Below are 230,686 nucleotides of genomic sequence, written 5' to 3'. Positions count from 1 at the left end.
TCGCCGGGTTCTCCTCGAGCATCGCGATCTTGCTGTCCGCGGTGTTCCACGCGGCGTCGACCAGCACGATGACGTCGGGGTCGGCCGCGACGACGTCCTCCCAGCCGAAGGGGGTCCAGGTGTCGTGGACGTCGGCTGCCACGTTCGTCAGCCCGGCGGCCTCCATGATCATCTGCGGCGCACCGATGCCCGCACCGACGTAGGGGATGTCGGTCCCTGAGGAGTACCAGAGCGCTGTGAGGCCCCGCTCGTCGGGGACGACAGCCTCGAGCTCGGCGCGCTGCTGGGCGACGAGGTCGGCGGCGGAGGCCTGCACGTCGAAGATCGTCCCGACCTCGGTGATGTCCGCGAACACGTCGTCGAAGGTCAACGGGTCGGGCATGTACGCCTCGCCCTTGCACGCCGACGGCGAGACATAGCTGGCGACGCCGAGCGTCGCGAGGGTCCCGCGGTCGCCCGCGCTCTCGGCGGTGAGGTTCGACTCCCACCCGGCGTAGACGAGGTCGGGCTCGACCTCGGTGACGGCCTCGGCGCCGGGCGCCTGGGTCGAGAGCGGCGAGGTCACGGCGTCGTTGGCTGCCGCGGCGTCGGACAACCACTCGGGTACGGGTCCGTCGAGGAAGGCCGTCGCGGCGATCCTGTCGGACAGCCCGAGGGCGAGCAGCATCTCGGTGGTCGACGACTTGATCGTCAGGACCCGCTGCGGCGCGGAGTCCACGGTCACCTCGAAGCCGCAGCTGTCGAGGGTCAAGGGATACGTCGTGGCCAAGGCGCCGGTCCCCGACGGGGCCGTCGCGCCGCCCGAGGAGGGGCTGTCGGCAGCGCTCCCCGTGGCCGGCGCGCTGCTCGCCGAGCACGCGGCGAGCGTGAACGCCGCGACTGTCACGAGCGCGAGAGGGGCGAGACGGGCAAGGGTGCGGCGGGGCGCACGGGGACGGCTGGGCAGCACGAGGAGACTCCTGATGAGGTGTGGTCAGCGGGAGGCACGGCTACTGCGTACCGACGATCAGCACCCCATCGAGCGGGGCACGCCACCAGGCCAAATCAGGTCCGGGATCTGGGGATACTCTACCCGCGGCCCCACCAGGAGAGCCGGGACGGCAGGTCAGCCGCCCGCGTTCATCTCCCTGTCGCGGTCGATGGTCGCCTTCACGCCGTGCGCGACGGTCGACAAGAATCCGCGGTCCTCGAGCGCGAGCAGTCCGGCGACGGTCGTCCCGCCGGGGGAGCAGACCGTGTCGATGAGGTCCCACGGGCTCTTCTGGGACTCGCGGACCATCTTCGCCGAGCCCAGCACAGCCTGGGCGGCGATCTGCGTGGCCTGCGCCTTGGGCATGCCACCGGCGACGGCAGCCCGGGAGAGCGCGTCGATGAACAGGTAGGTGAAAGCCGGGGAGGAACCCGCGATGGCCGTGTAGGTGGAGAACTGCGACTCGGGGATCTCGACGACCTCGCCGACTGCCTGGAAGATCGCGACCACCGTGGCCACGTCGTCGGATGTCGCCGCAGCGTTGCCGGTGACAGCGGACATGCCGGCGCCGATCATCGCGTTGACGTTCGGCATGACGCGCACGACAGCAGAGTCCGACCCAGGCGCAGCGTCGGTCGTCAGGAAGGACTCGAGCCTGGAGAGCGGCGTGCCCGCGGCGATCGACACGACGACCCGTCGCCGCTCCGCGATCCGCCCGGAGAGACCTTCGAGCAGCGCAGGGATCCCCTGCGGCTTCACCGCGACGACGACGACGTCCGAGGCGTCCACGAGCTCTTCGGCCGAGCCGACCACCCGCACACCGAGGTCGGAGCCGAGCAGCTCACGCTTGTCGGCGTTGCGGTCGAAGACCACGACCTCGTCGGCGGGGAACCCGCCCGAGCCGACCATCCCTCGGACGATCGCGTTCGCCATGTTCCCGGTGCCGATGAATCCGACGGTCATGAGCTGTGGACCTTCCTGGTGGGGCGAGACGACAGGTGTGCGAGGTGACGACAGATGTGCAGGGTGACGGCTGGTGCGAGACGTCGGCCCACGACGTGGCCGGCGCGAGCAGACCACTCCAGGGCCGGTGCCGACGGCGGGCACGCGCAGCCCTGGTCAGCACCGACGTGCTAGACCAGTACGGTACCCGTTCGTCCCTGAGGAGAACCCGTGTCCCAGCAGCAGCCCGACCCGTCCCAGCCGACCTCGTCCGGCGACCCTGCGGGCACGCAGGCCGCCCCCTCGACGCCGCTCCGCGCTGTCGTGACCGGCGCCTCCTCAGGCATCGGTGCCGCGACGGTCCGGCACCTGCGTCGCGCCGGCTGGGACGTCGTCGCCGTGGCGCGGCGCGCCGACCGCCTCGCGGCGCTCGCGGAGGAGACCGGTGCGCAGGTGGTCGTCGCCGACCTCACCGTGGCCGACGACGTCGCCCGGCTCGCCGCCGAGGTCACCGCAGGAGGCCCCGTCCACGCCCTCGTCAACAACGCCGGGGGAGCGCTCGGGACCGACAGGGTCGAGGCCTCCGACGTCGAGCGCTGGCGCCGTATGTACGAGATCAACGTCCTCGGCACCCTCCAGGTCACCATGGCGCTGCTCCCGGCGCTCCGGGACTCCGGGCGCGGCGACGTCGTCGTGCTCACCTCGACCGCCGCGCACGGCACCTACCCGGGTGGTGCCGGCTACGTGGCCGCCAAGCACGGGGAGCGCGTCATCGCCGACACCCTGCGCCTCGAGCTCGTGGGAGAGCCTGTCCGCGTCATCGAGATCGCCCCGGGCATGGTCCGCACCGAGGAGTTCTCGCTCACCCGCTTCGACGGCGACCAGGCCAAGGCCGACGCGGTCTACGCCGGGGTTGAGGAGCCGCTGACCGCTGACGACGTCGCCGACGCCATCACCTGGACGCTCACCCGCCCGCACCACGTGAACATCGACCACCTGATGATCCGCCCGCGCGCCCAGGCCTCGAACACGCTGGTGGCGCGGAAGAGCTGAGAGGGCCTCCGGCGGCCGGGGGAGGGCGGAGGCAGCACTGCACCCTCCCTCAGGCCGCAGGTCTTCCGCGTGGACCGGCCCGGGCGAGACGGTGCTGCCTCTCGTCCTGGGTCCGGCCGTCCCACCCCTTGCGCACCGGACCGTGCCCCTGGCACCATGCTCTGGTGACCACCACCCAGACCTCCGCCGCGCGTGCCCTGCACGCGCCGGTCTGCGGTGCGCTGTGCGCAGCTGCTGCGTGTTGTTGAGGCTCTGACCTCCTCCGCAGTGCATCCCGTCGACCACCCGCAGGTCACCTCAGTCGTCTGAGGACCGTCGTACCTGCCCCTGGTCCGGGATGCGTCCAGCCACGCACCCCAAGGACCTCACATGTCTGTCACAGCCCTCGACCTCTCCGTCGTCACCATCGAGTCCCTCGTCGCCCAGGACATCTCCGCCTACTCGCTGCGTCGCCTGCGCGACGGCAGCACGCAGTCCTCGTCGAGCCGGGCCGCCACGCTCCCGGAGGGGCAGCCCGTGCCCGCCGTGCCGCTCGTCCTCCCGGCGGTGACACCCATCCCGGCGCCGATCGCCGTGCCAGCCCACCCGCACCGCGCCCCTTCAGCCCGCCGCCTGGCCCAGGTACACTGACCGGACAGGCGTCGACCCGGCCATCACCGGCGAGCCTCCGGAAGAACAGGCCTCGCGGCCTCGTCTCGTGCCCGAGCCCTGCTCGGTCCCGAGGTCAGAGAGCGAGACCCCAGTAGAACCGGACGGGGACGGCCCGTCACAGCCAGCACGGTGGTCGCCCCTCACAGGGCGCCGGCAGAGCGGTCGTCCCTCGCGGACGGCAAGCGGGGTGGTACCGCGGCAGGCGCGCAGGCGCACGTCGTCCTCGCACGGCACGTGAACACCCGGACCACCCAGGAGCCCCGCCATGTCGAGCCACCCGGACACCCACGCCACTGAAGACGCAGCCGCCACCGCGCCTAGTCCGTCGTCCTACCCGCAGCACCGCCCCGAGCAGTCGGGGGTGCCGGCCTCGCCGAACCTCCCCGCGCTCGAGGAGCAGGTCCTCGCATACTGGAAGCAGGACGGCACCTTCCAGGCCTCGATCGACGCCCGGCCCGCAGGCGCCGACGGTGACAACGAGTTCGTCTTCTACGACGGCCCGCCCTTCGCCAACGGTCTGCCGCACTACGGCCACCTGCTCACCGGCTACGCCAAGGACGTCGTCCCGCGCTACCGCACCATGCGCGGCGAGCGCGTCGAGCGCCGCTTCGGCTGGGACACCCACGGGCTGCCGGCCGAGCTCGAGGCGGAGCGGATCCTCGGGATCACCGACAAGAGCCAGATCGAGGCCATGGGCATCGACGTCTTCAACGAGGCGTGCCGCACCTCGGTCATGAAGTACTCGGAGGAGTGGAAGCAGTACGTCACCCGCCAGGCGCGCTGGGTCGACTTCGAGCACGACTACAAGACCCTCGACGTCACCTTCATGGAGTCCGTCATCTGGGCCTTCAAGCAGCTGCACACCAAGGGCCTCGCCTACGAGGGCTACCGCGTGCTGCCGTACTGCTGGCGCGACGAGACCCCGCTGTCCAACCACGAGCTCCGCATGGACGACGACGTCTACCAGTCGCGTCAGGACCCGGCCCTGACAGTCGCCCTGCGCCTGCTCGACGCCGAGGGCGCGCCGACAGCCCAGCGCCTGGTCATCTGGACGACCACGCCGTGGACCCTGCCGTCCAACCTCGCCGTCGCCGTCGGACCCGACGTCGACTACGTCGTCGTGCGCCCGGGCGAGGGCTCGGTCCTCGCAGGCGACGAGGTCGTCCTCGGTGCCGCGCGCCTGGGTGCCTACGCCAAGGAGCTCGACCTCGGCGACGACCACTCGGCCCACGTCCTGCGGACCGTCAAGGGCTCCGAGCTCGCCGGCACGCGCTACGTCCCGGCCTTCGACTACTTCGCCGGCGACGCGGAGAACCCGCACGCGCACCAGATCCTCGCGGCAGACTTCGTCACGGTCGACGACGGTACGGGCCTCGTGCACCTCGCCCCCGCCTTCGGCGAGGACGACATGGCGGTCTGCCTCGATGCGGGCATCCAGACCGTCGTCCCGGTCGACGGGCGCGGCCGCTTCACCACGCAGGTCCCCGAGTACGCCGGCCAGCAGGTCTTCGACGCGAACCCCCACGTCATCAAAGACCTCAAGGACGGCACCGGGCCGCTCGCCCGGACCGACGCCGCCAGCCGCGCCGTCGTGCTGCGTCACGAGACGTACCAGCACTCCTACCCGCACTGCTGGCGCTGCCGGAACCCGCTGATCTACAAGGCCGTCTCGAGCTGGTTCGTGCGCGTCACGGAGTTCCGCGACCGCATGGTCGAGCTCAACCAGGACATCACCTGGACGCCCGAGCACATCAAGGACGGCCAGTTCGGCAAGTGGCTCGCGAACGCCCGCGACTGGTCGATCTCCCGCAACCGCTACTGGGGCACGCCCATCCCCGTGTGGGTCTCGGACGACCCCGCGTACCCGCGCACCGACGTCTACGGCTCGCTCGCCGAGCTCGAGGCGGACTTCGGCGTGCCGGTCACCGACCTGCACCGCCCGTACATCGACGAGCTCACCCGGCCCAACCCTGACGACCCCACGGGCGCCTCGACCATGCGCCGCATCCCTGACGTCCTCGACGTGTGGTTCGACTCCGGCTCGATGCCCTTCGCGCAGGTGCACTACCCCTTCGAGAACACCGAGTGGTTCGAGCACCACTACCCGGGCGACTTCATCGTCGAGTACATCGGCCAGACCCGCGGCTGGTTCTACACGCTCCACGTGCTCGCGACGGCGCTCTTCGACCGTCCGGCCTTCCGCAACGCCGTCTCGCACGGCATCGTCCTCGGCTCCGACGGCCGCAAGATGAGCAAGTCGCTGCGCAACTACCCTGACGTCTCCGAGGTCCTCGACCGCGACGGCTCCGACGCCATGCGCTGGTTCCTCATGAGCTCGCCGATCCTGCGCGGCGGCAACCTCGTCGTCACCGAGGAGGGCATCCGCGACTCGGTCCGTCAGGTGCTGCTGCCGGTGTGGAGCACGTACTACTTCTTCACGCTGTACGCGGGTGCCGCGAACGGCGGGGAGGGCCTCACGGCGCGCCGCGTCGAACCCGACGAGGTCTCGGGTCTGGTCGACATGGACCGGTACCTGCTCGCGCTGACAGGCAACCTCGTCACCGACGTCCAGGCCCAGCTCGACGCCTTCGACGTCTCCGGTGCCTGCGAGTCCGTGCGCCAGTACCTCGACGTGCTCACCAACTGGTACGTCCGGACGCAGCGCGACAGGTTCTGGGGAGAGGACGCCGACGCGTTCAACACCCTGTGGACCGCGCTCGAGACGCTGTCCCGCGTCATGGCGCCGCTCGCCCCGCTGCTCACCGAAGAGGTGTGGCGCGGGCTCACGGGCGGTCGCTCGGTGCACCTGACCGACTGGCCGACCCTGGTCGACCCGTCAGGTGCGCGCACCGAGCACGGTCAGGTGCTCGCGGTCGACGACGCGCTCGTCGCGTCGATGGACCGCGTCCGCTCGGTCGTCTCGCTCAGCCTCGGCCTGCGCAAGGCGAACCAGCTGCGCGTGCGCCAGCCGCTCGCCACGCTCACCGTCGTCGTCGACGACCCGTCGGCGCTCGCGCCCTACAGCGAGCTGCTCGCCGGGGAGCTCAACGTCAAGGCTGTCGACCTGCGCCCGCTCGACGAGGGGGCAGCCGAGAGCTTCGGCATCTCCCAGCGCCTGAACGTCAACGCCCGTGCGGCCGGCCCGCGCCTCGGCAAGGGCGTCCAGGCGGCCATCAAGGCTGCGAAGTCCGGCGCCTGGCGGCTCGACGGCGACGAGGTCGTCGTGACGACCCCGGATGGCGACGTCCCGCTCGTGGAGGGCGAGTACGAGCTCGTCACGGTCGTCGGTACCGACTCCGACGCCCCGTCGACGGTCGCCGCAGCGGTCTTGCCGAGCGGTGGCTTCGTGGTCCTCGACCTCGCGCTCGACGACGCGCTCCTCGCCGAGGGCTACGCCCGCGACGTGGTCCGCGACGTCCAGGACGCCCGCAAGGCCGCCGACCTCACCGTCGGCGACAGGATCGTGCTGACGCTCGAGGTCCCCGCGGACCGGCTCGACGCCGTCGCCGCGCACCGGGACCTCATCGCCAAGGAGACGCTCGCGGTCGAGATCACCGTCGAGGAGTCGCCCGACCAGGAGCGCCACGTCACGGTCGCCCCGGCCGCAGGACACGCAGCACCCGCAGTGCCGTCGACAGGAGACACCCCCGCATGAGCACCCGCCAGAACGGCCGACGCCGCCCGACCGGACCCGAGGTCTCGGCCGAGGTCCAGGCCGAGCTCGACGCGGTCTACCGCAGCATCATCTCGCGCGCCCCGGAGCACGACATCGACCCGACGCTCGACCGCGTCACGCAGGTGTGCGAGCTCCTCGGCGACCCGCAGAAGGCGTTCCGGACGATCCACATCACCGGGACCAACGGCAAGACCTCGACGTCGCGCATGACCGAGAGGCTGGTCCGCGAGCACGGCCTGCGCACGGGGCGCTTCACCAGCCCGCACCTCACCTCGGTGACCGAGCGCATCGCGATCGACGGCGAGCCGCTGAGCGCGGAGCGCTTCATCGAGGTGTGGAAAGACGTCCAGCCCTACGTCGAGATGGTCGACACCTCGTCGCAGGCGGCGGGCGGCCCGAGGCTGTCGTTCTTCGAGGTGCTCACCGTGATGGCCTTCGCGGCCTTCGCTGACGCCCCTGTCGACGTCGCGATCATCGAGGTCGGTCTCGGCGGGCTGTGGGACTCGACCAACGTCGTCGACGCGGAGATCGCGATCATCGCGCCGGTCGCCCTCGACCACCAGCAGTGGCTCGGAGAGACCGTCGAGGAGATCGCCGCGCAGAAGGCCGGGATCGTCAAGGACGGCGCGACCCTCGTGCTCGCCCAGCAGGACCCTCTCGCCGAGGACGTCATCGTCGAGATCGCGTCGGCCCGAGGGGCGCACATCGTCCGCGAGGGGACCGACATCGAGGTAGCCGAGCGCTTCGCGGCCGTCGGCGGGCAGCTCATGAGCCTGCGCACCCCGGCGGGTCTCTACACCGAGATCTTCATGCCGGTCTACGGGGCGCACCAGGCGCACAACGCGCTGCTCGCGCTCACCGCGACCGAGGCGCTCGTCTCGGGCGGCGGGGCTCTCGACGGCGACGTCGTCGGTGCAGCCTTCCAGGGCGTCGACTCGCCCGGTCGCCTCGAGGTCGTGCGTCGCAGCCCGACGATCCTCGTCGACGCCGCCCACAACGCGGCCGGTGCGCGCGCTCTCGTCGACGCGATCGAAGAGTCCTTCGACTTCACGCGGCTCGTCGGTGTCGTCGGCATCTTGGCCGACAAGGACGCCGAGACGATCCTCTCCCTCCTCGAGCCCGTGCTCGCCGAGGTCGTGATCACCCAGTCGAGCTCGATGCGCTCGCACGACGTCGACGACCTCGAGGAGATCGCGGTCGACATCTTCGGTGAAGACCGTGTCAGGTCCGCAGGGCGCCTCGACGAGGCGATCGACGTGGCCGCGGGCCGCGCCGAGAGCGAAGACCTCATCGGGGTCGGGACGGGCACGGGCGTGCTCGTCACAGGGTCGGTGATCCTCGCGGCCGAGGCCCGGACGCTCCTCGGGCTCACCTGAGGCTGACGGTCTCCGGGCTCATCTGAGGCTGGCGGTCCCCGGGCTCACCCGAGGCTGACGCTCCTCGGGCTCACCCGAGGCTGACGGTCCCAGCGTCCTGGTCTGGTCCAGGACCCACCCGACGTACCGAGCACCTGCCCCGACCGGGGTGGGTGCTCGGCTCGTCTCAGGGTGAGCATCAGGTGAGGTTGCGTCCCGGACGGCGCGCTCGTGGCCGGACGGTGCTTGAATGCTGTTGACAGGTCCACCACTTGCGCGACGAGGAGCAGTGCCGTGAAGAAGCTCATCAACGACCCGGAGAACGTCGTCGCAGAGTCTGTCGAAGGATTCGGGTGGGCCCACGACGACATCGTGGAGATCCGCACCGACCCCCTCTTCGTCCTGCGCAAGGGTGGTGCCGTCCAGGGGCAGGTCGGCCTCGTCTCGGGCGGTGGTGCCGGCCACGAGCCGCTGCACGCGGGCTTCGTCGGCGAGGGCATGCTGACGGCTGCCGTCCCCGGGGCCGTCTTCACCTCCCCGACGCCCGACCAGATCCAGCCGGCCCTCGCGGCCGCCGACGGCGGGCGCGGGGTCCTCGCGATCGTCAAGAACTACACGGGCGACGTCCTGAACTTCGAGACGGCCGTCGAGCTCGCCGAGGACGAGGGCACGAGCGTGCGCACTGTCGTCGTGACCGACGACGTCGCCGTCGAAGACTCTCTCTACACAGCCGGCCGCCGCGGCGTGGCGGGCACCCTCGCCGTCGAGAAGATCGCCGGGGCGAGCGCCGCTCGCGGTGACGACCTCGACACCGTCACGGCGATCGCCGAGCGTGTGTGCTCCCAGGTCCGCTCGATGGGTGTCGCCCTCGCCGCGCCGACGGTCCCGCACGTGGGCCGACCCAGCTTCGACCTCGCGGACGACGAGGTCGAGATCGGCATCGGCATCCACGGGGAGCCGGGCCGTCACCGCATCCCCGCCGCGTCGGCCGACGACATCGCGCAGATGCTGCTCGACCCTGTCGTCGACGACCTCGGCCTGGGGTCGGGGGAGTCCGTGTTGCTGTTCGTTAACGGAATGGGCGGTACGCCGCAGTCGGAGCTCTACGTGGTCTATCGTCAGGCTCGCCGGCTCCTCGAAGGACGAGGTGTCACGGTCGCGCGGTCTCTCGTCGGCAGCTATGTCACGTCGCTCGAGATGCAGGGCGCGTCGGTGACGGTGCTCCGGCTCGACGACGAGCTCACCCAGCTATGGGACGCCCCTGTGCGGACCGCTGCGCTGCACTGGTGAGCTCAGGCGACGGGCACGAGCGACCGGGCCGCACCCTGTGCGGCGTTGCTGCCCAGGTCAGGGCAGAGCAGAGATCCAGCATGGTCAGCAGGACACGGTGCGCCCCGAGGGGTGCACCGGGGCAGTCGAGAGAGAGCTTGAGGGAAGCATGACGTTGGACGTGGCGTGGGCACAGCGATGGGCACGAGAGAGCGCGGCGGCCATCACGGCGGCGCGTGACGAGCTGGTCGAGCTGGACCGGCAGATCGGTGACGGCGACCACGGGGAGAACCTCAAGCGAGGCTTCCAGGCTGTCGTCGCAAAGCTCGACTCGATCGACGTGGCACCCGAGCTCGTCTCCGACGTGCTCAAGACCGTCGCGACGACCCTCATGTCGTCGGTCGGCGGGGCCTCCGGTCCGCTCTACGGCACGGCGTTCCTGCGGGCCGCGAAGGTCAGCGGTCTGGCGACCCTCGACGCTCATGCCGTCGTCGCGCTCCTCGAGGGCGCCCTCGAGGGCATCACGGCTCGCGGCAAGGCCGCGCCGGGGGAGAAGACCATGGTCGACGCCTGGGGTCCGGCGGTCGACGCGGCCGTCGCCGCCGCAGACGCCGGCGCAACCCCCGTCGAGGTGCTCGAGGCCGCGGCCAGGGCAGCGTCGGCCGGCGCGACCCAGACGACAGGTCTCGTGGCGACCAAGGGCAGGGCGTCGTACCTCGGCGAGCGGAGCATCGGGCACGAAGACCCCGGTGCGGCGTCGTCGGCGCTGATCCTGCAGGCTGCGGTCACGGCCGCTCGAGGCGCCGACAGCGATGCCAGCACCACGACCGGGGGTGTCGCATGAGCGCCCGGGTCGCACTGGTCCTCGTCTCGCACTCGCGCCAGCTCGCCGACGGCGTGGCCGAGCTCGCCGCGCAGATGGCACCAGGTGTCCGGATCTTCGCCGCCGGCGGCACGGACGCCGGCGAGCTCGGGACGAGCTACGACAGGGTCCTCGAGGCGGTCACGGCAGGACTGTCGGCAGCAGGGGGAGTCGTCGTGCTCGCCGACCTCGGCTCGGCGATCCTCACCGTCGAGTCGGTCCTCGAGGTCCTCGACGAAGGCTCCGAGAAGGTCGTCCTCGCAGACGCACCCTTCGTCGAGGGTGCCGTCGCCGCCGCCGTCACGGCGCACGGCTCCGGCACCGTCGCCGAGGTCCTCGACTCGGCCGAGCACGCGGGTGGCACCTTCGCCGTCCGTGAGCCCAAGGCACCCCACTCGCCCGTCGACGACGCGGGCGACGTCGCCCAGCGGACCGTCGTGGTCCGCAACCCCCTCGGTCTGCACGCCCGACCCGCAGCGGTCCTGGCGCGGCTGATCGCGGGCCTCGACGCAGCCGTCACCATCAACGGTGCTAACGGAGCCAGCGTCCTGGAGATCATGAAGCTGGGCGCGACGGGCGGGCAGGGCCTCGTGCTCAGCGCGACAGGACCGGCTGCCGAGCAGGCGATCGACGTGGTCGCGACGGCCATCGAGGGTGGGTTCGGCGAGGTCTGACCTCGTGACCGACGCCACCAAGCCGTCGATCTTTTTGCATTGACTGCAAAAGTGCAGCCTGTGTAACGTGTTCGGGTGCTCACCTCTTCGACCGACCCGACGCCGTCCCCAGGCCTGCGAGAGCGCAAGAAGGCGGCGCGCCGCGAGGCGCTGGTCTCCGCCTCCCACGAGCTCGTCGGGCGTCTGGGGCTGGACGCCGTCACCGTCGAGATGATCTGCGAGCAGGTCGGGGTCTCGCCCCGGACCTTCTTCAACTATTTCGCCTCGAAGGTCGACGCCGTCCTCGGCATCCAGGAGACTCCGCTCTCCTCGGAGTCCGCCGAGGTCTTCGCCGCCGGCGGGCCCACCGGGAACCTCCTCGACGACTGCGCCGCCGTCGTCGGGGACATGCTCGACAGCTCTCCGGTCGACCTCGACAGGATGGCTCTCGTCATGGAGCTCTCCCAGCGCGAGCCAGCGCTCCTCGTCCGCCAGATCGCCTGGTTCGAGGAGCGCACGACCGAGCTCGCCGTCCTCGCAGCCCGCCGCACGGGTGCTGCGCACCCCGGGGCGACCGAGAAGATGATCAGCTCGCTGCTGATCCTCCTCGTCAGGTCCACCCTCACCCGCTGGGAGCTCGACGGCAGCGTCGGCGAGCCCTCCAGCCACCTTCCCCACGTCACCGCCGAGCTCCGCACGCTGCTCGCCCCGTCAGACTCCTAGACGTCTCACCCGCCCAGAAACCAGGTTCCTCATGGCCTCCGCACCACCCGCCCCCGCAGGGGACAAGCCGCTGGTCGTCCTCGACCAGCGCACAGTCTGGACCATCTTCGGCGCGCTGCTCGCCTCGATGTTCATGTCGTCCCTCGACCAGTCGATCCTCGGCACAGCGATGCCGACCATCGTCGGCGAGCTCAACGGCGTCGAGCACCAGGGCTGGCTCATGACCGCCTACATCCTCGCGATCGCGATCGTCATGCCGCTCTACGGCAAGTTCGGCGACCTCTGGGGTCGTCGCTGGCCCTTCATCATCGCGATCGGGCTCTTCACCGCCGCCTCGGCCGGTGCCGGCTTCGCCCAGAGCTTCGGTGAGCTCGTCGCGTGGCGCGGCATCCAGGGCCTCGGCGGTGGTGGGCTGATGATCCTGTCGCAGGCGATCATCGCCGACATCGTCCCCGCGCGCGAGCGTGGCAAGTACATGGGCCCGATGGGCGCACTCTTCGGCATCTCCGCGGTCATCGGCCCGCTGCTCGGCGGTCTGTTCACCGACCACGCCAACTGGCGCTGGTGCTTCTGGATCAACATCCCGATCGGTCTCGCCGCGATGATCGTCGCGTGGCGCACGCTCAAGCTCCCGACGCACCGCTCGACCAAGAAGATCGACGTGCTCGGCATCCTCTTCATGGTGCTCGCGACCTCGAGCCTCGTGCTCGTCACGAGCTGGCAGAGCTGGAGCGGCCAGGACAGCTACGACTGGTCGCACGGCGGCCTGCTCGCCCTGTCCTTCACCTTCGCGGCATCCACGGCGCTCTTCATCATCGTCGAGCACCGCGCCGAAGAGCCGCTCATCCCGCTGCACCTCTTCAAGAACCCGACCTTCACCATCGCCACGAGCGTCGGCCTGGTCATCGGCATGGGCATGTTCGCCGCGCTGAGCTTCCTCCCGACCTTCCTGCAGATGTCCGCAGGGGTCTCGGTCACCGGGTCCGGGTTCCTCATGCTGCCGATGATGGCCGGGCTCATGCTCACGGCGATCACCTCGGGAATCCTCATCACCAAGACCGGCCGGTACAAGAAGTACCCCGTCGCCGGCATGGCGATCGCCACGATCGGCCTGGTCATGCTCACCCAGATCTCGGGCAGCACGTCGATGGTCGTCTTCGGCCTCATGCTCTTCGTGCTCGGGGCCGGCCTCGGCCTGGTCATGCAGACGATCGTCCTCGCGGTCCAGAACGCGGTCGACCCGAAGGAGATCGGGACGGCCACGAGCTCGAACAACTTCTTCCGCGAGATCGGTGCTGCCGTCGGCGTCGCGGTCTTCTCGACCATCTTCACAGGACGCCTGGGCGACAACCTCGTCGAGGTCGCCGCGACGGTCCCGCCAGAGCAGGCTGCTCAGCTCGACCCGACGGGTGTCACCCCTGCGGGTGTCGCCGTCCTGCCCGAGCCGCTCAAGCAGGGGGTCATCGACGCCTTCGCCGACTCGCTCGCCCCGGCCTTCTGGTACCTCGTGCCGCTGCTGGTCATCGGCTTCCTGCTCACGCTGTTCCTCAAGGAGGTCAAGCTGTCGAACGAGGCCGGCATGGTCGCCCGCGGCGAGGCCGTGGCAGCAGGCGGTGCCCCGGTGCCGGCAGCCGACCCCAGCACCGACGACGTGACCTCGGCTGCGGACGACGAGCGCGAGCAAGTGCTCCTCGACGCGGACGGTCACCCGGCCGACGGCTCCGCCGCCTCGGGTGAGCGCGCCGCCGACGACACAGCACAGGCCCGACCGTCGGTATCCTGACGACGTGAGCTCAACTCCGTCCTCCGCAGCCCCCGACCCCTCCGGCACCCCCGGAGGGGAGGGGGCTGCGCAGCAGCCCAGCGTCCCCAGGATCGTCCCGAAGAAGGCTGCCAAGCCGCAGTTCACCTCGACGATGCTCGTCCTCGAGGCCTTCGTCGTGCTCTTCGCGACGCTGACGGCCTCGCGGCTCATCGACGTCCCGGCCAGCACCGTGTGGATCGTCGGCGGGGTCCTCGCCCTCGTCCTGGTGATCCTGTCGCGCACCGTCGCGGCACCGGGCGGCTACATCGCCGGGTCGCTCGTGCAGGTGCCCGTCCTCGCGATCAGCATCGTCATCCCGCTGATGATCCCGGTGGCCGTCGTCTTCATCGCTCTCTGGGTCGTCTCGCTCTGGCTCGGGGCGAAGATCGACCGCGAGCGCGCCGAGTACGACGCAGCGCACCCTGACGAGGCGCCGAACGTCTGAGCGCCGGCGATAGGGTGTGCGCATGACCACGAACGCACCTGCTGTCTCCCGCACGCTCGTCCTCGTCAAGCCCGACGGTGTCCGTCGTGGGCTGTCGGGGGAGATCCTGCGACGCATCGAGGCGAAGGGCTACACCTTCGCAGCCGTCCAGCTCGTCCACCCCACGCGTGAGCTGCTCGCCGAGCACTACGCCGAGCACGAGGGCAAGCCGTTCTTCGAGCCCCTCGTCGAGTTCATGCTCTCCGGGCCGGTCCTCGCCGTCGTGGCCGAAGGGCACGGCGTCATCCCCGGCTTCAGGTCGCTCGCCGGCGCGACGGACCCGACAGCGGCAGCCCCGGGTACGGTCCGCGGCGACCTCGGCCGCGGCTGGGGCCTCAAGGTGACCCAGAACCTCGTGCACGGCTCGGACTCCGAGGAGTCGGCCGCACGCGAGATCGCTCTCTGGTTCCCGGCCCTCTGACCCGAGCCGCTCCCTGACGGGCCCGTCCACCATCGTGTGGGCGGGCCCGTACTAGTCTCAGGGGCGTGCACCTGAAGACCCTCACCCTGCGCGGGTTCAAGTCGTTCGCCTCGGCGACGACGCTGAACCTCGAGCCCGGCGTGACCTGCGTCGTCGGCCCGAACGGCTCGGGCAAGTCGAACGTCGTCGACGCCCTCGCCTGGGTGATGGGGGAGCAGGGCGCCAAGACCCTGCGCGGCGGCAAGATGGAAGATGTCATCTTCGCCGGGACCTCGGGCCGTCCCCCGCTCGGCCGGGCCGAGGTGTCCTTGACGATCGACAACACCGACGGTGCCCTGCCCATCGAGTACGCCGAGGTGACGATCAGCCGGACGCTGTTCCGCAACGGTGGCTCCGAGTACGCGATCAACGGCTCCTCGTGCCGCCTGCTCGACATCCAAGAGCTGCTCTCCGACTCTGGTCTCGGGCGGGAGATGCACGTGATCGTCGGGCAGGGGCAGCTCGACGCCGTGCTCCGGGCGACACCCGAAGAGCGCCGCGGATTCATCGAAGAGGCCGCCGGGGTGCTCAAGCACCGCAAGCGCAAGGAGAAGGCGCTCCGCAAGCTCGACGCGATGCAGGGGAACCTGCTGCGCCTGACCGACCTCACGGCGGAGATCCGCCGCCAGCTCGGCCCGCTCGGCCGCCAGGCCGAGGCAGCCCGCCGGGCAGCGACGGTCCAGGCCGACCTGCGCGACGCGAAGTCGCGCCTGCTGGCCGACGACCTCGCCCAGCTCACGGCGTCCCTCGAGCAGGAGATGGCCGACGAGAGCGCCCTGCGGCTGAGGCAGGCAGAGGCCGAGAGCGCGCTCGAGGCGGCCCGGACCGCATTGCGCACCGCCGAGGCGGGTCTCGCCGCTGCAGGCCCGGCCGCCGCCGAGGCGAGCGCGACCTGGTACGCCCTCGGATCGGTGCGCGACAGGCTCGAGGGCACCCGCACCCTCGCGGCCGAACGGGTCAGGCTGCTCTCCGTCCCTGTCGCGCACCGGCAGGGCCAGGACCCTGACGAGCTCGACGCGCAGGCCGAGCGGGCCCGCGAGACCGAGGACGAGCTGGCTGCGGAGGTCGAAGACCACCAGGACGCACTCGCCAGCAGCGCCGAGGAGCGCGCGGAGGCCGAGGCGGAGGCGGCGGCTCGTGAGCGTGAGCTCGCTGCGCTCGTCCGCGGCGCGGCAGACCGCCGCGAGGGACTCGCGCGGCTCGCCGGACAGGTCGCCGCCAAGCAGTCACGGGTGGACGCGACCCGTGCCGAGATCGCCCGCCTCGAGGACTCCCTCGCCGAGGTGTCCACCCGGGAGACCGGCGCGACCAGCGAGCTCGAGGCCCTCGAGGCCGAGGTGACCGACGTCGAGCACGGCCAAGAAGGCCTCGACGCGGAGCACGAAGAAGCCGTCGAGGCCCTCGACGCCGCCCTCGCGCGGCTGCGTGCCCTCGAGGCCGAGGCAGCGCAGGCCGAGCAGGACAGGTCCACGTGGGCTGCCCGCAGCGAGACCCTCGACCTCAGCCTCACCCGCAAGGACGGCGCCGGTGCCGTCCTCGCCGCAGACGCTCTCGACGGCGTGGTCGGCTCCGTCGCCGCGCTGCTGACGATCGAGCCGGGGTACGCCGACGCCGTCGTGGCCGCCCTCGGACAGCTCGCCGACGCCGTCGCCGTCGACTCGACCGACGCCGCCGTCGAGGTGATCCGCTACCTGCGCACAGAAGATGCCGGGCGCGCGAGCCTCGTGCTGGGTGGGGGAGAGGCTGGCGAGGGCGTTCTGAAGAGCACCGGCGCGTCGGGAGCCCTCCGCTCTATCCCCGACGGCGCCGTGCTGGCCTCCTCCGTGGTCTCCGTGCCGGCCGCGCTCGGTCCCGGCCTCGCACCGGCCCTCGACGGTGTCGTCGTGGTCGACGACCTCGTCCAGGCCCGTCGGGTCCTCGAGGTCGACCCCTCGTGGACCGTCGTGACCCGCGCCGGCGACCTGCTCGCCGCCGACAGGGCCTGGGGCGGGTCAGCCGCCGCCCCGAGCCTCCTGCACCTCCAGGCGGCGCTCGACGAGGCGCGGGCCGCCGAGGCAGACTCCTCCCGACGCGCGACCGAGGCCACCGAGCTCCGTGCCGTCGTCGAGGACGAGGTCCGCACGGCCCAGGAACGCGCCGACCTCGCGCTAGACCGTCTGCACGCCTCCGACGCTGCGCACTCGGCTGCGGCCGAGCGTCTCGGACAGCTCGGAGCTGCAGCCCGGTCTGCGGCCGCCGAGGCCCACCGCACCCGTGAGCGCATCGAGGCCGCGGCCCGCACCCTCGAAGAGGACGAGACGCAGCTCGTCGAGCTCGTCGAGCGCCTCGAGGCCGCCGAGCTCGACCCGCAAGAGGCAGAAGACGCGATCGCCGCCGCCACCCAGGCACGGGACGAGGCCGCAGCCGCCGCGACAGCCGCCCGCGCGGCCGAGACCGAGGCACGCCTGGGTCTGCGCACGAGCGAAGAGCGGGCCAGAGCCTTGTCCGGCCGTGCGCAGTCTCTCGAGCGTGCTGCCCGTGCCGAGCGCGAGGCGAGGGCTCAGGCAGAGCGCCGGGAGGCTGCTCGCCGACGTCAGGTCGTGGTCGCCGAGGCCGTGCGGGACGGCGCCACCCGCGCCCTCGGGCACTGCGCAGTGTCGGTCGCGCTCGCGACCGAGCGGCGCGACGAGGCCGAGGCAGAGCGGCGGACCCGGGACGCCGAGGTCGTCGCGTGCCGTCAGCGCGCAGAAGGCCTCGCCGAAGAGCTGAGGTCGATCACCGACGTCGCGCACCGCGACGAGGTCGCGCGCGCCCAGCAGCAGCTGAGGGTCGAGGCGCTGCGGCAGCGTGCCGTCGACGAGCTCGGGACCGACCCTGACGTCCTCGTCGAGGAGTTCGGTCCGCACAGGCTCGTGGTCGACGCCGAGACCGCGATGCAGCAGCGTGCGGTGCTCGACGCGCAGCAGGACGCGCGCGACCAGGACGACGCGGCCGACGAGCGCGGCGCGGCCGACGACGAGCCCGCCCCCGCCACCGACGACACCGACGGTCGGCCCGCGCCCGCCACCCGGGCCCAGGCCCGTGCCTCGGACGAGGGCGACGTGCCCGTCGGACGGCCCTACGTCCGTGCCGAGCAGGAGAAGCGTCTGCGGTCGGCCGAGCGGGCGATGGCCCAGCTGGGACGGGTCAACCCTCTCGCGCTTGAAGAGTTCGCCGCGCTCGAGGAGCGCCACACCTTCCTCACGGAGCAGCTCGCCGACCTCAAGCGGTCCCGCACCGACCTCCTCGAGATCGTCAAGGAGATCGACGAGCGCGTCGAGCGCGTGTTCACCGAGGCCTTCCACGACACGAGCGCGCAGTTCGACGAGGTCTTCCCGCGGCTGTTCCCGGGCGGCGAGGGTCGGCTGGTGCTCACCGACCCCGCGAACATGCTCACCACGGGCATCGAGGTCGAGGCCCGCCCCGCCGGCAAGAAGGTCAAACGGCTCTCGCTGCTGTCGGGCGGGGAGCGGTCGCTCACCGCTGTCGCGCTCCTCGTGTCGATCTTCAAGGCCCGTCCGAGCCCCTTCTACGTGATGGACGAGGTCGAGGCCGCCCTCGACGACACCAACCTCGGCCGGCTCCTCGAGATCTTCGTCGAGCTGCAGCGCGACAGCCAGCTCATCGTCATCACGCACCAGAAGCGCACCATGGAGATCGCCGACGCCCTCTACGGCGTGACCATGCGCGGGGACGGCGTCACCACGGTCATCAGCCAGCGCATCCGCGAGGTCGTCGAGCAGTAGGGCGGCCGTCCGAGGCAGGAGTTCTCCGGCTCCGCAGAGCGGTTGCGGGGGCTCAGGGAGAGTGCGCGGAGCGTGCTCTGTGTAGAGGTTGGGTGAGGGTCGCCCGACTCGCCCGACATCACACCCTGAGGTCCGACCTGCGCCCGCTCCTGGTGGTACGACTGTCTCATGATGAATGTGTACCTCTGGCTCCTGGTCGCGATCGTCATCGCCGCCGTGGTCCTCGTCGTCGCCGGCACCATCGCGGCCGACGAGTCCGACGTCCGGGAGCGCACAGCACCTGCCGACCGCAGCCCCTGGGCTGTCCTGACCCGCCTGGTCTCCGACGCGCGCGCCGGCGCACGCTCCCTCCTGGACCGCGACGGCGACCGCGGGTCCTCGCGTGACGACCTCACGGGCAGCGGCGGGTCGACCACCACGGTCGACGAGTTCTTCGAGGCGACCCGGACCGAGCAGCGCGCGTACGTCGACGCCGACGAGATCCAGGAGATCATCCAGCAGCTGCGGCCGGGTGCCCAGCTTCGGTCTGGTGCACAGGTGCGGTCTGGGGCCGAGAGGCGCTGACCGGCGGGGCAGCCGGTGACCTTCGGGGTCCCGGTCGCGCTCTCCTGGTGCCGACCGGCGCCACCACCTGAGAGACTGCTCGGGTGAACGATCTGCTGCCACTCTGGATATCTCTCGCCGTCCTCCTCCTCGCGGGCCTCGGCTTCGTGGGCGTCTCGGCGTCTCGACGCTCGAAGACCTTGCCGCCGGCCGAGCGCCGCGCCGAGATCGAGGACGCCCGGACCGACGACGAGGACGCGACGCGCCCGGCCGGTGCGACGGACGTGCTCGACCTCCCTCCGACGGAGACCGAGGTCGGGGTCGACCCTGACGTCGCCGCCGTGCCTGAGGTCGTCGTCGACGTCCCCGAGCCGCCCGCCGGACGCCTCGTCAGGCTGCGCGAGCGCCTCGCCCGTTCCGGCTCTCCGCTCGGTGCACGGCTGCTCGCGGTGCTCTCGCGCGACAACCTCACCGAGGACGACTGGGACGAGCTCGAGGAGACCCTCCTCCTCGCCGACGTCGGCGCAGGGCCTGCGACCGAGCTCATCGACACCCTGCGGACCCAGGTCCGCGTGCAGGGTGTCAAAGACCCCGCGAGCGTCCGCGCGATGCTGCGCAGCGCTCTCGTCGAGCTCGTCGACCCGACGCTCGACCGCAGCCTGAGCACGAGCGCCACCACGACCGACGGCGTCAAGGTGCCCGCGGTCGTCCTCGTCGTCGGTGTCAACGGCACCGGCAAGACGACGACCGTCGGCAAGCTCACCCGCGTCCTCGTCGCCGACGGCAACGAGGTGATCCTCGGGGCTGCCGACACCTTCCGCGCCGCGGCAGCCGACCAGCTGACCACCTGGGGCGAGCGTGTCGGTGTCGAGACCGTCAGGTCTTTCAAGGACGGGGCCGACCCCGCGGCCGTCGCCTTCGACGCTGTGAAGACCGGCAAGGAGCGTGGCGTGGACGTCGTGCTCGTCGACACCGCCGGACGTCTGCAGAACAAGGCCGGGCTGATGGACGAGCTCGGCAAGATCTCACGGGTCATCACCAAGGAGGCCCCGCTCACCGAGGTGCTCCTCGTGCTCGACGCCACGACAGGCCAGAACGGCCTCAACCAGGCGCGCGTCTTCGCCGAGGTCGCCGGTGTGACGGGCATCGTCCTGACAAAGCTCGACGGGACCGCCAAGGGCGGGATCGTCGTGGCCGTGCAGCGCGAGCTCGGTGTCCCGGTCAAGCTGGTCGGTCTCGGCGAGGGCCCGGACGACCTCGCGCCCTTCGACCCCGAAGAGTTCGTCGACGGGCTCCTCCAGGGCTGAGACGCCCCGATCCACTCCTCGGACACGGACAGATCGTCCCGGACGCCCCGCACGAAACACGATGTTTACGTGCGGGGCGTTCCTGTCACCTCGGCGTAACGCACCGGCGGGTTCCCCGAAACGGCAGACCTCGACAGTTGTCGTTGACCGGCCGCCGGGCCGGGATGGGAGATGATCCGATGGAATGGGATACCGGAGCTACCGCGTGGATGCTGGTCTCAGCATCTCTCGTGCTCCTCATGACGCCAGGGCTGGCCTTCTTCTACGGCGGCATGGTGCGAGCCAAGTCAGTGCTCAACATGATGATGATGTCGTTCGGCGCGATGGGGATCATCGGCGTCGTCTACGTCCTGTGGGGATGGTCGATGTCCTACGGCAGCGACATCGGTGGCATCATCGGCAACCCCTTCGACCAGTTCGGCCTCTCGGGCACGATCTTCGACGAGTCCGGAGCGGCTGTCTCCAGCACGCTCGGCAACTACCCGCAGGTGGTCGACGTCGCCTTCCAGGTGACCTTCGCGATCATCACCACGGCGCTCATCAGCGGGGCGATCGCCGACCGCGTGAAGTACGGCAGCTGGCTCGTCTTCACGGGCATCTGGGTGACCCTCGCCTACTTCCCGCTCGCCCACATGGTGTGGGGCGGCGGATTCCTCAGCGGCTCTGAGGACGGCCTCGCCGCGAAGATCTTCGGCGTGACCGACGGCGCGGCCACGGTCGCCCCGATCGACTTCGCCGGTGGGACCGTGGTGCACATCAACGCCGGTGTCGCGGGCCTCGTGCTCGTGCTCCTCATCGGTGCACGCAAGGGCTTCGGCAAAGAGCCGATGCGCCCCCACAACCTCCCCTTCGTCATGCTGGGTGCGGCGCTCCTCTGGTTCGGCTGGTTCGGCTTCAACGCCGGTTCCGCCTTCGGTGCCAACGAGACCGCGGGCCTCGCCTGGGTCAACACCACCTCGGCAGCAGCAGCCGCGATCCTCGGCTGGCTCGTCACCGAGAAGATCCGTGACGGCCACGCCACCTCGCTCGGTGCCGCCTCGGGTGTCGTCGCCGGTCTCGTCGCGATCACCCCGGCCGCCGGAGCGCTCAGCCCCGTCGGCGCGATCATCCTCGGTGCTGTCGCCGGTGCGCTCTGCGCCCTGGCCGTCGGCCTCAAGTACCGCTTCGGCTACGACGACTCGCTCGACGTCGTCGGCGTCCACCTCGTCGGTGGGCTCGTGGGCACCATCGGCATCGGATTCCTCGCGACCGAGGGCGGCCTGTTCTACGGTGACGGTGGCAAGCTGCTCGTCATCCAGGTCGTCGTCGCACTCTTCGCGGTGATCTTCTCCGGTGTCGTCACCCTCGTCGTCGGCCTCGCCATCAAGGCGACGCTCGGCTGGCGCATCACCGAAGACCAGGAGGTCGGCGGCATCGACCTCGCGGTCCACGGAGAGTCGGCATACGAGACCCTCGGCGGCGGCCGGGTCATCAAGGAGGTCAGGTCATGAAGCTCGTCACAGGAATCATCCAGCCCCACCGTCTCGACGACGTGAAGTCGGCCCTCGAGGCAGCAGGCGTGCGCGGCATGACCGTCAGCGAGGCCAGCGGCTACGGCCGCCAGAAGGGCCACACCGAGGTCTACCGAGGCGCCGAGTACACGGTCGACCTGGTCCCCAAGGTCCGCATCGAGGTCCTCGTCGAGGACGACGACGCACCTGTCGTCACCGGGGTGATCGTCCAGGCCGCGCAGACCGGCAAGATCGGCGACGGCAAGGTCTGGACCGTCCCGGTCGACGACGTCGCCCGGGTCCGCACCGGGGAGCACGGCGCGACAGCGCTGTGACCCACGGCCGCTGCGCCGCCCTGACCACAGGCCTGGCCACAGGCTCAGGGCGGCGCACGGCAGGCACGTCCGCCGTCCGCAGCGGCGTCGGAGCATCTCCCGCACCATCACGCACACGCAGCAGCGCAGCGGGGCCACGGCCCCGCTCGGCTCGGCTGGACGAGGAGCACCATGTCGGACCAGCCCAGCCAGCACGGCTCACCTGAGGTCCCGCACCCCGCCGGGGTACGGGACCTCAGGTCCGAGATGATCGACCTCGCGATGTCCCTCAGCGGGCCCGCGGGCCCGGCGACAGCGCCGGCTCGTGGGACAGCAGCGACCGAGGCCATGACTGCCGCTCTCCGTCCCGTCCCGGCCGACCAGGGCCGCGCCCGGCGCGCCGCGCTCGTCGAGCTCACGAGCACCCGCCTCGCCGAGCTCTGGGACACCGCGACAGCCGAGATCGACACTGCGGGCATCGCGCTCGCCGCGGTCGGCAGCCTCGGGCGGGGTGACCTCGGTCCGGTCTCCGACCTCGACCTCGTCCTCGTCCACGACGGACGCTCGCACTCCGCGCAGACCGTCCAAGAGCTCGCCGAGGCCCTGTGGTACCCGATCTGGGACGCGAGCCTCGAGCTCGACCACTCGGTCCGCACCCTCGCCCAGTGCCGCCAGATCGCCTCGAAAGACCTCCCCGCGGCCATGGGCATGCTCGACGTGCGTCCCATCGCCGGCGACTCGGTCGTGGCCCACAGGGCCTCGTCCGCCGTCCTGGAAGACTGGCGCGCGGCCGCCCGGCGCAGGCTCCCCGAGCTCGTCGCGTCGACCAAGACTCGCGCGACCCGCCACGGCGAGCTCGCCTACCTCATCGAGCCCGACCTCAAAGAGGCCCGCGGCGGCATCCGCGACGCCGTGATCCTCACGGCCCTCGCAGCCACGTGGCTCACCGACAGGCCCCACGGCGCCGTCGACCGTGCGTACTCGCACCTGCTCGACGCCCGCGACGCCCTCCAGCTGACCACCCGGCGCCACACGAACCGGCTCGGGCTCGCCGACCTCGACGAGGTCGCCGTGCTCTGCGGGTACTCCGACCCCGACGACTTCCTCGCGAGCCTCGCCGACGCCGGCCGCGAGATCTCCTACGGCCTCGACACCACGCTGCGGCGCGCCCGCCAGGCGCTCCAGCGACCGCTCGTCTCGCGCCCCTTCCTCATCCGTGGACGTCGCGCCGCACCACGGCTGCGCTCTGTCGGCGACGGGCTCGTCGAGCACGACGGCGAGCTCGTCCTCGCCGTCGACGCCGCCCCGGCCGCCGACCCGCTGCTCGCCCTGCGCGCCGCCGCGACAGCCGCGCGCACAGGCCTGGCGCTGTCGCCCGTGTCGGCGTCGAGCCTGGCCCAGTGCCCTCCGCTGCCACGGCCGTGGCCACGGCAGGCCCGTGCCTCCCTGCTCACCCTGCTCGGGTCGGGAGCCGCGCAGGTGCCGGTCTGGGAGGCGCTCGACAGGGCCGGGGTGGTCACGTCCTGGATCCCGGAGTGGGTCGGCGTGCGGAACCGGCCCCAGCGCGCCGCCGTGCACAGGCACACCGTCGACCGCCACCTCATCGAGGTGGCCGCGCGGGCCCGCGGCTGGCGCAAGACCGTCGCGCTGCCCGACGTGCTGCTGCTCTCGGCGCTGCTGCACGACATCGGCAAGCGGGCCGGTGCGCAGGACCACTCGGTCACCGGGGCGCGGCTGATCCCCGACGTGGTCGGGCGCATGGGCTTCGACGACGCCGTCGTGGCCGACGTCCAGCGGATGGTCGCCCACCACCTGACCCTCTCCAGGCTCGCCGTGAGCAGCGACCCCGACGACCCGGCCACCCTCGACGAGCTGCTCGAGGCCGTCGACCACCGCGCCGACCTCCTCGAGGTGCTGCGCGGGCTCACCGAGGCGGACTCCTCGTCTCTGGGCCCCAACGGCTGGACGACGTGGCGTGCCCGCCTGGTCGACGACCTCTACAGGCGGGCTGCCGTCGCGCTCGGCGTGCCCGACGGTGGCGCCCAGACGGGGGACCGCCCTGCGGGGACCGGGAGCCCGGGTGCAGCCGCGCAGGAGGATCACCCGGTAGTCTGACCCTTCAGCCACTTCCAGCGAACGGTGAGGATTGCAACGGTGTTCGCCACCCTGTCAGATCGACTGACGTCGACGTTCAAGAACCTGCGGACCAAGGGACGACTGTCCGAGGCCGACATCGACGCCACGGTCCGGGAGATCCGCCGTGCCCTGCTCGACGCCGACGTCGCGGTCTCGGTCGTCCGGGAGTTCACCGGGACCGTGCGCGAGCGCGCGCTCTCCGCCGAGGTCTCCGGTGCGCTCAACCCGGCCCAGCAGGTCGTCAAGATCGTCAACGAGGAGCTCGTCGCGATCCTCGGCGGCGAGAGCCGCGGCCTCAACCTCGCGAAGAACCCGCCGACGGTCATCATGCTCGCCGGCCTCCAGGGTGCCGGTAAGACGACGCTCGCCGGAAAGCTCGCGCTCAACCTCCGCGAGCAGGGCCACACGCCGCTGCTCGTCGCAGCCGACCTCCAGCGCCCCAACGCCGTGACCCAGCTCAAGGTCGTCGGCGAGCGGGCCGGGGTCCCGGTCTACGCCCCCGACCCGGGCAACCAGGGTGCCGAGGGCCAGTCCGGCGTCTCGACGGGTGACCCTGTCACCGTCGCGCGCGCCGGTGTCGAGACTGCACGGTCCCGCCAGCACGACGTCGTCATCATCGACACCGCCGGTCGCCTGGGTGTCGACGCCGACCTCATGCAGCAGGCCGCCGACATCCGCGACGCGACGAACCCCGACGAGATCCTCTTCGTCATCGACGCGATGATCGGCCAGGACGCCGTCGCGACGGCCCAGGCCTTCGCCGAGGGTGTGAGCTTCACGGGTGTCGTGCTGTCCAAGCTCGACGGTGACGCCCGCGGTGGTGCGGCCCTCTCGGTGGCCCGGGTCACCGGCCAGCCGATCCTCTTCGCCTCGACAGGTGAGAAGCTCACCGACTTCGAGGTGTTCCACCCCGACCGCATGGCCTCGCGCATCCTCGACATGGGTGACGTCCTCACCCTCATCGAGCAGGCCGAGAAGGCCTTCGACGCCGACCAGGCGCAGGACATGGCCGACAAGCTCGCGTCGGGCAAGGACTTCACGCTCGCCGACTTCCTCGTCCAGATGCAGCAGATGCGCAACATGGGCTCGATGAAGAAGATGCTCGGCATGCTCCCGGGCATGGGGCAGATGCGCGAGGCCCTCGACAACTTCGACGAGCGCGAGGTCGACCGCGTCGAGGCGATCGTGCGGTCCATGACCCCGGGCGAGCGCGAGAACCCCAAGATCATCAACGGTTCGCGCCGCGCGCGCATCGCCAAGGGCTCGGGCGTCACCACGACCGACGTCAACCAGCTGCTCGAGCGCTTCGCCGGCGCGCAGAAGATGATGAAGCAGATGAGCCGCGGCGGCGGCATGCCGGGGATGCCCGGCATGGGTAACCTGCCTGGCATGGGCGGCAAGAAGCAGCGTGGCCGTCAGGCCCCGGCCAAGAAGAACAAGAAGGGCCGCTCGGGCAACCCCGCCAAGCGCGTCGCCGAGCAGCAGGGACTGGCCGCCGGACCTTCGGCGCCCACAGGCTCGGCCTTCGGCATGGGCGGGACCGCGAAGGACGAGGCCCCTCTCGAGCTGCCCCCGGGCCTCGAGAAGTTCCTCGGCCGCTGAGCCGACCTCTGCGATGGGCAGCCGGATGGTCGACCTCCCGACGATCCACCTGCACGGGTCCGTCGTGCTCGGCGACGAGCACGAGGTCGGCGACGCGTGGGTGGTCGACGGGCGGCTGACGCTCGAGCGGCCCTCGGGTTCGTCCGTCGGGGGCAGGGACACCGTCCGGATCGACGGGGTCACCGTCCCCGGTCTGGTCGACGTGCACTGTCACGTCGGCCTCGGCCCTGACGGCGCGGTCGGCCGCGACGAGGCCGAGGCCCAGGCTGTCGCCGACCGTGACTCCGGCGTCCTGCTCGTGCGCGACGCCGGGTCGCCTGCCGACACCCGGTGGATCGACGAGCGGGACGACCTGCCGAGGTTGATCCGGGCTGGGTACCACCTCGCCCGTCCCAAGAGGTACCTGCGCGGCTACGGACGCGAGCTCGACGACGTGACAGGTCTCCCGGACGCTGTCGCCCAGGAGGCCGACCGCGGGGACGGCTGGGTCAAGATCGTGGCCGACTGGATCGACCGCGAGGTCGGTGACCTCACCCCGCTGTGGCCGGCCGACCTGCTCGCCGAGGCCGTCGCCGTCGCCCACTCCCGTGGAGCCCGGGTCACGGCCCACACCTTCTCGACCGAAGCGCTCGACGACCTGCTGGCCGCCGGGGTCGACTGCCTCGAGCACGGGACCGGGCTGACCGACGACCAGGTCGCCGAGGTCGTCCGTCGCGGTGTCGCGGTGACGCCCACGCTGCTCCAGGTCGCGCGCTTCGAGGAGATCGCTGCTCAGGGAGCCACGAAGTTCCCGGTCTACGCGGCCCGCATGCGGCGGATGCACGCCCGGCGGTACGAGCACGTCGCTGCCCTCCACGAGGCCGGCGTCCGGCTGCTCGTCGGGACCGACGCCGGCGGGACCCTCGGTCACGGGCTGGTCGCGCAGGAGTGCGCGGAGCTCGTCCGGGCCGGCGTGCCCACCTCGGAGGTCCTCGCCGCGGCGAGCTGGCGCACCCGGGAGTACCTGGGGATGCCGGGCCCGCTCGACGCACGGTCGGCCGACCTCGTCGTCTATCCGGCGGACCCGCGGCGCGACGTCACGATGCTCGCGTCGCCCCTGGCGGTCGTGGTGCGAGGCGCTCTCGTGGCGCCCGGTGAGCGTGCTGCACGAGCCAGGTGAGCGATCGGCCAGGAGGGTGACGCAGCCGACCGTGAACCCGCCGTCCCAGGAGGTGGCGGGCACTCTTGCCGGTCTGGCATAATCAGCCGCGTACTCGGCATGCCCGGCCCCTCTCTCCGGACAGTGTCGTGTCTCGGACCAGCTCATCACACCGCACCCCGCCGGAGCGGTGAGCAGTCCACCACCTTCAGAACCAGGAGAGACCACCACAGTGGCCACCAAGATTCGTCTCAAGCGCCTCGGCAAGATCCGGGCTCCGTACTACCGCATCGTCGTCGCCGACTCGCGCACCAAGCGCGACGGTCGTGTGATCGAGGAGATCGGCAAGTACCACCCGACCGAGGAGCCGTCGCTCATCGAGATCACGTCGGACCGCGCACAGTACTGGCTCGGAGTCGGCGCACAGCCGACCGAGCAGGTCGCCGCGCTCCTCAAGATCACCGGTGACTGGCAGAAGTTCAAGGGCCTCCCGGGCGCGGAGGGCACCCTCCGCACCAAGGAGAAGCCTTCGGCCGAGTCCGTCGCAGAGGCTGTCGCCACTGCTGCGGCCGACGCCGAGAAGTCCAAGGCGAAGGCGTCCGAGGCGAAGGCTGCTGCAGCCGCCGCATCGGCTGACGCTGCCCCTGAGGCTGACGCTTCCGCGGAGGAGCAGGCCTGATGCTCGCCGACGCTCTCGAGCACCTGGTGCGCGGAATCGTGGACAACCCCGATGACGTGCAGGTGAACGCCAAGGCCCTGCGCCGTGGCGAGCTCCTCGAGGTCCGGGTCCATCCCGACGACCTCGGACGGGTGATCGGCCGTGGGGGTCGCACCGCTCGTGCGCTGCGAACCGTCATCGGCGCGCTCGCTGGGGACTCCTCAGTGCGCGTAGACGTCGTCGACGTAGATCGTCGCTGACTGCCGCAGGCAGTCAGACAAGTCTGTAGACCGAGGCCCGGCCACCACTGGTGAGCCGGGCCTCGGTGCGTCTGGAGCCCCGCACAGCGGGGCGCGATGGAGGAGTGGGAATGGAACTGACAGTCGCCACGATCGGACGGGCCCACGGGCTGCGCGGAGAGGTCGCGCTCGACCTGCGCACCGACGACCCCGAGCTCCGCCTGGCCGACGGTCAGGTGCTCCGCACGATCCCCGCCTCGGCCGGGCCGCTCACGGTGGTCTCGTCCCGGGTGCAGAACGGCCGGTGGCACGTCGCCTTCGCCGAGATCTCGGGCCGGACCGCTGCCGAGCAGTCTCGAGGCATCGAGCTCGTCGTCGACGTCGACGCCTCTGACGAAGAAGACGCCTGGTACCCGCACGAGCTGGCCGGGCTGCGCGCCGAGCTCCTGGACGGGACCGTCGTCGGAGAGGTCGTCGGCCTCGACCACCTCCCGGCCCACGACATGCTCGTCCTGCGCGAGACCGACGGCACCCGCACGCTCGTACCCTTCGTCCGCGTCATGGTCCCGGTCGTCGACGTGGCCGGCGGACGCGTCGTGCTCGACCCGCCCGGTGGGCTGCTCGCCCGTGACGCCGCGAACCTCGAGGTCGCGATCCCCGAAGAGGGATCCGCAGCAGCCGCGGACGCCGCCGAGGCCGAAGATGCTCTGGAGCCCAGCACCGAGGGCACTGAGGGCACTGCCGGCGCCGAGGGCACTGCCGGTGCCGACAGCACCGACGCGCCCGAGGGTGGTCGCTGAGTTGCGCATCGACGTCGTCTCGATCTTCCCGGACTACCTCGCCCCGCTCGAGCTCTCGCTCGTCGGTAAGGCTGCGCAGTCAGGTCTGCTCGACCTCACGGTCCACGACCTGCGGTCCTGGGCGACAGACCGGCACCGCACCGTCGACGACACGCCCTTCGGCGGCGGTGCGGGGATGGTCATGCGCCCGGACGTGTGGGGCGCGGCCCTGGCCGACGTCCTCACTCCCGACGCCACGCTCGTCGTCCCCACGCCGTCGGGGGAGACCTTCACGCAGCGCGTCGCCGAGCAGCTGGCCCTCGAGCCCGCGCTCGTCTTCGCCTGCGGGCGCTACGAGGGGATCGACGCCCGCGTCGCCGAGCACCACCGGGCGGCCGGCGGGACCGTCCGCGAGCTGTCGATCGGGGACTACGTCCTCAACGGCGGCGAGGTCGCCTCGCTCGTCATGATCGAGGCCGTCGCGCGTCTCCTGCCCGGCGTGATCGGCAACCCCGAGTCTCTCGTCGAGGAGTCGCACGGCGAGGCCGGGCTCCTGGAGTACCCCGTCTACACCAAGCCGCCGAGCTGGCAGGGCCTCGACGTCCCTGAGGTGCTGCTCAGCGGTCACCACGCGAAGATCGCCCGCTGGCGCCGTGACAGGGCCATCGAGCGCACGATCGCGCGGCGTCCGGACATGATCGAGGCGCTCGACCCGAGCATGCTCGACAAGGCCGACCGCACGCTGCTGACCGGGCACGGCTGGCTCCCCGGCGAGGACGGCCGCTTCCACCAGGCCTGACAGGCGGGGCGTGATCGGGCCGCTCGACGGGCGGGTAGTGCTCACCTGTCCGGCTGTGGCAGAATCAACCCTTGGTGCACGCTGGACCGGACACTGCCACAGGGGCGTCCAACACAGCTGTTTCACTGCTCCGATCGATCGTCGCACGGCACCCCTCACGGGATGCCGGTCCTGCGACCGGTGAGGCACCACATCCACTCATCACCATGGGCACGGCAGCCACGCGCGGCCGGACCCACGAGACGTACCTGACCTGTGGCAGGACGGGGAGAGAACATGAACACGCTCGACAGCGTCGACGCAGCATCGCTGCGTACCGACATCCCGGCCTTCCGCTCCGGCGACACGGTCAAGGTCAACGTCAAGGTCGTCGAGGGCACGCGCTCGCGTGTCCAGGCGTTCCAGGGTGTTGTCATCGCCCGCGTCGGCGGCGGCGTCCGTGAGACCTTCACGGTCCGCAAGATCAGCTTCGGTGTCGGGGTGGAGCGTACGTTCCCCGCCAACGCACCGTCGATCGAGTCGGTCGAGGTCATCACCCGCGGTGACGTGCGTCGCGCCAAGCTGTACTACCTCCGCAAGCTTCGCGGCAAGAAGGCGAAGATCAAGGAGAAGCGCGACTTCGTCTCCAAGTGATCCTCGTGCGGCTCGTCTGACGAGCCGCGGGAGCAGCACGGTTCTCACACGAGGGCGGCCACCGAGGTGGCCGCCCTCGTGCGTGCCCGCCGAAGGTGGCGTGGGGCCCCGCCGCGACTCGCGGACCGAGAGCATTCGATGATCACCTCCAGGAAGTGGGACAGTATGCGAGTGACTCCTGACGCAGCGCACCCTGACGGCTCGACCGACGCGGGTGCAGCGACCGCCGAGAAGCGCAAGGGATCGTTCCTGCGCGAGGTCGCGATCATCGTCGTGAGCGCTCTCGTGCTCTCGTGGGTCATCAAGTCGTTCTTCGTCCAGGCCTTCTTCATACCCAGCTCGTCGATGGAGGACACGCTCGTCGAGGGCGACCGCATCCTCGTGTCCAAGATGGTCCCCGGGGTCTTCGACGTCCACCGTGGCGACGTCGTGGTCTTCAAGGACCCGGGTACGTGGCTCGCCGGGACACCTCAGCCGCAGCGCAACGCCTTCCAGCAGGGCGTCACGGACGTGCTGACCTTCGTCGGGCTGCTCCCGCAGGACTCGGGCGAGCACCTCGTCAAGCGCGTGATCGGGGTCGAGGGCGACCACGTGACCTGCTGCGACTCCGAGGGCCGTGTCTCGGTCAACGGACAGTCGATCGACGAGCCGTACATCAAGCCGGGCTCCGCCCCGTCGCTGCTCGAGTTCGACCAGACTGTGCCCGAGGGCTTCCTGTGGGTCATGGGTGACAACCGTGCCCACTCGAGCGACTCCCGCTACAACGCCGGCAGCCCCGGCGGCGGTTTTGTCCCCGTGGACAACGTCGTCGGCACGGCCTTCGTCAAGGTCTGGCCCTTCGACCACCTCGGCTGGCTGCGCAACCCCGGAGAGACCTTCGAGGACGTCCCGGCACCGTGAGCACGCGCACCGCAGTCCCACCAGTCTTCGCCGACCTCGCGGTCGAGTCGACGCTGCTCGCCTCCGGGACGGCTCGGCTCGCCGGGATGGACGAGGTCGGCCGCGGTGCTCTCGCTGGTCCTGTGAGCGTGGGTGTGTGCGTGGTGGACCGGGTGACAGGTCCCTGCCCTGTCGGCCTCACCGACTCCAAGGTGCTGACAGCCCGGGCTCGTACCGAGTACCTGCCGCTCATCGACGAGTGGGCCGTCGCCACGGCCGTCGGGTCTGCGAGCGCCGCGGAGATCGACGCGATGGGGATCATCCGTGCGCTGCGTCTCGCCGGTCAGCGTGCCCTCGTCGCGGTCTCCGAGATCGCTGGCCCCGTCGACGTCGTGCTGCTCGACGGTTCGCACGACTGGTTGACCGAGCCCGAGCCGGACCTCTTGACGATGCTCGAGGGGGAGGAGGTCGCCGCACCTGCGGGGTATCTGCCGCCGACAGTCCACACGCGGGTCAAGGCCGACCTCTCGTGCGCGTCGGTCGCCGCGGCGAGCGTCGTCGCCAAGTGCGAGCGCGACGCGGCGATGGTCCAGCTGGCGAAGGAGCACCCGCACTACGGCTGGATCGGGAACAAGGGCTACGGCTCCGCCCAGCACGTCGCAGCCCTGTCGGAGCACGGCCCGAGCCCGTTCCACAGGGTCAGCTGGCGTCTCCCAGGGGTGGCTGCGGCGGCGGGCGCCGCCCCTGATGGTCCATGATGGTCCAGTGAGTGCTGAGGACCTGGAGAACTACGAGACCGACATGGAGCTCGCGCTGTACCGCGAGTACCGCGACGTGGTGCGGCTCTTCGCCTACGTCGTGGAGACCGAACGGCGGTTCTACCTCGCCAACAGCGTCGACCTGCAGGTGCGGTCCGCTGCCGGAGAGGTGTACTTCGAGCTGAGGCTCAACGACGCCTGGGTGTGGGACGTGTACCGCTCGAAGCGGTTCGTGAAGTCTGTGCGCGTGGTGACCTTCAAGGACGTCAACGTCGAAGAGCTCGCCCAGGCAGAGCTCGACCTGTAGCGGACGGATCCCGGGGCGTCGTCGGGTCCGGCGGTCGCCTCGGGACCGATGGAGTCGTCTGGACCGATGGTCGTCGGCGTCGTCGGCGTCCTGCGCGACACCTGGTGGATGGGCGACGTCCGTGAAGGACGGGGTGTCCGGTATGCTTCATTCGTGCGTGATGCTCGCGACTGTCGTGTGCCCGCCCTGACGCTGGGCGCGGACCGCCGGCCTGGAGCACGCCAGCGCACCCTGCGGCGGCGACTGTGCCCGGCAGGTTCGCCTGCGATCTGCACCCAGAGGGAACCATGGCTCATCTCGGTCGTCTTGCCCAGTCCCACCTCGAGGCGGCGCGTGCCGCAGACCATGGCCGCAGTGCCGAGCTCTTGCTGCACGACGGGCCGTTGCGGCAGACGCTCATCGCCCTGGCGTCGGGGACCGAGCTCGCGGAGCACAACTCGCCGAACGCTGCGAGCCTGCAGGTGCTCCTCGGTCGCGTGCGCGTCACGGGCGGGCAGGGTGAGTCCATGGCGGCTGGGGAGGTCGCGGTGCTGACCCACCTGCGGCACGCGGTGCTGGCCGAAGAAGACTCCGTCTTCCTGCTGACGACAGTCACGGGTGTCGAACCGTCTGATCGGCCCTTGCGCGCGCGATGACGCTGCGGCCTCGCCGGGCGGGTCGCGGCGCGGCTTGCGCCTCGGGCTGCGGGCCTGCCCTGGTGGCCGGGGTGGCCTGCGGTGGTCGGAGCGTCCGACGTCACCCGTGGGGTCCGCCGCCCCTGCTGAGCTCGAGCCTGCACGCCCCGGGGTCGGAGAACGGGAAGAGCTCTGCGCTCACGTCGTCGGCTCCGTCGGCGTCGAGCACTCCCTGCACGATGCCCAGGTGCACGGCGCAGACGACGTCGGGGTAGGCCTGGGCTGTGGTCAGCAGGGGGCAGCGGGTCAGCAGGGTGGTCGACGGCTGCCCGCCGGGTTGTGGCGCGAAACCGAGCTGTGCGAGCAGCGTGACCACGTGCTTGCGCGGGTCCGCGTCGCGCTCGGGTGCGGACGGCGAGCTGCTCACGAGGTCGCGGCCCCACTCGGCGCCCGCGACCGCGGCATCGCGGTCCGGTGTGCTGCTCGTGCGCCGGATCGTCGAGGCCAGCGCTGCAGCAAGACCTGTGTACTCCGAGCGCACCAGAGCGTGCTCCGCGCCCGTCGCGGCGTAGGTCGCGGCTGGTCTCCCGCGGCCGTCTGGCACGCCGCTGCCGCGGACGGCCAGGCCGACGTCGACGAGCGCTGCGAGGTGCTCCCGGACCGTGTTGACGTGCAGGCCTGTGGCAGCGCCCAGGGCCGCGAGCGTGGTGGGCTGCGACTGCGACCTGAGCGCGGCCAGCAGTGCTCGTCGAGACGTCGACATCGCTGATGTCGACGTCGGTGCCTCGGGTGCGGGAGCTGGGCCCAGCCCGTCGCGAGGAAGTGGCGTCACGGTCCTATGAATATCCACGGGTCTCAGTGTAAGAATATATGCCTGACGCCGCCAGTCACCGAGGGGATCTCGGACGGGCAGTCGCGGCCCCCAGCTGGAGGTATCCCGTGGACGAGGTCCTGATCACCGTGGACGAGGCCGAGCGCGACCCCTCTCGGACGCTCCGGTCGGCCGAGGTCTGCTGGCCCGCCGGGTTCGTCGCCAGCCACGTCGAGCCTGGCCCGTCGGCCTGGCACCTGAGCCTCGTCCCTCCTGTCACGGTCTGACCCGCGGACGCCTCTGTGAGATCTCGCTGGCACCTCCGGGTGAATGCCCTCGTCCTCGGCTGGCTGGTCGCCGCTGCGCTGGTCGCCGTCGTGCACAGCGGTGTCCCGGAGGCTCGGTGGCTCGTCGTGCACGCGCTGCTCCTGGGGGCCGTCAGCACAGCCATCCTCATCTGGAGCGCGCACTTCGCCGAGGCGGTGAGGCGACGGGCGCTGCGCGGTGGGCACCGCGACCAGGCGGTCCGTCTCGTCGTGCACACCGTCGGTGCGACGACGACGGTCCTCGGTACGGTCGTCGGCAGCCTGGCCGTGGTCGTGGCAGGCGCTGTGCTCGTGGGGCTCGTCGCCGTCTGGCACGGCGTGGTCCTGTGGGACCAGAGCCGTCGCGCGCTGACCTCGATGCTGGGGTGGACGACCTGGTTCTTCGTCGTGGCCGCTGCGAGCCTGCCGGTCGGGATCGCCCTCGGTGTCCTGCTGGGCCGGGCGTCGGGGGAGGCCCACTCCCGCCTCTACGTCGCTCACGTGGCGTCGATGGTGCTCGGATGGGTCGGCCTGACGGTCGTGGGGACCCTTGTGACGCTCTGGCCGACGATGCTCAGGGTCCGGATGCAGCCCGGCGGCGCGCGCCCGGCCCGCCAGGGGTTCGTCGCCCTGGTGCTCGGTCTCGTCCTCGTGGTGACAGGCGCCGTTGTCGGTCTGCGGTGGCTCGCAGCGGTCGGTCTCGGCGTCTATCTCGCGGGACTCGTCCGCAGCGCCGTGCCGCTGGTCGACGAGGCCCGGCGGCGCAGGTCCGGCTCCTTCGCGACCCGGTCGGTGGCCGCAGCGTCGTTGTGGTGGTGCGGCTCTGTCCTCGCGTGGCTGGTCGTGCTGGTCTTCGCAGCAGGATGGCCGGAGGTCGAGGTGCGGGTGGGGGGACTGCTCGCCCCCGTCGTCGTGGGTTTCGCGCTCCAGGTGCTCCTCGGCGCGTCGAGCTATCTCGTCCCCATGATCTTGGGCGGAGGTCCCGCTGTGGTCAGGGGCACCAACGCCGTCGCCGACAGCTGGGGGACCATGAGGCTCGTCCTGGTCAACGGCGGCCTCGCCCTGAGCCTGCTGCCCGGTCCGCGTCTGCTCGTGGTCGCAGCATCGGCAGTCGTCGTCGCCGCGCTGGTCTGGACCCCTGTCCTCCTCGTCCGTGTCGCGGTGCTCGCCCGACGGCCACGGCCGCAGCCGACCGCCTCGGTCGTGACGACGAGCAGTCTTCCCGGCCCGGGCGGCGCTGCGCGTGTCCCACCGAGGCTCATGGGACAGCGCGGGCAGGCCCTCGCGGCCGGTGCCGTCCTGACCCTCGTCGTCGTGGTGGGGATCGCGGCAGACCCTGAGCGGCTCGGCGCCGGAGCGGCTGGCGCTGGTGTGCCACCCACCGGCGCTGTAATCGAGGTCGCTGTCGAGCTCCGCGACATGCGGTTCGAGCCGTCGTCGGTCGACGTCCGGGCCGGTGCCGAGCTGGTGCTGGTCGTCACCAACACCGACGACAGCGTCCACGACCTCGTCCTCGAGACGGGGGCGAGCTCGGGGCGGCTCGCTCCGCAGGAGTCCGCGCGCGTCGAGGTCGGGGTCGTCGGAGACGACCTGTCGGGTTGGTGCTCCGTCGCCGGTCACCGGCAGATGGGCATGGTCTTCGACGTGCGCGTCGTGAGGGCTGACAGCTCCGGCGGGGCGACCGGCGGAGCGCAGACCCTAGGACTGCAACCCGCGCAGGGCGGGTTCGTCGAGCTGGTCCCGGCCGAGGCCGGGCACTACCCCTTCGTCTCGCACCGCATGGTCGACGCCGAGCGCGGAGCGCACGGGATCCTCGAGGTCGCCGGGTGACGAGACCACCGTCCTGCCGGGCCACGTCCTGCCAGGTCCGGCAGGAGAAAGAGGACCCGGACTGAACCAGAGAGGAGGGCCGAGGGCAGATCTGAGCGCAGGTCAGAGGTTTTTCCGAGGCCTGTGCCTCGAGTGCCGAGAACGCTTCCTGCGGAGTCTGCGGAGGCGGCACCGAGGCCTGGCCCATCCTCGATCATCGTGATCGAGGTCCATCGAGAGACGACGAGAGAGCTGAGACAGATGACGTATGTGATCGGCGCACCCTGCATCGATGTCCTGGACAGGGCGTGTGTCGAAGAATGTCCCGTCGACTGCATCTACGAGGGTGAACGGTCCCTCTACATCAACCCGTCAGAGTGCATCGACTGCGGGGCGTGCGAGCCCGTCTGCCCGGTCGAGGCGATCTTCTACGAAGACGACCTCCCGCCGGACCTGGAGCCCTTCCTGGCGGACAACGCGGACTTCTTCGCCGTCACCCTCGACGGGAGGAGCGAACCGTTGGGGAACCCGGGCGGCGCGGCCGCCCTCGGAGTGGTCGGTGCGGACACCGAGCTCGTCGCGAGCTTCCCCGCTCGCGTCCCACCGGGCGCAGGAGAGTCAGCGTGACGTGTGCGCGGCGCCCTGTGCGTCGGGGAGGTCTCGTGCTGTCGCGCTGCCCGATTCCCTGTGCGAGCAGGGGAGGGGCGACGGCAGGGGTGAGGCCTGACCTCTGACGTCCCTCCAGGCACGGAGCGCCCAGACGGCCTCGCCCCCGCTCGGCGGGGGTGAGACCGTCTCGGTCCAGAGGTCATGCCGGGGCGGCGACCGAGTACCTGCCCGCCGTGCGGAGCGCTCGGTCGACGACGTCAGCGTCGAGCACGACGTCGTCCGTGTGCTTGAGGATGATGCGAGCCCCGGTGCCCGAGAGCTCAGCCGAGAAGCCCCCGACGCCGGGGACCGCGTACATCGCGGTACGGACCCTGAGCACGTCGCGGTGGGTCGTCATCCCCGCGACGGGGAAGATCGTGCTCATCACCTCGTCGCCTCCTGCTTCAGATCACGCCGTTGAAGGCCTGCATGGCGCCGTCCTCACGAGTGCCTCCGCGACCGTCTCCGTAGTCGGCGTAGTCGCGGATCCACTCGACGGACCTGACCCACTTGACCATCTTGTAGCCGTGGTTCGACTCGACCCGCAGTCGCAGCGGTGCGCCGAGGTGGATGTCCAGGGGACGGTCGTTGCGCTCGTAGGCAAGGATCGTGTCGGCCTCTGCGACCATCTTGAGGTCGAGGACCGTGTAGAACGGCTCCCGTGGTCGGTGGTCCCACATCTCCTGGGCGAGGCCGTGCGACGTGATCATCACGTACCTCGCGCCCTCGGGGCGTGGGCCGAGGAGGTCGAGGACCTCCGCCAGTCGCACCCCCGTCCATCGGGAGGTCGCCGACCAGCCCTGCATGCACGTGTGGACCGCGATGTATTCCGTCTTCGGCAGCGCCTTGAGGTCGTCGAGCGACACCGTGACGGAGCTGCCGTCGAGGGTGCTGCCGATCTCGAGGCGCCAGTCCGACCATCCGCCGTCCCGGAGCGCCAACCACTCGGGCGACTCGTCCTGCGTAGGTGGCAGCCCGTTCGTCCAGTGGAACTCGGACAGGTCCTTCTCGGTGTACGCGGTCTGGTCCCGCATCCGGGGCCGCATCCATCCGAGCCCGAACCTGCGTGCCGGCTCGGTCAGTGCGACGAGGATCTTCTGGGTGCGCGGGCGATCGAGGAGCGACGCGTAGCTCAGCCCGATCCAGGAGGCGAAGACCACCACGATCGTGAGGATCGCGATCGTGAAGGCCTGGGCGTACCTGGCGGTGTCTGTGACCCCGAAGATCATGTGCGGCAGGTTGTGCTCGGCGTGGACGAGGAAGACCAGGCCGACGTGCATGACGATGAACAGCGTCATGAGGACCATCGCGATGAAGTGCAGCGAGCGTGCACCCTGGTGCCCGCCGAGGAGCTTCACGAACCGCGGGAACCTCGACCTGACCGCTGGTGCCATCGCCAGCCCCGTGACGATGAGCAGAGGAGCCAGCACGAAGAGGACGCCCGTGTACGCGAGCATCTGGAGCGCGTCGTAGGGCTGGAAGTGCTCGATGCCCGGCGTGTCGAGCCCTGCGTAGATCTTCAGGGAGGCCCAGGCCTCGGGGAAGACCGACCACTCGGTCGGGACGATCCGTCGCCAGAGGCCTGTGCCGAAGAGCAGGGCGACGTAGACGATCCCGTTGAGCATCCACAGCATCACGCCGAGCCCGTGGAAGTGGCGTGCCAGCCCGATGTTCTTGCGACCGGGGAGCGTGAAGACCGGGCTCGCGCTCCGCTCGTCCATCAGCGAGGTGTACACACCTTCTTCTTGAGGAAGCTCGCGGCGGGTGAACTTCAGCCACTCGGTGCCGGGCTTGCTGTCGTTGCGCCACCACAGCCTGGGCAACGAGGTGAGCATCTCCCAGCCGCTGCGCAGAAGGATGCCGATCAGCACGAAGTTGATCAGGTGAGTGGCTTGCAGCCACAGGGGAAAGTTCGGGTCGTCCACTGCGCTCTCCGTTGCTCGGGGCTGCTCGGCGACTCGGCAGATGATGATCCCGGGCCGACGTCCAGCGATCCTCGTGAGACACCGGCGCCCGCGATGGAGCCGGTGATCTTCAGGCTGTCGACCGCGTCGTGGCTCTGCGTGCTCTGAGGTGGCCGAGGATGCCGTCCGGCGCCTGTGCCGTCACGGACCCCTCAGCCGGGGGATCGTCCCGCTGCCCCGTCTGTCTCGTCCTCGAGGCAGACCGGCCAAGAATGCTCGTCAACCAGATGAACGTATCGAGGCGTCCGCCGGCAGTACATGATCCAGATCACGCACCGCTCGATGGTGGACGGAGGATGTGGGGACGACCAGGTCCGGGTGGCCGGAGGTCCTGGTCGTCCCTGCCGCGCTGGTCAGGACTGCGTCGTCGACGCCTCGAAGCCTGTGATCTCGACGAGTCTCGTGGCGTAGCTGCTCGCTGGGTCGTGCCGCAGGTCGAGCCAGAGGTCGACGAGCGAGACGGCTGCGGCTGCGGCGATGACGTCCTGACCCATGCACAGCACCTGGGCGTCGTAGTTCTCGACGGAGCCTCGTACCGTCGTCAGGTCATGGGCTGTCGCCGCGCGGACGCCCGGTACCTTGCTCGCGGCGATCGCCGTCCCTATCCCGGTCCCGCAGACCAGGATCCCGCGGTCGGCCCGCCCCTCGGCGATCGCCTTCCCTGCGGCGAAGGACACGGCTGGGTAGGTGGAGTCCGCCCGGGACACGTCGACGACCTCGCCGACCCGGTGGTCTGCTCCGAGGTAGGCCTTCAGGATGTCTCGCAGTGCTGCCCCGTTCGCTGGGGCTCCGATCACGATGCGCATGTCTGTCGTCTCCTGTCGTCGGTGGTCCTGCGTCGATTGCTGACTTCGTCCTGCGGTGCCGCGTGACCGGCTCTCACCCCTCTGCTATCCCTGCGAGCCGGCTCTTGTCGAGGACGGACGTCCAGTGGCGGCCTGTGCCGATGATCCCGTCGTCACGGAGCAGGCTCATCACTCGGCTCACGGTCTCCGCGCTCAGCCCTGTCGATGCCGCCATCTCGACACGGGTGAGGGAGGGTGCGAGGACGACTGCGCCGTCCTGCTCGGTCCCGAACTTGTCGGCCAGCAGCATCAGGACCGCGGCGACCCGCTGCTGAGGGTTGTCCGCAGACAGCCGGCGGATCGTCTGGCGCGTCTGCTCCACGCGGAGGAGGGCTTCCTCGAGGGCGGCCCGGGCGAGCCCGGGGCGCCGGTCCATCATCTCGACGAGCCTGTCGGCAGGGATCGTCAAGACCTGTGTCCTGGCCATGGCCTGGGCACTGTCCGGGTGCAGGAGACGACCCAGCAGACCCGGTCCTCCGAAGCTGTCTCCAGGGCCCAGGATGTCTGTGACCACATCCCGCCCGTGGGCCGAGGTGCGGATCAACCTCACGGCGCCCGAGACCACGCAGAAGAGGTGGTCTGCCGGGACGCCGACCCTGTAGACGAGCTCTCCGGGCCGGTATCTGCGGGATCGGACGAACGGTTCGACGGCCCGGACGTCTCCCGGTGCTGCCTTCGCGAGCCACGGCATGCGGCTCAGGATGTCCAGACGCCTGCCGAGCGAGCGGTCATGACCTGACCCAGGTGCTGGAGGTGTGGTGAGAGTGAGCGTCTCTCGGGTGGTCATCGTGCCTCCGTGTCTCGGCGCGTGCGTCTAGAGCCTCAGGACCGTCGCGCACGACCGGCGCGCACCAGGGCGGCGACCTGGGACGAAAGCCAGTCATCTCTTCTTTGAGCAAAAAGCAACTATAGGGCTTTTTATCCGTCGTCGTCGTCGTCGTCGGCTGCTGCGCGCCGTCCGTCACGACGTGCGGTATCCGCGTCCTCGTTCCCGTGTCCGTCCACAGATGTTGATCGTGACCCGTCGTACACAGGTCGACAGTCTCTCGTCGCGTCGAGGACGGTCGGCGGCGCATGGTCTGTCTCGGAGGTACGACATGGACGTGGACAGGACAGACCGGGCTGCAGTGGGCCGGTACGGAGAAGATCTCGCGGCGCAGATGCTCGTCGCTGCGGGCTGGGTGGTCGTCGACCGGAACTGGCGAGGCACCCGCGGCGAGATCGACATCGTGGCCCTCGAGGGGCGTGAGCTGGTGGTCGTCGAGGTGAAGACCCGCACGGGTCTCGGGTACGGCCATCCTGCCGAGGCGGTGACGCCGGTCAAGCTCGCCCGGTTGCGTCGTCTGGCGGGGGAGTGGCTGGCTGGACGGGTCGTCGAGACCCTCGCCGAGCGTCCGCTCTCGGTGCGGATCGACGTCGTCGCGGTCCTGCTGGTGCGTGACGAGCCGGCACGGCTCGAGCACCTGGTCGGGGTCGTCTGATGGGGCTCGGGGTGACGCTCGCCGTGTGTCTCGTGGGGATGACGGGGCATCTTGTCGAGGTCGAGGCCCACCTCGCAGCGTCGGTGCCAGGCTTCACGCTCGTCGGTCTGCCCGACACCTCCTTGGCCGAGTCGCGTGACCGCGTCCGCGCCGCCGTCGCCTCGACAGGTCTGGTGCTGCCCCAGCGGAAGGTGACGGTCAACCTGTCACCTGCCTCGCTGCCGAAGTCCGGATCAGGCTACGACCTCGCGATCGCCGTGGCGATGCTCGCGGGGGCGGGGCTCGTCCGCCACGAGGGCCTGGCCCGGACTGTCCACCTCGGTGAGCTCGGGCTCGACGGACGGGTCCACCCGGTCCGTGGGGTCCTGCCCGCGGTCGCGGCGGCAGCGGCGGCGGGCGTCACCCGGGTCGTCGTCCCAGCGGCGAACGCCGCCGAGGCGGGTCTGGTGCCAGGCATGGAGGTCTACGGTGCGCACAGGCTCGCAGAGGTCGTCGCACGCTACGGGGCGGACGTCGTCGTCCCGCCCGACGTCGGGGTCCGGCCGGGAGGTCTGGTCGCGGCTCACGTCCGGACCGACCTCGGTGACCTGAGCGACGTGGTGGGGCAGGCATCCGCCCGTGCCGCGCTCGAGGTCGCCGCCGCCGGCGGGCACCACCTCCTCATGGTCGGACCGCCGGGCACAGGCAAGACGATGCTCGCTCAGCGGCTGCCGGGCCTGCTCCCGGCGCTCACGGAGTCGGAGGCGATCGAGGTGACTTCCGTGCACTCTGTGGCCGGGACCTTCGACGCGTCCCGAGGCCTGCTGGACAGGCCTCCGTTCGAGGACCCCCACCACACCGCGACGCCGGCAGCCGTGGTGGGCGGTGGCAGCGGCACACCCAGACCAGGGGCAGCCTCGAGGGCGCACCGCGGGATCTTGTTCATGGACGAGGCGCCCGAGTTCTCCCCACGGGTCCTGCAGACGCTCCGGCAGCCGCTCGAGCACGGCGAGCTCGTGATCCAGCGGGCGGCCGGCAGCGCACGGTACCCCGCCAGGTTCCAGCTCGTCCTCGCCGCGAACCCGTGCCCGTGCGGGCTGGCCATCGGGAAAGGGCTCGAGTGCTCCTGCACGCCGATGGCCCGGCGGCGGTACTTCGCGAGGTTGTCCGGCCCCTTGCTCGACAGGGTCGACCTGCAGGTGGAGGTGCACCCCGTGACCCGGCTCGACGCCATGGACGAGACGGTCCGCGAGGGGACGGACGTCGTGGCGCGACGGGTGCTCCAGGCGCGTGAGGCCGCCCGTGAGCGGTTGCGCCCCGCGGGATGGACCACGAACAGCGAGGTGCCGGGGACCTGGTTGCGGGACAAGATCGGGCACGGTCGCGTGCTCCTCCGGGATCTCGACGCGGCGCTCGACCGCGGGACGCTGAGCCTGCGGGGCGCCGACAGGGTGCTGCGGGTCGCCTGGACGCTGGCTGACCTCGCTGGCCGTCTGAGCCCTGAGCCTGACGACATCGGGCGTGCGTTGATGCTGCGGACCCGGGGGCACGGGCTGTGAGCGCTCGCAGCACCACGGGCGTGGATCCTGCCGACGACGAGGAGCGGCTCGCGCGGGCGGCCTGGAGCCGGATCGCCGAGCCGGCGGACAGCACCGCCGGGGCGCTGGTGCGTGCGGTGGGGCCCGTCGACGCCCTCCGGTGGTTGGAGAGCCTGGCGACCGGCGGGTTGGCCTGGTCGCCTGCGCGAGAGGTCCCGACCACTCAGGCCTCTCGGGACAGGGAGACCGTCGACCCGGCCCGGCCACCTTCGTCCGCGGCCCCGGTGACGCCGGCCGGACCGGGCGAGGTCGTCCCGACCGCGAGAGTGGATGCCACGCTCTTGGGACCGGCAGGACCGGCAGGACCGGCAGGACCGGCCCCGACCAGCACTCGTCGTCAGAGGGGGCGACCAGATGGTCAGCTGGTGCAGGACGACCTGCTCGGGTCCCCAGCATCGGTGCGACGCGGGGTCGTCGGTCTGTGCGAGGTCCTCGGTGTCGACGACCCGACCGTGCAGCGACGGTTGATGTCGGCGGCCGGGCGGTGGCTGCGTCGCGCGGGTCGGGTCGACCCGGAGGTCGACCTCACGAACCTCGGACGGCTCGGTGGACGTCTGGTCGTCCCGGGTGACCGCGAGTGGCCGGTGCAGATCGACGACCTGGGAGACGAGGCACCCTTCTGCCTCTGGGCACGGGGAACGGTCAGGGTCGACGAGGCGCTGGCCGGGGCGGTCTCGATCGTCGGCGCGCGGGCCAGCACCGACTACGGCGAGCGGATCGCGGCAGAGATGGCTGCGGGTCTTGTCGACGCTCGCCGCGGCACGGTCTCCGGAGGTGCGTACGGGATCGATGCAGCCGTGCACAGGGCGACGCTCGCCGTGGACGGGGTGACTGTCGCCTTCCTGGCCGGCGGTGTCGACCGCCTCTACCCTGCGGGGAACACGGCCCTCCTGCGGGCAGTCGTCGACAGAGGCGGTCTGCTGCTGAGCGAGGTGCCGCCCGGCGCGGTCCCGAGCCGGGTGAGGTTCCTCAGGCGCAACAGGCTGATCGCAGCGGCTGGGCGCTCGACAGTCGTCGTCGAGGCGGCCTGGCGGTCAGGGTCGCTCGTGACCGCTCGGCTCGCCGCCGGGCTCGGGCGACCCGTCGGGGCTGTCCCTGGACCCGTCACCTCCGCTGCCTCGGCGGGGTCCCACCGCCTGATGCGAGAGGGGGTCGCCGTGTGCGTGACGGACGTCGCTGAGGTCCTCGAGCTCACAGGTGCGGCGGGTGACGGGGTTGCCGAGCTCGCTGAGCAGGAGGCACGCCGGGACGAGAGCGGTGCTCGCCCCCACGACGGTCTCGACGACCGTGCCACCGCGACGCTCGACGCCCTCCCTGTCCGCAGGCCCGCGACGGTCGAGGCGCTGGCGCGGTCCTCGGGGCTGGCGCCCCACGAGGTCATGTCCGCCCTGGGGGTCCTCGAGCTCAGAGGGCAGGCTGCCCGGAGCGAGGCGGGGTGGAGACGCGCGGGCCGTGGCCGGTGACTGCGGGGTGACCAGGAGCGACCGGGTGGTCTGCTTAGACCACCGTCGGTGTGGACGCCCGGTCGCCGTGACGACGCGCTCGCAGCTTCCCGCCCGTCGGATCACGGCTCGGAGAGGCCCCGGCGAGGAGGAGCGCCGACACCAGGGCACCCGGCCCGAGGATGGCTCTCGTACTGGTCAGGGGTGTCAGAAGAGCTGACTCCTCGGTGCCTGGCCCGGCGCGGTCCTCGTCCTGGTCAGGAGTGTGCAGCGACGCCCTCAGAGCCTGAGGTGTCCACCGGTGCGGGTGGACCGACCGCATGGTAAGCGATGCGAGCAGGGTGAAGTTGCTCTGGCCGCACCACGACCGGCGTCTGATTTCCTCGGTTTTCCAAGGAATGGTGACTGCCGTCTCAAACTCCATCCGTGTGGGTCCTTGAACGCGACGCCTGGACAGTCCACCGTATTGCCCATGCAGCAGAGCGCCGGCGGAGCACCGAGCCTCGACGACGACAGCGTCCTCGAGGACTTCGCCGCACACCTGACCTCTCAGCGGGGCCTGTCCGACCACACTGTCCGCGCCTACCTCTCTGACGTCGCACAGCTCTCGACCTTCGCGCAGGAGTCAGGGGCCGAAGGCCTCGCAGGCGTCGACCTCGCGACGCTGCGTGGCTGGCTGGCGCAGATGGCTGGGCGGAGCCTGTCACGGTCGACGGTGGCTCGTCGTGGTGCGGCCGTCAGGTCGTTCTACGCCTGGGCCGAGCGCACCGGCCGCGTCGGCGCAGATCCCTCCGTGCGGCTGGGCAGCCCGAAGGTCGCCCGTTCGCTGCCGACGGTGCTCGCAGTCACCGGAGCCGCCACGCTCATGGAGACCGCCCGTGAGCTCGCCGTCGACGGCAGCCCAGCCGATCTTCGGGCCTGGGCCTGCGTCGAGCTGCTCTACGCCACCGGGGCCCGTGTCGGAGAGCTCGTCTCTCTCGACCTCCAGGACATCGACCTCGATGCGCGTTCGCTCCGGGTGATCGGCAAGGGCGACCGCGAGCGCGTCGTCCCCTTCGGTGTCCCTGCGGCAGATGCTCTGCGGTCGTGGCTGCAGGACGGGCGCCCCGCCCTCGCTGGTGGGAGCGGTGCCACGGCGGTCTTCCTCGGTCAGCGGGGCCAGCGCTGGGGCCAGCGGCAGATCCGTGAGGCTGTCCACAGGCTCGCGGCTCTTGCGGCCGTCGACGACGTCGCGCCTCACGACCTGCGCCACAGCGCTGCCACTCATCTGCTGCACGGTGGTTCTGACCTCAGGACCGTCCAGGAGGTCCTCGGGCACTCGACCCTCTCGACCACGCAGCGCTACACGCACGTCTCGGCCGAACGTCTCAGGTCGTCCTACCAGCTGGCGCACCCTCGCGCATGATCGAAGCAGAGAACCTCATGACCGCACCGAGCCCTGTCACGCTCGACGAGCACGTCTCGCCCCAGGGCGCGACGCTGCTCGCGGAGCCGACCTCGCGCGACAGCTCCACCACGGCCGTCTCCGACGCCGTCGACACCGCTGCTCAGGTGTCCGTCCTCGCTCGTGCTGCTGAACCCACCCATGACACGTCCTCACGACCCGCGCGGTCTGGCATGCTCCACGAGCGTCTCGACAGGGACGCCCGCCGGACCGTGGTCGTCGCGTCCAGCGTCGCCGTCGATGCCGCGACCGCTGCCGCGTCAGCAGCCGCTCGCGAGATCGCCGGGGTCTGGCAGCGGTACAAGAGCTGCGCCGACGCGATGCTCCGTGAGCAGCTGATCCTCCACTACGCCCCGCTCGTGACCTCGGTCGCGTCCCGCGTCGGGATGAAGCTCCCGAGCACCGTGGAGCACGCAGATCTCGTCTCCTACGGGATGTTCGGGCTGATCGATGCGATCGAGAAGTTCGAGCTCGACCGCGAGATCAAGTTCGAGACCTACGCCACGTCTCGCATCCGGGGCGCGATCCTCGACGAGCTCCGTGCCTCCGACTGGGTCCCGCGTTCTGTCCGCTCCAAGGCGCGCGCTGTCGACCGCGCCCACGCGGAGCTCGAGGGGACGCTGCACAGGGCGCCGACCGACACCGAGATCGCCGAGCACATGCAGATCCCGGCGAGCGAGCTCCGGTCGATCCGCCACCTCGTCTCGACGGTGAACCTCGTCGCGCTCGACGAGGTGTTCGGGGCCAGCGAGCAGCTCGAGCCCGTCGGGCACCTGGACGTCGCCCAGGGTTCGCGCGCCACGGACCCGGCCCGGTCCTTCGAGTCCAAGGAGACGAAGTTCCTGCTCTCGCAGGCGATGGACCAGCTCGGCGAGCGCGAGAAGATCATGCTCGTCCTCTACTACTACGAGGGCATGACCCTCGCCGAGATCGGCAAGGTCCTCGGTGTGACCGAGTCGCGCATCTCGCAGATGCACACCGCCGCGATGGGCAGGCTGCGGGAGAAGCTGTCCCGCAGCGAGGGGGCCTGAGCCCCTGACGGGGAGCAGGACCACCGGCTCGACGACTCCCAGCAGGACCAGCGGGTCGAGGTAGACGTCGCCGCGCCGCACGCCCCAGTGCAGGCACGACGCAGGTGCGCAGTGCGACGACGCCCCGTCGCCGACAGTCCCCACGGGCTCTCCTGCGGTGACCGAGGTGCCGACAGCGAGGCTGGGGTCGACCGGCTCGAGCGTGGACCGCAGACCGCCTGGGTGCGTCACGACCACCAGAGGCCTGCTGACCACGACCCCCGCGAAGGTGACCACACCGGCGGCTGGGGCCACGACCGTCGCCCCAGAGGCGGCAGCGAGGTCGACGCCGCGGTGCCCGGCCTCCCACGGTGCGTCGGGCAGGTCGACGTCGGAGACGAGGAGACCTGACGACACGAGAGCGGCCCGGTCGACCGGGCCTGGAGGCACGGTCCCTACCGGCAGGACCATGTCGGGCGACGCGGGCTCGCTGCCCGCCGGGGTCGCGCCAGATGACGACGCACCTGACGCACCTGACGCACCTGAGGCCGCCGCGGCCGATGACGGTGCTTGGGCGCTGGCGCTGGCGCAGACGAGGACGAGGACGAGCGCGACGGTCCTGGCGATCCGCGCACGTCTCGAGCGTTCGAGCGCGGTGGTGCGAGTTCGTGTCATGCGTCGAGGGTGCTGGACCTGTCCCCGGCGGGCCATACCCGTCAGGGGAGCGGTGGACGACCGTGGCCCTCCACAGGGTGGATGTCCGGTAGACTTCACGGTGCGACCGCCGTGTTCGTGCTGCCTGCAGGTAGCCGTCGTGGCCCGGGACGCTGGTCTGAGAGGACCCGCACCGAGGTACGACGGACCGCGCAGAGCCGGACGAGCCGGAGATCGACTTCACGCACCTGACCGACCGGCCCCGCCGGTCGCCAGACGTGGGCGCGGTCCGGGGAGAACCCGGTGCCCAGGTCTGAGGTGCTAGGGGCGTCACCCACCGGGGTGCTCGCCGACAACCGGAACGCGGCCTCGTGCCGCAGAAGACTGTGCACGACGCTGGGATGATCCCGGTCGTGCCGAAAGGAAGTGCCATGGCCGTCGTGACCATGCGCCAGCTCCTCGAGAGCGGTGTCCACTTCGGACACCAGACCCGTCGTTGGAACCCGAAGATGAAGCGTTTCATCTTCACGGAGCGCAACGGCATCTACATCGTCGACCTCCAGCAGTCGCTGTCGTACATCGACCGCGCCTACGAGTTCGTCAAGGAGACGGTCGCCCACGGTGGGTCGATCCTCTTCGTCGGCACCAAGAAGCAGGCGCAGGAGCCCGTCGCCGAGCAGGCTGCTCGTGTCGGCATGCCCTACGTGAACCACCGCTGGCTCGGTGGCATGCTCACCAACTTCCAGACGGTCAACAAGCGTCTGCAGCGCCTCAAGGAGCTCGAGCAGGTCGACTTCGACGACGTCGCAGGGAGCGCCTTCACCAAGAAGGAGCTGCTCATCATGCGTCGTGAGCGCGACAAGCTCGCCCGCACCCTCGGCGGCATCCGCGACATGGCGAAGATCCCCTCCGCCGTGTGGATCGTGGACACCAACAAGGAGCACCTCGCGGTCGACGAGGCGCGCAAGCTGCACATCCCGATCGTCGCGATCCTCGACACCAACTGCGACCCCGACGTCGTGGACTACAAGATCCCGGGCAACGACGACGCCATCCGCGCCGTCGCGCTGCTGACGCGAGTCATCGCCGACGCCGTCGCCGAGGGCCTCATCGCCCGTCACGCCGGCAAGTCCGGTGGCGCCGAGGCGACCGAGGCCGAGCCTCTCGCCGCCTGGGAGCGCGAGCTCCTCGAGGGTGCGTCCAAGGACGCTGCCGCGACCGAGGCTCCGGCCGCCGAGGCCCCCGCTGCTGAGGCGCCCGTCGCCGAGGCACCTGCTGCTGAGGCGCCCGCCGCCGAGGCTGCTGCCGAGGTCGAGGCCCCGGCCGCCGAGGCAGAGTCCAAGTAGTAGACAGCGTCCCGGGTGGACGGCCGGGCTCGTCCCGGCCGTCCACCCGCACCCTGATCCAGCTCCTAGACCCGAAGGACACAACTTATGGCGAACTACACCGCCGCTGACATCAAGGCGCTCCGCGAGCGCACAGGTGCAGGCATGCTCGACGTCAAGAAGGCGCTCGACGAGGCTGACGGCAACGCCGAGAAGGCTCTCGAGATCATCCGCATCAAGGGGCTCAAGGGCGTCTCGAAGCGTGAGGGCAACGCCACGTCCGAGGGCCTCGTCGCCCTGGTCGTCGAGCCCACCGACGGTGGAGAGGTCGGCACCGTCGTCGAGCTCAACTCCGAGACCGACTTCGTCGCGAAGTCCGACGCGTTCATCGCGCTGGCCGACCGCGTCCTCGCGGCCGTCGCCGCGTCGGGTGCCACCGACGTCGAGGCCGCCCTGGCCGCCGACGTCGACGGCGAGACCGTCGCCGAGCTCGTCGCGTCGACCGCTGCGACCCTCGGAGAGAAGATCGTGCTGCGCCGCGTCGCTCGCGTCTCCGCTCCCAAGGTGACCAGCTACCTGCACCGCACGAGCAAGGACCTCCCTCCGTCGATCGGTGTCCTCGTCGGCACCGACGAGGCCGGGGCTGTCGTGGGCAAGGACATCGCGCAGCACATCGCCGCGATCGCGCCGAGCTTCCTCAGCCGTGAGGACGTCCCCGCCGAGACCGTCGCCAACGAGCGTCGTATCGCCGAGGAGACCTCGCGCAACGAGGGCAAGCCCGAGGCTGCTCTGCCGAAGATCATCGAAGGCCGCCTCGGCGGGTTCTTCAAGGACGTCGTCCTCCTGGACCAGCCCCTTGCCAAGGACCCGAAGAAGTCGGTCGCGAAGACCCTCGAAGAGGTCGGCGGCACCGCGACGGCGTTCGTGCGCTTCCGCGTCGGCTCCTGATCGACTGAACGACGCCGATGCCCGGCCCGCGACCTCGCGGGCCGGGCATCGCGCACACGGTGGGAGAAGTGACCTGACGATGGGAACAGAAGTGACGAACGCCTCGACCGACTACCACGGCAGCCACGACCCCAGGACGGGCACCGGCGGAGCTCGCAGGGTCCTCCTCAAGCTCTCGGGCGAAGCCTTCGGCGGTGGCCAGATCGGGCTCGCGTCCGCGGTCGTCCGCAGGGTCGCCGCAGAGATCGCCGACGCTGTCGCCGAGGGCGTCCAGGTCGCGATCGTGGTCGGCGGCGGGAACTTCTTCCGAGGCGCCGAGCTCTCGCAGCAGGGTCTCGACCGCTCGCGTGCCGACTACATGGGCATGCTCGGCACCGTCATGAACTGCCTCGCCCTCCAGGACTTCCTCGAGCAGGCCGGGGTGAGCACGCGCGTGCAGACCGCCATCGCGATGGGTCAGGTCGCCGAGCCGTACATCCCGCTGCGCGCCATCCGGCACCTCGAGAAGGGTCGCGTCGTGATCTTCGGCGCCGGCGCGGGCATGCCCTACTTCTCGACCGACACCGTCGCAGCCCAGCGGGCCCTCGAGACGCACTGCCACGAGGTCCTCATGGGCAAGAACGGCGTCGACGGCGTCTACTCCGCCGACCCGCGCAAGGACCCCGACGCGGTCAAGCTCGACTCCCTGACCTACACCGACGCGCTCGTCAACGACCTCGCCGTCATGGACGCCACGGCCCTGAGCCTGTGCCGCGACAACGACGTGCACATGCGGGTGTTCGGCATGGACGAGCCCGGAAACGTCACCCGCGCGCTGCTGGGTGAGAAGATCGGCACGCTGGTCACCGCAGGCTGAGAGCCTGCCGACCTGTGCACAGAGCCCTGCCATGCGGTGAGCGTGGCGCCGAGATCGTGATGAAGGAGTACCGGTGATCGACGACACCCTCCTCGAGGCTGAGGACAAGATGGACAAGGCGATCGAGGTCGCCAAGAACGGCTTCGCGAGCATCCGGACGGGGCGCGCGAACTCCGCGATGTTCTCGCGGATCACCGTCGAGTACTACGGCGCCCAGACGCCGCTCCAGCAGCTCGCGTCCTTCAACACCCCTGAGGCGCGCACCATCCTCGTGGTGCCCTTCGACAAGACGGCGCTGCCGGCCATCGAGCGCGCGTTGCGCGACTCCGACCTCGGCGTCAACCCGAGCAACGACGGCAACGTCATCCGGATCGTCCTCCCGGTCCTGACGGCCGAGCGTCGCAAGGAGTACGTCAAGCTCGCCAAGACCCAGGCAGAAGATGCCCGCGTCTCGGTGCGCGCGGTCCGTCGCAAGGCCAAGGACACGCTCGACAAGCTCGTCAAGGACGGCGACGCGGGCGAGGACGAGGGCGTGCGCGCGGAGAAGGAGCTCGAGGCGATCACCAAGCGTCACGTCGACATCGTCGACGCGCTCCTCGCCTCCAAGGAAGCTGAGCTGCTCGAAGTCTGATGGTCGACTCTCCACTCTCCGACGCCGTCGTGCGAGCACCTCGCACAGGTCGCAACCTCCCGGTCGCGATCGGAGTCGGCGTCGGCCTGCTCCTCGTCGTCTTCGGGTCGCTGTTCATCCGCAAAGAGGTCTTCATCGTCTTCGCGCTGGTCGCGATCGGCGCAGCGCTCTGGGAGCTCTCGCACGCCTTCGGACGCCGCGGGATCCACATCCCGCTGCTCCCGCTGTGGGTCGGGTCTGCCGGGATGCTCGTCTCGACCTACAGGGCGGGGTCCGAGGCCCTCATGGTCTCGTTCGTCCTCACGGCGGCGGGTCTGGTCGTGTGGCGCGTGGTCGACGGCGGGGGGACCGGGGCCGTGCGGGACGCGGCTGCGGGGATCTTCGCAGCGACCTACCTCCCGCTCATGGGCGGCTTCGTCATGCTCATGCTCGCAGCGGACGACGGGCACTGGCAGGTGCTCGTGTTCATCCTGCTGGCCGTGGCCAACGACGTGGGCGGCTTCGTGGCGGGTGTGCTCTTCGGAAAGCACCCGTTGGCGCCGTCGGTCAGTCCCAAGAAGAGCTGGGAAGGGCTCGCAGGCTCCTTCGTCCTCGCGATGGCGGTCGGTCTCGTGGGTGCGGTGCTGCTGCTCGACCACAACCCCGTCATCGGTCTCGCGCTCGGTCTGCTGACACCGCTGACCGCGACGCTCGGAGACCTCGCCGAGTCGATGATCAAGCGCGACCTAGAATTGAAGGACATGGGTTCGCTGCTCCCGGGGCACGGGGGAGTGCTCGACAGGCTCGACTCGATGCTCCTCACGGCCCCCTTCGTCTACCTGCTGCTCTCCGTCGGGCCTGAGCTCGCCGCCTGACGACAGGTGACGGCCTGCCGGAACCACGGCAGACTGGACGTGGCGCTCGCGCCGTACCTCCGCACGACCGGCACGGCAGCAGCACCCGCACGACCGCACCACCCGCACACGCACGACCTGCACTGCAGCACCACCTGCACGACCGCACCACTCATCACCAACCGACTGGATCTGTGACCATGGCTGTTCAACGCTCAACCACCGAGCGCCCGACCGGACTGAGCGCAGCCCAGCAGGCTGGCCTCAAGACCCCGCTGACGCTCCAGATGGCCGCGCCGCCCCGCCGCGGGAAGCCCCCGCGCCACTTCGCCGACCTCTCGCCCGAGGAGCGCGTCGCTGCCGTGACCGAGCTCGGCGAGAAGCCGTTCCGCGCCAAGCAGCTCGCGACGCACTACTTCTCGCACCTCACGGCCGACCCCCAGGACATGACCGACCTGCCGGCCGGGAGCCGTGACGTCCTCACCGACGCGCTGTTCCCGCCGCTGCTGACCAAGGTCCGCACGATGGAGGCCGACGGCGGCACGACCGTCAAGACCTTGTGGCACCTCTACGACCAGGTCAAGGTCGAGTCTGTGCTCATGCGGTACACGAGCCGCACCACGCTGTGCGTGTCGAGCCAGGCGGGCTGCGGCATGGCCTGCCCGTTCTGCGCGACGGGCCAGCTCGGACTGACCCGCAACCTCTCGACGGCCGAGATCGTCGAGCAGATCCGTCAGGCCGCCAAGTCGCTCGCCGACGGCGAGATCCCCGGTGGCCCGACCCGCCTGAACAACCTCGTGTTCATGGGGATGGGTGAGCCGCTCGCGAACTACAAGGCTGTCATCGGCACCGTCCGTCAGGCCGTCGCCCCCGCCCCGGACGGTCTCGGCATGTCGGCGCGCAACATCACGGTCTCGACGGTCGGCCTGGTGCCCGCGATGAACAAGCTCGCGAAGGAGGGCATCCCCGTCACCCTCGCGCTGTCGCTGCACGCTCCCGACGACGAGCTCCGCAGCGACCTCGTCCCGATCAACACCCGCTGGTCCGTCGACGAGGTCCTCGACGCCGCACGTGGTTACTTCGACGCGACGGGCCGCCGCGTGAGCATCGAGTACGCGCTCATCAAGGACATGAACGACCACGCGTGGCGCGCCGACCTGCTCGGCGAGAAGCTCACGGCCCGCGGCCAGGGCTGGGTGCACGTCAACCCGATCCCGCTCAACCCGACCCCCGGCTCGATCTGGACCGCGAGCGACCAGGACGTCGAGGACGAGTTCGTCGCGCGCCTGCGCGGCCACGGCATCCCGACCACCATCCGCGACACCCGGGGAAGTGACATCGACGGCGCCTGCGGGCAGCTCGCAGCGGAGGAGTCAGCATGACGAAGATGTTCTCGACGGTCTCTCGGTTCAAGCTCGGCTACGAGCAGGAGGACGTCGACGAGTTCTTCGACCACGCCCGTGCCGTCTACGAGGGCGAGAGCGACGAGGACCTCACCAGCCGCGAGATCCGGTCTGCAGGTTTTGACCTGGCATGCGGCGGCTACGACACGGACGAGGTCGACGCCGCCCTCGACAGGCTCGAGAGCGCCTTCGTCGCCCGGGCGCGCCAGGAGGTCCTGGTGACCCGCGGGTCGGCCGGCTGGATGGAAGACCTGGCCGAGAGTGCCAGGTCGCTCTACGGCCGTCTCGGGCGCCCGGACGGCGAGCGCTTCGAGCCTGCCCGACGGGGTGAGCCCGCCTACGACCGCGACGACGTCGACGAGCTCTGCGACCGTCTCGTCGAGTACTTCGACAAGACGGAGCCGATCACGGCCGACGAGATCCGCCGCGCCAGGTTCCGCCGCCGCACCGGCAAGCGCGGCTACGCCGAGGCCCCCGTCGACGCCTTCTTCTCTCGTGCTGTCGAGGTGCTGCTCGGTGTCGAGTGACGTGCGCACCGTCGCCCTCCTCGGGTCGACAGGCTCGATCGGCACGCAGGCCGTCGACGTCATCTCGCGGCACCGCGACAGGTACCGCGTCACGGCGCTGACAGCCGGGGGAGGACAGCCCGCGCTGCTCGCCCAGCAGGCTCTCGACCTCGGTGTCGAGGTCGTCGCCGTCTCTGACGAGGGAGCGGTGCCTGCGGTCCGCGAGCACCTGGACCGGTTGTCGGCCGGTCGGCCCGGCAGTGCCTCGCAGGTCGAGATCCTCTCCGGCCCCGAGGCTGCCTCGACCGTGGCCGGCGCGGGAGCCGACGTCGTGCTCAACGGCATCACCGGCTCTGTCGGCCTCGGTCCGACGCTTGCCGCGCTGCGGTCCGGCTCGACCCTGGCGCTGGCGAACAAGGAGTCCCTCGTCGTGGGGGGTCCGCTGGTCCGCGCCGCACGGGTGCGTCCCGACCAGATCGTCCCTGTGGACTCCGAGCACTCGGCGATGGCCCAGAGCCTGCGCTCCGGCTCCCACCACGAGGTCCGCAGGCTGATCCTCACGGCCTCCGGCGGACCCTTCCGCGGGTGGCACCGGGACGACGTCAAGGCGGTCTCGGTCGACCAGGCGCTCGCGCACCCGACGTGGTCGATGGGACCCGTCGTCACGATCAACTCGGCGACGCTCATGAACAAGGGGCTCGAGCTCATCGAGGCCCACCTGCTCTTCGACGTCGCCGTCGAGGACATCACGGTGGTCGTCCACCCGCAGTCTGTCGTGCACTCGATGGTCGAGTTCCGCGACGGATCGACCATCGCGCAGGCCTCCCCGCCCGACATGCGTCTGCCGATCGCCCTGGGCCTCAGCTGGCCCGAGCGCCTCGACGACGTCGCGACACCCTGCGACTGGTCGAGCCCTGTCGCGTGGACCTTCGAGCCGCTCGACGAGACGCTCTTCGGTGCTGTCCGGCTCGCCCGCCAGGTGGCTGCTGCTGGAGCGACGCACCCCGCGGTGTTCAACGCTGCGAACGAGGAGTGCGTCGCGGCCTTCCTCGGCGGTCGCATCGGCTTCCTCGAGATCGTCGAGACCGTCGAGCGTGTGGTCGGCGAGCACCAGGCCGACGGGGGTGAGCTCTCCCTCGACGACGTCCTGTCGGCCGAGGCGTGGGCGCGCGGCCGCGCACGCGAGGTCCTCGCGGAACGCTGATCGTCCGACGAAGCCAGGACGGAGCGCGGTCGTACCGGGTCGGCAGTCGACGTGCAGGCCGCTCCCAGGTGCCCGGGTGATCATGGCGACCGGGCCACGCATGCCGCACCGAGACCGCGACGGTGCGCGCGGTACCCTTCCACGAGCGCAGCGTCCGCAGCACCGCGTCACCGCGCCGCACCTACAGCACAGCGCCGATCCGTCAGGAGTCCAGATGTCCTACCTCGTGGGCGTGCTCGTCATCCTCGGCGGGCTGCTCGTCTCGATCGCCCTGCACGAGGTCGGTCACATGGTGCCGGCCAAGAAGTTCGGCGTCAGGGTCAGCCAGTACATGGTCGGCTTCGGTCCGACGCTGTGGTCGCGGACCCGGGGGGAGACCGAGTACGGCCTCAAGGCCATCCCGCTGGGCGGCTACGTCAGGCTCGTCGGCATGTACCCGCCGGGAGACCCGCGGGCCGAGCGCAAGACAGGACGCATCGCCGAGCTGATCCAGTCCGCCCGCGACGCGAGCACCGAGGAGATCGTGCCGGGGGAGGAGCACCGCGCCTTCTACAACCTCTCGGCTCCCAAGAAGCTGGTCGTCATGCTCGGCGGCCCCTTCATGAACCTCGTGATCGCCGCCGTGCTCTTCACGGCCGTGGTCGTCGGCTTCGGCACCTTCGGGCCGACCACCACCCTCGCCTCGGTCTCGCAGTGCGTGCTGCCCGTCGGGGCCCCGAGCGACGCAGAGTGCACAGAAGGCTCCGAGCTCGCCCCCGCCGCCGCAGCAGGCCTGCTCCCCGGTGACACGATCGTCGAGTTCGGCGGGCAGGCCACGACAGACTGGGACGAGCTCGCCGCGCTCATCAGCGCGGCAGGAGGCACCCCGACCGACGTGGTGGTCGAGCGTGACGGCCAGCGTGTCGAGTCCGTCGTGACCCCCGTCGTCGCAGACCGTCCAGTGCTCGACGAGTCGGGAGCCCCGGTCCTCGGCAGCGACGGCGAGCCGCAGACGCGCAGCGTCGGGTTCCTGGGGATCGGCCCGACGCAGGGCCTCCAGCCCGAGTCGGTCACCGTGGTCCCGGGGATGCTGGCCGACAGGCTCGTGCAGACCGCCCAGGTGATCGTCACGCTGCCGGCGCGGATGGTCGACATCGCCCAGGTGGCTCTCGGTCTCGAGGAGCGCGACCCGACCTCGGTCGTCGGCCCTGTCGGCGTGGGGCGTTTTGCGGGCGAGATCGCCTCGGCCCAGATCGACGGCTACGATACGGCGCTGCGCACGGCCGACCTGCTGATGATGGTCGCCGGGCTCAACATCGCGCTCTTCGCCTTCAACCTCGTCCCGCTGCTGCCCCTCGACGGCGGTCACGTCGTCGGCGCGCTCTACGAGGGAGCCCGACGACAGGTCGCCAAGGTTCGCGGGAGGCCTCGTCCCGCGCCTGCAGACACCGCCCGCATGATGCCCCTCGCCTACGGCGTCTTCGTCGTCATGGCGGCGATGGGCGCGATCATCGCGTACGTCGACATCGTCAGGCCCGTCCAGCTCATGTGAGGTGTTCGTACGACCGTGTGATATCGGACGAACATCCGTCGCCCGGGTGTCCTGGACGGTCGCGACGGGGGATACTGAGGAGGTGAGCCTCCCGATCAGCCTTGGTATGCCAGAAGCGCCTCCGCCCGTCCTCGCTCAGCGACGACCCACCCGCAAGATCAAGGTGGGCAAGGTTGACGTCGGGGGCGACGCCCCGGTGAGCGTCCAGTCCATGTGCACCACGCCGACGACAGACATCAACGCGACCCTTCAGCAGATCGCCGAGCTGACAGCGTCGGGCTGCGACATCGTCCGTGTCGCCGTGCCGAGCCAGGACGACGCGCTCGCCCTCCCGGCCATCGCGAAGAAGTCGCAGATCCCCGTGATCGCCGACATCCACTTCCAGCCGAAGTACGTCTACGCGGCGATCGACGCCGGGTGCGCGGCGGTCCGTGTGAACCCGGGGAACATCCGCAAGTTCGACGACCAGGTCAAGCAGATCGCGAACGCGGCACGCGACGCGGGCGTCTCGATCCGCATCGGCGTCAACGCCGGGTCGCTCGACCCCCGCATCATGGCCAAGTACGGCAAGGCGACGCCCGAGGCGCTCGTCGAGTCGGCCATGTGGGAGGCGTCGCTCTTCGAGGAGCACGACTTCCACGACTTCAAGATCTCGGTCAAGCACAACGACCCCGTCGTGATGGTGCGTGCCTACGAGCTGCTCTCGCAGGCTGGCGACTGGCCGCTGCACCTCGGCGTCACCGAGGCCGGCCCGGCGTTCCAGGGCACCATCAAGTCCGCGACGGCCTTCGGCGCGCTGCTCTCGCAGGGGATCGGCGACACGATCCGTGTCTCTCTCTCCGCACCGCCGGTCGAAGAGGTCAAGGTCGGGATCCAGATCCTGCAGTCCCTCAACCTGCGTCCCCGCAAGCTCGAGATCGTCTCGTGCCCGTCGTGCGGTCGCGCGCAGGTCGACGTCTACACGCTCGCCGAGAAGGTGACCGCCGGCCTCGAGGGCATGGAGGTCCCGCTCCGCGTCGCGGTCATGGGCTGCGTCGTCAACGGACCCGGCGAGGCCCGCGAGGCCGACCTCGGTGTCGCCTCGGGCAACGGCAAGGGCCAGATCTTCGTCAAGGGAGAGGTCGTCAAGACCGTCCCCGAGGCGCTGATCGTCGAGACCCTCATCGAAGAGGCCATGCGGATCGCCGAGACCATGGAGCGTCCCGCCGAGGGCGGCGCCCCGGTGGTCTCGGTCGGCTGACACCCAGCACGAAGCCCGGGGACGCGCGACGCGCGCGGCCCGGCCCGGAGGAGGTCGCGTTGACAGCTGTGAGGACTCACCGACCTGCTCCGGGTCTCCCGCTCGTCCGCGAGCTCGGCGACGGCGACCTCCCCGAGCTCGCGGCGCTCTGCGCCGTCGACCCCGTCGCCTCCGTCCTGGCGGCGACACGGGTCGAGACCGCTCTGGTCAGCGGGCTCGCGCGGACAGGAGGCAGGGCGTGGGGGTTCCCGGCCGAGGGCCCGATCACGGCAGCCTGCTGGTCGGGGGCGAACCTCGTCCCGGTGGTCCCCGAACCGAGCGCCGAGGTGCTGGACGCCTTCGCCGCGCAGGCCCGCGCCCAGGGCCGCCGCTGCTCCTCGATCGTCGGGCCAGCCGTCGCGGCTCTCGGCCTGTGGCGGCGTCTCGAGGACCACTGGGGCCCGGCGCGGTCGGTGCGGACGGAGCAGCCGTCCATGGTGATCCAGGGCCGACCGCTCGTCGAGCCTGACCCCGACGTCCGCAGGTCTGTCGCGGCGGACCTCCCCGACCTCCTGCCAGCCTGCGTGCGGATGTTCGAGGAAGAGGTCGGCTACTCGCCCATGACCTACTCCGGACGCGCCTACGAAGAGCGCGTCTCGATGCTCGTCGCCGAGCGTCGCTCGTTCCTCTCGCGGACCGCAGAGCCCGACGGGCGGATCGTCTTCAAGGCCGAGATCGGTGCGCTGACCCGTGACGTCGCGCAGATCCAGGGCGTCTGGGTCGACCCTCTCGACCGCGGTACCGGCCGGGCGGCCCCGGGGATGGCTGCCGTGGTCCAGGAGACTCTCGCCGACTCCGCGCGGCTGGTGTCGCTCTACGTCAACAGCTTCAACGAGCGCGCCCTCGCCACGTACCGCCGCGTCGGCTTCGAGCAGGTCGGCACCTACGCGACCGTGCTGTTCTAGCCCGTCACCAGACGGGCTGGACGGGGGACCGTCCACAGGGCCGAGAAAGATGTTCAGACCTGTCGCGTCCACGCACTAGGCTCGTGGCATGCTGCTCCGCCTGTCGAACCTGTTCGTCCGTACCCTCCGTGAGGACCCGGCTGACGCCGAGGTCGCCAGCCACCGCCTGCTCGTGCGCGCTGGCTACATCCGCCGTGCCGCGCCAGGCATCTACACCTGGCTGCCGCTCGGGCTGCGCGTCCTGGCGAAGGTCGAGGCCGTGGTCCGTGAGGAGATGCAGGCCGTCGGCGCCCAGGAGGTGCACTTCCCGGCGCTGCTGCCGCGCGAGCCCTACGAGGCGACGAACCGCTGGACCGAGTACGGACCCAACCTCTTCCGTCTCAAGGACCGTCGCGACAACGACTACCTGCTGGCCCCCACCCACGAAGAGATGTTTACGCTCCTCGTCAAGGACCTGTACTCCTCGTACAAGGACCTCCCGGTCACGCTGTTCCAGGTCCAGACCAAGTACCGCGACGAGGCTCGCCCCCGCGCGGGTCTGATCCGTGGTCGCGAGTTCGTCATGAAGGACGCCTACTCCTTCGACATCGACGACGCGGGCCTCGAGGCGTCCTACCTCGCCCAGCGTGGTGCCTACGAGCGCATCTTCACGCGTCTGGGTCTCGAGTACGTCATCGTCGCCGCCACGTCGGGCGCCATGGGCGGCTCGCGCAGCGAAGAGTTCCTGCACCCGACAGCGATCGGCGAAGACACCTTCGTCCGCTCGCCCGGAGGGTACGCGGCCAACGTCGAGGCCGTCACGACGACAGCCCCCGCCGAGATCGACGCGACCGGAGCCCCGGCGGCCCACGTCGAGGCGACCCCCGACACCCCGACCATCGAGTCTCTCGTCGCGCTCGCCAACGCCGAGCACCCGCGTGCCGACGGGCGCGAGTGGACCGCCGCGGACACCCTGAAGAACGTGGTGCTCTCGGTCGTCCACCCGGACGGGACCCGTGAGCTCCTCGTCGTCGGTCTCCCCGGCGACCGCGAGGTCGACCTCAAGCGTCTCGAGGCCGCGCTCGCCCCGGCCGAGGCCGAGCCCGCCGGTGACGGCGACTTCGCCAAGAACCCTGTGCTCGTCAAGGGCTACATCGGTCCGCAGGTCCTCGGTCGCGCCCACACGGGCGACGACACCGCGATCCGCTATCTCGTCGACCCGCGGGTCGTCACGGGCTCGAGCTGGATCACCGGGGCGAACGAGCAGGGCAAGCACGTCTTCGACCTCGTCGCCGGTCGCGACTTCGTCGCCGACGGCACCATCGAGTGCGCCGAGGTCAAGGCCGGCGACCCCGCACCGGACGGCTCGGGTCCGCTCGAGCTCGCCCGCGGTATCGAGATCGGTCACATCTTCCAGCTCGGCCGCAAGTACGCCGACGCGCTCGGCCTCAAGGTCCTCGACGTCAACGGCAAGCAGGTCACCGTGACGATGGGCTCCTACGGCATCGGCGTCACGCGCGCCCTCGCCGCGCTGGCCGAGGCGAACCACGACGAGAAGGGCCTCGCCTGGCCCGCTCACGTGGCTCCGGCGCACGTGCACGTCGTCGCGACAGGCAAGGACCCGGCAGTCTTCGAGGCCGCCGAGACCATCGCCCAGGCCCTGTCCGCGCAGCGTGTCGAGGTGCTCTACGACGACCGACCCAAGGTCTCTCCCGGTGTGAAGTTCGCCGACGCCGAGCTCTTGGGTGTCCCGCTCGTCGTGGTCGTGGGCCGCGGGCTGGCCGACGGTGTCGTCGAGGTCCGTCCGCGCGTCGGCGGCGAGGCCGTCTCCGTGCCGGTCGCCGAGGCGCCCGAGCGCATCATCGCGATGGTCGAGGCACTCTGACCAGCCTGAGGGCTGCACTCCCACGAGCCTGAGCACACGAGAGGCCGGTCATGTCGCGACGACATGGCCGGCCTCTCGCGCGTGGCCCTCGCGGTGCGTCCGCTCTCGTGGGTGGATCGAAGTGCTTCGCTCTCGGGACTGAGGTGCCTTCGCTCTCGTGCGTGGCCTTGCAGCGCGTTCTCTGTCGTGCGTGGCACCGGAGTTCCCTCCGGCGACCTGCGGCTCCTTCAGCCTGCGAGCTCGGGCATCCCGGGGAAGGCGACCGCAGGTGCTCCCCAGGCCCTGGCGGCAGTGTGGGAGTCCACCAGGAGGTCGAGCATCGACGCCCGCGCCTCGGCGTCCACCTGCCCCACGAAGGTCCCGTAGGAGTTGGCGAGCGACGACTCCATGGTCGCGGCGAGCGCGGCCATGGTCTCCCGGCTCGTCAGGGCCGGGCTGCCGTCGGCCGCGTCGGGGAGGTCGTAGGCGACGGCGCGAGGGTCCGTGGCCGTGGCGTCGAGGGATGCCAGCTCGGCCCAGGCCTGCGCCCGGGCACGGTGCACAGCGGCGCGGCTGCGCGCGGTCGCACGGTCGTCCGCGGTCAGGCGCGCGGCGATCGCCTCGTAGGCGAAGCCCGCCGAGTCCTCGGCCTGGACGAGAGTGGAGAGGTCGGCCGCTACGAGGTTCTTCGGGAGCGTCGAGGGCATCACTGTCGTGAAGGACTCGGTCGCGGGCACCTCGATGCCGGCGGTGGCTGCGAGAGTGCGAGCCTGGTCGAGGTGGGCTGCCGCGACCGACGCGAAGAGCCTGGCGAGTGCTGGGTCCTTCGGCGTGCCGAGAGCGGCCCGCGACCTGTCGGCGGACTGGGTCAGCAGCAGCACGAGTCGCTCGACGGACGGGGGCTCTGTCGTGCTCCCGTCGGCGGGCGCTCCGTCTCCAGGGTCAGTGCCCTCGGTGGCGTCGGTACCGGCGGTGCCGTCGGTCTCTGCAGGGCTCGCGGCGATCGAGGGGTCGATCGTGCCCTGGTCGTCGGTCACGGACTCCGGTGGGAGCTCGGTCTGCCCGTCGGTCGAGTCCTGCGGCACGGCCGTGGCGGCGTCGGTCGGCTCGTCGCCGAGACCGGAGACGTACTCCCCGCCCAGGGCCTCGACGTGCTCGCCCGCGAGCAGCTCGATGTCGGTGAGCACCACGGCGACGGGGGAGCCCTCCTCGACCGTCGTGAGCGTCGCACCGGCCTCCTCCTGGACGAGGAGCGCGTCGGCGACCGCAGCCTGCCGCGAGATCTCGTCGGAGTCGGGGACCAGCGCCTGCGGCGCCGCGGACTCGAGGCGGATGCCGCAGCCGGTGATCGTGACGAGCGCGAGGACTGTGCTGATCATCACGGTCGCCGCGGACCACCGGCCCTGGCTGGTCTGGCGGCGCTGGTGCTCGGGGCGGGGCTGGGCCGGCCGTCGGTGCGCGGACGGCGCGCCGCAGACGGGCGAGGACTGGGGCTCTGCGGCGGTGTTCATCGCCCCTGATGATGCCACGACCGCCGCAGACCACCGGTCCGCCCTGCCGCCCGTCATGCTGTCCGTCGGCCACCGGGGAGGGCCTGTCGGCGCGCGAGCCGCTGCCGCCGTCCGGTACCCGCCGACGGACTCGGTACGCTTGCCCTGAGAACAACAGCACACCGGTCTGATCCATGCCTGGTGGGCTGTGGAGCCGACAGGGAGTGAAGACATGGCAGCATCGCCGATCGCTGAGCAGATGGCGGACGCGGTCCGACCAGGAGTCGAGAGCGCAGGCCTCGTCCTCGAAGACGTGCAGGTCGCGCCCGCGGGCGCGCGCACCGTCGTCAGGGTGGTCCTGGACCTCACGGAAGACCAGACCGGAGCCCTCGGGCTCGACCAGGTCGCCGAGGTCTCGCGGGTCATCTCTGACACGCTCGACACCCTTCCTGCGCTCCCCGGCAAGTTCACGCTCGAGGTGACGTCCCCCGGCACGAGCCGACCGCTGACCGAGCTGCGCCACTTCAAGCGCGCACGCACCCGCCTCGTCGCCGTCGACCTCGTCGAGGGGGAGTCGTTCACCGAGCGGCTCACCGCCGTCGAGGGCGAGGTCCTCGTGTTCGAGGCCGCCGACGGCGCCGCGCACGAGGTGCCGTTCGCGGCCGTGCGCAGCGGGCAGGTCGAGGTCGAGCTCAAGCGGGCAGCGGCCGTCGACGAGAGCGACTTCGAAGACTTCGACGGTTCGGAAGACACCGACCGCACAGATGGTGAGGGTTGAGATGGACATCGACATGAGCGCGCTGCGCCTCCTCGAGCGCGAGCGGGAGATCAGCCTCGACGTGCTGGTCTCCGCGATCGAGCAGGCGCTGGCGCTGGCGTACCAGCGGACCCCGGGCGCGCAGCGCACCGCGCGGGTCGAGATCGACCGGAAGTCAGGTCACGTGACCGTCTGGGCACGTGAGGACATCGAGACCGAAGAGCCCGTCGCGCCGCGCGACGACCTCGACGAGGACGACGACAGCGACGAGGCCGAGCCCACGACGCGGATCGTCCGCACGCTCGGCCCCGAGTTCGACGACACACCGTCCGACTTCGGCCGCATCGCGACCTCGACGGCCCGCCAGGTGATCATGCAGCGCCTGCGCGACGCCGAGGACGACCAGGTGCTCGGCCAGTTCCGCGACAAGGAGGGCGAGCTCGTCTCGGGCATCATCCAGCAGGGCCGTGACCCACGCGTCGTCCTCGTGGACGTCGGCGGCACCGAGGCGATCCTCGGTGCGCACGAGCAGGTGCCGACCGAGAAGTACGTCCACGGCGAGCGTCTGCGCTCCTACGTCCTCGACGTGTCGCGCGGCATGAAGGGCCCGCAGATCTCGCTGAGCCGCACGCACCCCAACCTCGTGCGCAAGCTCTTCGAGATGGAGGTTCCCGAGGTCGCCGACGGCTCCGTCGAGATCGTCGCGATCGCCCGCGAGGCCGGTCACCGCACCAAGATGGCCGTGCGTGCCCGTGTCTCCGGACTCAACGCCAAGGGCGCGTGCATCGGCCCGATGGGCTCGCGCGTGCGCGCCGTGATGGCCGAGCTCCACGACGAGAAGATCGACATCGTCGACTGGAACGACGACCCTGCGGCCTTCGTGGCCAGCGCGCTGTCGCCGGCGACTGTGATCTCGGTGACTGTCGTCGACGCAGACGCTCGTGCTGCCCGTGTGATCGTCCCGGACTTCCAGCTCTCGCTCGCGATCGGCAAGGAGGGGCAGAACGCCCGTCTCGCCGCCAAGCTCACGGGCTGGCGCATCGACATCCGGTCCGACGGCGGCGGCGCAGACGAGGCCCCGGCGCAGGCTCCGGACGCCCGGTAGGTCAGCAGACGTGGGACAGCACGCTAGACTGGACAGGTCTGGGTCACCCCGCCCGGCCTCCTCGCGTGTACCTTCTCGGTCTGCTGAGCCCCAGAACCTCGGTTCGGAGCCCGTCGGACCGGTGCGTACGTGCGTCGGTTGCCGGCAGCGAGATACCCAGTCGCAGATGATCCGGTTCGTGATGAGCCGAGGAGACGAGGACGGCGCCAGCCCTGGCGTGGTCGCAGACCCCCGGCAGGTACGACCTGGACGCGGTGCCTGGCTGCACGACGATGCCGGGTGCGCCGAGCGAGCGATCGCCCGGAAGGCGTTCCAGCGTGCACTTCGCGTCCCGCACGACATCACCATCAACGGCTTGACCATCGCGGCAGGACCCCTGTCCTCCGCGAGCACGACACGTCGACAAGGAAGCGGGTTAGAAGCCGATGGGCACCCGATGAGTACTCAGCGATGAGTTCCCAGCACTAACGACGGTCCTCCCTGCCTTGGGTGGACCAAGACAGGAGAGTTGTGGCTAAGGTCCGCGTCTACGAGCTCGCAAAAGAGCTCGGGGTGGAGAGCAAGACCATCATGACGAAGCTCACCGAGCTCGGTGAGTTCGTCCGTTCAGCGTCATCGACCATCGAACCCCCCGTGGTTCGCAAGCTGCGCGACGCCTTCCCGGCGCAGCAGCAGGACGGCGCAGCGAAGCCTGCGGCGAGCAAGCCGTCCGGCCCGCGCCCCGGCAAGCCGGCTCCGGCCGCGCCCGCCCCGAGCGCACCGGCCGAGCAGGCCCCCGCTGCTGCTGCGCCCGCAGCACCCTCGGCACCCGTCCCGGCTCCGGCCCCGACGCCCGCCCCGGCGGCTCCTGCTGCCCCGGCAGCCGAGAAGCCTGCAGCCCCCGCTGCAGCGGCGGAGAAGCCTGCCGCCCCGGCTCCGTCGGAGACCCCGCGCCCGGCTGCGCAGAGCGGCACGCCCGCCCCGCGTCCCGGTACGCCCCGTCCCGGCAACAACCCCTTCGCGACGAGCCAGGGGATGCCGCGTTCTGACAAGCCGCGTTCCGGCACGCCGCGCCCGGGGAACAACCCCTTCGCGACGAGCCAGGGCATGCCCCGGCCCGGACAGCGTCCCGAGCGCACAGAGCGCACGGAGAACGTCAACCCGTCGGCCCCGGCCGCGAACACCGGTGAGCGCTCGGGCGGACCTCGTCCCCCCGCGCCTCGCCCCGGCGCACCGCGCCCGAACCCGGGCATGATGCCCGGCCGCAGCGCGGCCGTGGGTCGTCCCGGCGAGCGTGCCGGCGGCGGCGGTGGCCGTCCCGGTGGCGCACCTGGTGGTGCCCGCGGTGGGTACCAGGGTCGTCCCGGTGGTGGCACCGGTGGTCCCGGCGGCGCTCCGGGTGGAGCACCCGGTGGCTTCGCAGGTCGTCCCGGTGGTGGCGGCCGTCCCGGTGGTGCCGGTCGCGGCAGCACCCAGGGTGCCTTCGGCCGCGCCGGTGGTCGTCCCGTCCGTGGGCGGAAGTCGAAGCGCGCGAAGCGTCAAGAGTTCGAGCAGATGCAGGCTCCGTCGCTCGGTGGTGTGCAGGTCCCTCGCGGGAACGGCAGCACCGTCGTCCGTCTGCGTCACGGCTCGTCCCTCAACGACTTCGCCGACAAGATCGACGCCAACCCGGCCAGCCTCGTCACCGTGCTGTTCCACCTCGGTGAGATGGCCACGGCGACGCAGTCCCTCGACGAGGACACCTTCGGGTCCCTCGCCGCGGAGCTCGGCTACGTCATCGAGATGGTCTCGGCCGAGGAAGAGGACCGCGAGCTGCTCGGCGGCTTCGACATCGACCTCGACGCCGAGCTGGACGCCGAGGGCGACGACGAGCTCGAGGCCCGTCCGCCCGTCGTGACCGTCATGGGTCACGTCGACCACGGTAAGACGCGCCTCCTCGACGCCATCCGCAAGACGGACGTCGTCTCGGGCGAGGCCGGTGGCATCACCCAGCACATCGGTGCCTACCAGGTCCACCACGAGCACGAGGGCGTCGACCGCGCGCTCACCTTCATCGACACACCGGGTCACGAGGCGTTCACCGCCATGCGTGCTCGTGGTGCCCAGGTGACCGACATCGCGATCCTCGTGGTCGCAGCCGACGACGGCGTCATGCCGCAGACGGTCGAGGCGCTCAACCACGCCCAGGCCGCCGGTGTGCCGATCGTGGTCGCGGTCAACAAGATCGACAAGGAGTCGGCCAACCCCGACAAGATCCGCCAGCAGCTCACCGAGTACAACCTCGTGGCTGAGGAGTACGGCGGCGACACCATGTTCGTCAACGTGTCAGCCCGCGAGGGTCTGCACATCGACGACCTGCTCGACGCCGTCATCCTCACGGCCGACGCTGCGCTCGACCTCCGGGCCAACCCGGACAAGGACGCACGCGGTGTCGCGATCGAGGCCAACCTCGACAAGGGCCGCGGAGCCGTCGCGACGGTCCTCGTCCAGTCGGGGACGCTGCACGTCGGCGACTCGATCGTCGCCGGGACGGCCTACGGCCGCGTCCGTGCGATGTTCGACGAGCACGGCGAGCCCGTCGAGGCAGCCACGCCGGCACGTCCGGTCATGGTCCTCGGTCTGACCTCGGTGCCCCGCGCCGGTGACACGTTCCTCGTGGCTCCGGACGACCGCACGGCTCGTCAGATCGCCGAGAAGCGTGAGGCAGCCGAGCGCGCAGCCCTCCTGGCCAAGCGTCGCAAGCGCATCAGCCTCGAGGACTTCACGCAGGCGCTCCAGCAGGGCAAGGTCGAGACCCTCAACCTGGTCCTCAAGGGTGACGTCTCCGGTGCCGTCGAGGCGCTCGAGGACGCTCTGCTCAAGATCGACGTTGGTGACGAGGTCGACCTGCGCGTCATCCACCGCGGTGTCGGTGCGATCACGCAGAACGACGTCAACCTCGCGACGGTCGACAACGCCGTCATCATCGGCTTCAACGTGAAGACCGGTGAGCGCGTGGCCGAGCTCGCCGACCGTGAGGGAGTGGACATCAAGTTCTACTCCGTCATCTACCAGGCGATCGACGACGTCGAGGCAGCGCTCAAGGGCATGCTCAAGCCCGAGTACGAAGAGGCTCAGCTCGGCACCGCCGAGGTCCGCGAGATCTTCCGTTCTTCCAAGTTCGGGAACATCGCGGGTTGCCTCGTCCGCTCCGGCACGATCCGACGCAACACCAAGGCGCGCGTGCTCCGCGGTGGGACCGTCATCGAGGACAACCTCTCGGTCGAGTCGCTCAAGCGCTTCAAGGACGACGCCACCGAGGTCCGCGAGGGCTACGAGTGCGGTATCGGCCTCGGGTCCTTCAACGACCTGCGCGTGGACGACGTCATCGAGACCTTCGAGATGCGCGAGAAGCCGCGCTCGTAAGGCCTCACCCTGCCGGTCCCGCCGTCGCGCCCTCGTGGTGCGGCGGCGGGACCGGCATCTTCATCTCACCAGCAGTGCACGATGCAGCGCCCCGCGCGGCTGCAGGACGAAAGGAACTGTCATGGTCGACCACCCCAGGGCACGCAAGCTCGCCGACCGCATCCAGGTCATCGTCGCCCAGATGCTCGACACCCGGATCAAGGACCCGCGCCTGGGCTTCGTGACGGTGACGGACGTCCGCGTGACCGGTGACCTCCAGAACGCCGCGGTGTTCTACACCGTCATGGGCGACGAAGAGGCGCGGACCGGCACGGCCGCAGCGCTCGAGAGCGCCAAGGGCATGATCCGCTCCGAGGTCGGCAAGCAGACCGGGATCCGGCTGACCCCCACGCTCGAGTTCCACCTCGACTCGGTCCCCGAGATCGCCGAGAAGTTCGGCGAGGCCCTCCTCGAGGCCCGTCGCCGCGACGCCGAGCTCGCCGCCCTGCGCGCCAACGCGACGTACGCGGGCGACGAAGACCCGTACAAGCACGGGGACGACGAAGACGACGACGAGAGCACGCCCGCCCCGACGGCCTGACGTGTCTCCCTGGGCGGGACGCCCAGAGACCGCCGCTGACCGAGGTCAGCGAAGACCGGGCGTGGCTGGCAGCCGGGCGGACGAGATCCGCCCGGCTGCCACCGTCGTGCGGTGAGACGCCCCGCCACCTGCCGGCCCCCGGGCCTGCGCGGGTGGCACGACCCCGGAGCGAGACCGCCCGTGGCGCGCGAGAGGAACGACGCGATGTCTGAAGAATCCACACCCGGTGCGCGACGCACCCGCGCCGACCGCCCTGCCCGGCCTCGCCGCCCGACGGCTCCTGACGGCCTCGTGCTGGTCGACAAGCCCGCCGGATGGACCAGCCACGACGTCGTGGCACGAACCCGCGGTCTCGCCGGCACCCGCAAGGTCGGTCACGCCGGGACCCTCGACCCGATGGCGACAGGCGTCCTGGTCCTCGGCATCGGCCGTGCGACCCGGCTGCTCACCTACGTGGTCGGTGCGGACAAGGAGTACACGGCGACCATCAGGCTCGGCCAGACGACCTCGACGGACGACGCCGAGGGGGAGACGACCTCGACGCCCGGCGCGGCAGGCGTCACGGCAGAGTCTGTCGCGGCGGGGGTCGCGCGGCTCACGGGGGAGATCCAGCAGGTCCCCAGCTCGGTGAGCGCGATCAAGGTCGACGGCAAGCGGGCCTACGCGCTCGTGCGGTCGGGCGAGGAGGTCGTGCTCGACGCTCGGACCGTGACGATCAGCCGCTTCGACGTCCACGCGCTGCGCGAGGTCGAGGTGGACCTCGCGCAGGGGCAGGACGCCTCGGAGGTCTCGGACGCCTCGGACGCACCGGTCGGGGAGACCGGCGTGACGGTCGTGGACGTGGACGTGACAGTCGTGTGCTCCTCGGGCACGTACATCCGTGCGCTGGCGCGCGACCTCGGTGCAGACCTCGGCTGCGGTGGGCACCTCACGGCGCTGCGCCGCACACGAGTCGGTGGCTACACCATCGACGCAGCTCGCTCCTTCGACGAGCTCGAGTCCCAGACGGACGCGGACGGGGTCCTCGCGACGATCCCGCTCGCCGACGCAGCGCGCGCCACCTTCCCGGTCCGGGACCTCACGGCCGAGGAGGTCGTCGCGCTGTCCTACGGCCAGTGGCTCGAGGCCTCGGGGACGGCCGGGACGACCGCGGCGGTCGCACCCACCGGTGAGCTCGTTGCCCTCGTCGAGGACGTGACCCGCAGCGGCCACGAGAAGGCCAAGCCCGTGATCGTCTTCGCTGCCTCCCAGGGTGAGGCCTCGAAGGGCGCGACCTCCTAGGACACGCCCCCTGCGCACCGCGACCTGGTCATCGGACCGTCACCGGATTGCGCCCCGCCCCGTCGGGCGTGGCACCCTTGTCCAGGCGTGCCTCGCACGTCGACCAGCCCGTCACCGGGTCAGGCGACCTGACCCGGACATCGCTCGAGGAGCCTTCAGTGCAGCTGTGGACCGACCTGGACCAGATCCCCGCAGGGGTCGGACCGTCCGTCGTGACGATCGGCAACTTCGACGGCGTCCACGCGGGGCACGTGCAGGTCCTCGGTCGTCTGGTCCAGCGTGCCGCCGAGCTCGACGCGATCTCCGTGGCCATCACCTTCGACCCGCACCCCGCCCAGGTGCACAGGCCTGACGAGGCGCCACCGCTCATCACCGGTCTCCAGGACAGGCTGCTGCTCCTCGAGGAGACCGGCATCGACGCCGTCCTCGTCCTGCCGTACTCGCTGTCGCTCGCCGGGCTGACGCCCGAAGAGTTTGTGTCGCGCTACATCGTCAACGCGCTCGGAGCCGTCTGCGTGGCCGTGGGCCGCGACGTCCGCTTCGGGCTCGGCAACTCTGGTTCGTTGGCCACGATGGTCGAGATCGGCGAGAGGCTCGGCTTCGTCGTCGACGTGATCGACGACGTCGGCGACGGCCCGGCACCGCGCTGGTCCTCGAGCGCCGTGCGCGAGCTCTTGCTCGCCGGAGACGTCCGGGCAGCCGGTCAGATGCTCGGGCGCCCGCACAGGCTCCGCGGCGAGGTCGTGCACGGCGACGCGCGCGGACGGGACCTCGGGTACCCGACGGCCAACCTCAGCCAGGACGCGCAGGGCATCGTCCCCGCCGACGGTGTGTACGCCGGCTGGGTCGTCCGCCCGTCCTCGGGCGACCAGACCCCGCTGCCCGCAGCCGTGTCGATCGGCACCAACCCGACCTTCGACGGGCTCCAGCGCCGTGTCGAGGCCTACGTGCTCGACCGGACAGACCTCGACCTCTACGGCGAGGAGATCCTCGTCGAGCTCGTCGAGAGGCTCCGGCCGACCCTGAAGTTCGACTCCCTCGACGCGCTCGTCGAGCAGATGGCCGCCGACGTCGTGCAGGCGCGCGACATCTTGGGCGCAGAGCCCCGACGCGGTCAGACCGCTGGCGGTGCCGACGCCGTTGACCAGCCTGGCACGACAGGTCGATAGCGGGTGGCGGCTGAGGGCACCCAGCCGCGGGGGAGCGTGACGCACCCAGCGGTCGTCACGGCGACCTCCCTGGTCGTCGGCTACGGGGACGTCCAGGTGTGCGCGCCCGTCGACCTCTCGCTGCGGCCCGGGCAGAGCCTCGCCGTCATCGGGTCCAACGGGTCCGGCAAGTCCACTGTCCTGCGGACGGTCCTAGGTCTGCTCGCGCCCGTGTCAGGGCGGGTCGAGGTGCTCGGTCGCGCTGTCGACGAGCGCGACCGACGCTTCCGGGCAGGTGTGGCGGGGGTCCTCGACGCGGACGCCTACTTCCCTGGTCTGACCACGCGCGAGCACCTGGTGCTCACGGCGCGCGGGTTCGGGGTCCCCGAGGCAGGTCGCGTGGTCGACGAGGTGCTCGAGGTCTTCGGCATCTCCCACCAGTCCGACACCGTGCCCGAGGCGCTGTCGTCCGGGCAGCGCAGGCGCCTGCTGCTCGCAGCCGGGTTCGTCAGACCACGAGAGCTGCTCGTCCTCGACGAGCCCGAGCAGCGCCTGGACGTCCGGATGCGGCGTGACCTCGCCGGCCTGCTGCGCGAGGAGACCGCCCGCGGCGGGGCCGTCCTCTACGCCACGCACGACGAGACGCTGCTCAGGGAGACAGGGAGCCCGGCGCTGCTCGTCGGAGACGACGTGAGCCGGCTGGTCGCCCCCGGTGAGGCGGCCGACCTCCTCGCCGCCGGGCTCTGAGATGCGCACGCTCACCGCAGACTCCGAGGAGCAGCTCACCGGGCGGGAGATCCGCAGGCTCACAGCCCGCGCCGCCGCGGCGCACTCGGGCCGCGGCGGCGTCGAGGTCCTCAGCTCTGTCGCCTACGCGGTCGTGTGCGTCGCGGTCACCGTCGGGCTGGTCGTCGGGATCGCCGACGCCGTGCGCGGCGTCGTGACGCTCTCGTCGGATGCGCAGGATCCTGACGTGGTGCTCTCCCTCGACGCCGTCCGGGCGATGCTCTGGACCGTCGTCGGTGCGCTCTCGGTCAGCCTGGCGGCGCGGCTCGGACCCGTCGGCGTCTCAGACGCCGGTGTGCGGTGGTGGGTGCCGACGGGTGTTGACAGGTCTGGCCTGCTCGTCGGCAGCTGGTGGAGCACTCTCGCGACCTGGACCGTCGGCACGTCGGTCGCGGCGACGACAGTCGCCGGTGTCACAGGCGTCCCGGTGACAGCAGCTGCGCTCGGGGGCGTCGCGCTGGTCGGCGCGGCGGCCGGCGCGCTCCTCGTCGCCGCAGTCGGGGTCCTGCAGGCTCACGGGCTCGCCCGCGCCGCCCGGCGTGCGGCTGACGGGCTGGTCGCCCTCGTCCCCGTGCTCGGTGTCCTGTGGATCGTCGTCGTCGGAAGCGGCCGGTGGTCGGGGCCGGGCGACGGAGGCGTCGCCGGTCCGGCACCGACCTCGGGTCTGTGGCTCGTCGCCGTCGTGCTCGCCGTCGCAGCGCTGGTCGTCGTGCTCGTATGGCGACGGTCGCTCGGGCGGCTGAGCGCGTCGGTGCTCGCCGAGCGCGCCGGGACCGCGCAGCACGCGGGAGCCGCGACGCTCTCCCTCGACACCCGCGAGCTGGCGCGTGCTCTCGGTCGGGGCCGAGCCGTACGCGCGCGTCGGCCGTCGCGGCGGCTGCGCGTCGTCCGGGGGCCTCGCACAGCCCTGCTCGTCGCCGAGGCCCTCGCGCTGGCCCGCACCCCGGGCCTGCTGCTCGCGGTGCCTGCTCTGGCCTGCTCGGCGGTCGTCGCGCAGCAGGTCCCCGCCCTGCGGGACGGGGCCGGGCTCGTCGTGGTGACGGCCGTCGTCGGGCTCCGCGCCGCGCAGACCGGGGCGCGCGGGGCCAGCGAGGCGGACGTGTCACCGGCGCTCGACGCGATGCTGCCCCTCGGGTCACGGACCACCCGGGTGCTGCGCACGGTCTTCCCCGCTGTGGTCTCGGGCGTGGTGCTGCTCGCCGCCCTCGCGCCCGCTGTCGTCGCGGCCGGCGCACCGCTCGGCCCGTGGGTGCTGCTCCTCCTGCACGCGGGTGCGGGCTTCGGGGCTGCTGCAGTCCGGGGTGCGTACCGCAGGCCACCCGACTGGTCCGCCCCGCTGCTCGCGACCCCGGCCGGCGCGCTGCCGACCGGGGCCGTGTCGTCGGCACTGCGCGGCCCTGATCTCGCCCTGGTCGTGGTCGTGCCGCTCGCGGTTGCGATCGTCGTGGGGGCTGCGTCGTGGGGAGTCGTCGTCGCACAGGCTGTCGTGGCCGTCGGTGCCGTGGTCGTCGCGTCGTGGGTGCCGGCACCGGACCACGGGTGACGTGCCAAGGGCCCCCGGCACGTGGTGCTCGCGGTGGGTCACCTCGACAGGGCTGCGTCCACGCGCAGGAGGTCGGGCGGGGCGCCCGGGGGAGGCGGGGGAGGGCTGTCAGGCCCTCCCTCCGAGCCCTGCTAGACTTGCACAGCCGTTAGATCGGCCGCGGAACCAGAGAGCTCGGGTGGACATGCCCCGGAGCACCGCGCAACGAGAACACACTAGGAGAGCCGTGCCCCTCGACAACGCCACGAAGCAGCGCATCATGACCGAGTACGCCACCACCGAGGGCGACACCGGTTCCCCCGAGGTCCAGGTCGCGATGCTCACGCAGCGCATCCTCGACCTCACCGACCACCTCAAGGAGCACAAGCACGACCACCACAGCCGTCGTGGTCTGCTCCTCCTCGTCGGAAAGCGTCGTCGCCTCCTCGGATACCTCCAGAAGGTCGACATCAACCGCTACCGCAGCCTCATCGAGCGCCTCGGCCTCCGTCGCTGATAGCGTGATCTCTAGCCCGGTCCCATTCTCTGGGGCCGGGCTAGTTCGGTATCACTGAGGAATCGCTGCACACTCATCACCCACCGTCCGCTTCCGACCGCATCGTCCGGTCCTCGGTAGTGGCCCCCGGACCCGCGCACGCGCGCGAGACGTCCGTAGGCCTCGATCGAAGACCGCCGTGCGGTGTGCGCCGCGGACACTCGCAGAACAGGAGGGCACCCGTGGAGGGTCCCGAGATCGAGTTCGAAGAAGCAGTCATCGACAACGGGCGCTTCGGCACCCGCACCGTCCGTTTCGAGACGGGCCGCCTGGCCCGCCAGGCTGCCGGTTCGGCAGTCGCGTACCTCGACGGCGAGACGATGCTGCTGTCGGCCACCACGGTCGGCAAGCACCCCAAGGACCAGTTCGACTTCTTCCCGCTGACGGTCGACGTCGAAGAGCGCATGTACGCCGCGGGCCGCATCCCCGGCTCGTTCTTCCGCCGCGAGGGACGCCCCAGCACCGAGGCCATCCTCACGTGCCGTCTCATCGACCGCCCGCTCCGCCCGACCTTCGTCAAGGGCCTGCGCAACGAGGTCCAGGTCGTCGTGACCGTCCTCGCCGCACACCCCGACGACGCCTACGACACCCTCGCGATCAACGTCGCGTCGCTGTCCACCCAGCTCTCCGGCCTGCCGTTCTCCGGTCCGGTCGGTGCTGTCCGCATCGCTCTGGTCGACGGCCAGTGGGTCGCCTTCCCGAAGTACTCCGACAAGGAGAAGGCCGTCTTCGACATGGTCGTCGCCGGTCGGGTCGCCGGGGACGACGTCGCGATCATGATGGTCGAGGCCGAGGCCACCGACAACTCCTGGAACCTCATCAAGGACGAGGGCGTCGCCGCCCCGACCGAAGAGGTCGTGGCCGAGGGCCTCGAGGCCTCGAAGGTCTTCATCCGCCAGCTCTGCGAGGCCCAGGCCGCGCTCGCCGCCCGCGCTGCGAAGCCGGTCCGTGAGTTCCCGCTCTTCCTCGACTACCAGGACGACGCCTACGCCGCGATCGAGGCGCAGGTCGCCACGCCGCTCGGCCAGGCGCTTACCATCGCGGACAAGCAGGACCGCGAGGCCCGCCTCGACGAGATCAAGGCCGAGGCGCTCACCGCTCTCGCCGGTCAGTTCGAGGGACGCGAGAAGGAGCTGTCCGCAGCCGTCCGCTCCGTGACCAAGAAGCTCATCCGCCAGCGCGTCCTCACCGACGGCGTCCGCATCGACGGTCGCGGGCTCGCCGACATCCGCACGCTCTCGGCCGAGGTCGAGGTCGTCCCCCGCGTGCACGGCTCCGCGATCTTCGAGCGTGGCGAGACCCAGATCATGGGCATCACCACCCTCAACATGCTCCGCATGGAGCAGCAGATCGACTCGCTCGGTCCGGAGACGCGCAAGCGCTACATGCACAACTACAACTTCCCGCCGTACTCGACCGGTGAGACCGGACGAGTGGGAAGCCCCAAGCGTCGTGAGATCGGGCACGGTGCACTCGCCGAGCGCGCCCTCGTCCCGGTCCTGCCGACCCGCGAAGAGTTCCCCTACGCGATCCGTCAGGTCTCCGAGGCGCTCAGCTCCAACGGGTCCACCTCGATGGGTTCCGTCTGCGCCTCGACCCTCTCGCTGCTCAATGCCGGTGTGCCGCTGCGCGCAGCCGTCGCGGGCATCGCGATGGGTCTCATCTCCGACACCGTGGACGGCCAGCCCCGCTACGCGGCGCTCACCGACATCCTCGGAGCCGAGGACGCCTTCGGCGACATGGACTTCAAGGTCGCCGGTACCCGTGAGTTCGTCACGGCCATCCAGCTCGACACGAAGCTCGACGGCATCCCCGCCTCGGTCCTCGGCGGTGCGCTGACCCAGGCCCGTGACGCGCGCTTCGCGATCCTCGACGTGCTCGCCGAGGCCATCGACGTGCCCGACGAGATGAGCCCGCACGCTCCTCGCGTCATCGCGGTCAAGGTCCCCGTGGACAAGATCGGCGAGGTCATCGGCCCGAAGGGCAAGATGATCAACCAGATCCAGGAGGAGACGGGCGCGGACATCTCCATCGAGGACGACGGCACCGTCTACATTGGTGCCACCGACGGCCCCTCCGCAGAGGCCGCCCGCGCGGCGATCAACGCGATCGCCAACCCGCACGTGCCCGAGATCGGCGAGCGCTTCGTCGGGACTGTCGTCAAGATCGCTCCCTTCGGTGCGTTCATCTCGCTCTCGCCGGGCAAGGACGGGCTGCTCCACATCAGCCAGATCCGCAAGCTCGTCGGTGGCAAGCGCGTCGAGAACGTCGAGGACGTGCTGAGCATCGGCCAGAAGGTCCAGGTCGAGATCGGTGAGGTCGACCCCCGCGGGAAGCTCTCGCTCCACGCCGTGGTCGACGAGGCCGAGGCCGAGGCTGGTCAGGCAGACGCCTGACGTGCCCTGGAACCTTCCGCTCGACCCCGCCGGCTCGCCGGCGAACGAGCTGACCGCCGGGCAGGACGGGGCGACGATCCGTCGCTCTGTCCTGCCCGGCGGGGTCCGGGTGCTCACCGAGCACATGCCGGGCCTGCGGTCAGCCACCATCGGTGCCTGGGTGGGCGTCGGCTCGCGAGACGAGACGAGCGGCCACTTCGGCTCGACACACTTCCTCGAGCACCTGCTGTTCAAGGGGACCCAGCGCCGCACGGCGATGGACATCGCCGAGGCCTTCGACGCGGTCGGCGGCGAGGCCAACGCCGGCACCGGCAAAGAGCACACGGTCTACTACGCCCGGGTGCTCGACTCCGACCTGCCGATGGCTGTCGACGTCATCACCGACATGGTCACCTCGGCCCGCCTCGACGAGGACGAGCTCGAGACCGAGCGCGGCGTGATCCTCGAAGAGCTCGCCATGAACGACGACGACCCGTCGGACGTCGTCCACGAGGAGTTCGCCGCCGCTGTGCTCGCCGGGCACCCGCTCGGTCGGCCGATCGGCGGGACCCCCGACACCATCCGCGCCGTCCCGCGTGCTGCCGTGTGGGAGCACTACCAGTGGCACTACAGGCCCGAGACCCTCGTGGTCTCGGCTGCTGGCGGCGTCGACCACGACGCGCTCTGCGACCAGGTGTCGCAGGCGCTGACCGACGGTGGCTGGGACCTGGCTGCAGGTGCGACACCGCGTGCGCGGCGCGACAGCGCCGACCTCACGGGAGTCGGCGAGGTCGGCACCGAGCTCACCGTCCGTCGGGCGGTCGAGCAGGGCAACGTGATCATCGGCTCGACAGGGATCTCCGCGACCGACGACCGCCGGTTCATCATGTCGGTGCTCTCGGCAGTCCTGGGTGGGGGCATGTCGTCGCGGCTCTTCCAGGAGATCCGTGAGAAGCGTGGCCTCGCGTACTCGACCTACTCCTTCGCGTCGGGTCACGGAGGCATCGGGACCTTCGGTCTCTACGCAGGATGCGCCCCCGCGAAGATCGACGAGGTGAGCGAGCTCATGGTCCTCGAGCTCGAGAAGCTCGCCGACTCCGGGATCACCGCCTCCGAGCTCGCGCGGAGCATCGGGCAGCTCTCGGGCGGTCTGGTCCTCGGGCTCGAGGACACCGGCTCACGCATGAGCAGGCTCGGCAAGGCAGACCTCGTCACCGGGGAGCTGCTGAGCGTCGCCGAGTCGCTCGAGCGGATCCGCACCGTGACCGCAGAAGACGTCCAGGCTCTCGCCAAGGACCTCGCGGCACGCCCGCGGTCCACCGTGCGCGTGGGGCCCTTCGGAGACTGACGCTCGGGGCCCGTCCTCTGGCCCGAGACGACGTCACGACACGTCACGACACAGCAGCAGCACCAGCAGCACGACAGAGCCGCCGTCAGGCAGCCTCGCTCCTCAGGGAGCGACGCTCTCCGACGGCGGCTTCGTCGTGGGGGCCGCACAGTCTGGCGCGGCGACGTGCGCGACGCCGGTCTCGCTGATAGGCGGGTGGGGAGCGGCGGCGTCTCCGAGGGCGAGGTGCTGGTCTTGGTCTCCGCAGAGGTCCGCTGACCCGATGTCGCCTCCGACCAGGAGCTGGAGTGCGCGCGTCGAGACGATGGTCCGTGTCGAGGCCACGAGCACCCCGCACGCTCCGGCGACCAGGACGAGCAGGTCGGTGTCGAGGTGCACCAGGAGAGAGGCGACGGCGACGGCGAGCAGGAGGACCACGACAGCGCCCTTCCAGGCCGACGAGACGCCGCCCGAGAGCGCCGGGGGTGAGCCGAGGACCCAGGCGGCGACCAGGGTGCCGACGACCACGAGGAACCCGGGGTCGAGGAGCACAGGCCACCCTGGCGCTCCGAGGGGAGAGGAGACGAAGTAGATCCCGCCTGCCGCCTGGAGCAGCACCACTCCACCGCAGAGGAGCACGACGACAGCAGCCGCCACGTGCGCCGCCCGGTCGACCTCGCGGGCGAGGACCGCGCGCGGAGAGGGTGTGCTCGTCACCTGAGCGGTCCGGACGACGGCTGAGCCAGAGAGAACGGCTCGAGGGTGGACTCCGATCGCGTCCGCACCGAGGCGATGATCGCGAGAGGGTTCCCGCAGTCCCACCCGGGGACGACCTGCCCACGCAGGCGACCCGAAGCTGCGGAGCAGCAGAGGACCGGCCCAGATCGCGAGCGCGACGACGGCCGGTCCGGTCGCGGAGAGCAGGTCGAGCGACCACGTGGGCACGGCGGTGAGATCTCCCTGGTGGAGCGGGGTGCCGTCCCCGGGCCAGGCGAACCAGGTCTGCGACGGCAGCCCGTCGCGCAGGGCGCGGGTGCTGTTGACCCCGTCCAGCCAGGCCGCCACGGTCCAGACGGCGAGGAGCCCGGAGCCCGTGGCGCTCGGCCACCACCACCGAGCACCGTCGCGGGTCGAGACGGCCCACGACAGCACGGTCACGACGAGCGACGTGCTGGTCGTCCATCCGGTGTACGGGGTGAGCAGAGCCTCTGACCCGGTGCGGACGAGCGTGTCCACGACAGGCGCCGCGAAGTACACGGACCACGAGGCGAGCGACTGCGTGGCTGCTGCTGCGGAGACAGTGGCTGCCGCAGCGCACGCGGACCACAGAAGACTTCTGAGAGATCTCACACCGGGGCATCGACACCTAGGACGTCGGGCTTGAGCCAGGGCCTATAGGCTGACGCCCGTGACTGGACAGCCCTCTCAGACGATCAGGGTCGCGGTGCTCGGCGCCGACGGCCGCATGGGACGTGCGGTCTGCGCCGCCGTCGACGCAGCACCCGACCTCGATCTCGTGGCGCAGGTGCGCGCCGGTGACGACCTGGCGGCGAGCCTCGACGGCGTCGACGTCGCGGTCGACTTCACGGTGCCCTCGGTGACCGAGGCCAACGTGCGCACGCTCGTCGATGCTGGTGTGCATGCCGTCGTCGGGACGACAGGCTGGACCGACGAGAGCCGTGGGCGCATCAGCGACCATCTGGCGGCGCGGGCCGACCACGGGTCCGAGGTCGGGGTGCTCATCGCGCCGAACTTCGGGCTCAGTGCTGTGCTCGCCATGACCTTCGCCGCGAAGGCCGCCAGGTTCTTCGAGTCGGTCGAGGTCGTCGAGCTCCACCACCCGGACAAGATCGACGCGCCGAGCGGGACCGCCCGGCACACCGCCACCGCGATCGCCGCTGCGCGCCGCGAGGCCGGCGTCGCACCGAGCCCGGACGCGACCGAGACGGGTCTCGACGCCCGCGGCGCGGACGTGGACGGCGTCCGCGTGCACGCCGTCCGGCTGCGCGGTCTCGTCGCGCACGAGGAGATCTTGCTCGGCAACGAGGGGGAGCAGCTCGTCATCCGTCAGGACTCCTTCGACAGGAAGTCCTTCATGCCCGGCGTGCTCCTCGCGATCCGCGAGGTCGTCAGCCGCCCCGGCCTCACGGTCGGCCTGGAGAACGTCCTCGACCTCTCGTGAAGATCCGTCCGCTCCTCGGCGCCGTCGCCGTCACGGCGCTCTTGGCCCTGTACGTCGTCGCGGTCTTCGGCAGGGTCGTCGCCCTCGTGCAGACGGGTGAGCCCGTCGCGGTGGTCTTCGGCCTCGGTGTGGCCGTGGTCCCGGTGCTCGTGGTCGCGCTCGTGGCCCGCGAGTGGTGGACCGGCGTGGTCGTCCAGCGCATGGCGGACCGTCTCGCCGCGGACGGCGAGCTGCCTGTCGACACGCTCCCGCGATCCCCGGGCGGCCGGATCGACAGGTCCGCGGCCGACGAGCAGTTCGGCGCGTACAGGGCGCGGGTCGAGGCCGAGCCGGAGAGCTGGCGCGCGTGGTACCTGCTGGCCTTCGCCTACGACGCCTCGGGGGACCGCAAGCGCGCCAGGTCGTCGCTGCGCACGGCGGCAGGGTTCTTCCGCGCGGAGCAGCGCGCCCGCTGACACGCTGCCCTGAGCGTGCGGGCACCCCTGCTCGGCGCAGCGGCGTCGGACAGGCGAGCGCCGCGTCAGGCTAGCGGTCGAGGGACGCCGACCACCGTCGTTCTGCGACGGGACGCCCCGCCACGTCGAGGACCCGGGTCCGGCCGTCCTCGGCCAGACCCGCACCTGCGAAGAAGGCCTCGCGCGCCGTGTCGCCCTCGAGCACCCAGGTGCTCAGGTCGTCGGCCCCGTCGGCGCGGAGCCTGTCGACCGCAGCAGACAGCAGCCGAGATCCGTGCCCGGAGCGCTGGGCGGTCGGCAGCACCTCGAGCGCGACGACCTGACCTGGCGCGACAGCCACGAAGCCGACGACGTCAGCCCGCTCGCAGGCCACGAGGACAGCGAAGTCCCGGCCGGGCGGAGAGGTGATCGCCGTCTCCCAGCGCTCCCGCATCTGGGCGACGTCCAGGTCCGCGAGCGCCTCGTCGCCGAGAGCGCCCCCGTGCGCGGCGCGCCAGGCCTCGACCTGGATGCGGACGACGTGGTCGGCGTCCTCGGGCAGGGACGGGCGGACGGAGACGTCTGCGGACTCGGTGAACAGTGCCATGGCGCGACCCTACCGGCTGCGTCTCGTCAGCGACCGCCCGGAGCCGGACCCGAGGTGCTCACATCGCGACGTAGACGGTCTCGAGGTACTCGTCGAGGCCGGCCTCCCCGCCCTCCCGGCCGAGCCCCGACTGCTTGAGCCCTCCGAAAGGGGCGCTCGCGTCGGAGACGAGACCACGGTTGATGCCGATCATCCCGGCCTCGAGCGAGTCGGACAGGTGCAGGGCGCGGCCGAGGTCGCGGGTGTACGCATAAGCCACCAGACCATACTCGGTGCCGTTCGCGAGCTCGATCCCGTCGTCGTCCGAGCCGAAGGTGACGACGGGTGCGACGGGGCCGAAGGTCTCCTCCGTGACGACGGCGTGGTCCCGGGGGACACTGTCGAGGACCGTGGGCAGGTAGAAGTGCCCGCGCCCCGAGGGCGCAGACCCGCCTGTGCGCACGCGGGCTCCGGCGTCGACCGCCGACTGGACGACCGAGTCGACAGACTCCACGGCTGCGGCCTCGATGAGCGGACCGACGGTGACGCCGTCCCGGCTCCCGGGGCCGACCACCAGGTCGTCGAAGGCCGCGGTGAGCCTGTCCGTGAACTCTGCAGCCACGGACTCCTGCACGAGGAACCTGTTGGCTGCGACGCAGGTCTGCCCGGAGTTGCGCATCTTCGCGATCATCGCGCCCTCGACCGCGGCGTCGAGGTCCGCGTCGGCGAAGACGAGGAACGGGGCGTTCCCGCCGAGCTCCATCGACGTCTTGAGGATGCCGCCCGCGGCGCTCTCGAGCAGCGAGCGCCCGACAGGGGTCGACCCTGTGAAGGAGAGCTTGCGCAGGCGAGGGTCGGCGAGCAGCGGGCCTGTGACGTCCCGCGAGGACGAGGTCGGGACGACGTTGAGGATCCCGCCCGGCAGCCCGTGCGCCACGAGCGCGGCGCGCACGAGCTCGGCCACGTAGAGCGTGGTGAGAGGGGTCAGCCGGGCAGGCTTGACGACGACCGTGCAGCCTGCGGCGAGCGCAGGTGCGATCTTGCGGGTGAGCATGGCCAGCGGGAAGTTCCAGGGCGTGATGAGGAGCGCCGGGCCGACGGGCCTGCGGTGGATCATCTGCGTGCCGCCGCCGGTGGGGGAGGTGCGCACGAGGCCGGGAACCCGGACCGCCTGCTCGGAGTACCACCTGACGAACTCAGCACCGTAGGTGACCTCGGCCCGCGACTCGGCGAGGGGCTTGCCGCACTCGGCGGTGATGAGCGCGGCGACGTCGTCGGCGTCGCGGGTCAGGGCGTCGAACACGTCGCGGAGCACGTCGGAGCGTGTCCGCGGTGACGCGCGACGCCAGACCTCGGCGTGCTCGTGCGCGGCGTCGAGGGCCCGCAGGCCGTCGTCGGGCGAGCCGTCGGCCACGTCGAAGAGCGACTCCTCCGTCGCCGGGTCCCAGACCTCGAAGGTCGCGCCGGTGCTCGAGGGCTGCCAGCGGCCGTCGACGAGCATCGACGTGGGGAGGTGGGCTGCGACGGAGGGGGACAGGGGTGAGGTGCTCATCCCTCAGTATGGGCACGGGGGTGCCACGGTCGCCCGAGGAGACGCAGGAGGAGACGTCGTCTGCCCCGGGCTGCGCGGGAGCGACGTGCCCCAGGTCACCCACCAGCCCGGGCCTAGACTGGACGCCATGACGTCTTCGCCTCTGCAGGTCCCTTCGCCCGCCGTCCCGACGCAGTACGAAGACCTGCTGCGCCGCGTCATGGAGCACGGGACCCGCAAGGCAGACCGCACAGGCACGGGGACCCGCAGCGTGTTCGGGCACCAGATGCGCTTCGACCTCTCCGAGGGCTTCCCGCTCGTGACGACCAAGCGCGTCCACCTGCGATCGATCGTCGGCGAGCTCCTGTGGTTCTTGCGCGGCGACTCCAACGTCCGCTGGCTCCAGGACAACGGCGTGCGGATCTGGAACGAGTGGGCTGACGAGGACGGCGAGCTCGGCCCGGTCTACGGCGTCCAGTGGCGCTCGTGGCCCACGCCCGACGGCCGGCACGTCGACCAGGTCTCCCAGGTCCTCGAGACCCTGCGCACGAACCCCGACTCCCGGCGGATGATCGTCTCGGCCTGGAACGTCGCAGACCTCGACGAGATGGCGCTCATGCCGTGCCATGCCTTCTTCCAGTTCTACGTCGCGGACGGCAGGCTCTCGTGCCAGCTGTACCAGCGCTCGGCCGACCTGTTCCTCGGGGTGCCCTTCAACGTCGCGAGCTACGCGCTCCTCACGCACATGGTCGCCCAGCAGGTCGGGCTCGAGGTCGGCGACTTCGTCTGGACCGGCGGGGACTGCCACGTCTACGACAACCACGTCGAGCAGGTCACCGAGCAGCTGACCCGCACCCCCTACGCCTTCCCGACACTCGCCCTGCGCAAGGCGTCGTCGCTCTTCGACTACACCTTCGACGACGTGGTCGTCGAGGGCTACCAGCACCACCCGACGATCTCGGCCCCGGTCGCGGTATGAGCCCCGTGCAGCAGGTGGGCCTCGTCTGGGCGCAGGCGCGCGGCGGGGTCATCGGCGCCGGGGGGACGATGCCCTGGCACCTGCCCGAGGACGGCGCACACTTCCGCCGGACGACCGCGGGGTCGGCCGTCGTCATGGGGCGCGCCACGTGGGACTCGCTGCCGAGCCGGTTCCGCCCGCTGCCCGGCCGTACCAACATCGTGCTCACCCGCACACCAGGGCTCGCGCTCGAAGGGGCCGAGGTCGTCGGGTCCCTCGAGGAGGCGCTCGCCGTCGGGGCCGACCTCTCGCCAGGTCGGGTCTGGGTGATGGGCGGCGGCGAGGTCTACAGGCAGGCGCTCGCGGTCGCCGACCTCCTCGTGGTCACCGAGATCGACACGCAGGTCGACGGGGACACGTACGCGCCGGAGATCGGTGACGGCTGGGTGGCCGAGCCTGTCGTCGGAGACGAGAGCGGTCCTGACGGCTGGACGCAGTCCCGCACAGGGCTCCGGTTCAGGTTCGTCGAGCACCGCCGGGCAGCGCCGCTCGACTGAGGCGCCCGGCCTCCCTCAGGCTGGGACCTGCTCCGCCGCGCGAAGCTCGGACACCGAGACGAAGGTGTAGCCCTCGTCGGTCAGCTCGGCGAGCAGCCTGCGCACCGCGACGTACAACGAGTCGGCGGGGGTCCCGCGACCGTCGTGGCAGAGCACGACCATGCCCGGGCTCGCCGTCGCGACGTCGGTGTCGACCACCTTCTCCGCCTTCTCGGTCGGCAGGTGGTGCGACCACAGCGCCACGTCGTACCCGAGCTCTGAGGCGACGAGCAGGCCCGGTGCGTCGATCCGTCCCCAGGGCGGCCGCACGAGCGTGGGTGCGGTCCCGGTCGTCTCGGCGATCGCGTCGTGCGTCGAGCCGAGGTTCTCGCGGATCGCGTCGACGCTCATCGTGCTGAGGTCGAGGTGCCCGGACCCGTGGCTGGCGATCTCGTGACCGGCGTCGTGGACGTCCCGGGTGATCTCGGGGTGCTCGACGACGGCGTCGCCCATCTGGAAGAACGTCGCCCGGGCGTCGTGCGCGGCGAGCGCGTCGAGGACCTGCGGGGTCCAGCGAGGGTCGGGTCCGTCGTCGAAGGTGAGCGAGACGAGCCTCTCGGCAGGGTGGGCCCGCCAGAAGACCTCGGTGCGGCACGCGACCGTCGAGTCTTGAGGGCGCGGCGCGACACGGTCGGTGGGGGACAGGCCGCGGTGCGGGGCGATCCCCGTCAGGGCCTCGGCCGTGAGGACGGCGCCGACGGTCCCCACCATCGTCAGCGCGGACGCACCCATCATGCGGCGTCTGGACATGGTCGTGCTCATACGGTGGCCCCCTGCTGGACGTGATGCGGCCCCTCGGCCGCGCGCCAAGACCCTACCGGACCAGCGAGGACCCTCGGCGTACCTGCGAGCAGCGGGTCTCCGGGTCCCGGCACGGGGGCCGCGACGGGTAGGTTATGACCATGGCGCTCCCGACCTCCAGCACCCGTCCCTTCGGCACGATGCTCACCGCGATGGTGACCCCCTTCAGCCCCGACGGTGCTGTCGACCTCGACGCCGCCGTCACTCTCGCGAGGCACCTGGTCGACGGTGGGCACGACGGCCTGGTGCTCAACGGGACGACCGGAGAGTCTCCGACGACCCACGCCCCCGAGAAGGCCGAGCTGGTCCGCGCCGTCGTCGACGCCGTCGGAGACCGCGCCGTGATCGTCGCGGGGGCCGGCTCGAACGACACCGACCACTCGATCCGCATGGCCGAGCAGTCCGCGGCCGCCGGTGCGCACGGGCTGCTCGTCGTCTCGCCCTACTACTCCCGCCCCTCGCAGGAGGGCATCGTCCAGCACACCACGGCGATCGCCGACTCGACCGACCTGCCCGTCATGGTCTACGACATCCCGGGCCGCTCCGGTGTGCGCCTCACGTCTGAGACCTACGAGCGGCTCGCGGGGCACGACAAGATCGTGGCCGTGAAGGACGCGACAGGTGACGTCTACGCCGCCGCGCAGAACATCGCCCGCACGGGTCTCGCCTGGTACAGCGGCGACGACGCCCTCTATCTGCCCTTCCTGGCCCATGGCGCCGTGGGTCTCGTGAGCGTCGTGGGGCACGTCGTGGGTCGCGAGCTTGTCGAGATCGGGCAGGCCTTCCAGGCTGGAGACCACGCACGGGCCACGTCGCTGTTCGTCAGCATCGTCCCGGTCATTGACGCGGTGATGGGCGGCGGCTTCGGCGTGGTGATGATCAAGTCGGCGCTCGTCGACCTCGGTCTCATCCCTGACGGGCACCTCAGGCTCCCGCAGGTCGGGGCGACGCAGGCCGAGGCTGAGGCCGTGCGCGCTGCGCTGCGCGCGGTCGGGCTGCTCGACGGCTCCGCCTCGCTGTAGACGGCGTCTGACAACGGGGTCGCCCTGTCCCTGCGGCCGGTCAGGTGACGAGCCGACGGGGGTGGGCGTGCACCGCCACCGGGGTCTCCTCTGCGGGTGATGTTCGACGCGTTGTCGTCGTGGGAGGTGGGGACCTCTCCCCGCTGACCTGACGCGGCGCTGTCGCGCGTATACCCTGACAGCGATTCCGCGATGCATGCCGAGCTCCACCACCTGGGAGGACCCCCCATGACCTCACGCTTCAACCCCCCTCCGGGTTGGCCCCCTGCCCCTGCAGGCTGGACGCCCCCGCCCGGCTGGAGCCCGGACCCCTCGTGGCCGTCGCCGCCCCCCGGCTGGCAGCTCTGGGTCGAGGACGGTGCCGACGGTGGCCCGGCCGGGGCCTCCGACGACGTGTCACGGTTCTCCAAGCCCGACGCCCAGTCCGCCGCGACGTCGGTCATGCCGACCTACCAGGCTCCCGGAGCCCCTCAGCCGGGCGCTGTCCCGCCGAGCGGCTCTGTCCCCACGGTGCCTCCGGCGCCGTGGTCGGCGCAAGGCTCGGCCCCGTCGTGGCAGCAGGGTCCGTCCGGTCCCGGTGGCCCCGGCGCCGGTGGTCCTGACGGCTCCGGACCGTCGCGCTCGGGCGGCAAGCAGTGGCTCATCCCCGTGATCATCGCGATCGTCGCGATCGGTGCCATCATCGCCGTCCTCTTCGCGACAGGCGTGCTCGGCGGGAGCGACGACCCGGAGCCCAAGCCGACCACGTCGTCCACGGCCGCAGAGACCGAGGACCCGACCGACGAGCCGACGACCGACGACGCCACGGACGAGCCGACCGACGAGCCGACGACCGACGACGCCACGGACGAGCCGACCGTCGAGCCGACCGACGAGGCGTCCGCCCCGGTGACCGGAGACGGTGGCTCGCGCACCTCTCCGCTCGCTCCCGGCGAGACCGCCCCGCTCGGCGAGTGGACGACCTCCTTCGCGGCCACGAACACCGATGCCTGGACCGAGATCTCTGCGTCGGGCGACGTGTCGGACTACTACGCGCCGACCGACGGGAACAGCTTCCTCATGGCGCCCGTGACCGTCACCTTCCTGGGTGAGGGCAGCGAGCCGCTGTACATGCTGGAGTACGTCTTCGTCTCGGCCGACGGCGTCACCTACAAGGATAAGTGCGGCTACGCACCGCTCCCGAACGAGCTCGACACCGGCCAGGAGCTCTACACCGACGCGTCGGTGACGGGCAACGTCTGCATCACCGTCCCGACCGACAAGATCGACGGCGGTGTCTGGCGCATGAGCGGCTGGGACCGTGTGAACAAGGACACCGAGGCGTACTTCGGCCTCAAGTGACCTGACGGGACCTCGGCTCGCGCCGACGGTCCCGTGCCCTGACGGAGCCAGGTGGTGGACACGCACCGCCTGGCTCCGTCGTTCGCGGCCTGCGCACGGATAGATTGGCGCCTATGGCTACGCGGACTACCCCCACCCCTCGCTCGACCTCGGGTGGCGCGAGGGGCGGCAAGACAGCCGCCCCCCGGACCGCTGCCAAGAAGGCGCCGGTCGTCGAGACCCGCCCCCCGTGGTTCGTCCGGGCGGTGCGTGGCTTCTTCATGGGCATCGCCCACCTCTTCGGAGGGACGGCACGCAGGGTCGGTCGCGGAGCACGAGACCTCGACCCGGCCCACAGGCGCGACGGGCTGGCCTTCGTCCTGCTGGCCTTCGCCCTCGTCGTCGCCGCCCGTGAGTGGTGGGGCGTCGAAGGCTCGGTCGCCGAGGGTCTGCACGTCCTGGTCGCCGGCACGCTCGGCGTCGTGGCCATCGCGCTGCCCGTCGTGCTGCTCGGCATGGCTGTGCGCATCATGCGGCACCCGGACCGCGAGCAGGCCAACTCCCGCATGACCATCGGGCTGTGCGCCATCACCGTCGCAGTCTGCGGCGTCGTGCACATCGGATCTGGACGGCCCGTCCCCGCAGAGGGCTTCGAGCAGCTGCGCGAGGCCGGCGGGATCGTCGGGTACGCGATCGGTCACCCCCTCTCCGCAGGGCTGAGCACGTGGGTCGCCGTGCCGATCCTGCTGCTGCTCGCCTTCTTCGGCGTCCTCGTGGTCACCGCGACACCCGTGCACGCCATCCCGACGCGCCTGCGCGGCGTGTACGACAGGCTCACGGGCAACGACCAGCACGGCCTCGGCAGCGACGCGGCCGACGTCGAGCACGACGACGACGACCTCCACCTCGCCGAGGGCGTCTCGCGCCACGACGGCACCGACCCCGAGCCCGCACCGGCTGCGAAGCCGCGACGGGTCCGCGGCTCGCGAAAGTCGCGCGAGCAGACTGCCGACGACTCCACGACGGTGCTCCCCGGAGGCTACGTGGGCGACGAGGCCTTCGAGCGCGCCGCAGCCCTCGAGCGCGAGCTGCTCGAGAACGCCGCCGCCGACGGGGGAGACGTCTACGCCGACCCCGAGACCGAGATGCTCGCCGCCGCCGTCGTGTACGGGGAGGACGACCCCTCCGACGCCTCGCGCCCGGCGGTGCCCTCGGACGCCCCGACCGCGGCGATCGCGACGGTCGTCGAAGACCGTACCGCCCGGGTCTTCGACGCACCTCCGACGACCGCCGTGCCTCCCGGCGAGCAGCCCATGCTCGACGGCGACACCGTGTACGTGCTCCCCGACGAAGACACCCTGGTCAAGGGCGCGCCGCACAAGGTCCGCTCGGCAGCGAACGACCGCGTCGTCGAGGCCCTCACGACGGTCTTCGAGCAGTTCGACATCGCCGCGAAGGTCACCGGCTTCACCCGCGGGCCGACGGTCACCCGCTACGAGGTCGAGGTCGGTCCTGGGCTCAAGGTCGAGCGCGTCACCGCGCTCAGCAAGAACATCGCCTACGCGGTCGCCTCGGCCGACGTCCGCATCCTCTCCCCGATCCCCGGCAAGTCTGCGATCGGCATCGAGATCCCGAACACGGACCGCGAGACCGTCGTGCTCGGAGACGTGCTGCGCTCAGCCGTCGCACGGCGCTCCGAGCACCCGATGATCATGGGTGTCGGCAAGGACGTCGAGGGCGGCTACGTCGTCGCGAATCTCGCCAAGATGCCGCACATCCTCGTGGCCGGTGCGACCGGCGCCGGAAAGTCCAGCTTCGTCAACTCGATGATCACCTCGATCCTCATGCGCGCGACCCCCGACGAGGTGCGCATGGTGCTCGTCGACCCGAAGCGTGTCGAGCTGACGATCTACGAGGGCATCCCGCACCTCATCACCCCGATCATCACCAACCCGAAGAAGGCTGCCGAGGCCCTCGAGTGGGTCGTCCGCGAGATGGACGCCCGCTACGACGACCTGGCGATGTTCGGGTACAAGCACATCGACGACTTCAACGCCGCGGTCCGCTCCGGCAAGGTCAAGCCGCTGCCCGGCTCCGAGCGCAAGATCGCGCCGTACCCCTACCTGCTGATCGTCGTCGACGAGCTCGCCGACCTCATGATGGTGGCCCCCCGCGACGTCGAGGCGTCGATCCAGCGGATCACCCAGCTCGCCCGTGCGGCGGGCATCCACCTCGTGCTCGCCACGCAGCGTCCGAGCGTCGACGTGGTCACCGGGCTCATCAAGGCCAACGTCCCGTCGCGGCTCGCCTTCGCGACGTCGTCGCTCGCCGACTCGCGCGTCGTGCTCGACCAGCCCGGGGCGGAGAAGCTCGTCGGGCAGGGTGACGCCCTGTTCCTGCCGATGGGCGCGTCCAAGCCGATCCGTGTCCAGGGCGCGTGGGTAGGGGAGAGCGAGGTCCACGCCGTCGTCGAGCACGTCAAGGCCCAGCTCAAGCCCGTCTACAGGGCCGACGTCGCCGTCACGGCGACCAAGAAGCAGGTCGACGAAGACATCGGCGACGACCTCGACCTGCTGCTGCAGGCCGCCGAGCTCGTCGTGACCACCCAGTTCGGGTCGACGTCGATGCTGCAGCGCAAGCTGCGGGTCGGCTTCGCCAAGGCCGGGCGCCTCATGGACCTGCTCGAGTCCCGCGAGATCGTCGGCCCGTCGGAGGGGTCCAAGGCGCGCGACGTCATGGTCCAGCCCGACGACCTCCCGGCCACCCTCGCGATGCTCCGCGGAGACGGCGGGGCCGCTGGCGGCGCGTCCCAGGGGCCAGGTGCACCCTTCGACGCCCAGGCCGACGAGCCGGCGGCCTCGCACTACGAAGATCTCAGCGCGAACATGCCGCCGACTGCCGTGGACTACCACGACAGCGCCGACACCGAGGACGACGGCTGGAGCGGCCCGGTCCGGTGAGGTCGGTGTGCTCAGCGCTGGCCGGGCGGGGCCCGCGGGGCGAGGTCCTCCGCCGCGGATCTGTGGTCGCGAGGCATGCGCCCGATCGTGCGGCCTGACGGAGGAGTCGCGGCCTGGCTGTCGCCGCGGGGTGGCGCAGGCTGACTCACGAGCGCCTACGCTGGTCGGGTGAGTACCCAGACAGCGTCGCCGTGGAACATCGCGAACATCATCACGATGGTGCGCATCGCCCTCGTCCCCGTCTTCGGGTGGGCGTTGATGCAGGAGGGCGGCGACGACGTCACCTGGCGCCTCGTGGCCGTCGTGATCTTCGGGGTCGCGGCGATCACCGACAGGCTCGACGGGTACCTCGCCCGCAAGAACGACCTCGTGACAGACCTCGGCAAGATCCTCGACCCGATCGCCGACAAGGTCCTCATCGGGACGGCGCTCGTCCTGCTCTCCGTCCTCGGAGAGCTCTGGTGGTGGGTCACGATCGCGATCCTGGTCCGCGAGCTGGGCATCACCCTCATGCGGATGGTCATCCTGCGCTACGTCGTCATGCCGGCCTCGCGCGGGGGCAAGCTCAAGACCGTCCTGCAGTCCGTGGCGATCCCCATCTTGCTGCTCCCGCTCGACCACCTCCCCGCTTTCGTCGGGTGGGTCGGCAACCTGGCGATGGGGGCTGCCTTCGTAGTCACGATCGCGACGGGTGTCGACTACGCGCTCCAGGGATGGCGCGTGGTCCGCGAGCACAGGGCAGAGCAGCGGCTCTCGGGTGCCGACGGCACCGAGACCGTGCGGCACGGCTCGCAGCAGCCGTGAACAGCCCTGTGGGCAGCCCGACCCGGTTGGTCGGTCTGCTGGCGGCGTCCGGGCGGACGCTCGCCACGGCTGAGTCGCTGACCGGAGGGGCTCTCGCCGCGCGTGTGGTCGACGTCCCTGGGGCGTCGGCGGTCTTCCAGGGTGGCGTGGTCGCCTATGCGACCGAGCTCAAGGCACGGCTTCTCGACGTCGACGCGGACCTGCTCGCGCGCCGTGGCGCTGTCGACCCTGACGTGGCTCTCGCGATGGCGGCCGGGGTCCGCGTGCGTCTGGGTGCTGACGTCGGCGTGTCGACGACAGGTGTCGCCGGACCCGACCCCCAGGACGGCGTCGACCCGGGCACCGTGTACGTCGCGGTCGACGACGGGACGGGTGAACCTCGCGTCCGCCGGCTCCAGGTCGAGGGACCGCGCGACGTCGTCCGGGCCGCGAGCGTGGAGGCTGCGCTCGGTCTGCTCGACGAGGTGCTGTCTGCGGGGTGAACCCTGTCCCACCTGGCGGAGCGCGGGAACAACGGGGCACCCCGTCGCGTTGGACAGGGCGTGATGACAAATCGTGGTGACCGCCGGACCGATGTGACGAGACCGTCGAGATCTGGCGTCGGTGTTCCCCTCGCAGGGCAGCCTGTCGGTCGATCAGGGTACGGTAGAACAGACGCAGCGTCGACGTCCGCACGACCGGACGGACGACGGAGCGTCATCATGAGACCACAGCCAGCACCGGACACGAGAGGAGGACGTCAGATGGTCGTACTACGCCGCGAGATCGGTGACGTACTGCGAGATGCTCGCCAGCTTCAAGGACGCACGCTCCGCGAGGTGTCCTCGGCAGCACGGGTGTCGCTCGGGTACCTCAGCGAGGTCGAGCGAGGCCAGAAGGAAGCATCGTCGGAGCTTCTCGGTTCGATCTGCGAGGCTCTCGACATCCCCCTCTCCTCGATCCTGCGAGAGGTCAGCGACCGCATCGCGGTCGCCGAGGGTCTGCTCATCCCCGACACCGTCCCGGCAGACCTTGCCGCCATGGGTCGGGACCAGCTCGGGCGTCCCGTGAAGGACCTCCAGCCGATCGGCTGACAGACCGGCCCTCCGGGGCCCCGCGGTCAGACCGCACGCACGACCTCGATCAGGCCGCGTACCCCAGGGTGCGCGGCCTGATCTTCTTGTGTCTCGAGTCCCTGCTCGGGTCCGCGGGAGCCCGCGCTCGCTCAGGCCCGGCCCGGCGGCGGAGGCTGGCACGTCGGGCAGTAGAACATCGGGCGCTCCATCGGGGCGACCCCCGCGAGACCGCGGACGATCGTGGTGCCGCAGCGGTGGCACGGAGACCCGGACCTCGAGTGCACGTGCACGATCCGACCGTCGACAGGTCGAGCGATCCCTCGTCCGAGGTTGCGCCGGATGCTGCCCAGGAGCGGACGCAGGTCGACCTCGGCCGCAGGGGTCCACGGCCAGATCTTCTGGTCGAAGAGGCCTTCGGCCGCGAAGAGGGTGCCGACCCCGACCATGAGCGTCTGGTCGAGCAGGCAGTCTCCGACAGGTCGGGCCCCCTGCTCCTGGTAGCTGCGGAGCACCGCGGTGAGCCCGTCGGGCGAGCTGGCGAAGTCTGGCGCGAGGATGTCCGGGCCGAGATGGTCGAGCAGCGTGTGCTCGTCTCGCGTCCTCACCAGGTCGAGCATGCCGAGCCTGTCGCCGACGCAGGTCCAGGTCTCGTTGGCGAGCACGGCACGGACCGTCGGGCTCCGGGCCAGGCGCGCGGCGGGGTCTGTCCTGTGCACCCGCCACGTGCCGTCCATCCGCAGGTGGGTGTGGAGCGTCCACCCCGTGTCGACGGTCGTCAGGACGTGCTTGCCGTAGGCGCGAGAGCGCAGCACGGTCGCACCGGCCAGAGCCGTCGGGTCGAGGTTCGGCCACCGGAGCTCGGCCCAGGTGAGGACCGTGCCGCTGAGCGCCTCGTCGAGGCGGCGGGCCGTCAAGTAGACGGTGTCTCCCTCAGGCACGGGCCGTTCCTGACGTGGGACGGCCTGCGGGCAGACCGGAGAGCCGCAGACCGGAGGGTGTCGGGCCGAAGCCCGCGCCGACGAGGGCAGCCACGCCAGCGGTGCGGCTCGAACCGCCGACCGTCAGCGACTCGTCGCCGTCGACCCTGCGGAGCGTCACCTTGCCGAGCCTGCCGTCGGAGACGGCGCGTGCGAGCGCCCGGGCGGCCGCGTCGAGCACGACAGGGTCGTCGCTGAAGGTCAGGAGGCTGCGCCCCCCGCGCTCGAGGTACAGGGCGAGCTCACCGCGGACCACGACGACGTGCGCCCCAGCCTTGCGCCCAGGTCGGTGCCCCGAACGCCCTGCCTCCTCAGCCCCCGGCGAGGCAGGCCAGGCGAGCGCCGCGCCGTAGGGCTGCGCGGGGTCGGTCGCGGCCAGGCACAGGGCTGTCGGCGGATCGGTCCGCTCGGCCTCTCGGAGCCTGTCGTTCTCGGCCGTGCGGAGCTGGTCGACAGCGCCCGGGAGCGCGAACTGCGACCCTCCGAGGTGCTCGACGAAGTACCCGCGACGGACCTGACCGGCCGACTCGAGGGCGCCGAGCACCTTGTAGACCCCCCTGTACTCCGAGGTCACCTGCTCGGCGCCGGTGACGGCCCGGGTGAGCACACCGTGCCGGTCCAGCAGGACCGTCGCGAGCGCATGGGCGCGACGGGTCGTGTCGACGTCGCGCACCGGGAGGGCAGACCATCTCCCGCCACCTGACGGGTCGGCGGCTGCCTCTCGGAGCGACGAGGCCGTGGCTCCGAGCGAGGAGAAGCGCGGACGACGGCTCAGCGGTCGCGGCCTGGCCGCCGGGGTGGACCTGCTCGCCGCTCGGCGACCGCTCAGCCGGCCGCGCAGGGGACCGAGGGTGTCGTTGGTGACCTGGCCGGACCAGACGAGCTCCCAGAGTGCCGCGAGCACGTCGGGGCCGGGGTGCTCGAGCGACGAGGCGAGCCGAGGGTAGAAAAATCCGCCCGCTGCCTCGAGGAGCCCGAGAACTGCCGCCTGCAGCTCGGTCAGCGGTGCGTCGTCGGTCTCCACGGGGCGCAGCGTCAGGTGGGCCGACTCAGCGAGGTGCAGGCTGACCATGGCGTCCGCCGTACCTCGACCGCCCGGGAGCTCGTGGTGGCCGCACCAGACGACCTCGCCCGAGGTGGTGAGCTCGTCGAGCATCGAGGGTCTGTAGTCGACGACACGGGCGGGGAGGATCTGGGACTCGAGGGCGGAGACGGGCACGGGTGCACCTGAGAGCTGTTCGACGACCCTGTAGAGCCCGTCGACGCCTCGCAGGCCGCCGACAGACTGCCAGCGGGGCAAGAAGACACCGAGGGCCGGGTGCTGGACGGGCTCGACCTCGGCGCGCAGGGCAGCGAGCGACCTGCGGCGCAGGGTGCGTAGGACGTCGGCGTCGCAGTACTCCTCGCCCGTCCCGCCGAGGACGTCGGGCCGGAGGCGTCCCGTGACGAGCTGCCCTGCTTGCACGTGGCGTCGCAGGACGTCTGCGACGACAGCAACCCCGAGCCCGTACCGTGCCGCGAGGTCGCGTGCTGCGAAGGGGCCGTGCGTGCGGGAGTACCGCCTCACGAGGTCACCGAGCGGGTCGGGCACGAGCTCCGTGACGCTCTCGGGCAACCCGACGGGCAGCGCCACACCGAGGGCGTCGCGCAGGCGTCCGGCGTCTTCGGCCACGGCCCACCGTTCTGCGGGGTCGACCCCGGCGATCCTCACCTGGATGACCCGCCGGCTCGCGGCCAGCGTGTCGAGCCACGCCGGCGCCTCGGACCTGACGTCCTCGCGGGTGCGCTCGACCACCTCGGCGGTGGTCAGCGGTCCGGTGCGACGGAGCAGGTCCCACACGTCTTCACCGTGGCGGGCGTGCCGCTCGGGCGCGAGCCCGCTGAGCTCATGCTCGGTGCGGACCACGGCGTCGGGGTCGAGCAGGTCGGCGATCTGCGAGCTGCCGTCGCTGCCGAGCAGCTCGGCGAGCAGGTCCGGGTCGAGGGTCAGCGCAGCCGCGCGGCGCTCGGCGAGCGGGGCGTCTCCGTCGTAGAGGAACTGAGCCGTGTACCCGAACAGCAAGGACTGGGCGAAGGGCGACGGTGTCCGCGTGGTCACCTCGACGACGCGCACGGTGCCGTTCTCGACGTCTCGCATGAGGGAGACGAGGGATGCGACGTCGAAGTCGTCCTGCAGGCACTCACGGATCGCCTCGAGGACGATCGGGAAGTCGGGGAAGCCTGACGCGACGCTCAGCAGCTGGGCCGACCTGTGGCGCTGCTGCCAGAGCGGCTGGCGCCTGTCGGGCCGGCGCCGGGGGAGCAGGAGCGCTCGTGCGGCGGCCTCGCGGAACCGTGCGCCGAACAGGTTGGAGCCGCTGAGCTCGGTGCGCACCGCCGTCTCGACGGCCTCGGGGTCGAGCAACAGCTCAGAGAGGTCGACCTGGTCCCGCGACCCGTCGGTGCTCGTGCCGTCGGGGAGCTCGGCGAAGGGGTCGGAGACGTCCGGCATGCGCAGCACGATGCCGTCGTCGGAGTGCATGGCCGCGGCGTCGATGCCGAAGCGTTCCCTGATCCGCGCGGCGAGCACCAGCGCCCAGGGTGCGTGGACCTTCGCGCCGTAGGGGGAGTGGATGACCACACGCCAGTCTCCGAGCTCGTCGCGGAACCTCTCGACCAGCAGGGTCTTGTCGTCGGGGACGACACCCGTGGCCTCGCGCTGCTCGTCGAGGTAAGCGCGGAGGTTGTCTGTCGCCCAGGGGTCGAGCCCGGCCCAGGGGCTGTCGTCGGCACGAGACGCCTCGGTGCCCGGGGACGCTCCGTGCTCCCGGGCGGGTCCGGCGGCTCCTGCAGGGCCGGTCGCCTCGCGGACCCAGGCGCCGATGGCGCGGCCGAGCTCGGCAGGCCGTCCAGGGGAGTCGCCCTTCCAGAACGGCAACCGGCCCGGCACACCGGGCGCCGGGCTGACGAGCACCTGGTCCGGGGTGATGTCCTCGATCCGCCACGTGCTCGAACCGAGGGTGAAGGTGTCCCCGACGCGTGACTCGTAAACCATCTCCTCGTCGAGCTCGCCGACCCGTTTGCCACCTCGTGGAGCCCCGGAGTCACCTGTCGCGTCGGTCGCGCCGGAGGCGAGGAACACCCCGTAGAGGCCGCGGTCGGGGATCGTCCCGCCGCTCGTGACGGCGAGCCGTAGCGCGCCAGGTCGCGCGGAGAGGGTGTCCGTCACGCGGTCCCACACGATGCGCGCGCGAAGCTCGCCGAAGTCTTCGCTCGGGTACCGGCCGGCGAGCATGTCCAGCACGGCGCGCAGCGTGCGGTCACCCAGGGTGGTGTACGGGTCCGAGCGGCGCAGGACCGTCGCGAGCTCGTCGAGGTGCCAGTCGTCGGTCGCCACCATCGCGACGATCTGCTGCGCCAGGACGTCGAGGGGGTTGCGCAGCACGTGCACGGGTTCGATGCTCCCGGTCCGCATGCGCCCGGCGATGACTGTCGACGGGACGAGGTCACCTCGGTGCATCGGGAAGACGACGCCGTGCGAGACAGCGCCCACCTGGTGCCCTGCCCGCCCGATCCGCTGGAGCCCGCTCGCGACGGAGGGCGGAGAGCCGATCTGGACGACGAGGTCGATGGCGCCCATGTCGATGCCGAGCTCGAGAGACGAGGTCGAGACGACAGCGGGCAGCCGCCCTTCTTTGAGCTCTGTCTCGGTATGGGTGCGCTCGGCGCGGCTCATTGACCCGTGGTGGGCTCGGGCGAGGACGCCCGGTGCCCCGGTCGAGGCACCAGACTGACCTGAGACGAGCGCCGGGTGCACCTCGCCGTGGTCGACGGTTCCCTCGCCCTGACGCTCGGCCCACACCTCGTTCATGCGGGAGGTGAGCCGCTCGGCGCCGCGCCGCGAGTTGGTGAACACGAGCGTCGAACGGTGCGCCGCGACGAGGTCGACCACACGTTCTTCGATGTGGGGCCAGACCGAGGGTCGGGCTCGAGGTCCTGCGGCAGCACCGGAGAGGTCCGGCACGCCAGGGGCGGGCTGGGACGTGCCCGACCTGTCGGTGCTCGCGGCGGGTGCTCCGCCTGCGGGTGAGGTGACTGAGGCGTCGAGGCCCTGCGGGTCTGTGGTCCCGGCGGAGCCGGCCAGGTCGGTCTGCTCAGGTCCACCTCCGACCGACGGCGCTGACCGCAGGTCGGCGAGGTCGGGGACCGGCACCACGACGTCGACCTCGATCGTCTTCGATGCCGGCGGCTGGACCACGTCGACAGGTCGACCACCCTCGGACGGAGTCCTGCCCCCCGCGAGGAAGGCTGCCACGGCCGCCACCGGGGTGACTGTCGCCGAGAGCCCGATCCGCTGGACCGGAGCCTCGACGAGGGCGTCCAGCCGCTCGAGCGAGACGGCGAGGTGGGCACCGCGCTTGGTGCCGGCGACGGCGTGGATCTCGTCGAGGATCACCGTGGTGACACCTCGGAGGCCTTCCCTGGCCCCTGAGGTGAGGATGAGGAACAACGACTCCGGTGTCGTGATGAGGATGTCGGGGGGAGTGGTCGCGAAGGCGCGGCGCTCGCTCGCCGGGGTGTCCCCGGTGCGGGTGCCGACACGGACCTCACGGATGCTCTCGCCGCGGCGCGCTGCGGCCTGCCGGACCCCGGCGAGCGGAGACCGCAGGTTCCGCTCGACGTCGGCGGCCAGGGCCTTGAGGGGTGAGACGTAGAGCACGCGGCACCGAGCAGCAGGGTCGGGCTCGGGACCTGAGGCGTCCAGGAGCCCGTCGAGCGCCCACAAGAAGGCGGCCAGCGTCTTGCCCGAGCCTGTCGGTGCGACGACGAGGGCGTGGTGGCCGTCCGCGACGGCGTCCCAGGTACCGGTCTGTGCGGCGGTCGGTGCGTGGAAGGCACCGTCGAACCAGTCCTGCGTGGCGGGCCTGAAGCGACGCAAGCCGCTCAGAGGAGTCGTGCGGGCGCTCCCTGCGGGAGGGCGGGTGCCGCTCGACGTCTCGTCCTGCTCTGGTGTGGCCACCCTGACATTGTGTCTGGTCCCGCCGACACACGACGGACGTGGCACCCTACTGGTGTGCGAAACAGAGAGTTCTGGGACCTGGTGGACGAGGTGTTCGGCCGTGGGTACGGGCGGACGCTGGCTGACGACCAGATGCTCACCGCCCTCGGAGACCGCACAGCGGCCCAGGCGATCGAGGCGGGTGTCGAGCCGCGGGTGGTGTGGCACGCGCTGTGCGACGCCATGGACGTGCCCGACGAGCGCCGCTGGGGGCACGACAAGTTCCGGCAGGCGCCGCCGCCGCGCTGACAGGTCCCGACGGTCGCTGACGGTCGCCGCCGGGCGCTGACGGCACCGCCGCCGCGCTGACGGGCACTGACGGGCACTGACCGGCACTGACGGGCACTGCCGGTCAGTATCCGCAGACACGCCGAAGCCGCACTGGATCTTCGAACAGATGTTCGGTTATCGTTGTCCGCAGGGCGCCTCTTCTGATGCGTCGTCCACAGGTCCGCACGGCCGAGAGGTCGTTGTCAGTGGGTGGACGTAGCGTCCTCACCAACGACAGGCACCACACCGAGCGGGCTACCGCTCACAGACGGAGAGGCGGCAGACATGCCCGCACCAGCAGACCGCGAGAAGGCCCTCGAGGCGGCGCTCGCACAGATCGACCGGAACTTCGGCAAGGGCTCGATCATGCGGCTCGGCGAAGAAGGCCGCGCCCCCGTCGAGGTCATCCCGACCGGCTCGATCGCGCTGGACATCGCACTCGGCATCGGCGGGCTCCCGCGCGGCCGCGTCGTGGAGATCTACGGCCCCGAGTCGAGCGGTAAGACGACGGTCGCCCTCCACGCCGTCGCGAGCGCCCAGCGCAACGGTGGCATCGCCGCCTTCATCGACGCCGAGCACGCCCTCGACCCCGACTACGCGAAGAAGCTCGGCGTCGACACCGACGCGCTGCTGGTCTCGCAGCCGGACACCGGAGAGCAGGCCCTCGAGATCGCCGACATGCTGATCCGCTCCGGCGCGATCGACATCATCGTCATCGACTCTGTCGCGGCCCTCGTGCCCAAGGCTGAGATCGAGGGCGAGATGGGTGACAGCCACGTCGGTCTGCAGGCTCGCCTCATGTCGCAGGCGCTCCGCAAGATCACCGGTGCGCTCAGTTCCTCAGGGACCACCGCGGTGTTCATCAACCAGCTGCGCGAGAAGATCGGCGTGATGTTCGGCTCGCCCGAGACGACCACAGGTGGAAAGGCGCTGAAGTTCTACGCCTCGGTCCGCCTGGACATCCGACGCATCGAGACCCTCAAGGAGGGCACCGAGCCCGTCGGCAACAGGACCCGCGTCAAGGTCGTCAAGAACAAGATGGCCCCGCCGTTCAAGCAGGCTGAGTTCGACATCCTCTACGGTCACGGCATCTCCCGCGAGGGTGGGCTGATCGACATGGGTGTCGAGCACGGCTTCGTCCGCAAGTCCGGCTCGTGGTTCACCTACGACGGCGACCAGCTCGGGCAGGGCAAGGAGAACGCCCGCACCTTCCTCAAGGACAACCCCGACCTCGCCAACGAGCTCGAGAAGCGCATCAAGGAGAAGCTCGGCGTGGGCGCTCAGGTCGACGCCCCGGCCGTCCCAGCGCCGATCGACGCAGCGCCCGCCAAGGCTGCTGCCAAGGGGAAGAAGAGCGACTCCTGAGTCGCTCGACAGGCTCGCAGAGGCCGCAGACCGCTCCTGGGGAAGAGGAGGGGGCTGCGGTCTCTGCGCTGTCCCATGCCGAGAAGATCGAGAGCGCTCGCAACCGTGCGCTCAAGATCCTCACCGCCACGGCCAAGAGCAGGCACCAGCTCGAAGAGCGGCTGCTGAAGGCCGGGGAAGAACCTGAGATCGTCACCGAGCTGCTCGACAGGCTCGAGAACGTCGGGCTCCTCGACGACGCCCAGCTGGCGGCCATGATCGTCCGGACGCGGTTCTCCGAGCGTGGCCAGACGCGGCGTGCTATCGCCCAGGAGCTCCGCCGCAAGGGGATCGACGGGGAGGTCGCCGAGGAGGCTCTCGCGCAGGTGGACGACGCCGACGAGGCCGGTGCAGCCGTCGAGGTGGCCCGCAAGAAGCTCCGGCAGACCGCGTCGCTCGACCGCCCTGTGCGCATCCGTCGTGCTCTCGGAGCCCTCGGACGCAAGGGCTACTCCTCAGGTGTCGCGATGCAGGCGATCCAGAGCGTGCTCGCCGAGGAGCCGACGATCCCGGACGACGGCGGGTCGACGGAGGACGATCTCGGCGACACGGGCCCTGGAGACGACTGGATCTAGCGGCAGTCGGTGATGATGGGACCCGCGCCCGTCCGAGGTGCCCGTCAACCTCAGAGGAGTGCCCCGCCGTGACCGGTGCAGAGCTCGGAGTCGTCCTCGCGCTGCTCCTCACCTGCCTGGTCGCGCTCCTGCTCGTCCAGACCGCCCGTCGCGAGGCAGCGGCGGTCCGTGCCCGGGCAGCCGACGACGTCGCGGACCTGCGTGCCGACAGCCGCCGCAGAGACGAAGAGTCCAGGGCGCGGGTCGACGAGGTCCGAGCACTCGAGAAGGACCTCGTTGCTCGCCGTGCACGGCTCGAGGCTGCCGAGGCGCGGCACCAGGACCAGGTCCTCTCCGCCGCCGGAGCGGCCCGGCTCGCCTCGGAGGAGCTCGCCCGCCGTCAGGCCGAGGTCGAGCGAGAGCTCGGGAGCGCTGCTGGCCTGAGCCGGGAGGAGGCTCTCGCCCGGCTCACCGACGCGCTCCGGACGCAGGCCACCCGCCAGGCCGAGGCGACGGTCCGCACGGCGGAGGCCTCGGCGCGGCGCACGGCGGACCAGACCGCGCGACGCATCGTCACCGCTGCAGTCCAACGCCTGAGCGTCCCCACCAGCTCGGCAGCCGCGGTGACCCTCGTCCCGCTGCCCTCGGACGACCTCCGCGGGCGGATCATCGGACGGGAAGGACGCAACATCCGGACCTTCGAGGCTGTCACCGGGGTCAACCTCCTCGTCGACGACGACTCGTCCACAGTCCAGCTCTCGTCCTTCGACGCCGAGCGCAGAGAGGTCGCGCACGCGACCCTCCAGATGCTCTTCGACGACGGTCGGATCCACCCGCAGCGCATCGAGTCCGCCTACGCCCTCGCCCTCGCCGGGAGCGACGACCGCGCTGTGGCGGCCGGGCACGACGCCGCCGAGCGCGCCGGGGTGCTGCGACTACCCCACGACCTCGTCGTCGTGGTCGGTGCGCTCCGGCTCCGGACCTCGTACGGGCAGGACGTCCTCGAGCACAGCGTCGAGGCTGCTCTCGTCGCGGCTGCCCTGGCGGCCGAGCTCGGGGCGGACGTCGAGGTCGCACGGCGCGCTGCGTTCCTCCACGACATCGGCAAGGCCCGCAGCCTCACGGCTGGCGGTACCCACGCGGCTGCGGGTGCGGACCTGCTGCGTGACGCGGGGGAGTCCGCCGAGGTGGTCAACGCTGTCGCCGCGCACCACGGCGAGGTGGCCGCCGAGAGCGTCGAGGCCGTCCTGGTCCAGGCGGCCGACGCGATCTCGGCGGCGCGGCCCGGTGCACGCCGCGACGAGCTCGAACGGTACGTCGAACGGATGGAACGGCTCGAGGGTGTCGCCGCAGCGCACCACGGGGTCGTGCGCGCCCTGGCCCTGGCGAGCGGGCACGAGCTCAGGGTGGTCGTCGAGCCGGCAGCCGTCCCCGATGCCGACCTGCCCGGCCTGGCCCGCGAGATCGCCCGAGACATCGAGGCTGCGCTGAGCTTCCCCGGGGAGATCTCGATCACCGTGGTCCGTGAGCTCCGCGCCCACGCGACCGCCGGCTGATCCCAGCCCGCCAACCTTGGGCACGGCCTGTCAGGGGCTCCAGAGTCGTCAGCCGATGCCTCACGCGGGTCGTAAACTGGGGCCGATGTCATCGAACACCCTGCCGCGCGACGCGCTGACCCAGAACCCGTCGGACACCGGCCACGAGACCCCCCGGACCTACGTCGTCCGTACCCTCGGGTGCCAGATGAACGTCCACGACTCCGAGCACATGTCCGGCATGCTCGAGCAGGCCGGGTACAGCCGCGCGACCCCCGAGGCGGCGTCCCGTGACGAGGCCGACATCGTCGTCATCAACACCTGCGCGGTCCGCGAGAACGCCGCGACCCGCCTCTACGGCAACCTCGGCCAGCTGGCAGGGGTCAAGAGCAGGCGTCCTGGGATGCAGATCGCCGTGGGCGGCTGCCTCGCGCAGAAAGACCGGTCCACGATCGTCGAGCGTGCCCCGTGGGTCGACGTCGTCTTCGGCACCCACAATCTCGACGCGCTCCCGGTGCTCCTCGAGCGGGCACGGCACAACGAGGCCGCGCAGGTCGAGATCGCCGAGTCGCTCCAGGTGTTCCCGTCGACGTTGCCCACCCGTAGAGAGTCCGTGTACGCGGGCTGGGTGTCGATCTCCGTCGGCTGCAACAACACCTGCACCTTCTGCATCGTGCCCCACCTGCGGGGCAAGGAGCGGGACAGGCGTCCGGGCCAGGTGCTCGCCGAGGTCGAGGCGCTCGTCGCGCAGGGCGCCATCGAGGTCACGCTGCTGGGGCAGAACGTCAACAGCTACGGCGTCGAGTTCGGAGACCGCGGCGCGTTCGCGCACCTGCTGCGGGCGTGCGGGCAGATCGACGGTCTCGAGCGGGTGCGCTTCACCTCCCCGCACCCCGCGGCCTTCACCGACGACGTCATCGAGGCGATGGCGCAGACGCCGAACGTCATGCCGCAGCTGCACATGCCCCTCCAGGCCGGGTCCGACAGGATCTTGCGCGCCATGCGCCGTTCGTACAGGTCGGACAAGTTCCTCGGGATCTTGGACCGTGTCCGCGCTGCGATGCCCGAGGCGGCGATCACGACAGACCTCATCGTGGGCTTCCCCGGCGAGACCGAGGAGGACTTCCGCGAGACGCTCCGCGTGGTCGAGGCGAGCCGTTTTGCCTCGGCCTTCACCTTCCAGTACTCACCGCGCCCCGGTACCCCCGCCGCGACGCTCGACGACCAGGTGCCGAAGGAGGTCGTCCAGGAGCGCTACGAGAGGCTCATGGCGCTCCAGGACTCGGTCTCCGCGAGCGAGAGTGCTCGGCAGGTGGGCCGCACCGTCGAGGTCCTGGTCGCCGAGGGTGCCGGGCGCAAGGACGGCGCGACGCACAGGCTCACCGGACGGGCCCAGGACAACCGCCTCGTGCACCTCGCCGTCCCGGCTCACCTGACCTACGCCCTGCGGGACGAGCCGACGGCGCCAGTCGACGACCCTCGCCTGAGCGAGAGCATCGATCCCGAGCTCCCGCGACCTGGCGACGTCGTCACCGTCCAGGTCACGGGGTCTGCGCCCTACCACCTGGTCGCGGACTCGGTCCTCGCTGGAGAGCAGCCCGTCGGGCACGACGGGGTGACGCCGGCCGCTGGTCGGGTCTACGCGGTCCGTCGCACCCGGTCTGGCGACGCGTGGGCGGCTCGCGAGCGAGCCCGGGCCGGGCTCGGAGACGACTCGCACTCGCACGGCGACGCGGCCGCACCGGCAGGTGGGCCTGTCGTGCTCGGGATGCCTGTCCTGCGCCGCAGCTGACGCGGTCCGACCGGCACCGTGCACGTCAGCGGGTCGACCGCTGTCGTGCTCCGTCGTTCGCGAGCTCAGTGGTTGACGTGCTCAGCCGTCGTTCACGTGGTCAGTCGTCGATGTGCTCAGCCGTCGTCGACGTCTTCAGCCGTCGTCGACGTCTTCAGTCGTCGTCGACGGGGCCGTCGTTGTCGTCCATGTCGCCGTCGTCCTCGTACACCTGAGGCCTGAGCGACGCGGCGACCGAGGCGAACAGCTGGAGGGAGTTGCCGAGGCCACCCGCGAGGGTCTCGTCGATCTGGTCCTGCGTCGCTCCAGGGCCGAAGTCGACCGAGTGCTCGGTGTACAGCGACAGGGCTCCGTTCTCACGGCGCACGTAGGCCTTCGGCCAGATCCTGTCCCTGTTCCAGTCGTTGACGATCTGCAGCGTGGCCACCCGGTTCGACTCGGCGAGAGGGCGGTGCCAGCGGCCGCGCACCTGGATGATGTCCTTGTCGACGCCCAGGAGCATGAACCAGAAGCGGTTGCCGTCCCACGTCCCGGTGATGTCACCGTCTTCGTCGAGCCGGAAGGTGTACCCGCACGACCCGAGGTACGACGCCAGCCTGTCGCGGGTGACTGTCGTCGGGACGTCGAGCAGGTTCGCGCTGGTCTCTTCGGCGGGCAGCGGGCCGGTCCGTTGGCGCGGGACGGCGTCGGGCAGCACGGACAGCAGCCTCGACAGCCACGCGCGACGCGGCGCAGGGGTGCTCATGGGGCCGCCTTCGCAGGGTCGGGGTAGTGGGCGTCGAGCGAGTCGAAGAGCATCGCGGCCGTGCTGAGCCCGCAGCTGAGCAGCCTGTCGAGCTGCTCGTCGGTCGCACCGTGCTCGAGGTCGACCGACATCTCGGCGTAGACCTGGATCATGCCGTTGTCGCGCACCCGGAAGTACGCCTTGGGCCAGATGCGGTCGGTGTTCCACTCGTTGCAGAGGTCGAGGACCTCTTCGATCCGCTCGATGCTGATCTCACGGTTCCACTGGCCACGGACCTGGAGGATCTCGGAGCGGGACCCGAAGATGAGGAAGTAGAAGAGCCGAGAGTGCCACAGCCCTCCGACGTCCCCGTCCGAGTCGATGAAGTACGAATAGCCGTAGTCGCTGATCCACTCGATGACACGCGCCCGTGTGACAGGGCGGACGCCGTGGACCTGGTCGAGTCCTGTCGCTGCACCGAGCTCGCGGGCGATGACCTCTTCGACGTCGAGACGCAGCTGCTCGTCGTCCCTGTCAGCCCCGCCGACGGCGGCCTGGGCCTCGTGAGAGGCGTGCGTGCCGGAGAGGCCACCCGTCCTGCGGTGACGCCGATCCTTGAAGAGCCCCATCTGACCAGCCTACAGCCGGTCCTGGGACCCGCGTCCGCTCGACAGCCCACGGTCAGGTGGTTGACGTACGGTGACACGATGCACGCCATCCTCGCTCGTCTCACGCTGTCGCCGGTGCTGCTCCCCGGTGCCTCAGGACGCACGGACGTGTCCGCGCAGACCCGCGCGGTCGTCGTCGCCAGGATCACCTCGCTGCTCGAGGAGGCCGGACTCAGCGGCCGCGGGTCTGGCACGGAGGACGACCACCCCCACGTGCTCGTCGTCGCGCCAGCCCGTCGGCCCATGATCGCTGTCGACGCACGGCCCGATCTCGGCGCTCTCGGGCTCGAGACCCCCAGCGCTCCCGGCGGGTCAGGCTCCGGCGTCGGCGGTGGTTCGCCAGCGCTCGACGTGGGGCCGACCCTCGACGTGACCGCGACCGTCGCTGTCACGCTGCTGAGGCTGGCGGGCTGGCACGGGGCCGTCGAGACCGTCGAGGTCGCCGGGTCCGCCGACGACGGTGCGGACGGTGCCCTCGACGCTCTCGACTCTCTTGAAGCCGTGGTGTCGACAAGGCTCCCGCGGCGCCAGCTGGTGCTGCTCGCGACGGGCTCGGACGAGGCCCAGCTGCCCGCCGGGGCGCGACCCGCGCTCGCCGCGGCGCACACGAGGGTCCGCTCGCTGGGCGACCGGCTAAGCATCACGCGGGTCAGCACGGACGCTCTGGTCGACTGAGCCTGCCCTAGCGCCCAGCGCCCAGCGCCCAGCGCCCAGCACCCCTGCGCCGAGCGGCGCGCAGGCTTCCCCTCGTGGCTCTGAGCGGCTCCTCAGAGCGACAGGCGTCGGACCAGGTCCTCGGCCTCGTGCGTCCGGCCCAGTGCTGTCAGGACCTCGACCAGCTCGCCCGTGACCTCAGCACGGGGCGCTGTCGACCGCACCATGGCGAAGCCCTCCGCTGCTGACTCGAGGAGCCAGACGGCGTCCTCGAGGCGACCCTCGGCGCGTTCGAGCCGGCCGGCGACCCAGAAGGCGTGGGCTGCGTCCTCGACCATCCCGAGCTCGGCGAAGGCCTCGGCAGCGGTCCTGGCTGCTGTCGTGGCCTCGTCGGTCCGTCCTGCGGAGGCCTGCGCACGAGCGAGGGTGTCGAGCAGCTGGGCGTGCTCCGCCGCGAGGACCGTCGCCCGGCGCGCTCGGGTCGTGGCCTCGTCGGCCATCTCGGCCTCCGCGGCTCCTGCGACGGCCTGGACCGCTCCGCGCGCCGCAGCCGTCTCGATCTCTGCGGCAGCCACGAGCGGCCCGAGGACGGATACGGCCGTCGGCACGGCGCCGACCGATACGCAGACCCGTGCGTAGGCCCTGGCGACAGGTCCTGTGTACTCGATGCCCGTCTCGGCGCGGGCGAGCAGCGCGAGGGCCTCGCGGAACGAGGACTCGGCCCCCTCGTCGTCCCCGAGCGAGCCGGCCAGGGCCGCGGCCTCGGCCAGGGCGAATCCGGCAGCCTCCGGCTCGTCGATCGCCTCGAACATCTCAGCCGCCTGCGCGTACAGCCGCGCGGCGCTGACGGTCTCGCCGCGCGCTGCCGAGCTCTCGGCGGCCGAGACCAGGGCGTCGGGTCCGACACCGGCGCGGCCAGCGGTCTGGTCTCGCGACGGCTCAGCCGATGCCGCGGCGGACGGAGCGCCTGCAGGCGCGTCGCCCTCGGCCTCGTCGAGCAGGTATCCGGGCACGTCGCCCGCACCTGTGCCGAGGTCTGCGCTCGCGAGCGACCCTGTCGGTCCCGTCGGTCCCGTCGGTGCGGCGGGGTCCGCGGAGCCCGCAGGCGCCCCGGGAGCGCCGGGGCCTGCGGTCTCGTCTGATCCAGCAGGAAGGTCGCCGCTCAGCCCCGCGGGCAGGTCCGCGCCGTGGCCTGTGAGCACGCTGAGATCGACGCGGAGCTCGCTGTGCTCACCCGACCAGGCGCGCAGCACACGCTCGGTCGAGGCGCTGGTGCCACCCCGTCTGTCGAAGGCGGAGGCGAGCGCGAGGGCTTCTCCGTGCATCCAGTCGTCGAGCTCGGCCACTGTCGTCGCAGGGACCCCCGGGTACGAGACGGCCCGCAGCGGGTGGTGCCGGCGCAGGATGCTGACCCCGGTCCCGGCGTGCAGCAAGAACGAGAGCCTGTCGGCCGGGGTCTCGGCCTTCGTGAGCAGCCCGGCGGACCTGTCGAGGAACCTCCAGGCCGCAGAGTGGTTGCCCGACCGCGCGAGGAGCTGGACGTGTCGCCCCTGCGCCCCCGCCAGCTCACCGCTCGTCGGCAGGCTCTGCAGGCCGTGCCGGTGCGCCCTGGCCGCGCCCTCGGCGTCACCGACCTCGAGATAGGCGAGCTGGAGCTGGGAGAGCCTGTCAGCCGGTTCGGAGTGGCACGAGGCCGACGTGGCCTCGGCGGACTCCAGCAGGCGGATGCCCTCCTCGTAGCGGCCGGCCTCGAAGAGGTAGGCGGTGCGGTCGCCCGGCTCGCAGGCCGGGCACTGCGAGAAGTCGTCACGCTCGGTCGTGATCCACCGCTCGTAGGCGGCCGGCAGCTCGTCGTCGCCGAGCAGGTGGTGCCACTGGAAGGTGAGGTGGTTGACGGCGCTCATCCCGTTGCCCGCCAGCTGGTAGCGGCGACGCATGTCGTCGAGCGTCGAGGTGATCTGCGCGGCCGGGATGGCCGGGAACTCCATGAGGTTGCCGACCATCCACTTGAACGACCAGAACAGGGAGTGCACGTCGTGCTGGTCGAACAGCTCGGGGTGCTCGTCCCACAGCCTCACGGACTGGGTGAACGGGAGGTACGCCTTCTCGACCTCGTCGGAGAAGGCGTAGGACTCGGTGAGGGCGAACAGCGCGAAGGCGCGTGCCTCCTGCGGGCCCTCGGTGGTGACCTCGCGGACGAGCGCCGCAGCCACCTCGTTGCGGGCCGAGCCGAAGGGCAGGTCGCGGGCCTTCATGATGGCGCGGTTCATGTCGTCGAGCTGGCGTGCCATCAGGCTGCGCCCCCGTCCAGGTGGTCGTGGCGCTCCGGGTCTCGCGGCGCGGCGGCGCTGCGCATCAGGGTCGAGAGCGCGTCGGTCATGAGGTTCGCCTCGTGGGCGGGCAGCGGGCGGCCGGACTGCAGCAGCGCCGTGACGTACAGCGCCTGAGCACCGGCCTCGCGGACCACCCGGTCAGCGACGTCGAGCACGTCGCGCACGGCCGGGTTCGCGTCGTTGAGCACGAGCCGGCGTCGGTGCTGCGGCTTGGAGAACTGCCCGAGGACGCCGCCCCACAGGTCGGCAGCCTCGGACACCGTCGAGGTGACCTCCTGCTCGTGGTCTGCGTCGCGGTCGTCGAGCAGCATCGACGGGATCTGCGCAGGCTCGAAGGTCCGCAGGTCCACGTCGCACCCGCCTGCTGCGAGGACCTCACGGATGCTCACGAGAGCGTCGGTCGTCTCGAGGGCACGCAGCGGCTCGAGGGGGAGCAGCACCTGGGAGACGTCCGAGGCCGAGACCGGCATGACGGTCCAGGACGGGCGACGGGTGCGCACACGCTCGAGGAGGTCGGCGTCGTAGACGTACCCGGCGTTGACGACAGGGAGGTCCTGCGCGTGCGCGACAGGCGCGATCCGCCGGTATCCCTCGACGGTCGGTGTGAAGTGGATCTGGCCGTAGCGCTCGTGGATCTCGGCGAGGGTCGCCTGGCCCGTCGTGCACTCGAAGGGCAGGACCTCGACGGCCAGGTCGAGCATGTCGTCGTCGACGAGAGCCAGGGCGCGCACCGCGAGGTGGTGCACGGCGAGGAGCTGGGCCGAGCCCGCGTCGCGCAGCGCGAGGGTCTCGAGGGTCCACCGGCGGATCCGCGCGCCGAGAGCGTCACGGGTGGCGAGCAGCACGTCGTCCTCGTACAGGCCCTCCCGCGAGGCTGTCGGGCGCACCGCGGTGGTGTTGACGACGCAGCGCACGAAGAAGGCCCACGGCGGCAGCAGCTCGTCGACCTTGGTCCCCAGCAGCATCCGCTTGAGGTAAACCCTGTGGGCGCTGCTCGTCGTGGGGGACACCGCGGTCGGCAGCACGAAGGCTACGCCGCTCAGCCCGGCGAGCGGCAGGTCGAGGTCGATCGAGGCGAGCGGCGTGAACCCGAGGGCCGACTCGCAGTACGACCTCAGGGCGAGCTCCCGCGCTCGCGGTGTCTCGTAGGTCTGCTCCCACGGGAGCACGGGCTCGCTGAGGGAGCGGGACCGGACCGAGCCGTCGGCGCCCTCGACCTCGAGCAGCAGCTCGACGGGCAGGAGCGAGCCGTAGTCGGCGGCGAGGGCCGCCACGGTCTCCGGCTCGAGCCAGTGCTCGAGGTCTCGGCGCGGCGCGAGACGCACCGTGCTGCCCGGCTGCTCAGGTCTCCTCGGGTCGTCGTCGGAGAGCTCGACCAGCGTGTACCGCCCGTCTGCGTGACCTGTCCACCGCACGGCCGGGGCCTGGGGGTGACGGGCCGAGCGCGAGACGAGCTCGATCTCGTCGGCGACCATGAAGGCCGACAGCAGCCCGATGCCGAACTGCCCCAAGAACTGCTCGCGGCCCGTGCCCATCTCCAGGTCGCGCTTGGAGCTGCGCCCGATGGTCGCGAGGAGCTCTTCGGCCTCGGCCAGGGTCAGCCCCACGCCCGTGTCGGTCACCTCGAGGCTGCCGTCGGGACGGCAGCGGAGGGTGACCCGGGGGGTGGTCGCCCCCGGACCCGCCGCCGACGGGTCGCCGGGGGACGAGACACTGGGGGACGAGGTGCCCACCTCGGCCAGCGCCGTGATGGCGTCGGTCCCGTTCTGCAAGAGCTCCCTGAGGTACACCCGAGGGCTGCTGTAGAGGTGGCGGGCGAGGAGGTCGACGATCCCGCCGAGGTCGACCTGGAAGGTCTGGCTCATGCGCGGGCCGTCACTCCTCGGGGATGCCGAGGCGCTCGGCCAGCCGCTCGAAGGAGCGCAGACCCGTGAAGAGGCCGCAGGAGATGAGCTGGCCCAGCTGCGCGTCGCTCACACCGTGCTCGAGGTCTGTCGAGACCTCGGCGTACACACCGATCTCGTCGTCCTCGGCCCTGACGTAGAGCTTGGGCCAGATGAGGTCGCGGTTGTACTCGTTGAGCAGGAGGGCGAACTCCGCCTCGCGGGCGACCGGGAAGGAGTGCTTCCACCGCCCGCGCACCTGCAGCACCTCCTGGGACTCGCCCATGAGGAAGAAGTAGAAGACGTTGTCGTCCCACTGGCCCCCGACGTCGCCGTCAGGGTCGATCCCGAAGTTCCAGCCCTGCTCGGTGAGGAAGGACTCGATGCGCGCCCGGGTGAGCGGTGCGTTGTCGCCGGAGGCGGCGAGTGCCGGAGCAGTCTCCGGCTTGTTGAAGAAGCCCATCGTGTCGTTCTCCTGGGGTGGTGTCGGTGCGTGCTGGTGCCACGGCGCCGTGCTCCTGGTGGGGCCAGGCGGTGCCGTCGGCCCCTCGGCGGGGCGGGCGCCGCTGTCGGCCCCGGGGAGTCGGGGCCGGGCGGTGCTGGCGAGGGTGCCGCGGTCGAGGACGCCGCGGCCGTCTGGTGATTCCCGTTCACCCTAGGTCCACACGGCGACAAGCACCAAGGGCTTCGGGCCCGGCCCGGCGAGCCTGTACCGTCTCGGTGTGCTGATCGTCGCAGTGGTAGGCCCCACGGCCACCGGAAAATCGGACCTCGCCCTCGATCTCGCCGAGGCTCTCCAGGGTGCGGGCGGGGACTTCTCCCCACCGGAGATCGTCAACGCCGACGCCTACCAGCTCTACCGCGGCATGGACGTCGGGACTGCGAAGGTGCCCGTCGACGACCGCCGGGGCGTGGTCCACCACCAGCTCGACGTCCTCGACGTCCAGGACGACGCGTCGGTAGCCACGTACCAGACCCAGGCGCGCGCAGACCTCGCCGCGATCGAGTCCCGGGGTGCACGTCCCCTCGTGGTGGGAGGTTCGGGCCTCTACCTCCGAGCCCTCCTCGACGACATGCGCTTCCCGGGGACCGACCCGCAGGTCCGTGCTGCTCTCGAGGCACGTGCGGAGTCCGAGGGCACCCGTCGTCTCTACGACGAGCTCGCCGAGCGCGACCCGGCTGCCGCTGCGGCCGTCGAGCCCCGCAACACCCGCCGGATCGTCCGCGCCCTCGAGGTCATCGAGCTGACCGGTGCCCCGTACTCCGCGAACCTCCCACGCCAGGAGTACGTCAGGCCCGCTGTGCAGATCGGCCTCGACATCGACCGCGGTCTCCTCGACGACCGCGCGCAGGCACGCGTGGACGCCATGTGGGAGCGCGGCCTCGTCGAGGAGGTCGTCGCGCTCGCGGACCGCGGCCTGGGCACGACGGCGTCCCGCGCCGTCGGCTACGCCGAGATCCTGCGCCACCTCGCGGGGGAGACCACGCTCGACCAGGCCAGGACCGACATCGTCGCGAACACCCGACGGCTCGCCCGCAAGCAGATGGGGTGGTTCGGCCGCGACCCGCGCGTGCACTGGCTGCGGGCCGAGTCGCCCACCCTCGTCGAGGAGGCCCTCGCCGTCGTCGCGTCGGCCGACCGCGGGACACCGCCCCCGCCCGCGGACGGACCCGTGCGCCGTAGTCTGGGCTCATGACGCCAGGAACGATCCCCACGACGCCCCTGCCCTTCACCAAGGGCCACGGCACCGAGAACGACTTCGTGCTGCTCGACGACCGCGAGGCGCTCCTCGACCTCACGCCGGCGCTCGTGCGGGCGCTCGCAGACCGCCGCGCCGGGATCGGCGCAGACGGCGTCATCCGGGTGGTCCCCTCGTCGGCCCTGCCCGAGGGACAGGCTGTGCTCGCCCACGAGCCCGCAGCCCACTGGTTCATGGACTACCGCAACGCCGACGGGTCCGTCGCCCAGATGTGCGGCAACGGCGTCCGCGTCTTCGCCGCCTACCTCGAAGAGCTCGGCCTGGCGACCTTCGCCGACGGGCGCGAGCTCGTCCTGGGCACGCGCGCCGGTGCTCGGCGGGTCCGCAAGGAAGACAGCGGCTGGTACGCGGTCGACATGGGCGTCTGGTCCTTCCCCGGGGGAGACTCCGCGGTCAGCGACGGCTTCGACGCCGAGGTGACCGTCGCCGGGCTCGAGCCTGCCGACGCCCAGGTCCCCAGGCCCGCACTGAGCGTCGACCTCGGCAACCCGCACACCGTCGTCGCGCTCGCGAGCCTCGACGACCTCGAGCGCGCCGACCTCACGACAGCGCCCGACGTGCTGCCGCTGCCCGCCGACGGGACCAACGTCGAGCTCGTGGTCCCTCTCGGCGAGGAGACCAGCGTCGACGGCACCGTCGTCGGCAGGGTCCGCATGCGCGTCCACGAGCGCGGCGTGGGGGAGACCCGCTCGTGCGGCACCGGTGCGTGCGCGGCGGCGCTCGCGGTCCGCGCGTGGGCCGGACCGCAGGCCCCCGACGTCTGGCTCGTCGACGTGCCCGGCGGGACCGTGCGGGTCACCCTGCTCGACGACGGGCACGTCGAGCTCGCCGGACCCGCGGTGCTCGTGGCCGAGGGCACGGTGCGCCGGGACTGACCGCCCGCGCAGCAGCGGGCCTCAGCCCGCGACGACCTCGATCACCCGGAAGCCCTTGGCCGAGGCGAGCTTGGTCGCCACGGCCTCGAAGGGGGCGCCCTCGGGCGTGCGGACCTCCGCGGTCGTCCCGTCGTAGCGGTCGTTCATCCATCCCATGAGCGAGTCCGCGCCGAGGTTGCGCTGCACCACCAGGTAGGCGGACCCACCAGGCACGAGGCGCGGCAGCCACCTGTCGAGCATGGAGTGCAGCATCTCCTTGCCGACCCGGATCGGCGGGTTGGACCAGATCTGGGCGAGACGGACGTCCGCCGGGACGTCGTCGGGGGTGCACGCGGTGATCCCGTCCAGGCCGAGCCGTGACGCGTTGCGGCGCGTGAGGTCGAGCGAGCGCTCGTTGACGTCGACGGCCCACACCCGCGCCTGCGGGTTCTGCATCGCCATGGTCAGCGCCACGGGCCCCCAGCCGCACCCGAGGTCGAGCACGTCGCCCGTCGGCGGGTCGGACACCGTGCGCAGGAGGACCTGGGTGCCGAGGTCCAGCCGGCCGGGTGAGAAGATCCCGCCGGCCGTCTCGACGTCGACGCTCCTGCCGTCGAGCACGACGGAGAGTGCCCGGCGCTCGGCGGAGGAGGCCGGCTCAGCGGTGAAGTAGTGGTCTGGGGTCTGATCGCTCACAACGCGTCATCGTAGGCCCAGCCGGGCCGCAGCAGTTCATCTGTGCGCAAAATGTCTTCGGCGCAGGCGGCCCTCGTGGGAACCTAGAGGGACACGAACACCACCATCCACGAAGGACGTGCATGACGAACAGCCACGAACCGCGCCCCGAACCTGCTCAGGGTCCGTCGCCGACGACAGACCAGCACGTCGGCGTCGCGGCACCGTCGGCGCGGGACATCGCGAGCGACGTCGTCGCCCGTGTCCTCGCGCGGGCGGGGACGGCACGAGCAGACGGCGGGACCCAGCACTCCGCCCACGACGGCGACCAGCTCGACCTCGCCGAACGGTCTGCGCTGCGACGTGTCGCGAACCTCTCGACCGAGCTCGAGGACGTCACCGAGGTCGAGTACCGCCAGCTGCGCCTGGAGAAGGTCGTCCTCGTCGGGCTCTGGGCCCGCGACGCGGCCGACGCCGAGGTCTCGCTCCGCGAGCTCGCGGCGCTCGCCGAGACCGCCGGCTCCCAGGTGCTCGACGGTCTCCTGCAGCGCCGCCAGACGCCTGACCCGGGGACCTACCTCGGCTCGGGCAAGGCCGCTGAGCTCGCGGCCGTCGTCGCCGGGACCGGCGCCGACACCGTGATCGTCGACGGCGACCTCGCCCCGTCCCAGCGTCGTGCGCTCGAGGACATCATCAAGGTCAAGGTCGTCGACCGGACCGCGCTGATCCTCGACATCTTCGCCCAGCACGCGAAGTCCCGAGAGGGCAAGGCCCAGGTCGAGCTCGCCCAGCTCGAGTACCTCCTCCCGCGCCTGCGAGGCTGGGGAGAGTCGATGTCCCGCCAGGCCGGTGGCCAGGTCGGTGGCGCCGGGGCGGGCATGGGCTCGCGCGGACCGGGTGAGACGAAGATCGAGCTCGACCGTCGTCGCATCCGCAACCGCATGGCCAAGCTGCGCCGGGAGATCGCCGCGATGGCTCCCTCCCGCGAGACCAAGCGGTCCTCGCGCAAGCGCAACGCGATCCCGTCGGTCGCGATCGCCGGCTACACCAACGCCGGCAAGTCGAGCCTGCTCAACGCCCTGACGGGAGCCGGTGTGCTCGTCGAGAACGCGCTCTTCGCGACCCTCGACCCGACGGTGCGACGCACCAAGACCCCCGACGGACGCGTGTACACGCTCGCGGACACCGTCGGATTTGTCAGGTCGCTGCCGCACCAGCTCGTCGAGGCCTTCAGGTCGACCCTCGAAGAGGTCGCCGACTCCGACCTCCTGCTGCACGTGGTCGACGCCTCGCACCCCGACCCCGAAGGTCAGATCGCGGCCGTGAGGCACGTGCTCGAGGGGATCCCCGGGGCGCTCGACGTCCCCGAGGTCATCGTGCTCAACAAGGCCGACCTCGCCGACCCCGACACCATCGCCCGGCTGCGCAGCCGGGAGCGCACGACCCTCGTGGTGTCTGCGCACACGGGGGAGGGCATCACCGAGCTGCTCGACTTCATCTCCGCGGCGCTCCCGCACCCCGGGGTGACGGTCGACCTGATCGTCCCGTACAGCCGGGGCGACCTCGTCAACCGCGTGCACCTCGAGGGTGAGATCGACCACCTCGAGCACGTCGGCGAGGGCACCCTGCTGCGTGGTCGGGTGGACGACGAGCTCGCAGCAGAGCTCGCCGCCGTGGCCGTCCGCTCCTGAGCACCCACGGTCCGGGGCCGGTCTCGATGAGGCCTGCTCCGGACCGTAGACTCCTCGGGTGAAGGACACCCCGAACGCCACGACCACAGGCTCGGCCGACGAGGTGCACACGCTGCTCGACCTCGCCGTCGGCGCTCTCGGCGGCGGTCGCCGCGACGGGCAGCACGACATGGCCGAGGCCGTGTCGACCGCCATGACCTCGGGCGAGCACCTGCTGGTCCAGGCCGGGACCGGCACCGGCAAGTCGCTCGGCTATCTCGTGCCGGCCGTCCACCACGCCGTCAACGCCGGCGAGCGCGTGATCGTCTCGACCGCGACCCTCGCGCTCCAGCGGCAGATCATGTCCCGAGACCTCCCCCTGGTCGCAGAGGCCCTCGCGGACCACCTGCCCCGCCGTCCCACGCTCGCCCTGCTCAAGGGCTGGCACAACTACGCCTGCCTGCACAAGATCGACGGCGGCTACCCGGCCGACGACGCGGGCACCCTCTTCGACATGCCCCGCTCCGAGGGCCCTGCAGAGCCGCTCACCGGCGGCGAGGCCGTCCCGGCGGCGGAGGCCGCGAGCCTCGGGCAGCAGGTCGTCAGGCTCCGCGAGTGGGCACGGACGACCGACACCGGCGACCGGGACGACCTCGTCCCCGGCGTCCCGGACCGTGCGTGGCGCCAGGTCTCGGTGACCTCGCTCGAGTGCCTGGGCCAGCGCTGCCCGCTCATCGAGGAGTGCTTCCCGGAGCGGGCCAGGGCCCTGGCCCGCGAGGCCGACGTCGTGGTGACCAACCACGCGATGCTCGGCATCGCGGCGACGGGCTCACCCAACGTCCTCCCTGAGCACTCGGTCGTGGTGGCCGACGAGGCGCACGAGCTCGCCGACAGGGTCACCGCCGCGGCGACAGTCGAGCTCTCGGTCGCCTCGATCGAGCACGCGGCGCGCCAGGCTCGCCGCCACGGCGGCGTGCTGACGACCGACCTGGACGCGGCCACCTCGGACTTCGGCTCTCTCGTCGCCGGGCTGCCCGCAGAGCGTTTCCCCGACGGGCTCCCCGAGGGGGCCCGGCTCGCGGTCGCGGGCGTCCGCGACGCCGCCCGCGGCGTGCTGAGCGAGCTCAAGCCCGAACCGCGAGCCGGTGGCGGTGAGGGCGGAGCCGACTCGGGCCTCAAGATGGCCCAGTCGAGCATGCTGCAGATCTTCGAGATCGCCGAGCGGATGACCGGTGAGGCCACGGGCTTCGACGTGCTCTGGTGCTCACGAGGGGCCGAGGGTGGCTTCGGAGCCGGGATGTCCAAGCTGCACGCCGCCCCGCTGGGGGTGTCTGGGCTGCTCCGGACGAACCTGTGGAGCGAAAAGGTCGGCGTGCTGACCTCCGCGACGCTCGCGCTCGGTGACTCCTTCGACCCCGTCGCCCGCTCGGTCGGCCTCGAGCGTGCGGCGACCGAGGCGGACGGCACGGAGTCGAGCGGGCCTGCGCCGCGATGGCGCGGGCTCGACGTGGGGAGCCCCTTCGACTACCCGCGCCAGGGCATCCTCTACGTCGCGAAGAGCCTGCCGACCCCGGGCCAGCAGAGCACGACCGACGACCAGGTCGACGAGATGGCTGCGCTCATCACCGCCGCCGGCGGACGGACGCTCGGGCTGTTCTCCTCGCGCCGGGCCGCAGAGCGCGCGGCCGAGCTGTTGCGGGAGCGCCTGGACGTCCCGATCCTCTGCCAGGGCGACGACCAGCTGCCCACCCTCGTCAAGCAGTTCGCTGCCGACGAGGCCACGTGCCTCTTCGGCACTCTCTCGCTCTGGCAGGGGGTCGACGTCCCGGGTCCGTCCTGCCGCCTGGTGATGATCGACCGCATCCCGTTCCCTCGGCCCGACGACCCCGTCAAGGCGGCACGCGCCAGGTACGTCGAGAGCCACGGCGGCAACGGGTTCATGCAGGTCGCGGCCACCCACGCGGCGCTCCTGCTCGCCCAGGGCGCAGGGCGGCTCGTGCGGACGGTCGAGGACAAGGGCGTGGTGGCGATCTTGGACCCACGCCTGGTCACGGCTCGCTACGGGAAGTTCCTGGTCAGCTCGCTGCCCGACTTCTGGCGGACGACCGACCGACAGGTCGCCACTTCTGCGCTGGAGCGTCTCTCGGCCCTAGGCTGATCCCAGCGCACCCCTCACCAGCGCCCGACTTCATGGAGGACCGATGAGCCAGCCTGAGACCCACCGAGCACCCGACGAGACGCCCCGCGCGCGCAAGACCACGAAGGTGGCGGTCGTCGGAGCCGGCGCCGTCGGCTCGACGATGGCCTACGCCGCGCTCATGCGCGGCTCCGCCCGCCACATCGCCCTCTACGACATCAACCGGGCCAAGGTCGAGGCAGAGGCTCTCGACCTGTCCCACGGCATCCAGTTCATGCCGATGGCCGAGGTCGTGGGCTCTGACGACGTGGCGGTCTGCGCCGACGCCGACATCATCATGGTGACCGCCGGCGCCAAGCAGAAGCCTGGCCAGACCCGGCTCGACCTCGCCGAGGCGACCATCGGCCTGGTGTCGAAGATCCTCCCCGAGCTCCTCGCGGTCGCCCCCGACGCCACATACGTCATGGTGACCAACCCCGTCGACATCGTCACCTACGCGGCGCTCAAGATCTCAGGGCTGCCCCCCACGCAGCTCTTCGGCTCGGGCACCGTGCTCGACTCGTCCCGTCTGCGGTTCCTCATCGCCCAGCACTGCGGTGTCGCGGTCCAGAACGTCCACGCGTACATGGCCGGCGAGCACGGGGACAGCGAGATCCCGCTGTGGAGCTCGGCCACCATCGGCGGCGTGCCCCTGCTCGAGTGGGACGCGATCGACGGCCGCGAGCCCCTCACTGCCCAGGTCCGCGACGAGATCGCCCACGAGGTCATCAACTCGGCCTACCGCATCATCGAGGGCAAGGGGGCGACCAACTACGCCGTCGCGCTCGCCGGGTCCAGGATCATCGAGGCCGTCCTCAACGACGAGCACCGTGTGCTGCCCGTCTCGACGCTGCTCGACGACTACTACGGCATCAGCGACATCTGCCTCTCGGTCCCCTCGATCGTCGGACGTCACGGCGTGACAGACAAGCTGCAGGTCCCGCTCTCCCCGGTCGAGATCCGTGGGCTCCAGCACTCGGCGACCTCCCTCAAGGAGGTCGCTCGCCGCTTCGGCTTCTGACCCGCACCCCCTGCACGCAGCAGAGCGCCGCACCCCTCGTGGGGTGCGGCGCTCTGCTGCGTGCAGGGGGGACCTGGCTGGCCGGTGGTCCACGGACCGCCAGTCTCTGTCAGAGGCTGCGCAGGACCGTGACGATGCGGCCGAGGATGGTGGCCTCGTCGCCGAGGATGGGTGAGAACGCGTCGTTGTGCGGCATGAGCCACACGTGCCCGTCGATCCGCTTGAAGGTCTTCACCGTCGCCTCGCCGTCGATCATCGCGGCGACGATCTCACCGTTCTCCGCCACGGGCTGACGGCGCACCACGACCCAGTCGCCGTCGCAGATCGCGGCGTCGATCATCGACTCGCCGGAGACCTTCAGCAGGAAGAGCTCGCCGTCTCCCACCAGCTGACGGGGGAGGGGGAAGACGTCTTCGACCATCTGCTCCGCGAGGATCGGACCACCCGCAGCGATCCGGCCGACGACAGGCACGTAGGACGGCGAGGGGTGGTTGTCGTGGTCCTCGTCGGTCGACGCACGCACAGGCAGGGGGACCGAGCGCAGCGAGCGTCCGGCGGGGCGTCCGGTCAGCTCGGTCGTTGCGGGCTCGGCGGCGGGCCCCTGGGTGACGAGCTCCATCGCGCGCGGCCGGTTCGGGTCGCGTCGCAGATAGCCCTTGCGCTCGAGGGTGGTCAGCTGGTGCTTGACGCTCGACGGGCTGGTCAGCCCCACGGCCTCACCGATCTCGCGCATGCTCGGCGCGTAGCCACGCGTCTCGACCGACGTGCGGATCGTGTCCAGCACGCCGCGCTGCCGCGGGGTTAGGCCGTCCGCAGCGCCGATCACCGACACAGGGCCCGTGGCAGCAGCGCTCGCGCCGTCGCCCTCGGTCGTGGTCGCTCCTGACGGCGTGCTGTCCTGCGTCTTCACGTCGGGCCTCCGGTCGGTGCTGCGTGCTGCGGTCTGGTCGTCCCTGCCCCGGGCGGTCGTCGTCGCGCCGGCGCTGAGGCGGAGCCAGCAGCAGCGGCAGCAATGTCGGTGGCCCGTGGTCGAGTGTCCTTGCTGGTGGTTCAACAGTAGGGCCCGGCCCCCGCGACTTCAAACACCTGTTCGAGCGTGTCGCGCCAGACCCCTTGCAATATTCTCGATCCTTCGTACAGTTGTACGACGTACACATGTTCGAACGCGTCGCCCGGTCACCCCGACCGACGACGATCAGGAGAGGAGTCGACATGGCCCACACCGCACAGGTGCTGACGCCCCGGCCAGAGCTGCGCCTGGTGCGAGACGGTGACGGGCGGCGCTCGTCCGCCCCGTCGGCCGCCCGCGAGGGCTCGCTCCGCGACCTCCGCCTGACCCGGCGCGGGTGGTGGGTGCTGTCGGCTCTCGCCGTCGCGCTCGTCGCCCTCGGCATGTTCCTCGGCGACCGCGCCTTCGCGAGCGCCCCGGCCGAGCCTGTCGCCGTGGCAGACCACTTCGTGGCCCCGGGGGAGACGTTGTGGCAGATCGCCGGCGACGTCGCCCTCCCCGGCGAAGACCGCCGCGACGTGGTCGACATGCTCGTCGAGCTCAACGGCCGGTCGACGGCATCCCTCGAGGTGGGTGAGCGCATCCTGGTCCCGGCCCGGTGACCCGCGACGTCGTCTCGACATGTGAGAAGGGGCTCGAGGAGAGTTGCCCGCTCTCTTAGGTCGCCCTAAGTTAGGACTACCTCATCAACCGGCTGGGGGCCGGGTTGTGAGGCGGGGTGCACGGGTGGTCATCACCAGGCACTCCGACAGCACGCCGGTGTCATGACGAGGCGAGTCGTCCAGGCACTGTGGGGACGGGGGCGTCCCGGACGGAGGTGGTCGACCACGACCACCTCCGTCTCTGTCTCCGGGCGCGGGCTGGTGAGGCATGTGCGCAGGTCTCGGGGACGCGCGTACCCTTGCGAGTGCCGCGGAGCCGCGGCATCCGAGCACGTCCAGATGGAGGCCACTGTGCACTGCCCGTTCTGCCGCCACGCGGACTCCCGGGTCGTCGACTCGCGAACCTCGGACGACGGCGCGTCGATCCGTCGCCGCCGGCAGTGCCCTGCGTGCTCTCGGCGCTTCACCACGCTCGAGACCGCGAGCCTCTCCGTCGTCAAGCGTTCCGGTGTCACAGAGCCGTTCAGCCGCGAGAAGGTCGTCAACGGGGTGCGCAAGGCGTGCCAGGGTCGACCCGTGAGCGAAGACGACCTCGCTCTGCTCGCCCAGCGCGTCGAAGAGAGCGTGCGGGCCACCGGCATCGCCGAGCTCGACGCCTATGAGATCGGGCTGACGATCCTCGGGCCGCTCCGCGAGCTCGACGAGGTCGCCTATCTGCGGTTCGCCTCCGTGTACCAGGCCTTCGACTCCCTCGAAGACTTCGAGGCGGCGATCAACCTCCTGCGCGCCGAGCACGAGCAGAACGACCGCGACTCCGCGTCCCCGCAGGACTGATCGTCGGCCGGCCAGGACTCACCTGGAGGGTGGGTCCTGAGGACGGGACCGCTCAGAGCTCGCTCGAGCGGGACGCCCACAGGTTGAGCCCGCCCTCGACCGCAGCCCCGTCGATGGCGTCGAGCTCCTTGGCCGAGAACGGGGGGGCCTCGAGCGCTGCGAGATTCTCGTCGAGCTGCGCGGTCGTGCGGGCGCCGACGAGGACCGCACTCACCCGCTCGTCCCGCAGACACCACGCGAGGGCCATCTGCGCGAGGGTCTGACCACGTCGCAGGGCGATGTCCCGCAGGCTGCGCACCGAGGCGAGGTTCTGCTCCGACAGGTACTGCCGCTGGAATGACGTCCCCTTCGCGGCACGCGAGTCAGCCGGCACACCGTCCAGGTAGCGATCTGTCAGGAGTCCTTGGGCCAGGGGAGAGAAGGTGACGAGGCCTGTGCCCGCCGCGGCCGCGACCTCGACGAGCGAGCGACCTGAGTCGTCAGGGACCTCGATCCACCGGTTGAGCAGGGAGTACGAAGGCTGGTGGACTGTGAGCCGCAGCCCGAGGGCGTCGGCGATCTCGAGCGCCTGGAGCGTCCGGGTCGCCGAGTACGAGGAGATGCCTGCGTAGAGGGCTCGCCCGGACCGCACGGCAGTGTCCAGCGCACCGATCGTCTCCTCGAGCGGGGTGCTCGGGTCGAACCTGTGGCTGTAGAAGATGTCGACCTCGTCGATGCCGAGCCTGCGCAGCGACTGGTCGAGCGAGGCGAGCAGATACCCGCGGGAGCCGCCCTCACCGCGTGGACCGGGCCACTGCCTGTACCCGGCCTTGGTGCTGATGCTCAGCTCGTGCCGGTGCGCGGCGAGGTCACGCCTCAGGATCCGGCCGAAGCCCGTCTCGGCCGACCCCGGTGGTGGGCCGTAGTTGTTCGCGAGGTCGAAGTGCACGACCCCTGAGTCGACGGCGTGCAGCACGAGGGATCGCTGGTCGTCGGCAGGTGCGGCGTCGCCGAAGTTCTGCCAGAGCCCCAGGCTCAGCGCGGAGACGCCGAGACCAGAGCGACCGACACGGCGGACGGGGAGGCTGTCGAGACGGTCGTCGGCGGGGGAGCGCATGACTGTACGGTACCGCTGCGATACTCGAGGCTGCCGTCCCTGTCTCTCGTGGCGACCACGTCGGCGAGAGAAATGTCTGGCGTCCTACGCCGGGCTGCGGGAGGGTTGGTCTGCATCGGCAGACATCGAGACGAGGAGGCCGGAGCAGATGACTCAGGACCGAGAAGTTCCCGAGACCGCGATCAGCGCGGACACGAAGGCGAAGTTCAAAGAGGCGCTCGACCGCAAGAACGCGGCTCGGCACCTGACCTCCGAGGGTGACACGAACACCGGCAGCGTCCACGGCTCCGAGCCGATCGGCAAGACGCAGCGCACCTTCCGCCGCAAGTCTGGGTGACCAGGCGTGCGCCCAGCAGCAGCCGGGCTTAGAGCAGACAGCGAGGGTGGTACGGGATCTTCCCGTACCACCCTCGCTGTCTGTTGTCTGCTGTCTGCTGGATGCGGAGCGGCGACGTCCGCCCCGCGGAGCGACGACGACTCCGTGCTGAGGGGACCCCCGGTGGGCGTCCCCTCGGAGGATGCGGCCCAGCCGGAGCGGCTCAGCCCTTGATGTCGGTGAGCACCCGCAGCTTGATCGTCTGGCCCATCGCCCGCAGCGCCTCGACGACAGCGGCCTCGACGTTCGAGCCGGCGTCGGTCACCACGTAGCCGACCTCACCGCGGGTCGCGAGCAGCTGACCCTCGATGTTGGTGCCGTGCTCGGCGAGCGTGCGGTTGACCTCGGCGAGGACACCCGGGGTGTTGCGGTGCAGGTGAGCCACGCGGGCGACACCTGTCGAGCTCTCGAGAGCCAGGTTCGGCAGGTTGACGCTCAGGGTCGTCGAGCCCGAGCGGACGTAGTCGCGGATCTTGTTCGCCACGAAGACGCCGATCGCCTCCTGTGCCTCGAGCGTCGAGCCACCGATGTGCGGGGTGAGGATGACGTTGGGCAGGCCACGGAGCTCAGACTCGAAGGCGTCCCCGCGCTTCTTCGGCTCTTCGGGGAACACGTCGATCGCCGCACCCGCGAGGTGGTGGGACAAGATCGCCTCGCGCAGGGCGTGGGTGTCCACCACGAAGCCGCGCGAGAGGTTGAGGAAGATCGCACCGGGCTTCATCTGCGAGAACTGCTGGGCTCCGAACAGGCCCGCGTTGCCGCTGCGGCCGTCGACGTGGAGCGTGACGACGTCCGCGACGGCGAGCAGCTCGTCGAGGGACCCGAGGCGACGCGCGTTGCCGAGCGCCAGCTTCTCCGAGGTGTCGTAGAAGACGACGGACATGCCGAGGTTCTCGGCGAGGACCGACAGCTGGGTGCCGATGTTGCCGTAGCCGATGATGCCGAGCGTGCGCCCACGGACCTCGTGCGAGCCTTCGGCCGACTTGTCCCACACCCCGGCGTGGAGCGCCTTGTCGCGCTCCGTGAGGCGACGGGTGAGCGAGATGATCTCGGCGAGCGCGATCTCGACGACGGACCGGGTGTTCGAGAACGGCGCGTTGAAGACCGCGACCCCGTGGCTCGCAGCCGACCTGAGGTCGATCTGGTTGGTCCCGATGCAGAACGCGCCGATCGTCAGGAGCTCCGGAGAGGCGGCGATCACCGCGTCGGTCACCTGCGTCTTGGAACGGATACCGAGGATGTGGACGCCCTCGAGGGCGTGGATCAGCTCGGACTCGTCCAGGGCGCCAGACCGGACCTCGACCTCGACGCCGTGGGCGGCCAAGATCTCGACGGTGAGCGGGTGGACATTTTCAAGGAGGAGGGCCTTCAGCACGCAGTCATCGTCCTCCCCCCGCGCGCTGCGACCAAAACGGTCTTGGCACGTGGACGGATCTTTCCGGCGCCCCGGGGCGCGGCCGCCCACGGGGTTCAGCCGACGAGGCCCGCAGGGAGGTCCCGGGAGTGCGTGACGTGCAGGTAGCGGGTCGGCCGGGTCATCGCGACGTACAGGTCTGACGCGCCGCCGGGCCCGTCGACGAGGGCAGCCGGTTCTTCGAGCACGACGGCGTCGAACTCGAGCCCCTTGACCTCGCGGGCGGAGGCGACCACCAGACCGTCACCTGCGGACGCAGCCGCGGGGATCTCCCGGAGCATCTTCTCGACGTCGGCCACCTCCGCGGCCGGCACGACGACCGCGACCTGTCCCGCGCCGCCCGAGCGGATGTCGGCGAGCAGCCCGACAGCGATCTCCACGGTGTGCGCACGCACCTCGTCTGCCGCGAGCCTGTGGACCGTGAGGGCGGCCGGGACCTCGCGCGCGGACGTGAGCCTCGAGACGGGCAGCCCGGCCTCGACGGCCATGCGCTGCGCGGCCGACGCGATCTCCTCGGGCGTGCGGTAGTTGACGGTGAGCTCGGTCAGGCGCCAGGAGTCGCGCAGCAGCGGCGTGAGCATCGCGTCCCACGAGCGGGCCCCAGCGGGCGAGGACGTCTGGGCCACGTCTCCGACGATGGTCATCGACCGCGTCGGGCAGCGGCGCACGAGCATCCGCCAGGCCATCGCAGACAGCTCTTGGGCCTCGTCGACGACCAGGTGCGCGAAGGTCCAGCTGCGGTCCTTCTCCGCACGCTCTGCGGTCGTCAGGTAGGGACCAGAGGTCGCGAACCTGTCGGCGAGAGCCTCGGCGCTCACCATGCCGTTCCCGCCCGAGCCCTCGAGCACCTGACGGGCGTACTCGAGCCGCTCCTCACGCTGCTCCGCGTCCTGGCGCGCCTGCGCCCGGGCCACCTGGTCGTCCTCGCCGAGCAGCTCGGCAGCCTCGTCGAGGATCGGCACGTCGGCCTCGGTCCACGGCGAGCCCGGGGCCCGCACGAGGGCGTCCCTGTCGGCTGCTGAGAGCTCGGGGGCGGCCTCGGCGAGCCTGTGCGGCTTGGCGTAGAGGTCCTCGACCAGCTTCTGGGGCGACATCGGCATCCACGCGAGGTTGAGCGCGACCCGGATCTCCTTCGTGCTGCGCAGCTCTTCCAGGATCTCGCCGCGCTCGTCCGACTCGACCGAATAGCTCAGCTGCTCGGTGTACTGCGCCGCGAGACGGTTGAGCATCTCGCGGACGAAGGTCACCCGCGCGAGGTTGTGCGGCTTGCGGTGACGCCGCGCCTTCGCGATGGCGTCACGGATGTCGCGCCGCCGGATCACGAGGTCGTATCCGTCGACGCGCACCCTGGTGTCCTGCGCGGGGACGCGCTCGCGTGCGCTCACGGCGCGTCTGACGATCGCGCCGAAGACCGAGCGTCCCTTGATCTCGGCGATCTTCGGTTCCTCGGTCCCGCGCGCCTCGATCCCGGGCAGGATGTCGGCGATCGTCGTGCTCACGACCCCGGTCTCGCCGAGCGAGGGGAGCACCTGGTCGATGTACCGCAAGAACGACTGGCTCGGGCCGACGAGCAGCACACCCGAGCGCTCGAGCAGACGACGGTGGGCGTAGAGCAGGTAGGCCGCGCGGTGCAGGGCGACAGCGGTCTTCCCTGTGCCGGGGCCACCCTGGACCACGAGGGCACCCTGCAGGTCGGAGCGGATGATGGTGTCCTGCTCGGCCTGGATGGTCGCGACGATGTCGCCCATGCGCCCTGTGCGACCCGCTGACAGTGCCGCGAGCAGCGCGCCCTCGCCCGAGAGGTTGAGGTCCGAGGCCGCCCCGCCCGAGAGGTCGAGGACCTCGTCCTCGAGACCCGTGACGCGACGACCCGACGTTACGAGGTGCCGGCGGCGCAGCACGCCGTCGCGCTGGGCCGCCGTCGCCCTGTAGAAGGCCTGGGCCGCAGGGGCGCGCCAGTCCGTGAGGATCGAGGAGTGCTGCTCGTCGGTCAGCCCGATGCGCCCGATGTACCGGGTGGTCTCGTCGTCGAAGTCGAGCCGGCCGAAGCACAGCCTGTCCTCGACGGCGTCGAGCAGCGCGGCCCGGTCTTCGTAGAGCGTCGCGAAGGCGTCGCGCTCGCTGCGGTTCTGGGGGGACCCGCTCGGTCCGGACCGGCGCACCTCGGCGAGGCGCTCGCGCGTGACGGCGCGCAGCTCGTCCAGCCGTGCGTAGAGGACGTCGAGGGTGTCCTGCTCGACCCTGATCTCGTCGGGCTGCTCGGTCACGCTGGTCCTTCCCTCGCGGGGGTACGGAGATGAGATGGCGACTGGAGGCTGCTGGTGCCGCAGTCCCACGTTCGCGACCGTCCATTATTGCTGATCGTGGCACCCCGACGCGCCGCGGAGATGGGCCGGGAGGGCCGTGGCGACTAAGATCAGCGGATATTCGTCTGGGGGGAGGAGTGCGGTGAGCGTGAGAGACGGGTCGACCGGCGAGACCGCCCCGGTCCGGGTGCTCATCGTCGACGACGACGACGGCGACGCGATGCTGGTCGAAGAGCTCTTCGCCGACAGCGCCCTCGAGGTGACCCTCGACCGCGCGCGCTCGATCGACGAGGCCCTCGGTCGGCTCGACGTCGACTGCGTCCTCCTCGACCTGGGCCTCCCCGACGCGACAGGTCTCTCGGGCGTCGAGCGCATCAACGCGACGGGGACCAGTGCAGCGCTCGTCGTCCTCACCGGCATGACCAGCTCTGACCTCGGTGTCGAGGCCGTCGCCGCAGGGGCCCAGGACTACCTCGTCAAGCACGAGGTCGACCCCGACCTCCTCGCCAGGTCGGTCCGCTACGCCGTCCAGCGCCGGCTCTCCGACGAGCAGGCACGGACGATCTACAAGAGCTCGGTCCGGGCCCGCGAGACCGCCCGCCTCGAGCGTGCGCTGCTGCCCACACCCTCGATCGTCGACCCACGGCTCTCCGTCCTCGTCGGCTACCTGCCCGGGGGAGACGGCCTGCTCGGAGGTGACTTCTACGACGTCGTCGAGCGCGCCGACGGCACGCTCGCCTGCATCATCGGCGACGTCGCCGGCCACGGACCCGACGAGGCTGCCCTCGGAGCCACCCTGCGCACGGCCTGGCGGACCCTCGTCCTGGCCGAGATCGACCCCGAGCGCATCCTCCCGCTGCTCGAGCGCGTCATGCTCGACGAGCGCTCGCGGCCCGAGACCTTCACGACGCTCTGCCAGCTGGTCATCTCGGCCGACAGGTCGTCGGCCGAGCTCTACCTCGCCGGTCACCACGCGCCCATCCTCGTCTCCGAGCAGTCCCGGGCCATCGAGCCGACCCACCGCGGCCGGGCCCTCGGCATCCCTGTCGACTCGCCCTGGAAGTCTCAGCGGCTCGAGCTCGCCGGCAGCTGGTGGCTCATGCTCTACACCGACGGTCTGCTCGAGGCCACGGTCCGCGACCCCGGCGACGACCAGGACCGTCCCCACGACGCCGACCGCCGAGACCGCGGCGGGCGCTCGCGGATCGGCATCGACGGGCTCCTCGCCGCCGTGAGCGCCGAGTTCCGCGACGGCACAGAGGAGCTCGTCGAGCGCATCTTGCGCACCGTCCACGCCGTGCACGGTGGACGCCTCGTCGACGACGCGGCCGTGCTGATCCTCGGCTGGCCCGGCTGCGACGCCGGGCACGGGCAGCGGTCCGCGACGCTGGCCGACTCGGAGGAGTGGAGTTGAGGCGTCCTGCCGCGGCGCAGCGCGCAGGGTCGACGCTGCGCCGCCAGCTCGGCGTGACCGTGGCGAGCGCCGGAGCGGTCCTCCTGGTGATCCTGCTGTACGCCGTGTACTCCCTGCTCCAGGTGGTCCACTACCAGAACAGGGTCACCGACATCTACGCGAGCGCGATCTCGTACTCCGACGGGCTGACGTCTCGGATCGGTGACATCGGCTCGGCCGTCGACGCCTACCTGCAGTCGGGTGTCGACTCGGCGCTCGGCTCCTACAGGACCGCCGACACCGAGGCTGCCCGCGCCATCAGGTCCGCCTTCCTCGAGGACTACGGGCCCGACTCCGAGGTCGTCGTCGCCCTGGACCGCACGCTCGGTCTCGTCGCCACCTGGCGGTCCCAGTTCGCCGACCCCGCCGTCGCCGAGGTGTCCGTCGAAGGACCCGGCGCCGTGAGCGAGGCAACCCTCGAGCGTGGGGAGCGGCTGCTCGCCGACGCGCGCGAGAGTGCGCTCGACCTGGAGTCTGTCCTTGAGACCGGCCGCGACGAGGCCTCCGACTCCCTCGGGGCCTGGACGAGGAACCTCTTCCTCGCGGTCGTCGTGCTCGCCGGCGCCGCTGTCGTCGTCGCGGTCGGTACGTGGTGGACGCTCCGCCGACGGGTCCTCGAGCCCCTCGCGGACCTCGCGGCCAAGGCCGAGGCCGTGAGCACCGGCGAGCTCGACCTGCCGGTGCGGACCGAGGGGCCTGGCGAGATCGCCTCACTCGCGCACGCCGTCGACGCGATGCGGGTCGAGCTCGTGGCACGGATGGCCTCCGAGGCCCGTTCCCGGGCCGAGATCGCCGAGGCGCACGAGCAGGTGCTCGAGCAGGCCGAAGAGCTCCGACGCTCCAACCGGGACCTCGAGCAGTTCGCCTACGTCGCCTCGCACGACCTCCAGGAGCCGCTGCGCAAGGTGGCGAGCTTCACCCAGCTGCTGCAGAAGCGCTACGGCGGTGAGCTCGACGAGCGCGCAGACCAGTACATCGAGTTCGCGGTCGACGGTGCCAAGCGGATGCAACGACTCATCCAGGACCTGCTCGGCTTCTCGCGCGTCGGGCGGTCGGCGGGCGAGGCCGTCGAGGTCGACCTCGTCGAGGCCTGCGCGACGGCGGTCACGACCTTGGACGCCGCCGTCGAGGAGTCGGGCGGCCAGGTCGAGGTCGGCGACCTCCCCGTGGTCCTCGGGCAGCAGACGCTCCTGGTCCAGCTCTTCCAGAACCTCGTCGGCAACGCGCTGAAGTTCAGGCACCCCGATAGGACGCCCCACGTCATCCTCGGGGCTGTGCGCCGCGACGACGCCTGGGAGCTGTGGTGCTCCGACAACGGCATCGGGATCGACCAGCAGTACGCCGACAGGGTCTTCGTGATCTTCCAGCGGCTGCACGCCAAGGACGCCTACGAGGGCACGGGCATCGGCCTCGCGCTGTGCAAGAAGATCGTCGAGTTCCACGGCGGTGAGATCTGGCTCGACACCGACGTCTCGCAGGGCACGACGATCCGCTGGACGCTGCCAGACCCCCGCGAGGTAGGCTCTGCGGGGCCCGAGGACGAGTCCCCGGCCGAGGGTGCTGACGGAACCACGCCCGCGACGACGACCGCAGGGACGGGCGACCTGCCCGGACCAGGACAGCACGACGAGGAGAGCTCATGACCGTGGCACCCGGAGTGATCGAGGTCCTGCTGGTCGAAGACGACCCGGGCGACGTCCTCATGACGCGCGAGGCCTTCGAGCACAACAAGGTGGCCAACCGGCTCTCGGTCGTCAACGACGGCGTCACCGCGATGGACTTCTTGCGCAAGCGCGGGGAGTACGCAGACGCCGTGACGCCCGACCTCATCCTGCTCGACCTCAACCTGCCGCGCATGGACGGCCGAGAGGTCCTCGCCGAGCTCAAGGAAGACCCCGAGCTCCGCCGCATCCCCGTCGTCGTGCTCACGACCTCCGAGGCCGAGGAAGACGTCGCGCGCAGCTATTCGCTCTACGCCAACGCCTTCGTCACCAAGCCCGTCGACTTCGAGAGGTTCATCGAGGTCGTCCGGCAGATCGACGACTTCTTCGTGACCGTCGTCAGGCTGCCCTCGCGCTGATCGGTCTCGGACCCTGCGGAGAGCTGCACCGAGGACCGGAGACCGTGGGCCGGCCTGCGGGAAGAAACTCGGGCGAGGCGGTGTTCTGGTCCTCAGACGACGTTCGTGACGTCACCGGTCAGGCCTGAGCCTGGTGGTGCGTCGAGGCTGACAGGAGGCCCACCATGCTCGATCCGCAGGAGCTCTACACGGTCGACGCCACAGTCGAGTCCGCTCTCCGGCTCTCGCCGGACGAGGCGGGGACCGGGCCCGTGCTCGTCAACGCGCTGCGCGGGTTCGTCGACGCCGGGCACGTCGGACAGATCGCGCTCGAGCACATCCTCGACCTCGGCGAGACGACCCGTCTGGTCACCTTCGACGCCGACCAGCTGGTCGACTACAGGTCGAAGCGGCCCACCATCGTCTTCGACACGCAGCGCTGGACCGAGTACTCGGGTCCGAGCATCGCGATCGACGTGGCACGAGACCGCGAGGGGACGACCTTCCTCGTCCTCCACGGCAACGAGCCTGACGTCCAGTGGGAGCGGTTCGTCGAGGCCGTCCTGTCGCTCGTCGACAGGTTCCGCGTCTCGTTGACCGTCGGCACCTACGGCATCCCGATGGGTATCCCGCACACCCGGCTGCTCTCCGCGACGCCGCACGCCTCGCGCGACGAGCTGATCCCCGACGCCTCGCCGTGGTTCGGGCGCGTCACGGTCCCGGCGACCGCGGCGAACCTGCTCGAGCTCAGGCTCTCGGAGCGCGGCCACGACACCGTGGGCTACGCCGTCCACGTGCCGCACTACCTGGCCCAGTCCACCTACCCGCCCGCAGCGCTGGTGGCCCTCGACAAGCTGGAGTCCGCGACCGGGCTGGACCTGGACCTCGAGACCCTCGAGGAGGCGGCGACCGAGGCTCGTGCCGAGGTCGTGCGTCAGGTCGCCGAGTCCCCCGAGATCGCGGAGGTCGTCCGAGGGCTCGAGGAGCAGTACGACGCCTTCACCATCTCGGCCGAGCGCCAGAGCCTGCTCGCCGACACCGCAGAGATCCCGACGGCCGACGAGATCGGCGAAGAGCTCGAGCGCTTCCTCGCTCAGCAGGGTCCCGACGGGCAGTCGTCCTGACCTGAGCCCGGCACCACCAGCACGGCCCGGTCGCCGGCACCTCACGAGGTGCCGGCGACCGGGCCGTGCTGCGTCAGGCGGACTCTGCGGGGTCGACGAGGGGGACGGCGGTCCCTGCGAAGCGTGACATCTCGTCCGCGCCGCAGAGGATGTGTGCCGGGACCGCGAGGCTGCGGAGCGCACGCGCAAGGCCCGCGCTGGCGAGGCCGTCCCCGTCTCGAGCGCCGCCCGACGCCGTCGCGGCGAGCACGATGTTGCCGTAGCGGCGCGCCTTGAGCACCGCTGGCTCGGTGATCAGGGCGAGGTCGTCCTCGGTGCGGGGGACGCCGTCGGTCGCGACGATGTCCAGCGCCGCACGGATCGTGGCGACCTCGGCCCGGGCTGTGGAGAGCGGAGGCTTGTCGGCGCAGTTCACGAGATACAGGCCTCCTGGACGCAGGACGCGCAGCACGTCGACGACGAACTCGACGGTCAGCAGGTGATCCGGTGTGCTGTCGCCGGCGAACACGTCTCGGACGACGACGTCGACGCTCGAGGTCGCGAGCGTGGCCAGCTGCTCCCGGGCGTCCCCGGCGCGCAGGCGCAGACGGGGTGAGCGGGGGAGGTCGAACCACGAACGAGCGAGCTCGAGCAGCCGGGCGTCGATGTCGATGCCGATCTGGCGTGAACCGGGCCGGCGGGCGTCGACCGACCGGGCCATCGCGCAGCCTGCGGCCCCGAGGTGGACCACGTCGAGCGGACCCTCGGTCGTGTCGTCGAGGACCGCCGACATGATCTCCATGTATTCGAATCCCACGTTGGTCGGGTCGTCGAGATCGATGAAGGAGCTCGGGACGCCGTTGAGCATGACCGTGATGGACCTGTGGTCGTCGCGGTCGAGGACGAGCTCGACGGTTCCCGAGGACGTCTCGACGGGCCCTGCGGGCAGGTCGGGCTGCCCTGTCTGTGTCAGTGGTCCGGAGGAGGATGAGCGGCGTGAGGTTCGGCGTGCCATCCCGCAAGCCTAGGCGGGCGGGAGGGGACCGGCGGGGCACCGAGAGGCGACCACCTCTTGACTTCATTCGAACAGGTGTTCGATACTAGAGCAAGGAGGTTCGACATGGCAGCGACACGGATGACCGCAGCGACATCAGGAGCACGCGCTCTGGGGACGGCTTCAGCGGGCGCGTCGCGATCAGCACGCCACGGTCGTCCCACCCGGGCTCCGCACGCCGTCTCGGCAGCACCTGTCCCCGCTGAGGCTGCGGCTCTGACCTCGGCTCTGCGTCGTCAGGCCGCCAGCGACCTCTTGGACCGTGCTGACGCCGAGCTCGTGGCCGCACAGCTGGCCACCGACCCCGCCGAGAGGTTCACCCACGCGCACATGGCAGCGCTGAGGGTCTCGGGTGCCGTCCTCGCGGTCCTCGGCACCCGGCCCCCGCGCGGACGCACGCGCAGCGCGTGGGAGCGTCTCTCGGCGGCCTCCGACGACTTCGTCCCGTGGGCGTCGTTCTTCGCCTCCGGGGCGCACCTGCGCTCCTCCATCGACGCCGGCCGTTTCGACGCCGTCGACGAGGAGGGCGCTGCTCGCTGGGTCGCTGCTGCGGAGGACTTCCGCGACGAGGTCGGCGCCTGGGTCGACGACGCCGAGGTGCCGGTCGCGCGCAGCGGCATGCTCGTCGACGGTCCGGTGAGCGCATGAGCAAGGGTCCGCGGTCGACGACAGTCCCGCGTGACCTCGGCGAGAAGGACTCGGACTGCTCGATCCTCCACGTCGACATGGATGCGTTCTTCGCCTCGGTCGAGGTGGCTCGCCGGCCTGAGCTCAAGGGGCGCCCGGTGATCGTCGGCGGCTCGGACCGGTCCGTGGTCCTGGCCGCGACCTACGAGGCGCGAGCCTTCGGCGTGCACTCGGCCATGCCAGCGGCCACAGCGCGCCGCCTCTGCCCGCAGGCTGTCTTCATCCAGCCTGACAGGACGGCGTACCACGATGCCTCGACGGCTGTCATGGAGATCCTCGGCGAGGTCACGACCCTCGTCGAGCCCGTCAGCATCGACGAGGCCTTCCTCGACGTGGAGGGTGCCCGACGTCGGCTGGGCTCGTCGACCGAGATCGCCCGGAAGATCCGGGCGAGGGTCTATCGCGAGCTGGGTCTGACCTGCTCCGTCGGCGTGGCTTCGACCAAGTTCGTCGCGAAGCTGGCGTCGACCCACGCCAAGCCTGACGGCATGATGCTCGTCCCGCGCGAGTCGACGGTGCGGTTCTTGCACTCCCTGCCCGTGGGTGCGCTGTGGGGCGTGGGGGAGAAGACCGAGAAGAACCTCGCCGCGTGGGGCATCACGACGGTCGAGCAGCTCGCCAGGACGGATCCGCTCGTGCTGCGACAGGCCGTCGGCACTGCTGCTGCCGCCCACCTGTTCGACCTGTCGTGGGGACGTGACCCGAGGCCTGTCGAGCCGACGCGTCGCGAGCGGAGCATCGGGGCCGAGACGACCTTCGGGCACGACGTGACCGACCTCAGCGTCGTCGAGTCCAAGCTCCTCGAGCTCTCTGACCGGTGTGCAGACAGGCTGCGGGCCCAGGGGTACCTCGCGCGGACCATCAGCGTGAAGGTGCGCTCGAGCGACTTCCGCACCCTGAGCCGTTCGAGGTCTCTCGTCTCGCCGACGGACAGCGTCCGTGAGATCTACGCGGTCGCCCGCGAGCTCGTCTCCTCGGTCGACCTCAAGGGCCTGCCGGTCCGGCTCGTGGGGGTCCGGGGCGAAGGTCTCGAGGCGCGGGGGAGCGCTGCTCTGCAGCTCACCCTCGAAGATGCCGTGGCGGGTGACACCGAGCAGCAGCGACTGGCCGACGCCGCGATCGACCAGGTGCGTCTGCGCTTCGGGCGATCGGCCATCCGGCAGGCGGCGGTCGCCACGACTTCCTCACAGCGCTCGACTACCGTTGTGCCGGATGTCGAACTATCCTGAACTCTGACAAGGTCCGATCGAACAGTGCGGGGGTTGCGATGCCTCTGTCCGAATACGAGCAGCGTGTTCTGGAGCAGATGGAGCGAGAGCTCACGTCTGATGATCCGCGCCTTGCGACAAGTATGAAGACGACGTCCCAGCGGTCTTCGGTCCGCTATGTGATCGCGGGGGTAGGGCTGATCCTCGGTCTCCTCGCGCTGGTGATCGGTGTGGCACAGTCTGTGCCCGTCGTGGGAGTGGTCGGCTTCGCGGTGATGTTCGCCGCCGTCGCGTACGCCTTCGCCCAGCCGTCGAAGTCCAACGGGCCGGTCGGCGTGGTCTCCCCTGACGGGACCGTGAGACCGGCCGCGAAGCAGCAGAAGACCAAGCGTGGGGGCAAGGCCGGGAAGGCACCCTTCATGCAGCGCATGGAAGAGCGATGGGACAAGCGTCGCGACGAGCAGTGACGCTCGAGGGCACCGCGGCCTAGATCGTAGGTCGGCAGACCTCTTCGCTCCGACGATCTAGCTCTCCACAGTCAGTACCTAGAGATCTTCTCCAGCGCGGGCTGGGCGTCCAGACGCCCAGCCCGCGCTGTCGTGCTTCCACAGCACAACGCGACCTCGAGCGATAGGCGTCGGCGATCATCGCCGGTGCCGGTGTTTGGTGCCTGACCTCTCGCGCGGTCCTCCGGATCCCGGAGAGCGAGAGTCGCACGTCGAGTGGATCGTCGGGGCCGATCCGGCCTCGAGCCCAGGCTTCTCGTTGCTCCTCCACCTCGCTCCTAGCGGCCCCCCACTTCACTCCACCCTGACGCCCACAGGCCCTCGGCGCCGCCGCTGACATCCTCGGACCCCTCGATCCCGGGTCGATTTGCGTGCTCTGCCCGACTTTCCCCGGTGCTCACGCCGCGGGAACCCGGCTGGACGTGCGACGAGAGCACCAGTGCGCGCCGCGCCCTCCACATCCCTCCACCGCTGTGACCTGTGCTGATGCCGCGTCAAGGGTGAAGTTTCTGTGATTGCCGCCGCGTGGTGGAGGGAAGTGGAGTACGGTGGAGCCACTTGGAGCAGCCGGGGGAGGCGTCGCAGTGACTGAACTGTTCGGCGCGTCGTCCACACTGCTCCTCGGGACGTACACCCCTCGTCTGGACGACAAGGGACGGTTGCTCCTCCCCGCGAAGTTCCGCGGTCAGCTCGCCCCAGGGCTGGTCATGACGCGTGGACAGGAGCGATGCCTGTTCCTCTTGCCGATGGACGAGTTCCGTCGCATGTACGAGCAGATCCGACAGGCCCCGGTGACGAGCAAGCAGGCGCGCGACTACCTGCGTGTCTTCCTCTCCGGAGCCAGCGACGAGATACCGGACAAGCAGGGCAGGATCTCGATCCCGGCGGCGCTGCGCGAGTATGCAGGGCTCGACCGGGAGGTCGCGGTGATCGGCGCAGGTACTCGCGTCGAGATCTGGGACGCAGCCGCGTGGGACACGTATCTGGCAGAGCAGGTCGCCGGGTACTCCGACACGGCCGAAGAGGTCGTGCCAGGCCTGAGGTTCTAGACGCACCACCGCTGGATGAGGCCTCCTCCCGCCCGGTCTGACGCACTTCCCCGGTGTCAGACGGTCGCGGAGGGAGACCTGATCCAGCAGGTGGGCACAGCAGCACATCACGACCGGCGGACGCCGGGCGCGCCGGACAGGTCGAGCACGACTCAGGACAGGAGGTCGCAGGGTGAGCGATCACGACACCGACGCCCCCGCTCCGGGCGACCCCGTCGACCGCGACGAGACGACTCTCTCAGAGACCACCGACATCGAGACCTCCTCCTCCGACCCCGCTGCCGGGGGAGCTGAGGCGCGTGAGACCTCGGACCGTCATCTCCCGGTCCTGCTCGACAGGTGCGTGGAGCTCCTCGCTCCGGCACTGTCGGCTCCTGGGGCCGTCTATGTCGACTGCACGCTCGGGATGGGTGGTCACACCGAGGCGATCCTCGAGAGGCTCCCCGAGGTCCGGGTCATCGGCATCGACCGCGACCCGCAGGCACTCGAGCTCGCCGGTGCGCGGCTCGCTCGCTTCGGTGACAGGTTCACCGGGGTCCACGCGGTGTACGACGAGATCGGCGAGGTGATCGCCGAGCAGGGGCTCACCGGAGTGCAGGGGATCCTCATGGACCTGGGTGTCTCCTCCCTGCAGATCGACGAGCGGGAGCGCGGCTTCTCCTACGCCCAGGACGCCCCGCTCGACATGCGGATGGACTCGACGGCCTCGCTCACGGCAGCCGACGTGCTCAACACCTACAGCGAGCGCGACCTCACCCGGATCTTGCGGGAGTACGGCGAAGAGCGGTTCGCCTCGAAGATCGCCCGGTCGATCGTCGCCAAGCGTGACGCGAAGCCGTGGGAGCGCTCGGCGGACCTGGTCGACCTCGTCCGCGCGTGCATCCCGGCGGCGACGCGCAAGGGCCAGGGCAACCCGGCCAAGCGCACGTTCCAGGCGCTGCGCATCGAGGTGAACGGCGAGCTCGAGGTCCTCGAGCGCGCTCTGCCGGCTGCGGTCGAGGCTCTCGCCGTCGGCGGACGGATCGTCGTCGAGTCCTACCACTCGCTCGAAGACCGGCTGACCAAGCGGGAGCTCGGTCGTGGTGCTGTCTCGAGCGCGCCGCACGACCTCCCGGTCGAGCCTGAGTCCCACAAGCCCTATCTCTCGCTGCTCACCCGTGGCGCCGAGGAGGCCGACGAAGCCGAGCTCGAGCGCAACCCGCGCTCCGCCTCGGTGCGCCTGCGCGCCGCAGAACGGCTCCGGCCGACACCCCCTCACATGAAGACCAGGACGGAGCGCTGACCATGAGCACTGCACAGTCTGGGGCGGCACGCGCCCTGCCGGTGCGGGAGATCCCGGCACCGTCTCTGCCGAGGCCCTCCGAGCGTCTGAGGCTCGTCCAGGCACCTGCCCAGACGCGGAGCCGCGCACCCTTCGTCCTGCTCTGCATCGGGCTCCTCGCGGCGGCGCTGCTGGGCACCCTCGTGATGAACACCGTCATGAACAACGAGGCCTACGCAGCCCGGGACATCCAGATCCAGATCGCCCGAGAGGCGGAGATCGCCGACCAGCTCGGCGAGCAGATCGACGCGCTGTCATCGCCCCAGGCCCTCGCCGCCCGTGCGACCGAGCTCGGCATGGTCCAGAGCCCCAACCCGGGTGTGCTCCGGCTCTCCGACCTCATGATCTTCGGTGGTGCGAGCGGCGCAGGAGCAGCGCAGTGACGCGGTCGAAGGACTCTGACGGGCGCGACGAGCCTCAGAGCTCCCGCACGGCCCGACCGACCTCCAGGTCTGGTGCTGCACCACGCTCGACCTCACCACGCTCGTCGGCACCACGCTCGTCGGCACCGAGGTCTCCCCGGTCCGGCGGAGACACCGAGAAGACTCCGCGTGCTGCGGGGGCGACACCCCGCGGGGCTGCACGCACCGGTCGGGACGCCACGACCGGCCGGACGCAGGCAGGCACGGGTCGCACGCCAGCAGGCGCGGGCCGTCCGCAGGCCGCAGCAGGTCGTCCGACCGCACGCCCCACCTCTCCCGGTGCCAGCCGCAGTGCCAAGGACACAGGCCAGGCTGACGGGTCGGCCAAGGCCACCTCCGCTGACCGTCCCGCCGCACGACCCGTCCGCGGTGCCCGCCCGGCCGCTCCGGCGGCTGACTCGGGCACACCGCGCCCGGTGAGGTCGTCCGACAGCGCTCCGCGCAGCGCAGGAGCGAGCCGCCCGGTGCGCGCCGGTGCGCCGGCGGCCCGGACCTCTGCGTCCGCCGGTCGCACGGCTCGTGCCGCGGCACCCGCACGCACCCCCCGTGGTGCCCGGGCTCGGATCGGCGCCGACCGCAGCCCTGCCCGACCTCGGGTCGGCGGCAGGCTCGACGCCGTCACGCAGCGCAGGCTCAGCCAGGCGCGTGTCGGCAACCCGCTGACGCGTGTGCGGGTCCTGTCGATCGCCGTGATCGCGACGCTCGCGCTCTTCTCCGGTCGTCTCGTCTACGTCCAGGCGTACCAGGGGGAGACCCTCGCGGCGCAGGCACTCGAGGGCCGCATGAACACGACGACCATCCCGGCCGTCCGTGGTGAGATCACGGACGCCGACGGCAACGTGCTCGCCACCTCGGTCACGCGCTACGACGTGTTCGCCGACCAGGTCCTCATCGCTGACTGGACCCACACTGTCGACGGCGCGAGGGTCGGCGGACCCGTCGAGGCTGCCCGGCTGCTCGCCCCGATCTTCGGAGAGCCTGAGGCCGAGCTCGCCGCCAAGCTCTCAGGCACGAGCAAGTACAAGATGCTCGAGCGTGACATGGCTCCCGAGACCTGGGACGCCATCAAAGAGCTCGGCATCTCGGGCATGTTCGCCGAGCAGGCGCCGCGCCGGTCCTACCCGGCGGGTACGACGGGTGGCAACCTCATCGGTTTTGTCGGTGCCGAGGGCACAGGCATGGCTGGCCTGGAGTACGCGCTCGACGAGCAGCTCGCCGGGGTCGCGGGCAGCCGGACCTACGAGCGTGGGCTCGGTGGGCACGCGATCCCGACAGGGGTCCAGTCCTCCAAGGCTGCCGTCCCCGGGACCGACGTGCGGACGACCCTGCGGATGGACCTCCAGTGGAAGGCCCAGGCCGCGATCGACGCGCAGGTCGCCAAGATGGGCGCGAGCGGTGGCTTCGTCGTCGTGATGGACGTCAAGACCGGAGAGATCTACGCCCTCGCAGACTCAGGTGCCATGGACCCCAACAAGCCGACAGGCTTCGGTGGCAGCAAGGCGATCTCGACGATCTTCGACCCCGGCTCGACGGCCAAGATCGTCACGATGGCAGCGGCCCTCGAGACGGGGGTCGCCACGCCCACAAGCCAGTACACGGTGCCGTACAACTACACGACCTCCAACGGGCAGACCTTCAAGGACTCCCACGAGCACGGTGACGAGCCCTGGACCCTCACGGGCATCCTCGCGGAGTCGTCGAACACCGGCACCGTCATGGTGGGCGAGCAGATCCCGAAGCAGGTCCGCCACGACTACCTCACCAAATTCGGCTTCGGAGAGAAGACCGGCATCGAGCTCGCCGGTGAAGAGCGCGGGCTGCTCGCCGACGCCGACGCGTGGGACGGGCGGACGCAGTACACGGTCCTCTTCGGTCAGGGCATGGCAGCGACAGCCCTGCAGGCCACCAACGTCTTCGCGACCATGGCCAACGGCGGTGTCCGCAACACCCCGCACCTGGTGGCAGGGACCACGGGCGCCGACGGCGTCTACACGCCGAGCCCGCTGGCCGACCCGGTCCAGGCCGTCTCGCCCGAGACTGCCGGCACCGTGCTGAAGATGATGGAGTCCGCTGTCCTCGAGGGCACCGGCGGGAACGCAGAGATCGACGGCTACAGGGTGGCCGGGAAGACCGGGACAGCCCAGATCCCCGGCGCCGACGGAAAGCTCGACGCCTACCTCGCCTCCTTCGTCGGCGTCGCGCCCGTCGACGACCCACGCCTCGCCGTCGGGGTGTTCATCGAGAACCCCACGGCCACGGAGTACGCGAAGTTCGGCGGGGTGTCCGCCGCCCCGGTGTTCTCCGACGTCACGTCCTTCGCGCTGCAGCAGCTCGGCGTGGTGCCCTCGGGCTCGACGCCCGAGCTCTACCCCACCACCTGGTGAATCGCGGGCACCGGGGCGGACCGCCCCGGTGCCCGGAAGGTTCCCGCGATAGATTGGCCCCCATGACTTCCGCCCCCGGATCGCTGCGGCCTGCCTCCGTGCAGCCGCGAACTCTCGGTGACCTCGCCGTCGCCGTCTCGGGCTCGGTCGACCCGGCCGACCGCGACCTCCCCGTCACCGGCGTGGTCCTCGGCAGCGTCGAGGCCCAGCCCGGCGACCTCTTCGTCGCCGTCCCCGGAGCGCGGTCGCACGGTGCCCGGTACGCGCAGGCGGCGCTCGACGCCGGTGCGGTCGCGGTGCTGACCGACGAGGCAGGTCTGGACCTCCTCCGCGCCGAGCAGACCGCCGTCGGGGAGCCCTCGCACCAGCGCCCCGTGCCTGTCGTCCTCCTCCCGACGGGCAGCGACCCGCAGCGGGCAGCGGGAGCGGCGGCGGCCTTCTTCTACGACCACCCCTCGACGGCGCTCACGAGCTTCGGCGTGACCGGGACGAACGGGAAGACCACCACGACCTACCTGCTCGACCACCTGCTGACCGCGCTCGGGCGCACCGTCGGGCTGGTCGGGACCGTCGAGACCCGCTCCGGTTCTCGGGTGCTCCCCAGCCGCCTGACCACACCCGACGCCGCGAGCCTGCAGGCTGTGCTCGCGACCATGCGCGAAGACGGGGTCGACGTCCTCGCGATGGAGGTCTCCTCGCACTCGATCAGCCAGCGCAGGGTCGACGGTCTGCACTTCGACGTCGTCGGCTTCACCAACCTCAGCCAGGACCACCTCGACTTCCACGGCGACCTCGACAGGTACTTCGCGGCCAAGGCCGAGCTCTTCACGGCCGAGCGCGCGCGCCGTGGTGTCGTGGTGGTCGACGACGAGTGGGGCCAGCGGCTGGCTGCCACCGCAGACATCCCCGTCGTGACCCTGAGCGTCGGACGGCGCGGGACCCCCGTAGGGGACTGGTCGGTCCGGGACGTCCAGGAAGGCCCTGCGGGCACGACCTTCACCGTCGCCCACAGCGACGGACGCAGCATGCGCGTGCGCACGACGCTGCCCGGGTCCTTCAACATCGCCAACGCCGCCCTCGCCCTCGTCATGGTGGTCGAGTCCGGCGTCGACGTGGGCACTGTCACAGCCGCCCTGGAGGCCGCCGGAGGGTTGTCCCCGGCCGTCCCTGGCAGGATGGAGCAGGTTGCCGACCGCCCCCGTGTGGTCGTCGACTTCGCCCACAACCCTGATGCTCTCGCGCTCGCCCTCGAGGCGCTCCGGCCCACGACGGCCGGCCGCCTGGTGGTCGTGTTCGGAGCCACGGGGGAGCGGGACACGACCAAGCGTCCCGTCATGGGACGGATCGCGGTCGAGGGTGCTGACGTGGTCGTCGTGACCGACGACGACCCGCACGCCGAAGAGCCCGCCGGGATCCGGACGCAGGTGCTCGACGGTGCCCGCGAGGCCGCCGCCGCTGCCCTCCCGGGCCGCGACGTCGACGTCCTCGAGGCGGCCCCGCGCGCCCTCGCGATCCGTGCCGCAGTCCTGGCTGCTGACGACGAGGACACGGTCCTGGTCGCCGGGCGAGGCCACGAGGTGTGGCAGGAGATCGACGGGGTGGACCACCCGCTCGACGACAGGGTGGAAGCACGCGCAGCGGTCGCCGACCGCGCGCAGCGAACGACGAAGGAGCACAGCGAGTGATCGATCTGACTGCCGCAGAGGTCGCGGACCTCACGGGAGGGAGGCTCGCCGCCCCGCCCACGACGCGGGTCGACGGCCCTACCGTCATCGACTCGCGCACGGTGTCTGCAGGTGCGCTCTTCGTCGCTCTCGCCGGAGACACCTCCGACGGGCACGACCACGCCGCCGGGGCAGTCGCCGACGGTGCTGCGCTGGTCCTCGCCAGCCGTGAGCTCGACGGCGTGCCGTCCGTCGTCGTCGACGACGTCCCACGGGCACTCGGTCTGCTGGCTGCGGAGCACCTGCGTCGCCTGCGGGCGGACGGGGCGCTCCAGGTCGTCGCCGTGACAGGCTCGGTCGGCAAGACGACCACCAAAGACCTGCTCGGGCACGTCCTGTCGGCGAGCGGTCCGACGGTCATGCCCCGCGCCTCGTTCAACAACGAGATCGGCCTGCCGCTGACGGTCCTCCAGGCCGACACGCAGACCCGCTACCTGGTCCTCGAGATGGGCGCCTCCGCCCCCGGGGACCTCACCTACCTCACCGGCATCGCACCGCCCGACGTCTCGATCGTCCTCGCGGTCGGCTCGGCGCACCTCGGCGGCTTCGGCGGGATCGAGGGCGTCGCGAGGGCGAAGTCCGAGATCGTCACCGGGCTCGCCCCCGGAGGGGTCGCCGTACTCAACGCCGACGACCTGCGCGTGGTCGCCATGCGCGACCTCGCCCCAGGGCGGGTCGTCACCTTCGGCACCGTCCGTGACGCGGACCTGCGCGCGACCGACGTGACCATCGACAGGCTCGGCCGCGTCTCGTGCACAGTCGCCGCGGGGGAGCGGACCGAGCGTCTCTCCCTGCGCCTGGTCGGCGAGCACCACCTCACCAACGCCCTCGCGACCCTCGCCGCGGCCGTCGAGCTCGGGGTCGACCTCACCGAGGCCGCCGCGCTGGTCGGCTCCTCCGACCCGGCGAGCCCGCACCGGATGGCCGTGACCGACCGCGCCGACGGCGTGACGATCATCGACGACTCCTACAACGCGAACCCGGACTCGATGCGCGCGGCTCTCAAGGCCCTCGCCGTCGTGGCCGGGCGCGACCGTCGTTCGGTCGCCGTGCTCGGCGAGATGCTCGAGCTCGGACCTGACTCGCGTGACCAGCACGACGAGATCGGGCGCCTGGTCGTCCGCCTCAACATCAAGCTGCTCGTGGTCGTCGGAGCCGGCGCCTCGGGCCTCGCCGACGGTGCGACCCAGGAAGGCTCGTGGGGCAAGGAGGTCGTCGAGGTCGAGGACGTCGCCGCCGCCGAGCGCTTCCTCGCCGACGAGCTGCGCTCCGGTGACGTCGTCCTCGTGAAGTCGTCCAACGGATCTGGTCTGTGGCGCCTGGGAGACTCCCTCACGGCGGTGACAGCATGATCGCCGTCCTCGCCTCGGTCTCCGTCTCGCTGCTCGTCGCGCTGCTCGGGACCCCGCTGTTCATCAAGCTGCTGGTCAAGCGCAACTACGGCCAGTTCATCCGTCAGGACGGGCCCACAGCCCACTTCACCAAGCGCGGGACGCCCACCATGGGCGGTGTCGTGATCATCGGTGCGACCCTCGCCGGCTGGGCGGCCGCGTCGATCGTCTCCGGACGCCTGCCCTCGGTCTCGTCGGTCCTGGTGATCTTCCTCATGACAGGCCTGGGACTCGTCGGCTTCCTCGACGACTACATCAAGATCTCCCGTCAGCGCAGCCTCGGACTGTCCGCGCGGTGGAAGATCGTCGGTCAGGGGATCGTCGGCATCACCTTCGCAGTGCTGGCCCTCCAGTTCCCCAACGCGAACCTGCGGACCCCGGCGTCCACGAGCGTGTCGTTCATCCGGGACACGAACATCGACCTCGCCTTCGCGGGGGTGACCCTCGGGCTCATCCTCTTCGTGCTCTGGGCCAACCTCATCATCACCGCGTGGTCCAACGCCGTGAACCTCACCGACGGTCTCGACGGCCTCGCGACGGGCGTCTCGCTCATCGTCTTCGGCGGATACGTCATCGTCTCGATCTGGCAGCTCAACCAGAACTGCCAGTTCGCGGGCTCGGTCGGACCGCGCTGCTACGAGGTCCGTGACCCCCTCGACCTCGCGATCGTCGCGGCCGCGATCATGGGTGCGTGCTTCGGCTTCCTCTGGTGGAACGCCTCCCCGGCCCAGATCTTCATGGGCGACACCGGCTCACTCGCCCTCGGTGGTGCGCTCGCCGGTCTGTCGATCCTCTCGCGCACCGAGCTGCTCGCGATCATCATGGGTGGCCTCTTCGTGCTCGTCGTCCTCTCGGACGTGATCCAGATCGGGTTCTTCAAGATGACCGGGAAGCGGGTCTTCAAGATGGCCCCGCTCCATCACCACTTCGAGCTGTCGGGGTGGGGTGAGGTGACGATCGTCATCAGGTTCTGGATCGTCGCTGCGCTCTTCACGGCGCTCGGCCTCGGGATCTTCTACGCAGAGTGGGTCGTGGGTTGGGTCCGCTGACCGACCTCGCGGTCCTCGTCGCCGGTCACGGCGTCACCGGCCGGGCCGTGGCCTCGGTGCTGCGCACCCGCGCCGCGCGCGTGGTCACGCTCGACGCCGGCGACCCCGAGGCAGACCTCGCGTCCATCGGTGCTGGGGAGGTCGCGACCTTCGACGTCGTCGTCGCGTCGCCCGGGTGGCGCCCGACCTCGCAGGTCTTCGTCGACGCCGCGGCGGCGGGTGTCCCGGTGTGGAGCGAGGTCGAGCTGGCCTGGCGCCTGCGCGTGCCGTCCGCGGCGACCGGGGAGCCCGCGCCGTGGTTGGCCCTCACCGGCACCAACGGAAAGACCACCACCGTCGAGATGCTGCTCTCGATCCTCGAGGCCGACGGCCGCGCGGCGGCAGCCGTCGGCAACGTCGGACGCCCGCTCGTCGTGGCCGTGGTCGACCCGTCGCTCGAGGTCCTCGCGATCGAGCTCTCGAGCTTCCAGCTCCACTTCACCACGTCCATGTCGCCGCTGGCCGGCGCGGTGCTCAACGTCGCACCCGACCACCTGGACTGGCACGGGACCTTCGAGGAGTACGCCGCGGCGAAGGGCAAGGTCTACCACCAGGCCCAGGTCGCCTGCGTCTACAACGTCGAGGACCCCCTCACCGAGCAGCTCGTGCGCGATGCCGACGTCGTCGAGGGAGCCCGCGCCGTCGGTGTGACCGTCGGCGCCCCGGGGCGCTCTGGGGTCGGGCTCGTCGAGGGCGTGCTGTGCGACAGGGCATTCCACGTCCCCGCGGACGACCCGCGTCGCCACGACAGCGCCGCTGAGCTCGGGTCTCTCGACGACCTCGCGCACCTGGCCGGTCCCGACGGGGCTGTGCCCTCCCACGTCGTCTTCGACGCCCTCGCCGCCGCGGCGCTGGCACGCGCCTACGGTGTCGACGCGGGCTCTGTCCGGGAGGGCCTCCGCGGCTTCCGTCCCGGGGCGCACCGCATCGCGACGGTCGCGCAGGTCCCCGCCGCGGGCGGCGCCGGCACCGTGGCCTTCGTGGACGACTCCAAGGCCACCAACGCCCACGCCGCCTCGGCCTCCCTCGGCGGCTTCGCGCCCGGGACCGTCGTGTGGGTCGCCGGTGGTCTGGCCAAGGGGGCGACCTTCGACGAGCTCGTCCGGACGCGGGCCGACAGGCTCCGCGCTGTCGTGCTCATCGGCGCCGACAGGAGCGCCCTCCTCGACGCGCTCGGTCGACACGCGGGCGACGTCCCCGTGGTCGAGGTCGATCCTGGTGACACTGGGACGGTGATGCAGCGCGCGGTAGAGACCGCTCACAGACTGGCCCGGCCGGGTGACACGGTGCTGCTCGCCCCCGCCTGCGCCTCGATGGACCAGTTCGCGTCCTACGCCGCCCGCGGCGACGCCTTCGCCGAGCAGACCCGGCTCCTCCTCGGGCGGGTCGGAGACGGGCGATGACCAGCCCGAGCATCGAGCGCAAGGGCCGGACCGCCTCGACGGTGCCTCGTCAGACCCTGCGCGACTCGTGGGCCTCCCACTGGGACAGCGCCGTCACGAGCTACTACCTCATGGTCGGCGCGAGCGCCCTGCTGCTCGTCCTCGGTCTGGTCATGGTGCTCTCGAGCTCTTCCGTCGACTCGCTCGCGGCCGGGGACTCCCCGTACAAGGTGTTCCTCAACCAGGCGCAGTTCGCCCTCATGGGCCTGCCGCTGATGATCGTCGCCTCACGGATCCGCCCCGGCGGCTACCGCCGGATCGCGTGGCCGGCGCTGGCTGTGGCGATCTTCCTCCAGCTGCTGATCTTCACCCCGCTCGCGGTCGGGACCAAGGGCAACCTCAACTGGATCAGCCTCGGCCCGGGCCTGACCATCCAGCCCTCGGAGTTCTCCAAGGTGGCCCTCGCCGTGTGGCTCGGTGTGGTGCTGGCACGCAAGCAGGACCTGCTGCACGACTGGAAGCACGTGGCGATCCCGGCGGGACCGGCCGTGGGTGTCGTCGTCGGTCTCGTGATGGTCGGCAAGGACCTCGGGACGGCCCTCATCTTCGTCCTGCTGGTGGCCGGTGCCTTGTTCGTCGCGGGCGTGCCGATGCGGATCTTCACGGTCCTCGCCGTCGCCACGGCTGGCCTGGTCGCGATCGCGGCGAGCACGAGCAACCGCGCGGGGCGCATCTTCGCGATCTTCGGCGGGGAGACGGCCGACCCCTCGGGCATCGGCTACCAGACCCAGCGTGGCCTCGAGGCCCTCGGCTCGGGCGGCTTCGCCGGGGTCGGGCTCGGCGCGAGCCGCGAGAAGTGGTCGTACCTGCCCGAGGCGCACAACGACTTCATCTTCGCGGTGATCGGCGAAGAGCTCGGTCTGCTCGGGACGCTGCTGGTGCTGCTGCTCTTCGCGATCCTCGGGATCGCGATGGTGCGCATCATCCGTCGCCACCCCGAGCCGATGGTCAAGATCACCACCGCAGCCATCGGCTGCTGGATCATCGGCCAGGCCCTCATCAACATCGGCGTGGTCATCGGGCTCGTCCCGGTGATCGGGGTCCCGCTGCCGCTGGTCTCGGCCGGTGGTTCGGCCCTGATCGCCACGATGCTGGCCCTCGGCATCGTCATCTCCTTCGCGCGCGACGAGCCCGGTGCCCGTGAGGCTCTCGCCGCCAGGTCGAGCGTCGTCCGCCGCTCGATCGCCGTCGTGGGCGGAGCCACCTGGCGCCGCGGCGGACGACCGACCACCTCTGACGACAAGTGAGAAGCACGTGCTGAAGTCTGTCCTGCTGGCCGGCGGCGGAACCGCCGGTCATGTCAACCCGTTGCTCGCCGTGGCCGACGAGGTCGCGCGCACGAGCCCCGGGGTCTCCATCACCGTGCTCGGCACCCGTGAGGGCCTCGAGGCCGAGCTGGTCCCGAGCCGGGGCTACCCGCTCGCGGTCGTGCCGAAGGTCCCGCTGCCGCGCCGCCCGAGCGCTGCGTGGTTCCGACTGCCCGGACGTCTGCGCGCGGCCGTCAAGGCCGCTGGCGACGCGATCGACTCGAGCGGCGCGCAGGTGGTCGTCGGCTTCGGCGGCTACGTCTCGACCCCGGCCTACCTGGCTGCTCGGCGTCGTGGCGTGCCTGTCGTGATCCACGAGCAGAACGCCCGCCCCGGCCTCGCGAACCGCCTCGGTGCCCGCTGGGCACGCGCGGTGGCCGTGACCTTCCCCTCGACTGCGCTCCAGGGCGCCGTCGTCACCGGGCTGCCGCTGCGCCGCGAGATCGCCGCCCTCGTCGAGGAGAGGGCGGCCGACGCCGCAGCCTCGCGCCGCTCTGCGGCGGAGCGCCTCGGCCTCGACCCGAGCATGCCTGTCCTGGTGGTCACGGGCGGGTCCCTCGGCGCGCAGCGCCTCAACGAGACCATCTCTGCCCTCGCCTCCGAGATCACGTCGGCCGGTGTCCAGGTGCTGCACCTGACGGGGCGAGGCAAGTCCGAGGCCGTCGAGGCGGCTGTCGCCGGCCTCGCCGTCGACGGGGCGCCGCGCTACCTGGTCCGGGAGTACCTCGACGAGATGCACCTGGCCTATGCCGTCGCGGACCTCGTCGTCTGCCGCTCGGGCGCCGGGACGGTCTGCGAGCTCGCGGCGCTCGGTCTGCCAGCCGTCTACGTCCCGCTCCCCGTCGGCAACGGGGAGCAGCGGCTCAACGCGGCCGCCGTCGTCGAGGCCGGAGGAGGGCTGCTCGTCGCCGACGCAGACCTCACCCCGCCGTGGGTCCGCGCCGAGGTGCTGCCGCTCGTGGCCGACCCCGCGGCACTGTCGCGGATGGCCGCAGCCGCGGCCGGTGTGGGCGTCCCGGACGCAGCCGCGGCCGTCGTCGCCCTCGTCGAGCGTGCTGCCGAGGAGGCTGGACGATGAGCACGTCGAGCACAGGAGGTCTGACCGTCGCCGACCTCGGGACCGTGCACCTCGTCGGGATCGGCGGGGCTGGAATGTCGGTCGTCGCGCAGCTGCTCGCCGCCCGCGGCGCGCGCGTGCAGGGGACCGACGCCCGCCGCAGCGCCGTCACGGATGCCCTCGTGGCTTCAGGCATCCAGGTGTGGGTCGGCCACGACGCATCGCACGTCGCAGGTGCGCAGACCCTGGTGCTCTCGAGCGCGGTCCGCCCTGACAACCCCGAGCTGGTCGCAGCACACGCTGCAGGCCTGAGGGTGCTGCACAGGTCGCAGGCCCTCGCGATCCTCATGTCGGGGTCCCGCGCCGTCGCCGTCGCAGGGGCGCACGGCAAGACGACCACCTCGGCGATGACCGCCGTCGTCCTGCGGGAGGCCGGGCTCGACCCCTCCTTCGCGATCGGAGGCTCGGTGCTGACCGAGACCGGCGCTGTCCCGGGTGGGCACTCGGGTTCCGGTGACGTCCTCGTCGCCGAGGCCGACGAGTCCGACGGCTCCTTCTTGGCCTACAGGCCCACGGTCGCCGTGGTGACCAACGTCGAGCCCGACCACCTCGACCACTACGGGACGCGCGAGGCCTTCGAGCAGGCCTTCGTCGAGTTCGCCGCGCACGTCGTGCCCGGCGGTGTCCTCGTGGCCTGCGCCGACGACGCCGGCGCTGCCGAGCTCGCGCGACGCCACGGCGCCGCAGGCGGAGCCGTCGTCACGTACGGGACCGCTGCAGGCTCGGACGCCCTCGTCTCCGGGTACAGGGTCGAAGACGACGGCACGAGCTCCTTCGAGGTGACGCTCGCCGGGAGGGCGGCCGACGCCGCCGCCGTGACCGGGGCCGCCTCCCTCACGGTCCGCCTCCGCGCGCCGGGCCTCCACAACGCGCTCAACGCCACGGCGGCGCTGCTCGTCGCGGTGCGCCTGGGTGTCGACCCTGCGGCGGCCGCGGCCGGGCTGTGGGCCTTCCGTGGCACAGGCCGCCGCTACGAGTCCCGCGGCGTGGTGGGCGGCGTCCACGTGGTCGACGACTACGCGCACCACCCGACAGAGGTCGCCGCGCTGCTCCGCGCTGCTCGCGCCCTCGTGGGGGACGGACGGCTGCGCGTGCTGTTCCAGCCGCACCTGTTCTCCCGCACACGGATCTTCGCCCAGGAGTTCGCCGAGGCCCTCGACCTCGCCGACGACGTGGTCGTCTGCGACGTCTACGCCGCCAGGGAAGACCCTGACCCCGCCGTCGGGCCCGGTCTGCTCGTCGAGCGGATGACCGGGACCGGTTCTGTCGTCGCCGACCGCACCGAGGCTGCGTCGACACTCGCCGGACGGGCGCAGCCCGGGGACCTCGTGCTGACGGTCGGTGCCGGTGACGTCACGGAGATGGGCGCCGTGGTGCTCGACGTGCTGCGGACCCGGGTCGACCAGGGCTCGCTCCCGGCGGAGGGCCCCGCGCAGGGCGCGCGCCCGACCGAGGGAGCGGTGTGAGACCACCGTCGGCACCGCGTCCGCGTCCCCGGGCAGCCGGTGAGGAGCCCGACCGCAGCGCACCTGCCGGCAGCGGGGGAGACCGGGGAGCGCAGGGCCGCCCGGCGAACGGGCGCCCGACCTCCGGTCGCCCGGCGCAGGGGAGCGAGAAGCGTCCCGCGAAGGCTGGCGGACCCGAGTCGCCGTCCCAGCCACGTGGGCAGGGTCACGACGGCCCGGCGCAAGGGCGCGCTCCGCGTCGGCGCCCCGCTGCTCCCGGTACCTCCGGCACAGGCTCCCAGCCCCAGGCCCGGACAGGGGCTGTGCGGGCGGCGTCAGGTCAGCCGGCCTCTGGTCGACCGTCGTCTGGTCGACCGGCGACAGGCCGGACCCCTCGGACCCCGGCATCGGCGCCAGGCGCGGGCACGTCGCGACAGACCGCGCCGCAGCCCACAGGCCGTTCGGTCTCGTCGACTCCCCGGCCTCGTCCGTCGACGGACGGCTCGACGACGCGTCCGGGCCCTGTGCCCCCTCCTCCGTCGACAGGGGGTGGACCGTCGACCGGACGCACTCTGGTGCCCACGGGCCGCCGGGCAGGTTCGCGGGGGGCACGCCCGGAGACCGGCTCTCAGGTCGCCGCACCGGTCTCCCGCCCCTCACCGGTCGTCGGCGCCCCCAAGGTCGCCGTCCTCTCGACCGGGATGGCCGAGCGCCTCGCCGAGCAGAAGTCGATGCGACGGCACAGGCTCGTCCGCAAGGTCGCCGCGTGGACCGTCGGTGTCGCGCTGCTCCTCGGTGGGTCGTGGGTCCTCTTCGCGTCGTCGTTGTTCGCCTTCGACCCGGACCACCTCGTGGTCGAGGGGAGCGGCACGACAGTCGACATGGCGGCTGTCGTGGCTGTGGTCGCCCAGCACGAGGGCACCTCGCTCGCGCTGCTGAGCACCTCCGACGTGCACGACGAGGTGATGGGCGTCCAGAACATCCGTGACGTGTCCGTCGTTCGGCAGTGGCCGAGCGGCCTGTCGGTCCGGGTGGTGGCTCGTGAGCCCGTCGCGTCGGTCCCCGTCGAGGGCGGGTTCGCGCTGCTCGACCGTGACGCGGTGACGGTCTCGACGGTGCCCGAGGCGCCTGCCGAGCTGCCCGTCATCACCATCCCGCTCACAGGGGACGACACGCGCACCCTCGACGCCGCGCTGGCTGTCCTCGAGTCCTTGCCGCCCGAGCTCTCGGCGGAGGTCGGCTCGATCGCCGCCCAGACCCAGGACGCGGTGACGCTCACGCTGCGCAGCGGCGTGCTCGTGGAGTGGGGTGCGTCGTCAGACTCGGCGCTCAAGGTGCAGGTGCTCGCGACGTTGCGCGGCAACGAGGTGAGCGCGGGGTCCCAGGTGTTCGACGTGTCGGCACCGACCTTCCCGATCACCCGGTGAGGCGGGTCCGCACGCGAGGTCTGCCGCGTCAGGACAGCGCAGGACCGGACCGCGGCTGCTCATGAACGGGTCGCCGCGGCCGAAGAGAGAAAGTATCTGCCCGACACGCGGGGTGGGTCGTTGATTCCGAGCGTGCCGCCCGCATAGCGTCACGCCTAGCACAACCTGACATAACTATAACCCTCTACTTGAGGGTGAAGGTTTAGGGTTCACAGATCGAGAGGCACGGACGTGACAACTCCGCAAAACTACCTAGCAGTGATCAAGGTGGTCGGCATCGGCGGCGGCGGAGTGAACGCCGTGAACCGGATGATCGAGGTCGGGCTCAAGGGTGTCGAGTTCATCGCCATCAACACCGACGCACAGGCGCTGCTGATGTCCGACGCGGACGTCAAGCTCGACGTCGGCCGCGAGCTCACCCGTGGGCTCGGCGCCGGAGCCGACCCCGAGGTCGGCAAGAAGGCTGCCGAAGACCACGAAGAAGAGATCGAGGACGTCCTGCGCGGCGCCGACATGGTGTTCGTGACGGCGGGCGAGGGTGGTGGCACCGGGACCGGTGGCGCACCCGTCGTCGCCCGGATCGCCCGCTCGCTCGGCGCGCTGACCGTCGGTGTCGTGACACGCCCGTTCACCTTCGAGGGACGCCGCCGCGCGACCCAGGCGGAGTCCGGCATCGACGCGCTCCGCGCCGAGGTCGACACGCTCATCGTCATCCCGAACGACCGCCTGCTCTCCATGTCGGACCGCAACGTGTCGGCGCTCGACGCCTTCCACTCGGCCGACCAGGTCTTGCTCTCGGGTGTCCAGGGCATCACCGACCTCATCACGACGCCGGGTCTGATCAACCTCGACTTCGCCGACGTGAAGTCGGTCATGCAGGGCGCTGGCAGCGCCCTCATGGGCATCGGCTCGGCACGCGGCGACGACCGCGCGGTCCAGGCTGCGGAGCTCGCGATCTCCTCGCCGCTCCTCGAGGCCAGCATCGACGGTGCGCACGGCGTGCTGCTGAGCATCCAGGGTGGTTCCGACCTCGGCCTCTTCGAGATCAACGAGGCCGCCCGCCTGGTGCACGAGGCCGCGCACCCCGAGGCGAACATCATCTTCGGTACGGTCATCGACGACGCCCTCGGTGACGAGGTCCGCGTCACGGTGATCGCCGCAGGCTTCGACGGCGGCTCGCCGCACGCCCGCAAGGACGTGCGTCAGTCTCAGGGCCAGCCTGCTGCCCAGCAGCACGCTCCGTCGCAGGCAGCGCCCGCGGCTGCCGAGCCCGTGCCCACGACGACAGGTGTGCACGCGCTCGCCCGCCCCGTGGTACCGCTCGACTCCGGCTTCGACTCCTCGGACGCTGCGCCCGTGGACCCCTCGCAGCAGCAGCGCCCCGCCGCTGCGGCACCGGCCTGGCAGCCCGAGCCCGGGGCGACAGGACCGGTCCCGGCCTACATGTCGACCGACCCTGACGCCGTGCAGCGCACCGGTCAGCTCGAGGTCCCCCGGATCTTCGAGGAGGAGCCGCCGCGTCGCCGCGTCGACGACCTCGACGTGCCGGACTTCCTCAAGTAGCACACCGCACCCCATGCAGCACGCACCACAGATCCCGGTGCTCGAGGTCGACCTCGGGCCCGGGATCCGTGCGTTCTTCACCACACGGGCCGGGGGAGTGTCGAGAGCACCCTGGGCGTCCCTCAACGTCGGCACGGCTGTGGGCGACGACCCTGCGCACGTGAGCCGCAACAGGGAGCGGGTCGACCAGGCCGCTGGAGCCCGCGTGACCTTCGTCTCGCAGGTCCACGGGCGGTCTGTCGCCGTGCTGCCCGCGAGCGACGGACCAGGTGTGCCATCTGCTCCGGCCCTCGACGCGTCGACCGAGGCTGACGCCCTCGTGTCGAGGGTCGTCGACGCCCCTGTCGGCGTCTACGTCGCCGACTGCGTGCCCGTCCTGCTGGCGGACCCCTCGTCGGGCGTCGTGGCGGCAGTCCACGCGGGCCGGCCGGGCGTCGAGCTCGGCGTGCTCGGTGAGGCTGTCCGGGCGATGGTCGCCACCGGGGCTGACATCGCCTCGATCCGTGCGGCGGTCGGTCCGTCGGTGTGCGGCCGTTGCTACGAGGTGCCTGCCGACCTGCGGGAGCGCGTCGCGGCGGCGGTGCCCGCCACGTGGGCGACCACGGGCTGGGGCACCCCGGGCCTCGACCTGCCGCGCGGGGTCCTGGCCCAGCTCGCCGACGCCGGTGTCACGCAGGTGGTGCACGTGGACCGCTGCACCCGCACGGACGACGCGTTCTTCTCGCACCGCCGGGCGAGCGCAGACGGCCTGGCCACAGGCCGCTTCGCGGGTGTCGTCGGAGCCCGCAGGTCACAGACCTGAATGTGCTCTGTCGTCGGGCGTGTCGCGGACGCGGCTCCCGAGCGCTGGGATAGCGTGATTCCACCGTCAGCATCCGGGAGTCCCGGAGAAGGGCTGATCGGACTGACGCGGAACGGAGAGATGGCGATGGCTGGAGCGCTGCGCAAGACGATGCTGTACCTAGGCCTCGCAGACGATCGAGGCGAGGTCGAGCAGGAGCACTACGACGAGTACGACGACTACGACGAGGTAGGTGCGGACGTGGCTGAGGAGTACGAGGCCCAGGTGACCCCGATCAACCGTTCCGTCGCACGACGGGAGAGCCACGTGCAGGCCGTCGCCTCGTCCGAGCTCCGTCGCATCACGACGGTGCACCCCCGCTCCTACAACGACGCGCGCGTGATCGGCGAGGCCTTCCGCTCCGGCACCCCGGTGATCATCAACCTCTCCGACATGGACGACGCGGACGCCAAGCGCCTCGTGGACTTCTCGGCGGGTCTGATCTTCGGGCTGCGCGGCGCGATCGAGCGGGTGACCAGCAAGGTCTTCCTGCTCTCGCCCGAGCACGTCGAGGTGTCGGCAGGCCAGGAGCAGGCGCAGGAGAAGACCTCCGGCCCAGCCTTCTACAACCAGAGCTAGCACGTGATCTTCAACCTGCTGGCGCTCGTGTGCTTCCTGTACCTGCTGACCCTCTTCGGACGGGTCATCTTCTCGTGGGTGCAGGTGTTCTCCCGTGACTGGCGCCCCCGAGGGGTCGTGCTGGTCCTGGCGGAGGTGGTGTTCAGCCTCACCGACCCGCCCCTGCGCTTCTTGCGACGGTACATCCCGCCGCTCACGATCGGCCAGATCCGGCTCGACGTCGGCATGCTGATCCTCTTCTTCGGGGTCTCCTTCCTCTTGCAGCTCTTGCTCGTCCTGGGGGCGAGATGAGGGGATCTGCCCCGAGGAGGACGACGACTTCGTAACTGCTCCACCCCACCGGAGAGGGTCGCAGGGCGCGCGCACGAGCAATCGTCCGCTAGCGTGACCTGTGGCGGTCGGTGGATTGACCGAAAAGACCAGCGCGAGTACTAGAGGTGATGACGATGGTGGCACTGCTCACTGCAGATGACGTCCTGACGAAGAAGTTCCCGGCGACGAAGTTCCGAGAGGGGTACGACGTCGTCGAGGTCGACGACTTCCTCGACGAGGTCCTCACGACGCTCCGCGAGCTGTACGCAGAGAACGACGACCTCAAGGCGAAGCTCGAGGCGTCCGAGCGGCGCGTCGCGGAGCTCAGCCGCGCCAACGCGCAGCAGGCCTCCGAGCCCCGCCCGGTCTCGGTCGAGAAGGTTCCCGAGGAGCCCAAGCCGGCACCTGCGGCCGAGCCCGCTCCTGTCGCCGCCCCGGCCCTGGCGCCCCGCGAGCCCGAGATGGCCACCGGGATCATCCAGATGGCCCAGAAGCTGCACGACGACCACGTCCGTGCCGGCCAGGAGGAGGGTGACCGACTCATCGCCGAGGCGAAGAGCGAGGGCAACCGCATCGTCCGCGAGGCCGAGGAGACCTCCTCTCGCACGCTGTCCCAGCTCGAGCAGGAGCGTTCGCTCCTCGAGCGCAAGATCGACGAGCTGCGGATCTTCGAGCGCGACTACCGCACCCGTCTCAAGAGCTACCTGCAGAACCTGCTCGGCGACCTCGACAACCGTGGCAGCGCGCTCCCGAGCGGCGGCCCCTCTGGTCAGGACAAGCAGGGCATCTGACGCCCCTGCGCTCTGCGCCTGCACGACCGCACGGCCACCAGCCGGTGCCCGCGATTCACCTCTCCGCGCAATGCGGCGTGGTGGATTGCGTGCACCGGCTGTGCCGATTAACCTCGGCTCACTTCTACGAAAGAGGCCGTGATGTCGATCCGAGACGCAATCAGCAACGCCCCCGCCAAGGACCAGTTCCCGACCCTCTCCGAGGACGTCAAGTCCTTCCCTGTCCGCGAGGGTGAGGAGCCTTGGACCGGCGCCGAGGTCGAGACCCTCGCTGACGACCTCATCGCCGAGAACGTGCGCCTGAGCGCCGAGCTCACGGCAGCGGACCAGGAGCTCTCCGAGCTGCTGCGCAACTCCGGCGACGGCGCCGGGGACGACCAGGCCGACTCTGGCTCGTCGGCCCTCGAGCGTGAGCAGGAGCTCACCCTCGTCAACAACACCCGCGACCTGCTCGCGCAGAACGCCCGTGCGCTCGCCCGTATCGGCGCGGGGACCTACGGTGCCTGCGAGTCGTGCGGCGAGGCGATCGGCAAGGCGCGTCTGCAGGCCTTCCCCCGCGCCACCCTCTGCGTCACCTGCAAGCAGCGCGAAGAGCGCCGTTGAGCGGGACGGCTCCTCGCACGGTCTGTGCCCGTGGGAGACTTCACGGGTGATCGATCAGGACGACAACACCGGACCAGACGACAGCATCTCGTCGGGGGGTGCGGCTGAGGCCGCACCAGCGCCCGCGACCCACCGGACAGGCAGGGTCCTCGCAGGGATCCTCGGTCTCGCGGCGGTCGTGCTGCTCGTCGACCAGCTCACCAAGATGTGGGCGCAGTCGGCCCTCGAGGTCGGCGCCATGCCGAAGCCGCTCATCGGCGAGCTGATCCAGCTGAGGTTGATCTACAACCCCGGCGCAGCGCTCTCGATCGCGAGCGGTCAGACGTGGATCCTCAGCCTGCTCTCCGCAGGCGTGGTCGTGTTCGTGATCGTCACGGCCCGCAAGATCCGCTCGACAGCCTGGGCCCTCGCGCTCGGGCTGGTCCTGGGAGGCGCCCTCGGCAACCTCGGGGACCGGTTGTTCCGCGAGCCCGGGTTCCTCACGGGGCACGTCGTCGACTTCATCGACTACGGGCCCTTCATCGGGAACGTGGCAGACATCGCGATCGTCGTCGCAGCCGTCCTCATCGGGTACCTGGCGCTGCGCGGCATCGGCCCGGACGGACGGCGCGGGGACGAGGACGTGGTTGCCGAGAAGACGGCCACGCCGGTCACCTCGACAGAGCCGGGGGACGAGCGATGACCACGCGCACCCTGCCCGTCCCGGACGGTCTGGTCGGCGAGCGGGTCGACGCCGCCCTCGCGCGGATGCTCGGCCTCTCGAGGACCGTCGCCGCTCAGATCGCCGCAGACGGCGGCGTCCGCGTCGACGGTCGTCAGGTCGGCAAGTCCGACAGGCTCACCCCGGACGCGTGGATCGAGGTCGACCTCCCGGACACGCCGGCACAGGCCGGTCCCGTGGTCGTCGCGGAGCCCGTGCCGGGCATGAAGATCATGTACGACGACGACGACGTGGTGGTCATCGACAAGCCCGTCGGTGTCGCCGCGCACCCGTCGGTCGGCTGGACCGGGCCCACGGTCGTGGGTGCGCTGATCGCCGCCGGATACACGATCGCCACCTCAGGTGCCGCGGAGCGCCAGGGCATCGTCCACCGCCTCGACGTGGGGACCTCGGGTCTCATGGTCGTGGCGAAGAGCGAGCACGCGTACTCGGTGATGAAGCGCGCCTTCAAGGAGCGCACCGTCGAGAAGGTCTACCACGCGCTGGTCCAGGGACACCCCGAGCCGACCACGGGGACCATCGACGCCCCGATCGGGCGCCACCCGAACCATGACTACAAGTTCGCGGTCGTCGCCGACGGCAAGCCCTCGGTGACCCACTACGAGGTGCTCGAGATGCTCTCGGCCGCGTCCCTCGTCGAGGTGCACCTCGAGACCGGCCGCACCCACCAGATCCGGGTGCACTTCTCAGCGCTGCGCCACCCCTGCGTCGGTGACCTCACCTACGGCGCCGACCCGCGCCTCGCGGAGAAGGTCTCGTTGACACGCCAGTGGCTGCACGCGAAGCGGCTGGGCTTCGAGCACCCGTCGACGGGGGAGTGGGTCGAGGTCGTCAGCGAGTACCCGGACGACCTGGCCGCAGCCCTCGAGGTCGTCCGCGGGGCGTACCGGTGACCGACGCCCAGACCCCTGGCGGCCGGACCCCTGACGTCCAGACCTCCGGCGCCCAGACCCCTGACGGGCAGGCCGCAGCCGGGCAGACCGCGGGCGGCGGAGCGACGCGAGACCGCAGCGCGCTGCGGGTGCTCACGGTGTCGTCCGAGGAGCAGCTCCAGGCCGCCTTCTCGATCCGCTTCGAGGTCTTCGTGGAGGAGCAGGGCGTGTCAGCCGACTCCGAGCTCGACGCGGCCGACCGTGCGCCGACCACCCAGCACGTGATCGTCGTGGACACGAGCGTCGAGCCGCCCGAGCCCGTGGGCACGGGTCGGCTCCTGACCGACGCCGAGCACCCTGACGCCCTCCACATCGGACGTCTCGCGGTGCGTGCACCGTGGCGCTCCTCGGGGGTCGGTGCTGTGCTCATGCGTGCCCTCGAGACCCTCGCGGCCGAGCGGACCCCTCGGGGTTCGCAGGTGCGGGTCGAGCTCAGCGCGCAGGAGCAGGCCATCGGCTTCTACCAGCGGCAGGGCTACGTCGTCGACGACTCGCACCGCTATCTCGACGAGAACATCTGGCACCGGGACGCCGTCAAGACCGTCGACGGCACGGCCTGATCCTGTCCAGCCCCGGACGTGGGAGAAGTCCCACACCGGCCTCCGGCGAGTCGTCCGCCGAGGCGATCTAGACTCGTCGCATGTCGTCTGCGCCCCCTCGTTCTGAGGACTTCGTCCACCTCCACGTGCACACCGAGTACTCGATGCTCGACGGGGCAGCCCGTCTCGGAGACCTCTTCGAGGAGACCAAGCGGGTCGGGCAGAGCGCGATCGCGACGACAGACCACGGATACCTCTTCGGGGCCTACGACTTCTGGAAGCAGGCGACCGACGCCGGCGTGAAGCCCATCATCGGCGTCGAGGCCTACGTGACTCCCGGGACGTCGCGCTTCGACAACACCCGTGTGCGGTGGGGCGACGCGAGCCAGGCGAGCGACGACGTGTCGGCTCGCGGTGCGTACACCCACCTGACGATGTGGGCCCGCAACAACGAGGGCATGCACAACCTCTTCAGGGCGAGCTCCCTCGCCTCGCTCGAGGGTCAGATGGGCAAGTGGCCCCGCATGGACCGCGACCTCCTCGAGCGCTACAGCGCCGGGATGATCGCGTCGACGGGCTGCCCCTCGGGCGAGGTCCAGACCCGTCTGCGCCTGGGGCACTACGACGAGGCCGTCAAGGCCGCAGGCGAGCTCCAGGACATCTTCGGCAAGGAGTACTTCTACGTCGAGCTGATGGACCACGGGCTCGACATCGAGACCCGTGTGTTCAAGGACCTGCTGCGCCTCGCCAAGGACATCGGTGCGCCGATCGTCGCGACCAACGACCTGCACTACGTCCGCCAGGAGGACAGCGGCTCCCAGGAGGCGCTGCTCGCCATCAACTCGGGCTCGACCCTGACAGACCCGGACCGCTTCAAGTTCGACGGCGACGGCTACTACGTCAAGTCGGCTGCCGAGATGCGCAGACTCTGGAAAGAGCTGCCCGAGGCCTGCGACAACACCCTCGTCATCGCCGAGCAGTGCGAGGTCTCCTTCAACACCGCGGCGAACTACATGCCGAACTTCCCCGCCCCCGAGGGCGAGGACGAGACCTCGTGGTTCATCAAGGAGGTCGAGACCGGGCTGCAGTACCGCTACCCGGACGGCATCCCGACCGAGGTCCGCGAGCGTGCTGACTTCGAGACCAAGGTCATCACCCAGATGGGCTTCCCGGGGTACTTCCTCGTGGTCGCCGACTTCATCAACTGGTCCAAGAACAACAACATCCGTGTCGGGCCCGGTCGTGGTTCGGGCGCGGGTTCGATGGTCGCGTACGCCATGCGCATCACCGACCTCGACCCGCTCGTGCACGGGCTGATCTTCGAGCGCTTCCTCAACCCGGACCGTGTGTCCATGCCTGACTTCGACGTCGACTTCGACGAGCGTCGTCGCGGTGAGGTCATCCGGTACGTCACGGAGAAGTACGGCGAGGACCGCGTCGCGCAGATCGTCACCTACGGCACCATCAAGGCCAAGCAGGCGCTCAAGGACTCGAGCCGTCTGCTCGGTCTGCCCTACGCCATGGGCGACAAGCTCACCAAGGCGATGCCGCCGGCGATCATGGGCAAGGACATCAGCCTCACCGGGATCTTCGACCCGGCCGACAAGCGGTACAACGAGGCCGAAGAGTTCCGCCAGGTGCACGCCGCCGATCCCGAGGCACAGCGCGTGGTCGAGCTGGCCAAGGGCATCGAGGGACTGAAGCGCCAGTGGGGCGTCCACGCAGCCGGTGTCATCATGTCGAGCGAGCCGCTCATCGACATCATCCCGATCATGCGGCGCCTGCAGGACGGCGCCGTGATCACGCAGTTCGACTACCCGAAGTGCGAAGAGCTCGGGCTCATCAAGATGGACTTCCTGGGTCTGCGCAACCTCACGATCCTCGACGACGCGCTCGAGAACATCGTGATGAACGGGAAAGACCCTGTCGACCTCGAGGCGCTGACCCTCGACGACCCGAACACCTACGCGCTGCTGTCCCGCGGTGACACGCTCGGGGTGTTCCAGCTCGACGGCGGCGGCATGCGCACGCTGCTCAAGCTCATGCGTCCCGACAACTTCGAGGACATCTCGGCCGTCGGTGCGCTCTACCGCCCGGGTCCGATGGGTGCGAACTCGCACACCAACTACGCCCTGCGCAAGAACGGCCTGCAAGAGGTCGTGCCGATCCACCCTGAGCTCGAAGAGCCGCTCGCCGAGGTCCTCGGGACCACGCACGGGCTCATCGTGTACCAGGAGCAGGTCATGTCGATCGCGCAGATCGTCGCAGGCTTCTCGCTCGGCCAGGCAGACATCCTGCGTCGTGCGATGGGCAAGAAGAAGAAGTCCGAGCTGGACAAGCAGTTCGAGGGATTCTCGGGCGGCATGATCGAGCGCGGCTACTCGATGGCCGCGGTCAAGGCGCTGTGGGACATCCTGCTGCCGTTCTCCGACTACGCCTTCAACAAGGCCCACTCGGCCGCCTACGGCGTCGTCTCGTACTGGACGGCCTATCTCAAGGCCAACTACCCGACCGAGTACATGGCCGCCCTGCTGACCAGCGTCCGCGACGACAAGGACAAGTCGGCGCTGTACCTCAACGAGTGCCGTCGCATGGGGATCACCGTGCTGCCGCCGGACGTCAACTCCTCGTCCGCCAACTTCACAGCCGTCGGCAAGGACATCCGCTTCGGCCTGACCGCCGTGCGCAACGTCGGCGCGAACGTCGTCGACGCGATCGTGGCCACCCGGGAGCAGAAGGAGGCCTTCACCTCCTTCACCGACTTCCTCGACAAGGTGCCCGCCGTCGTCTGCAACAAGCGGACCATCGAGTCGCTCATCAAGGCCGGGGCCTTCGACTCCCTCAACCACCCCCGCCGGGCGCTCCAGGTGGTCCACGAGCAGGCCGTCGACTCGGTGATCGGGGTCAAGCGCAAGGAGGCCGAGGGGCAGTTCGACCTCTTCGCAGGCTTCGGTGACGAGGGCGACGACGGGATGTCGTTCAGCGTCGACATCCCTGATCTGCCCGACTGGGAGAAGAAGCAGCTGCTCGCCTTCGAGCGCGAGATGCTCGGTCTCTACGTCTCGGACCACCCGCTCTCCGGGCTCGAGCACGTGCTCCAGCAGGCGGCCGAGGTGTCGATCGCCAAGCTGCTGACCGACGAGGACCGCCCCGACGGGTCGACCGTCGTCATCGCCGGGCTCATCACCTCGCTCCAGCGCAAGATGTCCAAGCAGGGCAACCCGTGGGCCGCCGTGACGATCGAAGACCTCGACGGTGGTGTCGAGGTGATGTTCTTCGGCGAGACCTACATGGCCTACTCGACGATCCTCGCCGAGGACCAGGTCGTGGTGCTCCGCGGCCGGGTGCGCCGCCGGGACGACACGATGCAGCTCCAGGCCATGGAGGTCTCCCTGCCGGACATCTCGACGGGGTCGGACTCTCCGCTGATCATCACGATCCCGCGCAACCGCTGCCTCGAGCAGATCGTGGTCAAGCTGCGCGACGCCCTCAAGACGCACCCGGGTGACGCCCAGGTGCGGATCCACGTGACCGAGCCCGGCAAGACGACCGTGGTCCAGGCGCACGACCAGTACAGGGTCGCGAAGTCCTCGGCGCTGTCGGGTGAGCTCAAGGCGCTGCTCGGGCCGGCCTGCCTCACGGTGTAGGTGGAGGCGGCCGCCCTGAGCGAGAGAGGGCGGCCGCGAGGCCAGGAGTCGGCGACGACGTCGGCGCTGCGGTGTGAGGTCGGTGTGACGTCGGTCGCCGACCGGGCGCTGGGCCCCCGGGCGTGCCTAGACTCGCCAGGTGATCCACCTGACTCCTGAGCAGCACGTGTTCGTGACCGAGCGGCACCTCGCCACCCTGACCACCCTGCGGGCCGACGGCTCGCCCCACGTCGTGCCTGTGGGCTTCACCTGGGACCCCGATGCCGGCGTGGTCCGGATCATCACGAGCGGGACGACCGTCAAGGCGAAGAACGCCGGGCGGCCCGACGCCGACGGCCGACCGTCACGCGCCGTGGTCTGCCAGGTCGAGGGCGGCCGGTGGATCACCCTCGAGGGACCAGCCTCCGTGCTCACCGAGCCCGACGAGGTCCTCGAGGCCGAGCAGCGCTACGCACGCCGCTACAAGGTCCCGCGCGAGAACCCGGCCCGCGTGGTCGTCGTCATCACGCCGGACCGGGTCATGAGCTCGAGCTACATGGCGCGCTGAGCGCACCAGAGCCTGGGTGCGGCCCGAGCGACGGTTCGCCTCAGGCGCACCCCAGCACCCGGTCGCCTCAGGCGACGGTCGCGCTCGCGCGGCCTGTGGGGGAGTCGACGACCACGACGTCGCCCTTGTGCAGCTGGCGTCCTCGGCGGGTGTCGACCTCGCCGTTGACCGAGACCTCTCCGTCGGCGACGAGCTCGCGCGCCTGCGCGCCCGACTCGGCGAGGTTCGCCAGCTTGAGGAACTGCCCGAGGCGGATGACGTCGTCGCTGATCTCTACGTGGTCCATGGGTCCATCTTCTCGCGACCAGGCCGGGCGGTGCACCACAGCCGGGGTGCGCGACTGTCAGCGTCCAGCAGACCAGCCTAGGATGGTCGGGTGATCAACAGACTCGACCTGCGTGGTCGTTCCCTCTCCGCCCGTGAGCTCGTCGAGGCCCTGCCCCGTGCCGAGGTCCGGGTCGAAGACGCCGCAGAGCGTGTGGCCCCGATCATCGCTGCTGTGCGCAGCCGCGGCGCCGACGAGCTCCGCGACCTCGCCGAGCGCTTCGACGGCGTGCGCCCGCACCACCTGCGTGTCCCGGCCGCAGCCTTCGAGAGCGCGCTCGCCGGGCTCGACCCGCTGGTCCGCGAGGCCATGGAGGAGACGATCTCGCGCGTCCGCGCAGTCCACCGTGCGCAGCGCCCTCAGGGCTTCGTCGTCGACCTCGCGCCCGGCGCGCAGGTCCGCCAGCGCTGGGTGCCCGTGGGCCGCGTGGGACTCTACGTCCCCGGCGGGCTCGCCGTGTACCCGTCGTCGGTCATCATGAACGTCGTGGCCGCGCAGGAGGCCGGTGTCCCCTCGCTCGCCGTCGCGAGCCCGCCCCAGCGCGAGAACGACGGCCTGCCCCACCCCACGATCCTCGCGGCCTGCGCGCTGCTCGGCGTCGACGAGGTCTACGCCGTGGGTGGCGCGCAGGCTGTCGCGATGTTCGCCTACGGTGCGCGTGGCACCGAGGAGCAGGACGGCGCGACCCTCTGCGAGCCCGTTAACGTGGTCACCGGGCCCGGCAACGTCTACGTCGCGGCCGCCAAGCGGCTCGTCCGCGGGGTCGTCGGGATCGACGCCGAGGCCGGCACGACCGAGATCGCGATCCTCGCCGACAGCACGGCGCACCCGGACCACGTCGCGGCCGACCTCATCAGCCAGGCTGAGCACGACCCCGCTGCCGCCTCGGTCCTCGTCACGTCCTCGGTCGAGCTCGCGGGCGCTGTCGAGGCCCGCCTCAAAGACCGTGCCGAGGGCACCCGGCACTCCGACCGTGTCCTGCAGGCCCTCGCCGGTCCGCAGTCCGCCATCGTCCTCGTCGACTCGGTCGAGCAGGGGATCGAGGTGGTCGACGCCTACGGGGCCGAGCACCTCGAGATCCAGACGGCCGACGCGGCTGCTGTCGCGGAGCGCATCTCGAACGCCGGCGCGATCTTCGTCGGCGCGTACTCCCCGGTCGCCCTCGGCGACTACATGGCGGGCTCGAACCACGTGCTCCCCACGGGTGGGTGCGCCCACTTCGCGAGCGGGCTCGGGGTGCACAGCTTCGTCAAGGCCGTCCAGGTGGTCGAGTACACCGAGCAGGCGCTCGGGCAGATCTCCTCGAAGATCGTCGCCTTCGCCAACGCCGAGGATCTCCCCGCCCACGGTGAGGCCGTCCAGGTGAGGTTCTGAAGGACCAGAGGGGCGCACATCACATCCGCACCGGGTGATTTCATCCGCGAGGCGCCGCTCCGTCGCGCGGTCAGGGACGTACCGTGGACAATGACGCGCGCCGTGCACAGTCCGGCGTGGGACGTTCCGTACTCTGACGTGCACGACCTTGCCGACCGGACGGCCGGGCCGGACGTCTTGCAGGCAGGTACGACGAACGAAGGGCTGTCCTGACATGGGCACAACAGGCCAGTACAGGGTCTGCGTGATCGAGGACGACCCCGACGTCCTCCTCTTCCTCACCACGGTCCTCGAGAAGCGCGCTGGTGCGACGGTGCTCGCGATCGCCGACCCTCGCGACCTCCCTGCCAGGCTCGACGACTTCGACCCCGACCTCGTCCTGACCGACATCGAGCTGCCCGGGGTGAGCGGTCTCGAGCTGCTCGCCAGGTTCCGGGCCGAGTCCCCGGACGTCCCTGTCGTCGTCATGACGGCCCACGCCTCGGTCGACTACGCGGTTACGGCGCTGCGCAACGACGCCGACGAGTTCCTCACCAAGCCGATCTCGGCAGCTCACCTCGTCGAGGTCGTCACCCGCATCGTCGAGGCGAGCCGGGCCCGACGTGCCGCCCAGCGGGGCGCCGTCGTGCTCGCGATCGGGGCGCACCCGGACGACGTCGAGATCGGGGTGGGAGGCATCCTCTCGGCGCACCGTGCAGCCGGCGACACCGTCGTGGTGCTGACGCTGTCCCGCGGGTCTCGTGGCGGCGAGGTCAGCGACCGTCAGGACGAGTCGCTCCTGGCAGCCGAGCGGCTCGGAGCCCGCCTGTTCCTCGAAGACCTCGACGACACCCGGATCAGCGCAGCCGACCCGACGGTGGGGATCATCGAGCGGGTCGTCGCCGAGGTCAGACCAGACATCGTCTACACGCACAGCATCAACGACAGGCACCAGGACCACCGCGCCGTGCACTCGGCGGCCGTCGTCGCCACCCGCAGCGTCCGCACGGTCTGCTGCTTCCAGTCGCCGTCGGCGACCATCGACTTCCGACCGACCCGCTTCGTGCCGATCGACGGCTTCACCGACGCGAAGCTCGCGCTGCTCGCCAGCTACGGCTCCCAGGTCGACATCCGCGGCTACCTCGAGCCGGGCTTCGTCATCGCGACGGCGCGCTACTGGTCGAGGTTCGGCGGCGGCGACTACTGCGAGCCCCTCGAGGTCGTGCACGACACGGCCGACATCTCCCCGCTCTCCAGGACCGCCGCGACGCGGCTGTCCGACTCTCACGCAGGACGGACCGACACATGACCCGAGTACTCGTCACCGGAACCGGCGGGCCCGCAGGGGTCGCCGTCGTGCGCTCTCTGCTGCGCCGCAGCGACGTCGAGGTCTTCTCGGCCGACATGGACGGGTGGGCGAGCGGTCTGTACCTCGTCGACGCCGACCACCGCCGCATCGTGCCGCGCGGAGCGGCGGCGGACTTCGTCGACACCGTCCTGGGGATGTGCCGTGACGACGGCATCACCGTGCTGTTCCCGACAGTCGACGTCGAGCTCGAGGGCCTCGCCGCCCGCCGCACCGAGTTCGCCGCGCACGGGATCCAGATCGCTGCGCCGAGCGCGCACACGCTCGCCAGAACGCTCGACAAGCACGCCCTCGCGACTGCCTGCGAGGGCGCCCTGCGCGTCCCGGCGACCGAGCTCCTCGACGCCGACGGCGTCGCAGCACCCTGGGACTTCCCGGTCATCGTCAAGCCCCGTCGTGGTGCTGGCTCCCGCGGGGTGCGCCTCGTCGACGACCGCGACGAGCTCGAGGACATCGGCACAGGCTCCGACCTCATCATCCAGGAGCACCTGCCCGGGGCCGAGTACTCGGTCGACGTGCTGGCCGCGCCCGACGGCCACGTGGTCGCCGCGGTCCCGCGCACCCGTGAGCGGGTGGACTCCGGAGTCTCGATCGCCGGGCGGACCGTCCGCGACCCCGAGCTCGTCGAGGCAGCCTCGGCCGCCGCACGTGCCGTCGGTCTCGTCGGCGTCGCCAACGTCCAGCTGCGTCGGGACAAGGACGGCGTGCCCGCCCTGCTCGAGATCAACCCGCGGTTCCCCGGGGCGATGCCGCTGACCATCGCTGCGGGTGTCGACATGCCCTCGCTGTACCTGGACCTGCTGCTCGGCAACCCTGTGCCCGAGCACGTCGACTTCGTCGAGCTCGCCAACGTGCGCTTCCTCGAAGACGTGTTCCTCCCCGTCGACGAGATCGTCTCCTCGGCCGTCACCGGGCGTGACGAGGCGTGGGCGGAGCAGTGACCGACGGCCCCGCAGCAGCACGCAGCCCTCTGCCCTCGACCACTGTCGACGGGCACGTCCACTCGACCTTCTCCGACGACGCCGTGAGCACGGTCCACGAGAACCTCGCGGCCGCGCTGACCGTCGGGCTCACCGAGGTGACCTTCGTCGACCACGTGAGGTCGTCGACCGGATGGGTCCCCGAGATGGTCGCAGCCGTACGCGCCCTCGACGTGCCTGACGGCCTCGTGGTCCGGTGCGGCGTCGAGACCAAGCTGCTCGACGTGACCGGCCGGCTCGACCTGCCCGCCGACGCCGTCGTGGGCCGCGGGGCTCTCGACGTCGTGCTGGTCGGGGACCACCAGTTCCCCGGGACCGACGGTCCGTGGTCGCCCACCCAGACCCGAGAGCGGATCGCGGACGGCCTGAGCCCCGCTGACGCCGTCTCCCTGCTCGTCGAGGCGAGCATCGCCGCGATGACGTCCCAGCCCGGCATCCAGCTCGCGCACTGGTTCTCGATCCTGCCGAAGGTGGGGCTCGACGAGTCCGACCTCAGCGACGAGCACCTGCGCGCCTGGGCCGCGGCCGCGCGCGAGACGGGCAGCACGATCGAGGTCAACGAGAAGTGGGCCTGCCCGGGTCCGCGCGCGGTGCGTGCTGCCCTCGACGCCGGTGCGCGGCTCGTGGTCGCGACCGACAGCCACGACGCCCGCGACGTCGGACGGTACGTCCGTGTCCCGTGGATCCTCGAGGCTGCGGTCTCGGGCGAGACCCTGCCTGCTGAGACCCTGCCTGCCACCGAGCCGTCGGCTGCGCCGTCGGACCAGACCCCCGGGACGGCAGGCCCCCGTGCTTGACCCTTCGAGCGTGGCAGGGACGACCCTGACCTACGTGCTGCTCGTCCTCGTCGCCCTCGGTGCCCTGCCGATCATCGCGATGGGGTACCAGTTCGTGCTCATCCCCTTCCACGCCTTCCGCAACCACTACGCGAAGGCCGCGCCGTACCTGCCGCGCGTCGCGGTGGTCATCCCTGCCTGGAACGAGGGCGCTGTCGTGGGCACGTCGATCGACAACCTCATGGCCCTCGAGTACCCCGCCGACGCGCTCCGCGTCTACGTGGTCGACGACGCGAGCACCGACGACACCCCCGACGTCGTCCTGGCCAAGGCCCGGCAGTACCCCGGTCAGGTGTTCCACCTCCGGCGTGCGAAGGGCGGCGAGGGCAAGGCCCACACGCTCAACCACGGCATCGCGATCATCCTCGAGGACGACTGGATGGAGGCGTTGCTCATCATGGACGCCGACGTCGTCTACCTCCCGGACTCTCTGCGCAAGATGACCCGTCACCTCGCCGACGAGAAGGTCGGCGCCGTGACCGCGTACATCCGCGAGGGCAGCCTGAAGAAGAACTACCTCACCCGGTTCATCGCCCTCGAGTACGCGCTCTCGCAGGCTGCGTCCCGTCGCGCCCAGAACGTCATGGGCGCTGTGGCCTGTCTCGCCGGAGGTGCCCAGCTGCACTCCCGGGCGAACCTCGAAGAGCTCGGCGGTCGCATCGACACGAGCTCCCTCGCCGAGGACACCGTGACGACCTTCAAGACCCAGCTGGCCGGTCGCACCGTGGTCTTCGAGCCGCACGCTGTCGTGCTCGCCGAAGAGCCGCAGGCCGTGGCGGCGCTGTGGAAGCAGCGGCTGCGCTGGGGGAGGGGCAACGTCCACATCACCCGCATGTACCGCAAGCTCTGGTTCCGCAAGCAGGAGGGCAACCGCCTCGGCAGCCTCGACTTCGGTCTCGTCTGGTTCGGCGTGGCCTTCCAGCCTGTCGCCATGGTGCTGTCCTCGGTCGGGCTCGTCGGTCTGTACTTCCTCGAGAGCCCCGTGTCCGCGCAGGTGTTCCGCACCTTCTGGGCGCTGGCGGCGTGCACCTACATCTTCACGATGGTGGTGACCATCGCGCTCGACCCGGTGACAGGCCGCAAGACCCTGCGCGAGGCGATCTTCTTCCCAGGTCTGGTCTCGGTGGTCATCACCGTCGCGACCTTCTTCCCGGGACTCCTCGAAGACGACGTCCCGGCGCTCTTCGGTGTCGAGGTGAGCGACGGGAGCCTGCGGGTCTGGACGCTGTTCGTCTACTCGTGGATCACGCTGTCGATGCTCGGAGCCTGGCTGATCAAGGTCGTGGACGGTACCCGCGCCGGCCGGTTCCTGTCGCCCGTCCTGGTCTACCTCGTGGGGTATGGTCCGATCTTGTGCGCGATCACCGTCGACTCCTACGTCAAGGAGCTCCGGCACGCTGACGCGTCGTGGGACAAGACCGAGAAGACAGGACGGATCCTCGCATGAACCGCTCGACCCGCGAAGAGCTCCAGCGAGAGATCGACCGCGACCGCCGTGCAGAGCGCATGATGGTGCCGTACGCCCTGCTCGCCGTCGCGGTGATCGCCGTGATCATGGTCGTCCGAGAGGTGTTCTTCGTATGAGTGCTCCAGCACGCGTGGTGATCGCCGACGACGACGCCGACATCCTCGGTCTGGTGTCCATCGCCGCTCGGCGCGCGGGCGTCGAGATCGTCGGGTCCTTCGACAACGGCGACGACGCCTGGCAGCGGATCGCGCAGGGCGACGTCGACCTCGCCGTCCTCGACATCTCGATGCCGGGGCTGACCGGGGTCGAGGTGGCCGAGCGCATCCGCGCCGACGCCTCCCTGTCCAGGGTGCGGATCATCATGGTCTCGGCCTCCGTGTACCTGCTCGAACGCCAGTCGGCGGTCCTGACCGGCGCCGACACCTTCGTCCGCAAGCCCTTCAGCCCGCGGACGCTGTCCGAGATCATCCGGTCCATGATCGGAGCACCAGGTGACGCTTGACCCGCTCTTCGGACGGGCCTCGGCTGGTCGATCAGGTCTGCTCCTCTACCAGCTCCCGACGTTGGCGGCGCTCGCGCTCGCACTGGTGACGCTCCCGCTGTCGGGAGCTCTCTCCGACACGACCATGGTGGTCTCCGGGGTCCTCGTGGTCGTGGCCATCTCCGTGGCGGCCGTGGTGCTGCCCTGGAAGACCTACGACGACCGGCTCGCCGTCCTCATCCCCATCGTCTCGCTCGTGGGCCTGGGCCTCGTGCGGTACGGGACCGGCGGGGTCGGCTCGCCGTACTCGGCGACGCTCTTCGTGCCCTTCGTGTGGATCGCGCTGGCGGCCGGGCGGGGCAACGCGATCCTCGCGGCCCTCACCCTCGTCGCCACCTCTCAGGGGCCGGCCCTGCTGCTGACGGACTTCCGGCAGAGCGCCGACGTCGTCCGGGTGCTCTTCTCGCCGGTGGTCTACGGACTGGTCGCCCTCGTCATCAACGAGATAGCCCGCAGGTTGCGGCTCCAGCTCGACGACGCGCGGGCGACCGTGGCGCAACGGGACTCTCTGCTCGTCGACGCCGTGCGCGCCTCGCAGGAGGCCCGGTCGAACGAGACCCGCGCCAACGCGGTCAGCCGTCAGCTCTCCGGGCTCTGGGACGCTGTCACAGAGCAGGCGATCATCGGGACCGACCTGACCGGCCGGATCGACTCCTGGAACCCTGGCGCCTGCAAGATGCTCGGGGTCGCGCAGCACGAGGCCCTCGAGGCCGGTCTGGTCATCACCGACGTGCACGTCGCGGACGAGCTCCGCGAGCAGGTCGCCACGGTCGGGGACGCGACGCCTCTCGACGACGAGGCTGCTTTCGCCGTCCTCGTCCGCGACGTGGCGACGGGGTCTGCGGACGTGCGGGAGTGGACCTACGTCAGGCCCGACGGGTCTCAGCTGCCCGTCCAGGTCGCGGCGACGCAACGGATCGGGGACGACGACGACGTCGTCGGCTATCTCTTCGTGGCGACCGACATGACCAAGGCTCGTGAGTTCGAGCGTCTCAAGGACGAGTTCGTCGGCATGATCTCGCACGAGCTGCGCACACCGCTCAGCTCGATCTTGGGGTACCTCGAGCTGCTGCGCGACGAAGAAGACGGTCCGCTCACGCCCGAGCAGACGCAGTACCTGGACGTCGCCGAGCGCAACGCGCAGCGGCTCCTGCGTCTGGTCGGAGACCTGCTGTTCACGGCTCAGGTCGAGGCTGGCCGGTTCCCGATCATCAACCAGAGCACCGAGCTCGAGTCTGTGCTGCGAGCCGCGGCGCAGACCTTCGAGCCTGTCGCCGCGGCTGCCTCGGTGCAGATGCGGGTGGTGATGGACGAGACGGTGAGCACGGTGGTCCGTGGCGACGCGACCCGGCTCGGGCAGGCCGTCGACAATCTTCTCTCGAACGCCGTGAAGTTCTCCCCGGCGGGCGGTCTGGTGACGCTCTCGCTCGTCGTCCACGACCAGCGGGCCACCATCACCGTGCGCGACACGGGCATCGGCATCCCCGACGCCGAGCTGGACCAGCTCTCGACGCGGTTCTTCCGAGCCTCGACGGCGACGTCGGCCTCGGTCCCCGGCATCGGTCTCGGGCTCGCGATCACCAAGGCGATCGTCGTCGCGCACCGCGGGCGGCTCGACGTGACGAGCGAGGTCGGCATCGGGACGGCGTTCACGGTCGACCTGCCCACGGTCGACGAGTAAGCACCCGGCCCGGCTCTCGGTGACGGGATGAAGGTCCCGACCTGAGGGCCACGAGCCCACCTAGGCTCGTGGTCTGAGTCACACCGTGCTTCGGGGTGCAGGTCGGGACGCCGCTCGTGGGCTTGCCTGGAGCCACGTCGGGCACCTCACCGAAGGAGCCTGGACGTGCCCGAGACGATGAAGGCAGCTGTGGTCCGTCAGCTGGGAGCACCGCTCGTCGTGGAGGAGGTGCCCATCCCGGTCCCCGGGCCCTTCGAGGCCCTCGTCCAGGTCGACTACAGCGGGGTGTGCCACACCGACCTGCACGCAGCCCGTGGTGACTGGCCCGTGAAGCCGGTTCCGCCCTTCATCCCCGGTCACGAAGGTTCGGGCCGCGTGGTCGAGCTGGGGCCGTCGGCGGCGGGTGTCCGTGTCGGTGACCGCATCGGCAACGCCTGGCTGGCGACAGCCTGCGGCGTCTGCCGGGACTGCCTGGGGGGCTGGGAGTCGCTCTGTACCCGCCAGCAGAACTCGGGCTACTCCGTCGACGGGTCCTTCGCGGAGTACATGGTCGTCGACACGCGCTACGCGCCGCGCATCCCTGAGGGCGCGGACGCCGCAGGCATCACCGCCGTGCTCTGTGCCGGCGTCACCGTGTACAAGGGCCTCAAGGTCACCGGCGCTCGGCCGGGGGACTGGGTGGTCGTGTCGGGGATCGGCGGGCTCGGGCACATGGCGATCCAGTACGCGGCCGCCATGGGGTTCCGCGTCATCGCGGTGACCGGGACCGAGGCGAAGCGCCAGCGCGCTCTCGACTACGGGGCCGAGCTGGTCGTCAACTACCGGGACGGCGACCCTGGCGAGGCTGTGCAGGACCTCGTCGGCGGCGCTCAGGCGGCTCTGGTCACGGCCGTGAGCGAGAAGACCTTCCCGCAGGCGCTGTCCATGTTGCGACGCGGTGGCACGGTGTCGCTGGTCGGGCTCCCGCCGGGCGACTTCCCGCTGTCGATCTTCGACACCGTCCTGCGCGGTCTGACCGTGCGCGGCTCGATCGTCGGCACGCGGCTCGACATGCTCGAGGCCGTCGACTTCTTCAGCCGGGGCGTCGTCTCGACGACCTTCGAGCGTCAGCCGATGGACGCGATCAACGACATCTTCACCAGGATGGCGACGGGCGTGATCGACGGGCGCGTCGTGCTGGACATGAGTCTGTGACCCGGTCGCTCGGCACGACGACGCAGAGAAGCCCGGCCAGCAGATCCTGGCCGGGCGTCTCGGTGCTCGTCTCACGGCGATCCACTGACGGTGCTCACCCGGCAGCCGCTCGAGCAGCGGCCGCACGGCCCTCTCAGGGGCGCACGACAGTGTCTGGAGCCAGGCGAGCAGCTGGTTCAGGGACGCGCGAGTGGTCCAGCCGCGCGTGGGTGGTTCAGCTGCGGACGCCGAGCGGGAGCACGTCCCGCTTCCACGTCTGGTTGAGGACCCCGGCGAAGGAGTTGTACCAGGCCGTCCCGGCGGTCAGCAGACCGAAGAAGCCGGCGACGTGCGTCACGCTCTCGGCCTGGGCGAAGGCGCCGACAGTGAGCAGCGCGAAGGTGATCGACAGGGGCACGAACACGCTCATGAGCCCGACCGAGATCTTCAGCGTCACGACGGTCATGTAGAGGGTGAAGATCGTCCAGGCGAGGAGGAACACTCCTGTGGCCTGGTGGGCCGTGTCTGCCGGGAGGCCCGGGACGACGAACTTCACGTAGGCGGCGAAGGACATCCAGAACGCTCCGTAGGAGGAGAACGCCAGGGCGCCGAAGGTGTTGTTCTTGACGAGCTCCCACATGCCGGCGAGCAGCTGGACGAGCCCGCCGTAGAAGAGCGCGAGAGGCAGGACGACAGGCTCGAGGCTCGAGTCGAGGAGTCCGGCGTTGAAGATCGAGAGCACGAAGGTGGTGAGCGCGAAGCCGGCGAGGCCGAGCGGCCCCGGGTCGGCGATCAGACGCAGGGCAGGGGTGGGCGTCGAGGACGTCATGAAGATCTTCTCCAGGCCCGGTCGCGGAGACCGGGTGTGGTGGTGGCGCGGTCGGGACGGACCGGAGGGACGGCCTGTCCGAGACAGGGCGACGCAAGTTTCCAGGTCAGGTGCCGCACGGACCTAGGACTAAGGTCACAGGATCGGGCCTCGGAGGGCTGTTCGTGACGGACGACGCACTCGGTGTGCCTGCACGGTCGCCCCCCGCCTGGACGAGATTCGTGCACGCATCTATCCCGCCCGCCCGCCCGCACCCGCCCGGTCGGGTGGGCGCGGGCAGTCCTGGTTGTCGCCGGGCTACTGCTGGGCGAGGACGAAGGGCAGGACCGCACCTGCACCGGCCTGGCGCAGCAGACGACCAGCCACGGCCAGCGTCCATCCGGAGGCGACACGGTCGTCGACGAGCAGGATCGACCGTCCTGCCAGGCCTGCGCTCGCTGCGGGTGTCAGGTCGAGGCCGAGGCGCTGCGCCACCCCGGCGAGGCGCATGGCGGAGTTCACGTCGTGGCGGGGTGGGGTCTCGTGGCCGCCGAGGGGTCCCACGAATCCGACGAAGGGCTTGTCCAGGTACTTCGCGAGCCCGCGGGCGAGGTGCTCGACGAGCACGGGTCGCGTCGTCGACCGCACGCAGACGACCCCGTCGACCTGGAGCCCGTCCCACGCGTCGAGGACCTGCGCCGCGGCGCGTCGGAGGTGGACGGGGACCTCGCCGTCCGGGGTCGTGGACGCGAAGAGCTCGCGGAGGGGCTGCGACCAGCCGAGCCCGTCGAGGCGCGCGACCGCTCGGCCCGGCTCGGTCTTCTCGGCGGGCGAGATCTTGCCCTTGAGGTCGATGCCGAGGGTCGCCATCCCCGTGGGCCACATGCTGCGGGGCTCGACGACGACTCCAGGGACGTCCATGGCCTTGCGAGCCTGTGCCACGTGCTCGGTCGTCGGTGCGGCGGGCAGCGTCGAGCCACCGCACTTGTCGCAGCGGCCGCACCGCTCGTCGGGGCGGAGGTCTGGGTCGTCGAGGGTGCGGCGCAGGAAGGCCATCCGGCAGCCGTCGGTCGACTCGTAGTCGAGCATGGTGCGCTGCTCGGCGAGGCGTGCCTGCTCGACGCGGGCGTAGCGGTCGGCCTCGTAGGTCCAGCCCTGGCCCGTGGCCTCCCACCCACCCTTGACCCGCTTGACCGCTCCGTCGACGTCGAGGACCTTGAGCATCATCTCCAGACGCGACCGGGTGAGGTCGACCTGTGTCTCGAGGGCCTGCGCCGACTGGGTGCCCCCGTGGGACAGGGCGTCGAGCGTGGCACGGACCTGGTCTTCGCGGGGGAAGGCCAGCGAGCCGAAGTACTCCCAGATCCGCTGGTCTTCTTCACCGGGGAGGAGCACGACGAGCGCGCTGTCGACCCCACGGCCGGCTCGACCGACCTGCTGGTAGTAGGCGATCGGCGAGCTGGGGGCGCCCAGGTGCACGACGAAGCCGAGGTCGGGCTTGTCGAAGCCCATGCCCAGGGCCGACGTCGCGACGAGCGCCTTGACGCGGTTGGCCTTGAGGTCCGCCTCGAGGGACTCCCGCTCGGTCGGGTCGGTGCGTCCCGTGTAGGCCGCGACAGGCAGGCCCGCTGCCTTGAGCTGTGCGGCGACCTGCTCGGCGACCGACACCGTGAGGCAGTAGACGATGCCGGAGCCCTCGGTCGAGCGCAGGGCCTCGAGGAGCCACGCGACACGGGTCGGCTGGTCGCCGAGGCGGAGCACGTTGAGGTGCAGGGACTCCCGGTCCAGACCGCCGCGGAGCACGAGGACCTCGCTGCGGCCCGCGCCCTCTCCGGTGATCTCGAGCTGTTCGGCGACGTCCTGGGTCACGCGTGCGTTGGCCGTGGCCGTCGTGGCGAGCACGGGGATGCCCTCGGGGAGCTCGGCGAGCAGGGTCCGGATGCGGCGGTAGTCGGGCCGGAAGTCGTGGCCCCAGTCGGAGACGCAGTGAGCCTCGTCGATGACCACGAGGCCTGCGTCTGCGGCGAGGCGGGGGAGCACCTCGTCGCGGAAGCCCGGGTTGTTGAGCCGCTCGGGCGAGCAGAGAAGGACGTCGATGTCTCCGTTGCTGATCTGCTCGTGGATCTGGTCCCACTCGGTGACGTTCGCCGAGTTGATGGTCGCCGCACGGACCCCGGCGCGCCCGGCCGCGGCGATCTGGTCACGCATGAGCGCCAGCAGCGGCGAGATGATGATGGTCGGCCCTGAACCTCGTGCGCGGAGCAGGGAGGTCGCGACGAAGTACACCGCGGACTTTCCCCACCCGGTGCGCTGCACGACGAGGGCTCGGCGCTGCTCGGCCACGAGAGCGTGGATCGCCGTCCACTGGTCGTCGCGCAGGACAGCGTCGTCGCGGCCCACGAGGCGGCGCAGCGCAGCCTCGGCCTCGGGGCGCAGGTCCTCGTCGGCCCCCGGGCGGACCCGGACTGCGGCGGGGCGGGCTGGTGCTGCCCGAGCCGCCACACGCTCGCCACGCGCACCCGACGTCCGTCGTCCGTCCACGGGGTCGAGGCGTCCGGCCGAGGCCGCGGCCATCTCTTCACCCCAGGCGTCGTCGACAGGCTCGTCGAAGAACGGGACGTCCTTGTAGGGGTCCTCGCCGTAGGGGGCGTGGTTCGTGCGTGCCGCGGGTGCAGCCTGCGTGGTGGCCGTCGCCTCGTCGGTGCCTGCTGTCCTGCGGTCGGCCATGGGGTGGTCTGTCGTCTCTCTCGCGTCGGTCGGGGCGTGCGGGCTGTGCTCTGCGGTCGAGCGCTGCTCTGCGGACCGGGTCTGTGCGAGACCAGGCTCGGGGGGCGAGACGTGCTCGGGCGCCGGCTCGGTGACGGGCTCGGTGTCGGTCTCCGGTTCGGGGGCGGTGACCGTCTCGGGAGCAGGCTGCATCTCGTCGTCGTCCTCGTCGAACATCTCGTCGTCGTCGTCGTCGTCGTCGTCCTCGAGGAGCGGCTCTGCGCCCGGACCCACGGGCTGTCCGGTGACGGTCTCCTCCTCGTCGGGCTCGGGGGCGAACCCCGGCGTCTGCCACGCCGGGGCCGGCTCGGCGGCCGTCGTCGGCTGTGCTGCCGGTGCGACGTCGTCCGGGGTGCCCGAGACCAGACGGCGGGCGTCCATCGAGGACGTGCCCCACGCCGGGCCGTCGTCGACGACGACACGGCGGCGGGGCGTCGACGGCAGCTTGGACCAGTCGGGCTCGACCCCCCAGCGCTTGGGGCCCTTGGGCTTGAAGGGCAGGGGAGACGACGCCGGGATGCCGCTCTCGGGCATCGAGACGAGGTCCGGGCTGTCGTCGGCCGGGGTGGTGTCGCCGTCGGAGGTCATGCAGCAAGCCTAAGGACTTCTGCGCGAGCGTGTGACAGCCGAGAACGGCGCTGTGGACAGGGTCGACCTCGCGCGGTCCTGTGGACGACCCGGTGCGGCGAAGACCGATGAGGCGTCCCCTGTGGACACCGGCGTCTGAGTCCCGTGATCCTTCCTAGAATGGTCCCGTGACTCCACGAGCCGACACCCCGATCACGTTGCCTCTGCGCCCCGACCTCGCCGGCGAGGTGCCCTACGGTGCGCCCCAGATCGACGTCCCGCACCTGCTCAACGTCAACGAGAACCCCTACCCGCCCGGTCCGCAGGTCGTCGCGACGCTCGCGGAGTACGTGTCTGCTGCGGCGTCGACGCTCAACCGCTACCCGGACAGGGACTTCCCGGCGCTGCGGTCCGACCTCGCGGACTACCTGGCGCAGGAGTCCGGCGTGCGCGTCGCCCCCGAGCAGGTCTGGGCCGCGAACGGCTCCAACGAGGTCATGCTGCACCTCATGCAGGCCTTCGGCGGCCCAGGACGCACGGCGCTGTCCTTCGCCCCTACCTATTCCATGTACCCGGAGTACGCGCGCGACACCCACACGCGCTGGGTCGCCGGACGTCGAGAAGAAGACTTCACTCTCGACGTCGACGTCGCGGTCGCGACACTGCGCGAGCACACGCCCTCGATCGTGATCCTCACCAGCCCGAACAACCCGACGGGCACCGCGATGCCCTTCTCGACCATCGAGGCGGTCTGCGAGGCGGCGCTCGAGCTCGACGTGGACGGCTCGCCCGCCGTGGTCGTGGTCGACGAGGCGTACGCGGAGTTCCGCCGGGCCGGTGTGCCCTCGGCGCTCGAGCTGCTCGAGCGCTACCCCAACCTCGCCGTGAGCCGCACCATGTCCAAGGCCTTCGCCCTGGCAGGGGCACGGGTCGGATACCTGGCCGGCTCGACCGACCTCGTCGACGCCCTGCGCATCGTCCGGCTGCCCTACCACCTGTCAGCAGTGACGCAGGCCACGGCCCGCGCCGCGCTCGCGCACGCGCCAGCGCTGCTCGCCCAGGTAGATTCGCTCAGGACCGAGCGTGACGCCACGGTCGCGTGGTTGCGTGCTCAGACCCTCGACGGGCGGCCTCTCCAGGCCGCCGAGTCGGACTCGAACTTCGTGCTCTTCGGCACGTTCGACGACCGGCACGCCGTGTGGCAGGGTCTTCTCGACCGAGGCGTCCTCATCCGGGAGACCGGGCCCGAGGGCTGGCTCAGGGTGTCGATCGGCACACCGCAGGACATGATCGCGTTCAAGGACGCACTGGTGGAGGTGGCAGGGCTGTGAACGCTGCACAGGGGACGCGTCGTGGACGCGTCGAACGGACCACGAGCGAGTCGAGCGTCCTCGTCGAGATCGACCTCGACGGCACGGGCCGCACCGACATCTCGACGTCGGTGCCCTTCTACGACCACATGCTCACGGCGCTCGGCAAGCACTCGCTCATCGACCTCACGGTCAAGGCGACCGGTGACACCCACATCGACGCCCACCACACCGTCGAAGACACCGCGATCGCCTTCGGTGAGGCGCTCCGGATCGCCCTCGGCGACAAGTCCGGCATCGGCCGCTTCGGCGACGCCCTCGTGCCGCTCGACGAGGCGCTCGCCCAGGCTGTCGTCGACGTCTCCGGTCGCCCGTACCTCGTGCACACGGGGGAGCCTGCAGGGCAGGAGTACCACCTCATCGGCGGGCACTTCACGGGCTCGCTGACCCGTCACGTGCTCGAGTCGATCGCGCACCACGCCGGGATCTGCATCCACATGCGGGTCCTCGCCGGCCGCGACCCGCACCACATCGTCGAGGCGCAGTTCAAGGCGCTCGCCCGAGCCCTGCGCGCAGCCGTCGAGCCTGACCCGCGCGTCGAGGGCATCCCGTCGACCAAGGGAGCACTGTGAGCAGCCCCGACCAGGGCGCCGTGAGCGTCGCCGCCATCCTCACGCAGGTCGCGACAGCCGACGCGCTCGCCGCGGCCTGCGCGATGGGCAAGCACGTCGTCGACGCAGTCCCGTCGCCCATCGGCGCCTACGCGGTCCTGCGCGACCCGTCGGGCGACCGTCCGGCGGAGCTCGCGCGCTCGGTCTCAGGTCTCGTCAAGACCGTCCCGCTCATCCTCTTCGAGGTCACCGACGGGCACATCGCCGCGAGCCAGTGGCAGGCCGGCGTCCGTGGAGAAGACCTCCCGGCAGCCCTCGTGCTCGACGGAGCACCCCACGAGTTCGAAGACGTCCTCCTCGGGGTGGTCGCGGCCGCAGACGTCGAGGGCGCGGTGTCCAGCAAGGGCATCTCGCGGTGGAAGGCTGCTCGCAGCCTCGCCGCGACGGGCCGAGCCCGCGGGAGGCGCTGAGATGGCTGGCAGACCTACGGTCGTCGTCCTCGACTACGGCTTCGGCAACGTCCGCTCGGCCGTCCGCGCCCTCGAGCGGGTCGGCGCAGCGGTCGAGCTCACCGCCGACCCGAAGGTCGCCTCGGTCGCCGACGGCCTCGTCGTCCCCGGGGTCGGCGCCTTCGCGGCTGTCATGGACGGCCTCGCCAAGGTCCGCGGAGGGCAGATCGTCGAGCGTCGCCTCTCCGGAGGGCGCCCGGTGCTGGGCATCTGCGTCGGCATGCAGATCATGTTCGACGCGGGCGACGAGCACGGTGAGCACACCGAGGGCCTCGCGCAGTGGCCCGGTGTCGTCGACAGGCTCGAGGCGCCTGTGGTCCCGCACATGGGGTGGGACACCGTCGAGCCCCCCGCAGGCTCGGTGCTCTTCGACGGCATCGAGGACGAACGCTTCTACTTCGTCCACTCCTACGCCGCCCGGAGCTTCGACCTCGGTGCAGGCGAGCCCGTCGACGCCCGCTTCAAGCCGCCGCAGGTCACCTGGTCCGACCACGGTGGCAGGTTCGTCGCCGCAGTCGAGAACGGACCGCTCTCAGCCACCCAGTTCCACCCCGAGAAGTCGGGCGACGCCGGGGCGCAGCTGCTGCGCAACTGGCTCGGCTCGCTCTGACCTGCTCGGCCGCCCGCTGACGCGCCCGACGGTCTCCGCAACTGCGGGGCCGTCGCTGCTGCAGCGTGGCGCCGTCACCGTCTGTGCGGTGGCACCGCGCCCTGAACACCCTTGAAGCATCCACGACCACCGGTCCCGAGAGGATCTCCACCATGACTGACCGTCTCGTACTCCTGCCCGCCGTCGACGTCGCCGAGGGGCAGGCCGTCAGGCTCGTCCAGGGGGAGGCCGGGTCGGAGACGTCTTACGGCGACCCGCTGACGGCTGCGCTCGACTGGCAGTCCGGTGGCGCCGAGTGGGTGCACCTCGTCGACCTCGACGCGGCCTTCGGGCGCGGCTCGAACGCCGAGCTTCTCGCCGACGTCGTGGGACGCCTCGACATCAAGGTCGAGCTCTCGGGAGGCATCCGCGACGACGCCTCTCTCGAGCGCGCGCTCGCGACAGGCTGCTCTCGCGTCAACCTCGGGACCGCTGCGCTCGAGAACCCCGAGTGGACCGCCCGGGTCATCGCCGAGCACGGCGACGCGATCGCCGTCGGTCTCGACGTCCGCGGCACCACGCTCGCCGCGCGTGGCTGGACGCAGGAGGGCGGCGACCTCTGGGAGGTCCTGGCCCGCCTCGACGAGGCCGGCTGTGCACGCTACGTGGTGACCGACGTGACCAAGGACGGGACGCTGCGCGGACCGAACCTCGAGCTGCTGCGCGACGTCGCCGCCCGGACGTCGGCCCCCGTCGTCGCCTCCGGGGGCATCTCGAGCCTCGACGACCTGGTCGCGCTCCGCGAGCTCGTCGGCTCGGGCGTCGAGGGCACGATCGTCGGCAAGGCGCTGTACGCGGGTGCGTTCACGCTGCCGCAGGCCCTCGACGTCGCAGGCCGTCCGTGACCACTCCCGTCCCCGGACCGGCCCACGACCGGGGCCGTGACGGGCACGTGCACGACCAGCACGACGCCACGACTGGCCACGAGGGCCACGGGGCGACTGCCCACGAGGGCCACGGGGCGTCCGAGCAGCACGGAGCATCCGAGGGCGCAGGGCGGGCGCTGCCCGGTGCCTCGCCCTTCGCCGGGGACGACGGCACAGCCGACCCCGAGCTCGCGAGGCTGCTCGTCGAGCACGCCGAGGGACGGGCTCCGCTGACCGCCGTCGTGGCTCGCCTCGCCCAGGTCAGGGTGCTCATCCCGATCATGGCCGAGGTCGACGCCGAGGGCACCACGGCCGACGGTCTGAAGGTCGACAAAGAGGCCTCGGCAGGTGTCGTCGCGCTCCAGTCGCCCGACGGGCGCCGCGCGCTGCCCGTGTTCTCCTCGGTCGCGGCGATGGCGGCGTGGCACCCGCGTGCCCGCCCCGTGCCCGCCGACGCCGTCCGTGCCGCGCTCTCGGCCGTCAGCGAGGAGTGGGCTCTCCTCGTGGTCGACCCTGCAGGCCCGGCGAGCGCCCTCGTCCCACGCCCGGCGGTCTGGGCCGTCGCGCGGGGGCAGGTCTGGGAGCCCGCCGTCGTCGACGGGGTCGTCGACCCGCTCGTGTCGCAGGCGATCACGCGCGCCCTCGAGGGGATCCCCTCGGTCGTCCGGGTCCGGGCAGAGCCGGGCCGGTCCAAGGAGGTGGCCGTCGTCCTCGCGATCGACCCAGGCCTGACCCGTGCTCAGCTGGATGCCGTGCTCGCGCAGGTCAACGCTGCGCTCGGCGCCGACGAGACCGTCGGCGAACGGGTCGACTCCCTCGAGCTGCGGATCGGTCGCGCCTCCTGAACCTGCGGGCTCAGCAGGTCGGCAGCTCTCGGGCCTGCGGCGCTCGAGGTCAGCAGGCCAGCGGTTCTTGGGCCTCGAAGCCGCTGTCGTCGGCGAGGAGGTCCTGCAGGGTGCTGACAGGCACAAGGTAGCTCAGGCCGTCACTGCTCTTGGCGTAGACGATGCCGATCACCTTGCCCTCGGAGTCGAGGGCGGCCGACCCGGAGCTGCCCGGCTCGACGCTCGCGTCAGTCAGGAGCACCTGCCCGAGCGTGACGTTGAGGGGGTCGGAGGTGTACTCGATCACCGTGCCCTTGGTGACGGTGAGCGCGCCGCCGTTGGGGTAGCCGACCACTGTCACGGCGTCCCCAGGCTCGGGGTCGGTCGGCGCGAGGGCCGGATAGGTCGCGAGGTCTTCGGCAGTCCTGATGACCGCGAGATCGGCCAGCGCGGCGCTCTGCGACGCCGTGACGCTGACGTCGCGTCCGTCGTAGGTGCTCAGCTGGAGGTCCTGGTTGCCTTCTACCACGTGCTTGTTGGTGATGAGCACACGTTCGTCGATCGCGAACCCTGTCCCGCGGATCACGCCCTCGCACCCGACGTTGCGGACCCGGACCGCCATGCGCTGAGCCGCGTCGAAGCCGTCGGGGGACAAGAAGCCAGTCTCGTCCGGCAGGCTGCCGGCACCGCGCGTCGGGACGACAGACTCGGGCATGGGGCCGGGGAGGTCGGGCACGGTCCCGCAGCCGGCCACCAAGACCCCGCAGAGGACCCCTGTCACGAGCGCACGGCGCGTCGCTGATCGGCGCGTCACGGCTGCGACAGGTCCTGCTGGAGCGCCGTGTAGCTGTCGACGGCGGTCGTGCAGATGCTGTTGGTGTCGTCGGTCGCCTGCTGCAGGATCTCCGGCGTCGTCGAGTCTGGCGCGGCGAGGTAGCCCAGCAGGGTGCTCTGCGCCGTCACGCAGTCGCCCATCTTCGACGACACGTCGACGGCGGCCTCGGCCACGGCCTGGATGTCAGAGGCGATGATGCGCTGCGTCTCGCGGTCGTCGCCGACCTGTGCCTTCTCGTCGGCGAGCTCGGTGATGCGCTGCTGGGCTGTCGTCAGCTGGTCGCGCGTGCTCGTGAGGTCACCCGTGATGCCCTCGAGGTCTGTCGTGAGGTCTGCGACCTGCTGGCCGAGGTCGCGCGACTGCGCCTCCCACTCACCGGAGCGTTCGCTCCACTGGTTCGACAGGACGGCGAGATATCCGCCACCGGCGAGCGCGGCGACGAGCGCGACCGAGAGCAGCACGATCGCGACACGGCCTCGGCGGCGTCGGCGGTCTCTGCGCTCGAGGTGGTGGCCGTGCTCGTGCCCGGGATCCTTGCGCTCCGCGGTCGTGTCCTCGGGAGAGGTCGGCTCCCCGGGGTCCGCCCCACCACGGCTCGTGTCTGCGGTGCTCTCGAGGGCGGGCGAGGTGTCGTCCGTGGCGGCATCCTGGTCGGCGTCGCCCGAGGTGGTCGACGCCGTGGGGGAGGGCCACCGGACGGCGGGCGGGAAGGACGGCGGGACGGTGCCGTCCTCGGGTCCGCCCGGGCTGCCGGTCAACTGACCGCCCCGGTGAAGCTCTCACCCGGTCCCTCGCCCGGGGCGTCCGGGTAGACGGAGGCCTCGCGGAAGGCGAGCTGGAGGCTGCGGAGCCCGTCGCGCAGCGACCTGGCGTGCTGGTTCCCGATGTCGGGGGCGGCTGTGGTGACGAGCGCGGCCAGGGCGTTGATGAGCTTGCGGGCCTCGTCGAGGTCGAGGTGGTCGGCGGCACCAGGCTCGGCGGCGAGCCCGCACTTCACGGCGGCAGCGCTCATGAGGTGGACGGCGGCGGTGGTGATCACCTCGACGGCGGCGACGTCGGCGATGTCTCTCGTGGCCTGCGGCGCGAGGTCGTCGACGGAGTGTGCTTCGTGGGTGTGCTCGTCGGTCATGGGACTAGTGTCCACGAGGTCGGGCCCGGCTGGCGACCTGCCTGGCAGCCACGAGACGCACCACGGGCCCAGGACCGTGCGGTCCTGGGCCCGTGGCCGAGCCGTCGGGGCCGGTGTCAGCGTGCTGCCACCGGGACGGCGTCAGGCGTGGTCGGCACCGATGCCGATCGGCTCGGCCGACTCGTTGGCCGTCTCGATCGAGCCGACCTTCTCACGGAGCGTGGCACCGAGGGCGGCGTCGACGTTGGTCCAGTACCAGAAGAACCGCTCACGGACACGGTCGACCGTGATGCCAGAACCCTGCCCGACGAGGGTCTCGACGAAGCGAGCCTTGGCCGCGTCGTCGAAGACGTGACGGTAGAGCATCCCGGCCTGGCCGAAGTCGTCGTCCTCGCTGTGCAGGGTGGCTGCGGAGCGGACGAGCTCGCCGTCGCTCTCCCACGACCCTGCCGCGGCGCGGGCGGGGTCGGCCACAGGGCCGCCGAGGGAGTTCGGCGCGTAGACCGGGTCGGACGCGGCCTTGAAGCCGTGGCGCTGCGACCCGTCCTGGGAGTAGTTGTGCACAGGAGCCTTGGGGGCGTTGACCGGGATCTGGTTGTAGTTCGTCCCGACCCTGTACCGCTGGGCGTCCGGGTAGGAGAACACGCGCGCCATGAGCATCTTGTCCGGGCTGATGTCGATGCCGGGGACGGTGTTCGCGGGGGAGAACGCCGCCTGCTCGATCTCCGCGAAGAAGTTCTCCGGGTTGCGGTTCAGCGTGTGGGTCCCGACCTTGATGAGCGGGTAGTCCGCGTGCGGCCAGACCTTCGTGAGGTCGAAGGGGTTGAAGCGGTACGTCTTGGCGTCCTCGTAGGGCATGACCTGGACGTGGACGTCCCAGGACGGGTGGTTCCCGGCCTCGATGGCCTCGTAGAGGTCGCGGCGGTAGTAGTCGGCGTCGGCTCCGGCGATCTGCTCAGCCTCCGCGCTCTCCATCTCGATGTTCCCCTGGTTCGAGGTGAAGTGGTACTTGACCCAGAACCGCTCGCCGGCGGCGTTGATCCACTGGTAGGTGTGCGATCCGAAGCCGGGCATCTCACGCCAGGAGCGGGGCAGGCCGCGGTCGCCCATGAGGTAGGTGACCTGGTGCGCAGACTCGGGGGAGAGGGTCCAGAAGTCCCACTGCATGTCGCCGTCGCGCAGGCCAGAACCGGGGAGGCGCTTCTGGGAGTGGATGAAGTCCGGGAACTTGATGCCGTCGCGGATGAAGAACACCGGGGTGTTGTTGCCGACGATGTCGTAGTTGCCCTCGGAGGTGTAGAACTTCACCGAGAACCCGCGGACGTCGCGCCACGTGTCGGGGCTGCCCTGCTCGCCGGCGACGCTCGAGAAGCGCTGGAGCGTCTCGGTCACGGTGCCGGGCTGGAACACAGCAGCCGAGGTGTACGCCGACACGTCACCGGTCACCTCGAAGGTGCCGAAGGCGCCGCCGCCCTTGGCGTGGACGATGCGCTCCGGGATGCGCTCGCGGTTGAACTGCGCGAGCTTCTCGACGAGGTAGCGGTCGTGCAGGACGGCTGCGCCGTCGGGCCCTGCGGTGAGCGAGTGCTCGTCGCTGGCGATCGGGGTTCCGGTCTGGGAGGTGGTGAAGCGGTCTGTCATGGGGGCTTCCTTCTCTTCGGGGTGCGGCGAGTCGTGCGTCAGGAGGTGTGGGGGACCGGCTGGGGATCGTCGACCAGCGGGTCAGACGGGGTCAGGCGGGAGACGCGGGGCTGCGCAGGCAGTCTCCGCACGTGCCCCAGAACACGACCTCTGCCTCGTCGATGACGAAGCCGTGGTCGTTCGAGGGCACCAGGCACGGCGCGTGGCCGACCGAGCAGTCGACGTCCGCCACGCTGCCGCAGCTGCGGCAGACCACGTGGTGGTGGTTGTCGCCGACCCGACGCTCGTAGCGCGCGGGGTGGCCTGCCGGCTCGATCCTGTGGAGCAGACCGGCCGAGGTGAGCGCCGCGAGGACGTCGTACACGGCCTGCGTCGACGCAGTGCCCAGGGTCGCGCGGACCCGGGCCAGGATCGTGTCGGTGGTCGAGTGAGGTGCCTGTGCGACGGCGTCGAGCACCGCGAGACGTGTCGCTGTGACACGCAGACCGTGGCTGCGCAGCAGCTGGTCGCCCTCGGTCGTGAGCTCGGAGATCGTCATGGGCTCCATGAAAGCAGGTTTTCTGGAATCATTCCAGTACTGGATCGTCTCCAGGGTGTCGACGCCGGACGCTCCGGCTCGAGCGACCCTGCGCAGCGGTCTCCCGCGGTGGTTCCATGACGGCCGACCTGGTGGTACTGTTGGCCGCTGACCGACCGGACGAGTGTCGAACGGTCTCGGAGTCTCGCTCAGAGCACTCAGAGATCCGCACGACGAACGCCCGGTGCACAAGTGGAGCCACTCCCACCTGAGTCTCGACAGACCGGATCGTGCCCAGCACGATCGCAGCGACAGAGTCCGGGTTCTGGTCCGAACGGCGAGCAGCACCTCGGTGCAGCACGCCGTAGCGTCGCCCGACCGTCTCTCGACGGACCGTGCGACCCGGACGTCCAGGCCTCCACCCTGTGCTCAGGGATGGGGGCCTTTCCCGTTCCTGACGAGCTTCCGACAAGTTTCAAGGAGCATCACATCAGCGAGCCTCGCATCAACGACCGGATCCGCGTCCCCGAGGTCCGACTCGTCGGCCCAGGTGGAGAGCAGGTCGGGGTCGTACGCATTGAGGTCGCCCTGAGCCTTGCACAGGACGCTGACCTGGACCTCGTCGAGGTCGCCCCCGACGCACGCCCGCCGGTGTGCAAGCTCATGGACTACGGCAAGTTCAAGTACGAGTCGGACATGAAGGCTCGTGAGGCTCGCCGGAACCAGGCCAACACGGTTCTCAAGGAGATCCGTTTCCGCCTGAAGATCGACCCGCACGACTACGGCACCAAGAAGGGCCACGTCGAGCGCTTCCTCTCTGCGGGCGACAAGGTCAAGGTCATGATCATGTTCCGCGGTCGTGAGCAGTCTCGCCCCGAGATGGGTGTCCGTCTGCTCCAGCGCCTGGCAGAAGACGTCCAGGAGCTCGGCTTCATCGAGAGCATGCCCAAGCAGGATGGTCGCAACATGATCATGGTGCTCGGGCCGACCAAGAAGAAGGCCGAGGCCAAGAACGAGCAGCGTCGGCGCGCCGAGGAAGAGTCGCCTCGTGCGGCCCGTCCTGCCCGCGTCGAGGAGCCTGCCGACCCGTCGGCCTCCGAAGACTTCGAGGCGCAGGTCGCAGCAGCCACCGAGGCTGCCGCCGCCGCACCGAAGGCTGCTCCGGTCCAGGCACCGGCTCCTGCACAGGCGCCCGCCGCCGCAGCACCGGCTCCGGCCAAGGCTGCTCCGGCTGCGAAGCCTGCAGCGGAGTCCAAGCCTGCCGCAGCCCCGAAGCCCGCCGCGGCCGCCAAGCCTGCTGCAGCCCCCAAGCCTGCAGCCACCCCGAAGCCTGTGGCCAAGCCCGCCACGCCGAAGCCGCCTGCGGCTCGGCCGGCAGCCCCCAGGCCGAGCGCCAAGCCTGCTCCTCAGAAGAGCGAGTGACGCTGCACGACCACCTGGCCTGGTCCCGGACGCTGTCCAGGACCTGACCGAGGCGGAGCCCACCGGCTCTGACCAGACCGACGTCGAGTGTTGAACCTGACACCTGACCAGACCCGAGGAGAAACGGCAGCCATGCCGAAGAACAAGACGCACTCCGGCGCGAAGAAGCGGTTCCGCATCACCGGTAGTGGAAAGGTCATGCGCGAGCAGGCCAACAAGCGCCACCTGCTCGAGCACAAGTCGAGCCGACGCAAGCGCCGCCTGTCTGGCGACCTGGTCGTCAGCGCCGCCGACGTCAAGAAGATCAAGAAGCTGCTCGGCAAGTGACCTCCGGCGGGCCCAGGCTCGCTGACAGACCTCATTTCCAGCACCCAACTGCAAGGAGCATCACGTGGCACGCGTGAAGCGGGCGGTCAACGCCCACAAGAAGCGTCGGACAATTCTCGAGCGCGCCAGCGGTTACCGCGGCCAGCGCTCACGTCTCTACAGGAAGGCGAAGGAGCAGGTCACCCACTCCCTCACCTACTCCTACCGCGACCGCAAGAAGCGCAAGGGCGACTTCCGTCGTCTCTGGATCCAGCGCATCAACGCTGCGGCCCGCGCCGAGGGCATGACGTACAACCGTTTCATCCAGGGCCTCAAGGCTGCTGAGATCCTCGTGGACCGTCGCGTCCTCGCTGAGCTCGCCGTCTCCGACGTCGCCGCGTTCAACGCGCTCGTCAAGCTCGCCAAGGCCGCTCTGCCGGCCGACGTCAACGCGCCCAAGGTCGCGGCCTGACGCCTGTCGTGACCGGCGCCGTGCTGCTGCACGGCGCCTCACAGACACCTCAGACGCCCAGACGATGACCGAGATCTCCAGCACCCGCAGCGATCGGGTGAAGATGGTCCGGTCCTTGTCTGGGCGTTCTGCGCGTTCACGCACCGGGCGGTTCCTCGTCGAGGGACCGCAGGGTGTCCGCGAGGCCGTCCGGTTCGCCCCGCAGTCCGTCCGCGACGTCTACCTCACGGCAGAGTCGCGCGACAGGTACCGCGAGATCGTGGCCGACGCCGAGTCCGCGCGCGTGTACTTCCACGTCACGACGCCCGAGGTGCTCGAGGCCATGAGCCCGGACGCCCAGGGCGTCCTGGCGGTCCTCGACCTCCCCGACCCGGGTGACGGCCCTGCGGCCGCGCTCGAGCTGGCGCTCGCGCAGAGCCCGCGGCTGGTCGCCGTGCTCTCGAACGTGCGTGACCCCGGCAACGCCGGAGCGGTCATCCGCGCGGCCGACGCTGCCGGAGCCGACCTCGTGGTCCTCACCACGAACAGCGTCGACATCCACAGCCCCAAGGTGGTCCGCTCGACCGCCGGGTCTCTCTTCCACCTCCCTGTCGTGACGGGCGTCCCGCTCGACGAGGCCGTCGCGGCGCTCGGCCTCGGGGGTCTTCAGACCCTCGCGGCCGACGGCGTCGGCACCCACGACCTCGACGACCTGCTCGACGTCGCAGGGGACGCCCCCGAGGGTGTCCCCGACCTGCGCGCACCCTCTGCCTGGATCTTCGGCAACGAGGCCTGGGGTCTCACGGAGGCCGAGCGTGGCCTCGCCGACGCCGTGGTGCGTGTCCCCATCCGGGGTCGCGCCGAGTCGCTCAACCTGGCGACCGCCGCGACCGTCTGTCTGTACGCGAGCTCGCGCGCCCAGCGCTAGCCCTCGCGTCTCAACGCTAGGAATCCCATGCCGGCCGTCCAGGCTCCCCTCGGGCACGGTCTCCGTGTCCGCCACCTCACCATGATGGGCCTCGGCTCGGCGATCGGTGCCGGGCTGTTCCTCGGGACCGGAGTCGGGATCTCCGCAGCAGGACCTGCCGTGCTCGTCTCCTACGTCGTGGCAGGCGCGCTGGTCGTGCTGCTCATGCGCATGCTCGCGGAGATGGCCTCTGCCGTCCCGTCGAGCGGGGCGTTCTCGACGTACGCCGAGGTCGGGATCGGCCGGTGGGCGGGGTTCACCGTCGGCTGGGTCTACTGGTTCACCCTCGTCATGGTGCTCGGGGTCGAGATCACCGGGGCCTCCCAGATCGTCTCCGGGTGGGTGCCCGGCGTGCCCCAGTGGGTGGTCGCGCTCGTCTTCGTGACCTTCTTCGCGGTCGTGAACCTCTCGGGGGTCCGGCGCTTCGGAGAGTTCGAGTTCTGGTTCGCGACCATCAAGGTCGTCGCGATCATCGGGTTCCTCGTCGTGGGTGCGCTCGTGCTCACCGGCGTGATCGACGTCGGCCAGCCTGTGGGTATCCAGGCGATGCTCAGCGACGGCGGCTTCGCGCCCAACGGTGTCGCGGGCATCGCGGCAGGTCTGCTCGCGGTGCTCTTCGCCTTCGGCGGGATCGAGATCGTCACGATCGCCGCCGCGGAGTCTGAGGACCCGGCCCGGTCGATCGCCCGCGCAGCCGCGAGCGTCGTGTGGCGCATCCTCTTCTTCTACATCGGCTCGGTCACCGTGATGGTGCTCATCATGCCGTGGAGCTCGCCCGAGCTCGTCTCCGGTCCCTTCGTCTCGGTCCTCGACATCGCCGGGGTCCCCGGTGCAGGTCGGGTGATGGAGGCCGTCGTGGTGATCGCGCTGCTCTCCGCCTTCAACGCGAACGTGTACGGCACGTCGCGGATGGTGTTCTCCCTCTCCCAGCGCGGCGACGGTCCCCGGTACTTCACGGGCGTGAGCCGACGCGGCGTCCCGAACCGCGCCGTCTGGACGTCGATCGCCTTCGGGCTCGTGTCGGTCGGGCTCAACGCCTGGTTGCCGGACCAGATCCTCGGGATCCTGCTCAACGCCGTCGGCGCCAGCCTGCTGGGCATCTGGGCGTTCATCGCGGTCTCCCAGCTGCGGCTGCGTCCGCGACTCGAGCGGGAGGGGACGCTGACCCTGAAGATGTGGGCCTTCCCGGGCCTGACCTGGGCCACCCTGGCGGCTCTGGCGTCGATCGTCGTGCTCATGCTCTTCGACCGCACCGCCCGTCAGCAGCTCGTCGCCACGGTCGGTCTGTTCCTGCTCGTCGCCGGGATCTTCGTCGTCCGTGAGCAGGTCCGACGCCGCCGGGGCGCTGTCGTCTCAGACTAAGATCGACGCGGGTCCACCCGACCGCGACGACCCGTACGACCGAGCCCGGAAGGCACGTATGTCCACCCCTGACCCCGCAGCGCAGGCTGCCCCCACGGCGAGCACCACGGCCATCTCGCCGCTCGACGCCGACGCCGTCTCGGCCGCCGTCGACGCGGCCCTGCAGGCCGTGGCCGGCGCCGACAGCCTCGACGCGCTGCGCGCCGTCCGCACAGCCGTGACCGGCGACCGCAGCCCGATCGCCCTGGCCAACCGTGAGATCGGCGGCCTCCAGGGCCCCGACAAGGCGACAGCCGGCAAGATCCTCGGCCCGGCCCGCGGCCGGATCAACCAGGCGCTGTCCGCCCGCCAGGTCGAGCTCGAGGCCGAGCGTGACGCCCGGGTGCTCGTCGAGGAGGCCGTCGACGTGACGCTCCCCGTCGACCGTCGTCTGGAGGGTGCTCGCCACCCCCTCGAGCTCATCCAGGAGCGCGTCGCCGACTTCTTCGTCTCCATGGGGTGGGAGATCGCCGAGGGGCCCGAGGTCGAGGCCGAGTGGTTCAACTTCGACGCCCTCAACTTCGGCCCGGACCACCCGGCCCGCCAGATGCAGGACACGTTCTTCGCCCGGACCCCCGGGGTCGAGGACGGCGACTCAGGTCTCGTGCTGCGCACCCACACCTCTCCGGTCCAGGCCCGCACGCTGCTCGAGCGCGAGCTCCCGCTGTACATCGCGTGCCCCGGCAAGGTGTTCCGCACCGACGAGCTCGACGCGACGCACACGCCGGTCTTCCACCAGGTCGAGGGTCTTGCTGTCGACAAGGGCCTGACGATGGCGCACCTGCTCGGCACGCTCGACCACTTCGCGAAGGCGATGTTCGGACCTGACGCCAAGACGCGTCTGCGTCCCTCGTTCTTCCCCTTCACCGAGCCGAGCGCCGAGATGGACCTGTGGTTCCCGCAGAAGAAGGGGGGCGCCGGCTGGATCGAGTGGGGCGGCTGCGGCATGGTCAACCCCAACGTGCTCCTCGCGGCGGGCATCGACCCGCAGGAGTACACAGGCTTCGCCTTCGGCATGGGCATCGAGCGCACGCTCATGCTCCGTCACGGCATCGCCGACATGCACGACATGGTGGAGGGCGACGTCCGCTTCTCCCAGCACTTCGGAATGGACCTCTGATGCCCCTGATCCCCCTGTCCTGGCTCGGTGAGCACGTCGAGCTGCCCGCCGGTCTGACGGCTGAGCAGCTCGCGGCCGACCTCGTGCGCGTCGGGCTCGAAGAAGAAGAGGTCCACGGCGCGGCGGTGACCGGGCCCCTGGTCGTCGGACGGGTGCTCTCGCTCGTCAAGGAGCCGCAGAAGAACGGCAAGGTCATCAACTGGTGCCAGGTCGACGTCGGGGCGCACAACACCCTTGACGACGACGGTCAGCCGACGGTCCCGCGTGGGATCGTCTGCGGCGCGCACAACTTCGTCGAGGGTGACCTCGTCGTCGCCGCGCTGCCCGGCACGGTGCTGCCCGGCCCGTTCCCGATCGCGGCCCGCAAGACCTACGGGCACGTGTCCGACGGGATGATCTGCTCGACGAGCGAGCTCGGTCTCGGGGAGGGTGGTGACGGGATCATCGTCCTCGACCCGGCTGTGCACCCGGACGTCGAGCCGGGGACCGACGCCGTCGCGCTGCTCGGTCTCGGGGACGAGGTCCTCGAGATCAACGTGACTCCCGACCGCGGCTACTGCTTCTCGATGCGCGGTGTCGCGCGGGAGTACGCGCACTCGACCGGAGCCGCCTTCACAGACCCCGGTCTCGCGACCGGAGAGCTGCCCGCCGCGACCGCCGACGGGTTCGAGGTGGTCGTCGAGGACGACGCCCCGGTCCACGGTGTCCCGGGCTGCGACCGTTTTGTCACGCGCGTCGTGCGGGGCATCGACCCGACGGCGCCGTCTCCGGCCTGGATGCAGCGCCGTCTGACCCAGGCCGGCATGCGACCCATCTCGCTCGCGGTCGACGTGACCAACTACGTCATGCTCGACCTCGGCCAGCCCCTGCACGCCTACGACCTCTCGACCCTGGTCGCGCCCGTCGTGGTGCGCAGGGCTACCGCGGGGGAGCGGCTCGTGACCCTCGACGGCACCGACCGCGTGCTCGACGTCGAGGACCTCCTCATCACCGACAGCGCTGGCGGTCGTGGGGCACGCGTCCTCGGTCTCGCAGGTGTCATGGGCGGGGCGGAGACCGAGGTCTCCGGCACGACCACCGACGTGCTCGTCGAGGCTGCGCACTTCGACCAGGTCTCGGTCGCCCGCACAGCACGTCGGCACAGGCTGCCGAGCGAGGCGGCGAAGCGTTTCGAGCGCGGCGTGGACCCGAGGCTCGCGGACGTCGCGGCCCAGCGGGTCGTCGACCTCCTCGTCGAGCACGGCGGTGGCACGGCCGACGCGGCCGTCAGCGACCTCGACGTCGTGGCGCCCCGTCCGGCGCTCCAGATGCTCCTGTCGGAGCCTGAGCGCCTCGGCGGCGTGCCGTACACGCGCGACCAGGTGGTCGGCACCCTCGAGCAGATCGGGTGCACGGTGACCGAGGTCGACGCAGCGGCAGGTCTGCTCTCCGTCGAGGTGCCATCCTGGCGACCTGACCTCGTCGGTGCTGCTGAGCTCGTCGAAGAGGTCGCGCGCCTGGTCGGCTACGACCAGATCCCGTCGATCCTCCCCGTCGCCCCGGCCGGTCGTGGTCTCACCCGCGGTCAGCGCGCCCGCCGCTCGGTGGCCCGCGGGCTCGCCGAGAGCGGTCTCGTCGAGGTGCTCAGCTATCCCTTCGTCGGGCAGAGCCAGCTCGACGAGCTCGGTCTCGCCGCTGACGACGAGCGCCGCACCATGCTGACGCTCGTCAACCCGATGTCGGCCGAGAAGGGGCAGATGCGGTCGTCGCTCCTGGTGACCCTGCTGGACACAGCGCGCCGGAACGTCGCCCGCGGGCGCACCGACCTCGCGCTCTTCGAGCTCGGGCTGGTCACGCTCCCCGTGGTCGGGGCCCCGGCTGCTCCGGCGCTCCCCGTCGGGCAGCGTCCGAGCGACGAGGAGCTGGCAGCTGTCGCTGCGGCGGTCCCCGCCCAGCCCCGGTTCGTCGCGGGTGTGCTGGCCGGCTCCATCGAGCTCTCGGGCTGGTGGGGTGCGGGCCGGGCAGCCGACTGGACAGACGCCGTCGCAGCGGTCCGGCTCGTCGCGGACCGGGTGGGCACCCACGTCGACCTCGTCTCGACGAACGACCGTGCACCCTGGCACCCGGGTCGGTGCGCAGCGGTGACCCTCGCGGACGGGGCGGTCGTCGGCTATGCCGGTGAGCTGCACCCGAAGGTCCTCGAGCAGCTGTCGCTGCCCGCCAGGACCGTCGCCTTCGAGCTCGACCTCGACGCGCTCGTCGCGGCAGCGCCGACCGAGCCCCGCCAGGCGGCTCCGGTCTCGACCTTCCCGCTCGCCAAGGAAGACCTTGCGCTCGTGGTCGACGCCGAGGTGCCGGCGCAGGACGTCTTCGACGCCGTGCGCGACGGGGCTGGAGAGCTCCTCGAAGACCTGCGTCTCTTCGACGTGTTCACAGGTGACCAGCTCGGGGAGGGCAAGAAGTCCCTCGCCTTCTCTCTGCGGCTGCGTGCGCAGGACCGCACGCTCACGGCGCAGGATGCCGTCGCCGTCCGTGAGGCGGCTGTCGCGTCGGCCGCCGCACGGGTCGGGGCCGAGCTGCGCGCCTGACAGCAGCTCTGCTCACCACGCACGCGGGCTGACCTCGTACGAAGGCTGACCACGCACGCGGTCGGTGACGACAGGAGGGCCGGTACCTCAGGAGCGATCCTGAGGTACCGGCCCTCGTGCGTGGTCTGACAAGGCTGAGGCGTGAGTCGCGCGCCGGGCGTGCGCGGCTCGGTCGCGGGTGAGACCTCAGCCCTCGACTGGCTACGGCAGGCTCAGACTGTCCCGTCCTGCACGTAGCTGCAGTCGTAGCCCGGCGGGAGCCAGCGGAACGTGGTCGTGACCTCGGAGATGCTCATTCCCGCGGGGCGCTGCGCGTAGCACTCCTGCTTCGACTGGTCCATGCCGACCTTGGCGTACCACGCGGCGCCGACAGCCGTGCTGAGCACGACGAGGACTGTCAGGGCGATCCTCGCCCCGCGCGACGGACCGGGTTCGGATCTCTCGTAGCCGCCGTCGGCCCAGGAATGGTTCATGCGACGAGCCTAGCCGGGCGCTCGGAGCACGCTCGGCCCGACCCGGCTGTCGCTCGTCCGTGGGTGTCGTGGTCGCGGTGGCTGCCGTGGAGACGGCTCGCGCTGGTCACGGGACCAGCAGCACCTTCCCCGTCGTGCGTCGGCCCTCGAGCGCACGGTGCGCCTCGGCCGCCTCGGCGAGCGGGTACGTGTGCTCGACCCGCACGTCGAGGCTCCCGGCCCGCACGGCGTCGAAGAGCTCGCCGGCACGGAGCACGAGCTCCTCACGGGTCGCGACGTAGTCGCCGAGGGTGGGTCGGGTGACGAAGAGCGAGCCGCCTGCGTTGAGCCGCTGGAGGTCGACGGGCGGCACCTGGCCGGACGACCCGCCGAAGAGCACCAGCATGCCGCGTCGGCGCAGCGAGGCGAGCGAGGCGTCGAAGGTGTCCTTGCCGACGGAGTCGTAGACGACGTGGACGCCCTCACCGTCGGTGAGCTCGCGGACGCGGGCCGGCAGCTCGGTCGTGAGGTCGGTCATCTCGCGGTAGTTGACGACCTCGCTCGCCCCGGCGGTCCGTGACAGCGCGGCCTTCTCCTCGGTCGAGACCGTCGTGAGGACGCGCGCCCCGCGCGCTGCCGCGAGCTGGGTGAGGAGCAGGCCGACCCCGCCGGCTCCGGCGTGGACGAGGGCGGTGTCGCCCGGGCCGAGCGGGTACGTGGAGGTCGCCAGGTAGTGGGCGGTCATGCCCTGGAGGGGGAGGGCTGCGGCGACCTGGAGGTCGACGTCGCCGGGGACGGGCAGCGTCCGGGCCGCCGGGACGACGACCACCTCGGCGTAGGACGAGGGCGCGTCGGACCAGGCGACGTGGTCGCCCACGGCGACGTCGATGACCTCTGACCCGACGGCCTCGACGACCCCGGACCCCTCGGACCCGAGGATGCTCGGGTAGTCGATGCTGTAGACGCCGGAGCGCCTGTAGGTGTCGATGAAGTTCACGCCCGCAGCCGCTACCCGGACGAGGACGTCGCGAGGTCCCGGTGATGGGACGTCGACGGTCTCGTGACGCAGGACCTCGGGCCCGCCGGCGGCGGTCGCGACGACGGCGTACATGGTCTGGTTCTCGGGGTGCTGCTCGGGCGTCATGGTGCTCCTTGCTCGGATCGGGTGTGGCTGTGCGTCAGGCGTCCTGGACCGGGCCGATGCCCTGCTCGTGGAGCCAGCGCAGCGCGGCGGTGGTCCACTCTTCGACCGTACCGCTGCCCGGTGCGAGGCCGAGGCCGTGACGACCTGTCGGGTAGACGTGCAGCTCGTACGGCACGCCGTGCTCGCCGAGGGCTGCGGCGAGGCCGAGGCTGTGGCTGACAGGCACGGTCTCGTCGTCCGCGGTGTGCCACAAGAATGCTGGAGGAGTCGCGGCGTCGACGCGCTCTTCGGTGCTCAGGGCGCCCGCGAGCCCGGCGTCGTCGGCGTGCTCGCCGAGCAGGTTCTCGCGGGAGCCGACGTGCGGGGTCCGCACGAGCGAGGTCACGGGGTAGCACAGGACCGCCGCGTCCGGGCGGGAGACGGTCAGCCCCGGTGCGGCGCCAGCCTGGACGCGGGCGACGTCGTCGTCGGTCGCGGTGAGCACGGTGCCAGCGAGGTGGCCACCGGCGCTGAAGCCGAGGACGGCGACAGGACCGGTGATCTCTCCGTGCACGCCGGCGCGCAGCTCGGCGAGGGCGGTGAGCACCTGGTCGAGGGCTGTGGGGTAGCGCTCGGGGGCGATCGCGTAGTCGAGGTAGCCACTCGCGACTCCGTGGCGGGAGAGCCACGCGACGACGTCGACGGACTCGTGCTCGGCACGGTGGGCGTAGCCGCCCCCGGCCAGGACGAGGACAAAACCTCGGTGGTCGACGTCGGGGCGGGGCGCGAGGGTGAGGGGTGCGGCAGTCATCGTCCCAGCGTAGAGGTCTGCGGCGAGGGCGGCTGCATCAACTCACAGTCTTGTGTATTGTTATGCACATGACGTTCACCGTGGCAGTTGCCGGAGCCAGCGGGTATGCCGGGGGAGAGACGCTCCGTCTCCTCGCCGGGCACCCTGAGCTCACCGTCGGGGCGGTCACCGCCCACTCCAACGCGGGCACCCTGCTCGGTGCCCACCACCCGCACCTGCGCTCCCTCGCGCACCGCGAGCTGCTGCCGACAGCCGTCGAGCACCTGCTGGGCCACGACGTCGTCGTCCTCGCCCTCCCGCACGGTGCCTCCGGCGCGATCGCCGCCCAGCTTCCCGACGACGTGCTCGTCGTCGACCTCGGCGCAGACCACCGCCTCGTGGACCCCGCTGCCTGGGAGGAGTTCTACGGCTCCGAGCACGCCGGAACGTGGACCTACGGGCTCCCCGAGCTGCTGCGCGTCTCGACCGTGGACAGCCGGGTCGAGTACACCAAGCAGCGCGAGCTGCTCGCCTCCACCCGGCGCATCGCCGTCCCCGGGTGCAACGTCACCGCCGTGACGCTCGGCCTCCAGCCCGGGGTCGCCGCAGGCCTGCTGAGCACCGACGACCTCGTCACCGTCCTCGCGGTCGGGTACTCCGGGGCCGGCAAGAGCCTCAAGACGCACCTGCTCGCCTCCGAGGCCCTCGGGTCTGCGCAGCCCTACGCCGTCGGCGGCACGCACCGGCACATCCCGGAGATCGTGCAGAACCTCCAGGTCGCCGGAGCCGATGACGTGACGATCTCCTTCACGCCGGTCCTCGTGCCCATGTCCCGCGGCATCCTCGCGACAGCCACCGCCCGCCTCGCCGGCGGTGCCGAGGCGACGACCCTCGAGCAGCTGCGGTCCGCGTGGTCCGACGCCTACGAGGGTGAGCCCTTCGTCGAGCTGCTCCCCGAGGGGCAGTGGCCCACGACTGCCATGACGGCCGGGTCGAACACAGCCCTCGTGCAGGTGGCCCTCGACCGGCGCGCCGGCCGCGTCGTGACCGTGACCTCGATCGACAACCTCGTCAAGGGCACAGCAGGCGGCGCCGTCCAGTCGATCAACACAGCACTCGGCCTCCCGCAGGTCCTGGGCCTGACCACCGAAGGAGTCGCACCGTGAGCGTCACCGCAGCACAGGGCTTCCGGGCCGCAGGGACCGCCGCCGGTCTCAAGTCGACAGGCAAGCCCGACGTCGCCCTCGTCGTCAACGACGGCCCGCTCGACGTCGCCGCCGCGGTCTTCACCTCCAACCGCGTGGTCGCCGCCCCTGTCACCTGGTCCCGCCAGGTCGTCGCCGACGGCCGTGCCAGCGCTGTCGTCCTCAACTCGGGCGGCGCCAACGCGTGCACAGGACCCGAGGGCTTCCTCGACACGCACCGCACCGCCGAGCACACCGCTGACGCCCTCGGCATCTCCGCAGGGGACACGATCGTCTGCTCGACAGGACTCATCGGTGTCCGCCTGCCCATGGACAAGCTGCTCCCGGGCGTCGACGCCGCAGTCACCGCGCTCAGCACCGACGGCGGGACCGACGCCGCGCACGCGATCATGACGACAGACACCGTCGCCAAGACCGCCGTCGTCACCGTCGAGACCACGACAGGGACCTGGACCGTCGGGGGGATGGCCAAGGGGGCCGGGATGCTCGCGCCCGGCCTGGCCACCATGCTCTCGGTCATCACGACCGACGCCGTCGTCGACGCCGCGACGGCCGACGCCGCCCTGCGCGCCGCGACCACGGCGACCTTCGACCGCGTCGACTCCGACGGCTGCATGTCGACCAACGACACCGTCGTGCTGCTCGCCTCGGGTGCCAGCGGGCAGACGCCGACCCTCGACGAGCTCGCCGCAGCCGTCACCGAGGTGAGCGCCTCGCTGTCCCGCCAGCTCGTCGCCGACGCCGAGGGCGCCAGCCACGACATCGCCGTCGAGGTCGTCGGCGCGCACTCCGAGGACGCCGCCGTCGCGGTGGCCCGGGCCGTGACCCGCTCCAACCTCTTCAAGGCAGCCGTCTTCGGCAACGACCCCAACTGGGGCCGTGTCCTCTCGGCCGTCGGCACCGTCCCCGAGTCTGTCGCCAGCTTCGACGCCTCGACCCTCGACGTGTCGATCAACGGCGTCCAGGTGTGCCGCGCCGGGGGAGTGGGCGAGGACCGCGACCTCGTCGACCTCGCCGCCCAGCGCGAGGTCAGGGTGCTCGTCGACCTGCACGCGGGCGACGCCACGGCGACGGTCTGGACCAACGACCTCACGCACGACTACGTCCACGAGAACAGCGCGTACTCCTCATGAGCGACCAGACCCCCAGCGCACCCGACGCCCCGCTCGACCTCAGCGGCATCGACGTCGGCGAAGACCTCAGCCCCTCCCAGAAGGCCGAGGTCCTCCTCGAGGCCCTACCGTGGCTCCGCCAGTTCCACGGCGCCCTCGTCGTGGTCAAGTACGGCGGCAACGCCATGATCGACGACACGCTCAAGGCAGCCTTCGCCGAGGACATGGTCTTCCTGCGCCAGGTCGGCCTGCGGCCGGTCATCGTGCACGGCGGCGGACCGCAGATCTCCGAGATGCTCGGACGCCTGGGCATCGAGAGCGAGTTCCGCGGCGGGCTGCGCGTCACCACGCCCGAGGCCATGGACGTCGTCCGCATGGTGCTCACAGGCAAGGTCTCCCGCGAGCTCGTCGGGCTGCTCAACGCCCACGGCCCGCACGCCGTCGGGCTCTCCGGTGAAGACGGCGGGCTGCTCCGTGCCCGCCGCCGCCACGCGACAGTCGACGGCGAGGCCGTCGACGTCGGGCTCGTCGGGGACGTCGTCGACGTCGACCCGCGCGCCGTCCAGGACCTCCTCGACGCCGGGCGCATCCCGGTGGTCTCGACGGTCGCTCCCGACATCCTCGACCCGACCCAGGTGCTCAACGTCAACGCGGACACGGCCGCCGCCGCGCTCGCGGTCGCGCTGCGCGCCCGCAAGCTCATCGTGCTGACCGACGTCGAGGGCCTCTACACCTCGTGGCCGGACCGCACGTCCCTCGTCAGCCAGATCACGGCCTCCGCGCTCGACACCCTGCTGCCGTCCCTCGAGTCGGGCATGGTGCCGAAGATGGAAGCCTGCCTGCGCGCCGTCCGCGGGGGAGTGCGCGAGGCCCACGTCATCGACGGCCGGGTCGCGCACTCGGTCCTCATGGAGGTCTTCACCACCCGCGGGATCGGCACCATGGTCGTCCCCGACAGCGACGGCAGGCTCAACCCGCCCACGATCTCAGCGCCGGCCGGCAGCTCCGGCACCACCACCCCCACGACCGACGGAGACCCGCAGTGAACGCCCTCGACCCCCGCAGCGACACGACCGCAGACCTCACAGGTCCCGGCAGCGGTGCCGAGTGGACGTCTCGCTACTCCGGGGCCGTCATGGACACCTTCGGCCCGCCCCAGCGTGTGCTGGTCCGCGGTGAGGGTGCCTACGTGTGGGACGCCGACGGGCGCCGGTACCTCGACCTCCTCGGCGGGATCGCCGTGAACTCCCTCGGTCACGCTCACCCGACGCTCACCGCGGCGATCAGCGCACAGCTCGGCACGATCGGCCACGTCTCGAACTTCTTCGGCACCCCGACCCAGATCGCGCTCGCGGAACGGCTGCTCGAGCTCGCTGCGGCTCCTGAAGGCTCGCGCGTCTTCTTCTCCAACTCCGGGACCGAGGCGAACGAGGCGGCCTTCAAGATGGCCCGCCGCACGGGGCGCCGGCGGATCCTCGCGCTCGAGGGGTCCTTCCACGGCCGCAGCATGGGGGCGCTCGCCCTCACGTCGAAGGCCGCGTACCGCGAGCCCTTCGAGCCCTTGCCCGGCGGGGTCGAGTTCTTGCCCTTCGGTGACCTCGACGCCCTCGAGGCGGCCTTCGCCGGCGACCCCGCCACGAGCGACGTCGCCGCGCTGTTCCTCGAGCCGATCCAGGGCGAGGCCGGTGTCCGGCCGTTCTCCGCGTCCTACCTGCAGCGGGCCCGCGAGCTCACCCGTGAGCACGGCGCGCTGATGATCCTCGACGAGGTCCAGACCGGCATGGGCCGGACAGGCTCCTGGCTCGCCCACCAGCTCCCGCAGGTCGGCGGCGGGATCGTGCCCGACGTCGTCACCCTCGCCAAGGGTCTCGGCGGAGGGTTCCCGATCGGTGCCGTCGTCGCCTACGGCCACGGACCGGCGGCGCTCCTCGGGCGCGGCCAGCACGGGACGACCTTCGGCGGCAACCCTGTCGCGTCAGCGGCGGCCCTCGCGACCATCGGTGTGATCGAGCGTGACGGCCTGCTCGCCTCGGTCACGGCTGTCGGCGACCACCTCCGGAGCCGGCTCGCCGAGACCGGGCACCCGCTCGTGGTCGGGACGCGCGGCGAAGGCCTGCTCGTCGGCATCGAGCTCGCGGCACCGGTGTCGGCCGACGTGGCGTCCAGGGCTCTCGACGCCGGTTTCATCGTCAACCCGGTGACGCCGACGGCCCTGCGCCTCGCGCCGCCGCTGATCCTCACCCGCGAGCAGGTGGACGACTTCGTCGCCTTCCTCGAAGGGCTGCCTGCCGATCTCGCCCTGCCCACCGACCCCGCCGACCTCACCACGGAGGCCTGACGATGACCGCCCAGACGATCCGCCACATGCTGCGCGACGACGACCTCAGCCCTGCCGAGCAGGCAGAGGTCCTCGAGCTCGCGCTGCGGCTGCGCGCCGACAGGCACCTCGAGAAGCCCCTCGCGGGTCCGCAGGCCGTCGCGGTGATCTTCGACAAGCCCACGCTGCGCACCCAGGTGTCCTTCGCGACAGGCATCGCCGAGCTCGGGGGCTACCCTCTCGTCCTCGACGGCAACCTCGCGCAGATCGGTGTCCGGGAGTCGATCTCCGACACCGCCCGCGTCCTGGGACGCCAGGTCTCGATGATCGTGTGGAGGACCCACGCGCAGGCGCGCATCGAGGAGATGGCAGCCGTCGCCGGGGTCCCCGTCGTCAACGCGCTGACCGACGACTTCCACCCGTGCCAGATCCTCGCCGACCTCGTGACGATCGCGCAGCACCGCGGCGGCGTCGCGGCCCTGGCGGGTCAGACCCTCGCCTACGTCGGCGACGGTGCGAACAACATGGCGCACTCCTACCTCCTCGGGGGAGTCACGGCTGGCATGCACGTGCGGGTCGGCACACCCGAGGGGTACCTGCCTGACACTGAGATCCTCGCCTCGGCGGCGGCGATCGCGGAGCAGACCGGCGGCTCCGTCACCGTCACTTCCGACGCGGTCGCGGCCGTCGCCGGCGCTGACGCCGTCGCGACCGACACCTGGGTCTCGATGGGCGACGAGGCCACCGCCGCCGAGCGCGCCGAGCCCTTCGTCCCGTACAGGCTCGACGCTGCGCTGCTCGCCCACGCGGCACCTGACGCGCTCGTCCTGCACTGCCTCCCGGCCTACCGCGGCAAGGAGATCACCGCCGAGGTGATCGACGGGCCGCAGTCGGTCGTCTGGGACGAGGCGGAGAACCGGCTGCACGCGCAGAAGGCGCTCATGACCTGGCTCCTGGGGCAGTCATGACCTTCGCAGCCGTCCCCGTCGGGAGCGTGCCGGCCACCAAGGCGGCACGGCACGCGCGCATCGTGCACCTGCTCGCCCGCGAGCAGATCCACTCTCAGGCGGAGCTCGCCAAGGCGCTCGCCGCCGACGGCCTGCACGTGACGCAGGCGACGCTCTCGCGTGACCTCATCGAGCTGCGGGCCGAGAAGGTGCGCACCTCGTCCGGGGTGCTCGTCTACGCGATCCCCGGCGAGGGTGGCGACCGCACCGTGCAGACCACGGCCGACGCCGAGTTCCTCGCCGCCAGGCTCTCCAGGCTCTGCGGGGAGCTCCTCGTCTCGGCCGAGGCGTCCGGGAACCTCGTGGTGCTGCGCACCCCGCCAGGCGCCGCCCAGTACCTCGCCTCGGCGATCGACCACTCGGTGTTCACAGGTGTGCTCGGCACGATCGCCGGAGACGACACGGTCCTCGTGATCGCCCGCGACGTGAGTGGCGGCGACGAGCTCGCCGCTCGCTTCGTCGGGCTCGCGAGCGACAGCACCTGACCTCCGAGACCACGGCTCGACCGGACCTCCGGCCGAGCCCGCCGTCCGCCAGACGACCACCCGACCAGCGGTGGCCTCGACGGATGACAGACTTTGTCCCTCACCATCTTGAGAAAGTGAAGTGCCATGACAGAACGCGTCGTGCTCGCCTATTCCGGCGGCCTGGACACCTCCGTCGCCATCGGCTGGATCGCCGAGCGCACAGGAGCCGAGGTCATCGCGGTGGCCGTCGACGTCGGCCAGGGCGGTGAAGACCTCGAGGTCATCCGCCAGCGCGCCCTCGACTGCGGTGCCGTCGAGGCGTACGTCGCGGACGCCCGTGACGAGTTCGCCGAGGAGTACTGCATGCCGGCGCTGCGCGCCAACGGCCTGTACCTCGACCGCTACCCGCTGGTCTCGGCGATCTCCCGCCCGATCATCGTCAAGCACCTCGTGCGCGCCGCCCGTCAGTTCGACGCGCAGACCGTCGCCCACGGCTGCACCGGCAAGGGCAACGACCAGGTCCGCTTCGAGGTGGGCATCACGTCCCTCGCCCCGGACCTCAAGTGCCTCGCACCGGTCCGTGACCTCGCGCTGACCCGCGAGAAGGCCATCGCCTACGCGGAGCAGCACAAGCTCCCGATCGCGACGACCAAGCACAACCCCTTCTCGATCGACCAGAACGTGTGGGGCCGCGCCGTCGAGACCGGGTTCCTCGAGGACATCTGGAACGGTCCGACCAAGGACGTCTACAGCTACACGGACGACCCGACCTTCCCGCCGGTCGCCGACGAGGTCGTCATCACCTTCGACCAGGGCATCCCCGTGGCCCTCGACGGTGTCGCCGTGACACCGCTCCAGGCGATCCAGGAGATGAACCGTCGCGCCGGCGCCCAGGGCGTGGGCCGCATCGACATCGTCGAAGACCGTCTCGTGGGCATCAAGTCCCGTGAGATCTACGAGGCCCCCGGCGCGATGGCCCTCATCGCCGCGCACCAGGAGCTCGAGAACGTCACCGTCGAGCGCGAGCAGGCCCGCTTCAAGCGGACCGTCGAGCAGCGCTGGACCGAGCTGGTCTACGACGGCATGTGGTTCTCGCCGCTCAAGAAGTCCCTCGAGACCTTCATCGACGACACCCAGCGCTACGTGTCGGGCGACATCCGCATGGTCCTGCACGGCGGCCGCGCGACGGTCACCGGCCGCCGCTCCGAGGCGAGCCTCTACGACTTCAACCTCGCCACCTACGACGAGGGTGACTCCTTCGACCAGTCGCAGGCCCGTGGCTTCATCGAGATCTTCGGCCTCACCGCCAAGCTCTCGGCAGCCCGCGACGTGAAGTTCGGCAACGGCGTGGACCTCACCGGTGCCGACCTCCCCGGGTCGAAGGCCTGAGATGACGGACCTCACTCCGTCGGACCCCTCGTCGACCTCCTCTGAGCCCGCAGCCGTCGAGGCGGCTGCGGGCACGCAGGTCGCTGCGACCGGCGCGGCGCCCGTGAGCCTGTGGGGCGGCCGGTTCGCCGGCGGCCCCTCCCAGGCCCTTGCCGCGCTCTCGCAGTCGACGCACTTCGACTGGCGGCTCGCCCAGCACGACATCGAGGGCTCGAGGGCTCACGCGCGGGTCCTGCACTCGGCAGGCCTGCTGTCCGAGGACGAGCTCACGGCGATGCTCGAGGCGCTCGACGTGCTCTCGACCGACGTGGCGTCGGGGGACTTCCTCCCGCTGCTCGCCGACGAAGACGTGCACACGGCTCTCGAGCGCGGTCTCATCGAGCGTGCTGGCAGCGAGCTCGGGGGCAAGCTCCGCGCCGGCCGGTCGCGCAACGACCAGATCGCGACGCTCGTGCGCATGTACCTGCGCGAGGAGGCCAAGGTGATCGGCGGGCTGGTGCTCGACGTCGCCGACGCCCTCGTCGAGCAGGCTGCCGCGCACCCGGACGCCGCGATGCCCGGTCGCACGCACCTCCAGCACGCTCAGCCTGTGCTGCTGGCGCACCACCTGCTCGCGCACGTGTGGCCCTTGCTGCGCGACGTCGACAGGTTCATCGACTGGGACGTGCGTGCTGCGCGCTCGCCCTACGGGTCGGGTGCCCTGGCCGGGTCGTCCCTCGGGCTCGACCCCGAGGCCGTCGCCGCCGACCTCGGCTTCGACGGGGCGGTCGAGAACTCGATCGACGGGACCGCGAGCCGCGACGTCGTCGCCGAGTTCGCCTTCGTCTCGGCGATGCTGGGCATCGACCTCTCGAGGTTCGCCGAGGAGATCATCGTCTGGAACACCAAGGAGTTCGGCTTCGTCCGTCTGGACGACGCCTACTCGACGGGGTCCAGCATCATGCCGCAGAAGAAGAACCCCGACATCGCCGAGCTCGCGCGCGGCAAGGCCGGGCGTCTGGTCGGTGACCTCACGGGGCTGCTGACGACCCTCAAGGGCCTCCCGCTCGCGTACAACCGCGACCTGCAGGAGGACAAGGAGCCGGTGTTCGACCAGGTCGACACCCTCACGGTGCTCCTGCCGGCTTTCGCCGGGATGGTCTCGACGCTCACCTTCGACACCCAGCGGATGGCCGAGCTCGCCCCGCAGGGCTTCTCGCTCGCGACAGACATCGCCGAGTGGCTGGTGCGTCAGGGGGTGCCGTTCCGGGTCGCCCACGAGGTCGCGGGTGCCTGCGTCCGGGTGTGCGAGGACCGCGGGATCGAGCTGTGGGACCTCAGCGACGCCGACCTGGCGGAGATCTCCGAGCACCTGACGCCAGGTGTCCGCGAGGTGCTGACGGTCGAGGGCTCCTTGCGCTCGCGCGACGCCGCGGGCGGCACCGCGCCGGTCCGCGTGGCCGAGCAGCTCGAGGCGGCGAAGGTCCAGATCGCCGAGTACAGGTTCTGGGTCAACGGCTGAGCAGTCCTCCCGGGAGGACGCAGCGACCAGCACCAGCACGGCACGCACGAAGAGCACGACAGGCACGACGGACGGGGACGGCATGAGCACGATCGACTGGCACCGCTCATGACCGTCCCCGCCGACGTCCTGGACCTGATCCTCGAGGTCGTCGCCGAGGCCCCGGCAGGCCTGGGTGGCATGCACCTGGTCTGCGTCGACGGGCCTGCGGGCTCTGGCAAGACGACCCTCGCGGACCAGCTCGGCCGGGCGCTGCCCGCCCAGGTCATCCACATGGACGACCTCTACCCGGGGTGGTCCGGGCTCGCCGAGGGCGCCCAGAAGCTGCACGAGTGGGTCCTCGAGCCGCTGGCCCACGGGGTCCCCGGCAGGTACCGCAGGTATGACTGGCCGCTGGGCCTCTACGCCGAGCGGCACACCGTGCCGCTCGCCGACACCCTCGTGGTCGAGGGCTGCAACTCTGCTGCTCTCACGACTGCGCCCTACGCGCCGGTGATCATCTGGGTCGAGGCTGACGACGACGTGCGACTCGAGCGCGGCATGCTCCGCGACGGTGACGGTGCGCGTGACCAGTGGACCACCTGGATGGTCGAAGAACGACGTCTCTACGCGGAGCACCGGACGGCCGAGCGGAGCCACGTCCGGCTCGACGGGACGGGGAACATCACCGGGCTCGGACCGACGGAGGCTGTGTGAGCGCCGCGGTCTCCTCGGCGCAGTACGAGCCAGACCGCGCGTGGTTCGCGCGCCCCGTCCTCGACGTCGCAGCCGACCTGCTCGGCGCCCGCCTCATGCACAGCACGCCGGAGGGGCTGGTGACCGTGCGCCTGACGGAGGTCGAGGCCTACGGCGGCCTCGACGACCCAGGCTCGCACGCGGCTCGCGGCGTGACCCTGCGGAACAGGTCGATGGCCTTGGCGGGCGGGCATCTCTACGCCTACAGGCACCTGGGGCTGCACACCTGCCTCAACGTCGTCGCAGGACCCGAGGGTTCTCCGTCCGCGGTGCTCCTGCGGGGAGGCGAGGTGGTCGACGGGGAACCGCTCGCGCTGACGCGACGGACCGCGCGCGGTGTGGCCAAGACCGCGCGCGATCTGGCGCGCGGTCCGGCCCGTCTCGCCGTAGCCCTGGGTGTCGGTGTCGACCACGACGGGGCGGACCTGCTCGAGCGGGGAGGCTGTCTCACGCTCACAGTCTGCGGGTCGCAGCCGACCGGGGTACCGGCCGACGCATCTCTCGACCAGTCGGGTGCGGTCCTGCGAGGTCCGCGGGTCGGCGTCAGCGGACCGGGTGGGGACGGGGAGCTCTTCCCGTGGAGGCTCTGGCTCGACGGGGAGCCGACGGTCTCCGCCTACAGGGCCGTGTCCCCGCGTCGACGCTGAAGAGGGCAGAATAGTCGGGCCAACCCCTAGACGAGGAGCAGCAGTGACCAACGTTCTCGATGAGCTCACCTGGCGTGGGCTGATCAGCCAGACCACCGACATGGACGCGCTCCGCGAAGCGCTCGACGGCGGCCCGGTCACGTATTACTGCGGCTTCGACCCGACAGCGCCGAGCCTGCACCACGGACACCTCGTCCAGCTCCTCCTGCTCCGTCACCTGCAGCTCGCCGGCCACAGCCCCATCGCGCTCGTGGGCGGGGCGACAGGGCTGATCGGTGACCCGCGGATGTCGGGGGAGCGGGTCCTCAACTCCCGGGAGATCGTCGCCGAGTGGGTCGAGCGTCTGCGCTCGCAGATCTCGCGGTTCCTCGACTTCGACGGTGAGAACCCGGCGCAGATGGTCAACAACCTCGACTGGACGGGCGAGCTCACCGCGATCGACTTCCTGCGGGACATCGGCAAGCACTACAGGCTGGGCACGATGCTCGCCAAGGACACCGTCGCGCGCCGGCTCGAGAGCAGCGAGGGTCTGTCCTTCACGGAGTTCAGCTACCAGATCCTGCAGGGGATCGACTACCTCGAGCTCAACCGCCGTCACGGCTGCACGCTGCAGACCGGCGGCAACGACCAGTGGGGCAACCTGCTGTCAGGGGTCGAGCTCATCCGCAAGTCCGAGCAGCGCTCGGTCCACGCGCTCACCACGCCGCTCATCACCAAGGCTGACGGCACGAAGTTCGGCAAGTCCGAGGGTGGGGCCGTGTGGCTCGACCCGGAGATGATGAGCCCGTACGCCTTCTACCAGTTCTGGCTCAACTCGGACGACGCCGACGTGGTGCGGTTCTTGAAGATCTTCACGTTCCGCACGGCTGAGGAGATCGACGAGCTCGCGGCCGCCGTCGCCGAGCGGCCTGCGGCCCGGGAGGCTCAGCGGGCGCTGGCCGGCGACGTGACCACACTGGTGCACGGTGCTGGCGCGACCGAGGCTGCGATCGCGGCGAGCCAGGCGCTCTTCGGACGTGGGGAGCTGTCGGGCCTCGACGAGCAGACGCTCGTCGCGGCGGTCGCCGAGCTGCCCGAGACCGACGGGGCGCCCGGGGACTCGATCGTCGACCTGGTGGTCGCGGCTGGTCTCGTCGCCTCGAAGGGCGCCGCTCGTCGGGCCGTCGCGGAAGGCGGGGTCTACGTCAACAACACGAAGGTCGTCGGAGACGACGCCGTGCTCTCCGCGTCGGACCTCCTGCACGGACGCGCCGCGGTCCTGCGCCGCGGCAAGAAGACGCTCGGGGTCGTCAAGGCGCGCGCCTGACCTCACACCGTCGTGCCGTCGGCCCCCGTCCCCACCGGACGGGGGCCGATCTGCGTCTAGGTGCTGCGCGGCAGACCGGAGACCGGAGAGTGACTGCGGTCACCGGGAGCGGGCTTGACGCTCGCGTTCACATCACCGTAATGTTCTGGACGTCAGCCCGACTGGGAGACACAGACACCACTGCGAAGCTCTTCGGAGCCGGCGCGAAGTGGCTGGTCCCGGGGTTCGGCATCCTCTGCATGAAGGCTTCGCAGGTTCGCCTGCGCCTGGTAGTGTGGAGGGCCTGGTTCGGACGGTGGCGACACTGTCTGGCAAGCGGTTCGGACGGCTCGGAAGAGTGGTTCGAGGGGCCGCGAAGATCAGGTAGTCTTCACCGGGCCCGCTTGACCGGGTTAACGCGCTGGAAACGGCGGGTTGACGCAGGGAAGCGAGTCGGGTAAGTTTGAACGGTTGCCTCACGCCAGACGCTCAGAAATGAGTGAACGGGTGATGCGCGTCCGCTCCTTGAGAACTCAACAGTGTGCTTAATAGTCAATGCCAAGACCCCTTGTCTTGGATTGGTGCTCGGCCTTTCGGTCGGGGCTGGTCTGATGGCAAGGTTTATTTGGTATGAATTGAAAACGCAAGTTTTCGGTTTGTAGCCTTGATTAATCAAGTTCTCTCTTTGCAGGGAGGCTTGCTTCGTATGGTTGTTAACTGGTTTCGGCCAGTTGATAGCAAACATTTACGGAGAGTTTGATCCTGGCTCAGGACGAACGCTGGCGGCGTGCTTAACACATGCAAGTCGAACGGTGACATCAGAGCTTGCTCTGGTTGATCAGTGGCGAACGGGTGAGTAACACGTGAGTAACCTGCCCTTGACTCTGGGATAACTCCGGGAAACCGGGGCTAATACCGGATACGAGACGCGACCGCATGGTCGGCGTCTGGAAAGTTTTTCGGTCAAGGATGGACTCGCGGCCTATCAGCTTGTTGGTGAGGTAATGGCTCACCAAGGCGTCGACGGGTAGCCGGCCTGAGAGGGCGACCGGCCACACTGGGACTGAGACACGGCCCAGACTCCTACGGGAGGCAGCAGTGGGGAATATTGCACAATGGGCGAAAGCCTGATGCAGCGACGCCGCGTGAGGGATGAAGGCCTTCGGGTTGTAAACCTCTTTCAGTAGGGAAGAAGCGAAAGTGACGGTACCTGCAGAAGAAGCGCCGGCTAACTACGTGCCAGCAGCCGCGGTAATACGTAGGGCGCAAGCGTTGTCCGGAATTATTGGGCGTAAAGAGCTCGTAGGCGGTTTGTCGCGTCTGGTGTGAAAACTCAAGGCTCAACCTTGAGCTTGCATCGGGTACGGGCAGACTAGAGTGTGGTAGGGGTGACTGGAATTCCTGGTGTAGCGGTGGAATGCGCAGATATCAGGAGGAACACCGATGGCGAAGGCAGGTCACTGGGCCACTACTGACGCTGAGGAGCGAAAGCATGGGGAGCGAACAGGATTAGATACCCTGGTAGTCCATGCCGTAAACGTTGGGCACTAGGTGTGGGGCTCATTCCACGAGTTCCGCGCCGCAGCTAACGCATTAAGTGCCCCGCCTGGGGAGTACGGCCGCAAGGCTAAAACTCAAAGGAATTGACGGGGGCCCGCACAAGCGGCGGAGCATGCGGATTAATTCGATGCAACGCGAAGAACCTTACCAAGGCTTGACATACACCGGAATCATGCAGAGATGTGTGCGTCTTCGGACTGGTGTACAGGTGGTGCATGGTTGTCGTCAGCTCGTGTCGTGAGATGTTGGGTTAAGTCCCGCAACGAGCGCAACCCTCGTCCTATGTTGCCAGCACGTTATGGTGGGGACTCATAGGAGACTGCCGGGGTCAACTCGGAGGAAGGTGGGGATGACGTCAAATCATCATGCCCCTTATGTCTTGGGCTTCACGCATGCTACAATGGCCGGTACAAAGGGCTGCGATACCGCGAGGTGGAGCGAATCCCAAAAAGCCGGTCTCAGTTCGGATTGGGGTCTGCAACTCGACCCCATGAAGTCGGAGTCGCTAGTAATCGCAGATCAGCAACGCTGCGGTGAATACGTTCCCGGGCCTTGTACACACCGCCCGTCAAGTCACGAAAGTCGGTAACACCCGAAGCCGGTGGCCTAACCCCTTGTGGGATGGAGCCGTCGAAGGTGGGATTGGCGATTGGGACTAAGTCGTAACAAGGTAGCCGTACCGGAAGGTGCGGCTGGATCACCTCCTTTCTAAGGAGCTACACACTGGCTCGAGTCGGGGACTACCCCGGCAGGGTTCAGGTGGCCACTTCCACACTCCGAATGAGGGTGTGGGTGGTTGCTCACGGGTGGAACATTGACTAGGACTCGCCTCGAGCGGTCGCTTCAGTACACCAGCTTCGTCTGGTTGGAACGGGTGGCTTGTGAGGGTGGGGACATGAGCACACTGTTGGGTCCTGAAGGCACGGGCGTCTTGTACGCAAGTGAACTTCAGGCGCCAAGCCGGCTAGCACCTTCGGGTGGTGGCGGATCGGGTTGGTTGCTTTCGACACGGGTCACCCTGAACCAGTTGAACCGCTCTTGAGCTTTGCTCGGGGGTAGGCGGTGGTGTTGGGTGGGATCGTCCGTAGCTTGAGAACTGCACAGTGGACGCGAGCATCTTTGTAAGATCAAAGATTTATCTTTGGTTCTTTGCAATTTTTTGTTGTCAAGTTTTTAAGGGCACAGGGTGGATGCCTTGGCACTAGGAGCCGATGAAGGACGTAGTAGCCTGCGATAAGCCTCGGGGAGTTGGCAAACGAACTGTGATCCGAGGATTTCCGAATGGGGAAACCCAGCACGAGTTATGTCGTGTTACCTGCACCTGAATATATAGGGTGTGTGGAGGGAACGTCGGGAAGTGAAACATCTCAGTACCGACAGGAAGAGATATTCCGTGAGTAGTGGCGAGCGAAAGCGGATGAGGCCAAACCGTTCATGTGTGATACCCGGCAGGGGTTGCATGGGCGGGGTTGTGGGACCTTTCAGATGAGTCTGCCGGCTTGTCAGGGAGTCAGAAAGTCTCGTTATAGTCGAAGGGCATTGAAAGGCCCGGCGTAGAGGGTGTGACCCCCGTAGACGAAATGACGTGACCTCCCGAAGGGGATCCCAAGTAGCACGGGGCCCGAGAAATCCCGTGTGAATCCGTGAAGACCACTTCATAAGCCTAAATACTACCTAGTGACCGATAGCGGACAAGTACCGTGAGGGAAAGGTGAAAAGTACCCCGGGAGGGGAGTGAAATAGTACCTGAAACCGTGTGCCTACAATCCGTTGGAGCCTCCTTAGCAGGGGTGACAGCGTGCCTTTTGAAGAATGAGCCTGCGAGTTAGTGCTCAGTGGCGAGGTTAACCCGTGTGGGGAAGCCGTAGCGAAAGCGAGTCTTAATAGGGCGAATGAGTCGCTGGGTCTAGACCCGAAGCGAAGTGATCTACCCATGGGCAGGTTGAAGCGCGGGTAAGACCGCGTGGAGGACCGAACCCACCTAGGTTGAAAACTGGGGGGATGACCTGTGGGTAGGGGTGAAAGGCCAATCAAACTTCGTGATAGCTGGTTCTCCCCGAAATGCATTTAGGTGCAGCCTCGCGTGTTTCTTGCCGGAGGTAGAGCTACTGGATAGCCGATGGGCCCTACAAGGTTACTGACGTTAGCCAAACTCCGAATGCCGGTAAGTGAGAGCGCGGGAGTGAGACTGTGGGGGATAAGCTCCATAGTCGAGAGGGAAACAGCCCAGACCACCAGCTAAGGCCCCTAAGCGTGTGCTAAGTGGGAAAGGATGTGGAGTTGCACAGACAACCAGGAGGTTGGCTTAGAAGCAGCCACCCTTGAAAGAGTGCGTAATAGCTCACTGGTCAAGTGATTCCGCGCCGACAATGTAGCGGGGCTCAAGTACACCGCCGAAGCTGTGGCATTCACATAATAACCAGGCCTTCGTGGTCCAGGTGTGTGGATGGGTAGGGGAGCGTCGTGTGGGCAGTGAAGCTGCGGGGTAACCCAGTGGTGGAGCCTACACGAGTGAGAATGCAGGCATGAGTAGCGAAAGACGGGTGAGAAACCCGTCCGCCGAATGATCAAGGGTTCCAGGGCCAGGCTAATCCGCCCTGGGTAAGTCGGGACCTAAGGCGAGGCCGACAGGCGTAGTCGATGGACAAGGAGTTGATATTCTCCTACCGGCGAAGAACCGCCCATACCGAGCCAGGTGATGCTAACCGCCCAAGCCTGGTCCACAGGCCCTTCGGGGCTGAGGACTCAGGGGAGCGCGGGACCCGAACTTGTAGTAGGTAAGCGTATTAACAGGAGTGACGCAGGAAGGTAGCCAAGCCGAGCGACGGTTGTCTCGGTCTAAGGACGTAGGGCGAACAGTAGGCAAATCCGCTGTTCATATAGCCTGAGATCTGACGGGACCCACCCTAGGTGGGGATTTGGTGATCCTATGCTGCCGAGAAAAGCTTCGACGCGAGGTTCAAGCCGCCCGTACCCTAAACCGACTCAGGTGATCAGGTAGAGAATACTAAGGCGATCGAGAGAATCATGGTTAAGGAACTCGGCAAAATGCCCCCGTAACTTCGGGAGAAGGGGGGCCCGGAGCGTGAACCTCCTTGCGAGGGGAGCGTGCAAGGGCCGCAGAGACCAGGGAGAAGCGACTGTTTACTAAAAACACAGGTCCGTGCGAAGTCGCAAGACGATGTATACGGACTGACGCCTGCCCGGTGCTGGAAGGTTAAGAGGACGGGTTAGCCGCAAGGCGAAGCTCAGAATTTAAGCCCCAGTAAACGGCGGTGGTAACTATAACCATCCTAAGGTAGCGAAATTCCTTGTCGGGTAAGTTCCGACCTGCACGAATGGCGTAACGACTTCTCCGCTGTCTCAACCGTGAACTCGGCGAAATTGCACTACGAGTAAAGATGCTCGTTACGCGCAGCAGGACGGAAAGACCCCGGGACCTTTACTATAGTTTGGTATTGGTGTTCGGTGCGGCTTGTGTAGGATAGGTGGGAGACTGTGAAGCGGGCACGCCAGTGTTCGTGGAGTCAACGTTGAAATACCACTCTGGTCGCTCTGGACATCTAACCTCGGTCCGTAATCCGGATCAGGGACAGTGCCTGATGGGTAGTTTAACTGGGGCGGTTGCCTCCTAAAATGTAACGGAGGCGCTCAAAGGTTCCCTCAGCCTGGTTGGCAATCAGGTGTCGAGTGCAAGTGCACAAGGGAGCTTGACTGTGAGACTGACAGGTCGAGCAGGGACGAAAGTCGGAACTAGTGATCCGGCGGTGGCTTGTGGAAGCGCCGTCGCTCAACGGATAAAAGGTACCCCGGGGATAACAGGCTGATCTTGCCCAAGAGTCCATATCGACGGCATGGTTTGGCACCTCGATGTCGGCTCGTCGCATCCTGGGGCTGGAGTAGGTCCCAAGGGTTGGGCTGTTCGCCCATTAAAGCGGTACGCGAGCTGGGTTTAGAACGTCGTGAGACAGTTCGGTCCCTATCCGCTGCGCGCGCAGGAAACTTGAGAAGGGCTGTCCCTAGTACGAGAGGACCGGGACGGACGAACCTCTGGTGTGCCAGTTGTTCCGCCAGGAGCACGGCTGGTTGGCTACGTTCGGAAGGGATAACCGCTGAAAGCATCTAAGCGGGAAGCCTGCTTCAAGATGAGGTTTCCATGAGGGCTTGACCCTCGAGAGGCTCCCAGCAGACCACTGGGTAGATAGGCCGGATGTGGAAGAGAGGACTAACGACTCTCGGAGCTGACCGGTACTAATAAGCCGACAACTTGATAACACTCAAAATTTTGTGTGCTACGCGTCCACTGTGCGGTTCTCGGGTAACGGCCGAGAACCGGTTGACAACCCAATAGAGTTACGGCGGTCATAGCGAGGGGGAAACGCCCGGTCCCATTCCGAACCCGGAAGCTAAGCCCCTCTGCGCCGATGGTACTGCACGGGAGACTGTGTGGGAGAGTAGGTCGCCGCCGGACAACCATTCAACGAAGGCCCACCCCACTTTTGGGGTGGGCCTTCGTCGTTGTGATGGACATCAACGCGCTCAGCGCCGTTGGTGGTCACCACTCAGCGTCAAGACCGTTCCCTGTGACGCGCAGCTCGAGACCTTCTCGCTGCGACGTCCGGGTGCGATGATAGTCATGCATGGTCAACTTGAAGAGGGAGTACACGTGAGCGACGACCAGGACCGTTCGGGCGCCAGCAGAGGCCGCGAGGACGGCAGAGCTGGAGGCTACGGCCGGAACAACGGCGGAGCAGGACGTGGAGGCTCTTCAGGTTCACGTCCCGCCCGCGGAGATGACCGCGGCCCGCGCCGCGACGACCGCGCGCAGGGTGGACGTCCCTCCTACGGTGACCGTCCCCAGGGTGACCGCCCGTCCTACGGTGACCGCGGCCCTCGCCGTGACGACCGTCCCCAGGGTGACCGCCCGTCCTACGGCGACCGCGGCCCCCGCCGCGACGACCGCGCGCAGGGCGAGCGTCCCGCCTACGGTGACCGCCCCCAGGGTGGCCGTCCCTCCTACGGAGACCGTCCTCAGGGCGGAGCTCGACGCGACGACCGCCCCCAGGGTGGCCGTCCGGCATACGGGGACCGCGCTCAGGGTGGCCGTCCATCGTATGGCGATCGTCCCCAGGGCAACCGCCCGTCGTACGGTGACCGCGGCCCTCGCCGTGACGACCGCGCGCAGGGGGAGCGTCCCGCCTACGGTGACCGTCCCCAGGGTGGCCGTCCTTCCTACGGAGACCGTCCTCAGGCCGGCGCGCGTCGTGACGACCGCCCCCAGGGTGACCGCCCGTCGTACGGTGACCGCGGTCCCCGTCGTGACGACCGCGCTCAGGGTGGACGTCCCTCCTACGGCGACCGTCCCCAGGGTGACCGCCCGTCCTACGGTGACCGCGGCCCTCGCCGCGACGACCGCGCGCAGAGTGAGCGTCCCGCCTACGGTGACCGTCCCCAGGGTGGCCGTCCTTCCTACGGAGACCGCCCCCAGGCCGGCGCGCGACGTGACGACCGCCCCCAGGGTGACCGCCCCTCGTACGGTGACCGCGGTCCCCGTCGTGACGACCGGCCCCAGGGTGACCGTCCCTCCTTCGGAGACCGCGGCCCGCGCCGCGACGACCGTGCGCAGGGTGGCCGTCCTTCCTACGGCGACCGCCCCCAGGGTGACCGGCCGTCCTTCGGTGACCGTGGCCCTCGCCGTGATGACCGTCCCCAGGGTGACCGTCCCTCGTTCGGTGACCGTGGTCCCCGCCGTGATGACCGTCCCCAGGGTGACCGTCCCTCGTTCGGTGACCGTGGTCCCCGCCGTGATGACCGTCCCCAGGGTGACCGTCCCTCGTTCGGTGACCGTGGTCCCCGCCGTGATGACCGTCCCCAGGGTGACCGTCCCTCGTTCGGTGACCGTGGTCCCCGCCGCGACGACCGTCCCCAGGGTGGACGCCCCGTCCAGGGCGACCGTCCGCGTCAGGACCGTGCCCCTGCCCGCTCCGAGGCACCCCGTGAGCGGGCGCCCCGAGCCGACGCAGCCCCTGCGGCCCGCACGTTCCGCGACGACACGTCCGTGCGTCACGCAGCTCCCCAGCTCCCCGAGGGGATCCAGTTCTCCGACCTCGACCGCGACGCTCGTGGACGCCTCCGGACGCTGACCAAGGACAACGCCGAGACCGTCGGCCTGCACCTGGTGGCGGCTGGTCTGCTCATCGACTCCGAGCCCGAGGCTGCGTACGAGCACGCCCAGGAGGCTGTGCGTCGAGCCGGTCGCGTCGACATCGTGCGTGAGGCCGCTGGTCTCACGGCGTACAGGACCGAGCGCTTCGCGGAGGCTCTCCGTGAGCTCCGCACGGTCCGTCGTCTGAACGGCTCCTCCGAGCACCTCGCCATCATGGCCGACTGCGAGCGGGGCCTCGGTCGTCCCGAGCGGGCCATCGCCCTGGCGGCGACCCCCGAGGCTGAGACGCTCGACGAGGACCAGAAGGTGGAGCTCGCCATCGTGGTGAGCGGAGCCCGTCTGGACCTCGGCGAGATCGAGGCCGCAGAGTCCGTGCTCGCAGGCATCACCGTCCCCAAGGGAGAGCGTGCGCTGCAGGTCCGCGTCATCGAGGCCCGCGCCGGTGTGCTCGAGGCTGCTGGCCGTGCGGACGAGGCGAAGGCGCTGCTCTCGACCCTCACCGCCAAGGAGCGTGCGGAGATCGGCGACCTCGCCCCTGAGGACGACGTCGTAGTCTTCGACCTCGGCGACGAGGAGATCGAGGACGAGGCGGACGTCACGGAGAGCGGCTCTGCGGAGGACACCTCGGACGAGCATGGCTCCGACGAGGACGTCTCCGACGAGGACGTCTCCGACGAGGACGTCTCCGACGAGGACGTCTCCGAGGGGGACGTCTCCGAGGGGCACGACTCCGGCGCCGACGCCTCGGACGAGGTCGCCTCGCCCTCCGACCCCGTCGACGACGCACCGTCTGCACCGACCGCAGAGGAGCGCCAGGACGACGAGCAGGACGACGCGTGAGCGCCGTCCTGCTGGGGAGCGACCTCCCGCTGGCCGAGGCCTTCGACCTCGCGCTCGTCGACCTCGACGGTGTCGCGTACAAGGGTCACGAGCCGATCGTGCACGCCGCTCACGGGCTGACCTCAGCCCGTGAGCGGGGGCTCCGTCTCGTGTTCGTCACGAACAACGCCTCGCGGGAGCCCGTCTCGGTCTCCGACCAGCTGACCTCGCTCGACATCCCCGCCGAGCCCTCGGACGTCATGACGGCTGCCCAGGCCTGCGCTCGCCTCCTGGGCGACCACGTCGCCCCGGGGTCGAAGGTCCTCGTGGTCGGTGGCGCGGGACTCCTCACGGCGGTGACCGAGGCCGGCTACGTCGTCGTGACGAGCGCGGACGACCAGCCCGACGCCGTGGCGCAGGGCTTCGACCCGTCGCTCGGGTGGAAGGACCTCGCCGAGGCTGCGTACGCGGTGTCGGCCGGTGCCGTCCACGTCGTGAGCAACAGGGACCTGTCTCTGCCGACGGCTCGCGGCTTCGCCCCGGGCAACGGAGCGCTCGTCGGCGCTGTCGTCGCCGCGACAGGGGTCGAGCCCTTCAGTGCCGGCAAGCCCTCGCCCGCCATGTACGCCATGGCGATCGAGCGTGCAGGGGCTCAGCGGCCGCTCGTCGTCGGTGACCGTCTCGACACCGACCTCGCAGGCGCGCGGTCCGGGGGATACCCCGGGCTGCACGTCCTCACCGGGGTCAACAGCGCGCGCGACGACATCCTCGCCCATGCGGGGGAGCGCCCGGACTTCATCGGGGCGGACCTGCGCAGCCTGCTCGAGCCGCACCCGTTGCCCGTCCAGGGCGACGAGGGCTGGTGGACCTGCCGCGAGGCCTCCGCACGCGTGGCCGGCGACCAGCTCGAGCTGCGTGCCGGCTCTGCGGGTTCCGACCCCGTCGACCTCGTCCGCGCCGCGTGCTCCGCAGCGTGGGCGCACGTCGACGCAGGTGGCAGTCTCGACCCCGCGTCGGTCCCGGAGCTCGCGGTCCCCGGAGCACCCGAGGCCTGAGAGTCTGTGCACAGCACCTGACGACGAGCGACAGCCGGTAGCGTGGACACGAGAGACGTCCACGCCCGGCTGTCGCCGCTCGCACGTGCGGACGGTGGACGGGCACACGACAGGACCCGCACGACGACAGGGAGACGACCAGTGACCGAGGTGCCTTCTCGACCTGTGCCCGGCCCGCGCCCTGAGCGGTCGACCGCTGCCGGGACCTCGTCCAGCCCCTCGCCGTCCGTCCCCACCTCGAGTGCCTACCCCGAAGGTGAACCTGCGCGGCCAGCTCCTGCGCCGCGCCCCGTACCCGGCCCGCCCCTCGACGGGACCGACCGGTCCCTCGCGGGCCTCGAAGCCGACCTGCGACCTCTCGACACGCTCTCCGCCCGCCCGGTCGACGAGCACCCCACCGTCTTCGAGGCGGTCCACGAAGTTCTCCAACGCACACTTGCGGAGTCTGACAGCTGATGACCACCCCGTTCCCCACCCAGCCCCCCGCCGACTCCGGAGCACCCGTGACAGCGTCCCAGCCTCCAGCCCAGAGCCCGACCGACGAGTCGGCGGGCGGCGAGCAGCGGCTCGACGCCGAGCTCGTCCGCCGGGGTCTCGCCCGGTCCCGCGGGCAGGCCGTCGCCCTCGTGAAGAGCGGCGCTGTCTCCGTGTCCGGCGCCGTCGTGCGCCGCGCGTCTGTCGTGGTGTCGGCCGAGAGCCCCATCACCGTCGAGGCCGACGCAGAAGACCCCGGCTTCGTGTCCCGCGCCGGCTTCAAGCTCGACGGCGTGCTCGTCGCCCTCGGCCAGGACGGACCGGCTGTCGCCGGGGTCGACTGCCTCGACGTCGGTGCGTCGACAGGCGGGTTCACCGACGTCCTGCTGCGCCGCGGGGCGAAGAGCGTCGTCGCGCTCGACGTCGGGCACGGTCAGCTGGTCGAGCCGCTGCGCAGCGACCCGCGCGTCCACGTGGTCGAGCGCTTCAACGCGCGCGAGCTCACCACAGAGGTGCTGCCCGTCGCGCCGGGCCTCGTCGTCGCCGACATCTCCTTCATCTCGCTCACGATGGTGCTGCCCGCCGTGGTCGCCTCGGTGCCCACCGGCGCCGAGCTCCTGCTCATGGTGAAGCCGCAGTTCGAGGTCGGCCGTGAGCACCTCGGCTCCGGGGGAGTGGTCCGCGACACCGCGCTCCACGCCCGTGCCGTCCGCGGGGTCGTCGACGCGGCTGTGGCCCTGGGCTTCGGGCCTCGCGCGATCATCCCCAGCCCCCTGCCCGGCCCGAACGGGAACCGTGAGTTCTTCGTGTGGTTCTCGCGTGCCGCTGAGCAGATGTCGGTGTCGGATGACACGATCGGACGAGCCGTCGGCCAGCCGGTCGAGGCCGGTGCGGCCGTCACCTGGGTGACGGCCGCAGACGTGGCCGTCACCTGGCAGACGGCGCCAGACGCCGACCCTGCTGGAGGCAGATCGTGACACGCAAGATCCTCGTCGTGACCCACGGCGGCCGACAAGAAGCCGTCGCCGGTCTGCGTGAGGCTGTCCCCGCGCTCTGCGCCGCAGGCTTCGAGGTCGTGCTGCACGACCACGACCTCGCCGCCGAGATGGGCACGGCGTCCTTCGTGCTCGACGAGGCGCGCAGCATGCTCGACGGCACCGAGCTCGTCATGGTCCTCGGAGGTGACGGGACGATCCTGCGTGCCGCCGAGATCACGCACGGCACGCAGGTCCCGCTGCTCGGGGTGAACCTCGGGCACGTCGGCTTCCTCGCCGAGAGCGAGCGCGAGAAGCTCACCGAGACAGTCCAGCGCCTCGCCGACAACGACTACGTGGTCGAAGAGCGGGGCGTCCTCGACGTCCGCACGTACCTGCCGGGTCAGAGCGAGCCGGTCCACGACTGGGCCCTCAACGAGGCGACCATCGAGAAGGCCGAGCGCACCCTCATGATCGAGGTCGCGATCGAGGTCGACGGCCGGCCGTTGTCCTCCTTCGGCTGCGACGGCGTCGTCATGGCGACGGCCACGGGCTCGACTGCCCACGCCTTCTCGGCCGGGGGCCCGGTGATCTGGCCCGACGTCGACGCCAAGCTGCTGGTGCCGCTCTCCGCGCACGCGCTCTTCGCCCGTCCGCTCGTGGTCGGTCCCGGGTCGATGTTCGCCGTCGAGGTCGCGACGCGCTCGGGTGCCGTGGGTGTCCTGATCGCCGACGGGCGCCGCCGCACCCCGGTCCCGGTCGGGTCACGGGTCGAGGTCCGCACCGGGGCGACCCCGCTGCGTTTCGCCCGGCTCAACCAGGCTCCCTTCACCGATCGTCTGGTGAGCAAGTTCAACCTGCCCGTGGTCGGGTGGCGCGGCCTGGCCGACGAGGCCGCAGACGAGGTCGCCGCAGCCACGCGCCCGCACGGCTCGGCAGCGGACGCAGACCCGCGCGAGACGACGACGACCACCGGGACGACAGCGACCACCGGGACGACAGCGACCACCGGAACGACCCCGCAGACATCACAGACGAGGTGACACAGTGCTCCACGAGATGAGCATCGAGAACCTGGGCGTCATCAGCCGGACCCGGGTCGAGTTCTCGCCCGGGCTGACAGTCATCACCGGTGAGACCGGTGCCGGCAAGACCATGATCCTCAGCGGCCTCGGCCTGCTCATGGGCGGCAAGGCCGACGCGCAGGTCGTGCGCACGGGCACCGACGCCGCCGTCGTCGAGGGCCGGGTCGTCGCCGACAGCGCGACCCTCGCCGCCCGGGTCGACGAGACAGGTGCAGTGCTCGACGACGACGGCAGCCTGCTCATCGTGCGCACCGTCGCGGCGCAGGGGCGCTCTCGCACGCACCTCGGCGGCCGCTCCGTCCCGCAGGCCGTCCTCGCGGACCTCGCCGAAGACCTCGTCACCATCCACGGGCAGTCGGACCAGATGCGGCTCCGCTCTCCGCAGCGCCAGCGAGAGGCTCTCGACTCCTTCGCCGGTGAGGTCGTCACCGAGGCGCTCTCCGAGTACCGCTCGCTCTGGAACGAGAGGGCGGCCGCCGCCGCAGAGCTCGACGAGCTCGTCAACCGTGCGCAGGAGCGCGCCCGTGAGGCCGAGCTGCTGCGTCTCGGGCTCGCGGAGGTCGAGCGCGTCGCGCCACGGGCCGGGGAGGACGTCGAGCTGGCCCAGGAGGCCGAACGGCTCAGCAACTCCGAAGAGCTCCGCACCTCGGCCCAGGACGCTCTGGTCGCCGTGGCCGGGGACGACCTCGCCGACATCTCCGCCGGGACGTCCGCCAACGCCGTCGAGCTCGTCGACCGCGCCCGCAGGCTCGCCGAGCACGGCGGACAGTTCGACCGTGAGCTCGAGGTCATCGGCAAGAGCCTCGCGTCGGTCGCCTACGCGCTGGCCGACGTCGGCACCGAGCTGTCCGGCTACCTCGCGGCGCTCGACGCGGACCCCGCGCGTCTGGAGGCCGTCGAGTCGAGGCGTGCCGAGCTCGGGCACCTCACGCGCTCCTACGGCGAGAGCATCGACGCCGTGCTCGCGTGGGCCTCGGCGGCTGGGCTGCGGCTGGCTGAGCTCGACGACTCCGACGGTCGTATCGAGGTGCTCACCGAGTCGCTCGCCGCCCTCGACACCCGGCTGGTCGAGCGTGCGTCCGCGCTGACCGCGGCGCGGACCGCCGCAGCAGCGTCGTTGTCCGACGCCGTCACCGAAGAGCTCACAGGGCTCGCCATGTCGGGTGCGACCCTGACCATCGAGATCGGGACGCTCGACGAGCTCGGGCCCTGGGGCGTGGACAGCATCCAGATGCTGCTGAGCGCCCACAGGGGCGGGCCCCCGCGTCCGCTCGGCAAGGGGGCCTCGGGCGGTGAGCTGTCGCGTGTGATGCTCGCGATCGAGGTCGCCCTCGCGACGGCTGACGCCTCGGGTGCCCGACGCACGCCGACGATGGTCTTCGACGAGGTCGACGCCGGTGTGGGTGGCAAGGCGGCGCTCGAGGTCGGTCAGCGGCTCGCCCGGCTCGCACGCACCACCCAGGTGATCGTCGTCACCCACCTGGCGCAGGTCGCGGCCTTCGCAGACGTCCAGCTCGTCGTGTCGAAGGGCACATCCCAGGGGACCGGGGCGGACGGTGAGCCAGACCAGGACGCTGACGTCATCACGCAGTCCGGTATCCGCATCGTCGCAGGTGACGACAGGCTCCAGGAGCTCGCGCGCATGCTCTCAGGTCAGGACGACTCCGAGGTGGCGCTCAGCCACGCGGCTGAGCTTCTGGCCCGTGCTGCTGTGAGAACATGAGCGTGATGAAGCTCAGACGACGATCGACTGCGAAGGATGCGGCGCACCCTCAGCAGGGAGTCTCGGGGACCGCGAAGGTCGACCGACGGACCAAAGATCTCACCAAGCGCCTACGCCCCGGCGACATCGCCGTGATCGACCACCTCGACATCGACCGTGTGGCTGCCGAGGCGCTCGTCGCCGCCCAGCCCGCCGCTGTGCTCAACGCCGCGAAGTCGATCTCGGGACGCTACCCGAACCTCGGCCCGAGCATCCTGGTCGACGCGGGGGTCGTGCTCGTCGACGACCTCGGTGCCGACATCATGTCGGTCCGCGAGGGCAAGACGCTGCGGATCGAGGACGGCGCCGTGTACCTCGGCGACACCCTCGTGACCGAGGGAGTGCTGCAAGACGCCGAGAAGGTCGGTGCAGACCTCGAAGAAGCCCGCGAGGGACTCTCTGCCCAGCTCGAGTCCTTCGCGGCGAACACCATGGACTACCTCCGACGCGAGCGCGACCTGCTGCTCGACGGTGTCGGGATCCCCGCGATCACGACCAAGATCGCCGGACGCCAGGTGCTCATCGTCGTCCGCGGGTACCACTACCGCGAAGACCTCCAGACGCTGCGCTCCTACATCAAGGAGTTCCGCCCGATCCTCATCGGGGTCGACGGCGGCGCCGACGCGATCATCGAGGCCGGCTGGCAGCCCGACCTCATCGTCGGCGACATGGACTCCGTCTCCGACAAGACGCTGCGCTGCGGCGCCGAGGTCGTGATCCACGCCTACCGCGACGGTCGAGCTCCCGGGCTCGAGCGGGTCGAGGCGCTCGGCGTGCCCTTCGTCGTGTTCCCCGCGGCGGGGACCAGCGAAGACATCGCGATGCTCCTCGCCGACGACATGGGGGCCGAGGTCATCGTCGCCGTCGGCACCCACGCCACCCTCGTCGAGTTCCTCGACAAGGGGCGCGCCGGCATGGCCAGCACCTTCCTCACCCGTCTGCGGGTCGGCGGCAAGCTCGTCGACGCCAAGGGCGTCTCGCGCCTCTACAGGCACCGGATCTCGACGGCCCAGCTCGTGCTGCTCGCCGTCGCCGGCCTCGCGGCCGTCGTCGCGGCCATGGTCTCGACCTCCGTGGGCCAGACCTTCCTCGGCCTGACAGGTGCCAGGATGGACGACCTCTGGTCGTGGGTGCTCGACCTGGCCTGGTGGACCTGATGGGCATGACGCCCCCGGTCCCGGCCCTCTCAGCTGACAGAAAGTTCCAGTGACGTGATCGACTTCAGGTACCACATCGTCTCGCTCATCTCGGTCTTCCTTGCCCTGGCGGTCGGCATCATCCTCGGCGCCGGGCCGCTCAAGGAGTCCATCGGAGACACCCTGACCGGGCAGGTCGACGTGCTGCGCTCCGAGAAGGACGCGCTGCGCACCGAGCTCGACCAGACCCAGGCGACGCTCACGAGCACCGACGCCTTCGTCGCCGGGGCTGCCCCGGCGCTCCTCGACGGCGTGCTGCCCGGATGGCGCATCGGCGTGATCCAGCTCGGCCCCGTCGACGACGAGGTCCAGGCAGCGCTCGACCAGCAGGTCCAGGCCGCCGGAGCGACAGTCACCGCGACCACCCGGCTCAAGGAGACGTGGACCGCAGCCGACCAGGCCGACTTCCGTCAGTCCTACGCCACGAGCCTGACGGAGTACCTCCCGGACTCCGCCGCAGACGAAGGTTTCGACCTCGTGCTCGCGCGTGCCCTCGTCCTGTCGATGTCCTCGGCCGACCCGTCCAACCCCGACGCCTTCTCCTCCGACGCCGGGCTGGTCCGCGAGATCCTCGTCCAGGGTGACCTGGTCGAGCTCCCGTCAGACCCGACGGCCCCTGTCGACGCGATCGTCATCGTCGGCACCGCCGATCCGGCCGCAGACTCTGCGGAGGCCGACGCCGTCGCCGACCGCGACGCCGTCAGCACCATCCAGCTCAAGCTCGTCACCGCAGCCCAGTCCGGCTCGCAGGGGACCGTCGTCGTCGGCGGCACACAGCTCGAGGGCGACCTCGTCTCGACGATCCGCGCCGACGGTGACCTCGCCGCCTCGACCAGCACGGTGACCGACGTCGAGTCGGTGACCGGGCAGGTCAACGTGCCGCTCGCCCTGGCTGCGCGTCTCGCCGGGCAGGTCGGCCAGTTCGGTGCCGGCACCGGGGCGACGGCCGCGATCCCGCCGGCGGTGACGCTCGAGCCCGTCACCCGACAAGCAGCCGTCGAGCCGCCCGCGCCTGAGGGAGACCCGGCTGCTGGGGAGGGCGACGCAGGGTGAGCGCAGCGCGATGGGTCCGCGGGGCGCTCGTCGCGGCGGCCACGACCACGGTCGTCCGCTCTCTGGCCGCTCGCACCCCTCCCGGTGGCGCTGAGCGCTGGACCAGGACCAACCACCAGGGTGCCCCGGTGAGCCTGCTCGAGGGGCCGGCGGTCGCCGCCGGTCTCGCTGTCGGTGCTCTCCTCTCGGCGGGCTCGGCACGCTCGGCCCTGAGCCACACGACCGCGACGGTCGGGGCGCTGGCCTTCGGCCTCGTCGACGACCTCGCCGAAGACACCAGCACCCGCTCCAAAGGTCTGCGCGGGCACCTCGCCGCAGCCCGGCACGGGACGCTGACGACCGGCGGGCTCAAGGTGCTCGGCATCGGTGCGACAGGTCTGGTCGCGGCTGCGCTCGCCCCGTCACCGGCAGGTCGCAGCCTCGGGCGTGCGGGTGCCGACGTCGTCGTGGACGGGGCCCTCGTCGCGGCGGCCGCGAACTTCGCGAACCTGCTCGACCTGCGCCCAGGCCGGGCCCTCAAGGCCGGGGCGACCGCAGCCCTGCTGCTCTCGGGCGGCTCGGCCTCCGGTGCTGCCGGTGCTGTGCTCGGCTCGGCCGCTGCTGGCGCTCGGGCGGACCTCGCCGGCACCGACATGCTCGGTGACTCTGGCGCGAACGCCCTCGGTGCGCTGCTCGGCTCCACGGTCGTCCAGTCGACGGGCCGCCCTGTGCGGCTCGGTGTCCTCGCCGCCCTCGTCGCCCTGACCGTCGCGAGCGAGCGCGTGAGCTTCTCGCAGGTCATCGCCCGCACGCCGTGGCTCGACGCCGTCGACCGCTGGGGTCGGCCTGCCGCCGGACCGGCAGCGTCCGGAACGGCTGACGACGCTGCGAGCGTCGACGCCGCGGAAGCAGACGGCGCACAGACCAGCCGCCCGGTCGGCAGCGGCTCGCGAGACGCCCAGGATGCCCGGCACCTCCCGGGCTCCGTCAGCACGGACGACAGCGCAGACCGGTGAGGTCTCGGCTGGCGGCTGCGAGCCAGACGCTCGCCGGTGCCGCCGTGATGATCACGGCCATCACCATCCTCAGCCGGATGCTCGGCTTCGGACGGTGGATCGTCCAGGCGAGCGAGCTCGGGACCGGGGGAGTGGCGAGCTCCTACGCGACCGCCAACGTGCTCCCCAACGTGCTCTTCGAGGTCGCTGCCGGTGGTGCGCTCGCCGGAGCCGTGGTCCCGCTCCTCGCAGGCCCGCTGCTGCGCAAGGCCCGCGTCGAGGTCGACACGATCGCCTCCGCCCTCCTCACCTGGGCCGTCGTGACCCTCGTCCCGCTGGGAGTGCTGCTCGCCGTCTTCGCCCGGCCCGTGGTCGGGCTGCTGCCCGACGTCGGGACCGGTGACCAGGCCGACGTGGCCACCTACTTCCTCAGGGTCTTCGCGGTCCAGGTCCCGCTCTACGGCATCGGGGTCGTCCTGGCCGGGGTGCTCCAGGCGAACCGCAGGTTCTTCTGGCCCGCCGCCGCACCGATGTTCTCCAGCATCGTCGTGATCATCGCCTATCTCGTCTTCGGCAGGCTCGCCGACGGGCAGCAGGGCGACCCTGGGGCGCTCTCGGCCGCTGCGCTCGGCTGGTTGGCCTGGGGCACCACGCTGGGTGTCGCGGCGATGAGCCTGCCGCTCCTCCTCCCGACGCTGCGCAGCGGCGTCAGGCTCCGGCCGACGCTGCGCTTCCCGGCCGGTGTCGGCTCCCGTGCCAGGCGCCTCGCGACGGCCGGCATCGGCGCGCTCGTCGCCCAGCAGGTCTCCGTGCTCGTGGTCATGTACGCGGCGCTGAGCTCGGGCGGGCAGCACGCCTTCAACGTCTACCAGTACTCCCAGGCCGTCTACGTGCTCCCGTACGCCGTGCTCGCTGTCCCGCTGGCCACGAGCGCCTTCCCGCGGCTCGCCGCGCGCGCCGACGCCGGGGACCGCGCGGGCTTCGCCCGGCTCAGCGCTGTCGCGACCCGTGGGGTGGTCGCCGTGAGCGCCGTCGGCGCTGCGGTGCTCGTGAGCGTCTCGGCGGCCGTCGAGGCCTTCTTCGAGGCCTTCACCCCCGGTGGCGCCGACGGCATGGCGATCGCGATCGCCTGGTCGGCGCCGGGACTGGTCGGCTTCGCGCTGCTGTTCCACCTCTCACGCACCCTGTACTCGATCGACGGTGGTCGATCGGCTGTCCTCGGAGCTGCTGCAGGCTGGGGTGTCGTGGCTGTCGTCGCGGCGGTCCTGCCCGCGGTGCTGACCCGCGGTGGCCAGGACCAGACGCTCACCCTCGCCGCCCTCGGAGCCGCCGGCTCCGCAGGGATGCTGGTGGCCGGGACGGTCTTGCTCGTCGCGGTCCGGCGACGTGCTGGCGCTGCGTCTGTCTCCGGGCTCGGACGGACGGTGCTCGTCGCCGTCCTCGCCGGGGCTGTGGCCGCGTGGGCAGGGCACGCGGTCGCCGGGCTGCTGCTCCCGACCGACGCGTCGGTGGTGGCCGCCCTCGGTGCAGGGGTCGTCGCGGGCGTGGTGGCCCTGACCATCACGGCCGGGGCCCTGGTCGTCGCCGACCGCTCCGTCCTCGGGCTGCTCCGGGCACGCCGCGCGGCGGCGGGCTCAGGGGCTCCAGAGACCGTGGTCACCCCAGGAGCCACGCTCGCCCCGGTCGCCGTCACCTCTCCGTTGACACCCCTCGCCGTGGCGGCCTCTGGCGCAGGCGCGGGTGTGCTGCACGTCCGCGGTGACGTGCCCGACGAAGAGCAGTCAGACTTGTCCGCGCAGACCCTCGGCGGAGATCCCGGTGATACCCCGACGTCGACGGTGCGGGTCTTGCAGGTGCTCGGGTCGAGCGCCGGGGGAGTCGCCCGTCACGTCGGGCAGCTGGCCGGGGCGCTCGCCGCCCCCACGAGCCCCTACCCGTCAGCCGTCGTCGTGGCTGGGCCCGCGTCGGTCCAGGACCTCGCAGCGGCGGACCCGCAGGTGAGGTTCGTCCCGGTCGAGATCACCGACCGCCCCCGGCCGCTCGCCGACCTCGCGGCGGTCCGGTCGTTGCGTGGTCTCGCGGTCCACGCCGACGCTGTGCACGCGCACGGCCTGCGCGCAGGTGCGCTGGCGGTCCTCGCCGCCAGGTCGGTGCTGCGCCGGCACAGGCCGACCGTCGTCGTCACGCTCCACAACCTGCCCGTCGGCGGTCGTGCGATCCGCACGGTGTCCACGGTGCTCGAGCTGGTGGTCGCCCGGGGGGCCGACACCGTCCTCGGTGTCAGCACAGACCTCGTCGACCGTGCACGGACGCGTGGGGCGCGCTCGGCAGCCCGCGCCCTCGTGCCCTCGCCGGGCGGAGCCGACGGCCCCACCGGCGTCGCGGTCGACCGGGAGGCTGTCCGCGCGAGTCTCGGAGTCGGGCCCGAGGAGCTGCTCGTCCTGACCGTCGGGCGCCTCGCCGTCCAGAAGGGTCTTCCCACCCTCCTGGACGCGGCGTCGGCGCTGCGGGCCTCCGCCCCCGGCCTCCAGGTCCGGTGGGCCGTCGCCGGCGGCGGACCGCTGCACGACGAGCTCGCGCAGCGGATCACGTCCGACGACCTCCCGGTCGACCTCCTCGGACCTCGTGGTGACGTCGCAGAGCTCCTGGTGGCCGCTGACGTCGTCGTCAGCGCCGCGGTCTGGGAGGGGCAGCCGCTCAACCTCCAGGAGGCGCTCCGGGCAGGGGCGGCGATCGTCGCGACCGACGCCGGCGGGACCCGTGAGGTCACGGGCGACGCCGCGGTGCTCGTCCCGGTGGGGGACGCGACGGCGATGGCGTTCGCGGTCTCCGGCCTCCTGCTCGACCCTGCGGCCCTCGAGGAGCGTCGTCGCCGGTCACGTGCGCAGGCGCTGACGCTGCCGAGCATCGGTGATGCTGTGACGCACCTCGCCACCTTCTACCCCCGTCTGTGACCTCCCCGCCCGTCCCGTCGACTGATAGAGTGGAACCCCGTGGCAGACCATGTGAACAGGCTCCAGTCCAGCAACCGAGTCCGGTCGGAATCGACGACACGGCACATCTTCGTGACCGGGGGTGTCGCCTCCTCCCTGGGTAAGGGATTGACCGCGTCGAGCCTCGGTCGACTGCTCCGGGCCCGCGGGCTCCGAGTCACCATGCAGAAGCTCGATCCCTATCTCAACGTGGATCCGGGCACCATGAACCCGTTCCAGCACGGCGAGGTCTTCGTCACCGAGGACGGCGCCGAGACCGACCTCGACATCGGTCACTACGAGCGGTTCCTCGACGTCGACCTCGAGGCGGCTGCGAACGTCACGACGGGTCAGGTCTACTCGCAGGTGATCGCCAAGGAGCGACGCGGCGAGTACCTCGGCGACACCGTCCAGGTGATCCCGCACATCACCGACGAGATCAAGAGCCGCATGCGGGCGCAGGCGAGCAACGACGTCGACGTGATCATCACCGAGATCGGCGGCACCGTCGGCGACATCGAGTCCCAGCCCTTCCTCGAGGCAGCCCGTCAGGTGCGCCACGAGCTCGGCCGTGACGACGTGTTCTTCCTCCACGTCTCCCTCGTGCCGTACATCGGCCCGAGCGGAGAGCTCAAGACGAAGCCGACGCAGCACTCGGTCGCGGCCCTGCGCAGCATCGGCATCCAGCCCGACGCGATCGTGCTCCGCTCGGACCGCGAGGTCCCCGAGGGCACCAAGCGCAAGATCGCGCTGTTCTGCGACGTCGACAACGAGGCCGTCATCAACTGCATGGACGCGCCGAGCATCTACGACATCCCGCGCGTCATCCACTCCGAGGGCCTCGACGCCTACGTCGTGCGCCGTCTCGGCCTGCCCTTCCACGACGTGGACTGGGACGGCTGGTCGCAGCTCCTCGAGCGTGTGCACGAGCCTGCGCACCGCGTCGAGATCGCGCTCGTCGGCAAGTACATCGACCTGCCCGACGCGTACCTCTCGGTGACCGAGGCGCTGCGTGCCGGTGGCTTTGCCAACGACACCAAGGTGGTCATCCGCTGGGTGCCCTCCGACGAGTGCCAGACCCCGGAGGGCGCCCAGACGTCCCTCGAGGGCGTCGACGCCGTCCTCGTGCCTGGCGGCTTCGGGGTGCGCGGCATCGAGGGCAAGCTCGGTGCGCTGCGCTGGGCCCGTGAGGGCGGTGTGCCGACCCTCGGCATCTGCCTCGGCCTGCAGTCGATGGTCATGGAGTACGCCCGCAACGTCGTCGGTCTCGAGGGCGCCTCGTCCTCGGAGTTCGACCCGCAGACCCCGCACCCGGTGATCGCGACGATGGCTGAGCAGCAGAGCTTCGTCGACGGCGCAGGCGACCTCGGCGGCACCATGCGCCTGGGTGCCTACGACGCGGCCCTCGCCCCGGGGTCGGTCGCGGCCGGCGTCTACGGCACGGAGCTCGTCTCCGAGCGTCACCGTCACCGCTACGAGGTCAACAACGCCTACCGTGCACAGCTCGAAGAGGCCGGACTCGTGTTCTCGGGCACGTCGCCCGACGGGACGCTCGTCGAGTTCGTCGAGCTGGCCAAGGACGTGCACCCGTTCTACATCTCGACCCAGGCGCACCCCGAGTTCAAGTCCCGCCCGACCCGTGCGCACCCGCTGTTCGCCGGTCTGGTCCGGGCTGCCCTCGACCGTCAGGGCGTCTGACATGAGCGACGGCACCCAGGTGTCCGGCAGCCCGGTGGCTGTCGTCGACGTGCTCGCACCCCGGCAGGTCCTCGGTCACGAGGTCCTCGTCGAGGGACGCATCTTCGACCTCGTCCGTGACGAGGTCGACCTCGACCACACGGTCGTGCACCGCGAGTACGTGGACCACCCGGGCGCTGTCGCCGTGATCGTCCTCGACGAGGACGACCGCGTGCTGCTGCTCAAGCAGTACCGCCACCCCGTGCGCCGTGAGCTGTGGGAGCCCCCGGCGGGCCTGCTCGACGTCGCCGGCGAGCCCGCCCAGGTCGGCGCGGCCCGCGAGCTCGCCGAAGAGGCTGACCTCGTGGCCCGCACCTGGCACACGCTCGTGGACTACTACACGACCCCCGGCGGCAACAACGAGGCGCTGCGCGTGTTCCTCGCCCGGGACCTCTCACCGGTCCCGGACGACCAGCGGCACGTCCGCGAGGACGAAGAGCGGGACATCGAGCTCCGGTGGGTCTCCCTCGACGACGCCGCAGCGGCTGTGCTGCGCGGCGACGTGCACAACCCGTCGGCCGTGGTCGGCGTGCTCGCGGCTGTCACGTCGCGCGCGGGTGGCTGGACCAGCCTGCGTCCGGCGGACGCTCCCTGGCCCGAGCGTCGTCAGCAGGCCTGACCCGTGCCCTCGGTGCCTCTCGTGGCAGTCGAGCTCTCGTGAAGGGTGCTGGGCGCCGTCTGTCGGCCGTCGTCGCAGTCCCGCTCGTCGTCGCGGCCGGTCTCGGAGTGCGCTCTGTGGGGCCTGGTGCTGCCGCGTCGGCTGCGGGTGACGTCCTCTACGCCGTGCTGGTCTACGCGCTCGTCGTCGCCCTCGCCCCTCGGTGGCGTCCTGCGGTCGCAGCCGCGACGGCCCTCGCCGTGTGCTGGCTGGTCGAGGCCGCGCAGCTCACCAGCATCCCCGCTGCCCTCGCCGACGTGTGGTGGCCCGTGCGGTACGTGCTCGGCACCTCTTTTGTCTGGACAGACCTGCTGCTCTACGCCGTGGGTGTCCTGCTCGCCTCGGGTGTCGACCTGGCCGTCTCGAGGTACAGGCACGCACGGACGGCCGCGGAGGTCGACGGCCTTCCTCGCGGTGATCGGGCGTAGGGACGTTTCCTGCCGCGTGTCCTCCGCGGGCTGCGCCCCTGACCCTGCGGGCCCCCGCGCCCTCGCGAGCGCCCCCTGGGCACGTCGACGTGCTCCCGCCCGTCGGTCCTGTCTGGTCTGTCACCTGCGGCGATAGGGTGAAGGACGCCCCGAGGTGCGCCTCGGCCCCGACAGCCCCAGGAGACAGACATGACCGTAGACGGCCCCGCACCCACGCCGCCCCTGACTCTTCCCTCGACCGTGACGGCGAGCAGGACGGACAGCGGTCTCGACGTCCTGTCGGTCACCAACGCCCACGGCTCGGCCGAGGTCTACCTGCAGGGCGCCCACGTGACGGGGTGGACGCCGACGGGCGAAGACCCTGTCCTGTGGCTGAGCTCGGCGAGCAGCTTCGCGCCTGGCGTGCCGATCCGCGGCGGGATCCCGCTCTGCTTCCCGTGGTTCGGCCCGCGGGCCGGCGACCCCGAGGCGCCGTCGCACGGCTACGCCAGACTCGTCCCGTGGACTCTCACAGGTGCGTCGGACGACGACGAGGGCACAGTCCTGACCTTCCGTCTCGCCGTGCCAGCCGACCGCGCGGTCGCTGACTTCGAGGGCCTGCAGGCGGACTACGAGGTCCGCGTCGGCAGCTCGTTGACCGTCGTCCTCACGGTCGCCTGCACGGGGGACGCCCCGGTGACCTTCGAAGAGGCCCAGCACACCTATCTGCAGGTCCGCGACGTCGAGTCGACGACGGTCTCCGGGCTCGAGGACGCCGGCTACCACGACAAGGCTGCGGCGTCCCCTGCTGATGCGCGCCGTCCAGCGGCCGGTGTCCCGCTCGTCCCGAGCGGGCAGGTCGACAGGGTCTACCTCGGGACCACGACGCCCGTGAGCGTCGACGACGGCGAGCGGACCCTCGTCGTGACCAAGACCGGTTCGGCGTCGACGGTCGTCTGGTCCCCGGGAGCCGAGGTCGCCGGCAGGGTGGCCGACATCGCGGCGGGGGAGTGGCGGCAGATGGTCTGCGTGGAGACCTGCAACGTCGGCGACGCTGCCCTGACCCTCGCGCCCGGTGAGTCGCACTCCCTGGGGTCGACGTACACGGTCAGCCGCGACGCCTGAGGTCGGCAGCGCGCACCCGGCCGCTCTCGGACGGCCGCACCCGCAGCTCGACCGGGTGCGGCCCCCGCGGGCTCAGGACTTCGTCGGACCCCGCCGTAGGTGTCAGGCCCGGCGGCGCAGTGCGAGCGGCACGCGGGCGGCACCTGCGGTGAGCATCGCCGCGCCGATCATGTGCGCGGCGACGAGGACCTCGGGAAGCCCCGTGAAGTACTGGACGTACCCGATGAGGCCCTGCGCGAGCGTGACGACCAGCAGCAGCACGACAGCCTGACGCGCGCGGTCGACGCGGGGGCTGGTGCGGTAGACCATCACCAGCAGCGTGACGAGCAGTGCCGTGAACACCCAGACCGAGGCCGAGTGGAACTGGGTGATGTGCGCAGGGTCGACGGCGAAGCGGTAGCCGACCTCGGAGTCGCCCGAGTGCGGTCCGGCGCCGGTGACCACCACACCGAGCACCAGCACCGGGACGAGCGCGACCATGAGCACCCACGAGACGATGCGGGTCCGGGCCGAGACCAGCGGCTCCGGCGCTCCGTCGCCTTCTCGGCTCCGGTCGAGCAGCACGGCCGAGGCGGCGATGAGGACCATCGAGATGAGCAGGTGGCTGCCGACCACGGCAGGGTGGAGGTCGACCAGCACCGTGATGCCACCGAGGACCGCCTGGAAGACGACCCCGAAGAGCGGGACGAGACCCAGGACCCTGTACGACGTCGACCTGTCGCGGGCGCTCCAGACGAGCACGGCCACGACGATCGCGATGACCCCGAGCACGCCCGTGAGCGTCCTGTTGCCGAACTCGATGAAGGGGTGCAGCGACGTGGCCTCGTGGAAGGACGGCGTGAACTCGCCAGGCTCGCACAGCGGCCAGGTGGAGCAGCCCAGCCCGGACCCTGTGAGCCGCACGGCTCCACCGGTCCCGACGATGACGATCTGGGCGACGAGGTTGGCGACGAGGGCCGGGGTCGTGAACCGACGGGCCGAGTCGAGCCAGCGCCCGACGGTCCCGGGGGTGGTGGGGGCGTCCTGCGGGGTCTGGGTGGTCACCAGTCAAAGGTAGCGGTGGCGGGCCCCTGCACCAGAATCCCGGGCGTCCTCACGTGTGTGAGATCGGCCCGGGCCGGAGGCCGCTCAGCTCCAGCGGAAGAGCTTCCCCGCTCCCCAGCCGAGCGCCGCGGTCCAGCCGAAGAGCACGACGATCGAGAAGGCAGGGATCGAGCCGTCGAGGAAGGCCCCGCGCACGGCTTCGCCGAGGGCCCCTGACGGGAGGAGGAGCGCCACATGGCGCAGCGCGCCGGGGAGCTGGTCGGCCGAGGTGAGGACAGCCCCGAGGACGACGAGCAGCACGAGGACGATGTTCGCGACCGCGAGCACCCCCTCGGCACGCAGCGTCCCGGCGAGCAGCAGCGCGAGCGAGGTGAAGGCCGCCGTCCCGAGCAGCACGGCGACGAGCGCGAGCGGGATGCCGGCGGGGTCAGGACGCCAGCCCAGCACCACCGCGACCACGCTGATCACGGCGATCTGGACGGCCTCGACAGCGAGGACGCCGACGATCTTCGAGGTGAGGAGGCCGCCGCGCCCGAGCGGGGTGGTGGCCATGAGGCGCAGCACGCCGTTGCGGCGGTCGAAGGCCGTCGCGATGGACTGCGAGGTGAAGGCGGCGCTCATCACGGCGAGGGCGATGACACCAGACGTCATGAAGTCGATGCGCGACGCGTCGCCGGTGTCGATCTCGACGATCGAGGTCTGGGTGAGGCCGATCAGCGCCATGACGGGCAGCAGGATCGTCACCATGAGCTGTTCGCCGTTGCGCAGGATCGCGCGGGCCTCGAAGGTCGACTGGGCGACGAGACGGCGGCCGACCGACGCCGCTCCGGCGGTGCTCGGCGCGGGGACGGGGCGCGCGGCCGCATCCTGGGGTGTCGTGCTCATCGCAGGCTCCGTCCGGTGAGGTCGAGGAACACGTCTTCGAGCGTCCGGCGCCCTGTCGAGACGCGGGTGAGCAGGTGAGACCTGTCGGCGCACCAACGGGTCAGGGAGACGAGGGTCGCGGGGGTGACCGCGCCGGAGACCGCGTAGCTGCCGGGTGC

The 230,686-nt window shown here is 70.7% G+C and carries 200 protein-coding genes, 3 rRNA genes and 3 pseudogenes (2 of these 206 only partly in view); 164 read left to right on the top strand and 42 right to left on the bottom strand.

Annotated features, from left to right (window positions below; genetic code table 11):
• Together SANBI_RS11790 and proC are read right to left on the bottom strand one after the other, a co-directional pair.
• Nucleotides 1-949, bottom strand: partial view of a putative F420-0 ABC transporter substrate-binding protein gene (locus SANBI_RS11790; RefSeq protein WP_319155231.1) — the 5' portion only. It extends 152 nt beyond the left edge of the window; the window shows 949 of its 1,101 coding nt (coding positions 1-949); the start codon lies at nt 947-949; its stop codon lies beyond the left edge, outside the window.
• 156 nt (nt 950-1,105) lie between these two features.
• On the bottom strand, nt 1,106-1,933 hold the full coding sequence (gene proC, locus SANBI_RS11785; RefSeq protein ID WP_319155229.1) for a pyrroline-5-carboxylate reductase: 828 nt from the start codon (nt 1,931-1,933) through the stop codon (nt 1,106-1,108).
• Between the two features lie 210 nt (nt 1,934-2,143).
• Between proC and SANBI_RS11780 the strand changes: the two genes are divergently transcribed.
• The 28 genes from SANBI_RS11780 (at nt 2,144) to SANBI_RS11645 (ending at nt 32,883) form a co-directional block, all read left to right on the top strand.
• Nucleotides 2,144-2,965, top strand: a complete 822-nt coding sequence (locus tag SANBI_RS11780; RefSeq protein WP_408669705.1) for an SDR family oxidoreductase — start codon at nt 2,144-2,146, stop codon at nt 2,963-2,965.
• A gap of 369 nt (nt 2,966-3,334) precedes the next feature.
• Nucleotides 3,335-3,595 carry a hypothetical protein gene (locus SANBI_RS11775; protein ID WP_319155227.1) on the top strand — a complete coding sequence of 87 codons (261 nt, stop codon included), beginning with the start codon at nt 3,335-3,337 and terminating at the stop codon, nt 3,593-3,595.
• A 286-nt stretch (nt 3,596-3,881) separates the two neighbouring features.
• Nucleotides 3,882-7,271: an isoleucine--tRNA ligase gene (gene ileS / locus SANBI_RS11770; RefSeq protein ID WP_319155225.1), complete on the top strand. Its 3,390-nt coding sequence runs from the start codon at nt 3,882-3,884 to the stop codon at nt 7,269-7,271.
• Nucleotides 7,268-8,668, top strand: coding sequence for a bifunctional folylpolyglutamate synthase/dihydrofolate synthase (locus SANBI_RS11765; protein WP_319155223.1), 1,401 nt, complete (start codon nt 7,268-7,270; stop codon nt 8,666-8,668). The genes ileS and SANBI_RS11765 overlap by 4 nt, the downstream gene beginning before the upstream one ends.
• Before the next feature lie 273 nt (nt 8,669-8,941).
• Nucleotides 8,942-9,937, top strand: a complete 996-nt coding sequence (dhaK, locus tag SANBI_RS11760) for a dihydroxyacetone kinase subunit DhaK (RefSeq protein WP_319155221.1) — start codon at nt 8,942-8,944, stop codon at nt 9,935-9,937.
• 148 nt (nt 9,938-10,085) lie between these two features.
• Nucleotides 10,086-10,760 (top strand): dihydroxyacetone kinase subunit DhaL, encoded by a 675-nt coding sequence (gene dhaL, locus SANBI_RS11755; RefSeq protein ID WP_319155219.1) that lies wholly within the window; start codon nt 10,086-10,088, stop codon nt 10,758-10,760.
• Nucleotides 10,757-11,452, top strand: coding sequence for a dihydroxyacetone kinase phosphoryl donor subunit DhaM (gene dhaM, locus SANBI_RS11750; RefSeq protein ID WP_319155217.1), 696 nt, complete (start codon nt 10,757-10,759; stop codon nt 11,450-11,452). The genes dhaL and dhaM overlap by 4 nt, the downstream gene beginning before the upstream one ends.
• A 75-nt stretch (nt 11,453-11,527) precedes the next feature.
• Nucleotides 11,528-12,154: a TetR/AcrR family transcriptional regulator gene (locus tag SANBI_RS11745; RefSeq protein WP_319155215.1), complete on the top strand. Its 627-nt coding sequence runs from the start codon at nt 11,528-11,530 to the stop codon at nt 12,152-12,154.
• Between the two features lie 31 nt (nt 12,155-12,185).
• Nucleotides 12,186-13,937, top strand: a complete 1,752-nt coding sequence (locus SANBI_RS11740) for an MDR family MFS transporter (protein WP_319155213.1) — start codon at nt 12,186-12,188, stop codon at nt 13,935-13,937.
• A gap of 4 nt (nt 13,938-13,941) precedes the next feature.
• Entirely contained in the window at nt 13,942-14,403 is a 462-nt protein-coding gene (locus SANBI_RS11735; protein ID WP_319155211.1) for a DUF4233 domain-containing protein, read from the top strand.
• 22 nt (nt 14,404-14,425) lie between these two features.
• Nucleotides 14,426-14,863, top strand: coding sequence for a nucleoside-diphosphate kinase (gene ndk / locus SANBI_RS11730; protein WP_319155209.1), 438 nt, complete (start codon nt 14,426-14,428; stop codon nt 14,861-14,863).
• A gap of 65 nt (nt 14,864-14,928) precedes the next feature.
• Nucleotides 14,929-18,666: a chromosome segregation protein SMC gene (gene smc / locus SANBI_RS11725; RefSeq protein ID WP_319155207.1), complete on the top strand. Its 3,738-nt coding sequence runs from the start codon at nt 14,929-14,931 to the stop codon at nt 18,664-18,666.
• A gap of 171 nt (nt 18,667-18,837) precedes the next feature.
• Nucleotides 18,838-19,230, top strand: coding sequence for a hypothetical protein (locus SANBI_RS11720; RefSeq protein WP_319155205.1), 393 nt, complete (start codon nt 18,838-18,840; stop codon nt 19,228-19,230).
• 83 nt (nt 19,231-19,313) lie between these two features.
• Complete coding sequence (gene ftsY / locus SANBI_RS11715) at nt 19,314-20,516, top strand: signal recognition particle-docking protein FtsY (protein WP_319155203.1); 1,203 nt, start codon at nt 19,314-19,316, stop codon at nt 20,514-20,516.
• A gap of 179 nt (nt 20,517-20,695) precedes the next feature.
• Nucleotides 20,696-22,006: an ammonium transporter gene (locus tag SANBI_RS11710; RefSeq protein ID WP_056129929.1), complete on the top strand. Its 1,311-nt coding sequence runs from the start codon at nt 20,696-20,698 to the stop codon at nt 22,004-22,006.
• Nucleotides 22,003-22,341, top strand: a complete 339-nt coding sequence (locus tag SANBI_RS11705; RefSeq protein WP_012867362.1) for a P-II family nitrogen regulator — start codon at nt 22,003-22,005, stop codon at nt 22,339-22,341. The genes SANBI_RS11710 and SANBI_RS11705 overlap by 4 nt, the downstream gene beginning before the upstream one ends.
• Nucleotides 22,342-22,512: 171 nt before the next feature.
• Nucleotides 22,513-24,435, top strand: coding sequence for a [protein-PII] uridylyltransferase (locus tag SANBI_RS11700; RefSeq protein WP_319155200.1), 1,923 nt, complete (start codon nt 22,513-22,515; stop codon nt 24,433-24,435).
• Between the two features lie 39 nt (nt 24,436-24,474).
• Nucleotides 24,475-26,058: a signal recognition particle protein gene (gene ffh, locus SANBI_RS11695; RefSeq protein WP_319155198.1), complete on the top strand. Its 1,584-nt coding sequence runs from the start codon at nt 24,475-24,477 to the stop codon at nt 26,056-26,058.
• Nucleotides 26,059-26,083: 25 nt separating this feature from the next.
• On the top strand, nt 26,084-27,217 hold the full coding sequence (locus SANBI_RS11690; RefSeq protein WP_319155196.1) for an amidohydrolase family protein: 1,134 nt from the start codon (nt 26,084-26,086) through the stop codon (nt 27,215-27,217).
• Between the two features lie 211 nt (nt 27,218-27,428).
• Complete coding sequence (gene rpsP / locus SANBI_RS11685) at nt 27,429-27,875, top strand: 30S ribosomal protein S16 (RefSeq protein ID WP_319155194.1); 447 nt, start codon at nt 27,429-27,431, stop codon at nt 27,873-27,875.
• Nucleotides 27,875-28,114, top strand: a complete 240-nt coding sequence (locus SANBI_RS11680) for an RNA-binding protein (RefSeq protein WP_056129943.1) — start codon at nt 27,875-27,877, stop codon at nt 28,112-28,114. The genes rpsP and SANBI_RS11680 overlap by 1 nt, the downstream gene beginning before the upstream one ends.
• Before the next feature lie 110 nt (nt 28,115-28,224).
• Nucleotides 28,225-28,893 carry a ribosome maturation factor RimM gene (gene rimM, locus SANBI_RS11675; RefSeq protein WP_319155191.1) on the top strand — a complete coding sequence of 223 codons (669 nt, stop codon included), beginning with the start codon at nt 28,225-28,227 and terminating at the stop codon, nt 28,891-28,893.
• A 1-nt stretch (nt 28,894) separates the two neighbouring features.
• Nucleotides 28,895-29,671: a tRNA (guanosine(37)-N1)-methyltransferase TrmD gene (gene trmD, locus SANBI_RS11670; RefSeq protein ID WP_319161294.1), complete on the top strand. Its 777-nt coding sequence runs from the start codon at nt 28,895-28,897 to the stop codon at nt 29,669-29,671.
• A gap of 276 nt (nt 29,672-29,947) precedes the next feature.
• The gene (gene rplS, locus SANBI_RS11665) at nt 29,948-30,304 is read left to right on the top strand and encodes a 50S ribosomal protein L19 (RefSeq protein WP_056129949.1); all 357 of its coding nucleotides are present in this window, start codon (nt 29,948-29,950) and stop codon (nt 30,302-30,304) included.
• 165 nt (nt 30,305-30,469) lie between these two features.
• Complete coding sequence (gene lepB, locus SANBI_RS11660) at nt 30,470-31,204, top strand: signal peptidase I (protein ID WP_408669704.1); 735 nt, start codon at nt 30,470-30,472, stop codon at nt 31,202-31,204.
• The gene (locus tag SANBI_RS11655) at nt 31,201-31,941 is read left to right on the top strand and encodes a ribonuclease HII (RefSeq protein ID WP_319155186.1); all 741 of its coding nucleotides are present in this window, start codon (nt 31,201-31,203) and stop codon (nt 31,939-31,941) included. Before lepB ends, SANBI_RS11655 begins: the two co-directional genes overlap by 4 nt.
• A 7-nt stretch (nt 31,942-31,948) precedes the next feature.
• Nucleotides 31,949-32,248 carry a DUF2469 domain-containing protein gene (locus SANBI_RS11650; RefSeq protein ID WP_056129958.1) on the top strand — a complete coding sequence of 100 codons (300 nt, stop codon included), beginning with the start codon at nt 31,949-31,951 and terminating at the stop codon, nt 32,246-32,248.
• A 287-nt stretch (nt 32,249-32,535) separates the two neighbouring features.
• On the top strand, nt 32,536-32,883 hold the full coding sequence (locus SANBI_RS11645; protein ID WP_319155183.1) for a cupin domain-containing protein: 348 nt from the start codon (nt 32,536-32,538) through the stop codon (nt 32,881-32,883).
• A 100-nt stretch (nt 32,884-32,983) separates the two neighbouring features.
• On the opposite strand, the gene SANBI_RS11640 is transcribed toward SANBI_RS11645, so the two are convergent.
• Nucleotides 32,984-33,625, bottom strand: a complete 642-nt coding sequence (locus tag SANBI_RS11640; RefSeq protein ID WP_319155180.1) for a helix-turn-helix transcriptional regulator — start codon at nt 33,623-33,625, stop codon at nt 32,984-32,986.
• 176 nt (nt 33,626-33,801) lie between these two features.
• Here SANBI_RS11640 and SANBI_RS11635 point away from each other — a divergent pair, with 176 nt between their 5' ends.
• The 3 genes from SANBI_RS11635 (at nt 33,802) to fdxA (ending at nt 36,414) form a co-directional block, all read left to right on the top strand.
• Nucleotides 33,802-33,960 (top strand): hypothetical protein, encoded by a 159-nt coding sequence (locus SANBI_RS11635; RefSeq protein WP_319155178.1) that lies wholly within the window; start codon nt 33,802-33,804, stop codon nt 33,958-33,960.
• A gap of 39 nt (nt 33,961-33,999) precedes the next feature.
• Nucleotides 34,000-35,808, top strand: a complete 1,809-nt coding sequence (locus tag SANBI_RS11630) for a cupredoxin domain-containing protein (RefSeq protein WP_319155176.1) — start codon at nt 34,000-34,002, stop codon at nt 35,806-35,808.
• A gap of 240 nt (nt 35,809-36,048) precedes the next feature.
• Nucleotides 36,049-36,414 carry a ferredoxin gene (gene fdxA / locus SANBI_RS11625; RefSeq protein ID WP_319161292.1) on the top strand — a complete coding sequence of 122 codons (366 nt, stop codon included), beginning with the start codon at nt 36,049-36,051 and terminating at the stop codon, nt 36,412-36,414.
• 181 nt (nt 36,415-36,595) lie between these two features.
• Here the strand turns inward: fdxA and SANBI_RS11620 are convergent, their stop codons facing one another.
• The 5 genes and pseudogenes from SANBI_RS11620 to SANBI_RS18825 form a co-directional block, all read right to left on the bottom strand.
• The gene (locus SANBI_RS11620) at nt 36,596-36,820 is read right to left on the bottom strand and encodes a hypothetical protein (protein WP_319155174.1); all 225 of its coding nucleotides are present in this window, start codon (nt 36,818-36,820) and stop codon (nt 36,596-36,598) included.
• Nucleotides 36,821-36,839: 19 nt separating this feature from the next.
• The gene (locus tag SANBI_RS11615) at nt 36,840-38,360 is read right to left on the bottom strand and encodes a molybdopterin-dependent oxidoreductase (protein ID WP_319155172.1); all 1,521 of its coding nucleotides are present in this window, start codon (nt 38,358-38,360) and stop codon (nt 36,840-36,842) included.
• A gap of 392 nt (nt 38,361-38,752) precedes the next feature.
• Nucleotides 38,753-39,205 (bottom strand): RpiB/LacA/LacB family sugar-phosphate isomerase, encoded by a 453-nt coding sequence (locus SANBI_RS11610; protein WP_319155169.1) that lies wholly within the window; start codon nt 39,203-39,205, stop codon nt 38,753-38,755.
• 73 nt (nt 39,206-39,278) lie between these two features.
• On the bottom strand, nt 39,279-39,653 hold the full coding sequence (locus SANBI_RS11605; RefSeq protein ID WP_319155167.1) for a Crp/Fnr family transcriptional regulator: 375 nt from the start codon (nt 39,651-39,653) through the stop codon (nt 39,279-39,281).
• Between the two features lie 18 nt (nt 39,654-39,671).
• Nucleotides 39,672-39,935, bottom strand: a pseudogene (locus SANBI_RS18825) (Crp/Fnr family transcriptional regulator); the annotation flags it as partial.
• A gap of 406 nt (nt 39,936-40,341) precedes the next feature.
• Between SANBI_RS18825 and SANBI_RS11600 the strand changes: the two are divergent.
• The 5 genes from SANBI_RS11600 to SANBI_RS11580 all read left to right on the top strand — a co-directional run bounded on the left by SANBI_RS11600 (nt 40,342) and on the right by SANBI_RS11580 (nt 46,219).
• Entirely contained in the window at nt 40,342-40,725 is a 384-nt protein-coding gene (locus SANBI_RS11600; RefSeq protein WP_319155165.1) for a YraN family protein, read from the top strand.
• Nucleotides 40,725-42,263: a YifB family Mg chelatase-like AAA ATPase gene (locus SANBI_RS11595; protein WP_319155162.1), complete on the top strand. Its 1,539-nt coding sequence runs from the start codon at nt 40,725-40,727 to the stop codon at nt 42,261-42,263. The genes SANBI_RS11600 and SANBI_RS11595 overlap by 1 nt, the downstream gene beginning before the upstream one ends.
• 404 nt (nt 42,264-42,667) lie before the next feature.
• Entirely contained in the window at nt 42,668-43,765 is a 1,098-nt protein-coding gene (dprA, locus tag SANBI_RS11590; RefSeq protein WP_319155160.1) for a DNA-processing protein DprA, read from the top strand.
• Nucleotides 43,766-44,216: 451 nt separating this feature from the next.
• A complete protein-coding gene (locus SANBI_RS11585) occupies nt 44,217-45,149 on the top strand; it encodes a tyrosine recombinase XerC (RefSeq protein ID WP_319155156.1) in 933 nt (310 codons plus the stop codon).
• Entirely contained in the window at nt 45,146-46,219 is a 1,074-nt protein-coding gene (locus tag SANBI_RS11580) for a FliA/WhiG family RNA polymerase sigma factor (protein ID WP_319155154.1), read from the top strand. The genes SANBI_RS11585 and SANBI_RS11580 overlap by 4 nt, the downstream gene beginning before the upstream one ends.
• A 63-nt stretch (nt 46,220-46,282) precedes the next feature.
• Here the strand turns inward: SANBI_RS11580 and SANBI_RS11575 are convergent.
• Nucleotides 46,283-46,669, bottom strand: a pseudogene (locus SANBI_RS11575) (M23 family metallopeptidase); the annotation flags it as partial.
• 614 nt (nt 46,670-47,283) lie between these two features.
• On the opposite strand from SANBI_RS11575, the gene rpsB reads away from it, so the two are divergent.
• From rpsB to SANBI_RS11515, 12 genes are all read left to right on the top strand, one after another.
• On the top strand, nt 47,284-48,198 hold the full coding sequence (gene rpsB, locus SANBI_RS11570) for a 30S ribosomal protein S2 (RefSeq protein WP_319155152.1): 915 nt from the start codon (nt 47,284-47,286) through the stop codon (nt 48,196-48,198).
• A gap of 87 nt (nt 48,199-48,285) precedes the next feature.
• A complete protein-coding gene (gene tsf, locus SANBI_RS11565) occupies nt 48,286-49,125 on the top strand; it encodes a translation elongation factor Ts (protein WP_056130011.1) in 840 nt (279 codons plus the stop codon).
• A gap of 79 nt (nt 49,126-49,204) precedes the next feature.
• Complete coding sequence (pyrH, locus tag SANBI_RS11560) at nt 49,205-49,981, top strand: UMP kinase (RefSeq protein ID WP_156382683.1); 777 nt, start codon at nt 49,205-49,207, stop codon at nt 49,979-49,981.
• A gap of 73 nt (nt 49,982-50,054) precedes the next feature.
• Entirely contained in the window at nt 50,055-50,612 is a 558-nt protein-coding gene (gene frr / locus SANBI_RS11555) for a ribosome recycling factor (protein ID WP_056130017.1), read from the top strand.
• Complete coding sequence (locus tag SANBI_RS11550) at nt 50,612-51,466, top strand: phosphatidate cytidylyltransferase (protein ID WP_056130020.1); 855 nt, start codon at nt 50,612-50,614, stop codon at nt 51,464-51,466. The genes frr and SANBI_RS11550 overlap by 1 nt, the downstream gene beginning before the upstream one ends.
• 266 nt (nt 51,467-51,732) lie before the next feature.
• The gene (rlmN, locus tag SANBI_RS11545; RefSeq protein WP_319161290.1) at nt 51,733-52,827 is read left to right on the top strand and encodes a dual-specificity RNA methyltransferase RlmN; all 1,095 of its coding nucleotides are present in this window, start codon (nt 51,733-51,735) and stop codon (nt 52,825-52,827) included.
• Complete coding sequence (locus tag SANBI_RS11540; RefSeq protein ID WP_319155147.1) at nt 52,824-53,375, top strand: DivIVA domain-containing protein; 552 nt, start codon at nt 52,824-52,826, stop codon at nt 53,373-53,375. The genes rlmN and SANBI_RS11540 overlap by 4 nt, the downstream gene beginning before the upstream one ends.
• Nucleotides 53,365-54,558 (top strand): 1-deoxy-D-xylulose-5-phosphate reductoisomerase, encoded by a 1,194-nt coding sequence (gene dxr, locus SANBI_RS11535; RefSeq protein WP_319155145.1) that lies wholly within the window; start codon nt 53,365-53,367, stop codon nt 54,556-54,558. Before SANBI_RS11540 ends, dxr begins: the two co-directional genes overlap by 11 nt.
• 214 nt (nt 54,559-54,772) lie before the next feature.
• On the top strand, nt 54,773-56,089 hold the full coding sequence (locus SANBI_RS11530) for a M50 family metallopeptidase (protein WP_179912921.1): 1,317 nt from the start codon (nt 54,773-54,775) through the stop codon (nt 56,087-56,089).
• A gap of 106 nt (nt 56,090-56,195) precedes the next feature.
• Nucleotides 56,196-57,329: a flavodoxin-dependent (E)-4-hydroxy-3-methylbut-2-enyl-diphosphate synthase gene (ispG, locus tag SANBI_RS11525; RefSeq protein ID WP_319155143.1), complete on the top strand. Its 1,134-nt coding sequence runs from the start codon at nt 56,196-56,198 to the stop codon at nt 57,327-57,329.
• A gap of 68 nt (nt 57,330-57,397) precedes the next feature.
• Entirely contained in the window at nt 57,398-58,273 is an 876-nt protein-coding gene (locus SANBI_RS11520) for a GNAT family N-acetyltransferase (protein ID WP_319161287.1), read from the top strand.
• Between the two features lie 88 nt (nt 58,274-58,361).
• The gene (locus tag SANBI_RS11515) at nt 58,362-60,137 is read left to right on the top strand and encodes a proline--tRNA ligase (protein ID WP_056130039.1); all 1,776 of its coding nucleotides are present in this window, start codon (nt 58,362-58,364) and stop codon (nt 60,135-60,137) included.
• A gap of 227 nt (nt 60,138-60,364) precedes the next feature.
• Here SANBI_RS11515 and SANBI_RS11510 read toward each other — a convergent pair whose 3' ends face one another.
• A complete protein-coding gene (locus SANBI_RS11510; protein ID WP_319155140.1) occupies nt 60,365-61,627 on the bottom strand; it encodes a ferritin-like domain-containing protein in 1,263 nt (420 codons plus the stop codon).
• A 211-nt stretch (nt 61,628-61,838) separates the two neighbouring features.
• Here SANBI_RS11510 and SANBI_RS11505 point away from each other — a divergent pair, with 211 nt between their 5' ends.
• The 12 genes from SANBI_RS11505 (at nt 61,839) to SANBI_RS11450 (ending at nt 76,448) form a co-directional block, all read left to right on the top strand.
• Nucleotides 61,839-62,384 carry a ribosome maturation factor RimP gene (locus tag SANBI_RS11505; RefSeq protein ID WP_319155138.1) on the top strand — a complete coding sequence of 182 codons (546 nt, stop codon included), beginning with the start codon at nt 61,839-61,841 and terminating at the stop codon, nt 62,382-62,384.
• Nucleotide 62,385: 1 nt separating this feature from the next.
• Entirely contained in the window at nt 62,386-63,468 is a 1,083-nt protein-coding gene (gene nusA / locus SANBI_RS11500; RefSeq protein ID WP_319155136.1) for a transcription termination factor NusA, read from the top strand.
• A 10-nt stretch (nt 63,469-63,478) separates the two neighbouring features.
• Entirely contained in the window at nt 63,479-63,922 is a 444-nt protein-coding gene (locus SANBI_RS11495; protein WP_319155132.1) for a YlxR family protein, read from the top strand.
• 56 nt (nt 63,923-63,978) lie between these two features.
• Nucleotides 63,979-66,852, top strand: coding sequence for a translation initiation factor IF-2 (gene infB / locus SANBI_RS11490; protein ID WP_319155130.1), 2,874 nt, complete (start codon nt 63,979-63,981; stop codon nt 66,850-66,852).
• 121 nt (nt 66,853-66,973) lie between these two features.
• Nucleotides 66,974-67,432, top strand: a complete 459-nt coding sequence (gene rbfA, locus SANBI_RS11485) for a 30S ribosome-binding factor RbfA (RefSeq protein WP_179912927.1) — start codon at nt 66,974-66,976, stop codon at nt 67,430-67,432.
• 204 nt (nt 67,433-67,636) lie between these two features.
• Nucleotides 67,637-68,713 (top strand): tRNA pseudouridine(55) synthase TruB, encoded by a 1,077-nt coding sequence (gene truB / locus SANBI_RS11480; protein ID WP_319155126.1) that lies wholly within the window; start codon nt 67,637-67,639, stop codon nt 68,711-68,713.
• A gap of 158 nt (nt 68,714-68,871) precedes the next feature.
• Nucleotides 68,872-69,882 carry a bifunctional riboflavin kinase/FAD synthetase gene (locus SANBI_RS11475; RefSeq protein ID WP_319155124.1) on the top strand — a complete coding sequence of 337 codons (1,011 nt, stop codon included), beginning with the start codon at nt 68,872-68,874 and terminating at the stop codon, nt 69,880-69,882.
• Nucleotides 69,883-69,918: 36 nt separating this feature from the next.
• Nucleotides 69,919-70,608: an ABC transporter ATP-binding protein gene (locus SANBI_RS11470; protein WP_319155121.1), complete on the top strand. Its 690-nt coding sequence runs from the start codon at nt 69,919-69,921 to the stop codon at nt 70,606-70,608.
• A 1-nt stretch (nt 70,609) separates the two neighbouring features.
• Nucleotides 70,610-72,190 carry a DUF6297 family protein gene (locus SANBI_RS11465; protein WP_319155118.1) on the top strand — a complete coding sequence of 527 codons (1,581 nt, stop codon included), beginning with the start codon at nt 70,610-70,612 and terminating at the stop codon, nt 72,188-72,190.
• A gap of 226 nt (nt 72,191-72,416) precedes the next feature.
• On the top strand, nt 72,417-72,686 hold the full coding sequence (rpsO, locus tag SANBI_RS11460) for a 30S ribosomal protein S15 (RefSeq protein ID WP_056130060.1): 270 nt from the start codon (nt 72,417-72,419) through the stop codon (nt 72,684-72,686).
• 221 nt (nt 72,687-72,907) lie between these two features.
• A complete protein-coding gene (locus SANBI_RS11455; RefSeq protein WP_319155115.1) occupies nt 72,908-75,121 on the top strand; it encodes a polyribonucleotide nucleotidyltransferase in 2,214 nt (737 codons plus the stop codon).
• A gap of 1 nt (nt 75,122) precedes the next feature.
• Nucleotides 75,123-76,448, top strand: coding sequence for a M16 family metallopeptidase (locus SANBI_RS11450; RefSeq protein ID WP_056130067.1), 1,326 nt, complete (start codon nt 75,123-75,125; stop codon nt 76,446-76,448).
• Nucleotides 76,449-76,550: 102 nt separating this feature from the next.
• Here the strand turns inward: SANBI_RS11450 and SANBI_RS11445 are convergent, their stop codons facing one another.
• A complete protein-coding gene (locus SANBI_RS11445; RefSeq protein WP_319155112.1) occupies nt 76,551-77,777 on the bottom strand; it encodes a hypothetical protein in 1,227 nt (408 codons plus the stop codon).
• A gap of 58 nt (nt 77,778-77,835) precedes the next feature.
• Between SANBI_RS11445 and dapB the strand changes: the two genes are divergently transcribed.
• Both dapB and SANBI_RS11435 read left to right on the top strand, forming a co-directional pair.
• Complete coding sequence (gene dapB, locus SANBI_RS11440; RefSeq protein WP_319155110.1) at nt 77,836-78,609, top strand: 4-hydroxy-tetrahydrodipicolinate reductase; 774 nt, start codon at nt 77,836-77,838, stop codon at nt 78,607-78,609.
• Nucleotides 78,606-79,064, top strand: a complete 459-nt coding sequence (locus SANBI_RS11435) for a hypothetical protein (protein ID WP_319155108.1) — start codon at nt 78,606-78,608, stop codon at nt 79,062-79,064. The genes dapB and SANBI_RS11435 overlap by 4 nt, the downstream gene beginning before the upstream one ends.
• A 70-nt stretch (nt 79,065-79,134) precedes the next feature.
• Here the strand turns inward: SANBI_RS11435 and SANBI_RS11430 are convergent, their stop codons facing one another.
• Together SANBI_RS11430 and SANBI_RS11425 are read right to left on the bottom strand one after the other, a co-directional pair.
• Nucleotides 79,135-79,650 (bottom strand): GNAT family N-acetyltransferase, encoded by a 516-nt coding sequence (locus SANBI_RS11430; protein WP_319155106.1) that lies wholly within the window; start codon nt 79,648-79,650, stop codon nt 79,135-79,137.
• Between the two features lie 58 nt (nt 79,651-79,708).
• A complete protein-coding gene (locus SANBI_RS11425) occupies nt 79,709-81,181 on the bottom strand; it encodes an NAD-dependent succinate-semialdehyde dehydrogenase (RefSeq protein WP_319155103.1) in 1,473 nt (490 codons plus the stop codon).
• 127 nt (nt 81,182-81,308) lie between these two features.
• On the opposite strand from SANBI_RS11425, the gene SANBI_RS11420 reads away from it, so the two are divergent.
• The gene (locus SANBI_RS11420) at nt 81,309-82,139 is read left to right on the top strand and encodes a thymidylate synthase (RefSeq protein ID WP_319155101.1); all 831 of its coding nucleotides are present in this window, start codon (nt 81,309-81,311) and stop codon (nt 82,137-82,139) included.
• Nucleotides 82,136-82,675, top strand: coding sequence for a dihydrofolate reductase (locus SANBI_RS11415; RefSeq protein ID WP_319155099.1), 540 nt, complete (start codon nt 82,136-82,138; stop codon nt 82,673-82,675). Before SANBI_RS11420 ends, SANBI_RS11415 begins: the two co-directional genes overlap by 4 nt.
• A 15-nt stretch (nt 82,676-82,690) precedes the next feature.
• Here SANBI_RS11415 and SANBI_RS11410 read toward each other — a convergent pair whose 3' ends face one another.
• Nucleotides 82,691-83,476, bottom strand: a complete 786-nt coding sequence (locus tag SANBI_RS11410) for a polysaccharide deacetylase family protein (protein ID WP_319155097.1) — start codon at nt 83,474-83,476, stop codon at nt 82,691-82,693.
• A gap of 140 nt (nt 83,477-83,616) precedes the next feature.
• On the opposite strand from SANBI_RS11410, the gene dapA reads away from it, so the two are divergent.
• The 6 genes from dapA (at nt 83,617) to SANBI_RS11380 (ending at nt 90,694) form a co-directional block, all read left to right on the top strand.
• Nucleotides 83,617-84,537 (top strand): 4-hydroxy-tetrahydrodipicolinate synthase, encoded by a 921-nt coding sequence (gene dapA / locus SANBI_RS11405; protein ID WP_319155094.1) that lies wholly within the window; start codon nt 83,617-83,619, stop codon nt 84,535-84,537.
• A 228-nt stretch (nt 84,538-84,765) separates the two neighbouring features.
• Nucleotides 84,766-85,878 (top strand): hypothetical protein, encoded by a 1,113-nt coding sequence (locus tag SANBI_RS11400; protein ID WP_319155091.1) that lies wholly within the window; start codon nt 84,766-84,768, stop codon nt 85,876-85,878.
• A gap of 113 nt (nt 85,879-85,991) precedes the next feature.
• A complete protein-coding gene (locus SANBI_RS11395) occupies nt 85,992-88,817 on the top strand; it encodes an FtsK/SpoIIIE family DNA translocase (protein WP_319155089.1) in 2,826 nt (941 codons plus the stop codon).
• Between the two features lie 168 nt (nt 88,818-88,985).
• A complete protein-coding gene (gene pgsA, locus SANBI_RS11390; protein ID WP_082543837.1) occupies nt 88,986-89,621 on the top strand; it encodes a CDP-diacylglycerol--glycerol-3-phosphate 3-phosphatidyltransferase in 636 nt (211 codons plus the stop codon).
• Entirely contained in the window at nt 89,618-90,103 is a 486-nt protein-coding gene (locus SANBI_RS11385) for a CinA family protein (protein WP_319155085.1), read from the top strand. Before pgsA ends, SANBI_RS11385 begins: the two co-directional genes overlap by 4 nt.
• Nucleotides 90,104-90,364: 261 nt before the next feature.
• Complete coding sequence (locus SANBI_RS11380) at nt 90,365-90,694, top strand: helix-turn-helix domain-containing protein (RefSeq protein ID WP_056130100.1); 330 nt, start codon at nt 90,365-90,367, stop codon at nt 90,692-90,694.
• A gap of 131 nt (nt 90,695-90,825) precedes the next feature.
• On the opposite strand, the gene SANBI_RS11375 is transcribed toward SANBI_RS11380, so the two are convergent.
• On the bottom strand, nt 90,826-91,614 hold the full coding sequence (locus tag SANBI_RS11375) for a DNA-formamidopyrimidine glycosylase family protein (RefSeq protein ID WP_319155083.1): 789 nt from the start codon (nt 91,612-91,614) through the stop codon (nt 90,826-90,828).
• Complete coding sequence (locus SANBI_RS11370; RefSeq protein ID WP_319161285.1) at nt 91,607-96,580, bottom strand: DEAD/DEAH box helicase; 4,974 nt, start codon at nt 96,578-96,580, stop codon at nt 91,607-91,609. Before SANBI_RS11370 ends, SANBI_RS11375 begins: the two co-directional genes overlap by 8 nt.
• Nucleotides 96,581-96,706: 126 nt before the next feature.
• Here SANBI_RS11370 and SANBI_RS11365 point away from each other — a divergent pair, with 126 nt between their 5' ends.
• From SANBI_RS11365 to miaB, 6 genes and pseudogenes are all read left to right on the top strand, one after another.
• Nucleotides 96,707-96,940 carry a DUF3046 domain-containing protein gene (locus SANBI_RS11365; RefSeq protein ID WP_319155081.1) on the top strand — a complete coding sequence of 78 codons (234 nt, stop codon included), beginning with the start codon at nt 96,707-96,709 and terminating at the stop codon, nt 96,938-96,940.
• Nucleotides 96,941-97,246: 306 nt separating this feature from the next.
• Nucleotides 97,247-98,326, top strand: coding sequence for a recombinase RecA (gene recA / locus SANBI_RS11360; protein WP_056130109.1), 1,080 nt, complete (start codon nt 97,247-97,249; stop codon nt 98,324-98,326).
• A pseudogene (locus tag SANBI_RS18820) lies at nt 98,323-98,484 on the top strand (hypothetical protein); the annotation flags it as partial. The gene recA and the pseudogene SANBI_RS18820, both read left to right, overlap by 4 nt.
• A gap of 96 nt (nt 98,485-98,580) precedes the next feature.
• Nucleotides 98,581-98,940, top strand: a complete 360-nt coding sequence (locus SANBI_RS18815; RefSeq protein WP_408669761.1) for a regulatory protein RecX — start codon at nt 98,581-98,583, stop codon at nt 98,938-98,940.
• A 68-nt stretch (nt 98,941-99,008) separates the two neighbouring features.
• Nucleotides 99,009-100,475, top strand: coding sequence for an Rnase Y domain-containing protein (locus SANBI_RS11350; protein WP_319155077.1), 1,467 nt, complete (start codon nt 99,009-99,011; stop codon nt 100,473-100,475).
• Between the two features lie 85 nt (nt 100,476-100,560).
• On the top strand, nt 100,561-102,246 hold the full coding sequence (miaB, locus tag SANBI_RS11345) for a tRNA (N6-isopentenyl adenosine(37)-C2)-methylthiotransferase MiaB (RefSeq protein WP_319155075.1): 1,686 nt from the start codon (nt 100,561-100,563) through the stop codon (nt 102,244-102,246).
• Between the two features lie 154 nt (nt 102,247-102,400).
• Here the strand turns inward: miaB and SANBI_RS11340 are convergent, their stop codons facing one another.
• Both SANBI_RS11340 and SANBI_RS11335 read right to left on the bottom strand, forming a co-directional pair.
• The gene (locus SANBI_RS11340; protein ID WP_319155073.1) at nt 102,401-102,991 is read right to left on the bottom strand and encodes a type III secretion system chaperone family protein; all 591 of its coding nucleotides are present in this window, start codon (nt 102,989-102,991) and stop codon (nt 102,401-102,403) included.
• Nucleotides 102,988-103,599, bottom strand: a complete 612-nt coding sequence (locus SANBI_RS11335; RefSeq protein ID WP_319155071.1) for a type III secretion system chaperone family protein — start codon at nt 103,597-103,599, stop codon at nt 102,988-102,990. Before SANBI_RS11335 ends, SANBI_RS11340 begins: the two co-directional genes overlap by 4 nt.
• A gap of 78 nt (nt 103,600-103,677) precedes the next feature.
• On the opposite strand from SANBI_RS11335, the gene SANBI_RS11330 reads away from it, so the two are divergent.
• Complete coding sequence (locus tag SANBI_RS11330; protein WP_319155069.1) at nt 103,678-104,313, top strand: hypothetical protein; 636 nt, start codon at nt 103,678-103,680, stop codon at nt 104,311-104,313.
• Between the two features lie 92 nt (nt 104,314-104,405).
• Here SANBI_RS11330 and SANBI_RS11325 read toward each other — a convergent pair whose 3' ends face one another.
• Genes SANBI_RS11325 through SANBI_RS11315 form a run of 3 tightly spaced genes read right to left on the bottom strand, consistent with a single transcriptional unit; the run spans nt 104,406 to nt 108,971 of the window.
• A complete protein-coding gene (locus SANBI_RS11325) occupies nt 104,406-106,583 on the bottom strand; it encodes a hypothetical protein (RefSeq protein ID WP_319155067.1) in 2,178 nt (725 codons plus the stop codon).
• Nucleotides 106,583-108,490, bottom strand: a complete 1,908-nt coding sequence (locus SANBI_RS11320) for an HSP90 family protein (protein ID WP_319155064.1) — start codon at nt 108,488-108,490, stop codon at nt 106,583-106,585. The genes SANBI_RS11325 and SANBI_RS11320 overlap by 1 nt, the downstream gene beginning before the upstream one ends.
• A gap of 10 nt (nt 108,491-108,500) precedes the next feature.
• Nucleotides 108,501-108,971, bottom strand: coding sequence for a type III secretion system chaperone family protein (locus SANBI_RS11315; protein ID WP_056130132.1), 471 nt, complete (start codon nt 108,969-108,971; stop codon nt 108,501-108,503).
• Between the two features lie 259 nt (nt 108,972-109,230).
• On the opposite strand from SANBI_RS11315, the gene miaA reads away from it, so the two are divergent.
• The gene (miaA, locus tag SANBI_RS11310) at nt 109,231-110,205 is read left to right on the top strand and encodes a tRNA (adenosine(37)-N6)-dimethylallyltransferase MiaA (RefSeq protein ID WP_319155061.1); all 975 of its coding nucleotides are present in this window, start codon (nt 109,231-109,233) and stop codon (nt 110,203-110,205) included.
• A complete protein-coding gene (dapF, locus tag SANBI_RS11305; protein ID WP_319155060.1) occupies nt 110,202-111,143 on the top strand; it encodes a diaminopimelate epimerase in 942 nt (313 codons plus the stop codon). The genes miaA and dapF overlap by 4 nt, the downstream gene beginning before the upstream one ends.
• A 21-nt stretch (nt 111,144-111,164) precedes the next feature.
• Here the strand turns inward: dapF and SANBI_RS11300 are convergent, their stop codons facing one another.
• Complete coding sequence (locus SANBI_RS11300) at nt 111,165-111,818, bottom strand: class I SAM-dependent methyltransferase (protein WP_319155058.1); 654 nt, start codon at nt 111,816-111,818, stop codon at nt 111,165-111,167.
• A gap of 122 nt (nt 111,819-111,940) precedes the next feature.
• Here SANBI_RS11300 and hflX point away from each other — a divergent pair, with 122 nt between their 5' ends.
• From hflX to SANBI_RS11285, 3 genes are read left to right on the top strand one after another with little or no spacing between them, the layout of a single operon-like run.
• Entirely contained in the window at nt 111,941-113,488 is a 1,548-nt protein-coding gene (gene hflX / locus SANBI_RS11295) for a GTPase HflX (RefSeq protein WP_179913818.1), read from the top strand.
• Nucleotides 113,489-113,546: 58 nt separating this feature from the next.
• A complete protein-coding gene (locus tag SANBI_RS11290) occupies nt 113,547-115,625 on the top strand; it encodes an ATP-dependent DNA helicase (protein WP_319155055.1) in 2,079 nt (692 codons plus the stop codon).
• Nucleotides 115,626-115,668: 43 nt separating this feature from the next.
• Entirely contained in the window at nt 115,669-116,664 is a 996-nt protein-coding gene (locus tag SANBI_RS11285; RefSeq protein ID WP_319155052.1) for an L-lactate dehydrogenase, read from the top strand.
• Between the two features lie 109 nt (nt 116,665-116,773).
• On the opposite strand, the gene lexA is transcribed toward SANBI_RS11285, so the two are convergent.
• On the bottom strand, nt 116,774-117,496 hold the full coding sequence (gene lexA, locus SANBI_RS11280; RefSeq protein ID WP_319161281.1) for a transcriptional repressor LexA: 723 nt from the start codon (nt 117,494-117,496) through the stop codon (nt 116,774-116,776).
• Between the two features lie 380 nt (nt 117,497-117,876).
• On the opposite strand from lexA, the gene SANBI_RS11275 reads away from it, so the two are divergent.
• Both SANBI_RS11275 and nrdR read left to right on the top strand, forming a co-directional pair.
• Nucleotides 117,877-118,275, top strand: coding sequence for a LysM peptidoglycan-binding domain-containing protein (locus tag SANBI_RS11275; protein ID WP_319155050.1), 399 nt, complete (start codon nt 117,877-117,879; stop codon nt 118,273-118,275).
• Between the two features lie 351 nt (nt 118,276-118,626).
• Nucleotides 118,627-119,109: a transcriptional regulator NrdR gene (gene nrdR, locus SANBI_RS11270; RefSeq protein WP_319161278.1), complete on the top strand. Its 483-nt coding sequence runs from the start codon at nt 118,627-118,629 to the stop codon at nt 119,107-119,109.
• A 52-nt stretch (nt 119,110-119,161) separates the two neighbouring features.
• Here the strand turns inward: nrdR and SANBI_RS11265 are convergent, their stop codons facing one another.
• Nucleotides 119,162-120,205, bottom strand: coding sequence for an aldo/keto reductase (locus SANBI_RS11265; protein ID WP_319155048.1), 1,044 nt, complete (start codon nt 120,203-120,205; stop codon nt 119,162-119,164).
• 148 nt (nt 120,206-120,353) lie between these two features.
• Here SANBI_RS11265 and SANBI_RS11260 point away from each other — a divergent pair, with 148 nt between their 5' ends.
• Entirely contained in the window at nt 120,354-120,542 is a 189-nt protein-coding gene (locus tag SANBI_RS11260) for a DUF5302 domain-containing protein (RefSeq protein WP_056130160.1), read from the top strand.
• Between the two features lie 202 nt (nt 120,543-120,744).
• Here the strand turns inward: SANBI_RS11260 and serA are convergent, their stop codons facing one another.
• Together serA and SANBI_RS11250 are read right to left on the bottom strand one after the other, a co-directional pair.
• On the bottom strand, nt 120,745-121,956 hold the full coding sequence (serA, locus tag SANBI_RS11255; RefSeq protein ID WP_319155045.1) for a phosphoglycerate dehydrogenase: 1,212 nt from the start codon (nt 121,954-121,956) through the stop codon (nt 120,745-120,747).
• Between the two features lie 95 nt (nt 121,957-122,051).
• Nucleotides 122,052-124,262, bottom strand: a complete 2,211-nt coding sequence (locus SANBI_RS11250; RefSeq protein ID WP_319155043.1) for a HelD family protein — start codon at nt 124,260-124,262, stop codon at nt 122,052-122,054.
• Between the two features lie 181 nt (nt 124,263-124,443).
• Between SANBI_RS11250 and SANBI_RS11245 the strand changes: the two genes are divergently transcribed.
• From SANBI_RS11245 to SANBI_RS11230, 4 genes are all read left to right on the top strand, one after another.
• Complete coding sequence (locus SANBI_RS11245) at nt 124,444-125,715, top strand: PP2C family protein-serine/threonine phosphatase (RefSeq protein ID WP_319155041.1); 1,272 nt, start codon at nt 124,444-124,446, stop codon at nt 125,713-125,715.
• The gene (locus SANBI_RS11240; protein ID WP_408669702.1) at nt 125,706-127,397 is read left to right on the top strand and encodes a sensor histidine kinase; all 1,692 of its coding nucleotides are present in this window, start codon (nt 125,706-125,708) and stop codon (nt 127,395-127,397) included. Before SANBI_RS11245 ends, SANBI_RS11240 begins: the two co-directional genes overlap by 10 nt.
• Nucleotides 127,394-127,834, top strand: coding sequence for a response regulator (locus SANBI_RS11235; RefSeq protein WP_012867279.1), 441 nt, complete (start codon nt 127,394-127,396; stop codon nt 127,832-127,834). The genes SANBI_RS11240 and SANBI_RS11235 overlap by 4 nt, the downstream gene beginning before the upstream one ends.
• 164 nt (nt 127,835-127,998) lie before the next feature.
• Nucleotides 127,999-128,937 carry a PAC2 family protein gene (locus SANBI_RS11230; protein WP_319155036.1) on the top strand — a complete coding sequence of 313 codons (939 nt, stop codon included), beginning with the start codon at nt 127,999-128,001 and terminating at the stop codon, nt 128,935-128,937.
• 73 nt (nt 128,938-129,010) lie between these two features.
• On the opposite strand, the gene SANBI_RS11225 is transcribed toward SANBI_RS11230, so the two are convergent.
• Nucleotides 129,011-129,931: a spermidine synthase gene (locus tag SANBI_RS11225; RefSeq protein ID WP_319155034.1), complete on the bottom strand. Its 921-nt coding sequence runs from the start codon at nt 129,929-129,931 to the stop codon at nt 129,011-129,013.
• 105 nt (nt 129,932-130,036) lie between these two features.
• Between SANBI_RS11225 and SANBI_RS11220 the strand changes: the two genes are divergently transcribed.
• The 26 genes from SANBI_RS11220 (at nt 130,037) to SANBI_RS11095 (ending at nt 159,563) form a co-directional block, all read left to right on the top strand.
• Nucleotides 130,037-130,618 carry an SAV_6107 family HEPN domain-containing protein gene (locus SANBI_RS11220; protein WP_319155032.1) on the top strand — a complete coding sequence of 194 codons (582 nt, stop codon included), beginning with the start codon at nt 130,037-130,039 and terminating at the stop codon, nt 130,616-130,618.
• The gene (dinB, locus tag SANBI_RS11215; RefSeq protein ID WP_319155030.1) at nt 130,615-131,886 is read left to right on the top strand and encodes a DNA polymerase IV; all 1,272 of its coding nucleotides are present in this window, start codon (nt 130,615-130,617) and stop codon (nt 131,884-131,886) included. Before SANBI_RS11220 ends, dinB begins: the two co-directional genes overlap by 4 nt.
• Nucleotides 131,887-131,924: 38 nt before the next feature.
• Nucleotides 131,925-132,332 carry a DUF3040 domain-containing protein gene (locus tag SANBI_RS11210; protein WP_056130186.1) on the top strand — a complete coding sequence of 136 codons (408 nt, stop codon included), beginning with the start codon at nt 131,925-131,927 and terminating at the stop codon, nt 132,330-132,332.
• Nucleotides 132,333-132,985: 653 nt separating this feature from the next.
• Nucleotides 132,986-133,420 carry a division/cell wall cluster transcriptional repressor MraZ gene (mraZ, locus tag SANBI_RS11205; RefSeq protein WP_319161276.1) on the top strand — a complete coding sequence of 145 codons (435 nt, stop codon included), beginning with the start codon at nt 132,986-132,988 and terminating at the stop codon, nt 133,418-133,420.
• Nucleotides 133,421-133,673: 253 nt separating this feature from the next.
• Nucleotides 133,674-134,702 (top strand): 16S rRNA (cytosine(1402)-N(4))-methyltransferase RsmH, encoded by a 1,029-nt coding sequence (rsmH, locus tag SANBI_RS11200; protein ID WP_319161275.1) that lies wholly within the window; start codon nt 133,674-133,676, stop codon nt 134,700-134,702.
• A gap of 2 nt (nt 134,703-134,704) precedes the next feature.
• A complete protein-coding gene (locus tag SANBI_RS11195) occupies nt 134,705-135,124 on the top strand; it encodes a cell division protein FtsL (RefSeq protein WP_319155027.1) in 420 nt (139 codons plus the stop codon).
• Between the two features lie 503 nt (nt 135,125-135,627).
• Complete coding sequence (locus tag SANBI_RS11190; RefSeq protein WP_319155025.1) at nt 135,628-137,547, top strand: peptidoglycan D,D-transpeptidase FtsI family protein; 1,920 nt, start codon at nt 135,628-135,630, stop codon at nt 137,545-137,547.
• A gap of 62 nt (nt 137,548-137,609) precedes the next feature.
• On the top strand, nt 137,610-139,232 hold the full coding sequence (locus tag SANBI_RS11185) for a UDP-N-acetylmuramoyl-L-alanyl-D-glutamate--2,6-diaminopimelate ligase (protein ID WP_319155023.1): 1,623 nt from the start codon (nt 137,610-137,612) through the stop codon (nt 139,230-139,232).
• Nucleotides 139,229-140,623, top strand: a complete 1,395-nt coding sequence (locus SANBI_RS11180; protein ID WP_319155021.1) for a UDP-N-acetylmuramoyl-tripeptide--D-alanyl-D-alanine ligase — start codon at nt 139,229-139,231, stop codon at nt 140,621-140,623. The genes SANBI_RS11185 and SANBI_RS11180 overlap by 4 nt, the downstream gene beginning before the upstream one ends.
• A complete protein-coding gene (gene mraY / locus SANBI_RS11175) occupies nt 140,620-141,711 on the top strand; it encodes a phospho-N-acetylmuramoyl-pentapeptide-transferase (RefSeq protein WP_319155018.1) in 1,092 nt (363 codons plus the stop codon). Before SANBI_RS11180 ends, mraY begins: the two co-directional genes overlap by 4 nt.
• Entirely contained in the window at nt 141,699-143,153 is a 1,455-nt protein-coding gene (murD, locus tag SANBI_RS11170) for a UDP-N-acetylmuramoyl-L-alanine--D-glutamate ligase (protein WP_319155016.1), read from the top strand. The genes mraY and murD overlap by 13 nt, the downstream gene beginning before the upstream one ends.
• Nucleotides 143,150-144,439, top strand: coding sequence for a putative lipid II flippase FtsW (ftsW, locus tag SANBI_RS11165; RefSeq protein ID WP_319155014.1), 1,290 nt, complete (start codon nt 143,150-143,152; stop codon nt 144,437-144,439). The genes murD and ftsW overlap by 4 nt, the downstream gene beginning before the upstream one ends.
• Nucleotides 144,440-144,446: 7 nt before the next feature.
• On the top strand, nt 144,447-145,577 hold the full coding sequence (gene murG, locus SANBI_RS11160; RefSeq protein WP_319155012.1) for an undecaprenyldiphospho-muramoylpentapeptide beta-N-acetylglucosaminyltransferase: 1,131 nt from the start codon (nt 144,447-144,449) through the stop codon (nt 145,575-145,577).
• On the top strand, nt 145,574-147,082 hold the full coding sequence (gene murC, locus SANBI_RS11155; RefSeq protein ID WP_319155010.1) for a UDP-N-acetylmuramate--L-alanine ligase: 1,509 nt from the start codon (nt 145,574-145,576) through the stop codon (nt 147,080-147,082). The genes murG and murC overlap by 4 nt, the downstream gene beginning before the upstream one ends.
• 554 nt (nt 147,083-147,636) lie before the next feature.
• The gene (locus tag SANBI_RS11150; protein ID WP_319155008.1) at nt 147,637-148,488 is read left to right on the top strand and encodes a cell division protein FtsQ/DivIB; all 852 of its coding nucleotides are present in this window, start codon (nt 147,637-147,639) and stop codon (nt 148,486-148,488) included.
• A 231-nt stretch (nt 148,489-148,719) separates the two neighbouring features.
• Complete coding sequence (gene ftsZ / locus SANBI_RS11145; RefSeq protein WP_319155006.1) at nt 148,720-150,051, top strand: cell division protein FtsZ; 1,332 nt, start codon at nt 148,720-148,722, stop codon at nt 150,049-150,051.
• A 13-nt stretch (nt 150,052-150,064) separates the two neighbouring features.
• Nucleotides 150,065-150,853 carry a peptidoglycan editing factor PgeF gene (gene pgeF / locus SANBI_RS11140; protein ID WP_319155004.1) on the top strand — a complete coding sequence of 263 codons (789 nt, stop codon included), beginning with the start codon at nt 150,065-150,067 and terminating at the stop codon, nt 150,851-150,853.
• Between the two features lie 126 nt (nt 150,854-150,979).
• Entirely contained in the window at nt 150,980-151,471 is a 492-nt protein-coding gene (locus SANBI_RS11135; protein WP_042439101.1) for a cell division protein SepF, read from the top strand.
• Between the two features lie 3 nt (nt 151,472-151,474).
• Nucleotides 151,475-151,762 carry a YggT family protein gene (locus SANBI_RS11130; RefSeq protein ID WP_056130220.1) on the top strand — a complete coding sequence of 96 codons (288 nt, stop codon included), beginning with the start codon at nt 151,475-151,477 and terminating at the stop codon, nt 151,760-151,762.
• A 158-nt stretch (nt 151,763-151,920) separates the two neighbouring features.
• Entirely contained in the window at nt 151,921-152,574 is a 654-nt protein-coding gene (locus SANBI_RS11125; RefSeq protein ID WP_179913249.1) for a DivIVA domain-containing protein, read from the top strand.
• 141 nt (nt 152,575-152,715) lie between these two features.
• Nucleotides 152,716-153,177 (top strand): TraR/DksA family transcriptional regulator, encoded by a 462-nt coding sequence (locus SANBI_RS11120; protein WP_056130226.1) that lies wholly within the window; start codon nt 152,716-152,718, stop codon nt 153,175-153,177.
• Between the two features lie 46 nt (nt 153,178-153,223).
• Nucleotides 153,224-153,859, top strand: a complete 636-nt coding sequence (locus SANBI_RS11115) for a signal peptidase II (RefSeq protein WP_319155000.1) — start codon at nt 153,224-153,226, stop codon at nt 153,857-153,859.
• A complete protein-coding gene (locus tag SANBI_RS11110) occupies nt 153,856-154,791 on the top strand; it encodes an RluA family pseudouridine synthase (protein ID WP_056130232.1) in 936 nt (311 codons plus the stop codon). Before SANBI_RS11115 ends, SANBI_RS11110 begins: the two co-directional genes overlap by 4 nt.
• Nucleotides 154,788-155,390 carry a GNAT family N-acetyltransferase gene (locus SANBI_RS11105; RefSeq protein ID WP_319154997.1) on the top strand — a complete coding sequence of 201 codons (603 nt, stop codon included), beginning with the start codon at nt 154,788-154,790 and terminating at the stop codon, nt 155,388-155,390. The genes SANBI_RS11110 and SANBI_RS11105 overlap by 4 nt, the downstream gene beginning before the upstream one ends.
• A gap of 80 nt (nt 155,391-155,470) precedes the next feature.
• Nucleotides 155,471-159,016: a DNA polymerase III subunit alpha gene (gene dnaE, locus SANBI_RS11100; protein WP_056130235.1), complete on the top strand. Its 3,546-nt coding sequence runs from the start codon at nt 155,471-155,473 to the stop codon at nt 159,014-159,016.
• Between the two features lie 139 nt (nt 159,017-159,155).
• The gene (locus SANBI_RS11095; RefSeq protein WP_319154995.1) at nt 159,156-159,563 is read left to right on the top strand and encodes a PPOX class F420-dependent oxidoreductase; all 408 of its coding nucleotides are present in this window, start codon (nt 159,156-159,158) and stop codon (nt 159,561-159,563) included.
• A 67-nt stretch (nt 159,564-159,630) separates the two neighbouring features.
• Here the strand turns inward: SANBI_RS11095 and SANBI_RS11090 are convergent, their stop codons facing one another.
• Nucleotides 159,631-159,849, bottom strand: a complete 219-nt coding sequence (locus SANBI_RS11090) for an RNA-binding S4 domain-containing protein (protein WP_056130241.1) — start codon at nt 159,847-159,849, stop codon at nt 159,631-159,633.
• A 90-nt stretch (nt 159,850-159,939) separates the two neighbouring features.
• On the opposite strand from SANBI_RS11090, the gene hisD reads away from it, so the two are divergent.
• From hisD to SANBI_RS11045, 9 genes are all read left to right on the top strand, one after another.
• A complete protein-coding gene (hisD, locus tag SANBI_RS11085; protein WP_319154992.1) occupies nt 159,940-161,262 on the top strand; it encodes a histidinol dehydrogenase in 1,323 nt (440 codons plus the stop codon).
• A gap of 214 nt (nt 161,263-161,476) precedes the next feature.
• Complete coding sequence (locus tag SANBI_RS11080) at nt 161,477-162,550, top strand: response regulator (RefSeq protein ID WP_319154990.1); 1,074 nt, start codon at nt 161,477-161,479, stop codon at nt 162,548-162,550.
• The gene (locus SANBI_RS11075; protein WP_319154988.1) at nt 162,547-163,548 is read left to right on the top strand and encodes an ATP-grasp domain-containing protein; all 1,002 of its coding nucleotides are present in this window, start codon (nt 162,547-162,549) and stop codon (nt 163,546-163,548) included. Before SANBI_RS11080 ends, SANBI_RS11075 begins: the two co-directional genes overlap by 4 nt.
• A 29-nt stretch (nt 163,549-163,577) precedes the next feature.
• Nucleotides 163,578-164,384, top strand: coding sequence for a histidinol-phosphatase (locus SANBI_RS11070; RefSeq protein WP_408669760.1), 807 nt, complete (start codon nt 163,578-163,580; stop codon nt 164,382-164,384).
• 10 nt (nt 164,385-164,394) lie between these two features.
• Nucleotides 164,395-165,870: a glycosyltransferase family 2 protein gene (locus SANBI_RS11065; RefSeq protein ID WP_319154986.1), complete on the top strand. Its 1,476-nt coding sequence runs from the start codon at nt 164,395-164,397 to the stop codon at nt 165,868-165,870.
• Nucleotides 165,867-166,007 carry a hypothetical protein gene (locus tag SANBI_RS11060; RefSeq protein ID WP_179913232.1) on the top strand — a complete coding sequence of 47 codons (141 nt, stop codon included), beginning with the start codon at nt 165,867-165,869 and terminating at the stop codon, nt 166,005-166,007. The genes SANBI_RS11065 and SANBI_RS11060 overlap by 4 nt, the downstream gene beginning before the upstream one ends.
• Nucleotides 166,004-166,393, top strand: coding sequence for a response regulator (locus SANBI_RS11055; protein WP_319154984.1), 390 nt, complete (start codon nt 166,004-166,006; stop codon nt 166,391-166,393). The genes SANBI_RS11060 and SANBI_RS11055 overlap by 4 nt, the downstream gene beginning before the upstream one ends.
• Entirely contained in the window at nt 166,383-168,113 is a 1,731-nt protein-coding gene (locus SANBI_RS11050) for a sensor histidine kinase (RefSeq protein WP_319154982.1), read from the top strand. Before SANBI_RS11055 ends, SANBI_RS11050 begins: the two co-directional genes overlap by 11 nt.
• Nucleotides 168,114-168,290: 177 nt before the next feature.
• Nucleotides 168,291-169,307, top strand: coding sequence for a zinc-dependent alcohol dehydrogenase (locus tag SANBI_RS11045; protein ID WP_319161269.1), 1,017 nt, complete (start codon nt 168,291-168,293; stop codon nt 169,305-169,307).
• A gap of 214 nt (nt 169,308-169,521) precedes the next feature.
• Here SANBI_RS11045 and SANBI_RS11040 read toward each other — a convergent pair whose 3' ends face one another.
• Nucleotides 169,522-170,115: an acetate uptake transporter gene (locus tag SANBI_RS11040; protein ID WP_056130263.1), complete on the bottom strand. Its 594-nt coding sequence runs from the start codon at nt 170,113-170,115 to the stop codon at nt 169,522-169,524.
• Between the two features lie 297 nt (nt 170,116-170,412).
• On the bottom strand, nt 170,413-172,668 hold the full coding sequence (locus SANBI_RS11035; RefSeq protein ID WP_408669759.1) for a RecQ family ATP-dependent DNA helicase: 2,256 nt from the start codon (nt 172,666-172,668) through the stop codon (nt 170,413-170,415).
• 947 nt (nt 172,669-173,615) lie between these two features.
• Here SANBI_RS11035 and SANBI_RS11030 point away from each other — a divergent pair.
• The 6 genes from SANBI_RS11030 (at nt 173,616) to SANBI_RS11005 (ending at nt 178,217) form a co-directional block, all read left to right on the top strand.
• Complete coding sequence (locus SANBI_RS11030) at nt 173,616-174,758, top strand: histidinol-phosphate transaminase (protein ID WP_319154976.1); 1,143 nt, start codon at nt 173,616-173,618, stop codon at nt 174,756-174,758.
• Nucleotides 174,755-175,369: an imidazoleglycerol-phosphate dehydratase HisB gene (hisB, locus tag SANBI_RS11025; RefSeq protein WP_056130270.1), complete on the top strand. Its 615-nt coding sequence runs from the start codon at nt 174,755-174,757 to the stop codon at nt 175,367-175,369. Before SANBI_RS11030 ends, hisB begins: the two co-directional genes overlap by 4 nt.
• On the top strand, nt 175,366-175,818 hold the full coding sequence (locus SANBI_RS11020; protein WP_319154973.1) for a hypothetical protein: 453 nt from the start codon (nt 175,366-175,368) through the stop codon (nt 175,816-175,818). Before hisB ends, SANBI_RS11020 begins: the two co-directional genes overlap by 4 nt.
• 1 nt (nt 175,819) lies before the next feature.
• A complete protein-coding gene (hisH, locus tag SANBI_RS11015) occupies nt 175,820-176,467 on the top strand; it encodes an imidazole glycerol phosphate synthase subunit HisH (RefSeq protein ID WP_056130276.1) in 648 nt (215 codons plus the stop codon).
• A gap of 152 nt (nt 176,468-176,619) precedes the next feature.
• On the top strand, nt 176,620-177,351 hold the full coding sequence (gene priA / locus SANBI_RS11010; protein ID WP_056130278.1) for a bifunctional 1-(5-phosphoribosyl)-5-((5-phosphoribosylamino)methylideneamino)imidazole-4-carboxamide isomerase/phosphoribosylanthranilate isomerase PriA: 732 nt from the start codon (nt 176,620-176,622) through the stop codon (nt 177,349-177,351).
• Nucleotides 177,352-177,509: 158 nt separating this feature from the next.
• A complete protein-coding gene (locus SANBI_RS11005; RefSeq protein WP_319161267.1) occupies nt 177,510-178,217 on the top strand; it encodes an SseB family protein in 708 nt (235 codons plus the stop codon).
• 49 nt (nt 178,218-178,266) lie between these two features.
• Here the strand turns inward: SANBI_RS11005 and SANBI_RS11000 are convergent, their stop codons facing one another.
• The 5 genes from SANBI_RS11000 to SANBI_RS10980 all read right to left on the bottom strand — a co-directional run bounded on the left by SANBI_RS11000 (nt 178,267) and on the right by SANBI_RS10980 (nt 182,339).
• The gene (locus SANBI_RS11000; protein WP_319154967.1) at nt 178,267-179,010 is read right to left on the bottom strand and encodes a S1C family serine protease; all 744 of its coding nucleotides are present in this window, start codon (nt 179,008-179,010) and stop codon (nt 178,267-178,269) included.
• Entirely contained in the window at nt 179,007-179,789 is a 783-nt protein-coding gene (locus SANBI_RS10995; protein ID WP_319154965.1) for a hypothetical protein, read from the bottom strand. Before SANBI_RS10995 ends, SANBI_RS11000 begins: the two co-directional genes overlap by 4 nt.
• Nucleotides 179,786-180,160 (bottom strand): DUF1844 domain-containing protein, encoded by a 375-nt coding sequence (locus SANBI_RS10990; RefSeq protein ID WP_056130286.1) that lies wholly within the window; start codon nt 180,158-180,160, stop codon nt 179,786-179,788. Before SANBI_RS10990 ends, SANBI_RS10995 begins: the two co-directional genes overlap by 4 nt.
• Nucleotides 180,161-180,301: 141 nt before the next feature.
• Entirely contained in the window at nt 180,302-181,801 is a 1,500-nt protein-coding gene (locus SANBI_RS10985) for a catalase (RefSeq protein ID WP_319154962.1), read from the bottom strand.
• A 91-nt stretch (nt 181,802-181,892) separates the two neighbouring features.
• Nucleotides 181,893-182,339: a Fur family transcriptional regulator gene (locus SANBI_RS10980; RefSeq protein ID WP_319161266.1), complete on the bottom strand. Its 447-nt coding sequence runs from the start codon at nt 182,337-182,339 to the stop codon at nt 181,893-181,895.
• A gap of 414 nt (nt 182,340-182,753) precedes the next feature.
• Between SANBI_RS10980 and infC the strand changes: the two genes are divergently transcribed.
• The 7 genes from infC (at nt 182,754) to pheT (ending at nt 190,552) form a co-directional block, all read left to right on the top strand.
• Nucleotides 182,754-183,740 (top strand): translation initiation factor IF-3, encoded by a 987-nt coding sequence (gene infC, locus SANBI_RS10975; protein ID WP_319154960.1) that lies wholly within the window; start codon nt 182,754-182,756, stop codon nt 183,738-183,740.
• Between the two features lie 132 nt (nt 183,741-183,872).
• Nucleotides 183,873-184,067 (top strand): 50S ribosomal protein L35, encoded by a 195-nt coding sequence (gene rpmI / locus SANBI_RS10970; protein WP_012867226.1) that lies wholly within the window; start codon nt 183,873-183,875, stop codon nt 184,065-184,067.
• Between the two features lie 64 nt (nt 184,068-184,131).
• Nucleotides 184,132-184,518 carry a 50S ribosomal protein L20 gene (gene rplT / locus SANBI_RS10965; protein WP_056130297.1) on the top strand — a complete coding sequence of 129 codons (387 nt, stop codon included), beginning with the start codon at nt 184,132-184,134 and terminating at the stop codon, nt 184,516-184,518.
• 64 nt (nt 184,519-184,582) lie between these two features.
• Nucleotides 184,583-185,425: a TrmH family RNA methyltransferase gene (locus tag SANBI_RS10960; RefSeq protein WP_319154954.1), complete on the top strand. Its 843-nt coding sequence runs from the start codon at nt 184,583-184,585 to the stop codon at nt 185,423-185,425.
• Between the two features lie 27 nt (nt 185,426-185,452).
• Nucleotides 185,453-186,826 carry an amino acid permease gene (locus SANBI_RS10955; RefSeq protein WP_319154952.1) on the top strand — a complete coding sequence of 458 codons (1,374 nt, stop codon included), beginning with the start codon at nt 185,453-185,455 and terminating at the stop codon, nt 186,824-186,826.
• A 58-nt stretch (nt 186,827-186,884) separates the two neighbouring features.
• Complete coding sequence (gene pheS, locus SANBI_RS10950; RefSeq protein ID WP_056130305.1) at nt 186,885-187,985, top strand: phenylalanine--tRNA ligase subunit alpha; 1,101 nt, start codon at nt 186,885-186,887, stop codon at nt 187,983-187,985.
• Nucleotides 187,985-190,552: a phenylalanine--tRNA ligase subunit beta gene (gene pheT / locus SANBI_RS10945; protein ID WP_319154949.1), complete on the top strand. Its 2,568-nt coding sequence runs from the start codon at nt 187,985-187,987 to the stop codon at nt 190,550-190,552. Before pheS ends, pheT begins: the two co-directional genes overlap by 1 nt.
• 212 nt (nt 190,553-190,764) lie before the next feature.
• Here pheT and SANBI_RS10940 read toward each other — a convergent pair whose 3' ends face one another.
• The 3 genes from SANBI_RS10940 to SANBI_RS10930 form a co-directional block, all read right to left on the bottom strand.
• Nucleotides 190,765-191,025: a hypothetical protein gene (locus SANBI_RS10940; protein ID WP_179913219.1), complete on the bottom strand. Its 261-nt coding sequence runs from the start codon at nt 191,023-191,025 to the stop codon at nt 190,765-190,767.
• Between the two features lie 106 nt (nt 191,026-191,131).
• The gene (locus tag SANBI_RS10935) at nt 191,132-192,115 is read right to left on the bottom strand and encodes a quinone oxidoreductase family protein (protein ID WP_319161264.1); all 984 of its coding nucleotides are present in this window, start codon (nt 192,113-192,115) and stop codon (nt 191,132-191,134) included.
• 67 nt (nt 192,116-192,182) lie between these two features.
• The gene (locus SANBI_RS10930) at nt 192,183-192,938 is read right to left on the bottom strand and encodes an alpha/beta hydrolase (RefSeq protein WP_319154946.1); all 756 of its coding nucleotides are present in this window, start codon (nt 192,936-192,938) and stop codon (nt 192,183-192,185) included.
• Between the two features lie 62 nt (nt 192,939-193,000).
• Here SANBI_RS10930 and argC point away from each other — a divergent pair, with 62 nt between their 5' ends.
• The 14 genes from argC to rrf all read left to right on the top strand — a co-directional run bounded on the left by argC (nt 193,001) and on the right by rrf (nt 210,613).
• On the top strand, nt 193,001-194,083 hold the full coding sequence (argC, locus tag SANBI_RS10925; protein WP_319154944.1) for an N-acetyl-gamma-glutamyl-phosphate reductase: 1,083 nt from the start codon (nt 193,001-193,003) through the stop codon (nt 194,081-194,083).
• Nucleotides 194,080-195,255, top strand: a complete 1,176-nt coding sequence (gene argJ / locus SANBI_RS10920; protein WP_319154942.1) for a bifunctional glutamate N-acetyltransferase/amino-acid acetyltransferase ArgJ — start codon at nt 194,080-194,082, stop codon at nt 195,253-195,255. The genes argC and argJ overlap by 4 nt, the downstream gene beginning before the upstream one ends.
• Nucleotides 195,252-196,280, top strand: a complete 1,029-nt coding sequence (gene argB, locus SANBI_RS10915) for an acetylglutamate kinase (protein ID WP_319154940.1) — start codon at nt 195,252-195,254, stop codon at nt 196,278-196,280. Before argJ ends, argB begins: the two co-directional genes overlap by 4 nt.
• Nucleotides 196,277-197,572 carry an acetylornithine transaminase gene (locus tag SANBI_RS10910; RefSeq protein ID WP_319154938.1) on the top strand — a complete coding sequence of 432 codons (1,296 nt, stop codon included), beginning with the start codon at nt 196,277-196,279 and terminating at the stop codon, nt 197,570-197,572. Before argB ends, SANBI_RS10910 begins: the two co-directional genes overlap by 4 nt.
• A 2-nt stretch (nt 197,573-197,574) precedes the next feature.
• The gene (gene argF, locus SANBI_RS10905; protein ID WP_319154936.1) at nt 197,575-198,519 is read left to right on the top strand and encodes an ornithine carbamoyltransferase; all 945 of its coding nucleotides are present in this window, start codon (nt 197,575-197,577) and stop codon (nt 198,517-198,519) included.
• Complete coding sequence (locus tag SANBI_RS10900) at nt 198,516-199,043, top strand: arginine repressor (protein ID WP_056130335.1); 528 nt, start codon at nt 198,516-198,518, stop codon at nt 199,041-199,043. Before argF ends, SANBI_RS10900 begins: the two co-directional genes overlap by 4 nt.
• A 126-nt stretch (nt 199,044-199,169) precedes the next feature.
• Nucleotides 199,170-200,414 carry an argininosuccinate synthase gene (locus tag SANBI_RS10895; protein WP_056130337.1) on the top strand — a complete coding sequence of 415 codons (1,245 nt, stop codon included), beginning with the start codon at nt 199,170-199,172 and terminating at the stop codon, nt 200,412-200,414.
• 1 nt (nt 200,415) lies between these two features.
• Nucleotides 200,416-201,915 carry an argininosuccinate lyase gene (argH, locus tag SANBI_RS10890; RefSeq protein WP_319154932.1) on the top strand — a complete coding sequence of 500 codons (1,500 nt, stop codon included), beginning with the start codon at nt 200,416-200,418 and terminating at the stop codon, nt 201,913-201,915.
• A gap of 108 nt (nt 201,916-202,023) precedes the next feature.
• Nucleotides 202,024-202,611 carry a nucleoside/nucleotide kinase family protein gene (locus SANBI_RS10885; protein ID WP_319154930.1) on the top strand — a complete coding sequence of 196 codons (588 nt, stop codon included), beginning with the start codon at nt 202,024-202,026 and terminating at the stop codon, nt 202,609-202,611.
• Nucleotides 202,608-203,297: a DNA-3-methyladenine glycosylase gene (locus tag SANBI_RS10880; protein ID WP_319154928.1), complete on the top strand. Its 690-nt coding sequence runs from the start codon at nt 202,608-202,610 to the stop codon at nt 203,295-203,297. Before SANBI_RS10885 ends, SANBI_RS10880 begins: the two co-directional genes overlap by 4 nt.
• 43 nt (nt 203,298-203,340) lie before the next feature.
• Entirely contained in the window at nt 203,341-204,603 is a 1,263-nt protein-coding gene (tyrS, locus tag SANBI_RS10875; protein WP_319154925.1) for a tyrosine--tRNA ligase, read from the top strand.
• A 723-nt stretch (nt 204,604-205,326) separates the two neighbouring features.
• Nucleotides 205,327-206,850: ribosomal RNA gene (locus tag SANBI_RS10870) — 16S ribosomal RNA — on the top strand.
• 455 nt (nt 206,851-207,305) lie between these two features.
• Nucleotides 207,306-210,417: ribosomal RNA gene (locus tag SANBI_RS10865) — 23S ribosomal RNA — on the top strand.
• 79 nt (nt 210,418-210,496) lie between these two features.
• A 5S ribosomal RNA gene (gene rrf, locus SANBI_RS10860) occupies nt 210,497-210,613 on the top strand.
• The 16S, 23S and 5S rRNA genes sit together here, the layout of an rRNA operon.
• Before the next feature lie 303 nt (nt 210,614-210,916).
• On the opposite strand, the gene SANBI_RS10855 is transcribed toward rrf, so the two are convergent.
• Nucleotides 210,917-212,209, bottom strand: a complete 1,293-nt coding sequence (locus tag SANBI_RS10855; protein WP_319154923.1) for a hypothetical protein — start codon at nt 212,207-212,209, stop codon at nt 210,917-210,919.
• On the opposite strand from SANBI_RS10855, the gene SANBI_RS10850 reads away from it, so the two are divergent.
• The 13 genes from SANBI_RS10850 (at nt 212,201) to SANBI_RS10790 (ending at nt 228,599) form a co-directional block, all read left to right on the top strand.
• Entirely contained in the window at nt 212,201-213,148 is a 948-nt protein-coding gene (locus SANBI_RS10850) for a tetratricopeptide repeat protein (protein ID WP_319154921.1), read from the top strand. The two genes, SANBI_RS10855 and SANBI_RS10850, sit on opposite strands and share 9 nt — an antisense overlap.
• Nucleotides 213,145-214,182, top strand: coding sequence for an HAD-IIA family hydrolase (locus SANBI_RS10845; protein WP_319154919.1), 1,038 nt, complete (start codon nt 213,145-213,147; stop codon nt 214,180-214,182). Before SANBI_RS10850 ends, SANBI_RS10845 begins: the two co-directional genes overlap by 4 nt.
• 455 nt (nt 214,183-214,637) lie before the next feature.
• Nucleotides 214,638-215,633 carry a TlyA family RNA methyltransferase gene (locus SANBI_RS10840; RefSeq protein WP_319154917.1) on the top strand — a complete coding sequence of 332 codons (996 nt, stop codon included), beginning with the start codon at nt 214,638-214,640 and terminating at the stop codon, nt 215,631-215,633.
• Nucleotides 215,630-216,673 carry an NAD kinase gene (locus tag SANBI_RS10835; protein WP_319154914.1) on the top strand — a complete coding sequence of 348 codons (1,044 nt, stop codon included), beginning with the start codon at nt 215,630-215,632 and terminating at the stop codon, nt 216,671-216,673. Before SANBI_RS10840 ends, SANBI_RS10835 begins: the two co-directional genes overlap by 4 nt.
• 4 nt (nt 216,674-216,677) lie before the next feature.
• The gene (gene recN, locus SANBI_RS10830) at nt 216,678-218,438 is read left to right on the top strand and encodes a DNA repair protein RecN (RefSeq protein ID WP_056133828.1); all 1,761 of its coding nucleotides are present in this window, start codon (nt 216,678-216,680) and stop codon (nt 218,436-218,438) included.
• Between the two features lie 5 nt (nt 218,439-218,443).
• Complete coding sequence (gene steA / locus SANBI_RS10825; protein ID WP_319154911.1) at nt 218,444-219,634, top strand: putative cytokinetic ring protein SteA; 1,191 nt, start codon at nt 218,444-218,446, stop codon at nt 219,632-219,634.
• Nucleotides 219,635-219,688: 54 nt separating this feature from the next.
• Nucleotides 219,689-220,726, top strand: coding sequence for a copper transporter (locus SANBI_RS10820; protein ID WP_319154909.1), 1,038 nt, complete (start codon nt 219,689-219,691; stop codon nt 220,724-220,726).
• Nucleotides 220,723-221,721, top strand: a complete 999-nt coding sequence (locus SANBI_RS10815) for a hypothetical protein (protein ID WP_319154907.1) — start codon at nt 220,723-220,725, stop codon at nt 221,719-221,721. The genes SANBI_RS10820 and SANBI_RS10815 overlap by 4 nt, the downstream gene beginning before the upstream one ends.
• Nucleotides 221,718-224,654, top strand: a complete 2,937-nt coding sequence (locus SANBI_RS10810) for a lipid II flippase MurJ (protein ID WP_319154905.1) — start codon at nt 221,718-221,720, stop codon at nt 224,652-224,654. The genes SANBI_RS10815 and SANBI_RS10810 overlap by 4 nt, the downstream gene beginning before the upstream one ends.
• 39 nt (nt 224,655-224,693) lie before the next feature.
• On the top strand, nt 224,694-226,370 hold the full coding sequence (locus SANBI_RS10805; RefSeq protein WP_056133821.1) for a CTP synthase: 1,677 nt from the start codon (nt 224,694-224,696) through the stop codon (nt 226,368-226,370).
• A gap of 1 nt (nt 226,371) precedes the next feature.
• A complete protein-coding gene (locus tag SANBI_RS10800) occupies nt 226,372-227,028 on the top strand; it encodes an NUDIX hydrolase (RefSeq protein WP_319154902.1) in 657 nt (218 codons plus the stop codon).
• Between the two features lie 38 nt (nt 227,029-227,066).
• Complete coding sequence (locus SANBI_RS10795; protein ID WP_319154900.1) at nt 227,067-227,495, top strand: ribosomal maturation YjgA family protein; 429 nt, start codon at nt 227,067-227,069, stop codon at nt 227,493-227,495.
• Nucleotides 227,496-227,684: 189 nt separating this feature from the next.
• A complete protein-coding gene (locus tag SANBI_RS10790; RefSeq protein ID WP_319154898.1) occupies nt 227,685-228,599 on the top strand; it encodes a D-hexose-6-phosphate mutarotase in 915 nt (304 codons plus the stop codon).
• A gap of 102 nt (nt 228,600-228,701) precedes the next feature.
• Here SANBI_RS10790 and SANBI_RS10785 read toward each other — a convergent pair whose 3' ends face one another.
• The 3 genes from SANBI_RS10785 to SANBI_RS10775 all read right to left on the bottom strand — a co-directional run.
• Nucleotides 228,702-229,643, bottom strand: coding sequence for a COX15/CtaA family protein (locus SANBI_RS10785; RefSeq protein WP_319154896.1), 942 nt, complete (start codon nt 229,641-229,643; stop codon nt 228,702-228,704).
• Nucleotides 229,644-229,727: 84 nt separating this feature from the next.
• The gene (locus tag SANBI_RS10780) at nt 229,728-230,528 is read right to left on the bottom strand and encodes an ABC transporter permease (RefSeq protein ID WP_319154894.1); all 801 of its coding nucleotides are present in this window, start codon (nt 230,526-230,528) and stop codon (nt 229,728-229,730) included.
• Nucleotides 230,525-230,686, bottom strand: the 3' portion of a protein-coding gene (locus tag SANBI_RS10775) for an ABC transporter ATP-binding protein (RefSeq protein ID WP_179913095.1). 753 nt of this gene lie beyond the right edge of the window; the window shows 162 of its 915 coding nt (coding positions 754-915); its start codon lies off the right edge, out of view; its stop codon occupies nt 230,525-230,527. Before SANBI_RS10775 ends, SANBI_RS10780 begins: the two co-directional genes overlap by 4 nt.

It is taken from the genome of Sanguibacter biliveldensis (assembly GCF_033798665.1).
Classification (GTDB): Bacteria; Actinomycetota; Actinomycetes; order Actinomycetales; family Cellulomonadaceae; genus Sanguibacter; species Sanguibacter inulinus.
The sequence above is the reverse complement of the archived record's forward strand: the minus strand, read 5'-3'. Positions and strand labels throughout refer to the sequence as shown.

Excerpts from the sequence above, each read along its gene's own strand:
- SANBI_RS11040 (WP_056130263.1), bottom strand. The coding sequence starts at position 170,115 with ATGACGTCCTCGACGCCCACCCCTGCCCTGCGTCTGATCGCCGACCCG.
- SANBI_RS11285 (WP_319155052.1), top strand. The coding sequence starts at position 115,669 with ATGAGCCAGCCTGAGACCCACCGAGCACCCGACGAGACGCCCCGCGCG.
- SANBI_RS11765 (WP_319155223.1), top strand. The coding sequence starts at position 7,268 with ATGAGCACCCGCCAGAACGGCCGACGCCGCCCGACCGGACCCGAGGTC.
- SANBI_RS11540 (WP_319155147.1), top strand. The coding sequence starts at position 52,824 with ATGACGAAGATGTTCTCGACGGTCTCTCGGTTCAAGCTCGGCTACGAG.
- dapF (WP_319155060.1), top strand. The coding sequence starts at position 110,202 with ATGACGCCAGGAACGATCCCCACGACGCCCCTGCCCTTCACCAAGGGC.
- fdxA (WP_319161292.1), top strand. The coding sequence starts at position 36,049 with ATGACGTATGTGATCGGCGCACCCTGCATCGATGTCCTGGACAGGGCG.
- recA (WP_056130109.1), top strand. The coding sequence starts at position 97,247 with ATGCCCGCACCAGCAGACCGCGAGAAGGCCCTCGAGGCGGCGCTCGCA.
- pgeF (WP_319155004.1), top strand. The coding sequence starts at position 150,065 with ATGCAGCACGCACCACAGATCCCGGTGCTCGAGGTCGACCTCGGGCCC.
- SANBI_RS11220 (WP_319155032.1), top strand. The coding sequence starts at position 130,037 with ATGGCAGCGACACGGATGACCGCAGCGACATCAGGAGCACGCGCTCTG.
- SANBI_RS11380 (WP_056130100.1), top strand. The coding sequence starts at position 90,365 with ATGGTCGTACTACGCCGCGAGATCGGTGACGTACTGCGAGATGCTCGC.
- SANBI_RS10935 (WP_319161264.1), bottom strand. The coding sequence starts at position 192,115 with ATGTACGCCGTCGTCGCGACCGCCGCCGGCGGGCCCGAGGTCCTGCGT.
- SANBI_RS11090 (WP_056130241.1), bottom strand. The coding sequence starts at position 159,849 with ATGGACCACGTAGAGATCAGCGACGACGTCATCCGCCTCGGGCAGTTC.
- SANBI_RS11325 (WP_319155067.1), bottom strand. The coding sequence starts at position 106,583 with ATGGCACGCCAGCTCGACGACATGAACCGCGCCATCATGAAGGCCCGC.
- SANBI_RS11415 (WP_319155099.1), top strand. The coding sequence starts at position 82,136 with ATGAGCCCCGTGCAGCAGGTGGGCCTCGTCTGGGCGCAGGCGCGCGGC.
- argC (WP_319154944.1), top strand. The coding sequence starts at position 193,001 with ATGCACATGACGTTCACCGTGGCAGTTGCCGGAGCCAGCGGGTATGCC.
- SANBI_RS11340 (WP_319155073.1), bottom strand. The coding sequence starts at position 102,991 with ATGAGCACCCCTGCGCCGCGTCGCGCGTGGCTGTCGAGGCTGCTGTCC.
- SANBI_RS11060 (WP_179913232.1), top strand. The coding sequence starts at position 165,867 with ATGAACCGCTCGACCCGCGAAGAGCTCCAGCGAGAGATCGACCGCGAC.
- SANBI_RS11600 (WP_319155165.1), top strand. The coding sequence starts at position 40,342 with ATGGACGTGGACAGGACAGACCGGGCTGCAGTGGGCCGGTACGGAGAA.
- SANBI_RS11465 (WP_319155118.1), top strand. The coding sequence starts at position 70,610 with ATGCGCACGCTCACCGCAGACTCCGAGGAGCAGCTCACCGGGCGGGAG.
- rpsB (WP_319155152.1), top strand. The coding sequence starts at position 47,284 with ATGGCCGTCGTGACCATGCGCCAGCTCCTCGAGAGCGGTGTCCACTTC.
- SANBI_RS11210 (WP_056130186.1), top strand. The coding sequence starts at position 131,925 with ATGCCTCTGTCCGAATACGAGCAGCGTGTTCTGGAGCAGATGGAGCGA.
- SANBI_RS11720 (WP_319155205.1), top strand. The coding sequence starts at position 18,838 with ATGAATGTGTACCTCTGGCTCCTGGTCGCGATCGTCATCGCCGCCGTG.
- SANBI_RS11425 (WP_319155103.1), bottom strand. The coding sequence starts at position 81,181 with ATGAGCACCTCACCCCTGTCCCCCTCCGTCGCAGCCCACCTCCCCACG.
- ndk (WP_319155209.1), top strand. The coding sequence starts at position 14,426 with ATGACCACGAACGCACCTGCTGTCTCCCGCACGCTCGTCCTCGTCAAG.
- SANBI_RS11395 (WP_319155089.1), top strand. The coding sequence starts at position 85,992 with ATGGCTACGCGGACTACCCCCACCCCTCGCTCGACCTCGGGTGGCGCG.
- SANBI_RS11610 (WP_319155169.1), bottom strand. The coding sequence starts at position 39,205 with ATGCGCATCGTGATCGGAGCCCCAGCGAACGGGGCAGCACTGCGAGAC.
- SANBI_RS11420 (WP_319155101.1), top strand. The coding sequence starts at position 81,309 with ATGACGTCTTCGCCTCTGCAGGTCCCTTCGCCCGCCGTCCCGACGCAG.
- SANBI_RS10885 (WP_319154930.1), top strand. The coding sequence starts at position 202,024 with ATGACCGTCCCCGCCGACGTCCTGGACCTGATCCTCGAGGTCGTCGCC.
- SANBI_RS11530 (WP_179912921.1), top strand. The coding sequence starts at position 54,773 with ATGTCCTACCTCGTGGGCGTGCTCGTCATCCTCGGCGGGCTGCTCGTC.
- SANBI_RS11550 (WP_056130020.1), top strand. The coding sequence starts at position 50,612 with ATGGTCGACTCTCCACTCTCCGACGCCGTCGTGCGAGCACCTCGCACA.
- SANBI_RS11225 (WP_319155034.1), bottom strand. The coding sequence starts at position 129,931 with ATGGCACGCCGAACCTCACGCCGCTCATCCTCCTCCGGACCACTGACA.
- SANBI_RS11235 (WP_012867279.1), top strand. The coding sequence starts at position 127,394 with ATGACCGTGGCACCCGGAGTGATCGAGGTCCTGCTGGTCGAAGACGAC.
- SANBI_RS11515 (WP_056130039.1), top strand. The coding sequence starts at position 58,362 with ATGCTGCTCCGCCTGTCGAACCTGTTCGTCCGTACCCTCCGTGAGGAC.
- dinB (WP_319155030.1), top strand. The coding sequence starts at position 130,615 with ATGAGCAAGGGTCCGCGGTCGACGACAGTCCCGCGTGACCTCGGCGAG.
- SANBI_RS11510 (WP_319155140.1), bottom strand. The coding sequence starts at position 61,627 with ATGAACACCGCCGCAGAGCCCCAGTCCTCGCCCGTCTGCGGCGCGCCG.
- ftsW (WP_319155014.1), top strand. The coding sequence starts at position 143,150 with ATGACCAGCCCGAGCATCGAGCGCAAGGGCCGGACCGCCTCGACGGTG.
- SANBI_RS11275 (WP_319155050.1), top strand. The coding sequence starts at position 117,877 with ATGGCCCACACCGCACAGGTGCTGACGCCCCGGCCAGAGCTGCGCCTG.
- SANBI_RS11740 (WP_319155213.1), top strand. The coding sequence starts at position 12,186 with ATGGCCTCCGCACCACCCGCCCCCGCAGGGGACAAGCCGCTGGTCGTC.
- SANBI_RS11315 (WP_056130132.1), bottom strand. The coding sequence starts at position 108,971 with ATGGGCTTCTTCAACAAGCCGGAGACTGCTCCGGCACTCGCCGCCTCC.
- SANBI_RS10985 (WP_319154962.1), bottom strand. The coding sequence starts at position 181,801 with ATGACAGACCGCTTCACCACCTCCCAGACCGGAACCCCGATCGCCAGC.
- SANBI_RS11710 (WP_056129929.1), top strand. The coding sequence starts at position 20,696 with ATGGAATGGGATACCGGAGCTACCGCGTGGATGCTGGTCTCAGCATCT.
- argF (WP_319154936.1), top strand. The coding sequence starts at position 197,575 with ATGACCGCCCAGACGATCCGCCACATGCTGCGCGACGACGACCTCAGC.
- ispG (WP_319155143.1), top strand. The coding sequence starts at position 56,196 with ATGCCAGAAGCGCCTCCGCCCGTCCTCGCTCAGCGACGACCCACCCGC.
- pheT (WP_319154949.1), top strand. The coding sequence starts at position 187,985 with ATGCCCCTGATCCCCCTGTCCTGGCTCGGTGAGCACGTCGAGCTGCCC.
- SANBI_RS11075 (WP_319154988.1), top strand. The coding sequence starts at position 162,547 with ATGACCCGAGTACTCGTCACCGGAACCGGCGGGCCCGCAGGGGTCGCC.
- SANBI_RS11080 (WP_319154990.1), top strand. The coding sequence starts at position 161,477 with ATGGGCACAACAGGCCAGTACAGGGTCTGCGTGATCGAGGACGACCCC.
- dapA (WP_319155094.1), top strand. The coding sequence starts at position 83,617 with ATGGCGCTCCCGACCTCCAGCACCCGTCCCTTCGGCACGATGCTCACC.
- SANBI_RS10980 (WP_319161266.1), bottom strand. The coding sequence starts at position 182,339 with ATGACGATCTCCGAGCTCACGACCGAGGGCGACCAGCTGCTGCGCAGC.
- SANBI_RS11195 (WP_319155027.1), top strand. The coding sequence starts at position 134,705 with ATGAGCACTGCACAGTCTGGGGCGGCACGCGCCCTGCCGGTGCGGGAG.
- argH (WP_319154932.1), top strand. The coding sequence starts at position 200,416 with ATGACGGACCTCACTCCGTCGGACCCCTCGTCGACCTCCTCTGAGCCC.
- argB (WP_319154940.1), top strand. The coding sequence starts at position 195,252 with ATGAGCGACCAGACCCCCAGCGCACCCGACGCCCCGCTCGACCTCAGC.
- SANBI_RS11595 (WP_319155162.1), top strand. The coding sequence starts at position 40,725 with ATGGGGCTCGGGGTGACGCTCGCCGTGTGTCTCGTGGGGATGACGGGG.
- SANBI_RS10900 (WP_056130335.1), top strand. The coding sequence starts at position 198,516 with ATGACCTTCGCAGCCGTCCCCGTCGGGAGCGTGCCGGCCACCAAGGCG.
- SANBI_RS11230 (WP_319155036.1), top strand. The coding sequence starts at position 127,999 with ATGCTCGATCCGCAGGAGCTCTACACGGTCGACGCCACAGTCGAGTCC.
- SANBI_RS11680 (WP_056129943.1), top strand. The coding sequence starts at position 27,875 with ATGCTCGCCGACGCTCTCGAGCACCTGGTGCGCGGAATCGTGGACAAC.
- truB (WP_319155126.1), top strand. The coding sequence starts at position 67,637 with ATGTCTGAAGAATCCACACCCGGTGCGCGACGCACCCGCGCCGACCGC.
- SANBI_RS10780 (WP_319154894.1), bottom strand. The coding sequence starts at position 230,528 with ATGAGCACGACACCCCAGGATGCGGCCGCGCGCCCCGTCCCCGCGCCG.
- SANBI_RS11585 (WP_319155156.1), top strand. The coding sequence starts at position 44,217 with ATGCAGCAGAGCGCCGGCGGAGCACCGAGCCTCGACGACGACAGCGTC.
- SANBI_RS10840 (WP_319154917.1), top strand. The coding sequence starts at position 214,638 with ATGACCACCCCGTTCCCCACCCAGCCCCCCGCCGACTCCGGAGCACCC.
- infC (WP_319154960.1), top strand. The coding sequence starts at position 182,754 with ATGGGGGCCTTTCCCGTTCCTGACGAGCTTCCGACAAGTTTCAAGGAG.
- SANBI_RS11690 (WP_319155196.1), top strand. The coding sequence starts at position 26,084 with ATGGTCGACCTCCCGACGATCCACCTGCACGGGTCCGTCGTGCTCGGC.
- priA (WP_056130278.1), top strand. The coding sequence starts at position 176,620 with ATGACTGACCGTCTCGTACTCCTGCCCGCCGTCGACGTCGCCGAGGGG.
- hisH (WP_056130276.1), top strand. The coding sequence starts at position 175,820 with ATGGCTGGCAGACCTACGGTCGTCGTCCTCGACTACGGCTTCGGCAAC.
- rbfA (WP_179912927.1), top strand. The coding sequence starts at position 66,974 with ATGGTCGACCACCCCAGGGCACGCAAGCTCGCCGACCGCATCCAGGTC.
- SANBI_RS10960 (WP_319154954.1), top strand. The coding sequence starts at position 184,583 with ATGACCGAGATCTCCAGCACCCGCAGCGATCGGGTGAAGATGGTCCGG.
- steA (WP_319154911.1), top strand. The coding sequence starts at position 218,444 with ATGAAGCTCAGACGACGATCGACTGCGAAGGATGCGGCGCACCCTCAG.
- SANBI_RS11320 (WP_319155064.1), bottom strand. The coding sequence starts at position 108,490 with ATGAGCCAGACCTTCCAGGTCGACCTCGGCGGGATCGTCGACCTCCTC.
- SANBI_RS11580 (WP_319155154.1), top strand. The coding sequence starts at position 45,146 with ATGATCGAAGCAGAGAACCTCATGACCGCACCGAGCCCTGTCACGCTC.
- SANBI_RS10955 (WP_319154952.1), top strand. The coding sequence starts at position 185,453 with ATGCCGGCCGTCCAGGCTCCCCTCGGGCACGGTCTCCGTGTCCGCCAC.
- SANBI_RS11120 (WP_056130226.1), top strand. The coding sequence starts at position 152,716 with ATGTCGATCCGAGACGCAATCAGCAACGCCCCCGCCAAGGACCAGTTC.
- ileS (WP_319155225.1), top strand. The coding sequence starts at position 3,882 with ATGTCGAGCCACCCGGACACCCACGCCACTGAAGACGCAGCCGCCACC.
- SANBI_RS11640 (WP_319155180.1), bottom strand. The coding sequence starts at position 33,625 with ATGTCGACGTCTCGACGAGCACTGCTGGCCGCGCTCAGGTCGCAGTCG.
- SANBI_RS11335 (WP_319155071.1), bottom strand. The coding sequence starts at position 103,599 with ATGGGGCTCTTCAAGGATCGGCGTCACCGCAGGACGGGTGGCCTCTCC.
- murC (WP_319155010.1), top strand. The coding sequence starts at position 145,574 with ATGAGCACGTCGAGCACAGGAGGTCTGACCGTCGCCGACCTCGGGACC.
- rplS (WP_056129949.1), top strand. The coding sequence starts at position 29,948 with ATGAACACGCTCGACAGCGTCGACGCAGCATCGCTGCGTACCGACATC.
- SANBI_RS11265 (WP_319155048.1), bottom strand. The coding sequence starts at position 120,205 with ATGCGCTCCCCCGCCGACGACCGTCTCGACAGCCTCCCCGTCCGCCGT.
- hflX (WP_179913818.1), top strand. The coding sequence starts at position 111,941 with ATGACGAACAGCCACGAACCGCGCCCCGAACCTGCTCAGGGTCCGTCG.
- SANBI_RS11185 (WP_319155023.1), top strand. The coding sequence starts at position 137,610 with ATGACTTCCGCCCCCGGATCGCTGCGGCCTGCCTCCGTGCAGCCGCGA.
- dhaM (WP_319155217.1), top strand. The coding sequence starts at position 10,757 with ATGAGCGCCCGGGTCGCACTGGTCCTCGTCTCGCACTCGCGCCAGCTC.
- SANBI_RS10895 (WP_056130337.1), top strand. The coding sequence starts at position 199,170 with ATGACAGAACGCGTCGTGCTCGCCTATTCCGGCGGCCTGGACACCTCC.
- SANBI_RS10940 (WP_179913219.1), bottom strand. The coding sequence starts at position 191,025 with ATGAACCATTCCTGGGCCGACGGCGGCTACGAGAGATCCGAACCCGGT.
- mraY (WP_319155018.1), top strand. The coding sequence starts at position 140,620 with ATGATCGCCGTCCTCGCCTCGGTCTCCGTCTCGCTGCTCGTCGCGCTG.
- SANBI_RS11035 (WP_408669759.1), bottom strand. The coding sequence starts at position 172,668 with ATGGCCGCGGCCTCGGCCGGACGCCTCGACCCCGTGGACGGACGACGG.
- SANBI_RS11620 (WP_319155174.1), bottom strand. The coding sequence starts at position 36,820 with ATGAGCACGATCTTCCCCGTCGCGGGGATGACGACCCACCGCGACGTG.
- pyrH (WP_156382683.1), top strand. The coding sequence starts at position 49,205 with ATGGGAACAGAAGTGACGAACGCCTCGACCGACTACCACGGCAGCCAC.
- SANBI_RS18815 (WP_408669761.1), top strand. The coding sequence starts at position 98,581 with ATGATCGTCCGGACGCGGTTCTCCGAGCGTGGCCAGACGCGGCGTGCT.
- tsf (WP_056130011.1), top strand. The coding sequence starts at position 48,286 with ATGGCGAACTACACCGCCGCTGACATCAAGGCGCTCCGCGAGCGCACA.
- SANBI_RS11260 (WP_056130160.1), top strand. The coding sequence starts at position 120,354 with ATGACTCAGGACCGAGAAGTTCCCGAGACCGCGATCAGCGCGGACACG.
- SANBI_RS11400 (WP_319155091.1), top strand. The coding sequence starts at position 84,766 with ATGACCTCACGCTTCAACCCCCCTCCGGGTTGGCCCCCTGCCCCTGCA.
- SANBI_RS11055 (WP_319154984.1), top strand. The coding sequence starts at position 166,004 with ATGAGTGCTCCAGCACGCGTGGTGATCGCCGACGACGACGCCGACATC.
- SANBI_RS11700 (WP_319155200.1), top strand. The coding sequence starts at position 22,513 with ATGTCGGACCAGCCCAGCCAGCACGGCTCACCTGAGGTCCCGCACCCC.
- SANBI_RS11110 (WP_056130232.1), top strand. The coding sequence starts at position 153,856 with ATGACCACGCGCACCCTGCCCGTCCCGGACGGTCTGGTCGGCGAGCGG.
- SANBI_RS10800 (WP_319154902.1), top strand. The coding sequence starts at position 226,372 with ATGAGCGACGGCACCCAGGTGTCCGGCAGCCCGGTGGCTGTCGTCGAC.
- SANBI_RS11645 (WP_319155183.1), top strand. The coding sequence starts at position 32,536 with ATGGCTCATCTCGGTCGTCTTGCCCAGTCCCACCTCGAGGCGGCGCGT.
- rlmN (WP_319161290.1), top strand. The coding sequence starts at position 51,733 with ATGGCCGCGCCGCCCCGCCGCGGGAAGCCCCCGCGCCACTTCGCCGAC.
- pheS (WP_056130305.1), top strand. The coding sequence starts at position 186,885 with ATGTCCACCCCTGACCCCGCAGCGCAGGCTGCCCCCACGGCGAGCACC.
- dhaL (WP_319155219.1), top strand. The coding sequence starts at position 10,086 with ATGACGTTGGACGTGGCGTGGGCACAGCGATGGGCACGAGAGAGCGCG.
- SANBI_RS11045 (WP_319161269.1), top strand. The coding sequence starts at position 168,291 with ATGAAGGCAGCTGTGGTCCGTCAGCTGGGAGCACCGCTCGTCGTGGAG.
- SANBI_RS11135 (WP_042439101.1), top strand. The coding sequence starts at position 150,980 with ATGGCTGGAGCGCTGCGCAAGACGATGCTGTACCTAGGCCTCGCAGAC.
- SANBI_RS11330 (WP_319155069.1), top strand. The coding sequence starts at position 103,678 with ATGCACGCCATCCTCGCTCGTCTCACGCTGTCGCCGGTGCTGCTCCCC.
- SANBI_RS10930 (WP_319154946.1), bottom strand. The coding sequence starts at position 192,938 with ATGACTGCCGCACCCCTCACCCTCGCGCCCCGCCCCGACGTCGACCAC.
- SANBI_RS11410 (WP_319155097.1), bottom strand. The coding sequence starts at position 83,476 with ATGAGCACGACCATGTCCAGACGCCGCATGATGGGTGCGTCCGCGCTG.
- lepB (WP_408669704.1), top strand. The coding sequence starts at position 30,470 with ATGCGAGTGACTCCTGACGCAGCGCACCCTGACGGCTCGACCGACGCG.
- nusA (WP_319155136.1), top strand. The coding sequence starts at position 62,386 with ATGGACATCGACATGAGCGCGCTGCGCCTCCTCGAGCGCGAGCGGGAG.
- SANBI_RS11505 (WP_319155138.1), top strand. The coding sequence starts at position 61,839 with ATGGCAGCATCGCCGATCGCTGAGCAGATGGCGGACGCGGTCCGACCA.
- proC (WP_319155229.1), bottom strand. The coding sequence starts at position 1,933 with ATGACCGTCGGATTCATCGGCACCGGGAACATGGCGAACGCGATCGTC.
- SANBI_RS10790 (WP_319154898.1), top strand. The coding sequence starts at position 227,685 with ATGACCGTAGACGGCCCCGCACCCACGCCGCCCCTGACTCTTCCCTCG.
- miaB (WP_319155075.1), top strand. The coding sequence starts at position 100,561 with ATGTCATCGAACACCCTGCCGCGCGACGCGCTGACCCAGAACCCGTCG.
- SANBI_RS11705 (WP_012867362.1), top strand. The coding sequence starts at position 22,003 with ATGAAGCTCGTCACAGGAATCATCCAGCCCCACCGTCTCGACGACGTG.
- SANBI_RS10990 (WP_056130286.1), bottom strand. The coding sequence starts at position 180,160 with ATGACCGACGAGCACACCCACGAAGCACACTCCGTCGACGACCTCGCG.
- rimM (WP_319155191.1), top strand. The coding sequence starts at position 28,225 with ATGGAACTGACAGTCGCCACGATCGGACGGGCCCACGGGCTGCGCGGA.
- SANBI_RS11775 (WP_319155227.1), top strand. The coding sequence starts at position 3,335 with ATGTCTGTCACAGCCCTCGACCTCTCCGTCGTCACCATCGAGTCCCTC.
- dnaE (WP_056130235.1), top strand. The coding sequence starts at position 155,471 with ATGTCGTCTGCGCCCCCTCGTTCTGAGGACTTCGTCCACCTCCACGTG.
- rpmI (WP_012867226.1), top strand. The coding sequence starts at position 183,873 with ATGCCGAAGAACAAGACGCACTCCGGCGCGAAGAAGCGGTTCCGCATC.
- SANBI_RS11430 (WP_319155106.1), bottom strand. The coding sequence starts at position 79,650 with ATGGCACTGTTCACCGAGTCCGCAGACGTCTCCGTCCGCCCGTCCCTG.